Raw genomic sequence first — 230686 nt, forward strand, 5'->3', positions numbered from 1 at the left:
CTTTTTCTTTAATTTTTTTTAATAGAAAATCTAAAACTAACTAAAAATAATTAATTACAAACTAAACTACTATTACTATTCTATTCTATACTCTCTTAATTCAGATATGATTGTGTTAGTGTTGACAGGAAACAAAGGTGTGTGAGTATGTCTGATCCGATAGATGATTTACTAGATGCTGCAGAATCAGGAAAATCGATTATAAAAAATCGTGATATTCTTCATTTTACATACATTCCAGATATTATTCTTCATAGAAAAACTGAACAAGAACAAGTCACCCAATCTCTACTACCAATTCTAAAAAAATCAAGACCGTCAAATCTTCTAGTATATGGTAAACCAGGAACCGGGAAAACCTTGGTAGTTAAAAAAGTACTTTCAAAAATCCAAGAAAGGGTAGAAAAATCAAATTTTCCAATTAAACTTGTATATTCAAATTCCAAAGAAGAGACCACATTATACGGATTATTGGTCAGTTTAGGCAGGCAATTAGACCTAAAAGAGAAGGAATTACCCACAACCGGACTCGCAATCAGCGAAGTCTTCAAAAGACTACTAAACAAAATTGATGAGGGAAAACTTAATGCAATTTTTGTAATTGATGAAATTGATTATCTGGCTCAACTAGTAGCAAAAACAGGAAAGGATATTCTATACCAATTAACCCGAGCAAATGAACGTCTTACCCAAGGCTCTCTTACTTTGGTAGGAATATCAAACGACCTAACATTCAAAGAAAAATTGGATCCTCGTGTAATTAGCAGTTTAGGGGAAGAAGAGATTGTCTTTACCAATTATGATGTTGAACAAATTAAAAAAATTCTTGAAGAAAGAATCAATGAATCATTTATTGAAAATTCAGTACAAGAACCAGCCCTAAATCTCATTGCCGCACTTGCTGGCGGAGAACATGGGGATGCCCGTAGAGCTATCGATTTACTTCGGGTAGCAGGGGAACTTGCAGAACGGCAACAATCCGACAAAGTTACAATTGACCATGTCCGAGAAGCCTCTCAAAAAATGGAAGAAAATAAAGAGGAAAAATCCCTCAAATCATTCCCACTTCATGAGAAATTGGTACTTATCGCAATAATGAAGGCAAATGGGTCCTCCACAGGCGAAATTTATTCTTTATACAAAAATCTCTGTAAGACAGTTGGAAAAGATGAGCTTACCCAAAGAAGAATCACTCAAATGCTTAGTGAAATAGAATTATCTGGATTAATCTCTGGAAGACTAATCCATCAAGGAATTCATGGAAGGACAAAAAAATTCAAACTAACAATATCATCTGAAATGATAAAAAAAACATTCAAAGAAGATCTAACTTTGCAAGACATTGTCTAAATTAGAACTATAATTTTGATGGAAAACTTGGAAAGTTTTCAAATTTACCATAATAGCAATACCTGGATTTGGAGTCATTCCAACACTTGCCTGAAATGGTGTTTGTTTTTGCCAAGAGCCAGAGTTTACCAATAAAATTCCCTTGTACATATCCAATTGTGCTCTATGAACATGACCTACATGGAAGATGTCTGGAATGTCTTGAATTACCAAAAGATCCTCCATTTCAGGCGCGATTGGGGTTTGACTGCCATAAATTGGACTAAGATGTCGTGCTCTAAGTAGGTGTTTCATTACATTTGTTGGATGATCATAACTCAGACCTGGTGTGGTCTTTACAATATCATCTATACTTTGACCGTGAAACATTGAAACAATCACACCATTTAATGAAACCACAGAAGGATTACCTACCATTATCACATTTTCCCTTTCCCATAAACCAGAATTGTATTTTTTAGGAATTGCTGGTTGTGGTAGGGCTCTTCTTCCAGGATCGTGGTTTCCAGGCATTATGATGATTTTGACATTCTTTGGAATTTTATCAATCAAATCTTCTGCTTTTTTTAATTGCTCCTGAATTGTCTGACAAACCAATTCTTTATTCTGGTTGGGGTAAATTCCTACTCCATCTACCACATCTCCACCAATTAGGACAAATCGTATTCTTCTAGCAACTGGGTCCGGACTAGATATCCATGATACAAAATCTGAGAATTCTTCCTCCATGAAATACTTGCTTCCAATATGAAGATCAGAAAGAAACACGGCATATGCCTCACTCTCTGATTTGTTCTTTGCCTGTTCTGGAAGATCTGGCAAAACTAAATCTTTAATGATATATCCTGAATTTTTTGCTGAACCTATTCTTGCCATTACAAACTGGTCTAGCAGAAGAGTTCCTGCGGTTTTCTGCAATTCCTCATCAAAAATTATGCCCTCAAAGGAGCCTGAAGGGTCCTCAAGAACAATCTTTGTTATATTTCTCTCAGAATTCCTTGTGGTAACTAATCCACATACATACAAGTCATCTTCAATTTTTGCATTTTTCAATGATGCTGCAGATTTGAGCATCTTTGATTCGGGCCTATCTGAGATAATTCGTTTAAGTTTGTTAAATCGACTTGAAAATAATGCATTGTATCCTTTGACTCCCTCTCCTGATGTGATCTTGTTAGTTGGATCAGACAATACCTTAACTTCACTTTGTAAAGATGAATCCTCCTTAATTCCAAGATATGTCTCTAAATCATCTTGATTAATTTGAAATAATTTTTGTTTTGTTTTTTCTCTAACAATTTCCTTGATGATTTTTTCAAGTTTTCTTACATCTACATTTTCTAAGATTTTAAAAGCATCTGGATGGATCTGAAACCCCTTGTTTAATGCATAGTTTAATGCAAAGGTGAGTTCCTTTTTCATATCCAAAAATATCATCTGGTTTAATTAAATCTGCGCCTACACCAACCCTCAAATATTGTTCATGAGGTATCGCAATGTGAATAAAATTAGAATAATCACATTTTTTGTATTTCTAGGACTTTTTGCAGCAGCATATCAAATTGGCTCAATGTCAAATGTCACTGAGGAAGAAGCAAATGCCTTCATGGCAGAATTTGAAGAACTAGTTTTAGATATTGATGCATTTGGAATATTCACTCATAATTTGACTTTAGCATTACCAATGTTTATTCCAGGATTTGGTGTTGCATGGGGACTATTCTCTGCATGGTCTACGGGCTTTGCATTTGCATCTATTGCACTAACTGCACCACAAATTGCTGAAATACATCCCCTTTCGATTCTTTTCTTATCTCCATTTGGATTAATGGAGCTTGTTGCATACTCTTTAGGAATTTCTAGGAGTTTTATTTTGATTAGAGCAGTAGTTAAAAAAATAGATTTGATGCCATTACTCAAACCAACTCTTATAGAAATTGGAATTGTAACTGGACTTTTGTTAGCTGGAGGATATCTGGAATTTTACATGATCGAATTAGCTCAAGAACAAGGGTTGATGAACATGCCTGGATTCGAATAGTTGTTTTACCTATGGATTTGCCTAATCAGTCTAAAATAATTTAGTAGCAAATTATAAACCAAATTAGACGAGAAATTAACCATGAGGGCAGCCATTACATTACTAGCTTTACTTGTAGTTTCATCAGGATATTTTGTAAATGAGGCATTTGCAGAAATTTCTGAAAATCAAGCATTCCTTTTAGAGGGTTCGGGCTTTGCAGTAACTGAAGAAATTATCAGAATATCTGAAATTGATTTAGGTTTATCTTCACAAGATCAACGTGGAAGTACGATTAACTTTCAAACAGAAGATGGATTTATCACATTAGATAATGAAGAATTCCTAATTTCTAATTTAGAAGGGAAATTTTTACGTGAAGGAAAATATATTAGAATTAATGGTGAAATCGAAAGTTCAAGTGGATTTGATACATCAATTAGCTTTTTTGGAAGACTAGTTAGTGAAAGTAAAGATGCAGCAGTTTACGGATTTACAGGTAGAATAACAACCTCAGATGATACTTACAAAGTAATTTACACTACAAAACTATCCAGTTTAACTAAAATAGATTCTGTTTCATCAGAATCTGTAACATCTGATGAAACCATAATTCACATTCTCAAATATTCCTCAACTCAAGGAATTTCTAATAATGCAGCTCCTGGACAGCAATCAAGTTCTACAAGATTAGGATTTTTCTCTCATGATAGAATTTCAGTAGAACCTGGCTCTTCAATTATAATAGTAAATAATGATTTAGTTTCTCATAGTATTATTAGTGGAAAAGAAAACTATGGGGATCGGCATAATCCATTTACTCCAGATGATAGAATAGTTACAGGTGCAGTTGAGCCAGGAGATTCTGTTGTAATTACATTTGATGATGCAGGATTCTACAGATTGTATGATCCTGATTACCCATGGATGAAGATTGTAGCCTATGTATTTCCAGCCTCAGACAGTCTAGTATTAGGTAAAGGACAAAACCTCGGAAACTAGTTTTCCCATTGCCATCTATAATTCATGTATGAATCAAGACTGACCTGATTAAACACCATTACAGACAAGTCAGAAAATTCTTTTCCTTCCAATTCTTTCACTGTTCCCTCAAAACTAGTTTCATTCTCAGTAGTAATTGCCTCAAAAACATGAACTTTCATTTTTTCTGTTTTAAAATTATGCTCTCGAAGATAAACTGCAATCTCTGAAGGCATGAAGTGTTTGTCTGGTTGTTTAGGCCAAGGTCTTGGAACCAAAACCACACTAAAACCATCAATGAGTGCCTTTTGCAATTCCAATTTTTTATCTTCAATTGGTGTTGTAACGTGCATTGTAATCACCTTAGATTTATCCAGAGGAACTTTAGCTCTTGATGCTGCAACTTGAATTGAACTAATTCCTGGTACAATTTCCACTTCACCAAAAATTTCTATTAATCTATCTACTACTTCCGATTCTGAAAAATTTACATCTCCGGTAAATGGTATTACTAAAGTTCTATCGCCAAGCTCGGGAAGAATTTTTTGGTAAGAGTCTTCTTGATCATTCATAGTAATTTCATAGATTTCTTTTCCTACAATCAATTCTTCAATTGTTTTTAGAGTATACTTGTAACCTATAACAACATCACAATTCTGAACTATTTCTTTAACAATTTCTGTCACATATTTTGGAGAACCAGGCCCAACACCTACAGCATATACTTTCAAGTTTACTTCGTAAATTTTTGCCTGTCTTTAATATATTGCACAAAAGGCTCCCAATCCACTTTCATGTATTTTGTAGGCTCTTTTGCAGGATATTTTACCCAATCTTGGGCTATTGAATATTGAAATTTCTCATCTTTTCCATCTTTTTGATACTCTAATTGTAATGAACTTCCCCAATCTTTTTCTGTAAAACTTATACTTGAAATATCATCAAAACCCAACTCAACATTTCTCTCATCTTCACAATCATTCATCAAATCTTCTTCATTATACCCATCATGACGAATCATTGTATTTTTTGATTTGATAAAATTAATCACTTGTCTTTGAGTAATTGCTTTCCACCAATTCATCTTGGATTCAGTTTTATGAACAAACATCAAATGCTTGTCTGTTAATACTAACATGCCTTCTTTTCCACCAATTGAAAAGAACTTTTTAGATTCTCTCCACACTGAAACTAAATGTGCCTGAATCTTTTCTTCAGGTTCCATATTCGTAGAATTATTAGACTTTGTTAAAAACTAATACAATTAGCTTTTAAGTGAGCACCCATGGAAAAAATTATTGAATAAAATATTTTTGATATTATCAGCTTCATTACTTTTAATTGGTTTAGGAAATACTGCATTTGCTCAATTTGATGACAAATTAGTAGTGTTAGAAACAGAACAGGGAACTATTGTAATTGAATTCTTTTTTGAGGATGCACCAAACCATGTTGAGAATTTCATTAGCTTAACTGAATCTGGATTTTATGACGGAGTTTTATTTCATAGAATTATTCCTGGATTTATGATTCAGGGTGGAGATCCTAACACAATTGATGGTGATCCTAGTACATGGGGAACAGGTGGACCAACCACAAGCGTAGATGCTGAATTTAACACAATAAAACACAATCGTGGAATAGTCTCAATGGCAAGATCTGCTGATCCAAACAGTGGAGGTTCACAATTTTTCATTGTTCATGCTGATTCAAATTTTCTAGATGAACAATATACTGTATTTGGTAGAATTGTAACCCAAGAAAGTTTTGAGACACTTGATAAAATTGCATCAGTAGATACTGCATCTCAAGACAGGCCACAAGATCCTGAACAAGTAAAAATCACAAAAGCTACAACAATTAATCGCTCTGAAATTTCTAATCTACTTGAATTAGATGCACCAATTCGTACTGAATCTATTATAACACCAACATCTTCAACTGTTAATCAACAATTTGAAAGCACTGAACATGAAATAGGATTTAGTGTTCCTGAAGGATGGTTATTACAAACTCCAGATAAAACACAAGCAAATGCACCTGATGTTGTAGCAGTTGGACCTAAAACAGGATCAATGAATCCTGTAATCTCTTTAACAGTACAAGAAACTGGTGATAGGACATTAGATGATCTAATTGCTGAAAAACTTGAAACAATCAAACCTGTAATTGAAGCAGGAAATCTCAAAGTAAGTTCACAGAAAAAAACTATCATTAATGGATATGAGGCATATGTTACTGAAGCTCAAGGATATTTTTCATCTAATGGAGAAAATTTCAATGTACGATTCAAAGAAGTAATGATTTATGATACTGAAAAATTCTATACTCTAGCTTACAGTAATGGATTAGGCGATTTCAAATCCCAACTTTCAAGTTTTGAAGAGACACTTGATTCTTTTGAGATATTAACTGAGGGTTCATCTAATGGTGATTCTACAGATGAGTCATCAACTGAAGAAGGCGGTGGATGTCTAATTGCAACTGCAACATTTGGTTCAGAGCTTGCACCACAAGTTCAACAACTCAGAGAGCTTAGAGATAATACAATTTTATCAACAGCATCTGGAACTGCCTTTATGAGTGGATTTAACCAATTCTATTACTCATTTTCTCCTGTAATTGCTGATATGGAACGTGAACATCCTCTCTTCAAAGAATTTGTAAAACTTTCACTTACTCCAATGTTATCTTCATTATCAATTCTAAATCATGCTGAAATTGATTCTGAGGAAGAAATGTTATCTTATGGTATTGGAATCATTTTGATGAATGTTGGAATGTATTTTGTAGCACCTGTAATAATTATCTATAAAATTAGAAAATAATTTTTTTTACCAAACATCATCTACTTCATCAAGAAGCTTGTATTCTTTTTCTGTTTCACGTTTCATTAGTTTTAGTCTAGAGATATCTCTATCAAAGAACAAATCTATTACCCAATCAAGGAATACACGTGTTTTTTTATCAAACGTTGTAATTTTTGATAGGTATACATTCCTCCAAATTAACCAAGCCCAAAATCCAGAAATATTCATACCCAAAAAGGTGGCAATTCCTGATCTTTTTCCAATGATTGCCATTTGGCCTTTAGAATGATAAACAAATTTTTCTTTTGTAGAATTTTTAATTAATGAAATTAAATTTTTAGCTGCAGTTTTTGCTTGAGCCTCTGCAATTTGAGCAGTAGGTGGCAATGGTCTTTGTGTTTCAGGATCTATATGTAATGCACAATCACCAATAGCAAATACTCCAGGGAAATCTGTAACCTCTAAGTAATCATTTACAATGAGTTTTCCTTTCTCCGTTTTGAACATTGATCTTTTAATGGTATTAACTGGAGTAACTCCTGCAGTCCAGATCAATGTTTTTGTCATTACAGAATCAATTTCAGATGTATCGATTGAATCTTTTAGATGTTCATCTAATGATTTTGTAGTAACTTCATTTCCATCAAAACTAGTTACAGCAGTTTTTAGTCTAATGTCAATTCCTCTTTCTACCATCTTTTCTTTAGCAAAGTCTGCTAGTTTTGCATTAAATCCTGGTAAAATCATACCTAATGCCTCTAGAACAATTACTTTGAGATCTTCTTTGAGAATTGTAGGATAATGTTTTCTTGCATCCAATAAAAGATCCATTAATTCACCAGCAGTTTCAATTCCTGCAAATCCTCCTCCAACAACTACAAAATTTAAAAAACTTTTTCGAAGTATTGGATTTGTTTCATTTTCTGCTTGTTCTAGCATATCGATAACTCTATTCCTTAACACAACAGCATCATTGAGTGTCTTCATTGTGTATGCATTTTTTTCAACATCTGCCATTCCAAAAAAGTTAGTTTCACTACCTAATGCAACAACTAGAAAATCATAATGAATTGAGATGCTTCTTTTATCTCCTGTTCCCCATAGCGTAACTAGTTTTCCATAAGGATCAATGTTTTTGATTCTGCCCTCATAAAATTTTGTTTTTTTACAAATAGTTCTAATTGGTAAAACAATATGTCTTGTTTCAATCATTCCAGAAGCTACCTGTGGCAACATTGGTGTAAATAATAGAAAATTATCCTCACTTACCATTACTAGTTCAATTTCAGGATTATTGCCAAATTCTTTTTCTAATTGCCTGGCACATTCTACTCCAGCAAATCCTCCTCCCAAAATCACTATTTTTTTCTTATTTCTGGCCAATCGTGTCCTTTCCACAAATGGGGTGAATATATGCTATAAGAATAATTTTCAGTAAATTCACTACTATGCTTAAGTTCTCATAATATCTGAATGTAAAATATCATAAGCCCTAGAAGAATCCCTTTCATTTAGAATAATTGTGATATTATCCTGACTGAAAAATGCGTTTACCAATTCTACTCCATTTGCGTGTAATACTTCGGCTACATAGGATACTACATCTGATTGATTTTGTGCATTGGGGATTGAAATTCTGATTTTTGCAAGACCAGTACTAAACATATCATCATTTTCTGGAACATTACTGAAAATCTGTCTAATATCATCCATATCTTCAGCTAGAAATCTAAACGAATCAGATAGTCTGAAAAAATCATAATTGTTAGTTACCTTAGAGAATTTATCTAAAATTACCATTGGATCCATTTCATTTGAATCCTTAATTGAAAACTTTACATCCATTATTCCATCAGTCAAAGCCAATCTTGCATTTTTCAAAACTGATTCATCTTTGACTTCATCCTTGATTTCAAATGAATCTGCATATCTTTTGATTGCAACAACTACGGTATTGAGATTAACTGAATTTCCTAGAATTTTTTCAATCTCGGGTTGAATCTTTACTGCCAGCGCTGTATAGTTGATCAAATCCATCTTCATGCAATCATAAATTGAACGATTCCTCGTGATGATTTCTCGTACAACTTCTGGTATGGACATGTTTGTAGTCCTCATTAAGATTATTATATTATGTCAGTTATAATAGGATTATGTAAGAAATCAAAGAAATACACATAATCTTTATATAATGTCATATACATTACATACTATAGGTGAATATGACAATGTTCTTTGATAGTGAATTTGATAGAATCTTCAAACGAATGTCAAACTCTTTTTTCAATATAGATGACATTTTTGAGGAATTCAAGGGAAATGGTTCTGAATCTGGCCCATTTTATTACGGTTATACAATGACCGTTGGTCCTGATGGAAAACCTGTTGTAAAGGAGTATGGAAATGTTAAACCAGGCCTTTTGCCAACTTCTGATAAACGAGAACCACTAGTTGACACAATTGTCGACGATAAAGAAAAGGTAGTAAAGCTCATAGCTGAAATGCCAGGAGTTGAAAAATCTGATGTCAAAATTGTTGTTGAAAACAAGATAGTAGATCTTTCAGCAGAACATGATGATAAAAAATATCATGTCAAAGTTCCTGTACAACATAACGTTGACGAAAACTCTGTAAAAGCTTCATACAAAAATGGAGTTTTAGAAATCGTCTTCAAATTAGTTGAAGAGGAAAAACCAAAAGGCAAAACGGTGGAGGTTGAATAAACCCCTCTCTTTATTTTTGAGGAAATGATATGAGTGAAATAACTTTAAAAGTTGAAGAGAGTCCGCAACAACATGTTGGAAGAGGTAGAGCTATAGTTGATCCTAAAATTATTGAAGATCAAAAATGGAATACAGGACAAATATTAGAACTAACATTCAATAAAAAAACACATGTAAAACTTTGGCCCGGTGCAACTGAAGAATATGGTTCAGGTATTATCAAAATAGATGGAATGACAAGACAAAATATTGGAGCTGGAATTGGTGATAAAATTTCACTAAAAACAGTTGAAGCTGTAAATGCTGAACAAATTATTTTGTCACCAACTGAAAAGATTGCTGCAGAAGGATTGCAAGAATACATGATTTACAATTACCTTAATCATGTGTTTACAACAGGGGATTCAATATCTCTTAACACCCAGATGGGCGGAAGAGTTCAATTTGTTGTTACAAGCACAAAACCATCTAAACCAGTTTTGGTTACAGAAAACACTGTATTCAAGCTTGGTGCAATGACTAAAGCAGTTGATTCATCATATCCAAGAATCACATATGATGAACTTGGAGGCCTAAAAAACGAGGTTCAGAAAATTCGTGAAATGGTAGAATTACCCATGAGACATCCTGAATTATTTGATAAAATAGGCGTGGAAGCACCAAAAGGAGTACTTTTGTATGGTCCTCCAGGTACTGGTAAAACCCTACTGGCAAAAGCAGTAGCTGGCGAAACAAATGCTCACTTTATCTCCCTAAGTGGTCCTGAAATCATGGGCAAACATTATGGAGAAAGTGAAGAGAGAATCAGAGAAATCTTTACCCAAGCTGAAGAAAATTCTCCTAGCATAATTTTCATTGATGAGATTGATTCAATCGCTCCAAAAAGAGATGAAGTTTCAGGTGAGCTAGAGAAAAGAATTGTTTCACAATTACTTACTCTAATGGATGGAATGAAGTCTAGAGGTAAAGTTGTTGTAATTGCAGCTACTAACAGACCAGACTCAATTGATCCAGCACTTCGAAGACCAGGCAGATTTGATAGAGAAATTGAAATTGGAATTCCTGATGATGAAGGAAGATTAGACATTCTTTCAATTCATACACGTGGTATGCCAATTGATAAGAAAGTAGATCTAAAACAAATCTCAAAAACTACCCATGGATTTGTAGGAGCTGATTTGGAAATCTTATCTAAAGAGGCTGCAATGAAATCACTTCGTAGAATTCTTCCTGAGATTGACTATGATGAAGAAAAAATTTCATCAGAGATACTTGAAAAAATCCAAATCACAAGTGAAGACTTTAGAGATGCACTAAAAGAAGTCAGCCCTAGTGCACTAAGAGAAGTACAAGTCCAAGTTCCAAACGTAAGTTGGGATGACGTTGGTGGTTTAGATGAATTAAAGGAAGAACTCAAAGAAGCTGTTGAATGGCCAATTAAATACAAGGACGCATATGATTATGTTGATGTAGAATCTCCAAAGGGAATTTTACTTCATGGTCCTCCAGGAACTGGTAAAACACTGATAGCAAAGGCTCTAGCAAAAATGACAGAGTCTAATTTTATCAGTATCAAAGGTCCTGAACTACTTTCAAAATGGGTAGGTGAATCTGAAAAAGGTGTCAGAGAAATATTCAGAAAAGCACGACAAGCAGCTCCATGTATCATATTCTTAGATGAAGTTGATGCACTCGTTCCAAGAAGAGGAAGTGGAGGCTCTGATTCACATGTTACAGAAAATGTAGTGTCTCAAATCCTTACAGAAATTGATGGATTAGAAGAACTAAACAACGTCTTGATAATTGGTGCAACAAACCGATTAGATATTGTAGATGAGGCTCTTCTCAGACCAGGAAGATTTGATAGAATCATCAAAGTTCCAAATCCTGATGAAAAAGGAAGACAGCACATCTTTGAGATTCATACAAAGAGTAAACCTCTTGGAAGTGATGTTAAAATCTCAGAAATTGTAAAGTTAACTGATGACTTTAGTGGTGCTGAGATTGCAGCAGTCGCAAACAGAGCAGCAATTACTGCTTTGAAGAGATATGTTTCTGGCAAATCAGAAAACGTCAAAGAGATCAAAATTACTCAGAAAGATCTAGTTGACGCTGTGGAAAAGGTAAAGCCTCGAAAGAAAGAGGCACCTATACCTCAATCCATAAAATAGTCTAAATACTAAGAAAAATGAGAAATAACCATGAAACTCTATCTTGACTTTGAACCCTGCAAAGAGTGCAACGAAATGATGACAGGGTTAAGTAGTCCTGAAATGTTATTTGCTGATGACAAAACTAGAGCAGACGAGTCTGCAAAGTTTCTCAGACATTTAACATACAATCACAACGAAGTGGTTCAAGCTGTAATGGAGGATCTTCCAAAACAAAAAAGAGATCAAGAGCCTGATTTCTATAAGTAACCCTTTTTCATTCTTAGAAATTAATAATCATATTCATATACAAAAATGTCATAAACTCTTTGTGAAATTATAACATGAAATCTAGTCTCATTTTTGGCATGATTGCTATACTCGTATCTGTTAGTCTTGTACAAATTTCATTAGCATTTGAAACTGAACAAGAACCAGAACCTCCACAAATTCCACAACCTAGTCCAGCTCCAGAACCAATTAGAATGCCAGATCCTGCACCCGCACCAGATCCTTTTCCAGAAGAAACTGATTCAGAAAAAGTGAAACGACTAACTGAAGAAAATAATAATCTAAAAGATCAAAACTCTAATCTACAAAGTCAAATATCTTCATTAAAAAATGAGAAGCTAAGATTACAAGCAGAAATTTCTGAACTAAATGATTCTATACAAAGTCTTAAAGAAATCACATTGGAACAAATTCATGTAATTATGGAGTTGGCAAATCAGCTTAAAGAAATAATTTATGAAAAAATATTTGCTCCTACAATAAAATTGTAGGATTATCTACTCAATTAGCTTTAGTGTCTTCTTAATCAAGACTGCTCTGTTTCTAATAGTAACATCACTTACTCCAGATTCTACTGCAAACTTTTTTTGGCTAATTTTCTCGCCATTCATAATACATGAAATGTATAATGATGCAGCAGCTTGTGCTACTGGGTGTTTTCCTGCAGTAATCTGTTCTTTTTCAGAGCGTGCTAGTATCTCAAATGCATCTCGCTTTGTCTTTTCTTTTAGATTCATGTTGTTTGAGATCTTTGAGATAAACGAAGCAGTATCGTACTGATTAAGATTCAATTCAAGCTTTTTGATTATGGTTCTCAAATCTCTAGAGAGTATTCTTCTTTCAACATTTCCAGCCTTTGCAATATCATCCAATGTTCTTGGAATGTTGTTTTCCCTACAGGCTGCATATAACGAGGCTGAAATCAAGGAATTCATTGTTCTTCCTCTAGTTAGCTTTGCGCTAACTGCCTTTCTGTAAATGTAGGCTGCATTTTCTACAACATTATTTGGGATTCCTAGTTTTGTTTTCATTCCATGAAGCATTGTGAAAGCCTTGCTTAAACTTGCAGTTTTTCTTGATTTGCTTCGTTGATCCCAAGTTCGTAGTCTATTGAATTCATATTTTGTTTTACTAGATAATGAATTTCCAGAAGAATCTTTATTCGTACCAATCACAGTTGAAAGTCCTTTGTCATGCATTGTTAGTGATGTAGCAGGACCTGTTCTTGCTAGTTTCATAAAGTCTTCAGAGTTGTAACCGTTGTTTTCATATGATGCGTCAGCCATATTTTGCAATAGGATAAGACCGCAACCCCCACAAACAATTTCTCCTCTTTCAGAATCTGTTATTGCAGGGTAGGTTTTGCAAGTATCTAGTTGACACTTGACATCATAATCGTTTGAATAATTTTCTACCACTATCAACTACTGTAGGCGATTATAAAATAAAAATAATATGATTCAGGTAATTTTGTATACAAAACTAAACTTTACAAACGAAAAATTCCTATTTTTTTGATAAAATAAAATTCTTGTTTCCAATACAACACACATTGTAATAAATGTTAAAAATGAAAATAATTTTTTGTAAGAAAATATCTATTTCTTAATTGATTCTAAAGAATGTCCACGATTTGTAATCATTTGAGTAACTGCTTCAACAGTATAATCAATTCCATGTTCTTCTTCAAAATGATTTCTTAATTTTTCAATGAGACCTATAGTTTTTTCTTCATCTAGAATGTAATCACATTCAAAACCATAATCTTCACATCTTAATTTTAATGTCATTCAGTGTGGCAAAAATATTGAACCTATAAAAACTATAGACACATCTTTCTTCATCTATACAAAATTAGGCACAAATTAAGCCTAATTACACTCCAAATAGCACTAATACTCTCAAATTGTCTCTATTGAGTAGATGAAAGGGCTAGAGTTTGTTTTTCTTGCAGCAGGTTCAGTACTAGGTGCATTTCTAAGATACAAAGTAACTGAATCACCTTTGCTTTTCAATACATTACCACTTAATGTTTTGATAGTTAACATACTAGGAGCATTTATTCTCGGAGCATTCATTGTTTTGTCTCAACATTGGCAAATCGATGGAAGATATTCTCTATTTGCAGCTGTAGGATTTTGTGGTTCACTTACTACAATGTCGTCATTTGCACTTGATTCTACTAATCTTTTAGAGAACCATCATTATGGCACACTAGCTATTAACCTTCTTGCAAATGTTGGATTATCCATTGCTGCACTAATTGGTGGAAAGTCATTAATGAGTGCAGTTGTTAATAATTAATAGAAATGGTCTATTCATATCAAGTTGTAAAGTTTCAAACAATTTCTTTTGTACAAGGAAATCACTGGTCTCAATCAGTTGGAGATAAAGGAATTCTTTACAAATCACTTAAAGATCCCTATTCAAAACTAATTGTTCAATCATCAAATGGTTCAAAAAAATTATACCATGTTCCAAAAGACAGAACTGTCGTAGTAACAAATGATACAATTCATTTTCTAGGAGAATTGGCTTAATTATTTAAAAAACTGATCAACTTGATCTCTATACTTTAGAGCAATTTTTCCAAAATCAGTAAAGTCATCTGCAGTTGGATATTTCATTTTCATTGCAAATTGATTTACAAATACAGACAACGCACTTCCAATAATTAGGTTGTAAACTCCATCTGCAATATTATTAGAGTACGGAAATGCTACTCTGATAAATGGCAAGTATGTCTCAGTCTGTGAAATCATTAATTTGATATGCTTTTCAACAAATTCTTCCACGTCTGCAGGAATTGCCATAACTATACTTGTATTGATTTCATATAAGTAGAACTTTAATTCTTAGGCATGATTTTTTATCTTACAATTTGGGCCATGTACTTTTCTTTACCTTTTCTACTTCTTGGAAGACATCTTAATTGTCTATTACAACATGGGCAGATTATCCCTTCGTACTCTACAAATACTTCACAATAATTACATCTTTTTTGCCCTGCAGCATACCTACCAATTTCTGTTGGTTTTATTGCCTTGTATTTTTTGCATTCACCTATACAATAAGTCATGAAATAGTGTAAAATTATCCAAAGATAAAACCTATGATTGCACTGCACTCACTTTTTCAATTTTAAATAAAATGAAATTGAATTTATATCAGTATTTTTACATTTCATTATTGCTTGAATTAGATAAAAAAGTATTTGGAAAAATTACAACAAAAGAAATTATTGGTGCTGATCCACCTGCAATTCCAGATAGTAAAAATAATTTTGAAAATGAACTTGTAACCTTGCTTGAGGAGTTAAAATCTACCCCAAAAATGAATCTTGAAAAACTCTTAGATGATCAAAAAGCTGCTGAAGCTCATGTGAATAGTAGACCTGGTGCTATGGCCTTGGCTCAAGACAAAATTCAACTCTTCAATGAGTACAATGAGAAATATATCCTCTCAATTAAAGAAAAATTAAATTCCTAATTTTGACAATTTTTCCTGTTTTCATGCCTAATTTTTATAAAAAAAGTTGATGATTCATAAATACCAAACAGCATAAAATTCCAGAATCATCCATGGTTAGCAAAACAAAAGAAATGTGTCCACGATGTGCTCAAGGAAAGTTAGTTACTGACAATGAGTCTGGAGAAATGTTCTGCTCTAAATGTGGATTTGTTATTACTGAAAAACTCCAAGAAGCAGGTCCTGAATGGCGTTCCTTTACACAAGATGAAGGTGGCAACAAAGCAAGAGCCGGTGCACCAACATCACTAACAATGCATGACATGGGTCTTGCAACCATTATCAATCCTATAAACAAAGATGCATCAGGAAGACCACTTTCAGCATCTATGAAAAGTACAATTGAGAGATTAAGAACTTGGGATAGCAGAAGTCAGGTTCATGAACCTGTTGATAGAAATTTCAGACAAGCATTTAGTGAATTAAACAGATTAAAAGACAAACTAGCAATTTCTGATTCTGTAATTGAAAAAGCAGCTTACATTTACAGAAAAGCTCTTGAAAAAGGACTGGTTAGAGGTCGCTCCATTTCAGCATTAATGGCATCAGCACTTTATGCAGCTTGTAGAGATACTTCAACTCCAAGAAATCTAAAGGATGTAGAACAAGCAGCAAACATCAAAAGAAAAGACATTGCAAGATGTTATCGATTATTAGTTAAAGAATTGGATTTGAAAATGCCTGTAACTGATTCTGTGCAATGTGTTGCAAGAATTGCAAGTAGAATTGGGATTGCTGAGAAAACAAAACGATATGCAACCAAAGTTTTGAAAATGGCACAAGAAAACGAGGTATCTGCAGGAAAAGATCCAATGGGTCTAGCAGCTGCAGCATTGTACTTGTCATGTGTAAAAAATGGTGAGGATAAAACTCAGCGTGATATCGCAGAGGCTGCAAATGTTACTGAAGTAACCATTAGAAATAGGTACAAAGGTCTCAAAGAATCACTAGAGTTGTAAATCAATCACTCATTATTTGAAAAAGAATCTTCAAAACAAATTCTACAACAGGCACAAGATTTTTTAAAATTGCCTAGTTCTGCCTAGTTTTATTTTTTAAATTCTTCATCTTTTGAATCATCTTCAGGTTTCACAAATCCACCTTCGATATTATCATCTATAGGAACATCAGATAGTTTTTCAACTACTATCGAGCCCTCATCTTTTGAATCATCTTCAGGTTTCACAAATCCACCTTCAACAGATTCTGGTGGAGGAATTTTCTTGGATTTTCCTAATCCGATTGTTGTAATTATCACTGATGACAAAATAATAAAGAAAATTAGCTGAGGATATGCTTCAGCATTAGGCAATCCCATAGTAATTGGGTATGTTGCAAGTACTGCAGCTGCTAATCCTCTGGGAATCATAGAATTTGTTACAGCTCTATCCAAAAGTGAAAATCTTTTTGTTAATGTGATCTTTCCAACTAATATTCTTCCATAGTAAACAACAATTGTAATCAAAACTCCAAATATTAGATACTCTATTTGTCCAAAACTTGCCATCAATCCTACAAATACAAAGAAGAATGATCTTACCAAAAATGTCAGTTGATTGTGTGTCGGATCATCAAGCTCAATTTTAGGTAGTTTGAATCTGAGAACTTTTGCTAGGTGACTCTTGTTCCCAATCATTAAACCAAATACTAGTGCAGTTAATGCTCCTGATTCTCCAAATGAATTGGCCAAGAAGAATAAAACAAACAAAACTCCTAATGTAAGCATATAGGCGTGTTGAGCATTTCCAAGTTTTGTAGAAACATACATCCAAGGAATTCCAACTCCAAATCCTAGTACAAGACCAACTACAACTGCTCGTCCTATGGTTTCTTGTAAAGTTTGAATATCAAAATGTCCTGCTAATACTGCTTCAAATAAAATGAATGCAACTATAGTTGCTAGAATGTCAGTAAGTGCAGATTCAAAACTCAGCATTGATTTTGTTTCTTCTGAAATTTTGACATTTCTAACTAAACCAAATACAATTGCTGAACTGCTTCCACCAACTATAGATCCTAAAAGAATACTTTCCAACCATAACCATCCTAATGCAAAATGTGCAGCAAGAGTAATCATTACAACTGATAAAATAAAACCTAGAACTGCAAGTGTCACTGAAAAATGTGCAGTTTTGATTACATGTTTAATGTCGAGATTTAATCCACCATCAAACATTATAATAATTAGTGCAAGAGCTGCAAAATATGGAACAACTTGAATTACAGCTTCTGGCTGGATTAAACCAAAAACCGGTCCAATAACTACACCTAAAATCATTAAAAATGCTACATCTGGAATACCTGTTTTTTTAAAGAATGCCTCACCTGCTACCCCCAGAAAAATAACTACACCTGCTGCAAGTAAAATCACATGAGCTTCAGCAATTGGTCCGTTATGATTTGATAATGTCCCAATAGAATTTTGTAACTCTGCAAATTTATCAAAAATTATACTTGGATCAAAATTTGATATTGGAACTATATCTCCTATTTGTCCAGTAAATAAATTCAAAATTGATAATATTATGAGATCCATTTATGACTGAATGTAAATTCATCTGGATAAAAGTTAAACTCGATTATTTTAATAATTCTAGGCTCTTTACTGATTTTTAAATAACATAATTGAGACTAGAAATCATGAGTGCTACAAATCAATTACGTGCAGATCATGATCAAGTTAGACGTTTAGAAAAAATAGTCTCAAAATGTGCTGCTGAACTATACAAGGGTACTAAAATTCCATTCTCAGATCTAACAAAAATTACCATAGTGATTTCAGAATTTGTTGATACAATTCATCATTCACGAGAAGAAGATTCGTATTTTCCATGTGTTGCAAGCTATGATTCACTCAAAGAAGAAATTCGAAAATTTATGATTGAACATGAGTTTGGACGAAACATTGCAAGACAAATTTCACATCATCTAAAAAGATGGAAGGATGGTGAGGATGCACAAGAACCAGTTTCAAGATATTTGAGAACTTATGCTATTTTTCTAAATGATCATCTCAATAAAGAAAACAAATTCTTTGATGATGCAGAGGCAAATATATTATCAAAAGAAGAAGAAATTGAAATGTATGAACAATACAAATCAGTTTTTGCGATAGTAAAAAAAGTAGAAGAATTAATTGCAGAGATCGATTATTTAGAAAAGCAACCTTGGGCAAAAAACTAACGTAAGCTCTTTATGGGTAATTCAGATATTTTATTCATGAAACCTTTCATTCTTTGGATGACTGGTCTTCCTTGTTCAGGAAAGACCACAATCGTAAAAGATTTGCAAAAAGATATTCCAAATTTGGCAATGCTTGATGGTGATGAACTAAGAGAATGGTTCTCTCCAAAAGATTTCTCAAAAGCTGGACGTGATGAACACAACAAAAAAGTTGCTCATCTAGCAAAGCTTTTGTTAAAACATGGTGTTCCAAGTGCAGTATCTCTTGTTTCTCCATATCTTGAGAATAGAGAAAATGCAAGAAAAATTATCGATGCAGGTGATCAGTTTGCTGAATGTTATGTAAAGTGTTCACTTGAAAAATGTGAAGAAAGAGATGTCAAGGGTATGTATGCCAAAGCAAGAAAAGGGGAAATCAAAGGATTTACAGGAATTGATGATCCATATGAAGCTCCTGAGAAAGCAGATTTGGTAGTAGATACCGAACATGACTCACTTTCAGACAGTGCAAACAAAGTCAAGGACTTCCTCAAAGGAAGAAACCTACTCTAATTTTTTAAATTCTTCAATTATTTTATCATGGATTAATCCATTTGTTACCAAAATTCCATTTTGATGAAATACATCTTTGTTATTGTATGTGATATCATTTCCTAACATGTCAGTCATTTTTCCACCAGCTTCAGAAATTATACAATATGAAGCTGCTGAATCCCACTCTTTCATTTTATTTGTAGTTGTAATGTATGCTTCAGCTTCACCCGAACTTATCTTTCCAACTTTTAATGAACTTCCTATACTTGTAAAATCTTCAACACCTAATTTTTTAATGAATGATTTTTCTTTCTCTGATAAATGATGTCTTGAACCTACAGTTCTGCATTTAGGAATCTCTGAAATTTGTGTTACAGATATTTTCTCCCAGTTATCATTTGAAAATCTAAATGCACCACTTCCTTTTTGGGCAACAAACAATGTTTTTTCAGTTGGCCATCCTATTACTCCAAGAATTGGTTTTTTATTTTTGATTAATGATATCATTACTGTAAATTCTCCAGTTTTGTCAATAAAATCCGAAGTTCCATCTAATGGATCTACAATCCAAATCATCTCCTGAGTCAATCTATTCAGATCATCTTTGTCTTCTTCAGATAGAATTTGATGTGCAGTTTGTGAGAGGATTTTTTTAATAACTTCATTACTTTTTAGATCAGCATCTGTAATCGGCGAATCATCATTTTTAGTAGATGTTTCATAGTCACCATGATAAATCTCTAGAATTGCATCACCTGCTTCTTTTGCAGCCTTGATAGCAATTTCTAACTCTGGAATTTTTCCAGATATAGGGATGTCTTTCAATTGAAATACCTAAGTCGTTAGTTCTGGTTTTAGTGTCCAGGCAACTCCGAGAACAATAAATGGAATTGACATTACTCCTATGATAGCTAATATTGTATTGAATTGTGTTTCTGACACTTCTGGGTTGTTTACTACCCATGGGAGTGGTAATGTGATGACTATCCAAATAATTCCTAAAAGTATGATTAATTTTGCTTTAGATTTTTTATCATTCATCATATTTTCTCTCCTCCGGAGTTGTATTAAATTCATGTGAATTCATTTAATTGATTCTCCTCCATCTACTGTAAGAATTGCACCTGTAGTCCAGGATGCATCATCAGAGGCAAAATACAATACTGCCTTTCCTATCTCTTCAGGTTGTCCGATCCTTCCTAGTGGATGTTCATTATTCATGAATTCTTTATCTTTTTGAGTTTTCAAAAATGGTTTTGTCATATCTGTATCAACTACTCCAGGACAAATGCAATTTACTCTAATCTTATCTTTAGAATATTCTAATGCCCAACATTTTGTTAAGAGGATTAAAGCAGCTTTTGATGCAGAATATGCATCTGCGTTAAATCCTTCATAGGCCTTTAGTCCTGCATCTGATGAAATGTTAATAATTGAACCAAATGTTTTTTGTAAATGAGGAATTGCCTCCTTAGTAAATCTAAACTGTCCTGTAAGATTTACGTCTAGTACTTCATTCCATTCAGCTTCATCAATTTCATGTAATTTTTTAATTTGTGGAAAAACCCCTGCATTATTTACAAGAATATCTAATTTACCAAATTTTTCAATAATTTCTTTTATGACATTTTTTACATCGTTTGAATTCCTAATATCAGCTGGAATTCCAATAGCATTTGGAATTTCTAATACTGCCTTATCTAATCTTTCATTATTTTTTGCAGTGATTACAACTGTAGCTCCATTTTCTGATAAAATTTTTGCAGTTGCAAATCCTATACCTCTACTTCCACCTGAAACTAGTGCAATTTTTCCTGATAATTTCAATAATGTTTAGAGTAAATTTCGTAATTTATAGATCCATTAATCAAAATTAGGCATAAAATATTTCAAGAAATATATTAATTTCTTATAAAATTTAATATTAAATTTTAAATAGTTAAAGTTACTATAGTAATTAATGTCGAAAGATATAATTACTATCGACTAAATATGCGTAACCCCGCAGAACGAAAAAGGTGATCAGACGTTAAACGACTGACAAAGAGAGGAAATCTCTCAGTGTTCTGTAGCAAAGGGGTCTACGCCTTTTTAATTTTCTAAAATATCTACAGATACAGATCCTAATGTTTCTCCATTTGGATTAATGATAATCGAAATTTCTTGTGTTTCAGAGATCATAATATTTTTCTCACCATCATAATCCCATGTATAATATTCTGAAATTCCCGTTTGATGTGGTGTACCTATGCGCTTAAAATCTTCAGAAAAATTAAATGAATTTCCATTTAATGTAATTGATAAAATTTTTGGGCTACTTCCATTTGGAACAAATCTAAAAAAATATTCTCCTTTTTCTATAGTAAATGTCTCAGTATATTCTCCGTTAATGTAAAGTTCAGGATCTGCCAATGTCACATGAAATTGTATGTTCTTTTTTTCAGCAGATTCTTCAAATGAAAAACTTGTGAATACAATCGCTAAAATAACTACTATTGGAACAATTATGATTTTTTTATTCACTGAAATAAGCATAAAATTCCATTATAAAAGTAAATTCCATAATATCAATACGCTTATGTCCATAATCTTAGAAAAATTTGTAAATGAGTTTTAATTGTAAACGATGCAATTCAGTTATTCAAACAGGGAGTGAATCAACATGTGAAAATTGTAAAGTTCAATTAGATTTACTAGAGCAAGAGCTAGTTGTAAATGAGCAAAGAATCAAAAAATTAGAAGAACATAAAAATTCTGAATTGAAAAACCCCAAATCTACAAATCCTGAAACAAGCTTGGAAACAATGAAACGAATAGAACATAACTTACAACTTGAATACAAAAAACGTGATGGAATAATCAAAATGATAAATTCTAATGACTCGTTCTAAATAATTCTAATTCAGTTGGTAATTCTTTTTCTAATTGTATTTTCTTTCTATTGGATTTAATATCCTAATTTTTCAGGAAGGGATTCCTGATATAGTCAATTTTAGTTAGTAATTTTTTATGTCCTGTGAACCATTCTTTACACCGGAAATTAAGTACATATTCTAGAATCAAACTCATGCCTAGTTTATCCAATAAATGGTCACAGCAACCAAAGCCTGGTATTACTGAAAAAATTAATGATACAATCAAGCCTAAAGGTGCTTTAAAACCACGAGTACAGGAAGGCATTAAAAAATTACAATTACAAATCAAAAAATTAGATACAATGTTAACAAACTTGCAAGAACGTGATGGAAAATTATTCCAAAGAATAGTAGAAGCAACACAAAAACATGATAATCAAACAGCCAAAGTTCTTGGCAATGAACTAGCCGAAGTAAGAAAAGTTACAAAAATTTTGAGTAGTGCTAGAATAGCATTAGAACAAATCGAATTAAGATTAACCACATGTAGTGATCTTGGAGATACTGTAGTAGCAATTATGCCAACAATGGGATTAATGAAGAATCTCAAATCATCTCTTGGAAAAATTATGCCAGGAGCAGAACAAGAAATTGGTCAAATGGCAGAAATGCTTGGAGGCTTTATGACAGAAAGTTTCTCAGGAGATGCAGCATTTGGTATGGATGAAACCACAAATGCAGAATCTGAAAGTATCTTAAAAGAAGCTGCTGCTGTTGCTGAAACTTCTGCTGGTCAAATGTTCCCTTCAGTTCCTACTGATAGTCAAGAAGCTGCCACAAACAAATTTCTTTAATTAAAAATTTTATTCATTTAAGGAATCTCTAGATTCTTTAATTTTTCTAACCCTGCTACCTTCGTCGTCAATAACTCTATCAACACCAGAAAGTTTGTCTCTTAAAGAATTGATAATTGTGCCTACTTCATCTGCTTCATTCTCTACTCGTTTTCTCTTATTGGCAAGTTCTTCAATTCCTCTATTCTCTTCTTCAATATACTCACTAACTTTCTGAAGCTTTTCTTTGAGATTTTTAATATCTACAGATTCTTCTTCAATATCTTTTTCAAGTAATGTTCTCTTTTCTTTGAGATTCTTAATCATTAAACCGACATAATCTATTGCTTCTTCCAACTTTGCTCGTTTTCCCATTAATTCTCCAATACCAATTTGACTGGTTGATTCTGTTACAGAGCTAGTTTCTTCAACATTCTCGTTTCTTCCTTCTACCATTTCTCCACCTTCATCTTTGAATTTATCAAACATTTTATGATTTACTTTTCAAAATGGGAATAAAAAGTTACATTGCATCTCAAAGCTGACCTTGTGAATGATTTTTAGTCAATTAAAGAAAAAATGGTGATTTCTCACCGAATTGAATTTTTGAATTCTTGGTTAGAACCAATAGATTTTTCTGGATTTATGACCGATTCTCCAATTTGGAGTAATCTGATGTTTTGAGCCGTCTCAGGATTTTTTATTATCGAATTCATAAATGAAATTGCAAATACGTTTTGTTCATCAGTTTCTGCAATTTTTCCAGAAAATACGATTTTGAAGCTTAGATCCTCATTGGAGACATCTTGTATGGAAATTTCCCATAGATTTTCACCAATTTTTGATGCTTTTCCATCAAATAGAATAATCCCTGATTGATACGTCTTGAAATTTACGTATGCCCATGACATTTGACCTTCAAATGATAGAATTCTCTTCAAATCTGCCTCCGTGGTCTCTTCAGGAAGGGCATATTGACGGACTTCTAGCTTTCCATCAACCACTTTTTCTGTAAGAATTCCTCTAAGTTCTCCATTTTCTTCTTGATTACTCTCATTATCAGCAAATGAGTAGTTTACAGATAGTGGTGAAGCACCTAGCATCAAGAGGATGACTATTGCTCCAATAATTCTGATCTGGGATTTTACCATGACAAGATAATGTTGAATTGATAGATTAGGAACGGCTAGAAATCGTCCTGTTCTTTATATACCAAATTTCAGCAAAAACAGCAATAATTGAGAAAAATTGCTCCATTTTCTACAAAATGTCTCAAAAGAAGATTTTTTTGGAAAAATGACGTTTTTTGAAATTTATTTTCACGCATGATTTTCTTCCAAAATTTTGAAAATGATCAAAAATTAGGTATTTTTTTTGGTGAAACTGGCGTTCCGCTTTGCGTTCCGCTTTGAAGTTTCAAAATGTTCCTCATAAACTACATTGTTGTATACTAGAGCATGTCAAAACAACAATACAGGTCCGAAATGGGCATTATGGGTGATATCTTAGACGTAACCGCTGATGGCGGCCGTGGTGGAGTCATTGTATCTGCAATCTCTCGCAAAGCCAACCTATCTCACTATGCAGTACTAGACAAATGTGAGAAACTGGTAGAAGCAGGCTTAGTCGAATCCGTCAAAAACGACAGAAATAGAGTCTTTTTGATAACTGAAAAAGGACTTCAGTTTTTCCAGGAATTCAAGAGATTTCAGGGACTAGTCGAAAGCATGAATCTAAGGTATTGAGCCAATGTATCCAGAAATCGTACCAATTCATAGGAAAGAGTCTCTTCGAGAAGATGGAATGCTTTTTGTAAGGACTGAGGGTATCCTCGAAACAATGGTTAAGGCACCTTTGATAATTGCTGGCTTAATGGTTGTTGCATTAACGATGCCTCTTCAGACCTCATTCAGTTCTACTCGTATGCTTGATCTAACCCTCTATTCAGATGGTTCAGCACATATTTCTGCTCAACTAGATGCGGATCCTTTAGACCCTGATTTTGAAGTAAGTCTATTTGGTCCGTCTATTGATAATTTTGTTGCAGTTGGGGAAAATGGCTTTTTACTATCTAGTGAAATAATTGATGGTACAGCAACAATTGATACTTTTGGTTCTTCATCTATTACAATTGATTACGATATTCATGATTTAATTTCTAAAGAAGGAAGAGTTTGGACTTTTACCCTAGACTCTCCAACTGATTATTCATTATTGATGCCTCCTAATTCTATTATTGTTGGAATGGATGCTCTTCCATCAAATATGGATTTGGTTAATGATCAGACACAACTCGATTTGAGTTCTGGTTTATCAGAAATTAATTATATTTTTAGTACAACAACTACACCACCAACAACTACACCACCAACAACTACACCACCAACAACTACACCACCAACAACTACACCAGTACAACCAACAAATGACGTCGTAACATATGCTCTAATTGGTGCACCTGTTGCAGCAGCAATTGCTGGAGCAGTAATTATGATTAAACGAAAACAAACAAAATCTTCACCAGTTATTCAAACTGAAGTTACTACAGAGTCTCAAACTAAAACTGATTCTAGTGACACTGAAACTATTTTTAATTTAAGACCAGAAATGCGTGAAGATGATAAAGAAATTATTAAATTTATTTCTGCAAATGGTGGAGAAGCTTTAGAAAGTGATTTAAGAAAAAAATTCTTACAACCTAGAACTACTATGTGGAGAGCAGTAAAACGCCTTGAAAGACAAGGAGTAATTGAAATCTCTAAAAAGGACTTGCAAAATTTAGTCAAACTAAAAAAAGATTTGGAGGAAGAGGAATGAAATCCATTACAACTTTTGCTTTATTGATTTTAGTTGCTAGTATGGCCCTTGGAGGTATGACTAGTAATGTATCTGCTGCAGAAGATCCTGCAATCCTTCTCAAAATTGCTAAACGTGCACAAGAACAAATCAATAATCAAATCTCTGTTGATTCATCAGATAAAGTAAAGAGATTGTTTGAAGAAGGAACTCAACAAGTAGATGCATTAGAAAAATCACTTAGAAGTGATGATGTTAGTTCAGCAAAGGAGCATTTCCTTTCTGCAATGAAAATTTTCAAAGAAATTTCTAGACACCTGACATCTTCAAATAGTGTTTCAGATGCAGCACCTCAAGCAGAATCAGCTTCAGTTAGAGATACTGTAAGAGATCCATCAAATGATCTTCAAAGATTACAAGTTTATGTAGAGAGCCTCAAAACAATTGCAAAAAAACATGATGCATCAATTAACTTTTCTGAATTAGATGAATCATTCAAACAAGCAAGACAACAAATCAGTGAACATCAATTTGCTCAGGCAATAGATACTATTCATGAAATTAAAGAAACCATAGTAGAAATCAACAAAGAACTTCGTGAAAAAGCATCCAAACAAGAATCTCAAAGAGCTAAAGAATATGCTCAAAAATATTTGGAACAACTAGATAGATTAATTGAAAATGCCAAAAAACAAGGAGTTTCAGATGAAATTATTGAAAGACTAGAGTCTGCCAGAGAAAATCTGTCATCAACTGATAATCCACGACAAATTATTGAAGAAATTAGAAAAATAATGTCCCTAAAGGATCAATTTGATCTTACCAAACATGATAGACTAGAGTCTAGAATCTTACAAGTTGAAAAAACACTGTCTAGAATATCTCAAGTAGATGGAGTGGATCCTGAGGATATATCTGATGCAAGAGATACCCTTCAAAACATCAAACAAAATTTGAGTGATGGAGAATTTGAAACTGCAAATGAACTTTTAAGAGATCTAGCAAAGCAATTGGCAGAAATTAAAAATTCTCTCTAATTGATTATCATAAAATTCATATACATTTTCTAATCAGCAATGAGCATGGCCTCTAAAGCAATTACAGTCGGTGTAGGAATTCCTATGATAATTGTTGGCGCTTTAATGGCATGGTTATGGGCTCCAATTGAAGGAGATCTACAAAATCAAATCGAACTTGTAGGAAGTACTATTGGAATCTTAGGTATAATATTTTTCATTTCTGGTTTGTTCTATACAAAAGAACCGGTAATGCATTAGAAACTCATTGAATAAATAATGAAAAAAATTACGATTATTACTTGAAAGTCAGATTATTTGAAATATTTACGTCAGTTGAAGGTGAAGGGATTCTTTATGGAACAAAGACTCTTTTTGTGAGACTAGCAGGATGTCCGTTTACTTGTTTTTATTGTGATACAAAAGAATCTCTCCCTCTTGATTCAGGAACAGAATATTCTATTGATGATGCTAACCAGCTTATTGATTCTAATTTAAAAAATCAAACTTACAAAGTCAATTTTACAGGTGGTGATCCATTAATTCAACACGAAGCAGTTGCATTACTTGCAAAACATATTCAAGATAAAAAAATTCCAACATATCTTGAATCATCATGTTTTGATATTGATAGATTTAACCACGTTTTACCTTTTATCGATATTGTTAAAATTGAATTCAAAACAAAGGATTCAGATTTTGTTGATTCAAAACACTATGAAAAATTAATCGGTCACACAATGAAATGTCTAGAATCATCTGTAAAATCAAAGAAAACAACATACATCAAGGTAGTAGTAAGTTCAAAAACTCAACCTAATGAATTTGCAAATTTAGTAAAAGAAATTTTCAATATTGTATCCAAAGATGATATTGATGGATTTATCATTCAGCCTACATATGGAATTTCAGAACCATCATTAGATCTGTTATTGGAATTATACGATTTAGTATATCCTCACTACATTGATGTTAAGGTAGTACCACAATTACACAAATTCATTGGGGCTCCATAAAATTAGCACCTGCCTAATAATCTGCTTAGGTTCAAATACTAGAAAAATTCTGTGAGATCATAAAATGGATGAAGAACGTGTAAAAAAACTTGTTAGAGAATTAATCATAGAAGTTGGAGAAGATCCTACACGTGAAGGTTTACGCGAAACTCCAGAAAGAATTGCAAATATGTACAAAGAAATCTTTGGTGGGTATGATTCTGATTCAGAATTATCTGTACAATTCTCAGAAGATTCTGACGTAGTTATTGCACGTGATATTCAATTTTATTCAATGTGTGAACACCATATGTTACCATTTTTTGGAAAAATCCACATTGCTTATTCACCAAATGGTAGAGTATTTGGTATTTCAAAACTTGTTAGATTAGTTGAAAAATATTCAAAAAGACTTCAAATCCAAGAACGATTAACCAAAAATATTGCTGATGAACTACATTCTCAAGGAGTAAAGGGTGTTGTAGTTTTGGCTGATGCTGAACATCTTTGTATGAAAATGCGTGGTGTCAAAAACGATGCAAAACTTTCTTCATCTGCATTTCGAGGAATCTATGAAAATAAAGAGGAAAAAGCAGGAATAATGTCACTAATTAGACAACGTGGCTCAGATTTGTCCTTTTAGACAATACTGAAAAATTAAATAATCAATATTTTTCATCACAATCATGGGAGCAAATCCGTACATACACATTCCAAAGGAATCATTTCCGAACTGGATATGGTATACAATTGAATGTGTTATAGTGATTGCATTAGGCATGCTAATTTCTAGAGAAATTACTGATTCTATTGAAGGACTTGCACCAGATACACAAAATTATATCTTTATGGGAATTGTTGGTCTCATCTTTTTAATTTGGTACATTGGTATTAGAGGAATAATTCTAAAAAAGAAAATTCTAAAGAACAGCTACTAGAATTATTTTAGATATTTTGTTTTATCTGTAATTCCAGCTTTTTCAAATGCAATTTTTCTATTATTGCAAGATTCACAAACTCCACAATGATATTTTTTGTTTGAATAACAACTCCATGTCTTGAATATGGAATCTCCCAAAACTTTGATTCCTGCTTTCAACAAATCACTTTTTGATAAACCCTTACGATATGGAGACCAAATTTCTATATTTTTTCTCAACTTTGATTTAATTCCATCAATTTCTCCTTGATTAAATGCAGTTTCTAGTTTTTTCGCAAAAGCTGGTCTGCAATCAGGATAATGTCTGTCTCCCGTATGAGCGCCATACACTACTAGTGATGCATTTAATGTAAAAGCCCAAGCTGATGCAATTGATAGAAAAACTGCATTTCTAATTGGTACTACAATAGAATATTCAAACTTGCTTGGAATTTTTCTCTTAGAACTTGTTAAAACGTTAGAATTTCCGTACAATTCTTTCATAAACCCAATATCAACAATTCTATGTTGTTTTAATCCTAATTTCTTTGCAAAGGATTTAGCAGCTGCAATCTCGCTATTTGCCTTTTGTCCGTATGAAAATGTAATTCCATACAACTCATATTTTGATTTCAAATAAGATACAGCGCAAACAGAATCAATCCCTCCACTAAAAACAATGACTGCTTTCTTCATTTTCTATTTTCTCTTATCTGCTGCACCCTTGCTAGGTTTACAAATTACTGTTTGACATTTTGTATTTTTAGATGCGAAACCTCTTGACATGGCCAAACTAATTTTTTTCAAATCAGATGTACTTTTTGAAAATGCTATGACTGATGGACCTGCACCACTAATGGTAACTCCTAATGCACCAGCTTTAATGGCATTTTCTTTAACTTTAGAAAATCCTGGTATCATATGCTTTCTAGCTGGTTCAACAATTACATCTCTAATTGAATTTCCTATCAATTCAGGATCTTTCTTCATAAATCCTGCTACTATTGCTGAAGCATTTGATAAATTCAAAATACTGTCAGTTAATTTGATGTTTTTTGGAATAACTCCTCTTGATACTTTGGTTTTTTTCTTTGGAACATCAATAGTTGGTACTGCAACACACATCCTGAGATTTGCTGGTGGTTCAATTCTAATTACATCCAAGGGGTTGGTTCTCACTATAACAAAACCACCTAAAACAGAAGCTGCAACATTATCATAATGAACTGTTCCTGCACTAGCTTTTTCCCCAGAACCTGCAAATTCTACCAAAGAATTTCCATCCAGTTTTAATCCAAATAATTTATCAAATGCAACTGCAGTTGCAGCAGCTGATGCTGCACTACTTCCCATTCCAAATCCTGCAGGAATTCCTTTTTTGATTTTAATTTCCACTCCTTGTTTTATTTTGAATTCCTTTTTCATATTCTTTACAACTAATCCTGCTGTATTTTTTTCAGGATCTGTAGGTATGTTGTCTTCAGTAACTATTTTGATTCCATTTTTTATTTTAGTTAGTGTAACTGTATCATAAAATGCATCTACTGCCAACCCAAACACATCAAAGCCTGGACCTAGATTTGCGGTTGATGAAGGTGCCTTTGCAGTAACTTTTGATACCATCTAATCTTCTACCTCCTCACCCAAATTAAGAATTCTGCTCATTGCACCTTCTAGATTCACAAAACCATCCCCTGTCACATTTGATATTGGAATTAGCCCTTGTGCAAATCCCCCTAAATTTAGCCCTCGTAAAATATTTGTAGTTAGTGCGTAAGTATCACCATCTGTTTCTTTAGCAATTGCATTCTCCAAAGTTTTCAAATTTGTAGACCACTGTAAAATATCTTTTAATTTGTCACCAATTAGATCTGATTTTGTCAGAACATTGATTGTTGGTAAATTCAATCGTAATCTTATTGATGTTGCAAGTAATGCAATTGAAACAAAATTTACTGGTGTATTAATTAAAACACCATCAAAAAGAAATATGCTTGTCTTTTCTTCTGATGTCAGATTTTCTATAATGAATCGTCCACTAGAACGATATGCAAATAATTCAATTTGTCCAGGTGTATCTACAATAAGATAATCAGGATTTACTTTGTTTACATCATTTTGAATCTCATCTATTTTTGATGCAATCAAATCATTTGCCATCACCATAGCACCATTTGGACCTAAATCATATTGTTGCATTATTGATACATAATCTACGTAATCTCTAACATCAACATCACAAGTATATGCTAAATTTTCTACACCTGGATCTAAATTCAAAACTGCAGCAAATGCCCCGTTTTTTGTATAATATTCATGAAGCTTTGATGAAAGCAATGATTTTCCTGAACCTGCAGTACCTGAAACAAAAATTGTTTTCAATCCGTCTAATTTTCTTTATTTGCTTATATTTCAAACTAGCTTGGTTTTGAGATTATAATCTCTGAAATTTCCATAATGGTATTGTAAATGATAGAAAAATTCCACCTGGTCTTTAACTAATTGATTTGTATACCATTTGTGAGCCAAACTACATTTGAAAAAGAAGATCATTTGAAAGACTTGGTAGTTAAATTACTCAAAGATAGAAATCTTTCAGATTATGATATGCTGGATAATCTTTTTGAAGAAATTAAACTAGAACTCCAAAATCACGACAAACCCCAAGATTCTCTATGATTTCTATGCCTATTTTTAGGCACAAATTTTTCCTGACTGAAAATTTACTCAACTTTCATATTTGATTCCTCAAAAAAATCATCAAATGAACTGGAGAATAGTTGCCATTCCTATTACATTAATTCCAATTTTCATAATTGCGATTCAATTTGATATTCAAGTTGAAGATATACTTGCAATTGGATTATTTCCATTTGTTGGCGCAATAGTTGCCATGATGATTAAACTGGTTCTTCAGGGTGTCAAATTTGCATACATTACAAGAAAATATCTTGGAAATTTTGATTCATTCTTCAAACTAGTAGGAGTTCGAGTTGGTAGTGAATTTATCAAATTTACAACTCCTATGTTTATTGGTGCAGAATTTGTTGTAATTTACTATCTTCATAAAAAAGGTGCAAAACCTGCAAAATCTGCATGGATTGCAATAATGGATATTGTAACTGAAGTATTTGCAGCAGGTTTGCTTTCTATTATGGCAGGAATTATTGCATTACTCAGTGGTGCATATGTTGTAGCAACAGTAATTTTAGCTACCAGTATTGTAATTACTTCATTATGGATGGTCATGTTCTTCCTTTCCTCAAAACATACATTCCAAGTCCCTAAAGTTTTAGGAAATCTTGCAACACGATTTGGAAAAGAAAAAGGCACAAAAGCTATTGAGAAAACAAACACATGGATGGAAGAAGTATGTACTATGAGTAGAGAAAACCTAAAAACTTCTGAATCTAAAAAAATCTTTGTCGTTTCATTTTTGTTTTCGTTAGCATCTTGGGCGTTTTATGGAATATCATTTATGATTATTGCAATGGGAACTGACTTTGCAATTTCTGCATTTGATTCTATTATGGCAGTTATGGGTGCAAATGCAATTGGGAATTTACCAATTACTATAGGAGGATCTGGTCTTGCAGAATTTGGAATCATTGCATATTTGAATAATTTAGATCCATTTGCATTTGAAATTACTGAAGGAGTTGTAGGCTGGGATGCAGTAATTGGTTGGAGAATTGCAACATACTATGTTCCAATTGTGATTACGTGGCTACTTTTGGTAAAATTAGCCTTGAGCAGGATTCCAAAATCACAATCTTCATAGAAACCACTTTATCTTAATCTGATTTTTTTTAATTGTGGATTTTAAAAATAAAGTTGTTCTCATAACAGGCGCATCATCAGGAATTGGCAAAGAATCTGCAATAGAGTTTGCAAAAAAAGGAGCAAACATTGTCCTAGTTTCAAGAACTAAAGAAAAGCTTGAACAAGTTGCAAACGAATTAAAAAAATTCAATGTTACTACACTCACTTGTCAATGTGATGTATCAAAAAAAGATCAAGTAAAAGAAATGTCAAAAACAGTTTTAGAGAAATTTAATTCAGTTGATATTTTAGTAAATAATGCCGGTTTTGCAATCTATGGCTCTGTATCTGATTTGAGCATTGATGATATAGAATCACAAATGGAGACAAATTATTTTGGAATGATTTACTGTGTCAAAAATTTTCTTCCTACAATGATTGAAAAAAGATCAGGTCACATTGTCAATGTAGCATCAGTGGCTGCAAGTTTTGGTTTACCTGGAATTGCTTCATACTGCGCATCAAAATTTGCAATGTTGGGATTCTCAGAAGGACTAAAACATGAATTAAAAAATACAGGAGTTGGAATCACAGTTGTTAGTCCTATTATGGTTAGGACAAATTTCTTTGAGCATCCATCATTTGAAAAAATGCCAAAATTTTCTCCAACCTCACTTAGTTCTAAAACTGTTGCAAAAGCAATTCTAAAAGCAGCAAATTCTCCTAGATTGGAAATCATAGTTCCATCTGTAGTTAGAGGTGCAGTTTGGTTCAAAAACACATTTCCATTTTTAATCAATCCAATTATGGGTAAAGCTTTCAAAAAACAATTAGATTCTATGAAAAAAGATTAATCTTCTTCTGAATCATCAGCTGCAGATTCACCACTTGAGCCTACATCTAACAATTCTAAAGATTTTAAATTAAATTGATAAATTGCTTTCATATCAATTTCTTTTTCTTTTTCAAGAAACTCTGATACTTTTTTACTCAATGGAGCTTTATGTTGATCGAACACAAATTCGTAAACTTCACCTTTTAGTAAATCATCCATTTTGATATCTTTTGCAACATCCATAGTTACTATATGTCGTCCATCCTCTACTGCATCATACAACTGGGCATCAAGCTTGTTATCTTCATAATAGAATTCTAAAATGTATCCTTGTTTCTTTAGCTCTTCAGGTTTCTTAAATTTAGCATTTTGAATTTCGTCCGTAACCCATTCAGGAATTTCATCTTCTTTCTTTTTTACCATGGTAAATCTACTCTGCAGTTTCTGCTTTTTCTTTTTTACTTTTTGACCACCATTCAAGATAGTCATCGTGTTTATCATCACGTGTTCTTTCTTTTTGATTTAACTTGAATCTGATATCTGATACTTCTTCTCTTGTAGCATACAAGCCACATCGTTTACAAATGAAATGTCTTCTATTCTTCTCATCCATTTTCATTGGAATGTCAATTTCATCAAATAATTTGAATAAAGCGTCTCTACTTCTGTCCTCTTCTTCAGGAAAATCTTCTATGTATTTTGCTTCTATCTTCTTTTTTGCTCGTGATGTACATTCAGGACAGTTAGGCACTGATGATTTGGCTTAATTTTTTCCATAAAAGCGTTCCCACAATCTGAACTGATCGATGTTGCCCGACACGCGGATTTTTTCATCATCCCTTTCGGTCCGTTCGCCCATCGAAATCCCGCGTGCCAGACGAACAAAATCATCAAAATAATGTATTATCTCTTTTCTTCTATAGTTTGAGCAGCAATTTTTGCTGAATTTTCTGCTCCATTAGGAACAAAGTTCTTTGAGAATTCTTTCAAACTATCCTGAAATTCTTCATAATTTTCCTTAATTTTGGATATACCTTGAGTCACTTGATTAGTTTTAATCGCTAATACTCCCAGGCTCTTTTCTTCTGCCCATCTGATGTTGTTTGTATGCTCATCATAAATTGGAATTCCGATTATTGGCTTTGATTTTCCACCCATAATTTCTCCCATGACTGTATGAGATCCATTTACAACTGCATATTTGCATAAATTCAAAATTGTATCTTTTTCTTGTTCAGAGAGAAAACCAATATCAATTTGAATCCAATCAATATTTTTCTCAAAAGCATCTTTAATTGAATAATTTTTTCCATCTTTTCCAATTACTGAATCTATTTCAGGATTATTTCTTGCATGGGAAATGATTCTTTTTTCATTTTTCATTTCATCTTGATGAAATACTTCTTCGTATCTTTGACCTGTACCATCGTTGGTTGATTTGTTTCCTGTTCGCATCCAATATCCAAATTCATTACCTTTTACTAATTTTTCAAGGACTGATTCATTTTCTCTTTTGATTTCTTTACTATTTGTAAAATGCCCAACATAAGTTATTTTTTCTTGTACTTCTTTAATGAAATTCAAATTATATTCACACATTGTATATGGTGGTGGAGAATCTGCAACAAGGATTTTTGATGCTTTTGCAATTTGTTTTGCAACAAAGATTAGTGATGGATAAAGATACGATCTTGAATTATACAACTTAGGTCTAAATTGATTTGTTACAAACAAACTAGGAATGTTTCTATTCTTTGCTAGAATGTTTGAACCCATATCACCATCATTAATTACCAAATCAAATTTTTCTTTATTGTAGAGTTTTCTTTCTTCTCTAAGATAATTTGCAATCTGTCTAACTAGTGGGGGATTTTTTGATATTGGTAGTAACAAATTCATCAAAGACATTGATACACTAGGACCGAATTTCCCATCAATTGGAGTTGGCATCAAAATTTCATGAATTTTCTCTTTTTGATCAGGGAATTTTTTTAATAATTTTTCATAAACATGATCTTTACTTGAAAAATGAACTTCAAAGTCTTCTTTGATATGATCCCCCAAAATCTCATTTAGCCTCATCATTCGTGAATAATGTCCACTTCCCCATGGGTAGATGAATTCTCCTATTTTGAGCACAATATGAAACCAAATATGCTGTTTAAATTCTCAGTGATTCTCTAAAGAATCTAAAATATCATGTACATTGTTCGGACCAATCTGAATTGTGATCTTTTTCTTAGTTTTAAGGGCAGATTCTACTTCTTTTTTTGCGTATGAAGGAATTTCATTTGATGTGACAGTAACCATTTTTTCCAATTTTTTCATATTTCTTTCCAATCCGATCTCTTTAGCTTCATCAAATAAAGCAGAATCTACGCCAGCTAATGGAAGAATAGGTATTTTCTTTTTTCCAAATACTTGTTTTACAGAATTATCGATAAATTCAGATGAAAAAACAAGTGGCGATAGCGCTAATGATACACGTTTTGTAGGATATTGTAATAAAATCTCTAAAATAGAATTTACATAAATTAAATAATTTTTAATTCCATTTGGATTAATTTTCAGATGTAAAAATTCAATTTCAACTTTATCTTGTACCAATCTTGGAATTATTTGATTAATTATTTTTGCAAGATTCATTAATTCTGATTTTTGTCTATAGCATACAATTATTTTTGTTTCATTACCTTGTTTGATGGTCTCAAAACAAGATACTGCAGAGATTTCATCATATACAGCACAAATAGTTTTTTCATTTTGTACTTGATATGGTATTCCACCTTTACCTTCATCTGAAAAAATACAGATGTATGCATTATTTTTTGTAAGATATGTGTAAAGTAATTTGTCAAAATCTTCATCTGTACCAGGATGAGCACCCAAACTTGATTTCTTTTCTATAATATTTGATGTTGCAGCAATTTCTACATCTTTTGTAACAAATCCTTTTGAAGTACCTTCTACCCTAACCAAAAATTTTTCTCCCTTTAAGAGTAAATTACCACCTATGGATGTTATCTCAGAGATAATATTTTGGAAATCATTTTTTATCAATCTTGCAATAGCGACTTTTTCAATTCCAAAAAGTAAATTGATTGCAGATGATGCAAAGACAGGATCATTTGCATGTACTAAAATTATATCACCATCACGTTTGACTGATTCGAATTCTTGATTCTTTGTCTTGAGAATTTTTTTGATATTTGTAATTAATTGTGGGATTTTATTTTTTGAAAATATTGTTGGGAAAACTACAACATATGATATTTCATCCATATTTTCTATTTTGAATTATACTTGTTTATAATTTAGGATAAAACTTCGGGTAATCAATATAAAACAAATAATCTAACTCTATTTGTGACAAAATTCACCCAAGAACAAGTAGATGAACTAAACTCAAAAATTAAAACCACTGAGGAAGCATTACAATGGGTTTCAGAAAATCTTCACCCAAAAGTTGCAAAAGCATCTAGCTTTGGTGCTGAAGATGCAGTTGTAATGGATATTATGTTAAAAATTAATCCTGAATTTCGATTTTTTACTCTAGATACAGGACGATTGCCACAAGAGACCTATGACATTATAGATATTGTCAGCAAAAAATACAATATTTCAATCGAAGTCTTATTTCCTGATACTAAAGAAGTTGAGGAAATGGTTCGGGATAAAGGAATGAATCTATTCTATGATAGTATTGAAAATAGAAAACTATGTTGTGATATTCGTAAAGTTCACCCAATGAACAAAATGTTGAGTACCTTAGATGGTTGGATTACTGGTTTAAGACGTGATCAGACCAAAAATCGAGAAAATGTTACTATCTTTCAACTTGATCATGGTCATGGGGGAATTCTAAAAATTAATCCAATTGTTGATTGGACTTGGGATCAAATTCAAGAATATATTAAAAAAAATAATTTGCCGTACAATAGCCTACTTGACAAAGGTTTTCCAAGTATTGGATGTGAACCATGTACTAGAGCAATAAAACCTGGTGAAGACATTCGTGCAGGAAGATGGTGGTGGGAACAAGAAGGCAACAAAGAGTGTGGCCTTCATATAGACCCTTGATAGAGGATTTAACATGTCAGAAAACAGTTCAATCAAACCACATGGTGGAGTACTCGTAAACAGAATTATCAAAACAGATCCTTCAGGATTATTCTCAATTACAATTAGTGAAGATGTTGCAAATGATGTCGAAAACATAGCAGATGGAATTTTTAGTCCTTTGGAGGGATTCCTAGGTAAAGCAGACTTTGAAAGTGTTGTTTCCCGTGGAAGATTATCAAATGATTTAGCTTGGACTATTCCAATTGTACTTGACGTTGATGAAGAAACTGCAACTAAAATGAAAGAAGCTAAAGATGTTTTATTAAAAAATCCAGATGACGTAGGTGTTGCAGTATTACATGTTGATGAAACATTTACTTTTGATAAAGAAAAAGCAGCTCAAGGAGTCTATGGAACTACTGATTCATCACATCCAGGTGTTGCATATACAATGTCAATGAAAGATTTCTTAGTTAGCGGAAAAATTGATTACATTCAAAGACCAAATGATACTGAAATTAGAAAAAATAGATTAACTCCACTTCAAACACGTGAAGCTTTTGCAAAAGCCGGATGGAATACAATTTGTGCCTTCCAAACCAGAAATCCACCACATGTAGCACATGAAATGTTACAAAAAACATCAATTACAACCCGTGATGGCGTATTTGTAAATCCAGTAATTGGCAAGAAAAAATCTGGTGACTTTGTAGATGAAGTGATTGTGAAATGCTATGAAACAATGATAAAATTATACTATCCTGAAAATAGATGTCAACTTGGAACATTACATACTCAAATGAAGTATGCTGGTCCAAAAGAAGCAATACATCATGCAATTATGAGACAAAACTATGGTTGTACACATATCATCATTGGACGTGATCATGCAGGTGTTGGAAAGTTTTATGATCCAATGGCTGCACAAAAAATCTTTGATGACTATCCAGAGTTAGATATTTCTCCAGTATTCTTCCCACCTTTCTTCTATTGTAGGAAATGCCTTACATACACTACTCCAAAAGCTTGTCCGCATGATAATGATGTAAAAGAGCAAATTAGTGGAACTGCACTACGAGAAATGATTCAAAATGGTCAGGCACCATCAGAATTCATTCTAAGACCAGAAGTTGCACAAGTAATTTTGGATCATCCAAAACCATTTGTTGATTAGATTTTTATTCAATCAAATTTGCTCTAGCTTGTGAAGTATCTCTTTGCAATAATTTTACTTTTAGGAGTCTTTGTATCTCCAGCGTTTGCTCAAGAAGAAAAGAACCCATCATTAATCATTGATACATTAGAAATTCCTTCAAATGAATTCAATACAGTATTGCGTGAATCACCAATTAGAATTTTAGATGATGTTCATGCAGTGAGCTGGCAAGTAACTATTGATAATAATTTACTATATGCAAATCCAAGTGGTAATGCTGTATTGAGATTATACGATCAGGCTACACAAGATGAATTCATTGAAGTTGGAATGGGACCAAAACCTGACAACAAGTTTTGGGTTGCAGTTCAAACTCCAAAAGAAGGCTACATTGTTGTTCATAAAGACTTGGACAGAGGCTGGTATCCTGAAGCCAAATCTATCATATCATATACTGATAGAGCAGGACTAACCGTAAACAATGGGGCTAGAATTGTAGTTACCAATTTGGATATAGGCGAATTTGCTGTTCATTCGTATTCAGTTCACGGCATGGAAGGTTCTACTGATCCACCTGCAATAAGTTCTGGAACTATGATTATAGAATTCCTTTCAGGAGATCCTGCAAAGAACATCTTTGCATTGTATCCATTTTACATGGCAGCAGCTGTTGGAGTTTTAGTTGGAGTATTGTTTCTAACTAAGAAGCGTTCTTAGTTTTATAAAATTTACAACTTTTTTTGATTTGACAAACATTACACATTGGTGAGATTGGTTTACAAATATTCTGACCATACATTACAAAAGTATCATTAATGTCAATCCAAAATTCCTTTTTGATTTTTTTCATTAACTCTTGTTCTGTTTCTTCAGGATTTTTTGTTTCAACTAATCCTAATCTATTTGAAATTCTGTGAACATGAATATCAACTGGAATTGCTGGTTGCTCAAATGCATATACTAGAACACAATTTGCAGTTTTTCTTCCAACTCCAGGTAATTGTACCAAAGTATCCAAGTCTTCTGGAACTTTACCTTTGTATTTTTTATCAATAATTTTTGCAACTTCAATTATTCTTTTAGATTTAACATGAAAGAATCCAATTGATTTTATTATTTTTTCAACATCTTTAACTTTTGCAGCAGCTAATTGTTTTGGATTTTTGTATTTGGAAAATAATTCTTTGACTGCTTTTGCAGTAGCTTCGTCTTTTGTTCTTGCAGAAAGTATAGTTCCAATTAAGATACTAAATGGTCCAGTTTCAGCCTTATGTAACTCTCTTAATGCAGTCATTCTTGGTGGTTTGACTGCATCCATTGTTTTTGTCATTCCAGAAAGAATTTTTTGCATTTCTAATTGAAAAACTGCGTACAAGTATTATAACTGTAATAACAAACGCATTCTATTGGAATTAACTAAAGATGAAGAATCTGCACTAAAAGGTGAACAAGGTGAAATTATGCAAATGGCATATAGAATTCTTGTTGCAACTGGTGAGGCAACTGATGCTGAAAAACTAGTTCCAATCGAATGGGCTCATCTTTCAGGTGTAAATTATAACACCATTGGTGATGCTGGAGAAGAATTTCTATCTAGTATTAGTAAAGATGCACGTGTCAAAGTAAAAACAACTCTGAATCCAATGGGATTCGATATTGACAATGTAAAAAATTATGGACTAGATGAGAATTTTATTTCAAAACAACTATCCATTAGAAATTCATATGAAACAATGGGGGTAATTCCTTCATTTTCATGTATTCCTTATGAAATATTTGATATTCCAAAAGATGGAACACAAGTTGCTTTTGCAGAAAGTAATGCAGCAATTCATGCAAATTCTTATGATAATCTAAAAACAAACAAAGAAAGTGCATTTAGTGCACTTGCAAGTGCAATTGTTGGTAAAAGTCCATACTCTTCATTGAGAAAAGAAGACAATCCAAATATCACAATTAGAATGAAAGTAAAAAATCCAAATGAATTGACATATGGAATGTTAGGATTTTTTGCAGGGAAAATTGGTGATACATCTGTAAATATTTCTGGTCTCAACGAGATGGATAAACGTCAAACCAAAGCAATGTGTGGGGGAATGGGCACTTCTGGAACTTGTGCAAAATTTATCTTTGGAGAAGGGGATTCTGATTGTGAAAAAATTGATTTTGATGAAAAAGAGATACAAAATGTTCACGATGAGTTGAATACAGCAGAAAAAGGTGACATTATCACGCTTGGTAGTCCTCAACTAGGCTTGGATGAAATATCTGATCTTGCAGGGAAACTAAAGGGTAGATCATTTCAGAAAAGATGTATGGTGTTTATGCCAAGAACTGTAAAGGATCAATCAACAAAAATCGGATACACTACAGAACTTGAACGTGCAGGATGTGAAATTCTTTCTGACTGTTGTACATGCTTGTCTCCATTAATTAGTAAAGACAATGTTGATGCTGTTACAACAAATAGTATCAAAGGTGCATTTTATCTGAAAAATTCTAATGGTGTAGATGTTAATTTAAAATCATTATCACAAATAGTTGAAGATGAGACACGATGAAAAAAATTCTAGTATCAGGTAAAGTAGAAGGAATTGTTTTAAAATCTGAAAATCCTATCAACTTTCTAGGTACAGTCGATAAAAAGACTGGAATTATCAGTGATCAAAATCATGACTTGTACCAAAAATCACTCAAAGATACTGTTCTTGTTTTTCCATCAGGTGTAGGAAGTAGTGTGGGCGCATACACAATTTATTCAATAAAATCAAATGAATCCGCTCCTCTTGCAATGATTTGTAAAAAAGCAGATCTTACAGTAGCTACAGGATGTGCTTTAGCAAATATTCCATTAATAACAATTAGTGATGAAGAATTCGCTTTAATTAAAAATGAAATGAAGATTTCATTTGATACTGATTCTAATCTACTTGATTATTCTTAGAGTTTGTAAAAATCATTCCAACCCCTATTGCCATAAACACAACTAATGGAATGTATCTGTATGGCATTACTGTTATTCCAGTTACATAATACAAAATTGGTTGACTAATTAACATGACAATAATGCCAACAAAAAGAATTTCGATATTTTTTGTTATTATCCCTTTTTTAGTTGCCAAAATAATCAATGTAGGGAAAAATAATAACAAAATTAATCCATCAAACCTTAATGCTCCATTTAGTTCATTGAATCCCAAAACAAATTTTTGTTCATCAAAAACTAAATTTTGAGCTGATGGGATTAAATTTAACAAAAATGCAATTAAAATTAAAATTATCAGTGCTGAATATGATATGATTAGAATTTTTTTATCAAACTTGGAAGAATCTCTTTTGTATATTGCAAATAAATTGATTGGTAAAAATACAATTGCTAATGGTTTTGAAAGCATAGAAAGAATAAATGATAAATGGGATCCAATTGTTTTTTTAAATACTAAATAAAATGATAGGAAATAAAACACTGTCCAGAAATTTTCATACGTAGCTGTGGTATCAAAAATCAAAAATAAGTTACTTTGTAACAATATGCCTACAGCAATAATGGCTGAAATTCGTTTCTTTGTTAATTCCAGCGTAATAGCATAAGTAACTAAAAGTAATCCTATACTTGCTATGAAAGGAAGAACTCGTACATTATCAAAGATACTAATTGATAATTCCAGAAGAGTAAATCTAATTGTTGTAGATATTGAAAGACCTTCTGAATTAAACAAATAATCTGTTAATTCATTTTGATCCAAACCTAATTTTACTGCACTATAATCCCCCAGTTCAAATTCTTCTCTTGATAGTTCATCTATTGAAAAAATAACATAAAAGAAAATTAATGATGTTATTATTAAAAGTGATATTTTTTGAGAAACATCTTTCCTAATAATTAAATCAATTATTTTGTAAATTGATATTGGTAATTTTTTTAATTTGTATAAAATTAAAAATGAAATAAATACTATGTTTGAAATAATTAACATTAAACCAGAATTCCCTAATTCAAATAATTCAATATCATCATGAGGAATATCTATAGTACTTTCTATAATTAAAAATGGAAAAATCATTGGAACAAAACTAACTAAAGAGACTGTAATACATGTAATAAAAATAAATTTAGAAATAATTTGATGACTTTGCAACTTTTTCATTTTATAATATACTCATTAAATATCCTGTAGAATAAAAATAAAAATAAAGAAGGATGTAGTTCCTTAACTTCCGTCAATTGTAACAGTCCACTCGATAGTCAAATCATCGTTTTCACCGAGTGAGATTGCAGCAAATTCTTGAATTGCTAATGCATCTTGGTTTGCTGCACCGTTCATTAAAGCGGCTTCATCAATAGATGCACTGACGTTTAGAAAGTCTGCAGTAACTGTAACTGAAGCACCTTGATCAGTAGCTGCAGCAACAAAAGATCCTACAGTACCACCTGTTGATGTTACTATGTTACCTAGAGCAGTTGTGGTTTCAGTTGGACTTCCTGATTGAGAATCACCAATATGTACAGTGGTGAATGCGCCATCAGGATTTGTACATCCACTAAAGGTTACTCCAAAGGTATCATCAATCAAACAATCGTCTCCTGCATTAATAACTACATTATCTGTTTGTCTGTATGCTATAATTTCACCATCTTCGTTTGTAGCAGTTAGAGTCAAGTGACCCATAATTCCTGCTGTACTTTTCATGGAATTAGCTGTATCTGAACTATCCATAAAAGCTAAGTTGGCTGTAAGAGCGCCACCAACGATGATGGCTCCTATTACTATAGCGAGTTGAAGTTGCATTGTTAATGATTTATACAAAAATTATATGAATATAGTGGATCATTTTCTTTGATAAAAGCTCCAAAATGGCATAAATTATAGAATTATGGGGATTTTGCATTAACAGAATCTGATAGTTCTAAAGTGAAACTTTGTCCCTCATCAGATACCTCATCAACAACATCTTCTTCTACTATTTCAACATCTTCTAAAATCTCTGATGTTTCACTATCATTTGTTAATGCAACATCATTATTTGAATAAGTAGCACCGACTCCAATTATTATAGCAATAATTATGATAATTGGAATTACAATTATTTTCGATGCCATTTCATTATTTAGATTAATTTATAGAATTTAAGCATATTGTAAATAGAAAAAATAATTAAACAAAAAGAATGAACTGTTCGTCCTAACCAGTCTACTCAAAAGTAGAAGTAGAGGATTGTGACGAAAGTCCAGTTGAAGATGGTACAGATGGGAATTTATCTCCTATCTGTTGCTCAGCTACTGCGGATGCTTCTTGAAGAATCTTTTCGGTTTCTTCACTTGAAACATCAGACTCCATACTAAATGAGTCTCCTGCAAGTGAATCCATCATCAGTCCATTAAGTGTCTGGGTCATACTATTCAATTCTGAATCAGCTTCTGGCATGAATCTTCCTAGCGATGACTTCAATCCCTTCATTGTAGACATTGCTGGTCCAATTGCTACCATAGCATCACCAAGATCATGAATAGTTGTCAGTCTTAGTTGGACTTGTTCTAATGACATTCTTGCGTTGCCGAGCATCTTTGTAACTTTACGAATTTCAGCTAATTCGTTGGACAAAACTCTACTTGTGCTAGTATCATGTTGTTGCATTGCAGTCACGACTCTCTGAAAGAGTTGCGCATCTCTTTCGTGCAGTTTACCTAACATAGAGTCCATTTTTGATATTTGGACTTGTAGTTTGTTTACTGCTTGTTGAATTCGTGGTTTTAATGCACCTTGAGGTTTTACTGCATCACGTAGTTTGCCAGTTACGCTTTGGGTCTCCTGTCGAGCCCAAGTACTATCGAAGTTTGGCATGATGAAGAATTCAGGAATTTAGTCTTAATCAACGGTGTAAATTTAGATAAGTTTTAGATAAAATTTAGCTAACAAACAATACCTGTGTTTTTATCATATTCCTTGTGACTAAAATTGTAGTTTTTGATTCTGGTCTAGGCTCACTATCAATAATCAAAGCAATCCAAAAAATATCAAAGTCAGAAATAATCTATTTTGCAGATCAGGAAAATTATCCATATGGAAAAAAATCTCAGGCTCAATTATCTAAAATAATCCAAAACTCAATTATGTTGATAGAAGAAAAATTCTTTCCAGATTTCATAGTTGTAGCCTCAAATACGCCTAGTCTAATGTTAAATGTAACAACAAAGAAAATTTTTGATGTAAAACCACCATTGCAAGATGCTAAAAAAAAATCTAAAACAAAACAAATTGGAATTTTAGCAACAAAGAGTGCAATTAACAGTAAAGGTTTAACTCAATATATAAAAGAAAATAACTTCTCAAAAAAATTTAATATTTTGAAAATTAATGGATCAGAACTTGTTGATCTAGTAGAATCTGGAAAATTTATTTCAAACAAAAAATATTGTAATAAAATAATTAAAAAAGTTCTTGAACACCGATTATCTCAAAATAATATAGATGTGGTAACTCTTTCAAGTACACATTTACCATTTTTAAAATCATTACTAAAAAAACAATATCCAAAAATTAATTTCATTGATCCAGCTGATATAATTGCTACAAAGATTTATCTAAAAATAAAAAATAAACAATCTAAAAAAAATTCATTGAAAATTTTTGTTACGGGAGATATAAAGAAATTTCAAACAAAATTAAATAAAATTGGTATTAAAAAGAAAGTTAATTCTTTGTCTTCTTAGCTTTTCTATAACCATGACTAAATTTTTTGTCATATAGTTTAGAGTATTCATATGTTTCAGGATCAATTACATCACTAATTATTACAATTGCAGTTCTTGTAATTTTTTCTTCTTTAATTTTTTTTGCAATATCACCTAATGTCCCTTTAATTATTTTTTGATCTTTCCAACTAGCTCTATACACAACTGCAACTGGTGTAGATTTTTTGTAACCCCCTGCAATTGCTTCTGTAACTAAATTAGAAATCAACTGAATACTAAGATAAAAAATTAATGTTGCTTTATGTTTTGCAAGCTCTGAAATTTTTTCACGTTTAGGAACTTTGGTTCTTGATTCTGCCCTGGTAACAATAATTGTTTGTGTAACTCCAGGAAGTGTTAATTGCATTCCAAGTGCTGCAGCTGAGGCTAAAAATGCAGTAACTCCAGGGACAACTGTAGATTTGATTCCTTTTTTTTCAAGATTATCAATCTGTTCTTTAATTGCACCATAAATTGAAGGATCACCGTCATGTAATCTCACAACAAGTTTGTCTTTTTTTGCATTTTTGTAAAGTAGATCAAAAATTTCTTCTCTAACTAATTTAGCTGCATCATGTAACTTTCCTTTTTTACAAAGCTTCAAAATTGGTTCAGGAATTAAAGAACCTGAATATACTACAACATCTGCTTTCTGAATTAATTTTTTAGCTTTAACAGTAATTAGTTCTGGATCACCTGGACCGCATCCAACAAAAAAAACGTTAGACACGTTTAACCACCAAGATTGAGAAGTATTTTGTAGTTAACGATTCATCATTTACTTCACCCAAAGTCATTTTACGAATAATTTCATTTTCTGTTCCTAGATCTTGTCCAATAGCAAAAATTGAATCATCGGGAAATCCAGATTCTTTTAAAACTTCAATTACCTTGTCAAAATATCTTCCATCTTTAAGAAATATCATAGATTCTGAATTTTTTGCAATTTCTTTTACACTTGATAAATCATAACAAGATGGAATGATAGCAACTTTTTCTGCACCTTCAGCAATACTTACTCCGACTTTGGATGCAAATGTAAACATGGATACAATTCCAGGAATTACACTAATGTTCATGTCAGGGTAATTTTCTGTTAGATCTTTGTGCATGTATATCCAAGTACTATACAAGAAAGGATCACCTACTGTAAGGTAAACAACATTTTTTCCAGTCAATACTGTTTCAGCCATTATTTTGGCATTTTTTTTCCATGTATCTTCAAGAACATCTTTATCTTTAGTCATTGGAAAAATTAGTTTTACAATCTCTTGATTCTTTGATTTATCAATAATTGGTGAAACAACAGCAAATGCAATGCTAGGTCTATCCTCTTTGGATGCTGGACACATTATGATATCTGCATTCTGAATTGCCTTTACAGCCTTGACAGTTAATAGATCAACATCTCCTGGACCTACTCCTATTCCAATTAATCCAGGCATGAAAAGTATGGTTTTCTCCCTAATTAAAAATCTAGATTAGACTTTAGTTGCAGATATGATGGTTACAGGGTTTCTTGCAAGCATCATGGTACCTGTACTAGTCTTTCTACTCTTAGAAATGGTTACTTGGGTGATATCGACAGATTCAAACTGTAATTTGTCTAATACTTGTAAGACAGAATAAAGTGTCTCAATCAATATTATTCCAATAACAATTCTTCCACCGGATTTTAGTTTATTCTCAGCTAGTTCTACTATATCTCTAGTATCTCCACCAGTTCCACCAATAAAAATAGTATCTGCTTCCTCAAGCTCTAAAATTTTTTCTTTGGCATTTCCATGAATAAGTGAAATATTAGACACACCAAATTTTTGCATATTCTTTTTTGTTAGTTCAATAGCATTGATATCATAATCAACTGCCAAAACTTTACCAGATGATTCTATTTGTAATGCAGCTTCAATAGAAATAGAACCACTACCACATCCGATATCATAAACAGTTTGGCCTGGTTTTAATCTAGCCTTGCTAATTTGAACAACTCTTACTTCTTCTTTAGTAATAGGAACTTTTTCTGCTCTTTCAAATTCTTCATCAGGTATCCCAAGTGTTTTAAAATTCCACATTTAGTAAAACCACTTTATTATTTTTAAATCAGATATTAATTCCACTAGAAACACTTCCTAAATGGGTTAATGTATAACTCACAATCCACGAAAACAAGTAGAGGAAAACATAGCTACCAATAGCTTGTGTAACAACTTTTTTTCTATCAGATGAAGGTAATTGCATTTTCATTCCTTTTGCAACTATTACAGTTGCAAAGAAAATTCCAATCATAAATCCAATTGATGCCCACCTTCTATCTTCACCTTCAATATCTTCAAAGATGAAAGTAGCTGAAGTTCCTGCAATTACAGCTAAAGCTACACGCATCCAAAATAATTTATTTAATTTTCTATCTTTTTCACTTTTCTCAGCAACACTTACTGGCGGATCACCTGAAGGCGTTTCTGGTACAGGTTCAGTATTTTCAGTTTCTGGAGCCTCAACTGGAATATCCTCTACAGATTCTTTTTTTGAAGCATTTGGATCAATTGTAGGTTCAGATTTTTTCTTTTTGAATTTTGCCAAGTAAATTTCTAGCGTGACTCAAGCAGACCAAGTTTAATATCTTTGGCCAATGTTTGTGCATATCAAAGCAAGAGTATAATTTTAGACAAAATTCATGATGATTATGGCTTTAGCAGGGATTGAATTGCGATATTTAGTAGACAATATTTCAAAACAAGTTGAAGGATACTACGTCAGTAACATTTACGGAATTTCAAAAGACAGCATTTTGTTCAAACTCCATCATACAGAAAAAAGTGATCTCTTCATGATGATATCAACTTCTGGTGTTTGGTTAACTACAGTAAAAATAGATCAAATGGAACCAAACAGATTACTCAAAAGATTACGAAGTGATCTTCTTCGTTTAAAATTAAAGAAAATTGAACAAATCGGGGCAGAAAGAATTGCATATTTTACATTTGAGGGATTTGGAAAAGAGTTTGTTTTAGTTGGGGAATTTTTTGGAGATGGTAACATTTTACTCTGCAATAATGAAATGAAAATTTTAGCGTTACAGCATTCAATAGATGTCAGACATAGAAAACTAAGTGTTGGATTAGAATATGTTCAACCACCAAGTGGAGGTCTTGACATTTTTAATATTAAAGAATCTGATTTTGATGAATTAAAAATTACAGATTTAGTTGCTGCAAAATGGTTTGGTAGAACATTAGGTTTGCCAAAAAAATATGTTGAAGCAGTTTTTGAAATTGCAGAAGTTGATGGTAAAAAAATTGGAAATTTACTAAATGAAGATGAAAGAAGGAAAATTTTTGAGACGGTAAAGAAAATAGTTTCAGATGTTGTATCAGGAAATCATGATGCTGTTATTGTTAGAAATGAAAAAATAGAAGTTCTACCTGTTAAATTAGGAAAGTTAGAAGGAGAAGTAACACCTGCAAATAGTTTCATTGAGGGATTAGATACAGTATTTACTGAAAATATTATCAAAAAAGGAAAATTAGTACAATCAACTGGTTCTGATAAAAAAATTAAGGAACTACAAACACAAATTTCAGAACAAGAAAAAGCTATTGAAACTGTAAAAGAGAGATCAAAAAATATCACAACCGTTGCAAATTCACTTTTTGAAATGGTATCAAAGGGGATTTTTTCAATTGAGGATACTTCTGCTCAAGAAATATTGGCATCTAATAATGCAAAATTAATCAGTGAAAAAGGAATTCCATTAATTGTTGTTCAAGATGAAAAAATTAAGATTAACACTCAATCTCCCTTACAATCAATTGCATCCGTATTATTCAATGAAGCAAAAAAACAATCAGGTGCAATAACTTCAATTCAAGCAATTAAAGAGAAGACAGAGAAAAAGTTAGAAAAATTCCAGAGTAAAACAGATGCTGAAAAAGATTTGATAGTAGTTTCAGAAATTAGAAAAAAGAATTGGTATGAAAGGTACAGATGGTTCTTTACAACTGATGGATATCTTACCATAGGTGGAAGGGATGCTGCATCAAATTCTGCAGTAATTAGAAAACATTTAGATAAAAATGACAAAGTTTTTCATGGTGATATTTTTGGTTCTCCATTTTTTATTTTAAAAGATGCTGAAACAGCACCTGATTCTAGTATGAGTGAAATTGCACATGCAACTGTTTGTTTTAGTAGAGCATGGAGAGAAGGATTGTATGGTGTAAGTGCATATTGGGTTCATCCAGATCAAGTGAAAAAATCAGCACCAAGTGGAGAATTCCTTCCAAAAGGTTCCTTTACTATTGAAGGACAAAGAAATTTTATCAAATCAGAAACACTCCGATTAGCTGTAGGAATTATGCCTATAGATGATGATTATGTATTAACTTGCGGTCCTCCTGAACCAATCAAAAAAAATTCTCTTTGTTATGCAATTATTGAACCACATGGGTTAGAGATGGCAGAAGCTGCTAAAAAAATTAGATTAGAATTTTTAAAAATGTTTGAAGACATTACAAGAAAAATAAACATTGATGAATTTGTGCGTGCATTACCTGCTGGAAAAAGTCAAATCATTAAAATAGAAATTGGTAATTCACAAAAAGGAAATCTTATTGACCTGGAAGAAGAATAGCTATCTCATAAGTTACATTATCACCATTTTTAGCAATCCAACCGTTTAATTCAACTTCTATAACTGGTAATACATTATCACCAAACTGCATTTCTGCATAGAAGACACCATTGAATTGATTTCGTTTCATAACAACACTGTCACCATATTTACCTACAATACGTTTTTCACCATCATAATCAATAACATCTAATTCACCAAAATCTCTTAGCAAAGTGTATCCTAACGGTAAATGCACCTTAATTGTGTCTCCTTTTTTATAATCAACCAAGTTTCCATTACTATCTCTGATGATAATAATGGCATAACCGTTTTCTGATTCATCAATCCAACTCATATTTCTTACAATTTTTTTGGTATTTTGAAATGCAATATCATTTGTTGGATCTATTGTAAGTGATTTGTAAAATGCTTCAAATGACTCTACAATTTTTTGTTGTTTAATTAGAGCTATCCCTTTATTGTTTAATGCTTTAGTATTATTTTCATCAAGCAATAATACACTGTCAAAATTATTGAGCGCATTTTCATATAATTCTAATTCAATAAAAATACCTCCTTTGTTATTGAGCGCATTAACATTTTCTGGATCTATTTCTAAAATTTGATTAACATAAATTAATGCCTCATCAAATTTTTCTTCATTTATTTTTTCAAGTATCTTTTGTTCAAGAGATATAATATCATCTTCATTACTTGCTGATATTTCTAAATATGAAATTGGAAGAATCATTATAGATGCAAGTAAAATTATCAAATACTTCAAGATGTTCTATTTACAACAATGCATTAATTAAATAATTGTATGAATTTCTAATTCGTATGAATAAATTAGTATTTTTTATTTCACTATTGGTCCTATTGAATTTTCCAACTTCCTTTGCTGAACCAAATGAAATTCTAATTACCTTTTCAGATACAATGGAGCAAGTAGAATTTGATGGTAAATGGACATTTGGTTCTGAATGGAAGGCGTCTAGTTTAGAAACATTTGGAGTAAATAAAATTCGAATGGCACATCAAGGTGACTTCATTTATGTTATGATTAATCAGTTATCAGATACAACGTATAACAAAGGATCTGACAAGGCGATGATTTGTTTTGATACTATAAATGATAAATCTGTAGTTCCTAATGAAGACGATTATTGTTTTATTGCAATTCTAGAGGGAAAATCTGTTTTTACTTTACAGGGAGGATCTCCATTCCCATTTACAAGCTACTATAACAAAATTATTAATCATGATGATTTACTTGCGATAGGTACAATGTCTGATGGAAATGATCGATATTCAAAAATTCCGCACACAACTTACGAATTCAAAATTCCAATCGAAATTTTTGGACGAAATAATGTTTATGGATTTTATTTAGAGACTTTTGATGCAAGTAACGGTCAATCATATAGTTGGCCTGAAGTAATTAACAAAACAAACTCAATTAAAATTCCTCCACCTAATTTATGGGGAGAAATTATTTCTATAGATAAATCTCTTCCAGAATTCCCTTTGCCCTTTGTAGTTTTTACAATAATGTTTCTATCTGTGATTATTCTGTCAAAAAAACTGAATTATGGACGCTTAAGAATTAATATTCATTGAATTTTTGTGAGATAAAATGTATTCTGAAACTAATTTAATTGAAAATAAGAAAAAAGTTTCAATCATTCTGCCAACTTATAATGAATCACAAAATATTATCCAAATTTTAAAATCAATTGAAGAGCACTTACCAAAAAATTTCAAGGCAGAAACAATTGTAGTAGATGATAATTCCCCAGACGGAACTGGAAAAATTGTAGACGACTATCTAAATTTTAAAAAAATTGCTAATAACACTATTGATATCATTCATAGAACAACAAAAAGTGGATTAGCATCTGCAATTCTAAAAGGAATTCAACATGCAACTGGTGAAATAATTGTTGTAATGGATAGTGATTTCTCTCATCCACCACAAATTATTCCAAAAATGTTAGAATCTTTAAAAAAATATCATAGTGATATTGTAATTGCATCAAGATATGCAAAAGGAGGTTCCATAGAACAATGGACTCTAAAAAGAAAACTAATGAGTAAACTTGCAACAAAAATTGCTAAATCTAGTTTGAATGTATCTGCCAAAGATCCAATGTCTGGATTTTTCTTGTTTAAAAAAAATCTATTACATGATTTAAAATTCGATGGCATTGGTTACAAACTTTTGTTAGAGATATTAGTAAAAACTAAAGGAGCTAAAATAACTGAAGTTCCATATACATTCACTAACAGAAAATTTGGTTCAAGTAAATTAGGACTTGATGTAATTTTTAATTATGGTAAATCTGTCTTTAAATTATATCGTTATGGAAAAACAATTGAAAGTCAAGAACCAAGAAAATCAATTCGTTTTATTTCCAAGGCTGCTCGTTTTTACACCGTTGGATTATCTGGATTTGTTGTAAATTATTTAGTATCACTATTACTTGCAGGAAATATTCCCGAACTTTGGTTTGTTCATGCAAATATTTATGGTATTGCAGCTTCTATGACAACAAATTTTTTCCTAAACAAGTTTTGGACTTTTGAAGATAGAAGCTTAAAACCTAAAAAAATTATTGTGCAATTCTTAAAGTTTATTGGATTTAGTTCACTTGGTGCATTGTTACAATTAGGAATAGTCTTTTCATTAATTGATCAATACGAAATTAGTTTTCCAGTTGCATTGTTTATTGGAGTTTTATCTGCAGCTTTTGGAAATTTTATTTTAAACAAAAAATTAACTTTCAAAGAAAAAACCTGGGATTAATTTTTTAATAATTTTTTAGAAAATTTTCTTCAAAATTACAGTTTTTTCTAATTGCCACTTTGGATCTATGATCCATGGTAATTTCCATCGTGGAATCTTGATCTTAGTCGTATTTCCTTTCCCCTCTTATCGTTTCAACCCTCATTTTTTACATGACAGAAAAAAATCGATATTGCAAATTTTTGTTGTTTTTTGTAATTATTGGTATCACATTTTCTTTTCCTTCATCTTTTGCAATAGAAACTAACCAAGAGTTTTCATTAGAAAACCAAAACAATGTTTTAGAAAATTTTGAAAATAACGAAATTCAAATTCAACATGTTTTAAAATTACAAGAATCAATTAGTGTTGCACAAAACAAACAAAATTATGATAAATTAAATTCCCCAGCTGAAAAAATTGGAGTCATAAAACTTTCTGAAAATATTTCAGTTGATTCAAATGATTATGATTATCCAACAATCATTAATGTTAAACATCAATCAGATAAACAAACAACAAAAGAAAGAATTTACAATTCAGAGAAATTTAAATTTGATTCAAAGTTAATTGATTTTCTTGATAATTCTATTTTAATCCCACATGACAATATTTCATCAAATATAATTGAAATTTTTTCAAATGATAAATTAAATCTTGAAATACAAAAAGCTCATAATATTTTCTTTGATGATGTCGATCTATCTAATATTTATAATAATTTACAAGATCCGACTTTATCAATTTCTGAATTCACTGGAAATATTCAATCCCAAACTTTAGAAATTATCTCCGATGTTTCTGATCCTAACAATCCTACAACATTTTTGTTGTTGGCTCCTCTTGCTGGAGTAGTATTAATTTTCAATGAAAAAAATAATTTTAAATTAAAAATTTCTAGACAAACACAATCATCTGCATTAGCTTTCTTAATTTTATTTTCAGCTGTCAGTATACCACTTTCTATTTCAGATAATTATTGGGGATCACAACTTGCTTTTGCTGAAACAAATTCTACAAATAATGAATTATTGTCAATGCAAAATGTTACAGAATCTGTTGATGATATAATTTCTGAAACAATTCAAGATAGTTTTATTGAATCAACAAACACTACATCATTCCAATTCATTAACATGACAGCTCCATCTACAACTGAATCTACAACTGAATCAACTGAGCCTGTTAGTTCAATTAACATAGAATCTATTCCAACTGATTCCTTTTTCATTGGTGATTACATTGTAATTCGAACCAACATTGCAGAAAATTATGAGCCTGTACATACTGATTCAGCCTCTATCAGTGATTCTATTCTATTTTTCACAAATGGAACAAAATCCGCATTTGATTTCACAAAAGATTCTCTTTCAACATTTTCTATCAGTGATTCAATTGTATTTTTCACAAATGGAACTCTAGTTGAGCCTGAAAGTGTTCCTGCTGAAATAATTTCCATCATTAATGAGCCTGTACATACTGATTCAGCCTCATTATCTGATTCTATCAGCCTATTTGTCACAAATAATCTTCCTGAGGCCGATATTACACTACTAACTGATGAAACAAATTCTAATCAAACATCTGTTAGCCTCAATGGCAATGATGATTATATCCAGTTCTCAAACTCAACCGTAACTGATGTTGTATCAGAACTAACTATTTCAGGCTGGGTAAATCCTGATTATTCACAGGGATCACAAGAATTCACAGTAATCAGTAAAGAAAATCAATTTGCACTATCAATTAACAACATCATCACGCCTGAACAAATTGCCAAATTCTCTATCTTTGATGGAATTTCTTGGAGTTCTGTTGAATCATCAGAGCAAATAGGCGAAAACTGGACTCACCTTGCTGCCACATTCAATGGAACCCAAATTCAGATATACGTTAATGGTAAATTATCCGCATCTCAAACTCTACCTGGGCAGGTTACTCTTGTAAATGGTTCACTAACTACTGCCTCTATTGAGACCATTTCTTCTGATTCTGATATCTTAATTGGTGGATATTTGTATTCAAGCAAAGGCAATGGTACAGTCTCAAACGAGTTTGCAGGCCAAATTGACAACATTTCGTTATATGATGAGCAACTAAATGAAGAACAAATCTCATCAATCTACGCAGAAAATCATGATTATTACAACTCCATGCCTGGAGATGAATTAGATTTAGATGCTATTCTCAAGGAAATCATTGCAATCCAGACTAATTCTACTCAGTATAAGCAAATTTTATCCGACTCAGCCTCAATCTCTGATAAAATAGTCGTAATCTCAAATGGTACCTACTATTCCAGTGAGCCTAAAAATATCTCAAATGGTTGACTCAGCCTCAATCTCTGATAAAATAGTCGTAATCTCAAATGGTACCTACTATTCCAGTGAGCCTGGAGTCACAACTATTCTAGGAAATACTGCATATATGGCAGATTCAGCCTCAATCTCTGATAAAATTCTATTAATTACTCAGCAAGAAGCAATTATGCCTAGCATTCTAGGTGAGGATTTGCTAGTTTCCCCAGTAATTTCAGGCTCAGGCACAAATTTCATGATTAACCAGGATGCCATCTTTGAGTTTGAATTCTACGATGAAAATGATGCATTACTAGTGGAATTAGCAGAATTAGAATACACAGCCTCAGTTTTGACTGGTGAGACTCTAATTTCATCAGTCGAGATCGCTCCAGTCGATACCAACTCTACTACAGTCGAGATCGCTCCAGTCGACACCAACTCTACTACAGTCGAGATCGCTCCAGTCGACACCAACTCTACTACAGTCGAGATCGCTCCAGTCGACACCAACTCTACTACAGTCGAGATCGCTCCAGTCGACACCAACTCTACTAATCCAATTTCTAATTTTGTTGGAATGTTGTTTGGTTTGAAATTGGTACAATTTGCAGATGCCAAAAAGATGAGTTCTGATGAAAAAATAGATTATGATCTTGCCACTGCAAAATCAAAAATTTCTGATATCAAATCAAAGATTGCAGATCAAAAAGAATTCAAAATTAGATAATGAAGATAATAAAGAAAACAAAAAGGAACTCAAAGAGAACAAACAACTAAAGAAAGAGCTAAAGAAAGAACTTAAAGAAATAAAGAAAGATCTAAAGAAAGAACTCAAAGAAATCAAAAAGATTGCAAAACAAATGCAAAAATCTGAGAAAAAATCTCAATCTGACAAACTAGAAATTCCTTAGCAATTGTAAATCAATTTAGTGACATTGCAGTTAATGCAACACAAAAACAAACATGGAAAGGATTACAAATTGAAATTAAAACAGAGTTTTACAATGCAAATGGAAATCTTACATCAATAGACTCTGAAATTACAAAATCAAGAGCAGGTCTCTATGATATAAAATTATTAGCTACTGATATGATGAAACCAGGTTCATATACAATGAAGACAACATTGATTGTTGATGGACAAGAATTTGTATCTGAAAATGAATTTTCATGGGGATTAGTATCTGTAAATACTGAACGTTCTATTTATCCAATTTATGAAGAAGATGTAGTAGTTGAAATTGTAGTTCTTAATGGAACCGGTGTACCTGTTTGTGATGCACCAATTACAATGAAAATTACTGATCCAAATGAATCAATTACTACACTAACTTCTGATGATGGAATTAGTCCAGGTAAATGTGGTTTATACTATTCAAATTATGAAACTGCAACAACTGTTGGTAATTATACAATTGATATTGAAGCTGAAACAGAAAATGGATTAGTTGATTTTTCTACATACTTTTTAGTTCAAAACAACTTTGATTATGACATTTTACGTTCAACTGATAGTGTAATTGATCCTTTCTTTAAATCAAATGAAATTGAAGTTGATTTAGAAATTATTTCTTATGTAGGAAATAACCCTCTTACAATTAGAGAATATGTTCCATCATTTTTCGAAATTGAAACTGAAGGTACTGTTGAAATTATAGGTGATAAAAAAGTAATTTCATGGGTGATTATTCCTAATAATGAAGGTGAAACAGGAAACTTTGGTTATGAGTATTCAGTTCCATTGATATCACCACAACTCTATGCACTTGGAAAAATTGAGATTGAACAAGATGGAGTTCCACTATTTATCGAAGGAAGAAACTGGTATGTCGCAATAGATCCATTTACTATTGAAACTAACATTGCTGCTGAAGAAGATAGACATTCTAATACTGGTATGGGTAATGTTGTAATCAATTCTACACATGTTTATTCATTTTATGCTGATGACAGTGACGATGCATTTTATAGAATCTCTGAGGATAGAGGACAAACATGGGAATCTGAAGTCAGACTTGATGTAGGTGGTGGTACACATAATAAAATTGAAGTTTGGTATGAACCATGGACTCCTGGTCGTACAAATGAAATCATTCACATTGTACTTTTAGAAATGGGCTCTGCTGAGACTCTAGAATACATAGAGTTTGATCCACATGCTCCTGATGCTGATTATACTCCAACAAATACTGCCGGAGCTTCCGGCATTGATTGTACCTCTGCATGTTTTGGAGGTTTAGGAAATGCTAATGATGCATCTATCACTGTTTCATCAAATGGAATAATCTATGTAGCAACTGTTGATGCTACAGTTCCTGCAACAGGTGTAACTAATGTAATGCAATGTGATTCTGTAAATGATGATTGTATGAATGAAGATAATTGGGCTACTGCTGGAACTAGTACAGAACCATGGAATGATAGTGAAAACGGAAATGATTCTGTAACATTACTTCCACTAACTGGAGGAGATGGTGAAGAAATAATGATTATTCGTCATGATCATGGAAATGCAAATAATGTTGAAGAACAAATTTGGGATGATGGTGCTTGGTCTGGAACTTGGACACAGCTTCCTGGTGGTAATAGTGGTGGCGCTGATTGTGATGATACTGGTACTTACAGACATCATAATGGTGGAATTGTTAATCCAAACACCAACGAAATTTGGTTTTATTGTATTGATAATCCTCTAAATTCAGGAAGTGACATGAGATTTTGGAGTCATGATGGTACAATTACTACTGGCGAAGCTGCCTCTGATAATATTGGAGGTTGGACACAATTAACAGACATTCAAGAAGGTTCATCAGGTGATAAAACTGATTTGTCTTTGGGTATTGATCTTGATACAGATACGATTTATGCTGCCTGGCTTCAAGGATCTTCTGACACTTCAACTCATCTATGGAAGGCCGAATATGATCAAGCTGGTGACACATGGAGTACTCCTGAACAATTAACTACTGTAGCAGCACAATATTCTGGCATTAGACTAACTATGGCATCCAATCACTTTTTGTATGCTAGCTATATTCAAGTTGCATCTCCTGAGGATATGTTCGGACATTGGATCTTCCAGAGAATCTACTTGACTGATTCAATTGAAGTCACAACTGTTCAAAATAGAAGAGTAATAATTCAAAAGAGTGATTCTATAGATCTTTCTGACTTTATTCCACAAAAGATAGTCAATTTAGAAAAATTAGATATTACTAATTTGTCTGATTCTATAGTAAAAATCGTTACTTTAGAAAAATCTGATTCACTTCAAGTTACTGATTCTATTGATAAAATAGTTACAAAAGAAGTGTCAGAGACAATTGATGTATTTGATTCAATAATAAAATCTGTCAATATTGAAAAATCAGACTCTATCAATGTTTTGGATACTATTGCTAAAGTTCTAACTATTGAAAAATCTGATTCACTTGCAATTTCTGATTCTATCAGAAAGATACTCATCAAACAAGTGTCAGAGACAATTGATGTATTTGATTCAATAATAAAATCTGTCAATATTGAAAAATCAGACTCTATCAACATTACAGATGATATTGCTAAAGTATTTTCTACCTCTTTTACTGATGCAATTTCTATCTCTGACTCTATCAGAAAAATACTTGTAAAATCACTTGATGATTCAATTATTCTTGTTGAAAATATTGCTACTGAAGCATTATTCAATTTATCCTTAAATGACTCTATACAAGTTGTCGATGACACTAGTACTGAAGCATCCATCACACAATCTCTATCTGATTCTATCTCAGTAACTGACAACCTAGTTACTTCCAAAGTAATTGTTCAAACCCTTTCTGATTCTATCTCAGTAACTGACGCAATCAACACTGAAGCATCCATCACACAATCTCTATCTGATACTATCTCAGTAACTGACGCAATCAACACTGAAGCATCCATCACACAATCTCTATCTGATACTATCTCAGTAACTGACAACTTGATCTCATCTGCAGTCATCACTCAAACCCTCAATGATAACATCTCAGTAACTGACAACCTAGTTAGCACCAAAGTCATCACACAATCTCTATCTGATAACATCTCAGTAACTGACAACCTAGTTAGCACCAAAGTCATCACACAATCTCTTTCTGATGCTATCTCAGTAACTGACGCAATCAACACTGAAGCATCCATCACACAATCTCTATCTGATAACATCTCAGTAACTGACAACTTGATCTCATCTGCAGTCATCACTCAAACCCTCAACGATAACATCTCAGTAACTGACAACCTAGTTAGCACCAAAGTCATCACACAATCTCTATCTGATAACATCTCAGTAACTGACAACCTAGTTAGCACCAAAGTCATCACACAATCTCTTTCTGATGCTATCTCAGTAACTGACGCAATCAACACTGAAGCATCCATCACACAATCTCTATCTGATAACATCTCAGTAACTGACAACTTGATCTCATCTGCAGTCATCACTCAAACCCTCAACGATAACATCTCAGTAACTGACAACCTAGTTAGCACCAAAGTCATCACACAATCTCTATCTGATAACATCTCAGTAACTGACAACCTAGTTAGCACCAAAGTCATCACACAATCTCTTTCTGATGCTATCTCAGTAACTGACGCAATCAACACTGAAGCATCCATCACACAATCTCTATCTGATAACATCTCAGTAACTGACAACTTGATCTCATCTGCAGTCATCACTCAAACCCTCAACGATAACATCTCAGTAACTGACAACCTAGTTAGCACCAAAGTCATCACACAATCTCTATCTGATACTATCTCAGTAACTGACAACCTAGTTAGCACCAAAGTCATCACACAATCTCTATCTGATACTATCTCAGTAACTGACGCAATCAACACTGAAGCATCCATCACACAATCTCTATCTGATAACATCTCAGTAACTGACAACTTGATCTCATCTGCAGTCATCACTCAAACCCTCAACGATAACATCTCAGTAACTGACGCAATCAACACTGAAGCATCCATCACACAATCTCTATCTGATAACATCTCAGTAACTGACAACTTGATCTCATCTGCAGTCATCACTCAAACCCTCAACGATAACATCTCAGTAACTGACGCAATCAACACTGAAGCATCCATCACACAATCTCTATCTGATACTATCTCAGTAACTGACAACTTGATCTCATCTGCAGTCATCACTCAAACCCTCAATGATAACATCTCAGTAACTGACGCAATCAACACTGAAGCATCCATCACACAATCTCTATCTGATAACATCTCAGTAACTGACGCAATCAACACTGAAGCATCCATCACTCAAACCCTCAACGATAACATCTCAGTAACTGACGCAATCAACACTGAAGCATCCATCACACAATCTCTATCTGATAACATCTCAGTAACTGACAACTTGATCTCATCTGCAGTCATCACTCAAACCCTCAACGATAACATCTCAGTAACTGACAACCTAGTTAGCACCAAAGTCATCACACAATCTCTATCTGATTCTATCTCAGTAACTGACAACCTAGTTACCACCAAATCTATCACTCAAACCCTCAACGATACTATCTCAGTAACTGACAACCTAGTTACCACCAAATCTATCACACAATCTCTATCTGATAACATCTCAGTAACTGACAACTTGATCTCATCTGCAGTCATCACTCAAACCCTCAACGATAACATCTCAGTAACTGACGCAATCAACACTGAAGCATCCATCACACAATCTCTATCTGATAACATCTCAGTAACTGACAACCTAGTTACCACCAAATCTCTCACTCAAACCCTCAACGATAACATCTCAGTAACTGACGCAATCAACACTGAAGCATCCATCACACAATCTCTATCTGATAACATCTCAGTAACTGACAACTTGATCTCATCTGCAGTCATCACTCAAACCCTCAACGATAACATCTCAGTAACTGACGCAATCAACACTGAAGCATCCATCACACAATCTCTATCTGATAACATCTCAGTAACTGACGCAATCAACACTGAAGCATCCATCACTCAAACCCTCAACGATAACATCTCAGTAACTGACGCAATCAACACTGAAGCATCCATCACACAATCTCTATCTGATAACATCTCAGTAACTGACAACTTGATCTCATCTGCAGTCATCACTCAAACCCTCAACGATAACATCTCAGTAACTGACAACCTAGTTAGCACCAAAGTCATCACACAATCTCTATCTGATTCTATCTCAGTAACTGACAACCTAGTTACCACCAAATCTATCACTCAAACCCTCAACGATACTATCTCAGTAACTGACAACCTAGTTACCACCAAATCTATCACACAATCTCTATCTGATAACATCTCAGTAACTGACAACTTGATCTCATCTGCAGTCATCACTCAAACCCTCAACGATAACATCTCAGTAACTGACGCAATCAACACTGAAGCATCCATCACACAATCTCTATCTGATAACATCTCAGTAACTGACAACCTAGTTACCACCAAATCTCTCACTCAAACCCTCAACGATAACATCTCAGTAACTGACGCAATCAACACTGAAGCATCCATCACACAATCTCTATCTGATACTATCTCAGTAACTGACAACTTGATCTCATCTGCAGTCATCACTCAAACCCTCAATGATAACATCTCAGTAACTGACGCAATCAACACTGAAGCATCCATCACACAATCTCTATCTGATACTATCTCAGTAACTGACGCTATTGTAAACAGTAAATTCTTCATCAAGACCTTATCTGATAACATCTCAGTAACTGACGCAATCAACACTGAAGCATCAAAGACTCAATCTCTATCTGATAACATCTCAGTAACTGACGCTATTGATACAACTTCACAACAAACTATCATTCTATCTGATAACATCTCAGTAACTGACGCAATCAACACTGAAGCATCCATCACACAATCTCTATCTGATACTATCTCAGTAACTGACGCTATTGTAAACAGTAAATTCTTCATCAAGACCTTATCTGATAACATCTCAGTAACTGACGCAATCAACACTGAAGCATCAAAGACTCAATCTCTATCTGATAACATCTCAGTAACTGACGCTATTGATACAACTTCACAACAAACTATCATTCTATCTGATAACATCTCAGTAACTGACGCAATCAACACTGAAGCATCCATCACACAATCTCTATCTGATACTATCTCAGTAACTGACGCTATTGTAAACAGTAAATTCTTCATCAAGACCTTATCTGATAACATCTCAGTAACTGACGCAATCAACACTGAAGCATCAAAGACTCAATCTCTATCTGATAACATCTCAGTAACTGACGCTATTGATACAACTTCACAACAAACTATCATTCTATCTGATAACATCTCAGTAACTGACTCTATTGCTTTTAGAGGTGAATTTAGTATTGAAGCAAGATCTGATGCAACTACATTACAAAGTGGTGCAGTATACCTTATTTCACCAAGTCCATTTACTGGTACAGGAACATTATCTATTACAGATGGTGATGGCAATGACTCTGATGCAACTGCAGGAATTATAGCAGTTAGCAACGCTAGATTTGGCGATTATGATGTTGAAATGACTACTGTTCCTGCAACTTTCAATGTTACAGTTAATGCTACATCTGTTTCTATCTGGAATGCAGATGCAACACCATTAGTCACATTCACCTTAATTTCACAAGCAGCAGTTGTGATCAATTTGGATCCATTAATTGTCACAACTGCTCCAATACTCAATGCAACACATTCAACAACACTATCCAATGCCAATGCTAAACTTGTCAACCAAACAGAATCTTCAATTACTACAACAGATGGTTTACCTGAAATAGTTGGTGTTGGAAAGAACAACACTTCAGGAATTACTTCTGCAACAACTAAACAGTCTAACATCAAGTTTGTAAAGGATACAACTACGGGTTCTACCGGTAAATCCCTTCAACAATCATTTGGAATGCCAAAATATAACATGGCAAAAGATAAGGATCTTACCGTTATGTTGCCAGCAATGGTCACAAAGGAATCTACAACAAGACAGGTGATTGCCACTCCGCTATATGATAAAGTAACCCCTGGACAGAGAATGATTGTTCCTATCGAGTCTTCTCTTATTCCATCATTTGGAGGTGTATCAAAACTTGATATCACATCAAAATCAACTGCATCATCCACTGGAACATTTAGCAATGACTGGATTGTAATTGAAGTCGATGATGATTTAATCAACACTCCTACACTTGCAAGCAGTGGAATCACAAATGAATTGGAATTATTCATCGATGTAAAATATCGCCATGAAGAGGACACGCTTGGTTTCAACTGGGGTGATGCAAACAACTATGAATCAGATCCAAAACTTACAGTACTTGTTCCAATCCCCACTGATTCTAATATTATCACACTTGAGAACGGCTGTGCAGATGTTCAAGTACACACACTAGTTGGTGAAACATGGTCTGCAGGAATTGATAGAGTACTATCCAATGTTCCATCTACTGACAATTCAGGATTCTGTGAGGTTGAAATAGAGTCAGATCATTATTCCAAGAAATCAGTTTCATCCAGAAGATCTGCATCATCTAGTTCTGGCTCCTCTGATGGTGGAAGTGGAAATAATGGTGGTGGCAGAACCGGTGTCAGTACTGGATATAGTGGTGGCTTTGGTGGCTTCCTTTCAACCCCACTTGCAATCAACGAGATTTACTATGACAAATGTGTCGACAACATGGCAAAGATAATAGTATCAAGTGATGCAGATGCCCCACCAACTGTTAGGGTATCTACTGCAAAGTCCGGAGTTGTAATTGCAACACTATCTGAGGTTCAACCATATGCAAAACTCAATGAATTCTCATCTTTGGATAGATACGTCTATGAGATTCCAATATCATCAGATGAATCATTCTTGATGATTGTGGCAACTGAAGAGAAAGGATCTACAACAAACACAGTACAAGCATCTGTCAAACTATTATCCTGTGAAGGTACAACAGTAATTGTTCCACTTCCAGATGTACCATTACCAGAAACACCTGAGGATGCTCCAAGAATCTTTGACACTAAACTATCCATTGAAAATGGAACCACATATGATGTGAAAGAATCTGAATTCCTATACATCGATGGACAAGACATGTCAGTTTCAGCAATCATTGATAGTGTTGTACAACCACAACGTGTAGAGATTAGAACAATCTCCATGGGCCAGACAGTTGACCAGTATGTTGCAATCAAGATGGATGTAACACCATTGCTAGTATCTAACTCAACTTACGTCGTATCAGGAACAATTCCATCATATCTAATGGCAGAACCCGGAATGACATACTGGATGCACATTACAGATGAGGATGACTCACAATCAGAATCAATACATTACAACATTGGTGTAAAACCAACTGAATCATCTACAGTACGTGTTGAAGTAGACATGCCAACAATCAAAGCATCAGGTACTATAGTCAAACCAGAATTCTACATATTCAATGACGATGTACCATCATACGGAATCGTATCACTATTAGTTGATGGTAAGGTTGTATCAAAACAATCACAATTGTTTGGAACTGGACAGACACATGTAATCTTCAACTGGAATGTCCCACAAGCAGATGGTTACATAGACTATGAGGTACAAGGAATGGTTGAATTGTACGATAACACATTTGCAACTGCATCCTCTGTACTTGCAACACATCCAAAGACTATCACAGTTACAGGTGAACAAATGCCAGAACTACAAGTGATACAAAGAGACGGAACAATACTTGCAGATCCTGCATTGGTATATGCATCAAATGCAGATGATACATTACGATTTACTGTAACTGATCCTGCAGGACAATGTATCATTGGTGCTGGAGAAGAATGTCTTGTAAATGATAGTACAAGGGACAATCGCGGTGGATTAGAAAGTGTACCATACGGTGATCAAATACTCAGAGTTAGATATTCAGGAGCTGACAATTCACTAGAAAGATTCTCAATTACATCAATTGATCCAATTGTTGGACAATGGAATGTAACATTGGAATCCGATGACGGCTTTGTACAACAAGCACATGCATCAGATGACACAACAGTCAAGATAAAGTACAGATATCACAGTGAGACAATGACTGTAAAATCTGGATAATACATGGAATTTTGAGCATGTTTTTTGTCGTTTTGTAAAATTACAAGAAATTCTATTTTCCAGATTTGGGATATTTGCCTTTGCCTTTTATTCCTGAAACAGACAATATAGTATATGCAAAGTAAGGTTGTACTGTTTACACTAGTATTTGGTGCAATTATTTTTGGAGTCTCAGGGTTGATTCCTTCTGCTCATGCAGCTCAACTTCAACTAAATGAAGAAAATTGTACTGATTTGGAAGGATTGTGGAGTACTAGTCCTCTTACCTGTTCAATTCCAGATGGTGTAGAAGCAGAGATTGGACTTGAAGAAGATGAAGAAACAGCTAACATTCTAATCATTTCTGGATTTACTACTTTGAACATTGAAGAAGGTGCGGTTCTAACTGTTTCAGGAGGAATTGAAAATTTAGGAACTATAAATCTTAGTGGAGAAATGTCTGTTGAAGAAGATGCAGGAATTTTAAATCAAGGCACTTTTAATATTTTAGAAACAGGACAATTTGATAATTACTTTGAGTTTAGTGGTTCAGGGGATGTAAACAACTCTGGTATACTAAACAATAATGATGATGGAGAATTCACAATTAGTGGTTTAATCAATAATTTTAATACAATTAATGTCAACGATGGTACATTATCAACAGATAATATTTTTTCAAATGATATTGATGGTATCATAAACAATTATGGAAGAATTGATGTAACAACATTAGTAAATGATGGAGAATTAAATAATAAAATTCCAAGTGCTTTTATTAACATTGCAGGAAGTGATACTGAACCTGCATTATTAACAACAACTTCAGGTTCTACGTTTTCTAACTCCGGAACGTTAGATATAGATCCTTCAGGACAATTTATTCATGAAGGTGGATTTTCTAGTTCTCTTACTTCAATAGTCAAATTAGGAGGATTAATCATTAATGATGCTCTATTTACAAACAATGGCTTTCTTGAAATAAAATTTTCAGGAGAACTTCGAAATCTTAGTACTTTTGTAAATGAAGGTACAATGACTTTAACATCTGATGAAGCTCAAATTGCAACTTTTGATGGAACTGATGGAATTATTCTTACAAATAATAATAAAATAAAGAATGAATGTGGTTTGATCCTTGGAAACTGGGAAGGTACAGTTCCTGAGGATCTTTGTGGATTTGAATTAACAATAATTTCACCTAATGTTGGTAGTATTGAATCTGATTTTTCACCTACAACATTTACTGGTGTTGGTCAAGATAGAAACGCCACTGGTTTTCCTGTAGGTGCATCAAACGAAATCGAGTGGTTATCAAATCATGAAGGAATTATAGGCACTGGTTCTCCGCTTATTTACCAATTAACACATCTGGGAACACATCAAATTACTGCATCTGTTTTAGATGAAAATAACAACTTAATCACATCCACTGTGAGCATTCTTGTTTCTCAAGTAGACAATGATGGAGATGGAGAAGTGGTTCAAACAGATTGTGATGATCAGGATCCAAATAACTTCCACGGAAATCCTGAAGTCTTTGATGGTCAAGATAATGATTGTGATGATCAAGTAGATGAAGGATTTAGTGATGAAGACATGGATGGATTTGATTCATCTGTTGATTGTAATGATGATCCATTAAATAATGGATCTGTAATGTTCCCAGGAAATCCTGAAGTTATTGATGGTCTAGATAATGATTGTGTTGGTGGAATTCCAGATAATGAACTTGATACAGATGGTGATTTCCAAATCCCATCCTTAGATTATAATGAATTGACTTGGCTTGGAGATCCATCTGTCACTAGCGGAGGAGATTGTGATGATGGAGATGTTTATGGTGCTACAAGATATTTGGGAAATACTGAGATTGTTGATGGTATACCAAATGATTGTATTGATGGATTACCAGACAATGAAACAGATGATGATAGTGATGGTTACATTGAGGGTATATTTGATGTAACCTTAGCAGAATTTCAAGAAATTTGGCCACTTGTAGAAGGTGATCAAGACTGTGCTGATAATAATGCTGCAAGAAGTCCAGGATTACCTGAGATAGATGGAGATGGAATTGACAATGATTGTGATGGTGTTGTTGACGTTGGTATTACTGACTTTGATGAAGATGGATATCATACTGATGGTTCTGGATTAGGATTTGATTGTAAAGATGATGATTCAACTGTATTTACAGGAGCAACAGAGATAGTTGATGGTTTAGACAATGATTGTGATGGTTTACTAATAGACGAAGAGATTGACCATGATGGTGATGGATACATCTCTGGCATATTTGATCCTCTTGGTGGATGGGATGGATCTTTACAAGTTTTAGGAGAGGCTGATTGTAATGATATTCCAATTGAAGGACTAAACATTTGGCCTGGAGCACCAGAACAACTTAATGGAATAGATGATGATTGTGATGGAATAATTCCATTAAATGAATTAGATGGTGATGCTGATGGCTCTTTTGCTGACTTGGATTGTGATGATAATGATCCTAAACGTTCACCAAACTTTGAAGAAATCGTAGATGGAATTGATAATGATTGTGATGATGTACTACCTTCAAACGAAATTGATGATGATGGAGATAATTTCATAGATGGAACATTTGACATTAATGGTTGGTTTGGAATTCCTGAAGATGCAGGAGACAACGACTGTGATGATACTAACATTACAATGTTCCCTGGTAATTTAGAAATTCTTGATGGATTTGACAATGATTGTGATACTATTCTTTTAGATGAAGAAATTGACAATGATGGTGATGGTCAAGCAGAATATCTAGGCGATTGTGATGATGATGATAAATTCAATTATTTAGGAAATGATGAACGTGATGATGGTAAAGACAATGATTGTGATGGAGAAATTGATGAAGGATTTGATTTAGATGGTGATGGTTTCACTGCTGGTAATGGGGATTGTCTAGATGTAATGGAGACAGATCCTTTGAATCCCTTCTTTGGAGCAAATCCTGTTACAGTATACATGGGTGCATTAGAACTTCCAGATACATATGACAATGATTGTAATGGATTCATAGATGATCTTAATGACAAATTCACAACTCCAGAACTCCAAGAAAATCTTGATGACAAAATCATAAGGGATTATGAAAAACAAGCAGAGAAATTAGAAAAAGAAATTAAAAAGTTGGAATATGAAAATAGAAAACTAGACAAATATGCAGACAAGTATGAAGCAAGAGCAGAACAAGCTTTAGAAGGTGACACTAGAAAGGCAGCATATTACCAGGCAAAATCAGACAGATATGAAGACAAAGCAAATGACGCCCTTGAAGATGGTAAAGAAAGTAAAGCCGCCAAATATCAAAAAACTTCTGATTATTTCCAAGCAAAAGCTGACAGAGCACTAGAGGGTAATCCAGAAAAGGCAACAAAGTATCAGGCAAAAGCCGATGAACTTAGAGCAGAAATTTCTAGTAATGAATCACTAATTGAAATGTATGGAAAGGAAATACTTGTAATTAACATGTCCATAGGCACAATTTCTGTTGATTGGTCACAGACTATTGTATTTACTTATGATAATCTAACTGATGAAACATTTGATGATATCTTAGATGACATCAAAGACAATCTAAAAGAAATTGAAAAATTAGAGGAAAAAGCAGCAAAAGAACAAGAAAAAATTGATAAAGAAATAGCAAAAGGCAATCTCGAAAAAGCTGCAGAACATGAACAACACAAACTTCAAGCACTAGAAGAAATTGAAATACTGGAAGATCTTAACACTGTTCTCAAATGTGCAATAGACTTTACTGAAGAAATGTTATTAGAAGAGGTTGAATTCTCAATCAAAATTAATAGAGACTCTGATGATGCAGAGGAAGGAAATGATTCAGATAATCCTCTAGATATGAAACTAAAAAGTAGTGATCTTGATTTAGTAGAAGAATCTGAATATGTAGGATTACGATTCAATGATATTCCTCTTGTGCAAGGGCAAATAATCAAGAGTGCATACATCCAATTTACATCTGAAGACAAAGATAGTGGCAATTCTGTAGTAACAATTTATGGTCAAGACATAGATGATGCCCCAACATTTACAAATTCTGATGGAGGTATTTCATCTAGAACACTAACAAGTGCATCTGTCACATGGAATATACCAGATTGGGATGATAATAAATCAAAATCTGATCAACGAACATCTGATATTACATCAATCTTAGAAGAAATTGTAAACAGACCAAATTGGTCTGAAGACAATTCAATGGTATTCATAATTACTGATGGTCAAGGTAGTGATAGAGATGCATACACTTATGATGAAAAGTCATCAAAAGCTGCAGTATTACACATTACAACATTATCTGATGATAAAGATGATGATGATTAGAAGTTAATTTTTTGAAAATTTAGTTTTAAAATTTATGGAAATGCAATAAATTCAGAAATTATAGAATCTAATTCAGAAATTTTTATTCTGCTTTGTTCCATAGAATCTCTTTTTCTAATTGTTACAGTTTCATCTTCTAATGTTTGATGATCTACAGTTACTGCAAATGGTGCCCCAATCTCATCTAGTCTTCTATAACGTCTGCCAATAGCACCAGAATGATCTAAAAATGCATCACATTTTCTTTTAATTTGAAGATAAATCTCATCTGTTTTCTCTTTGAGACCGTCTTTTTTGACTAAAGATAATATCCCTACATGCATAGGAGCAAGATATGGCTTTAATGATAGAACAATTCTTTCATGTTCTTTATCATCTTGCAAACTATGTTCCAAAATTGTGTACAAACTTCTATCAATTCCCATTGATATCTCAAATACATGCGGTAATACCTTCTCGTCCTCATCCATAATCTCAAATTTTTGTTTACTTTTTGTTGCATGACTGGTCAAATCATAATCAGATCTGTAATTACAGGCAACAAGTTCTAACCATCCAATTGTAGTTTCAACTTCAAAATCAAATGCAACTTCAGCATAGAATGCTTTTTCTTTATCACCAAGTTTTCTAAACCTGCTTTTTGAAATATCAATACCAGTTTTTTCATAAAATTCAGTTAGTATTCCTAAATAATATGCAACAAACTTGTTTGGAACAACACCTGATTCTACTGCCTCTTTACATGTCATGGAGACCGGTTCAGAATCTGTTTGAACTCTAATTGTCACATTTTCAATCTCTGAAAACTTTTCCATCTCAGTTAGTTTGTTTGGATTACAAAATACTTCGATTTCTGCCTGATAAAATTCTCTTAAACGAAGAAGACTCTGTCTGGGAGCTATTTCATTTCTAAAACTCTTTCCTACTTGAGCAATTCCTAAAGGAAGTTTACCTCTCATAGTTTTGTATAGTCTAGGAAAATCTACAAAGATTGATTGACATGTTTCAGGTCGTAGATATGCCTCTTCTTCTTCTGGACCAATACCAACTTTAAACATCATATTGAAATTTTTAGTTTTATCAAAATCACCCTTACATTTTGGACATTTGATATTATTTTGTGCTATTGCATTATCAAATTCTTCCAAATCTGCACTTTCAGGAATTTCTATCTGTGTAAGTTCTGCAATAGTTCTATCTGCTCTAAAAGTTGAATTACATTTTGTACATTTGATTATTGGATCTGCAAAATTTCCCAAGTGCCCTGAAGCTTCAAAAACTGATTTTGACATTATTTGTGAACCATCAATTTCAAGCATTCCATCTCTTCTGATTAGTTCTCTTCTCCATAACTCAAGAAATTTATTTTTCAAACTGACTCCTGATGGACCATATTCCCAAAATCCAGCCTGAGCATCAGCATATACTTCACAACTAGGAAAGTAAAACCCACGCTCAAGTGCTAGTTTCATTACTGCTTCATAGTCCATTAAAACATCAATTCACCCATGAAATAAATTTCTACGCAAATTCCTTCGCTATTTTGACATTTTCAAAGTCATCCCGGTCATCATCAATTGGAGTCTCTAAAATTATAGGAATTTTTTTCTTATTTGCAAACTTTACTACAGCTGAAATTCCTTTTTCTCCGATACCTCCTAATCCTAAATGATAGTGTCTATCAAGATTGCACCCTAGTTCACCTCTTGCATCATTTAGATGAAGAATTTTCAAATTATCTATTCCTACATGTTTATCAAACTGTGAAAAAGTATTCTTTACATCCTTATCTGTTCTTAAATCATATCCTGCAACAAATGCATGACAAGTATCTAAACAAACGCCAAATTTCTTTGCAGGTTTTAGTTGTTTGAAAATTTCTCCCAACTGTTCAAATTCAGAACCAATAGAATTTTTCTGTCCTGCAGTATTTTCTAATAGTATCATTACATCATTTTTTGCTTTTCCAGCTTTTGTCAAACCTTCGACTAGTTTTTTAATTCCAGCTTCATCTCCAGTTCCTAGATGACTACCAAGATGAGTTACTAAATATGGAATCCCTAATTGTGCACATCTTTCAGATTCACCAATTAATGTTTTAACAGATTTTTCAAACCCATCTTCTTTTGGTGTTGCAAGATTTGGCAAATATGGCATATGTGCACATGTTGCAAATCGATCAATTTTACTTGCCTTTAGTTTTGATTTAAAATTATCAATGTCTTCTTTGGTCAAATCTTTTGCATGCCAACCTCTTGGATTTCTTGTAAAAATTTGAAATGCAGAACATTCTCTTTCAACAGCATTATCTACAGATTTATCAATTGAACCAGAAATTGAAACATGACATCCTACTTGCATAACCAGTATTCCTTAAAACATAATTTAAACCAGAGTCAAAATTCAAAAATCAGATTTTTAAGTAAACTCAGTAAATTACTTTCATGCTTGAACTTGGACAAGATGAAATTGCAAAATACCCCTTTTTGGCTGATGCTGGTCAATATCTTAAAGATCAGGGCTTTTCACTTGAACAGTTTGGTTCAGATCCTGACCTAAAGCACCTAATTGAGAAGGCATATGAGCGAATTAGAGTCGCAGCAGATGGTAAAATCTACAAATCTGATCTGGATGGAGATCATGTATCTAAAGAAGCTGCTTTACCAAGAGAAGTTTTTTCTTTTCTTTTAGCAATTGTTCTATTGAAGCTTAGTGGCATGCATACTCTAATCAAAAGATTTGCTTTAGCTGAGGCAAGACGAGCTGAAAAATATTTAGAAAAAGATCTTGCAAATATTTCAGATGAATCTAAAAATCAACTTGCAATTAGAGTAATAGACGATCTTTTTTCAGTTCAAGTAGAAAAATTAGATGATTTCTTTGTTATTCCTGTTTCTAATTATCTAAAACACTCTATTAATTTTCATGAAAGAGAATGGAAATTAATTAACCGTCATGTAGAAAATGGACAAGTCTATCTTTCTCCACACGAAACTGTTAGATTGATAAGAAAAGAATTAGGAACATACATCAATTCGAAAATTGTTAATGCAAGAACTCCTACAATGATTCCAGGTTTTGAAGATTCAGTAAACAAATTGGTTTCATTATCTAAAAAATTTGTAACCTATACTGTAACTACTGGAGAATATCCTCCATGCATAAAACATGCAATAGAAGTTCTTGAAAAGGGTGAAAACCTTCCTCATTCTGGAAGATTTATGCTTGCAACATTTCTTTTATCAAAAGGACAATCTGTTCAACAAATTGCTCCCTTGTTCAAAAATGCACCTGATTATAACGAACGTGTAACACTTTATCAATTAAATCATTTAGCAGGCACATCTGGTGCTGGAACACAATACTCTTGTCCATCTTGTGAGAAATTAAAAACACAAGATCTATGCTTTGCAACATCTGAATGTGATAACATTATCAATCCATTACAATTTGGAAGGAAGAAAAAATAATGCAAGAAACTGATATACAATTTCTAGAAAATTCTTTTAAAAAATACTATTTTGATCATTTTGATCAAATCAAAGTACCTGAAAGAACCTCTGAACGTGAATTTGGCTATCAAAAATTCAATTCAGGAATGACTCGACATCTTGCCATTAAAGATGATAAAGAATTACATCTAATGCTAATACAAAATATTCCTTCAGACGTTTATTGTTCTAATGCATACTATACATTTCCAAATTTACCAATGAATGAAAAAGATTGGAAAGAAGCAGATCTTATTTTTGATATTGATGCGAAAGATCTTAATTTGCCATGTAGAGAAAGTCATACAGTTTCAATTTGTAACGAATGTAATGAAGTATCAAAAAATTCTTCCCAATGTACAAAATGTAATTCCACAAAATTAGAAAAAAAATCTTTACCTTGTAATAATTGCATTAATGCATCTAAAACAGAAGTTACAAAGCTATCTGAAGTTTTAATTGATGATCTTGCAGTATCAAAAGAAAATATCCATGTTTATTTTTCAGGAAATGAAGGATTTCATGTTTATGTATATGATTCACAATTTCAAGAAATTGGCTCTAGAGAAAGATCAGAGTTAACAGATTACATTTCATTTCGTGGAATCATACCTGAATCTTTTGGAATGAAAAAAATTAAACCAAATAGAGCATCATTTCCTGATTTTGAAGATAAAGGTTGGAGAGGAAGATTTTCAAAATATATTTTTGGATCAAAATCTAAACGCTCAAAAATAATTACAGAATTACTGGCAAATGGTTATTCATCTTTCCAAAAAACTCTAGATGATGCATCTGATAATATTGGTGTAAAAATTGATCCAAATGTAACTATGGATATTCATAGAATTTTTAGATTACCTGGATCTATAAACAGTAAGAGTGGACTTGCAAAAATTCAATGCAATGATTTAGAAAAATTTGATCCATACATCGAAGCATCTTTTCTTAGTGATGAAACTGTAGAAATTTTAGCAAATTGTCCAATAGAATTCAAATTAAAAAATAAAAAATTTGGTCCATACAATAACGAAAAAATTACCATTCCAACATTTGCTGCAGCCTATATGATTTGTAAAAAACTTGCTAGAATAGCTTGATTTTACCGGTAAGACATTAATTTACCAAATCTCAAGAAAATTTAGTTTTGTATAGCGCCTCTACTGATAAGCAAGCTCCTCCTCCTGATGCTGGAAAATACATCAGATTGGGTATTGTAGCCATAATCGGAATAGTGATTTTCACTATGGTTGGTAATCAGGCAGTTATTTTATCAATGAATTTCACAGAATTTGGCGATCAATTCACAAAACCTCTTTACTATACACTAGTTTCGACAATTATTCTTTCAGCGATTGCTCTAGTTCGAGTAAACATTGCAGGAAGATCTTCAATTTTCTGGTATGCCATTAGTACAGGAATTGGATTTTTAGGAAGTGGAGGACAACAACCTATCTCAAATACTTTGAAAAGTTTTAGAGATTACAAATTATCCTCTGCTCAATTTGTAATTTGGCAAATCACAAAGATTTTGCTTTTTGGAGCTTTCTTTGCAAATATTATGTTTGGATTTGCAGCAATGTCATTTATAGATGGAAATACTTTGGGAATAGAAAACTTACCATCATTATTTTCTCTACCATTTGTAACTCCTGAGAATAATCCAAACTATGCAGCTGAAAATGTAGTTCCAATGATTCCCGCTTTAGTAATTTTGATTCCCCCATTACTTGCAGCTATAGGACTTCGTTTAGTATTGTATGTTGGAATTCATAGAATAATTCATGTCATTACTTCCTTTATGCAAGATTCCAATGAAGGTAAACCACGATATCTAAACTATGTATCAACAATTGAAGGAATTATTGGTATTGGTGTAATTTGGGCTGGTATCAATCTCTTCTTTACAGATCAAATTGATTATAACACAAGATATGTTATTGGTGGTACACTTGTTATTGGTTTTGCTTTAATTGCATTTTCGCTAGTTGATAGAATTCGTGCTCGTGTACTAACTCATATGTTTAAGAGAGATGTTTACATCAGATTTTTAACAATTATAGCAATTGCAATTATTATTGCAGGATTTGTATCAGTAAACAACAGTATTGCCGATGCAAAGAAAATTGAATATTTGGGACCATATACTGCACAACAAATTGGTGTAAATCGTTATCTTGGTGAGCTAAATAACGTTCAAGAAAATATTCATGATGTACAACTAACTTCTGTTTCTGCAAACAATATCAAAAATTATGTAAAGCAAAATTCTGATGTACTTGATGTAATTCGAGTATGGGATTGGGAGGCTGCTTTTGCTAAATTAAAGCCAGAGATAGGTCTAATTCCGTATGTAGACTTTGAAGATAATGATATTCTTCGATTTAACAATACATTGTATTGGACTGCTTCAATGAAGCCAATTTTACCAACATCTGTTAGTCTTGAAAATAGATGGTACAATGAGCATCTTGTATATACACATGTTCCAGATGGATTTCTCACTTTAGAGGCTACTGATGGTCAGATTGTTGATAGTAGTGAATTTTTCAAACAAAGAGAAATTTACTATGGTGAAGGTGGATTGTTTGAACAAACCTGGTCAGGTTATCCAAACTCAAGAGGTGATAATAGTGCTGAACTTGGTGGCGTATCGTATTCTGGTTTAGGTGGATTGGATGTATCACCACCACTTAGTTGGATTTTTGAGCCAAACTTTTTGCTTTCATTTCCAGGTGAATCAGTTCACATTATGAGATACAAAGATGTACATGATAGAATGGAAACACTATATCCTTATTTCCTCTATGATTTGTTTGGAAAAGAATTAGATTCCCTTCCTGTAACTGATGGTGAAAATTCTTACTGGTTAATTCCATTAATTATTGGATTTGATACAGGTGATGTTCCTTGGTCTGTTGGTAATCCGTACTTACGTTTAGTAGGTTATGCATTAGTTGATTCCTACAATGGCGATATTCAATTACTGAAAACTGGTGATGATTTCTTTACTGAAATGTTTGCTAGTCAATACTCTGAACAATTCCAACCTATGCCACAATGGTTAGAAGAACAAATTAGATATCCCGTTGAATTATTTAATTGGAAAACAGAGATGTATAATATTTACCACGTAACAAACGTTGAAACTTTTATTCAAGCTAACGAATTTTATGAAATTCCACGTGGTCTTGATACCTATTATGTAGAAGCAAAACCTCCTGGATTTGATCAAACAGAATTTGTTGGATTACTTTCGTTGGAATTAAGAGGTTCTCAAGGTAGAAACCTTGCTGGATATATGGTAGTTGAAAATGATCTTACAAATCTAGGAAACTTGCAATTCTATGAAGTTCCATTAAATTCTACGACTAAATTGATAGGTCCTACCGCAGTGCGAGAAGCATTAGATAGAGATCCTGAATTTGCTCAATTAAAGACCCTTTTGAGAAATCCAAGAATTGGTGATAATATTCTATACCGTGTTGGTGATCATGATATCTACTTTATTCCTGTATACACTGCAGGTGCTGGTGGAGTAGTTGCTCAATTAGGAACTATTGCAGCAGTAGGAGCTGCATTCAATGGCGAATACTTTGTTGGATTAGGTGAAACACAAGAAGAAGCATTTGAAGCATACTTGAAGAAAGTTTCTGGTGTAGCATCTACTACTACTACTGCAGATGATGATTATGTAGAATTGATTCGAAGTGATAGAATTGATATAATTAAGTCTGTATTTGAAACAAATGGTATTTCTGTTTCTGAACCAACATCTATTCAGATCCCATTATCATTTAATGAAGGGGAATTGTTCTTCTTTACTGAAAGTGATCGTGCAGATACTGAAGACTTCTTAAATAAATTCATAGATGACTTTGTAAAACCAAGAACTGACAGAGTCTTCATGTGGCAAGAAGATACTAATCTTAACATTGGAACTGTATTAGTAAAAGATGAACTTCCTGAGATACACTATATCTCTATAGAGGTTGGCAACTAATTGCTACTTGTTGTTGATAATGGTTCTATTTACACAAAAAATTTAACCAATTTTCTTACAGAAAAAAATATTTCTTTTGAACAACAAACCCCTCACTCATTAAATTTAGATTCAATATCAAAATATGACTCATTCATTCTTTCTGGAAGAAGAAGAAATGAAAAAAAGATTAATAAAATTAATTCCAAAATTATCAAACACTCCATTAATAATAATAACAAACTGCTTGGAATTTGCTATGGTGCAGAAATTTTAGCACTATCTTTAGGGGGAACAATTCGAAAATCTCCATCTCTTCAAAAAGGAAATGAATCTATACAAATTCTAATGGATAATTCCATTTGCGATGGCTCAATAGAAGTTTTTGAGAGTCATGGCTATGAAATTTCCAAATTACCTAGAGAACTAGTACCGATTGCTAAATCAAAAAACTGTAAATTTGAAATAATTCAATATAAAAAAAAGCCAATTTTTGGAACTCAGTTTCACCCTGAAATGAGTAAAGATGGAAATGATTTGATAGAAAAATTTTGTTTGCTCTGATTGATTTTAATAACTCTCAAAATTTCTTTAATTTATGGACGAAGAAAATCATGAATTACTTTTACCCCTTGTTGAAGAAGAAAATATTTGCCTCCCATTACCAATAAACGTCGTATCAAAATACTGGAATATTGATTTACCTATGGCAGAAGCCATAGATTCAGCAAAAAAATATTCTGGATTTGATGGTAGTATACTGATTGAAGGAATTGAAACTGCAGAAAGACATGGTTTAACATGTAAAATAGTTCATTCATCACTAACTGAATTAAAAAAAATTATAGATCTTGGAATTCCACCCATTGTAATTCTTCCTGGAATTCCTGAAATCACTCAACATGCATCTGTAATTACTGGTTATGATGAGAATGAAAAAACAATTTTACATTATATTCAGACCGGGAATAAAGAAGGAGAACAACAAGAAGGTGCAATTCCCCAAGATATTTTTGAGAAAGAATGGTCTGAAGAAGGAAAATTACTAATTATTTTAGCTCCATCTGATATTCTTTCATCAATACAACTTGAAAATGATGTAAATAAAAAATCGAATCGCTTATGCTTAATTTCTGAAAAACAAAATATTTTAAAAAATACTACCGAAGCCCTAGAATCTTTAAAACAAGCAGTAGAACTTGATGGAAATAACTCTACTGCATTAAATCTGTTAGGTGCAATGCTAAATGCAGGAAATTCTCCTGACTGTATCAAATATTATGAAAAATGTTTACAAATCAACGGTAAATCATATCTTACTTTTAATGGTCTGGGAAATTTTTATCTAAAAACAAACCAATTTGAAAAAGCAGAAAATTACTATACAAAAGCAATAGAAATTAACCCAAAACGTTCTGCAAAAATTTACAAAAATCGTGCTTATCTTAGAGAAAAACAAAATAATTATTCTGGTGCGAAAGAAGATTTGAAAAATTATTTAAAATATTACCCAAAAGCCCCTGATAGAGGAATAATAGAACAAGCAATTAGAGAACTTTAATGCGGAGTGCGGGATTTGAACCCGCGGCCTTCAGCTTGGGAAGCTGACGTCATACCAGACTAAACTAACTCCGCCTAGAAGAAATTCATTAACTATGATTAAATATCTTAATTGACAATTCAAAATATGGATGCAAGATGTCCTGAATGTGAGAAAGTTGCAATATTAGATGATGATGTAACAAATGTAAAATGTCCTCATTGTAATTTTGAAGCAGATTATGAAACTTATCTTGAAATCATGAAAGATCAGGCAATCAATATGTCGTCTGAATATATTCCAGACAGACCTGGAATTTAATTACCAATAACTTCCTTTATCTGAGCAATCTAAATGAGCTCCACAGTTTGGGCAAAACATATGACAAGCTTGCATGTCAACCATTTTTTTATCACATCTTGGACATCTGATCTCTTCTACCATGCCTATCTCAATTAATCTTAATTTAAAAATAATGTCCAAAGGTTAATTAGTCGTTCAACTTTTTTTTGGAATAATTGGCAAACTTCAAACTTACCATCTCTGACATTAAAGGAAAATCTATTTCAAAAGAACTCAAAGATAGTGATGCTAATCCTTTGTTAGGATTACAGCTAGGGAATGAAACTGATGCATCAATTGTTGGATTAACTGGAAAATTAAAACTTATGGGAGGAAGTGACAAATCTGGCGTTCCTATGAGAAATGATGTTCATGGTGCAGCAAGAAAAAAAGTTTTGCTTTCTAAAGGAGTTGGATTACAAGATGCAGAAGCTGGACAAAGAAAAAGAAAGTTAATGCGAGGAAATACTGTATCCGAAGAAATCTATCAAGTAAATTGTAAATTTGATGGAGAATTACCAGTAGAAGCTCCTGCTGAAGATGCAGCAGAAGAAAAAACTGAAGATAAAAAAGAATAACTTAACATATACCGATTTAACTTTTTGACTCATGCATTGGAGAGAAACTCTTCCTGATTGGTACATTAAAAAATATGGCTATCAACCATGTGTTAACATTGGAACTGCAGGTCATGTTGATCATGGAAAAACTACTCTTATTCAGGCCTTAACTGGTTCTTGGACTAGTGTACATAGTCAAGAACTAAAACGTGGAATCACAATTCGTGTTGGTTATTCTGATGCTGCTTTTTACAAGTGCAAAAAATGTGAAGAACCATTAGGATATTCTACAACTCCAAAGTGTAATAATTGTGGAAAAGAAAGTGAATTATCTAGAGTTGTTAGTTTTGTAGATAGTCCTGGACACGAAAGTCTTATGGCAAATATGCTTTCAGGTTCTGCTTTAATGGATGGGGCTTTACTATTAGTAGCAGCAAATGAGAAAGTACCCAAACCACAAACTAAAGAACACCTTTTAGCTCTTCAAACTCTTGGAATTCAACAAATAGTCGTTGTTCAAAATAAAGTCGATTTACTTTCTTACAAAGAAGCTTTAGTAAATTACCAAGAAATTACAAAATTTGTTAAAGGAAGTCATGGTGCAAAAGCTCCAATTATTCCAATATCTGCACAATCTGGATTAAACATTGACGCGTTAATTGGAGCAATCGAATCATCAATCAAAACACCTGAAAGAGATGAAAAAGCAGATACAGTAATGCATGTTTTACGTTCTTTTGATGTAAACAAACCTGGAATAAAATTAAAAGATATCAAAGGTGGTGTAATTGGAGGAAGTTTAACTCAAGGAGTTTTTAATGTTGGTGATGAAATTGAGATTAAACCAGGAATTTTGAATGAAAAGAAAAAGACTTACGAACCACTTCTAACTGAAATTACTTCATTAGGAACTGCGGCAGGTATTGTTGAATCTGTAAAACCTGGCGGTCTAGTTGCTATTGGAACAAAGTTAGATCCTGCTATGACTAGAAGTGATTCTTTTATTGGTTCAGTAATTGGAAAACCTGGTACACTACCTGAAAATTCTACTTTACTAAAATTAGAAGTAAATTTGTTTGATTCTGCTGTAGGTGTTACTGAAGATATCAAAGTTCTACCAATAAAATCTGGTGAATTACTTCGACTAAACATTGGTACTGCTCCTATATTAGGCAAGGTTACTAAAGTAAAATCAAAGAATATAGAAATTGAATTAAGGAGACCAGCATGCATCTTTGAAGGTGGCAACGTAGCAATTAGTAGAAGAATTGCTGAAAGATGGAGATTGATTGGTGCAGGAATAGTTGGTTGACGTAATCTGTGACACAAATTTTTTAATCCATTTAGCCACAAATAGAATCAAAAATTTAGATAAATTGGATGTAGAAATAGGTCAAATCACTTTTGTTGTTCCTGAAGTTGTAAAAAATGAATTATTAGAATTAGAAAAAAAACCTGAAAAAAAACAAGACATTGAATCAACTTTAAATTATATAAAAAATTGGAAAAAAATTCCAATTTTTGGTTCTTTTGCAGATAAAGAAATACTTGATTATGTTAAAGATAACCGAGTAATTGTAGCAACAATGGATAAAGAGCTAAAAAAATTGATTAAAAATAATGGAAGCTCAATAATGTCTTTTTCAAATAACAAAATAGTTTTAGAATCTTAGAAATATTTAACTTTAAGATGTTCTATTAAATGATATGACTTTTTATCTAGAAAGTAAAGCATTTGAAAATGGTGGAACTATTCCAAAAAAATATGGATATAAACATGGAAACATTAGTCCTCATCTAAAAATTAATAATATTCCTAATAATACAGTCTCACTTGCATTGATAATGGATGATCCTGATGCAATGGGTGCAGTAGGAAAAATATGGGTTCATTGGGTTGTGTGGAATATTGATCCTACAAATTCTGAATTTATTGAAAATTCTATTCCACAAAATTGTATAGAAGGACAAACAGATTTTGGTGAGAATGGATATGGTGGACCTGCCCCTCCTGATAAAGAACATACGTATTTTTTCAAGTTATATGCATTAGATCAAAAATTAGATATTAAGAATGGTTCAACTAAACAAGAAATTGAATCTGCAATGGAAAATCATATTATTGAAGAAACAATTCTTAAAGGAAAATATGCTCCATAATTGTAATTTTTTTAATATATTTTATACAAAGAGTAATAAGCAAAGTTTTTAGAAAAATATCAATTGTTAGCAAATACTAAACTTATTTCAATAGGTAATTTTGATTTAAAATTAAACCATCTTCTAATTATTGGAATTTTATCTTTATCCTTCACAATTTCATTTCTTCTTCGTGCTCAACCTGCTGAATATGGATTTGAATTAAATGAATTTGATCCATTTTTCAATTATCGAGCTACTCAGTATATTGTTGATAATGGAATAACTGAGTATTTTGAATGGAATGATGGACTTAGCTGGTATCCTCATGGTAGAGACGTATCAGCTACTTCTCAAGTTATTCTTCATATGACTGGGGCTCTAACGTATACTATTTTTGGAGGAGGATCAGATCTATATGATTTTACTATCTTATTCCCTGTTATTTTTTCATCTTTATCTGCAATTGTAATATTTGCATTAGTTAGAGTAATTGGCGGTACTACTGCAGGACTTTTCTCAGCGCTTCTTTTCTCAGTTTCTATTCCAATTTTAATTCGTAGTCCTATTGGATGGTTCAAATCTGAACCATTGGGGTTATTTTTTAGTCTTTTAGCAGTATATCTTCTATTAAGTGGAATAAACTCTTCAAATAAAAAAATTGCAATTTTAAAATTAATTGGTGCTGGAATTTTTACTACTTTTTCAATTTCAGCATGGGGAGGAAATCAATTTTTTATCATTCCAATTGGCATTTTCTTTATTGCTTTACCTTTTTTGAGAGCAGATCATAAATTCATCATTTGGGCTATTCCAATCTATACAATTTCCACTATTTTAGTTTCATTGGGTTTTGAACGAGTTAGCTCTGGATTTATTTTTGGTTTAGGTGGAATCTCATTAATCATTCCTACATTCTTTTTGGTTTCTTGTATACTTATTCAAAATAGAAGTTCTAAACATAAAATTCGAAATGGATTATTATTTCTACTTGGAATTTTAATTATATCGTCTAGTTTACTAATACTAAATTCTGAATTTTTACCTCTACCAAGTCATAGATATCTTAATGCTTTAAATCCATTTTTGACAACTACAGATCCATTAGTTGATTCAGTATCAGAACATGCTACTACTACTATAGCACAATCCTTTTTGTTCCATTCTGTTTTGATGATTTTTTCAGGAATAGGCATTTGGTTATTATTCAAAAATATCCAAATACAAAATTCGAATTTCATTAAAAATGACATGTTGGCATTTTCATTAATTTTAGGAGTCGTAGGGGTTTATGTAAGCGCTACATTTGTTAGACTTGAAGTATTTGCTTCAGTTTCAATCATCCTCTTATCTTCTTTGGGTTTAACCATGTTAACTAAAGAAATATTCAAAAATAAACCAAAATCAAAAAAACCTATAGGAAAATTTATTCAATTACCCTTTACTGCAGGAATTATTATTCTACTACTCGTTCCTATGATATATCCAGTGGGTTCTGAACCTCATTCAATTACAAATCTCCCACCTACAATTATGAATGGTGGAGCTGGATATCAAATTTCTACAAATGATTGGTTAGATACATTGAGTTGGATCAAAAACAATACTCCACAGGATTCTGTTTTTGCTTCATGGTGGGATTATGGATATTGGATTTCAACAATGGGAGAAAGAGCATCATTATCAGATAATTCTACAGTAAATACAAAGATAATTCAAAATATTGCTGAAATGTTATTGAGTGATCCTGACACTGCTTGGAATACTCTTAACGACATGCAGGCAGACTATGTTTTGATATTTGTAGCTGGAGAAAAATTGAATCTCAACACACCTACTTCATTTTACACTCTAAATGGTGGTGGTGATGAATCAAAAAAAGTCTGGTTTATGAAAATTGCAGGACATGACACTTCAAAATACTTACATCCTGATGGAACTAGTGGAACAGAATATTTTTGGAATGAAACTTTACTTGGAAAAATGATGCCTTTTTCTATTGTTGGCTATGTTAATCCTAATGATTTGAATCAACAATCTTTAACATTTAGACCTGGAATGATGGGAATTTATGAAAAAGACATCAAATATCCTTCTGATGGTGATGGACCATTAAAATTAGTATATGCATCATCTGGATTTACAGAAGAAAAATCTGGACCTATGCTTGGTGTTTTTGTTTATGAGGTAAACAAAGATTACAAATCTACATCTTAGGAATATCTTTCAGCTAATCTATATCTCATATATTTATCATCAGGTGAAAACTTTGCTGGATGAACAGAAACTGTTTCTTCACTGCATTTAGGACATTTTTCTTTTAAAGTATAATGATGGCACTTGGTACATTTCCTGAGTAAAAATCTCATTTTAATTCTCTCTTGTTTTCTTTGAATCTTCTCTTGTAAAACTAAATGTTCCTTTTTTCTTTTGAATATTAGTTTGAATTTCTTCAACAATAGGTTTTAGTAATTTTTCAGCTGATTTGAAATCCTCTGAAGTAATTGAAAGTCTGTATTTTGGTGCTCCAAGATAAGTAATATCAACAGTAGAATCTTTTTTGATAATATCTAGCAAAGTTTTTTTAATAATTTCAACCCCATCGGATTTATTACTTGTAATTTCCATAATTCCTCTAATTTCTACAGAAGGAAGTTTAATTTTTGAGCATATGTCTTCAATAACAGTAGATGTTTTTTTTGCGATTTTCAAGTCTTTTACAGATTCAATTCCATTTCTACCAATGGAGATGAATGCATCATAAACAGAATCAAATTTTGAATAAATACTATCTTCCAATTTTTCAATTTCCTCATCTGTTAATTTTGCTTTTTCTTGAACATTTTGAAGTAGAGTTTTTCCTTTTTCAAATTTCTTAACTTCTTTTAGCTTTTGCTTTTTTTGATCTTTTGATACCTGTTTTAATGAAAGATCTATATCTCCACGTTGAGCATTTACTTTTTTTACAAGAAGTACTTTTTTCTCCCCGTCTTTAACAAATCTATTAACTGATCTAATCCAACCTGGAGCAATTTCTGAAATATGCAAAAATCCTTGAATATCATCATATTCATCTAGAGTAACATATGCTCCATGATCCATTACTTTGGTAACTGTTGCAAGAACGATTTCACCCTGTTCAGGCATTTCTTGGATTTCAGTAGACATTTCTTCTAAAACCCTATTATGCGTAAATTAATGTTTGCTGGTTAGAAATCAATTCCTTCTTTTGCTTTGATTCCTTGTTGAAATGGATGTTTTATCTCTCTCATTTCTGTAACTAGATCTGCAATTTCAATAACTTCATCTTTAGCATAATTACCTGTTAGTACCAAATCAACCCCTTTTGGTTTAGATTTGATCATTTTTACAACATCATTAACTGAAATTAAATTAAGATTTACGGCATAGTTTATCTCATCTAAAATAACAATATCATAGTTTCCTGATTGAATTTTTTCATTACTTATCCTAATTGCTTCTTTAGCTACTTGTTCATGATCTTCTTTTGGACTTTTATCATCAATTATTCCAACAAATCCTTTTCCTACTGCAACCATTTCAAATTCAGGTTCAAGTCTCTTTGATGAATCCATTTCACCATAATGCCATGATCCTTTGATAAATTGAATCATACAAGTTTTCTTTTCATATCCTGTTGCACGTAATGCAATCCCTAACGCTGCTGTTGTTTTTCCTTTACCCTTTCCAGTATAAACAATGGTTAAACCGTCTTTTTCCATAAATCACATCTAATGAGTCTCACTAAAAACATTGAGGATTTTCAGAAATCTATCAATTTAAATAAAAAATGGTTCTAGTCATGCAATTGAGAATTCCTAGAATTGTTATTGCAGGTGCTACTAGTGGAGTAGGAAAAACATCAATTACTTGCTCTATAATTTATGGTTTACAAAAAAAGGGTTTTACTGTTCAACCATTTAAAGTTGGACCGGATTATATCGATCCTGGTTATCTATCAAGTATTTCAAAACATGAAACTTTCAACTTGGATGCATGGTTGATGGGTGAGAAACAACTTTTGAATAGTTTTCTTTTAAATTCAAAATCTAGTATTTCTGTTATAGAGGGTGTCATGGGATATTATGACGGATTTGGTGGTGATTCAAACTATGCTAGCACTCATCATGTGGCTTCATTAACCAAGTCTAATGTGATACTAGTTCTTGACGCAAGTAAAACTTCACGTTCCATTGCCGCAACTGCTCTAGGATTTTTAAAATTTCATAGAAATTCTCGTATATCTGGAATAATTCTTAACAAAATAGGCAGTAAAAAACATGAACTTCTATGTAGAAGTGCACTAGAAAAAAACAAAATTCCGATTATTGGTATTATTCCAAAAGATCCTTTATTGAATATGCCTTCAAGGCATCTTGGATTAATTTCAACATTAGAAAACAAAGTTCTTAAGAAACAAATTAAAAAAATCTCTAAAATAATTTCAGAAAATCTCGATATAAATCAAATTATAAAAATTGCAAAAAATTCTTCTGATCTTCCTAAACAAACGAAACCCAAATACAAGAAAACAAAAACAACTATTGCTGTTGCACTTGATACTTCATTTAATTTCTATTATCAAGATAATTTAGAAGCATTACGCCGTGAAGGTGCAAAATTAAAATTCTTTAGTCCTGTTAAAGATAAAAAAATTCCTAAATGTGATGGTCTATACATTGGTGGTGGTTTTCCTGAAGTTTTAGGTAATTCCCTTGAAAAAAACCAAATTATGAAAAAATCAATAAAAAAATTGTCTGAAGATAATCTTCCTATTTATGCTGAGTGTGGGGGATTGATGTATTTGACAAAATCTATTTTATCTGAAAACAAAAAATACAAAATGATTGGACTATTTGATGCTGAAACAAAAATGACAAATAAAATGAGACTGAATTATACTAAAGGTAAGATTATTTCAAAAAATACTATTGCAGAAAAATTACATAATTTTCAAGGACATGAATTTCACTACTCTCATTTAGATTCTGTTTCATCTGATTCAAAATTTGCTTATGCTTTAGAAATAGGTGAGGGGATTAAGACACATCAAGATGGACTAATTCAAGATAATACTATGGCCTCATATGGTCATCTGTATTTTGATAGTTCAAATTATGCAGAAATTTTTGTTAAAAATTGTATAAAATCTTCAAAGAGATGATTCTGCTCTAATTAGTTTGAAAATTGCATTAATTGTAGCAGATACTGAAGAACTTCCTCCTTTACGACCAAGATTTGTGATAAATGGGGTCTCTTCCAATCTTGCTAATTCTTCTTTTGATTCAGCAGCACAGATGAATCCAACTGGAATTCCAATAATTAAGGCAGGTTTTACGATACCTTCTTTGACCATTTGGATTACTTCTTGTAATGCAGTAGGTGCATTACCAATAGCCACAACACCTCCATCAATATCTGAAATTGCTGCTCTCATAGATACTTGTGAGCGTGTTTTTCCTTCTTTTTTTGCTAATTCCATGATTTCAGGTTTTGAAATATTACAAATTACATCATTCCCAAAATCTTTTGGATTTTGTTTGTTCATTCCTCCAATCACTCCGTTAACATCAACAACGATACTACAGCCATTTTTCAAAGCCTTCATTCCACTTTCAATTGCATCTTTATGAAAAATTAACTTGTTCTTATCTGCAAAATCAAAATCTGCAGTTGAATGGATAATTCTTCTAACTATTGGCCATTCTTTTTCATTAAATTCATGTGAACCAATCTCATCTTCAATCATTTGCATGCTTGCATCCTCAATTGATTGACCTTTCTTAGTTTGCATCTTCTACCTCTTTTGCTCTCTCTAATATCAAATCTATCATTTTCTGATCTGTTCCTATATGTTTTGTAATGCATGCTTTTTCTATAGATGATTTTTCAAGTGCTGGTATCAAATCATTGTTAATATCAGTTTTAACATGTGCACCCTCATGAAGAAAATAAAAAACAATTACCAATACTTTGGGATTGTCTTTTTCACATTTCTTAATCCCTTCAAAAATATCAGGTTGTTCTATTTCTAGCCAACATCTACTAACATTTCTGTATGAATCTGTTAATTCATTTACAATGTAATCTAATGATCTTTGTGCATTAGGATCTTTACTACCGTGTCCAATAATCATTACATCTACTTCATTATTTGAAAGTGTAATTTTATTTTCTTCTAGTGTTGTAGATATTCTATTTTCAACAACATCTACCAAAGTTTTATGCATACTCATTTGTTTTGTAACAACAAATTTTACTTTGGTATCTTTTTGATACTTCATTACTTCACTAACTGCAATTTTCACTTTTTTACCTGGATACAAAAAATATGGAACTATAGTAAGAGAATCAATATCTTGTTTTAGAGATTTAGGAATACCATCTTCGATATATGGTGGTTCTACCTCTAGAAAACAAAAATCAGTAAAAACATAGTCACCTTTTGCCTTAATTCCTTTACAAATCACATCTAATTCTTCAGATGCTTCTCTTTCTCTACTTCCTCTATCAATCAACAATAATCCTCGTTTCAATTCATAATCCTCGCTATAGCTATAGTCAAATTTGGTGGGAATTTCTGCTTTTCTACTATTAATTGACCTTCAGATACTTTGATAGCAGCAGCTTCTGAAACACTTGCAGTTCCTTCAAAGGCTTTTACAGTTTCAGAAGGATTTGGAGCTGAAATTTCTGCCAAATCTTCTCTATTTACATACTCTACTGGTATTCTCATTTCTTTTCCAAGATCAATTAGTCCTTGTACGTCCTCTGGTTTTTTTATTGATACTAGTTTTGCAATTGATTTTGAACTTAGTTTAAATTTCTCCAAACAAAATTCAATTCCCTCTCTAATGGTTTCTTTTGTAGTATCCCAATGCAGTCCAATTCCAATGACCAAGCTAGGAGGACGATATATTACGGATTCATTAATTATTTCATCCTCAATTAATTTATCAGAAATTATAAGATTAGCTTTGGAATTTGATTTTTTTAAATCATCCATTTTTTCATAAATTATAACGTTTTTTGGTAATTTTTTATACCAATTTCTATTCCCTGCTTCTTGAAATACTCCTATTGGTTCTTCATTTACCATATGTGCACTAATTTTTGTTACAGTAGAATCATCATCTATTTTCCAATTAAATTCCCTTCCGACTAGGTCTACTGCAATTGTTTTGTTTACATCAGCTGCTGTGGTAATTACAGATAAAGCTCCTAGTTTTTCTGCAATCTCTTCAGTAAGCTCATTTGCTCCTCCTATATGTCCAGATAAAACACTGATTACAAAATTTGTTTTATCATCTATCACAATTACTGCAGGATCTGTTTTTTTATCTTTCAGATATGGAGCAATTAATCTAATTACTGCACCTAATGAAAAAATACAGATTAACGCATTATTATTTTTAAAAAGTTCAACAATTTTTTCTGTTGTAGGCTCAGAATACCAGGTAATTCCTGTTACTTCAGTTGTTAATTTTGATGGAGCAAATACACTCCAATCTGGAAATAGTTTTTTTAGATTTTCTCCAATTTTTACACCATTTTTAGTAATAGCAAGAACTGACGTTTTTTCCATAATCAAAATCTTTTAACTTTAATAAAATACCTTACTCTTGGGATTTCCTAGCTAAAATATTTCCTTCAAAATCAAATAATACCACATCAATTGGAACTTTTTCTTCAGAATGTTTTCTCATATGCTTATACGTCTCACTGCAAATCAAGTCAAAAAATCCCACAATCTTATTTTTTTGAATAATTTCTGAAACATGTCTAGCTGTATTTGCTTTTTTAATTTCTTGAATTACACCTTCATTAGCATTACATTTTTGCGCTAATTCCGCTAGAAAACTCATATCTACTTTAGATCCTTTAACATGAGTTTGTTTAACACCTGCTGCCATTTTTGCTAACTTTCCAATGAAACCAACAACATATGCTCTTTTGATATTTTTTCTACCACATTGTTGAATTGCATATCCTGAAAAATCACCTATTTGTACAAAACAATGTTCTGGCAAATCCACTAGTTTCTTTGCAAAATCTTCACTTCTTCCACCCGTTGTCAATACTACTGTATCATTACCAGCTGCAATTGCTACATCCAAATTTTGTCTAATTGATGCTGCATACGCTGCAGTAGAAAATGGAATAACAATTCCACTAGTTCCCAAAATTGAAATCCCATTTATAATCCCTAATCTTGGATTATCTGTTTTAGGTCCTAACTCTTTTCCTTTAGGAACTGAAATAACTACTCTGATTCCTTTTTTTAAAAGAATTTCTTCGCCAATTTCTCTTAAATTTTCACTAATCATTTTTTTAGGAACTGGATTGATTGCAGGCTTGTTAATTTCCAAACCTAATCCTGGTTTGGTTACTATACCTACTCCCTCACCCCCATCAATTTCAATTTCATTTATTTTTTCAATAAATGATAATTCTACAATAATTTCTGCTCCGTGAGTAACATCAGGATCATCTCCTCCATTTTTGATAACAGAACATTTTGCTCTATCAGATCCAAACTCACATGAGTAAATTGGAATTGAAACATAGGATCTTTTTGGTAGTAAAATATCCACATCCTCGATTTTTTTTTGATTAATAATTGATAATAGTGCAGCTTTTGATGCAGCCGTCGCAGAACTTCCTGTAGTATAACCAGTCTTTAATTTTGTCTTTTCTTCTTCCACGATATTGGTATTCATTTTGTAGTATTAACTCTTATTTCATATTTTTTGAAAATTCTTCAAATAGATTTAAAATTAAAATAAACTTGGTTCTATTATGGTTAAATCTTTGAAGGTTGTTGTTACAGGAGCTAGTGGTTTTATTGCAAAAAACCTTCGAAAATATTTATCAGAAAAAAATATTGAATTAGTCTCAATATCTAGAAAAGATTTTAAGAATTTTAATTCTGAAACTAAAATCATCTCAAAGAATTACAAAGAAAATAATTTATTTAAAAAAATTCAAAATTCAGATGCACTAATTCATCTTGTTGGAATTGGGAAACAATCTGTAAATACTGATTATGATATGATAAATACTGATTTAACAAGACATATTGTAAATCTAAGTAAAAAAGCTAATATTAAAAAAATTATTTTTCTAAGTGGTTTAGGCGTATCTGCAAATACCTCGTTAGGATACTTTATTTCAAAATATAATGCAGAAAAACAAATTATAGATTCAGGTTTAGATTATACAATTTTTAGGCCTTCTTACATTGTTGGAAAAGATGATTTATTATCAAAAAATCTGAAAAAACAAATTAAATCGGGAGAAATTATAATTCCAGGATCTGGAACTTACTCAATTCAGCCAATTCATATCTCTGATGTTGTCAAAGTTCTTTTTGAATCTGTCTCTGAATTGAGATTTAATAATAAAATCTTTGATCTTGTTGGTCCTGATTATATTACATATGAAAATTATGTTAAACTCTTTTCTAAAGGAACTAAAACTAGAATCAAAAAAATTAATCTTGAAGAAGCATATCATAATGCAATAGTGAATTCAAAATCTAGTTTTGGAATTGATGATCTCAATATTCTAATTGGAAATTTTAAAGGAAACCACAAAAAATTATCTCAAATATCTAAAATAAATTTTCAATCTGTATTGAGTTTTCTATAATCCGGCAGATTGTTTTAATATTTCAGATTTGTTTGTTTTTTCCCATGAAAATTCTGGTTCATTTCGTCCAAAATGACCATAGGCTGCAGTTTTTTTGTAAATAGGTCTCTTCAAATCTAGTTGTGAAATAATTCCTGATGGTTTCATATCGAAATTCTTTCTGACTAACTCTTCAATTTGATTTTCAGGAATTTTGTTTGTTCCAAATGTATTGACATATAGTGATACAGGTTCTGCAACTCCAATTGCATAAGCAAGTTGAACTTCACATCTGTCTGCTAATCCTGCTGCAACTAGATTTTTTGCTATATATCTACACATGTAACATGCAGATCTGTCAACTTTTGATGGATCTTTTCCTGAAAAAGCTCCACCACCATGTCTTCCAAATCCACCATAACTATCAACAATAATTTTTCTTCCAGTTAATCCTGCATCTCCATGTGGTCCACCAATCACAAATTTACCTGTAGGGTTAATGTGAATTTTAATATCATCATTCCAAAGATTTCCTAATACTGGTTTGATTACTTTGTCTATAATTTCTCTTGAAATTTCTTCTTGAGAAATGTTTGGTGCATGTTGTGTTGATATTACAACTGTCTCAATTTTTGTAGGTTTGTTATCTTCATATCTTACAGAAACTTGTGATTTGCCGTCTGGTCTAACCCATGGCAAAGATTGATCTCTTCTTACTTGTGATAATTTTTGAATTAGTTTATGTGCCAATAAAATTGGCATTGGCATCAATTCTTCAGTTTCATTTGATGCATATCCAAACATCAAACCTTGATCACCTGCACCTTGCTCCTTTCCTTCAGCGGCAGTTACTCCTTGACTAATATCTGGACTTTGTGAATGAAGCTTCAAATCAACTTTACATGTGTCTCCATCAAACATCAAATCTTTGTTATCGTATCCTATTTCTCTGATAGTTTTTCTAACTAATTCTTCTTGAGCCTTTTGATCAAAAACTGCTTTTGATGTAACTTCTCCTGATACTACAACATAATCTGTAGTAACCATTGTTTCAACTGCAACTCTGGAATCTGGATCCTGTTTAAGATATTCATCTAAGAATGCATCAGAAATATTATCACATATTTTGTCTGGATGACCTTCTGTTACTGATTCAGAAGTAAAGAGAAAATTATTGGTCATAAAACCACATCACTGTAACTAGAGTTCGTTTTCTAGTTTGATAAATAATACATTATTGCCTCTTACGATTACCCTGCCATAATTTGCAATGGTTTTACCGTCATGAAGCTCTTCAGCATCAGTCATAATCAAATTCATGTAAGAATCTACATTGTCCATTTTTCCTTTGTACTCTACTTCGTTCTTCAGTCTTACAGTAACTTTCTTCTTTGTACTTTTTTGAAGGGTTGTTAGAGGTCTTTTTGCACTATTTGATTGGGACACTAATTGTTCACTTGTTTTGCAACTTTAGTCTCTAGCATAAAAGCCTTACCTCCTTTGTGAATATTGAAATTCCTTAAATTTTTTCTTCTTTTTCTAATAATTATACAAATGATCTCAACAGGTTTACAAAAATTAGACCAATTCTTGTCAGGAGGAATTCCAGATAGTGTTATTGTAGATATTTTTGGTGAAAATGGAACTGGTAAAACACTGCTATTATTACAATTATTAATAAATTCAATAAAAAATGGTGGAAATGTTTTGTATTTGGATACAACAGGAGGATTCAGACCTGAAAGAATCATAGAAATTCAAAAAGAATCTGAAATTGAAATTAACTTACTTGAAAAAATAACTGTATCTAGAATTACAAATACTTCAGAACAAATCAAATCGGTTAACAACATTATATCAAATAATTTTTCTTTAATAGTAATTGATAACATTACGGATTTATTTTCTTATGAATATCAAAATGATGAATCAACTTTTAAAAAAAATTCATTATTTATGAAATATATGCATAATTTATCAAATTTTGCTATTACAAAAAAAATTCCAATAATTATTACAAATATGATTAGAACAAGTGATGGTAAAGAAATTGAAAATATGCAAAATGCAATTGATCCTTTCACACATATCAAAATTCATCTTACTAAAAATTCATCAAAATTTCATGGTCAAATCTATTGGGCATTAAAAAAAGAAAATTTTTCATATACCATTAACAAAAAAGGCCTTTCTGACACTACTGAAGATTTTTAATGGTCTACTCTTAGGTAAAACAATGGCAGGAATTTTTGATTCAATACCAATTATCACTGTAGTTTTATTTGCACTAGGCTTAATTGGTGTAATTGTTTATGAAAGATCACGATCAAACAATCCCGTCGAATCTACCTCTTGATTCATTATTTGGAAAATTCGGATTTTCTAAACTAACTGAGATTCAGAAAAAAGCATCACCAATAATTTTACAAAAAAAAGATTGTCTTGTTATTGCTCCAACAGGTTCTGGAAAAACAGAATGTTCAGTAATTCCGATTTTCTCTTTGTTAAAAAATTCTAAACAATCTGGAAAAATTAAAACCCTTTACATCACACCTTTACGAGCCTTAAATCGTGACGTGTTTCGAAGAATTACAAATTATGCACATGAAAATCAACTGACGATTAAAATTCGACATGGAGATACTAGCCAAAAAGATAGAAAAAAAATAACTGAAAATCCTCCTGATGTTTTAATCACAACTCCTGAAACTTTGGTAATTCTATTAACACAGGTAAAAATGCTCAATGCATTATCTGATTTAGAATGGATTGTAATAGATGAAGTACATGAATTATTATCTAGTGAGCGAGGTTCTCAATTATCATTAAGTGTTGAAAGATTGGAATTAAATTCAAAATACTCACTTACAAAAGTTGGATTATCTGCAACTGTAGGAAATTTTGATGAGGCAGGAAAATTTGTCGTAGGAACTAAAAGAAAATGTCAGATAATCAGAGATACATCAGTTAGGAAATATGATGTAGAAATCAAGTATGTTGAAGGAACAATTTCAGATGTTGCAGAAAAAATAATTGAATATGTGCTAGAATTAAAGTTAGATTCTCCAATACTTCTCTTTACAAATACCAGAGGAGAGGCTGAATTTTTAGCATCAGTTTTAAAACAAAAATCTTCTGTTCCAATAGAACTACATCATGGTTCTCTCTCAAAAGAAGTTAGAGAAGAGACAGAACAAACTTTGCGTGAAGGCAAACATGGTATCGTAGTATGTACCTCTTCCTTGGAATTAGGATTAGATATTGGCTCAGTTGAATTGGTGATTCATTATGGTTCTCCAAGACAAGTATCAAAATTTGTTCAAAGAATAGGTAGAAGTAAACATAATCGTGATGAATCAGCTCAGGGTTTAATTATTACAAATAACCCTGATGATGAGTTTGAAGCACAAGCAATTCTTGATCGTATTCAAGAAGGCTCCATTGAAGAACAAAAAATTCATGATGGATCTCTAGATGTTTTAGCTCATCATTTAGTTGGACTATCTATGCAAATTGGTGAAATTACAGTTGAACAAGCTTTTGAATTAGTGACAAAGGCATATTCATTTAGAAATTTAAAAATTGAAGATCTCATAGATGTATTAGATTTACTTGATTCAAACTATCTAATTTTTTTTGATAGAACAAAAATGACTTATTGGAAAAAAGGCGGTTCTTTCAAATATTATTTTGAAAATCTTTCCACAATACCTGATATTCTTAAATTCAAAGTTTTTGATAGTGTTGGAAAAAAAATCATTGGGTCTTTAGATCAAAGATTTGTAGGAGATCATGGAGATTCAGGAAATATTTTTGTGCTGAAAGGTTCACAATGGAGAATTCTAAATGTTGATGAAAAATCATTCAGTGTAAATGTTGAACCTTTCAGGGGAGGAGGAATTACAGTACCTTATTGGGAAGGAGAAAGTATACCTATTGACTATAAAACAGCACGTAAAGTAGGAAATTTCCGTAGTAAAGTAAAGAATGGAAATTTTACTTTAACAAATAATATAATTGAAAAATTAAATTTTGATAAAATTCCTGATGAAAATAATCTTGTTATTGAATCAAATAGATCTCAAGGTTCAATTGTAATTCATTCTTGTCTTGGTACTAAGATCAATTCTACTTTATCCACATTACTATCTTCAATACTATCATCTATGTTAGGTTCAATTGTTGATTCTCGTTCTGATGGTTACAGAATTGTTTTATCATCTAATTCTAGAATTTCAGAAAAACTTTTCATAGAAGTTATTAAAGATGATTATGATTTACAATCTGTTGTTAGTGCTTCTTTAACTGGAACTCATAATGTCAATTGGAAAACATGGTGTGTTGCAAAAAAATTTGGAGTTGTAGGACGTGGAGCAATATATGAAAGAAAATCTGCCAGATTTTTATATGAACGATACTCCAAAACAGCACTTGTCCATGAAGCACTACGAGAATTATTTCATGATAAATATGATCTTAAAAATTCTGAAAAAATTCTGAAAAAAATCAAAGAAGATGAAATTCATCTCACTTGGTTAGAAGTTGATCAATATTCTAAATTAGCTCTGCCAATTTTAGATCATACTGCAAAATATTATTCTTCACCTGCAAATCTTGACAAAGGTATTCTTGATCTTGTTAAAGCTAGATTAGAAAAAACAAAACATCGTCTGATTTGTGCTCGATGTGGAAAATGGGAACGTGTTTTTCAAACATCTGAGGTAAAAAATTTACTCGTTTGTCCATATTGTAAAGCAAGGCAAATTACTGCAACATACTATTCTGATTATGATTTACCTAAAATTATTAGAAAAAAACATGATGGGAAAAGATTAACTGCAGATGAAAAACACAAGTATGATCGTGCCTGGAAAGTTGCATCATTAGTAGAAAATTTTGGAAAAATTGCTATTACTGTAATTTCTGGATATGGTGTTGGTGCTGATACTGCAGCAAGAATCTTAAGAAATATGGTAGATGAAGAACATTTGTTTAAACAAATCTATGAAGCAGAAAGACAATATGTAGTAACTAGAGGTTTTTGGGATTCTTAGTTTTTCTTTGTAATTTTAGAGAATGGAGTAACAAATAATTCTATTCTACCTTCTAGTCCAGCCTTTGCATTTAACCCTGTAATGGAAATAATTTCTCCTAATTCACACTTATCAATAATTCTTGCTTGATTTCTCCAACCTTTTACCCAAATTTGCCCTGTATCATCTTCTACAAACATTTCTGAAAGTGCTATTGATTCTCCAGATTTTGTTTGAACCTCACGTCTTTGAGGAACTTTCAATACGATTGCTTCAATACAATAACTAGAGTCAACTTTGATATCGTTAATTTTTGTTCTAAGTTGAGATAAAGATGGAATTGATTCATCATTATCTAATTTCCTTACAAAGGAATTTTCATCTAGTGTGATTGAATTACCATAAACTTTTGATGGCATGCATTCTATTACGTCTCCCTCTACACAAATACTAGTTGAATTTGAAAAGTCACTAATGTTGAATAAATTCTTTTTATTATCTACAGCCATTATCATATTTTTACCGTTTTCTGATGGTGATATGGAGATAATTCTAGTGATTATTGGTTCTGCTTCTTTTCCTCCTTCAATTTCTACAATTGTTGCATCATTTCCGTGAATTTCTAGTCCTTGATTTCCTGATTTTACTCTAACACCAAGCAATCTTACTTTGGCTGATTGTGAAATCATGTTTGGAATGGTGGATTCATCTTTACCCCATAATACTACTCTCATACCACTTCCATCTTTTCCCTTTAGTCTCATTCTTAGTGCTTTTCCAGGCATGCCACGAGAATTCGTAAATTCCATTCCACTAATTACACCATCAATAGTTCCTGAAATTACTAAATCTTTTTGTCCTTCTTGAGATTCACTCACATCTTTTGTAATGGTGTCTATTGTTGGAATTTCACTTGTTGTATCAGTAGTTTCTATATTTGATCCAGAACCAATATTTATTGTTGGAGAACCATCAAGATCTGATTTAACATAAGCTTTAATGATTTTAATTAAATCTCCTGGTTTTAGATTTTCAACTCCTGGGAGATTTGCTTTTTCATCCCATAATTTCACACTAGCTGTAGAATTTGTATCATACACAGTCATTGTCCGAAGATAAAACGGAGAACCATCTTTTCTAGAAAATTGTTTTGCAGGTGATAAATTTAGAACTCTTGTTTCTAATGAAATTTCTTTTGCTCCTGCATATAGATCCTTTAAACTAATTTCTAGTTTTTGTGGTTCTGACAATGCAATTCCGTAATCAGATGCAATTAAGAACAATGCTCCCTGATCAGTCAAATACCCAGCACCAATTTTTTCCTTTTTCTGTTTTATTTGTTCTTCAAGATCTGCTTTAGTTAATTCTGGTTTTTGTTCTAGAAATTTATTGATAAGATCTTCAAATTCTGACAATTCAATTTTGTTAAACTTGTTCTATTAATAAAAATTTCATTCTCTTGATAATGTCATTTTATAAAAAAATGATCGCTTTATCAGAATTTTCTTGTATATTCAAAAAATGAGATTATTGTAATATTCAATTTCTACATGTTTTTTCTTGATTAGTTCAATTCTTTTCGCATTTATCTCACTAACTAAATTAATAGGAAGATCGCAGTTTTGTTATGTCATGCATTGAAGTGAACCATCTTTCAAAATTATATGGTTCAGTTCGTGCAGTAGATGATCTAGTATTATCAGTAAAATCTGGACAAGTTTTTGGATTTTTAGGACCTAATGGTGCAGGTAAATCTACCACCATCAAACTTCTCACTACTCTGATTCCACCATCAAGTGGTTCATTATCCATTCTGGGTGTTGATGCAGTCTCAAATCCACTTCAAATTCGTCATAAAATTGGTGTAGTCTTACAACAACCTAGCTATGAGCCTACATTATCTGTTGAAAAATCCCTTGAGAAATATGGAATGATGTGGAATGTACCAAAAATTGAGCGTAAAAAAAGAATGGAGCAACTATTGAAAGATTTTGATCTAGTTGAAATTCGTAAAAAAAGAAATGAAGACCTATCAATTGGTCAAAGAAGACGAGTTCAAGTTGCACGAGAATTTATGCATGATATGGAATTATTATTTTTAGATGAACCCACTGTAGGATTAGATCCAAGTGCTAGAAGAAAATTATTAGATTATTTAAAAAATAAAGTAAAAACTGGTTTAACAATTTTTTACACTACACACATTCTTTCTGAAGCAGAATATCTTTGTGATCAAATTGCTATTATTGATAAAGGTAAAATTGTAACAGTCAATTCTCCTGATGCTTTAAAAAATAGATTTGGAAAAGAAAAAACTATTAAAATTCATTTATTAGAAAAGCAATCCAATGTTCCTTCACTTTTATCTGGAATATCTGATTGCAAAATTGATTTTAAAACTGGAACCAATATTATAATTCATTCAGAACAATCCGAATTGGTTTTGTTACAAGTTTTAAAAATACTTAATGATAATAAAATTGAGATAGAGGATCTATCAGCCGTACCAACAAATCTTGAAGAGATATTCTTAAACATGGTGAGAGAAAATGCATCCAATAATTAGATTAGTAAATAGAAATCTTACGATTTCTCTCAATCCTGGATTTTTAATTTGGCAAATAATTTTTCCTTTAATTTACATTTTTGTTGCAGGATTTGCTTATGCACCATTAATCAATGCAGTACCATTTGGAAATAAAGATCTTGATTATCCGGCATTTTTAGCTTCAGGTATGATTGGATTTAATATTATGAATAGTACTCTGATTTCTGGAATTATAATTTGGAATGATAGAAAACATGGAATGTTTGAACAAATTATGTCTGGTCCTTTCACTAGAAGTCATTATATTCTAAGTAATATTTGCACAATAGGAATTATTGGTTTAGTTAGTGCAACGCTAATAGCAGTAGTAGGATACCCTGTATTTTTCGAATCTGTGGAATTTTCTCTAGTAACAATACCCATAATCATTTTTGGAGCCATCACTGGATCAGTACTTTTTGGTTCATTAGCCTCAATTATTTCCACTAGATTACGCTCAAGTGAAGGATTTAATGTAATTATTAACACCGTTTTTCTTTTCTTTGCTTTTGTTAGTACGGCATTTTATCCAGCAGGCGGTGCACCTGAACCATTACGAACAGCATTTTATCTAAATCCATTAACATATCTTGTTGACGTAATAAGGGCTGGAATTTTTGGAACTATTACTGAATTTATAATTTTAGAAATGATTATTCTTGTAGTTATAGCATCTATATTATTTGTAATTGCATCTAGACTTTTAACTAAATTAGATTTTTAGAATTTAAAATTATTTTTTAAATTTTTCATACATTTCATTAATTTTTTTAATCATATCTATATTTTCATAGTCTATCAAATTTAGATTAGGAATTACGCAATGCCCTCCAATAATTCCAGGATACATTTTGGGTCTATTGCCTAAATTTTCATGAATTTCATCTGCAAATTTCCACATCTCATCAAAATCAATGTTTTCTTTTTCACAAATCATTTTTGTTATTTGTGCATAATTGATCAACCATCCATAATAGGTTGTATCCACTAATATTTTTGCCAATTCTGCAGTTTTTGTTGTTGACATCCAATCTATTTTTTCAAATCTATTTTCTAAATCAATTTTTATTTTAGGATCAATATTTTTTTCATCTGAAGAAATAAATTTTGTATATTTTTTAATATCGTCTAAAAATCTTTTATGTACTCCTCGAACTGGAGAATATAAAACCAAAACTTTAGATTTCTCTTGAATCATTTTTGTAGTTCCGGGCTTTACTGTTGAATGTACCAACACAACTTTTAATCCCTCAATCTTATTGATCCAATTTATTGTAATATCTACAAACTCTGATAATTCTCCTGGTAAACAAACATGTAGATATTCTGGATTTTCAATTTTTTCATTTTCTGAATAATTTTTGCATTTAGAAGAATCTACATCAATTCCTATGCTGTCAAAATTCTTTTCTTCAAGAAGGTGAAATAATGTTTCTCCCACTTCTCCCATTCCTAAAATAATGTCAGTCATTATGCCTAATTTCAGAAAAACCCCCTATGATATATTCGTGTTACAAAATCATATTTTATTAAAAAAGTAGCCCGGCCCAGACTCGAACTGGGGTCAAAGGCTTCAAAGGCCTCTATGCTTGACCGCTACACTACCGGGCTGCTAAATCGAGCACTTTCATTCCCTTAATGAACTTTTTATTTGAATTTGGCTCATAAATCAAAAATTCACTATTCTTTAATTGTTTGAATTAATTTTTGAATAGGGTCTTCCATCTGTTTTCTAATAGTTTCTGCTCTTTTATGACTCTGATTATTATTTGATTCAAAAATTTTCTTTATGTGTCTTGAAATATTATTTGGATTTGTTTCTCTTTTAACTAGGGATTTTTTTACTAAGAAATTTTCAATTATGTTTGGAACGGCATCATACGAAATTGTTGGAATTCCCATTAATGCAGATTCTGCAGTCATTGTTCCACCAGATCCAATAAAAACATCTGTATTGCTTAACAAATGTTTTCCATCATATGACATTTTCACAATTTTTACTTTCTTGCCAATTATTTTTTGTAAATTCTCAATTTGCTTTGTATATCTTCCCAAGACTACAATATTTTCATTTGTAAAATCCATTCCAATTTTTTTGATTATGGGAATAATTTTACTAGATTTAGATGTATATGATGCTTCTTCTTCTTCTACCCTTATCAGAATATTCTTTTTAGAATTATTTTTAAATGGTAATTTTGCATCTTGATTAACTTTCCTCTGTATGGTAACTACAGCATCAATTGCTTTGTATTGAATAATATTTTTTTCATCAATTCCATATGTTGTAAATTCTTTTTTTGATATTACTTGTGGAATTAACAATTTTTGAATTAATGGTAGCGTTAATCGCATTACTGCGTTAGCATGTGGAGAATCACAAAATGCTATATGTTTAATTCCTAACCCAAAAGATATTCTTGCTGCCTCTGGAGAACAAAAACTAATAGCAATATCAGGTGAAAATGTCTTAATTTTTTTAGACAATTTTTCCATTCTGTCAATACTGGCTTTGAGTTTACTTTTCTTATCTCCACCACCATGCTTTCCGACAAAAATAAGGTCTAAACCACGTATTTTGGCTAATTTTGAAACTTCTTCATAATCTCGTGAAGTACACAAAAGATCGTATTTTTTACCTAATTTTTCAATTATTGGTTCAGAAAACAATAATTGTTTTGGTGTTAGAATATCTATCCAGATTTTCAAGTAATTTCCTAATTATGGTAAGTTCAATAAGTTTTTCTTAGTCTAATACTAGCTGTAAATGTAATGGGGGGAGCAAAAGTTGTTGTTTATGGACTTAGTACAGAAGGATATGCTATTGCATCTCAAATGGCAATCAAAGGTGCAGATGTATACATTATAGATGAATCAACACCATCAGCAATTTCTCTAAAAGCTGAAATTGCTAAAACATATCCGAATGTTTCTTCTCTAAAAGAAGATGAACCCTTGTTAGCAATGGAGCCCATAGATGTGGCAATTTCAAAAGCACAATACCTTTTCTTTACTCCACGAATTAGAAAAACCGGACAAGACATCAAAACTGAAATTCATTCAAAATTCAAGGATGCAGTTTCTTCGATGAAAAAGAATAGCTCTGTTATTTTTACACTTCCTACTGGATTTGGAGGTAACAATGAAAATATTTCATTACTCGAACATGTTACTGGTCTTCAGACTGGAAAACATATTTCATATTTTTATTATCCATTAGAAGACCTCAATGAACAACCAAAAATTATAGGATCATTTAATGGAAAAGAAGATTCTACATTATCAGAACTCCTAACAGTAGGTAAAAAAGAGAAAAAATTTGTAGCTATTTCATCATCTGAGCATTTCCATGCAATTGATGTTTTATCTAGATTTTCTAGTCTGTGTAGTGTTTTAGAGGTGTGTAAATATGCTCAAGATGAAGTAACCAAAAATGATCTTTCATCTGATGATTTTCAGGAAATCTTTCTAGACAATATGGTTAGTGGTTTATTTGATTTGAAATCTTTAGGCTCTTCTTTTGAAGGTGCAAATTCATTGATGTATCTAATTAATGGAAGTGTCAAAGGAATTGATGGATACATCAAACGACTAATAGATGAAATTCGTTCAACTCTAAAGAAAAATGATCTCAAAGCAAGTAGAACAAAGATTGCATTATCTTGGACACTTGATCAACATGCAATGCGTGGAGATAAAATTGAGATGTTACAAAATTTAACTTCAAGACTACGAGATTACATTGGTGATGTAGAGGCTTATGAAGATCCTAACTTTGATTTATTCCATAGTGATAAAACTACCATAGTAGTAGCTTGTTCGCAATCTGATTTTGAAAATATAGAAAAGACTAAACAAGATTCTGATCTGATTATTGTCAAAGCCAATCCTTTATGTGAAACAATCAATAATAGTATAAATTAGCTAAATTACTATTTTTGTTGAATTGTCTAGTGAATCTAATTCTGATGAAATTCCAGTTGATGTAATTTCTGAAAAAGATACTGAAAATAATTCTCCTAAAATAGAACCAGAATCTGATGTAGAAAAAATATCTAAATTGTTAGATTTGGAAAAACAAAAATCATCTGAATATGAAGAAAAATTAAAACTTGTATTAGCCGATTTCCAAAATCTTAGCAGAAAAACTCAAACTGATATTGAAAGTGGCATTAATTCAAAAATAAATGAATTCACATTAGATTTTTTAAAAATTTATGATGATTTTGTTAGAGCAAAAGAAGTTCTTTCTGACAGTAAAATTAATTCAGAAGGCTTGGATTCAATTTTGAAAAACATGGATGCTTTATTGAAAAAATATCATATTCGACCTATAGATGCATTAGGAGAGATTTTTAATCCCAATTTCCATGAGGCTATATCAATAATTAATGATCCTGATTTAGATGATGACACAATTACAAAAGAGATCAGGAAGGGATATATTTCTCATGAGAGAGTTATAAGACCTACACTAGTAGAAATTTCAAAAAAAGGATGATGATAAAATATGGCTAAAATTATTGGTATTGATTTAGGAACAAGTAACTCTGCAGCAGCGGTAGTAATGGGTGGAAAACCCACAATTATTCCAGCAGCAGAAGGGGCAACAGTTGGTGGCAAAGCATTTCCCTCAGTAGTAGCTTTTTCCAAAGATGGTGACCTTCTGGTAGGTGAGCCTGCACGTAGACAAGCAGTTACAAATCCAGATAGTACTATTGTTGCTGCTAAACGAAAAATGGGTTCAGATCATACTTTTAAAATTCTAGATAAAGAATACAAACCTCAACAAATTTCGGCATTCATCCTTCAAAAAATTAAAAAAGATGCTGAAGCATTCGTTGGAGAACCAGTTCAAAAAGCTGTAATTACAGTTCCTGCGTATTTTGATGATAATCAGCGTCAAGCAACTAAAGATGCTGGAACAATTGCAGGACTTGATGTTGTTAGAATAATCAATGAGCCAACAGCAGCATCTTTGGCATTTGGATTAGACAAAGCAAAAGAAGACATGAAAATTCTCGTCTTTGATTTTGGTGGTGGTACCTTAGATGTAACTATTATGGAAATGGGTGGGGGCGTATTTGAAGTTCTAAGTACTTCTGGTGATACTCAACTTGGTGGTACAGATATGGATAAAGTGTTAATTGATTATGTTGTTGATGAATTCAAGAAAAAAGAGGGTGTTGATCTTTCTCAAGATTCAACTGCAATGACTAGAATTAGAGAAGCTGCTGAAAAAGCAAAAATTGAATTATCTACTGTTATGGAAACCGATATCAATTTACCATTTATCTCTCATGATCCATCATCTGGCGCAAAAAATTTAGAATTAAGAATTACAAGAGCAAAACTAGATGAACTAATTGGACCTATTGTAGAGCGATGTAAGCCTTCAGTACTCAAAGCCTTGGAAGATGCAAAACTCTCAAATTCCAATATTAATAAAATTGTCATGGTTGGTGGACCAACAAGAATTCCATTAGTCAAAAAATTTGTTAGTGATCTAATTGGTCAAGAATCTGAATCAGGTGTAGATCCTATGGAGGCTGTAGCAATGGGAGCGGCCATTCAGGCAGGAATTATTGCTGGAGATGTGAGTAGTGATATTGTTTTACTTGATGTTACTCCTCTAACATTGGGAATTGAAACTTTAGGTGGAGTTAGAGAACCATTAATTGAGAGAAATACTACAATCCCGACCTCAAAGGGTAAAGTTTTCACAACTGCAGCTGATAATCAAACTGCAGTTACTATTCATGTTGTACAAGGTGAAAGACCTATGGCAACTGATAATGTTTCATTAGGAAGTTTCAATCTTACAGATTTACCACCTGCTCCAAGGGGCGTTCCTCAAATTGAAGTAAAATTTGACATTGATGCAAATGGAATTATTAATGTCACAGCAAAGGATCTTGGAACTCAAAAAGAAGCAAAAATCACTATAGAATCTAACTCTAAATTATCTCCAGAGGAAATTGAAAAATTGAAAGAAGATGCAGAAAAATTCTCTGATGAAGATAAATTAAAGAAAGAAAAAATTGATTTAAAGAACGAAGCAGAAAGTTACATCTACACTACAGAAAAATTAGTTAACCATGATCTTAAAGATAAAATTTCACAAGAACAAGGTATCAAAATTACTGACGCCGTAAAAGAAGTTAAAGAAGTTTTAGATAAAGAAGCCGAAGAATTGAAACCTAAACTTGAAGCATTGCAAGCATTGGTAAATGAAGTTACAACAGAACTTTACAAAAATGCTTCACCTCCACCCGGTGCAGATGGACAACAGGGTGCAGATGGACAACAGGGTGCAGATGGACAACAGGGTGCAGATGGACAACAGGGTGCAGAAGAAACATCTGAATCATCTAAAACTGATGAAACAAAAACTAACTGAGATTCCAATTCAATCATTTATAGTATAATTATGATTAAGGTATGATTCATGGCTGCAAAACGAGATTATTATGAAGTTTTAGGTGTTACAAAAACATCTTCACCAGATGAAATTAAACAACAGTATAGAAAATTAGCCTTAAAATTTCACCCTGATCGAAATCAATCTGCAGAAGCCGGAGAACATTTCAAAGAAATTTCTGAAGCATATGCTGTAATCTCAGATCCTGAAAAAAAACAAATCTATGATCAACATGGACATGCAGGTGTTGATGGCAGATATTCAACTGATGATATCTTTCAAGGTGCACAAGGCGGAGGATTTGATTCTATTTTTGAATCAATTTTTGGTCGTGGTGGGGGCGGAGGATTTGGATTTAATCAACAACGAGGTTCTGATATTCTATATCAAACTTCGGTAACTTTAGAAGATGTTCTTCATGGTAAAAAAGTAGAAATTAATTTACAAAAACAAATCCAATGTGATATTTGTAATGGTTCTGGTGCTAAACCTGGTACCAACAAAAAAACCTGTGGAACATGTAATGGTCAAGGACAAGTTAGACAAACTCGAAATATGGGATTTGCATCTTTTGTAACTGCTGCACCATGTTCTGCATGTAGAGGACAGGGCTCCATAATTGAAACTCCTTGTAATGAATGTAAAGGACAAGGAAAGAAAAAAGGATCAAAGACAGTTTCATTTGATATTCCTCCTGGAATTGATTCAGGTGACTATACAGTACCTGGTGAAGGAAATGAGATTCCTGATGGTGAAAATGGTGATCTAATAGTTAGAGTAAATGTTCAACCTCACTCTAAATTTAATAGAGATGGAAAAGATATTTTCTATGATCATGATGTTTCAATGATTGATGCTGCATTAGGATGTGAAATAATTGTTCCAACCTTGGAAGGAACAGAAAAAATTAAAGTTGATTCTGGTAGTCAACCCAATACCATAATCAAACTAAAAGGAAAAGGAGTTACGCACATTAACTATAGAGGAAAAGGAGATCAATTTGTCAGAATTGTGGTTAATGTACCTAAAAAACTCAATAAACATCAAAAAAATCTTTTAGATGAATTTCGAAAAACAAGTGACTAAAATGAAAATTGCATTAGACGTAGACGGTGTACTTGCAGATGTCATAATATCATGGCTAAATTTTAGTAATTCAATAAGACCAAAAATTGCCAAACATCAAATTACAAATTGGGAATTTTGGAAAGAATTCCAAATAGATCCTTTTGATTTTTATGCTGAACTTAGTTCATGTTGGAAAGATTGGATGTCAATACCTACAACAGAAACAAATCTTTCATCAATAACAAAATCTCTTTCTAGTCTTGCTCAAGTGGATATTGTAACTGCTAGGGAACGTTCTACTGATTCTTTTGTCAAATCTTGGTTAGATCATCATAACATATCTTATGACAATTATGTTTCAGTTATTGACGGTCCAATGAAAGCCAATTTAGATTATGATGTATTTATTGATGATTCCCCTCTTAATGCAGAAAAATTTCTTAAAAATAATAAAAAAGTAATTTTGTATTCACAACCTTGGAATCAACATGTTTCTGAAAATCAAATCCATCGAGTTTCAAATCTTTCTGAAGCAGTTGAAAAAATAAAAATTAGTTAATCTTTTTCAAATTTTCTAATATTGACTTGATGACCATTTCTAATATGTGTAGAATGTGTAGTGTTTACTAATTCACCAACTTTTTCTTCACTGTAAAATTTTGTATTGTATCGTCCTAGTATTTTTTTACAGTTTGAACAATATACTTCTCTAAATTCCATTTTATCTCTTGATTAATTTTTTGTAGTTGTTTTCAAGTATAATAAAGAAACTTATTCTAGATTTCAAATTTTTTCAATGCGGGAGTCACCCAGCCTGGTCAACGGTGTAAGGTTCAGATCCTTATCTTCTAGGAGTTCGTGGGTTCAAATCCCACTTCCCGCACCAATTTATTTCAGATTTTGTATTTTCTTTTTGATATATTTTAAAAGAAGATTATTGATTATTTCACCAGAAGCTTTACCCCTTAATTCTTTCATAGCAATTCCCATTAATGGTCCCACTGCTCTTTCTTTTTGATTTTTAATGATCTCTTCATTTTTCTCTACAATTTCTTCAATGATTTTTTCTAGATCATCTTTGTTTACAGATTGAATTGATGCATTCTTCATAGCTTCTTCAATAGTTTTTGATTTTCCAGCCATTATATTTTCAAATACTATTTCAATAGATTCTTTGGCAATTTTTCCCGCTTCCAATAACTGAAATGATTTCATTATCTCTTCATTTTTTAATAAATTAGAATCTAGACCACTTCTTTCCAAATTTGTAATTGAAGAACAAAGAACTGATGCAACAAATGTTGGATTTATGTTAATCTTTTCAATAATCTTTTCAAATAATCCAATATATCGTGAATCAAAAATTTGCTCTGCAAGTTGAGGATTAATTTTGTATTTAGTTTCTAATCCTTTTATCGAATCATCCCATGATTTTGGTATGTTTTTTTCAGCTTCTAATAGTTCTTCTTTTGTAATAATTATTGGAGGTATGTCTGTTTCAGGATACATTCTTGCAGCACCTGGTCTAGGTCTGAGAAATTTTGTTTCCCCTGCTTGAGTAGCTAGTCTAGTATCTATTGGAATGCCGTGATCTTTGATATGCTCTATTCTTAAAATAATTTGATCTACAATTGTATTGATTTTTTCTTGTGGTGATGCTAGAATCAAAAATGCATCATTTTCTTTTATTTCTGAATATTTCTTTAATTCTTCCAAATCTGACTCTTCAATTCCATAATTAGGAAGTTCATCTGAATGAAACACACCACCAATTCCAAAAAATCTCACTAGTTCTGCTACTTCCCTACCTAATCTAATGCCTTCATATGGTGAAAATCCAAACATTCCAGCCATATTTTTAAAAGATATGGCAATTATTTTTTGATTTTTCTTTATTGCATTTTGAATTATTTTTGATTTACATTTTGAAAATAATTCTGTAATGTCTTTTTTATCATCTTTAGAAAAATTCCAATTACTCTCTTGAATTTTTTTTGAGATTTTTAGCAAGCCGTGTTGTCTTTTAGCTTCATATTCCACAACTTTTTCTAATTGATCTAATTGTTGTACCCCTTTCACTTCAATTACAACACCCCCTCCATCTTTAATTGAAACATTGACATCTTGCCTGATTGATCCTAAACCTCTTTTCACTTGTTTTGTACTTCTCAAAATCCTTCCTAATGACAATGCAATTTTTTTGATTTCTGTTAATTCTACTTCAAAAGGATCTGTTGCAATTTCAACTAGTGGAACACCTAAACGCTCCAATCCAAATTTCCTTATTGAACCTTCTTCACCTAAAATTTTAGCAGCATCTTCTTCAAGACAGATTGATTGAATGCCTATCTTGATGTCCCCTGCATTATAAAATCCACCTTGTGAAATTAGCATGGTACGTTGAAATCCTGTTGTATTGGAACCATCAATTACTGTTTTCCTCATAGGGTAAATTTCACTAAAAATATTTGATTTTAACGCTGAAGAAATTATTAATGTAATTTTTCTTGCATCTTCATCCAATTCATGTGGTGGTTCTTCATCTTGTTCTACTAAACAACTACTTTCATGATTTGCATAATACATTATTGTTTTAGATTTTGTACTTTCAAACAATGCTGCAGGATCAAATTCTCCTAACTCACTTTTAGATGCACGTAATTTCCTTTGAAATTTGATTGAATATTCATCTGATTCAATAGGCATACAATTACAGAATAATTTTTTATTTGTTGCAAGCTGTTGGTGAATTTCTAAACCTACTTTGACGCCTACATTATTAATTGAAAATTCTTCCATATTGATTCCCACTTATTTTGAAAATTCACATGCAATTCTATTAAGCATAATTTCTTTAATCTCATCATGATTTTCAGTATTCCCAGTAACCCACATGGCTTTTACCAATGCAATTTCAGGTATCATGTTTTCTAGGGGGATTATGCCTAAATCAAGTAAATCTCTACCACTTTCATAAACTGTCATTCTAACTCTGCCATCTATACACTGTGAAGTCATTCCCATAAAGATGCCTTTTTCATTTGCCATTTTTACCATTGAATACATGTTTTCTCCAATGTGTCCGAGACCTGTCCCTTCAAAAATTATTGCTTTATAGTTTGAATCTATAATGTGTTTTAACAAAGATGGATCATATCCTGGATGATATTTTACTAATGCAACTTTTTCATTAATTTTTATTTTAGGTTCAAATTTTTTGTCTGTAAAAAAATCTGTTTTCATATTATTATGAATTTCATTATTTACAATTAAAAATGCAGGATCATCTCCAACTGTTTGAAAAGCTCCTCTTTTACTTGTGTGATTTTTCCTTACTCTAGTGCCTATATGACATGCAATCGTTTCATCGTTTTCATCTTGATGCATTGCTATGAAAATACCATTTGTTTTACATTCCGTTAAAAATTTTGTAGCTCCAATTAGATTCAGCGCTGCATCTGATGATGCACGATCTGAAGATCTTTGTGAACCTACTAACACAATTGGGATCGGAAATCCAGCTAATGAAAAAGAAAGATATGATGATGTATAATGCATAGTATCTGTACCATGAGCAATAATAATTCCTGAATACTCTGATTTAGAATATTGATTAATCTCTTCAGCAATTTTTAACCAATGCATAGGCATAATATTTTCTGAATATTCAGAAAACAAAACTTTTGCATCTATGTTTGCAATTTTTGCAAGTTCAGGAACGGAAGAATTCAATTCTTCAGCAGTTAATACTGGTGTAACAGCACCTGTTCTATAATCAATTTTACTAGCTATTGTACCTCCCGTTGATAATAATAGAATATTTGGTAGATGTTCATTTTTTTCTACCTTTTCATTTTTCTCTACAATTTTTTCTGTAGATGGATTTTTCTCTACTTTTTCAATCTTGGAAATCTCCAAACCAATATTGTATCCACTCTTTAATTTCAGAACAATGTGTTTGTCATCACTGTGTTCATATCTTGGCATAATTATGCCTGAATAAGTAATATCAGCTAAAATTTTTACTGAATCTCCAATTGAAATATTATTTGTTTTAAGAAATTCTAAAGAGTTTCCATCATATCCAGTATATTCTGACATTTATGAGGATTAGATTTGTTATTTTATTAAAACTACCTGTAATAGGAAGCAACTAGTTTTTCGCCCATCTTGAGGTCTTTTTGTTCTCTTACTTTCTTTACTGCTTCCTCAAAGTGTTTCATAGTTACTTTAGCATCAACATCCTTTTTCTCGATATCCTTTACATCTGGATTTTTATCTAAAAATTCGTGAATTACTAAAGATACTGCAGTATTTGCAATAGATGCTGTATCTGCTCCACTAAGTCCATCAGTTAGTTCTGATAGCTTCTCGAAGTCTACATGTGTAGGATCACTTTCATCACTAATGGTTGGAATCTTTTCAGCGTTAATTTTCAAGATACTCTTTCTACTTTCTTTGTCTGGAAGTGGAATCTGAATAATTTTATCAAATCTTCCTGGTCTTAATAATGCAGGATCAATCATATCTGCTCTGTTTGTTGCTGCTAATACTATGACACCGTGCATATTCTCCATACCATCCAATTCTGTTAATAATTGACTTACAACTCTTTCAGTAACTGCTGTTTCTCCACCAGCTCCTCTAATTGGAGCAATAGAATCAATTTCATCAAAGAATACAACACATGGTGCGGACTGTCGTGCACGTTTGAAAATTTCTCTAATTCCTCGTTCTGATTCTCCCACCCATTTTGATAATAGTTCAGGGCCTCTTACAGAAACAAAGTTTGCTTCACTTTGAGTGGCAACAGCTTTTGCAAGTAGAGTTTTACCAGTACCACTTGGACCATGTAGTAATATTCCTCTTGGCATGCTGTGTCCTAGTTTATCGTATAGACCTGGATATTTCATAGGCCATTCTACAGCTTCTTGTAATTCTCGTTTAACATCTTCTAATCCTCCAACATCATCCCATTTTACATCTGGATTTTCAATGAAAACTTCTCGCATACCTGATGGTGTTACTTCAATCAAGGCTTTCTGGAAGTCTTCATGATTTACAATTAATTTATCTAAAGTTTCAGGAGGTAATTTCTCTTCTTCTAAATTCAAAACTGGTAATAGTCTCCTCAAGCATTTCATTGCAGCTTCTTTACAGAGATATTCTAAATCTGCGCCAACATATCCATGACTGACTGCTGATATTTTTTCCATGTTTACATCTTCTGATAATGGCATATTTCTACTGTGAATTGCAAGAATGTCTTTTCTTCCTTTTTTATCTGGAACTTTAATCTCTATTTCTCTATCAAATCTTCCTGGTCTTCTAAGTGCAGGATCAATTGCATTAGGTCTATTTGTTGCAGAAATTACAATTACTTTACCTCTTGCTTCCAATCCATCCATTAATGATAACATTTGAGAAACAACTCTTCTTTCAACTTCTCCTGTAACTTCCTCTCTTTTTGGAGCAATAGAATCAATTTCATCTACAAAGATTATTGATGGTGCTTTCTCTCTTGCCTCTTTGAAAATTTCTCTTAATCTTGCTTCACTTTCACCGTAGAACTTACTCATAATCTCTGGACCTGAAATACTGATAAAATGTGCATTACTTTCATTTGCAACAGCTTTTGCAAGTAGAGTTTTACCAGTACCTGGTGGACCGTATAACAAAACACCTTTTGGAGCTTCAATTCCTAATTTTTCAAAAATTTCTGGATGTCTTAATGGAAGTTCAATCATCTCTCTTACTTTTTTAATTTCATTTGAAATTCCACCAATGTCTTCATAGGTTACTTGTGGAACTCCACGTAATGTTTCACCCTTCTCTGCAATATGGAAAACAGTTTTTTGAGTAACTAATACTGCATCAGCTGCTGGATTTACTCCAATTACTTGAAAAGTTAAACGTCCACCAAAGTATGGAACCATTACATTATCACCTTTGATCAAAGGCACACTTTCTAAAGCATCTGCAAGATATCTTTCATCAATTGGTGGAATTGCTTCTAATGGAGCAACCACTACTTTTTCTGCAGCCACTGCTTTTATTTTTCTAACTGAAATTGTATCGCCTATTGCAATTCCTGAATTATTTCGTCCAAGTCCGTCAATTCTGATTATTCCCTTTCCTTCATCTGAAGGATAGAGTGGAAGACATTTTGCTACTGTTCTTCTTTTACCTTTAATTTCAATAACATCTCCTGTAGATGCATTTAGTGTATCCATAGAGTCATAATCGATTCTTGCTACTCCTCTCCCAACATCTCTTGTATATGCTTCAAGAACTTTGAGAGATAATGCATTTTGACTCATACTCATTGGCCTCAATTCTAATTTTTATACCTTTGTGGTAATTTCAATAACTTACAGCATGACTACCACAAGCTTAAAATTCTCTTTAGGTCGGAAATCAACAACTTGGGTAAGAGACCATTAGTACGAAGACGAGGCCGTGGAGGCAATCAATTTAGATCTACATCTACTGGTAAAGTAGGCAAAAAAGCCAATTATCCGCGTTTTCCACTATCTGAGCAACATACAGGAGAAATTATAGATCTTGTACACGAACGTGGTAGAGAAGCTCCATTATCTAAAATTAGATTTGAAGATGGTTCTGTTTCATTTGTACCTGCAGTTTTAGGAACTTCAGTTGGTACTACTTTACAATTTGGATTAAAATCAACAATTGAAAAAGGAAATGTCATTAGTGTTCAAAACATTCCTGATGGTACAATTGTATGTAATATTGAAAAGCACTTTGGAGATGGTGGTGCTATTGTCAAGTCTGCAGGTACTGATGCAACTATTTTCTCCCATGGAGATGATGGTGTTACAGTTAAACTCCCTTCTGGTAAATTTGCAACTTTAAATCCAAAAAATAGAGCCATGATTGGTACTCTTGCTGGCGGTGGTGCTACTGAACGACATTTTATGAGTGCAGGTAACAAATGGCGTAGTTTCAAAGCTAAAGGAAAGAAATATCCAATTGTTAGAGGTGTTGCTCAAGCAGCATATGTACACCCACACGGTGGTGGTCGTCATCAACACGTTGGACAAAGTTCTACTGTTTCACGAGATGCTCCTCCAGGTGCTAAAGTAGGTAGTATTGCTGCAAGAAAGACTGGTAGAGCTAGAATTAAAGAAAGAAAGTAGTTTTTACTTTAACCTAAAATTGATTAATAGCTCAATGAAATATTGTTGTAGTGTCGGATCAACGTGTTAGACTTTTTGTAACTGGGAAGGTACAGGGTGTTTTTTTCCGTCAAACACTAAAAGTTATGGCAAAGAAAAATGATGTTTTTGGTTGGGTAAAAAATCTCAAGGATGGTAGAGTTGAAGCTGTTTTAGAAGGAGATGAGGAGAAAATTAGCAGACTAATTGAATGGGCCCATGGAGGTCCAGCCAATGCAAGAGTTGAAGATGTGGAGATTCGTAATGAAAAATTTTCTGGAGAATTCTCAAAATTTGATGTATTATACTAGTGAATTTCCTCAAATGCATTTTTTATGATTTGAGTAAATTCTGAAATTTCTTGATCCTTTTTAATCTGAATTATTTGAATAGGATCTTTTCTGCTTTTTTGAATTTTTATAATCACTCCCTCTCTATCGGGTTCTACATCTACAAACCATCTGAATGTCATTGATTTACAAAAAACTACTCTATGCATTCTAACATCTTCTATCACTTTGTCTCCTAATGAGAAGCAAAATTCTCTAATCGAATCAAATAACGGTAATACCGAACCTGGAATTTGTTTCTTAAAGTCTTCATAATTTCTTTTATTTCCAAATGAAATCTTTCCTTCCATGAGGTTGAAAATTTGATTTTAATTATAAAGGTAGTAGATCTGCTGGCTCCAGTCTAGACGAATAGCCCCATTTCAAGGCGTACAAGATCCGCCACGTTGACGAGGAAGCGTGGATGCTCCACCTTAGGATTGCTCCCTCCCGGACCTCATCCCTTTCGATGGTTCGGTCTTAGAAGTTATCCCTTCGGATATTTCTAGTCCTGCAACCACCCGCCTCGGCGTGATTTCATTTCCGCACACCAAGCGGGAATTACCCTTCTAGAGATTTACCCAACAGTTGCTGATCTCTGCATATAGCCGGTTTCAGAATAGGGCACGGCTGGCACCCTGATCCTACCTACTACCATTTTTCCTAAGAAAGTATGTTATATTTGCATTAGGTTTGATTTTCTTTTAGTTTTAAAACTACACTACACACTGAGCATACATTTCCTGTACAATCATTTCCGCATTTTTCACATTTTGTTTTTTCTTTAGTGTTTGAATTCTTTACAACTTGTGACACTTTGAGAATTGATTGATACAAGTTATTTTTAATTCCACTATGTTGATTTTCTAATGAATTCAAAAATTCACGAATTTCTGTTCGAATTCCTTCACTCATGTGAGGACATGGTTCTGATTGAAATGGCATATCATTTGTAAATGCATAAAAAACTATTTCAGATTCATAAATCTCACAAAACGGTTTTATTTTTCTTAAAGAATTTGCAGAAGTATCCGGATCCATCCAACCAATCTTTGTTGTATCACCTGAAAGCATGTTTATCACAAATGTTTGTAACGTATCGTCTAAATTATGCCCTGTTGCAATTACATTAGCACCAATATCATTAGCGGCATAATCTATTGCTCTTCTTCTTAATGTTCCACAAATTGAACATGATGAAGTTTTTTCACTTTCTCGTAAATCTAATGCTTCATCAAGTGTTAATTCAAAAAGATCTTTGTAAGAATATACTTTATGTTCTACATTAAGATCTTTACAAAACTTTTCAACAATTTCTAATGCCTCATTTCTATATCCTGGAATTCCTTCATCAATTGTGATTGCTATTATTTTAAAACTATGAGTTAATGCCATTTCATTAATAATTTTTAATAATGCCAGAGAATCTTTTCCTCCGGAAACTGCAACAGCTACTAATTCATTATGCTTAATCATATTATATTTTGAAATAGTTTTTGCAGTTTTTCTTACAATAGATCTTGAAAAACACTGTGAACATAGCTTTTCACCTGAATATTTTCTAGTATATGCTGCAGGATTTTCACATCTGTCACAATTCATGAAATTATCTTGTTTTTTTCATTAATGATTCTTTAGGTATTTTCTAGATTGTAAACCAGCCAGATTTCAAATATGATAAGGCAATGTTGAGGCCAAATAGTACAAATGTGAATGCATAGATTCCCCACATTGCAATATTGACTGACTTGTCTGAAATTCTCTTATCAATTATTGTATGAATGAATTTACCTCCATCCAAAATCGGTAAAGGAAGCATGTTGATAATACCGATGAAAAATGAGATCATCCAAAGCCATAACAAGAACATTGAAAGATTTGGATCATTCCATTCAATGAAATTCATTACAGGTTTGTAAGCAAATGTGTTGTCTCTCATAATTCCAATTAATCCTCTTTCAGGATCTTCTGGTGCAGGCATAATCTCTACACCAAAATTCAATGGTTGACCATCTCTAATTACAGAAACACTTGCGGTATCTCCTGGACTCAGAGCTGGAAAGTCAACTGGACTCAATATCGGTATATCATTAATTGATGTGATGATGTCATTAGCAAGTAATCCTGCTTGTTCTGCACCAGAGTTTTCAATAATTGAAAGGATCAATACTCCATCTGGAAGTTCATAAAATGCACTTAGGAGTGGCTCAGGTAAAACCATTGCAAAAAATGGATTTGTTAACAAAATAGCACCTAAAACAAATGCAAATAAAACATTTGATGTAGCACCTGCACCAATTACTCTTAATTTTGATATCTTTTTAGCTTTTTCAAATTCCTCTTCATCTGGTTCAACAAATCCTGCAAACATTGCAATGAATATTGCAAAACCACCTGTTTTGATTTTGATTTTTTCTAAGGCAGCTACTATACCATGTGCTCCTTCATGAATAACTAGTACGATAGGAATTGACAGTAAAAAGTATGTAATTGATGATGCTGATGTTAATGTGACTCCTGGAATTAGTACAGTCAATTCTGAGAATTCTGATTGTGCTACAAAAAAGTTTGAAACATTGTTTAACAAAAACCAAAATGCAAAGGCCATCATAATAAAACCTGCAATTACACTTGTATCTGCAAATACTCTAATGCCTCTTCTAGTTCGACTTAACAATTTTAAGAGAACTTCATTTACTCCCTTGTTTTTGTATACTAGACTGTATGCTTTAATTTCAAAACCATATTTCTCAAATTTGAGAGCTTTTGCAACAACTACAATAACCACCCAAGCCATCAAGACATAGATTATCGAATTTTGAGTAATAAAATCAAGTTCCAAACTAATTGTTAATTTTTTAAGGTACGGACATTTATCGTTTACTATGAAACCAGTAATAATTATCTCAACATATCCTAATAAAAAATCAATTTCAAAAATTGCAAATGAACTTGTAAAAAATAAAACAGTAGCATGTGTCAATATTTCTAAAATTTCTTCAATTTACTCTTGGAAAGGAAAAATTGAAAATTCTTCTGAATATCTTGCCATTTTCAAAACCATTAACAAAAATAAGACAAAGTTGAAAAAGAAAATCAAAGAAACTCATCCTTATGATGTTCCTGAAATAGCTGAAATTGACGTCACCTCTATTGATAAATCATATCTGAAATGGTTAGTAGAATCTACAAACTAAGATTCTATAGCATATCGTAACAAAGAAACTATTCCACCCAGCCCTGATACTCTAAGTCCAATATCTGTAGATGAATCGACACTGTAAATCTTGACTCCCTTTGTTTCAGCATCATTTAGAAAATCCATTACTCCTTGTTCATCATTTTCTTGAATTACTTTATCAGAAAATACCATTGATTCAACTGCTCCCATTTGATTGGCATTGATTGTTTCATTATATCCCATAGTGAATTTCCTGCTTGTTTTATTTGCTAAAATCATTACTTGATCTATTATTGATGAGGCTTTGGCTAATTTACTATCTGACATTATTTCTTGCATTGATTGAGATTTTGTAAATGTGTAAATTCCATCTTCTCCTCCAGAATCAATTCCATCTACAACTTGAATTTTATATTTTTGAAGTTTTTGTGATTTCTCTATGAAATTTGCAAACCTTTTCTTTGTTTCACCTGGACCAAAAATCACTATAGTGTCTCCTTCTTTGAAAATAGTTGATACTGCTTGTTGAACTTGTTCAAAGAATTTCTCAATCTTGAAATTTGTTTTGTATCTTTTTCCACCAGAACCCGAATAGATATTTGGCATAAATTCTAAATGTGTACCTCTTAGTCTTGCAATTCCACTATCACTAGTATCAATTGCAACTAGTACAAAACTAACTTGATTATTACTTGATTCTAAAAGTTTTTTTTCAATTGGCAACCATTTTTTCTTTGAAATAGTAATTCCATCATTTAATTTTAAAATAAAAGAATGATGGGAACCATGTGGAACTGATTCATTACTTGATTCAGAAATTGTGCCTCCTACTCTTAATCTATCTAGAACATCATCAAGTGAAATTTTTTCAACTGTTAATGCAATTCTAACTTTGATTCGTTCTCCTTTGTCTGGTCTTGAATAATCTTTATCTTGTTTTAGAACTCTTGTAGTATCTCCAATCACTTTATCATTCTCTTTGATAATTCGACGTAAATTCAAAAGATCTTCAGAATCTTCTGGTATGACCGAGATTGAATTTTCATCTATTTCTTTTGTAATCATAATGTTATTCTATTTAACAAAAAGAAAATAGTTTAACTTGTTGGTTCTTCTGTTTTAGTTTCTTCAGATTTCTTTTTTAGATAATTTTCAACCCATTCTATAGTAAGAACCCCTGATTCAGACAGATTTGTAAGAGAATTAGCTGATGCGTCTCCAGAAACTTTACCGTTGTTTCTTTTAATCTGTCTCCACTTCAAAGATGTATTTCCACTTTTTGAATTATAGATTATTCCTAAAACATCTTTTGCATTAACAAACGTAATATCTCTAATTTTTTTTAGTGTAACCTTATCTGCTGCCTCAACATAAATGGCTCCTAGACTATCTTCTCTTTCTGCAAAAACCTCTGAATCTTCCAAATATGCTCTTGGAGCATAAGACATGCAAGTACTAGTAATTACAAATCTTCTAAAACTTTCCAATGAGGCTGGAGTGTCTATTGTAACCATTTGGAATGATTGAACTATTTGCCATTTATCAAGCTTCTTGAAAGATTCAATAGGAATTTGCTTGAAATATGGCTTGCAGACCATGATGTACCTATCCCTCTGATCAATGATGAGGATCTTGAGTTCTGAGCCTGCATTAGGATTTTAATTAATGATGATTGATAGAAAAACATGAAATCTTTAACTGAATATTTGACTTTTGAAGTAAAGACTAGACGAGCATTTGTAAACATTACATCTGATGTAAGAAAATTAGTAACAAAAAGTAAAATCCAAGAAGGACTTTGTCTTGTAAATGCAATGCATATCACTGCAAGTATTTTCATAAATGATAATGAAGGTGGATTGCTTCATGATTATGAAAAATGGTTAGAAGAATTGGCTCCACATGCACCAACGACACACTATGATCATAACAATACAGGTGAGGATAATGCAGATGCCCATCTAAAACGACAAATAATGGGAAGAGAAGTTGTAGTTGCAATAACTAATGGCGAATTAGATTTTGGACCATGGGAAGAAATTTTCTATGGAGAATTTGATGGAAAACGACCAAAAAGAGTTTTAGTTAAAATTATTGGCGAGTAATTATCCGAAGTCTGCATCACGTTTTTGACTTTGTGATTCATTCTTTCTTGCAGCATCTCTGAATTCATCATTATGATTTTGAGGCCCATGTCCACATTTTACACATGCAATTTTGAATCCATCCTCATTTTTTTCATAAGTTTCGCAGCCACAGAAACATGCCATGATTGAATATAATTTCTAAGATGATATATCTTTTGGGTTGAGTTCAACTTATGTTGATTTACAACATTCGCCCATTGGAATTTCATGATCATGTGGACATTTTCTTGGATGTTTTAGCATTACACAAAGTGCATCTGTAAATTGTTTGTTCATGTGATGTTCAATTCCACAAACCATTTCCTCATCAATTTCTACCTTGAGTGCACTATCCATTAGAACCTCCAATAATCTACTATTTCTCATCATACTTGCTCCTATTCTCTCACCATCTTCAGTAAGTCTTACTCCTGCTTTATTGTAATTTACAAGATTTTTCAAATTTAATTTCTTTAGCATCTGAACTACACTTGGTTGTCTAACATTGAGCATTTTTGCAATGGTGCTAATTTTTACATCTTCCCCCCTTTCTTTAATATGCCAAATTGCTTTGAGATACATCTCTACATGTTCAGCTTCTGCAGTACCTACAAAGAGAGTCTCTTGATCATCATTTAATGCGTCCATACTACACCTTCTTGGAATCTTTTAATAAATATTCAAAGTATTGACGTGCAAATCCTGCCAATCCCGCATGATCTGCCCAAATTGCTACAACTTCAGAAGAATTTACGCCTCCAATTTCAGGCCCTAGTAGAATTACTACGTATCTTTTATCAGAAATTATTCCACCTCCAAACAATCCTTTCTTGATTGTTACAGTGGCAACTCTTTTGATTGCCTTGATTGATTCTTTATCCATTTTGTCTGATGTAAGAATTGTAATATCTACTCCCTTATCATGAAGTGATCTTAGTTTTGGTAATGCTTGCTTAACAAGATCTACTCCAGCTTCGGGCAATGCAATCATTACTTCATTTCTACATGTCTCTACCATTTCTAAAATTTTAGCTGCAATGTTTGCTGCACCAGATAATACCCATATGTCCGGCCTTTCACTTGTTCCACTTTTTTCATACAAAGGAACTAATTCATTTAAAATTACATTTTGATTCTGCGAAAAATCAGTTTCCATTTTTTGTTTTGTAGTTTCAAGACCTGTTGAAGGTGATTTTGCAAAATATTTTGTTGGCCTTGAATCATCTGAACCAATCCACCCTTTTTCTTCTAGAGTTCCTAAAACTTCATAAATTTTTGAGTAAGGAACTCCTGATTTCTGACTGAGATCTGATGCTGTTAATTCTCCTGACTTTAACAAAGCTGAAAACGTTCTAATTTCGTAACTGGTAAGACCAATTTTCTCTAATGCTTTTCTTGTTTTATCGGAAATGCTCATCTGCGATCTAATCGATCAGTTTTGATATTTAAATCAGGTATGCCTACCTCCTAAATTCCACACGGGGGCTAGTAGGAAATGGATTATATACCATCTTTGAAAAATCTTCAATATAGGTATGGCATTAATTCAGATATCCAATCAATCAACTAAAAATTTAGGTAAAAAATCTACAATTAGATTCACTCAAAGTATCTGTCCAGACTGTAACATGATTTTGGATGCTGAGGTCTTTGAGCGAGATAATCAAGTGTTTATGTCAAAAGTTTGTCCAACTCACGGTGAATGTGAGGAATTATACTTTGGTTCTTATGAAATGTACAAGAAATTCAGTACATACTGGATGGATGGTAAAGGTGCTCATTCTCCAAATGTAATGATTGACAAATGTTCATGTCCAAACAACTGTGGATTGTGCTCAAATCACTTGTCTCATAGTGGATTAGCAAACATGATTGTAACTAACAGATGTGATTTAACATGCTGGTATTGTTTCTTTTATGTAAAGAAAGGCCTTGAAGGTGCTTACATGTATGAACCAGATCATACACAAGTTAGAGGAATGATGAAAACTCTCAGAGCTGAGAGACCAATTCCAGGAAACTCTATGCAAATTACTGGTGGTGAACCAATGCTTAGAGAAGATATTGCTGATGTTATCAAAATTATGAAAGAAGAAGGTGTTGACCATATTCAAATGAATACAAATGGTATCCGACACGCAATGGATCCAGAAGCTGCAAGAGAAGTAAGACTTGCTGGATGTAACAACTTGTATCTTTCCTTTGACGGTGTAACTGCAAGAACAAATCCAAAGAATCACTGGGAAATCCCATATGCACTTGACAGTTGCAGAAAAACAGGTACTACTGTAGTATTTGTCCCAACAGTAATCAAATCAATTAATGACCACGAACTAGGTGGAATTATCAGATATGCTCAAAAGAATATGGATGTAGTTCATGCTGTAAACTTCCAACCAGTATCATTAACTGGAAGAATGGGTAAATCTGAACGTGAAAAATATAGAATCACAGTTCCTGATTGTGTTCAAAGAATTGAAGAACAAACTAATGGTGAAGTAACTGTTGATGATTGGTTCCCAGTCCCAAGTTGTATGCCACTAACTAATGTAATTGAAGCATTCTCAAGCAAACCAAAATACGAATTATCCATTCACTTTGCTTGTGGTGCAGGGACATACATTTTTGAAGATGCAGACACAAAGAAGTTTGTTCCATTAACAAAATTCTGTGACATTCAAGGAATGTTAGAATTATTTGAAGATAAAGCAGAAGAAATTCGTTCTGGTAAAAACAAGTACTTTACAATGCTTGAAGTTGTTAGAAAACTCAAAGGCTTTGTTGATACAAAGAAACAACCAGCAGGGTTAGATTTAGCAAAGATGTTTGGTAATATTCTAATGAAGAGATCATTTGATTCAGTTGGTTCATGGCACGTCAAAGGATTATTCCTTGGTATGATGCACTTTCAAGACAAGTACAATGAAGACCTTGAAAGATTACAAAGATGTGATATTCACTATGTAACTCCAGACCTTAGAATAGTTCCATTCTGTGCATTTAATGTAATTCCAGAATGGTATAGAGATAGAATTCAAAAGAAATACTCTATCACTGTAGAGGAATGGGAAGAAAGAGAAGGTGTTAAACTTGAAGATGGTCTTTACAGAGGTCTTATGAGACGTGGAGCAGGTGATGAACTTGCTGCTGGCTGTGCAAAGAGTCAGATGTTCCATGATGCTGCTCAAGCAACAATGTAATAGAATTTTTTAATCCAAGACCTTAAAAAGTCTGCAACTAATTTTATTTTGTGAAATTTCTTTTTATTTCGCCTAGATATTCTGGTGGAATTGGTGGACATGCTGCAATGCTTGCACACCAATTAGAAAATTTTGGGCATAGTGTTACAAAAATGGAAACACCTCACATTCCAATTAAAAATCTAAAAAATCCAAGTTTTGCAATTTTAGGTGCATTAAAAGGAATAATGAATAGACAAAATTATGATATAGTTCATGCATTCAATATACCATCGGGATTTGCAATGCATTATTCAAAGGGACAGAAAAAAATTCTATCTGCCCATGGAGTTTACAGTGACCAAGTAAAAGTATTGCATTCATCAACAACTAGTAAAATTGCAACTAGTGCAGAATCAAGAGTTTTCAAATGGGCTGATAAATTAACTACTGATTCACAAATAACTAAGAAAGAATACAAAAAAAAATTCAACCTTGATTTAGAATATCTGCCATCTCCAATAGATACTGAAATGTTTAAAAAAATTCCAGAAGTTAAAAAAATTACAAATCAAGTTGCATATGTAGGTCGAGATAGTTTTGAAAAAGGAATTGATATACTAAAAAGTATAGAATCAAAAATAAATGGAAATGTGGTATATTGTGTAGACAAACCTTGGGATGAAACTATGAAAATTCTTAAATCTTCAAGACTACTAGTAGTTCCTTCTAGAATGGAAAGTCTTCCAACTGTTATAAAAGAAGCATTTTATCTAAAAATACCCGTCATTGCATCTTCTGTAGGTGGAATTCCAGAATTAGTTACACATAATGAGACTGGAATATTAACAGAATCTGAAAATCCTCAATTATTACTAAAAAATATTAATGAATTATTGATTGATGAATCACTTCAACAAAAATTATCATCTAATGCATATGATTTTGTAATCAAACATTTTACTTGGAAAAAAATCCTTCCAAAATATCTTAATTTTTATGAAAACTTATTAAAAAATTGAACATTTAATTAAAAAATATTTTTAATCCTTCTTCTAAACCTATTTTTGCTTTCCAATTTAATTTCTTATTTGTATTTGTAAGATCTGCTAAACTGTTTTTCACATCTCCTTCTAATGCATCGATATGAATTATTTTTAGATCTTGATTTGAAATTGTAATTAAAATTTCTGCCAAATGATTAATTGAAGTTGGAACATTTGTTCCTATATTATAAAATCCAAAATTCACATCTGAATCCATTGCAAGTATATTTGCATATGCAACATCTTCTACATGAACAAAATCTCTAATTTGTTCACCATCTCCAAAAATTTTCAGTGATTCATTATTTTTTATATTATGTAGGAATTTTGTAATTACTCCTGCATATGAAATAGTTTGGCCTTTTCCATAAATATTGAAATATCTTAATCCAATAACTTTGACATCCAGTTCTGCATATTTTTCAGCTAATAATTCTGATTGGTATTTTGTATCTCCATAAGGATTAATTGGTTTTCTTGGAGAATCTTCTTTGATTGGAATTGTTTCAGTGTCTCCATAAACACTTGAACTACTTGCAAAAACAACTTTGATTTCAAATTCTTTGGCGATTTTTAGAATATTTTCAGTTCCCACTAGATTTACATCAAAATATTCATCTCTTTTAGTGAATGACTCTTGAACTACTGTTAGAGCTGCTTCATGAAAAATACCGTCAACATTTTTACAAATTTCTCTTAATTTATCAAAATTGCGAATATCAATCTCATGAAATTCAATCTTATCTAGAATATCCTCAAGATTGCTCTTTCTCCCAGAATGTAAGTTATCAATCACTTTAACAGAATGATTATTTTTAATTAATTGACGTACGATATTATTCCCAATAAAACCTGCCCCTCCAGTTACTACATATTCCATTCTTGATGTGTGAAATATGACATCTTTAAGTTTTGAGCAAAATTGAATCAAAAACCTAAATAAAGAATAACAAAATCTTAACATAAATTAATAAAAATGTGAATGATATGAACAAAAAAATTTTTGATAGAAATATTGATGATGTTAAAAAATCAATTAAATCAGCTGAAATTTCAGTCTGTGTAATTGGGATTGGTAGAATTGGTCTACCTACTGCACTATCTTTTGCAAAATCAGGATTATTGACTACGGGATTGGATATTAACACTAGTTTAGTTGAAAAAATAAATTCTGGGGATTTTCCTTTAAAGGACGAACCAAAATATGATATAATTTTTGATGAGGTTTTAAAAAATAAAACATTTCATGCAACAACCCAAGCTAATGAAATTATTCCAAAATCTGATGTTATATTATTATCATTACCTACACCTATGAATGAAAACAACATTCCTGATTATTCTGCTTTGAAATCTGTTGCAAATCAACTTCACAGTCTAATGACGCCTGGTACATTAGTTGTAGTTGAAAGTACTATTGAACCAGGTTTTTTGGAAAATGAATTAATTCCTATAATTGATGGAAATGATGAACGATTAGAATCTGGAATTAATTATGGAATAGGAGTTTGTCCTGAAACTGCAAATCCTGGTGAAATAATCACAGATTTTGAAAAATTACCTAGACTTGTAGGTGGAATAAATAAAAAATCAGCTGATATTATTACTGAAATATATCATCATGTATTCCCTGTACAACTCATTCCAATGCCTAATTGTAAGACTGCAAATGCTGTTAAACTTACAACAAATGTTTTTCGTGATATCAATATTGCATTCATAAATGAACTATCTATTTTATTTGAAAAACTTGGGATAGATACTAACACTGTTTTGGAAGCAGCAAAAACAAAATATAATTTCCAAGTCCATTATCCTGGCGCTGGTGTGGGAGGACCATGTCTACCCATAAACTCGTACCAATTTTTAAATTCTGGAAAACAATTTGACGATGATCTATTGACAATAATCAAAGCTAGTAGAAAACGAAATGAAAGTATGCCCCATTATGTTATAGACATGATAAATGAAACTTTATCTCAAAATGGAAAATTATTAAAAAATTGTTCATTATTGATAATGGGGGTATCATACAAACCCAATGTGAAAGATATACAATTGACACCCGCAGAAATTATAATAAATAAATTAAAAGATCAAGGAGCAATACTCAAAATCTATGATCCATATTTTAAATCCTCAACTGTGTTTGGAATAGAAACTGAAAACAATTTGGAAGATGCATTACATAAAGTAGATGCAGTGATTTTACTTACAGCTCATAAAGAATTTTTAAAAATTGAACCCTCTTTTTTAAAATCAACTATGAAAAGTCCTATAGTAATTGATACTAGAGGTGTTTTTGATGTTTCTGCTGCAAAAGAAGCTGGTCTAATTATTAGGAGCCTTGGACGAAAATTCTAAGGTTTCATTCGATTCTAAATCAGTTCAAGAGATTCTTACTTTAAGATATGATACTACACAAATTCCCAAATTACAAAAACTAACTTCAAAACAATTCATACAACAAAATGAAAAAGTTTCAATTGATAAAATTGAAAAATTAATCTCTGATGAAATTATTTCTAAAATTAATCCTGAAAAAACAAAATTATCTTTAGCACTAAGTGGAGGTATTGATTCTACACTAGTTTTGGCATTAATCAGAAAACAGTTTCCAAAAATTCCTATTGAAACTATCTCCATAAAATTTGCTGATAGTAATGATGAATCAATAATTGCAAGTAAAACTGCAGAACATTTTGAAACAAATCACTCAATAATTTACCTTGAAAACTTTTTACAAGAATTACCCAAAGCGATTTATATTTCAGAAAAACCTTTTTGGGATTTACATTGGTATTATGTTGTAAAAAAATCAAATTCTTTTTCAAATTGTCTAGCTTCTGGTGATGGAGGAGATGAACTCTTTGGAGGCTATTCTTTTAGATATTCAAAATTCTTAACTTTAGTAAATCAAACTTCGTCACCTGTTGAAAAAGTTAAAGCGTATCTTCAATGTCATGAACGTGATAGAGTACCTGATCAAGAAAATATTTTTAAAGAAAAATTAAAATTCTCGTGGAATTCAATTTATAATATTCTTTTACCTTATTTTGATAACACATTGTCTCTTTTAGATCAAGTATTTTTAGCAGATTATAATGGAAAACTTCTTTACAATTTCAGTCCAATCAATTCAAAACTCCATAAATATTTTAAAATTGATTCTCTCACGCCTATATTGTCAAATAATATGATAAATTATTCAACACAAATATCTTCTAACCAAAAATATAATCAAAAAAATAATATTGGTAAAATACCATTGAGAACACTTTTGAAAAATTTAGATGCAGAAAAATTTGTTAGTCCTACAAAACTTGGATTTTCAATTAATACATTAAATTTATGGAAAACTTTTGGTCAAAGAATATCTAAATCATATCTAACAGAAGCAAGAATTGTCCAAGATGGACTAATTAATGATGATTGGATAAAAAAATATCTCAATTCTACAAACTTGAATGTGAATTATGTAAACAAATTTTTAGGTTTACTGGCATTTGAGATATGGTATAGGCTTTTCATTACAAAAGAAATGAAATCTCATGAACAACTAACTTAAGATTGATTTTCAAGAATTTTTTTTAAATTTGCTGCAGTTTCTTTAGCTACTACATCCCAAGTAAATTTGGATTCAACAAATCCCCTACCTTTCTCTCCCATTTGTTTTGCTTTTTCTTTATTTTTACTCAAAAAAGATATTTTTTCTATCCATTGTTCAAAATTACCTTTTTCTATTAAATATCCAGTTTCATTTTCCTGCATTGATTCTGGAATTCCTCCAATTTTTGTAGCTAAGACAGGTTTTTTCATTAAAGCTGCCTCTTGGCTTGTCATTCCTAGAGTATCAAATCCACTAATTAATGCGTAAATATCTACACTCATCAAAAACTCTCTTACTTGTTTTGGATGCGATAGTCTTCCTAACCAATGAAAATTCTCATACTTGTTTAATCTTGTTAAAACTTCATCCCTGAATGGACCATCCCCTGCCCAATAGAAAGTAATTTCAGGCATTTTTTCTAAAATTTCTGTTAAGATGAACATTTCTTTTGTTTTACCCCAAATTATGGCATCTTGTAATAATCCCACACTTGGATGTTGTATTTTCATTTGTTCAGTAGGATACCAAAGTGATGGATTTATCCCTTGATACATAGTTTCAAGAATTTTTTTTGGAAATTGTTTCCTAACAATTTTTTTTAAATTATTAGATAAAGGTAGAATCGCAATTGATTTTTCTAAACATTCTTTTCCAATTTTATTTTTATACCATAATGCAATTCTCCTATGTGGAGTTTTGTATGTTGTTTCTTTTGCCCATTTAAGTTCAGACCAATAATCTCCTCGTAAATGAACAACCAATGGGATTTTAGCTTTTAATGTTGCTAGTCCAAAATGTGATGAAGGGTTATCGATTAAAACTAAATCTGGTTTAAAATCTGAAATTAATTCATCAAATTTCTTTCTAGTTTGAAACCAATCTGATACTTTTTTACTTGGAAATCCTGCATAAATTTCTCTATCGTGAACCACTTTACATTCAATGTCATATTTAGAAATGGCTCTGGAAAATTCTTGCAAATGAAATAACTTACTTTTAGAACCGCCTACAAGTAATTTCAAATCATTTTAAAGAAATTTGTTTCAATTAAAAGGATTTAGGATGAATAAATTTAATTCTGAATCTCATTTTATTATGTATACATCACAAATCCTACATATTAGGAGATATACAAAAATCATATAATCGGATCAAAATGAATCAACCAAAAAAAATTACTTTGAATGCTTATAGGAAAATTTTACGTCAATTTAGCTTTGGTTGGGGTATTTCAAAATATTGGCCATTTAGGAAAATCCTAAAACAAATTGAGTCATCATTCATTGAAAGTTCTGTTAAACTTCAAGATCACGTAATGTATTTGGATCAAAATGATAATCTTGGATTATCCATAAATCCTGTATATGGTGAATCTGATACAAAAATCGTAAAGCAAATTATCAAACCAGGTGATGTTGTAATGGATATTGGTGCAAATATAGGATATTTTACATTAATTTTTGCAAAACTTGTAGAAAATTCTGGAAAAGTATTTTCTTTTGAACCTGAATTTAAAAATTTTAAAATATTAAAAAAAAATATTGAAGTTAATGGTTACTCTAATGTTGTTTTAGAGCAAAAAATTGTATCTAACAATGATGGACAAACAACATTATACATTTCAGACAAGGCAGGCAGTCATAGAATACACCAACCTGATAATTATGTTGAATCAATTGATATTGACTGTATTTCATTAGATAACTATGCTCAACGAAATTCTATAAAGAAAATTGATTTTATAAAAATTGATGTAGAAGGTGCTGAATTTAATGTACTACAAGGATTACAAAAAATAATAAATTCAAATAAAAATATCACCTTGCTAGTAGAATTTAGTCCAAATCAAATTAAAAGCTGTGGAATAAAACCCACAGATATGATAAATTTCCTAAAAGAAAATAATTTTAAAATTTATTTTACACAGATTCAAAATAATCAAACTCAATTAGTTGAATTTGAAAAAATTTCTACATTGAAAAATTATGAAAATAAAACAATTAATCTGTTGTGTAGTAGATTATCATTAAATAACATGTTCTAATTTTATTAAACTAATTTTTTCCCTGTAAATATCTATGTGCAATAAATGAATAACATGCACCACAACTTATTCCAACTACAAAAGATATTGCAACACCATTAATCCCATACATTGAACCTAAAGTGATTATTCCAAGAATTTGTACTAAAACAGTAGTAGTTGTACTTAATACAATGTGTCTGTTATTTTCTTTAGCCCAAAATTTTGGATAATAAAATACGCTGTTTATTGTTGTTGGAATAATAGCCCAACTGACTATCCTAATTATTTCCTCGGCTATTTCAAATTTTGGCATAATATATGATATAACTAATGGACCAATTGTTGATCCTAGTACTCCTATTACAACTGAAATTAAAATAATAATTTTTTTGAGCTTTACATTATCATTTCCTGTAGCTTCTTGAGGAACAATATATTTTTGAATTACAGTGGGCAAAATACTCATCAAAGTAAAAAATTGTAATGCTAATGAATAATTTCCTAAAATTGCAAAACCTAAGAGGGGTGCAATTATTAATTTGTCTATTGATGAATACGCAGTTCCAGAAATATTTAATGCAAAATTATTTAAAATAAATTTCTTTTTTTCTACTAATAATTTAAAATCTATTTTATTTTCTTTAAATCTCTTGATTAATTCTATTACTAAAGGAAAATATGATAATGATATTCCTAAAAGTATTCCTGATTCTTCAAAAATATAATAAAACCCAATTCCAAAAATTACCATTAAAATTTTTTGAAGAATAACATATTTGGAATATGTACTGTAAAGCTTTCTTCCAAGGAGATCAGATATTACTAGTGTCAAAATAATATATCCTAAAACAATTAGACTCAATCCTAAATCGGCAAAAAAGAAAAATACAGAAACTGCTGCTACAAATCCTGCAATCGATGTCAATAAAAATAATGTTGATTGAAGTTCAATCTTTTTTGCAGAATAAACCATAAGGGTATAATTTGATCCAAATAACGAAAGTCCGGATGCTAATGCGGCTATGGATAAAAGATAAGTAATTTCCCCATAATCTTCAGGGCCTATTGTTGCTGCAATATACAACCAAAAAATTGCTGCTATACCTGCAGATAAAATATCTGCAACACCAATTGATGATATATCAAAAATTTTCTTCTTCCATTTACTCATATAATTTTAAAATCTATTTTTCGTTGTTTAAAGACTTGTAATCTATCTCAAAAACTTTAACGTGATAAACAAAGTTATCGTCCTTTGAATCATATACTTTTTTTAGATATGAGTATTTTGTTTCGTCAATAAATGATTCTTTTAAAAATCCCTCTCTTTCAAAATTTCCATCAACTATAACATGGGTTAAACCTTTATCTTCTGAATTTAAAATAAATTCCTTCATAGAATTATAATTATCAGTTGGAATCAAAATTAATTCAAAATTAATTTCTGAATAAAGAGTTGGCCATTGTTTTATTGTTTGAACTGAACTAATATAGGATGTTTCTGGATTTAACACGTTTATTCCATTAGTGATATTAGAAATTTTTCCCATTATTTCAAATGATTCTCTTTCATGTTCATAATCTATTTTTTTATAATCATAAAATAAAACAGATGATATTATTATTAACACAATAATTGATATCACAAAAATATTTGATTTTGAATTTTTACCAATTATTCTTTGAATTGTAATTACAGCTAATACTGAAAACATTGGTAATAATACATAGAGATACCTTGTGTCTAATGCTGGTAGGACATAGGCATAAAATGCAGGAATAGACATCATTCCTATAGAAAGAATTATTGATAGATTTTCAATCGTTCGTTTCTTGAAAATTAATAATATTCCTAAGGGAAGAAAAATTATAAAATTAGGGATCATTATCCAAATAAAATATTTTATAAATATTTCAAATCCTGAAAATATCTTATTTTCATTATCTGTAGAAACTTCTTTTGTAGAAAATAATTGTTCAGCACTATTTATGCTTCTGAGAAACACTCCATCATTTTCTGTAATATCATATTTGTATACAGATAATGGTAAGATGACTAAAACAAAAATACTAGTGATTAAAATATATTTTAAAATTATTTTATATTTTTCATTTCTAAATTTGATAAAAAATAAAATAGACAACACAACAAAAAATACAATTCCTTCTCCTCTTACCAAAGTTGCAAATGCTACAAGTATAAAAGAAAAATATACCCATTTTTTATTGGCATAGAGAAATACAGTTAAACTTGATACTATTAATAAAAAGTAAAGCGGGTCAGTTATGCCTAAAAAAGAATTAATCATTAATCTTGGTTCAAAAGCAATTAATGCTGCACCAATAATTGCAAATTCCCTTTTGACAAATTTTTTACATAAAAAATAAACTGGAACTGTTATTCCTATTGAGAGAGTGACTGAAAGTAATCTCTGTAGTGTCATTAATGCCTGAGCATCTTTTCCATCAAATACTGAAAAAAATACACTAACAAATATTGACCATCCATTATTTCTTGGAGTCCAATCAGATGGTAATTTCCCTAATTCTGATATGTCAGTACTATACCAAAAATAGTATAGAGCATCAGAATTAAGAGGAATTTCAAATGGAAAGTAATAAAATCTGATGATAAACGCTAATGCTAAAATTCCAAGAAGAATTATGGTATATTTTGAAATTTTAGGCATGATTTTTGAATTTTCATCATAATTTTCATGATTTTCCTGCATGTTTACTAACTCTAACAACTGACGTTTAAATAATAATTAGAATGAAAAGATTTGTCGTAAATGAAATATAAGCAAATTCTCTTAACAAGACCTCCTACTGGATCAAATGCATTACAAGGAGGTTCAGATGCTGATCCTCACCCTCAACCCCCATTAGGCTTAGCATATCTTGCTGGAGTACTAGATAGATTACCTGATGTTAATGTTTTAGATATTTTGGATGGAAATTTTTCTGAAAATTATGTTTACGATGTAACAATGGCAGTAAAAAAACATAATCCTGACTTAGTTGGATTTAGTGCATTCACCCCATTTGCAAATCCAGCTTTAGAAGCAGCTGAGGCAGTTAAGAAAGTCAATTCAAATATCTTGACTGTTTTAGGAGGACCACATGCAGTCTTAGCTGACATTACATTACAGAAGTGTCCCTCTTTGGATATTATTTCATATGATGAGAGTGAAGGACAAATTGAAGAAATAGTTTTAGGCCATCCACTTGAAGATATACCTGGACTATTCATTCGAAAAGACGGTAAAACAATTCCAACAAAACCACGTTCTTACATAAAAAATATGGATGATTTACCATATCCTGCATATGATAAATTACCTCATTTTCCTGATGGTTATCATCCACATCCACCAAAAAGTACTGGTAAAAAATGGTGTAGTATAATGTGGAGTAGGGGATGCCCTTTCTTTTGCAATTACTGTAATAGAGAAAATAGCTTTGGTTTGCAATTTCGAAATCAATCACCTGAATACGTAGTTGATCATATCAAATATCTTCATTCAGAATATGGTATAGAGGAACTGACATTTTATGACGATGTAATGTCTCTCAATAGAAAAGCTACAATGAAACTTTTGGATGCTATGACACCTGAAAATCTTGGGTTTAATTTAGTGTGGGATGCTGAAACACGAGTTGATTTAGTAGATCAAGAAATGCTTTTTGCAATGAAAAAAGCAGGATGTAGAATGATGTCTTATGGAATTGAACATGGTGAATTTATTCATGAGATTAAAGGAGGAACTGCTACTTTAGAGCAAGCTGAAAATGCTGTAAAATGGACACATAATGCAAAAATTGAAACTGTTGGATATTTTATGATCGGTTTACCTAAAGAAACTCCTGAGACAATTCGTAAAACAATAGATTTTGCAAAAAAACTAAACTGTACTTATGCACAATTTGCAATAACTATGCCATTCCCTGGAAATAAGTTATACGATGAGGCAGTAAAGTCAGGTTTAATCCAGTTAGATGACACTTGGGATAAATTCGTATATTCTGGTATTGGTACTGGCGGTGTCCAAGCACCTGTACTTACAACACAAACACTATCTGCTGATGATTTAGCAATGTGGGCCAAAAAGGCATATCATGAATATTACTTTAGACCTTCATACATATTTCAAAAAATGTTAAAAATTAGATCATTAGATGATCTTAAAATGTACTATAATGGCTATAGAATGCTTAAAAAAGATACAGCGTGATTTAATTTGAAAATCGCTGTTGGACTTCCTGCATATAATGAAGAAAAAAATATTGCCTCAATAATTACAAAATTAGAAAAAATTGCAGATATTGTAATTGTATGTGATGATGGCTCTTCAGATTTAACAGGTAAAATTGCAACAAAAATGGGTGCTATGGTAATCACTCATGAAAAAAATAAAGGATATGGTGCAGCAATTAGATCATTATTTTTAAAATCAAAAGATCTTGATGTTGATATTTTAGTTACATTTGATGCAGATGGTCAACATAGTATTGATGATATTTCCAAAGTTATCCAACCAATTATTGATAAAAAATCTGATCTAGTAATTGGATCGAGATTTCTTGATGAAAGCAAAGATGATATTCCATCATATAGAAAAACTGGAATACAAATTATTACAAAATTAACAAACACTACATTAAAAGAAAAAATTAAAGATTCTCAAAGTGGTTTCAGAGCATACAGTAAAGATGTTTTATCAAAAATACTTCCTTCCGATAGCGGTATGGGGGTTTCTAGTGAATTACTTATCAAAGCAAGTAATAATGACTTTAAAATTGCTGAAATTCCAATTAAAATCTCATATGAAGGTGATACATCAACACATCATCCAGTTTCTCATGGAATGTCAGTAACTCTAAGTACTCTAAAATTCATTTCTATAGAGCATCCTCTAAAATTTTATGGAATTCCTGGATTGGCCTTCTTATTTATTGGATTATTTTTTACAGTTTGGACTTTACAACTTTTTTCTGAGACTCGAGAGATTATAACAAATATTTCATTATTGGCAATTGGAACTATAATTTTTGGAACCATGCTGTTCATGACTTCCATAATCTTGTATTCTATTGTTAATTTGGTTAGAGAGAGAAATTAAATATCCTAAGTAAAATCTTGATTAATTATGAATATTTTAATAATTCATGAAATAGATTGGATAAACAAAGTAATTTTTGAACCTCATCATTTAGCTGAACTATTTTCTATGCAAGATAACCATGTTTTTGTAATTGATTGTAGGGATCCTACTCCAAAAAAATTCTTTAGTTCACTACATACTGAAATAATTCCAAATTTTCATAGGGTATATGATGATGGAAAAATCACTTTAATCAGACCTCCATCAATTAGCATAAAGGGATTAAATAGATTCAGTTATTTTTTTAATTGTAAAAACATCATTCGAAATACAATTCTTGAAAATAATATTGATGTGGTTTTACTTTATGGTACTGCTACAAATGGAGTTCAAACTATTGAGGCTGCTAGTGAATTAAACATACCCGTGTTCTATAGACTTCTTGATATTACACATAGTTTAGTTAAAACTCCAATTGTTAGACAATTAGCAAAAAAATATGAGAAAAAAGTAATCAGAAAATCAACTAAAGTATTGCCAATTATTCCTGATCTCAAACGATATGCACTTGAAATGGATGCCGTTGAATCTAACACTGAAGTCTTTCCTTTGGGTATTAATAGAAAATTATTCAAAAAATTACCCAAGAATGAAAAAATATTACATGAATTAGGATTTGATTCAGCAGATAAAATTATTCTTTTTATAGGAACACTTTTTGAATTTTCAGGATTAGAAAAAATAATTAAAAATTTTAATCTTATTTTAGAACAAAATCCGAATACTAAACTGCTGATTGTAGGAGGTGGCTATCTATTTGATCGTCTTGAATCGTTGATAAAGAAAAATCATTTAGAGTCAAATGTAAAGATGACTGGGTTTTTACCACAACAAATTTTAGCTGAATATTTATCGCTTGCAAATATTTGTATTCAACCATTTGAAACTAATTATATAACAAATAGAATTTTGCCTAGTAAAATATTGGAATATTTTGCATGCGGTAAACCCGTATTGTCTACACCCTTAGAAGGTACTGTGGAGATTTTACCTGATCAAAGTTTTGGAATTGTTTATGCGACAGAGGATAAATTTGTTGAAAGCCTTTCTGAATTATTATTTGATGAAAAAAAATTAAATGAATTAGGACAACATGGATATGATTATGTTATTAAAAACCACGATTGGAATATCTTATCAAAGATATTGATTGAAAAATTTCAGTCTGCTATATCATAAATTAATAATTATGCAACCCACTTGAGTTTTTTCATTAATATTTTCAATTCTTCAGTATTTAGATGAGGAATTGTACCTGATCCATACTCAATAAATTTTGTGGATTTTTTAACAAAACTATTATCAATTTCATTTTCTCGTTTAATAACAAAATGATCCTTTTTTTCTTCAACATGTCGCATTTCTTCTTCTGATACTAACACTTCGTCAATTTTTTCTCCTGCTCGAATTCCAATATACTCTAATGGATAATTCTTTTTTCCAGTTTTTAATTCTGCATATGCACGTGCTAAACTAATCATTTTTGTTGCAGGTGCTTTTTTAACAAAAATTTCTCCACCTTTACTATTTTTCAAAGAATAAAAAACTAAATCAATTGCTTGACTTAATGTTAGCATAAATCTTGTCATATCTTGATGAGTAATTGGCAAGGGTTTATTCTGATCCAATCGTTTATCCCATAAAGGAATAACACTACCTCTGCTTCCTAAGACATTTCCATATCTTACACAACAAAAAATTGTTTTATCTTTGGTGATTTCATCTGAAAGAATTAATTTTTCTTGTAATGCTTTTGTCATTCCCATTGCATTAACTGGCTTAACTGCTTTATCAGTACTTACTGCAATTACATTTTTTACTTTTTGTGCAACTGCAGCAGTTACTACGTTAAAAGCTCCTGTGATATTCGTTTTAACAGCTTCATATGGGTGTGCTTCAACTGATGGAACTTGTTTCAATGCAGCAGCATGAAAAATAATATCAATTCCTTTTGTTACTGAAAAAATCCGTTCATAATCCCTTACATCACCTATTACAAATTGAATTTTCTTTAAAATAGGATTATCTAATAATTCTTGTTTCAAATTATGTTGTTTGTCTTCATCTCTGCTAAAAATTCTAATTGATTTTGGTTTGTATCGCATCAATTCTGTAATCATTTGATGCCCAAAACTACCCGTTCCACCAGTAATCAAAATATTTTTGTTATTTAGAACTGATGAATAATCCAAAGTCAGATTTACCTCTTATCTTAATTTAATAAGTTTAATCATAAAAATACCTTTTAATTCATCTGAAATATCTGGAAATCATGAAAGTAATGTCTATTTCTGGTACACGTCCTGAAATAATTAAACAAAGTAGAATTTATGCAAAATTAGATGAAAATTTTGATCATGTAATGGTATTTACAAATCAAAACTATACTCCAGAACTAAGTGATATTTTCTTTTCAGATTTAGGAGTTAGAAAGCCTGATTATAATTTAAAAATTAACACAGATGGATTTGGTTCTGAGGTTGCAGATATAATTTCTAAAACAGAACAAGTCATGATCAAAGAAAAACCTGACGTTTTAGTATTATTAGGTGATGTAAATAGTGGATTATCTGCAATCTCTGCTGCTCATTTGGGAATAAAAATTGTACATCTTGAAGCTGGAATGAGATCATATGACAAAAGAATGCCTGAAGAAAAAAACAGAGTGTTAATAGATCATATTGCAACTGTAAATTTACCATATATTCAATATTGTAGAGAAAATTTGATTAGAGAAAACATTCATCCTGCAAGTATCTATGTAGTAGGTAATCCTATCTTTGAAGTGATAAATTATTATTTACCAAAAATTGAAGCAAGTACAATTCTAAAAAAATTAAAACTTGACTCTAATGAATTTGTTTTAGTAACAGCACATCGTAGTGAAAATGTAGATAATCCAAAAACACTAAAAAATATTTTGCAAGGCCTAGATCAAATAAATAAACAACTAGGAAAAAGAATCATTTATCCAATGCATCCAAGGACAAAAAGTAAATTAAAAAAGAAAGATATTCCAAAATCTATTGAAATTATTAAGCCATTAGGGTTTTTTGACTTTTCTAAATTAGAACAAAATGCTTTTTGTTACGTAACTGATTCTGGAACACTTCCTGAGGATGCATTAATTTACAAAAAACCATGCGTAATTATTAGAGAAAGTTCTGAAAGACCAGAATTTATTGAGGCTGGGTGTAATATTTTGTCAGGTTTAGATCCTAAAAATATTGTAGAATCTGTAAAAACAATTACGTCTGCAGTAATTGATTGGAAATGGGATAATTCATTAGGCGATGGTAAAACCTCGTCCAAGGTTGTAAATATTATCAAAGGTAAATTAATTAGAATACCATCAAAGTTTTAGTATTAATTTAGGTAGAATATGCTGTAGTTAAATGACAGTTCTAATCACTGGTGGAGAAAATTCTTTATCGTTAGAATTAAAAAAAATCTATAGTAATGCCTTAATTCCTACTAAAGAATTAGATTTATCAAACAAAGCAAATATTGAATCATTTTTTAAAAAAAACAAATTTGATACAATTATTCATAATGAATCTTTGTTAAATGTAAGATTATGTGAAGATGAAAAAGAACTTGCATTAAAAGTAAATGTAACCCACACAAAAAATCTAGTTGATGTACTTCAAAATAAAAATTGTAATATACAATTTCTACACATTAGTACTCCATGTATTTTTGATGGCTTTGATGGAATGTATGCCGAATCCTCCCCTGCAAAACCTGTAAATTTTTATGGTCAAACAAGATTAATGGCTGAAAAAGAAGTTTCAAAATTATCGAATTATTCAATTTTGAGAACAAACTATGTTAGTAAAGAAAAATGGCCATACCCCAAAGCATTTTCAGACAGATTTGGAACATACCTCTTTCCAAAACAAGTAGCACAAGGAATCTATGATATTCAAACAGATGGAAAAAAAGGGATTATTCACATTGTAGGTGATAGAAAAATATCTATGTTTGAATTAGCAAAAATAATGACTCCTGAAATTCAATCAATGACTATTGATGACTATTTTGGTCCTCCATTAACTATGGATATGAGTTTAGATTCAAAAAAATGGAAAAAATATACAATTTCTATTGAATAATTATTTTTGGTTCAAATATTTTAGATATTCTTGATATGAACGGCTATTATTATCAATATTTTAAATAAACTGATTTTTCATTTTATACTTTAATTATGAATTATTCGTGTTTCAAATTGAATTGATAATATTTTTCAAATAAATGATTAATTATACATAGTAATCTTAGAAGATTAAATGAAAATTTTGATTGTATCGAGCTATTTTGGAAATGTTTTAGGTGGAGCACTAAATTTTGTTAAAGATTTGTATTTTGAATTAGAATCTAGGAATCATTTAGTGACTTTAATGTTGGATGATAGATACAAAAAATTATTTTCTGAACAAGAATTCAATATTATCTGGTATTCTTCCAAAGAGATTACTGCTTATTCCCCTTCTCTGTCATTCTTAAAACAACTTTCTAGAATAGATGTGGATGTAATTCATCTGAATGGATATATGTCATTTCAAACAGATTTTGGTTCATTTATTGGGTTTTTAAGAAAAATTCCTTTAGTAATTACTCCTCATGGTTCTCTTTTGGGATATGATTATTTGTACGATTCATCAAAATCTAAAATTCCTTACCATATACATGATATCTTAACTATGAAATTACCTACAAAATTTGCTAAATATGTAATTGCAACAAGTAAAGCTGAATTTGATGATTGTAAAAAATTTGGAATATCAAAAAATAAAATAAAACTAATACCTTTATCGTTCACTCTCAAAAATATTAACATCTCAGAAAAAGTATCTTTTAACACAAAAAATATTCTCTTCGTTGGTAGAATAGTACCATTAAAAAATCTTGATAAATTAATAAAATCTATTGCAATTTTGAAAAAAGATTTTCCTAATATCAAATTTACAATTGTAGGTGATGAAATAAAAGGTAGATTATTAGGAGATGTTGGTTACAAAAAACAATTAGAAATTTTAATAACTAAATTAAATTTAGATGAAAATATTAATTTTGTAGGATGGACTACTGATAATGCATTATGGGAATATTATAGTAAGTCTGATTTATTTTTGTTTGGTTCTACATATGAAAATTTTGGTAGACCACTTTTAGAAGCAGCCTTCTTTAGAATTCCATTGGTTTCAACAAATGTGGGTGTAGCTAGAGATTTGATTGGAGACGATCAAGGTGGAATCATTTTAAAAAATCTAGATGAACAATATGTCTCTGATAATATAAAGGAGTTATTAACAAATGAGAAAAAATATCAAAAAGCATCAAAACATGTTAAATCATCTGCAAATAATTTTTCAATAAAAAATGTATGTGATAAATATGAAAAAATTTTTCAGGAAGTTATAAAAAATTGAGTAATATTCGAGTTACGTATTCAGGACTAATATCACTAGTCCTTGGAATAGTTAGTGTTCTTCTAGGATTGATCTTTATGCTAATTGTCACAAGAACCCTAAATCCATTAGAATATGGAACCTGGGGTTTGATTAGTGGAATAGTTCTATATGCTTCAATTATAGAACCTATGATTTCATATTGGGCTATTCGTGAAACGGCAAGAAATGTTGATTCTGGTAAAACAGCTGTTTCGTCAAGTTTACTTATTTCCTTAGGTGGAATCGCGATCTATCTTGTCTCTGCATATCTTGTAAGTGGTAAAACTGATGCTAATCAGGATGTCATTCTTATGGGAACTATTTTGATACCTTTGATTTTTCTTAATAGAGTTCTCACTTCAATATCATTTGGATGGAAACCTCAATCAGCATCATTTGGGCAATTATGTTTTGCACTTATTGAAATTCCAGTTGTATTACTTCTAGTATATTTTTTACAATTGGGAACTGTAGGTGTAATATTTACAGTTGCAATTGCATATTCTGCAAGCATAATTTTTTATCTAATTTATTCTAGGGAAAAATTAAGAAATAATATTAAAAAAGAATTCCTCAAAAAATGGTTTAAATTATCTTGGATTGCATTATATCCTGCAATAGGGCTAACTGCATTATTTTTAGATGTCACAATATTCTCAATTATTACAGGTTCAGTTATTGGGATTGCTTTTTGGACAGCATCTTTAGTAATTACAAATATCATTACTAATTCTGGATTAATTTCTAGAGCTGTATATCCTAAACTCCTTCAAGGAAATGGTCATGAATTTCTATCTGATAATTTACGTCATCTATTTTATTTTTCAATTTTGTTCACATTTTTATCAATCACGTTTGCAAAACCTGCATTATTTGCTTTGAATCCAACTTATGTTGTTGCAGTACCAATAGTCATAATTTTATCAATACAGATATTTTTGTATACCATTAGTGGAAATCTTCAAACTTTTATTACTGGAATTGAAAAAGTAGATGAAAATATCAACTCTACATTTAAAGATTATTTAAAAAGTAAATTATTTCATATTCCAACTATTACAATAATTCAATCAATTCTATATTTAGCTTCTTTAACAATTGTTTTATTTGTAATGAACAGTACCACTGATTCCCAATTAGATTTAGTAATTTATTGGGCAATTGTTTCTTTATCTATTCAAGTACCAATTAGTATTATTACTTTTATTTTAATTAAAAAACACTTTACAGTAAAATTTGATCTTAAGAGTATTTTCAAGTATTTGTTTGGTGGATTGATTTCATTAATTATAACAAATTTTCTTTTAGAGTTATTTTTAGTATATAATGTTGAATTAATTGAGTTTCTTCCAAACGTCATAATTTATTTATTTATTGGAATTTCAATATATTTTGGAATTACGTATTTAATTGATAATAAAACAAGAAAACTTTTTGAATCTATATTTCGAGCAGTATTAAATAAAAATTATTAAATTTAGTTTGACAATTTTTGTTTTATTGCATTTATTGTATTAAATCCTATTCCTATTGGGCCCCAACAATTTAACCATATGAAATTATGAATATTTTTAACAAAATTCTTTTTCCCAACATTCTTCCAACACCATAGAGTAAATGATGAATGAGGAAAAATTACTTCAAAAAATCTAATTTCTTTTTGTCTAAAATATTCATCCCATATCCCATGAGAAGAAACACCTTTTGTGTATCTATGTAATAATACTTCATCAATTACATGCAAATCCCCATGTTTAAGAAATTCCAAAGTAAATGCCAAATCCCATACTGAAATACGGTCTTTTACAAGACTATTTTTTAATGCATCAGTTCTAAAAACTGAATATAATCCAAGAGCGGATGGCTTTTTTAAATATATTTTAATTTTTTTTGCATAATCACCAGATGCTGGATATGGTCCAAATGGCCTAAAATGTCGTCTCATTTTTTTATACATCGTTGAAAATATTCCATCATCTGGATCATTTTGAAATTCTTCAATTTTTGGGCCATATCTTTCAATTTTACTTACGCTTGCAACAACATTTTTCATTGTATCTAAAATCTTAATATTTTTCTCTAAAAAATCTGATTCCCAAATGTCATCTGCTGCAGCCCAGACAAAATATTTTCCACAAGCTTTTTCTGCCACAAATTTATGATTCCAAACCCAACCCATGTTTTTTGATTGTTTTATTTTTTTTATTCTCTTATCTTTAATTGCATGTTCTTCACATATTTCAAATGTATTATCAGTTGAACCATTGTCCGAAATTATTATTTCAAAATCTGTAAATGTTTGTTCATAAATATTTGTAAGTCTTTTTTTCATAAATGTGGATTCATTATATACTGGCATACCAATTGTTAACTTTGGGTTTTCAATTTCTGTCAATGTATGTAACCTCCTTAATTCTTCTAGTTATAATGCATTAATTTTTTTCTTTTACTTAAAAATGTAAATTAACTAATTCTATTTTTTATCTTTTAACATTTGCTGAATTCCTTCTTTTACTCCTTTTGGAGAAAATCCTATATCCTCTACTAATTTCCGATTTGAAAGATTTGCATTACTTCTTTTAACTGCCAAATCCAATGAATCTGATGTAATTGGTTCTAACAATTTTTTGTCTAATCCAAATAATTCTGATGTAATTAACCCCCACTCAAATCTATTGATAAAATCTGTGCCTACTACATGATAAATCCCATTTTTTTCATTTTCAAGTAATTTTTCTAGTGCAATAGCTATGTCAGGCACATAAGTTGGATTGTTATACCAATCTGTTATTTCACGTAAGGTTTTCTTTTCTTTTAATGTGTCTACTAATCTTAAAACTGAATTAGTGTGCTGCCAGGTTTCTATCCAACAATATGGTTGATCAGTTCTCAAAATCAGATATGGCACACCTGATTTTTCAATTAGTTTTTCGCCTTCTAATTTTGTAATACCATATTGTGAAATTGGAGATGGAGCATCGTTTTCTACATATTCATCTTTTTCACCATTAAATACAAGTGGTGTTGAAATAAACACTATCTTACTATTAGTAATTTTACATCCCTCTATGACATTTTTTGTCCCTTCTACATTTATCATATTTGCAAGATTTTTGTCTGTTTCACACAAATCTACGCTTACTAGGGCTGTATTATGAACAACTACATCTGGATTTATTTTACGAATCAAATTAATTGTATTCTCTCTTTCTAAAATATCCAACTGATGGATAGTACCAAAAGGAATTTTATGTGTCAAATATGTCATTTCGACAGTATTTTTGTTGCAAAAATGATCATGAATTTTAGTTCCTATCATACCACTTCCACCTACAATAAGCATTTTCATCTGAATTCATTTTTTAAAAATATCATATGAATCATAAACCTTTTGGAATGTATTTTTAATAATTTATCACGTAAGAAATAATTAGCAAATAAAAAAAATATTTTCATGATTTACGCATCAACAAATTGTTTAAAAAACCCAAAAAATGTAATTAAAGTTTTAGAAATTTATGAAAAATCTGGAATTGAAAATGTTGAATTAGGCTCAGTTCATTCATATTTTGATATTAAACTCTTAAAAAATTTCTCTTTTAATTTTTTAATTCATAATTATTTCCCTCCTCCAAAAAAACCCTTTACATTTAATTTAGCTTCTCAGAAAAAATTAATCCGTACCAAAAGTATATCTCTTGCAAAAAAAGCCATTGATCTTTGTTGTACTTTAGAAAGTCCTCTTTACACATTTCATCCAGGGTTTACTGTTGATCCACCTGATATCGGAAAACCTTTTCCCAAAACAAATATCGCAGATAGGAAAAAGTCTTTGTTTACCTATGTTGAATCTGTAGAAGAAATATCAAGATATGCAAATGAACGTGGGATAAAAATTGCAATGGAGCCTAGTGTTGTTCAAAAATTCAATTTAATTGATGGTAGAAATGAATTGCTCTTGTTTGCTGATTATCCTGAAATTAAATTATTTTTTAAATATCTCCATAGAACTGATGTTGGATTATTATTAGACTTGGGTCATGCAACAGTTTCTGCATATTGGTTAAATTATGATAAAGATGATTTTGTAAAAAAATGCAAAAAAAGAGTTAGTGCAATACATGTAAGTAATAATAACGGATTACAAGATCAACACAAAAGTTTAACACCTAATTGTTGGCAAATTTTAAAACTTAAAGAATTTAAACATGTGCCAATTATTCTAGAAACAATGAATCTAACTGTTGAACAAATAAAATCTAATATTAATTTGGTATCTCAGAAAATACATGATACATAAATTATTTTTAAGAAATAGTTGAAATGATAACGATTAATATTTAGATTAGTGATGTAGTTTCAATATATTGTCTAGATTTGGCACAATAAAGGAAATCTTTGAATTATTTATTCATAGAAGAAAATTCCATATGTTTCCAATTATCATATTACTAATTGTATTAATTGGAGTGACAGCTCTTGCACAATCTGGTTTAGTGGCATTCATTTATCCGATATGAATTCCTCATCTCCAAGATTCAAATCATTAGCAGTTACAGCTGGATTATCGTTTTGGTTTTTTATAATAATATCTTCTATTGGAATATTTTCAATTGAATTATTAATTTCATTTATTGGATTTGTTTTGCTTGTTACGCAGATCTTTGCAAATAAAATCTCTAAAGGATTAGATGTTCTTGCAATTATCAATACAAAAATTTTTCTTGGATTATTATTTGTAACAGTGATTTCAATATATGGTATATTTTTTAGAATTTTACAAATTGATTTATTGCGATTAAAAAAACAATCTGACTCTTATTGGTTAGATGTAGAAGAAACAAAATTTAGCAGGATTAGGAAACAATACTGATGTATAATCTTGGAATTTCTTGCTATTATCATGATTCAGCAGCTGCATTGCTTAAAGATGGACATGTTATTGCTGCAGTAGAAGAAGAAAGATTTTCTAGAAAGAAATTTGATGATGATTTTCCTAAACACGCTATTGAATGGTGTTTAAATGAGGCTAAAATTAAACCAAATGAGATAAACTCAATAGCATTTTATGATAAACCTATCTTAAAATTTGAAAGATTATTAGATAATTATATTGCAGTTGCACCTCGTGGATTATCTAGCTTTTTAGATGTCATTCCAAAATGGCTTCACAAAAGATTATGGATTAAAAATGAAATTAAGAAATCATTAAATGGTTTTAACGGTGAGATAATTTTTCCTGATCATCATATGTCACATGCAGCACATGCATTTTATACTTCACCATTTGAAGAGTCGGCAATTCTTACAATTGATGGCGTTGGTGAATGGAGTACTACGTCATTTGGTCATGCTAAAAACAATTCAATTAAACTTACAAATGATGTTCGTTGGCCACATTCACTTGGATTATTTTATTCTGCATTTACATATTTCCTTGGATTTAAAGTAAATGAAGGCGAATACAAATTAATGGGATTATCATCATATGGAGTTCCCAAATATTATGATTTAATTTTAGATAATCTTATTGATGTGAAAGATGATGGTAGCATACATTTGAACATGGAATATTTTGCATTTACGTACGATAAAGTAATGATAAATAAAAAATTTTCAGAATTATTTGGTATTTCACCAAAAACAAGGGATGAAAAAACATTACAAATTCATTTTGATATTGGAGCAAGTGCACAAAAAGTTCTAGAGGATGTAATATTAAAAATTGTAAATCATATTTACAAAAAAACTAATATGAAAAATCTTTGTTTCGGTGGAGGCGTAGCTCTTAATGGAGTTGCAAATTATAAATTACTTAAAGAAGGACCATTTGAAAATATCCATATTCCCCCATCTCCTGGCGATGCAGGTAGTGCTGTAGGAGCTGCACAATATTTGTATCACATATGTCATAACAACCCCAAAATTCATTTTGAGGATCAGACTCAATTAATTCATGAAAATGTTTACGTTGGACCTTCATTTGGAAATGAAGAAATTCTAGATTTTCTAGATTCTGAAAAAATTGATTATGAATATTATGAAAGAGACTCCTTACTGAAAAAAACTGCAAAATTGATTTCTGAAGGAAATATCGTAGGCTGGTATCAGGGAAAAATGGAATGGGGTCCTAGGGCTCTCGGAAATAGGAGTATTTTAGCAGATCCTAGGCGGGAAGACATGAAAGATATTCTAAATGCAAAAATCAAGCATCGTGAATCATTTAGACCATTTGCACCATCAATTTTAGAAGAATATTCTTCAGAATATTTTGAAATGGATATCCCAAGTCCGTATATGTTGATGGTGTCTCCTGTTAAAAAACCAAATAAAATTCCTGCTGTTACACATGTTGATGGTACAGGTAGATTACAAACTGTTTCAAGAAAAACAAATTCACTATACTATGATTTAATCAATGAATTTTATAATATAACTGAGGTACCTGTAATAATTAATACATCCATGAATGTTATGGGAGAACCTATAGTAAATACTCCTAAACATGCATATTCTATGATATTAAAAACAGATATGGACTATTTAGTAATGGGAAATTATCTAGTAGGGAGAAAATAATTTCAAATGTCTGTACAAGTATCATATAAAAAACAATTTGTTTTGGGATTTATGTTACTAATGGTGTTATTAGTTGTAATTGAGGGTGTTGTTAGAACTTATGAATATTTTGAACCTGGTTGTAAATATATTGGCCAAGAAGCATTAAATGATGTAGACATACAAATGCAAAAAGCAATTTGTAGAGACACAAATAATTTAATATATTCTGAAACGCCAATTTTACATTTCTACCCTAATCAGGATTTACCTACAATTCATATCAATTCATTTGGTTTTAGAGGTGATGAAATTACACAAAACAAATCTGATAATGTATATAGGATTTTTGTTATAGGTGGTTCTACAACATTTGGTGCTGCCTCACTTTCTGACAATACTACAATACCTGGATATTTACAGCAAATGTTTGATAAAGAAAATTTAGAAATTAATGTTGAAGTAATTAATGCTGGAATTGGAAGTGCATATTCTTTTACAGAGTCATTTTACATTCAAGACAGACTTGTTAATTTTGATCCTGATCTTTTAATTATATATGATGGTGGAAATGATGCTTATGATAGGCATTTAGATTCGTCACTCAACACAAATTCTAATCCATTTATTGAATCTGGAAAGACTCTGTTAAAACTATCTGGGTATAGAACTCCTTTCTTTGTTTTAGGTGCTGCTTTTTATCAAGAACCTGAACCTGCTCCTATTAATGATGAAATTAAATCACAAATTGTGTCTTTGTGGAAAAACAGATGGACTGAAATATGTGATTTAGGTCAAAATGAAAATTTTTCTACTTTACTTACTGTTCAGCCTATATTAGGCACGGGCAACAAAGTACTCTCCACTGACGAAAAAGAACTAGCACCCAATGATAAATTTGGATTTGGTACAATAGAGATTTTGGAAGGTATGGGTAATTCACTTGATGATCTTAGTCAAAGATGTGATGCTACAGCAGATTTACGAAATATATTTGATCATGTTCAAGAACCGATTTATTATGATTATATCCACATCTCTGACTATGGACATGAAATTGTTGCTGAACGTCTATTTGAATTGTCATTACCTTTAGTTTTAGATGATATTCAAGAGCAATGATTTATCTATTCCATTTTAATTTATGAATAAATAACAATGACAGACATTGTATCACAAGATATAGAATGGGTAATTAAAGATCTTCAAAAATTTTCAAATAAACTAGAAGGCAAGAATATTCTAATAGTTGGTGGCAAGGGATTTTTAGGTACATACTTTGTTAAAATTTTACAAACATTAAACAAATCATTTACAAAACCATGCAAAATCATTGTTTTAGATAATCTAATTACTGCTAAACACAAAGAAACTTTTGATGATTCAAATACTAAATTTATAGAACAAGATATATCTAAAAAATTTGATATTGAAGATGATTTAGATTTTATTATTCATTCTGCAAGTATTGCTTCACCAATAGTCTATAGAAAATTTCCACTAAAAACAATTGATGTAAACTATCAAGGAACTCGCAATCTTTTGGAATTGGCACGTCAAAAAAATATTGAAGGTATGCTATTACTTAGTAGTAGTGAAGTTTATGGGGATCCTGCAATAGTTCCTACTCCTGAATCTTATTGGGGGCATGTTTCTTGTACTGGTCCACGTGCGTGTTATGATGAATCAAAACGTTTAGCAGAAACAGTTGCAATACTATATAGTCAATTATACAATGTCCCAATTAAAATTGCAAGACCGTTTAATGTTTATGGTCCATATCTAAATTTGGAGGATGGAAGAATAATTCCTGATTTTATAAAAAATTCCCTTGATCATTCTGAAATTATTATTCATAGTGATGGAACTCCAACTAGAAGTTTTTGTTATGTAACTGATGCAATGAAAGCCTTTTTCAAAATCTTACTTCTTCCTCCAGGCGGTTCAATTTTTAATGTAGGTAATGATGAGGAAATTTCTGTACACGGTGTAGCTGAAACAATAAAAAAAATTATCAATCCCTCGATCAAAATTAAAATTCAAAAAAGCTCTGACCCTAACTATGTAATAGATAATCCTCAACGAAGATGCCCAAATCTTGAATATATTACAAATACACTTGATTTTATTCCAGAAATCAGTTTACAACAAGGTATTGAACGTATTTACAGTTGGTATAAGGTGAATTCAAATTGAATTTAGGTGTAATTGGTGCTGGATATGTGGGATTAACTACTGGCATATGTTTATCGTCTTTAGGTCATAAAATTACTATCTATGATTTAGTTGATGAAAAAATCAAATTAATATCTGAAAAAAAATTACCGTTTTATGAAAAAGATTTAGAAGAATTACTTGACAAAACAATTTCTTCTCAAAATTTAATCCCCACATCTAATATTGATGAAATGATAAAAAACACTGATGGTTGTTTTATTTGTGTAGGAACTCCTTCTCAACAAAATAATTCAATTGATCTCTCTCAAGTTTTAAGTTCAATTAAATTAGTATGTGAACATCTAAAAAAATTACAAAAAAATGATTATGTAATAATGATTAGAAGTACTATTGTTCCCTCAAGTACAAAATCTCATATTCTTCCTATGGTAAATCAAATTTTAGATAACTCTTCATATGGTTTGTGTTTGATCCCTGAATTTTTACGAGAGGGTGAGGCTGTTTCTGATTTTATGAATCCTGATAAAATAGTCATTGGCAGCATTAATTTAAAAAGTGAAGTTTTTGCAAAAAAAATCTTTGAATCTTTTAATCAAGCTACCATTTTAACTACTAATCCTGAAACTGCTGAGATGATAAAATATGCTAATAATGCATTTTTTTCAATGTTAATATCATTCTCTAACGAAATTGCAAATATTGCAGAAAAAACTACTGGAATTGATACGTTTGAAGTTTTACGTGCATTAGTAGAAGATAAAAGAATCACAACTAAAATTCAAGATCAAAAAATTAAACCTGGTTTAGAATCATATTTACTACCTGGATGTGGATTTGGTGGAAGTTGTTTTCCTAAAGATGTAAGAGCAATTTTACAATATGCATCTGCTAAAAATGTCAATACCCCTTTGTTGAATGCTGTAATGGAAATAAATGATGAAAGACCTTCTTTAATCATATCATTAGCTGAAAAACTTCTCCTCTCCCTAAAAAATAAACATGTAACAATATTGGGATTAACATTCAAACCTGATACTGATGACATTCGTTCTTCCCCTGCATTTGAAGCTATACGATTATTGAATGATAAAGAAGCAAAAGTTTTTGCATATGATCCAAATCTTAGTAATGATTCATCTAAAAACAAATTTACGTCCTTCACATTATGTTCTACCTTAGAATCCTCCATTGAAAATTCTGATTTAGTTATTTTATTTACAAAATGGAATGAATTCAAAAATTTAGATCAAAATATTCTTGACAAATTCATGAATTCCCCTCTATTGATTGATGGCAGAGGATTTCTTGATTCATCAAAATTTGATGAAAATGTATATCATAAAATTGGTTTCACAAAATAATTTATTATGTTGATGGATTTCTCCATAATGATTGTTGAGAAACCATTTTCAATGTCTTAGTTCTACCAATTAAACTATCCCCATACATCTCTGATGTGTCTTGTACAATCTTAAATTGTTCTTTAGTCAAATTAAATGACATTTCTATTGGCGCTTTAAGTTTACACTCTGATATTTTTAATGTATTTGATTTATCAGCTAACCATTTTGTGATATCGTGTTTGAAAGAAAATTTTGGATTTGTATTCATACGATCATTACCTAGTGGATTATGAGATGTTCCTCTACAATAATTTGCAACATCATTAAATTCTTCTGATATTTCTTGAGATGATGATCCTGAATTTTCTAATAATTCTTTTGCAATACTAATTACATATTCAGTCCAATCATCCATGCATTTGGATAGTACATATGCATGATAGTATTGCATTACATTGATACCTTCTTCACCATCAACATATTTTTGATATTCTTTATCATCTTGAATTTTTTGTTGAATTTCTTCAGGGGAATCGTACAATTCACCAATAGTAGAATTTTTAAATTTTTCAAAAGCTTCTTTAACTTTAGGTGGAGCATTATTTACTTGATTAACCATTTGATGAAATATTTCAATCACATCAACTTCCTTCTCTCTGAGAAATTTATTCATTGAATCATAAACAATTCCTTTATTGGTCATCCATAAGGTAAATCCTATCATTCTTAATTCCAAATATTCTTCAAATGTCATATCCTTTGAACCGACTATCACTTCTTCAATTTCACAAACCTTTTTCCCATTATTTAGAACAGTAAAATCTCTTGGAAGCATTCTAAACTTTGTTTCAAATTTCCATTTTTTTCTTTGTTCTGGCATTGCCATTTCAGAGCCATCCAATAACATACAAGTATGAACTACAATGTCATCCATTCTAGCTTCAACTAATTTCCTTAGAGTGTCTAGATGTTGTTCATATTTTTCCCCTGGAAGTCCAAGAATTACTTCTGCTGTAGTTAGTAAGTCATATTCTTTAATCACTGGTGCTAATCCAATCATTTTATCTACACTGATATTTTGTCTTTTAATATTAGTCAAAACTTGTTCATCCATTGATTGGACTGACATAGAAAGTGCCATAGTTCCATTTAGACGTCTAATGGACTGAATGATTTTCTCTTTTTGATTTTTACCTGTAGTTGAAAGAATTTTATGTGGATAATCATATTTTTCTTGTGTTTCTGCAATTATATTACATGTATCAAGATCTCCTGGAATCATTCCAAAATTTAAATCACTAATGAATAAACTATGAGTGTTACTAGGAACTTTTTTTGCAATGTATAATATTTCACTTCTAACTCTTTCTTTACTAAATTTATTAACTAAATTCACAGCTTCTTTACCATCAGTACAAAATGTGCATGTAAATGGACATCCTCTGTTTGTTTGAAGCATTGGAACTAATTTTCCGTCAAAAAATTTATCTAATAATCCTGTTGTATATGGAGAAGGAATTTCATCTAGGTTCTTTATTCTAATTTCAGGAATAGTGTATTCTAACTTGTTTTCTAAATTCCTAATTAAACATCCATCTATGGGTTTTCTCAATACTTCTTCTCTGATTTTTTTGACTTGACTACTTAATGCTCGTTCAATAATGTTTGAAAAACCAACTTCGCCATCTATAGGAACATAGATATCTACATCAGGTGCATCATCCATAAATTTTTTTTGTGAAGGAAAATCTATAGGAAAATTGGGACCCCCCCAAATCGTTAAAGCGTTAGGTTCATTTTTTTTAAATATTGAAAATATTTCTTTACTCACATTATGTGACCAACAATAATTACTTAAACCTAAAATTGATGGGGGATGTTTCTGTAAAGCTTTCTGCAAATCGTCTATGTACTTGAATAATGTTATTTCGATTTTATTCCCAAATCGTTTGTAACAATAACTTGCAATTAATGCAATATTGAGAGGCATTGATTCAGTTGAAACAGCTACTGTGTCATAAGTAAGATCTCCTAAGTAGATTTTCAAAGGTTTATCCATATTTACTCATATTTTCATTTATCTTTTAAACCCTTTTTCCTCTAAATTTTTTTATTACGATTAGAACAAATATCTACTACCATTTCTTCCATGGTGGATTGTCATTGTTCCATAATTCTTCTAAATTATTTTTATCTCTTAAGGTATCTAATGGGTGCCAAAATCCTTCATGTTTGTAAGCTGATATTTGCTTTTCTTGTGCCATTTTTTCTAGAGGATCTCTTTCCCAAATTGTTGAGTCATCTGTGATATAATCAAAAATAGTTGGTTCTAAAACAAAAAATCCTCCATTTATCCAATTTCCATCACCATCTGGTTTCTCATTAAATTTTTCCACTATGTTTTCATTAATCTTTAATGATCCAAATCGTCCTGGTGGTTTTACAGCTGTAATTGTTGCATGTTTTTTATTATTTTTATGAAATTCTATTGAATTTTTTATGTTTAGATCACTTAATCCATCACCATATGTAAAACAAAATGTTTCATCATCAAGAAAGTTTTTTACTTTCTTTAATCTGCCTCCCGTCATCGTATTAATCCCTGTATCAACTAGTGTTACTTTCCATGGTTCAGCATGTTTTTGATGTACTTCCATTGAATTATTTTTAATATCAAATGTTACATCAGACATGTGCAAAAAATAATTTGCAAAATATTCTTTTATCATGTATCCTTTGTATCCACAACAAATAACAAAATCATGGATGTCATAAGATGAATACATTTTCATAATATGCCATAAAACCGGCATACCTCCAATTTCAATGAGAGGTTTTGGTTTCAAATCTGTTTCTTCACTTATTCTAGTTCCTAACCCTCCTGCTAAAATGACTACTTTCATAAATTATCCCAGATTTTTTCATACTTAAGGTTTCTATTATTATTTCATCAAAAAATATTCTTTTTGAATAATTTTATTTCTTTTTTAACCAATCTGTAAGAATCATTAATTGGGATGTAACTCCTAAAAATTGTAAAAGAACAAAATGATCAAAGTTTTTTAGGAAATTTTTTGTGTCTAAATTCTTTATACACCATATAGTAAATGCAGACCAAGGGAAAATTACATCTCTTAATGTAATTTGGTCTCTATGATAATATTCCAAAATACCAATTGCGGTTCCACCTACACTGTAATAATCTATCATAAACTCATCAATTACATTCAATTTTCCATATTTTAGGAGGTTCATCATCATTGGTAAACAAAAATTCCACGAGTCTAATTCTAAACATTTTTTTAATATTTTTGTTCTATATATTGCCCAAATACTTCGATCATCTCTTATTTTTAAAAAAGTTCTGATTCTTTTATCATATGAATCCGAAACTATGGGATATACGCCAAATGGTCTAAAGAACCTACGAAATTTTTTATACATTTTTGTTTTAATAGAATCTTCTTTTTTAGATTTGAATTCTTCAATATGTGGTCCATGTCTTCGTACTTTTCCCATACTTCCCACTACATCTTCATTTGAATCAAGCACAGCTATATTCTTCTCTAAAAAATCAGAAGACCAAATATCATCTACCCCTGCCCAAACAAAATATTTTGAATTGGCATTTTGTAAAATGTAATTAAAACTCCATACTAACCCCATACGTTTTTCTTGAACTATCAACTCAATTCTAGGATCTTTTTCTGCAAATTCTTTACAGATTTCTACTGTTTTATCTGTACCAGGATCAACATCAATTATTAATTTAAAATCAGAATATGTCTGAGAAAGTATGTTTTCTAATCTTTTACGAATGAATTGTTCTCCATTATATACGGGTAAGCCAACAATTAGTTTCCTTTTATTCATAAATTTTGATATTCTTGCTATCAAATATTTTATACTATAAACCAAAAAATCTAATTTTTAATCGGGATGTCTAATAAATACACATAATATTTTAAATTAAACCTAAATTCATCTATATTCAAGACTAAATTATGATCAAAGTAAGTTCCGCTCAGTTCAATTATCAATATGAAGACCAAATTCATTTTCCATATAGTATAGCAATGATTGTAGGCTATGTAAAGACTAAAGAGGACCTTAAAAATAATTTTGATTTCCAAAAAACATTTGTTTTTAGAGAAAAAGTGGATGAATACATAAAACAATGTGTTGATTCTGACATTCTTCTTTGTTCATGTTATGTATGGAATTGGGATATCACAAATTATTTAGCAAAAAAAGTTAAAGAACTTAATCCAAAATGCTTGATTATTTTTGGTGGTCCACATGTTCCAGAAGATACAACAGATTTCTTTGATAATCATCCTTATGTAGATATTTTAGCTCATGGAGAAGGAGAATATATTTTAGAAAATTTACTACGTACATATATTACTGATAAAAATTATTTGAATGTAAAGGGAATAACTACTAAAGATTTCTCAACTCCTGATCAAGAAAGAATTAATGATTTAGATTCTATTCCATCTCCATATACTACCAATCTTGTTTGGGATTTAGTTGAAAAAGTTCCCGGTGTTACATGGATTTGTTCATGGGAGACAAATAGAGGATGTCCATACATGTGTACTTTTTGTGATTGGGGAAGTGCAACTTTTACAAAACTCAGAAAATTTTCTGATGAAAGATTGTATAAAGACATTGAATGGTTTGGAGAAAATAAAATTCCTTTTGTTGATTGTTGTGATGCAAATTTTGGAATTTTTCAAGAAAGAGATCTTAAAATTGCTAGAAAAATGAAAGAAATGGCTTTAGAAAAAGGTCATTTAGAAAAAATGGCTGTATCGTGGGCAAAAAATTCATCTGAAAAAATCATTCCAATAGCTAAAGAACTAAGAGATGGTGGAATTTTAGGTGCTGTCACATTGGCTGTTCAATCATTGGATGATGATGTTTTAGAAATTATCAAACGCGCAAATATCAAATTTACTGAATTTTCTGAACTCTCTGCTACATTTAGAGAACATGAAGTTCCTACTTATTCAGAAGTAATACGTGGATTACCTGGAGAAACAGTAGAAACTTTCAAGAAAGGTTTAGAAATCCTCTCAAGCACCAAAATTGGAACTGTAAATATTTACCACTGTATGATTTTGCCTAATGCTCCAATGAATCATCCTGCATATGTTGAAAAATTCAAAATTAAAAAAACACGTTCTCCTGTAATGTTACAACATTCCTCTATTCATAAACGAGCACTTCCAGAATATGAATACATTGTAACTGAAACTAGTTCTTACACTTTAGATGATTTAAAAATCATGTATGATTATTCTTGGGCATTTTCTACTTTACAAAAATTTGGCCTTTTAGAACATATTTCAAATTTCTATAAACGTACAAACAAATTAAAATTCATGGAATTTTACGAATTATTTTTCAAATTTTGTGAGAAATATCCTAACTCAGTGTTTGCACATGAATTCCAATTGGTAAAAAAATATAGAGATAATGGATATGCAGGTAATGGTTGGGATCATCATGATCCAAAACTAGGTGATATTCTTTGGCCAATGACAGAAGCAAGCTGGCTGAGAATGGCTTATCATAAGGATAAATTATATGAATCTGTAACTGATCTGGTTTCTTTCATAGAAGATGAGATGAATTTTAAAACTTCTCAAAACATTCTTGATGATTTAATCAAATTCCAAATCTTTGTGCAAAATACTAGAGATGATCAAATTGAAATAAAGAGTGAGAAATTTCAATTTAATTGGAAAAATTTCTTTGCTGATTATGAACCTCTTTCTGCAAGTAACAAACACTATTTTTACAGTAATCCTGTAATAGAATCAGATCCAATTAAATGGAGTTACAAAGTTGCTTGGTATGGTAGACGTTCAGAAAAATACAAGTGTCATGCTGAACATTTAAAAGAAAAAAGTGATCAAATTACTGATTCTGTATTAACTGAAAAAATTGTTGCCAAACAAAAATAAACAAATGGTGAATCTAATCAATTATTGTGAATGAATCAAAACTTGACAAACTAAACATTGGCTTACCCGTATATAATGGAGAACAATTCATTCGTAAAAGATTAGAAAACATACTTTCTCAGACATATTCTGATTTTAAATTAATAATTGATGTTGATCCTGGTACAGATAAAACAGTAGAAATCTGTAAAGAATTTGCAGAAAAAGATCCTAGAATTGAGTTGATAGTTCAAGAAAAACGTATGGGATGGATGTGGAGTTTTAATTTTGTGTTCAAACAAGCAAATTCAAAATATTTTGTTTGGGCAGGGGTAGATGATATTTGGTCTTCTGATTTTTTAGAGAAGAATATAGCTGTGCTTGATTCAAATGAAGATGTAGTAGGCTCTCAAGGATTAATTTCTCATTATGGTCCATGGGGAGATGAATTTGAATCTAAATCTGATGATTCTATCATGGTTAAATTTTACAAAAAATTTCGACGTTCTTTTAGACCTTTTGTAAATTCTGGAGCTAGTGGTACATTTGAACAACGTGTTAAAATAATTTTAAGAAAAACAGCTTACTATCATGTATATGGAGTATTTAGAACAAATTCACTTTACAAAAAAACTGTACGTGAATTTTTTTGTTGGGATTGGGCAACAGTTCTTACAATTTTAAAAAAAGGCAATTTTCACTTAATTGATGAAGTGTTAATTGAACTAAATACGAGTGGTGCTTCAGATCCTTCAATTACTCTATTCACTCAACTAAAAACTCAAAAAGCACATAAGAATGAATATCTATTACCATATTCTAGTTTTACAATATGGTGCGCAAAAAATTTGGGCATGAAGATTTTTTTTAAAAATCTTGATTATTTCTTATGGTTAAACTGTATATTGGGTGTATCATCAATATTAATTTCAATTATGAGTTCTATTAAGAAAAATTAATTCTGTTTTACATTTACACTTTCATGTAAAATTCTATCATCGATCAATCCTGTTTCTAATGCATTTGCAATTTGATCAATTGATTCTTTTGCGCTATGTATTGGCTTGTAACCTAATTCATTTGTAACTTTATCAAAATTAACTTTATAATTTCTAGGATCTTTTACAGCTTGAGTTTCCTCAATAATCACATTAAATCTTTCAGCAATCATTTGAGCAAGTTGCACTTTTTGGAAATTTTGATCATTTGAACCTACATTGAAGACATCTTTTTTCTTTATTGAATCGCTTTTTGACAAAACTAACATGATGCCTCTTGCAATATCATCAACATGTACCATTGGTCTCCATGACTGAGCACCAAAAACATAGATTTTTGCTTTAGTCCAAGCGTCTCTAATTAATTCGTGTAATAATAAATCAAAACGTATTCTTGCAGCCATACCGTATGCCGTAGCAAATCTCAAAACTGTACAAGGTAAATCAGGCAATTCATTTAGTAGAATTTTTTCAGAATCTACTTTTGTTTCAGCATATAATGAAATTGGTTGTAATTCTCCATCTTCTTTTATCATTTCTCCAGTCTCATTTAATCCATAATTACTACAAGTTGATGTGAATACAAATCTCTTAATTCCATTTTTTTCACAGGCTCTTGCTAATCTGATATTGCTATCAAAATTGATTTCTTTTGCTTCTTTAGGAAATTTTTTACAGATAGGTTCACCGACAAGTGCTGTTAAATTTACAACATAATCTACTCCTTTGAGTAGTTGATCAAAATCAAATGTTCTGACATCTCCCTTAACAAATTCAAATCTTTCAGGAAAATTAAAAAAAGAAAATACTGAATCTCCTCCATAAGAGAGATTGTCAAAAACTTTAATTTTAAAATCTGTTTCTTTTAAAAGTCTGAATACTAATGCTGATCCAATATATCCTGCTCCACCACAAATTAACACTGTTTCAGATGACATGATTCGAATTTTTAGAAACCTGTTAAGAACTTTTCGTAGTTGTTTAACATTAATCTAATTTAGAGCATGTGCAAATTTTTTAATTTCTGAACAGACTCTAATAATATCATCATCAGTCAAAAATGCTGATGATGGAAGCCATACTCCACGTTGTGACATTTCTATGGTGTTTGTGAAATCGCCTTTCAAGTTTGAATATGGAGTTAATTCATGAATTGGTGGGTAAAACATTCTGCTTCCAATTCCTGCCTCTTGTAAATGATCAATGAGATCATCTCTAATTTTTTGATTAGGTAACAAAATATCATTAAACCATGGAATAACATCATTTAGATCAGTTTCAAGAAATTCAATTTGATTAATTCCCTTTAATTCTTCTTTGAAAATTGTATACATTCTCTTCTTATGTTCAATTCTTTGAGGAAGCTTTCTCATTTGGGCAACACCGACTGCTGCTTGAAATTCTGTAAATTTGAAATTATATCCCATAGTTACATGATCAAAAGCATTTTTCATATTGTGTTTTTTATCAACATCTCTTCCAAAATCTTTGATCATACGAATTTTTTCATAGAGTTCTGAGTTATCAGTTACAAGAACTCCTCCTTGACCTGCAGTAATTATTTTAGGTGTACTTAATGAAAAAATCCCAATATCACTGAAATATCCCATATGTTTGCCTTGATAAAATGAACCTATTGTATGACATGCATCCTCCACAACAAACATGTTATTTTTTTTCGCAATTTCTTGCAAAGCTATCAAATCAGGTGCTCTACCATTAAAATCAACTGGCATCACTCCTTTTGTTTTTGAAGTAATTAGTTGCTCGGTTTTCTTTAAATCTAATCCAAGATCTTTTTTGTTAATATCCACTAATGATACTTTCCCTCCGGCTAAATCAACAGAATTTGGTGATGCTACAAACGTTAAATCTGGAACGATTACTTCATCATTCTGTTCTAAACCTAATGCTTTGAGTGCAAGAAATAATGCAGTGGTTCCACTGGTAGTTACTACTGCGTATTTTCTACCTACAAATTCTGCAAATTGTTTTTCAAGCTCTCTGGTTTTTTTTGCTTCAGTAAACCATCCTGAATCAATTACATCCATGAGCTCTTTTTTTTCTTCTTCTCCTAAATATGGCTCAAATTGATTAATCCTTTCCACGATAAAATTTCCTAATGATCTAAGAATTTAAACCTACATTTTTACAATGGAATCTATTTTCATTTGCTTCAATGATTCTGATACTGACATGGGCTTTGTATGAAGAATTTTAGAAATTTTGTCTATTTCTAAACCTCCATTTTTTGGCCTTTTAGCTTTCCAATTAAATTCAGATATTGAAATTGATTCCAACAACTTTTCATCAAATTTAAACTCTTTAGCTAGTGCTTTTGCAAATTCTAATCTACTCATGATATCTGATCCAGAAACATGATAAATCCCACTGAGTTTTTTTTCTGCAAGTTCTAAAAGAATCTCGGCAATATTATCATTATATGATGGTGATACAATTTGATCTTTTATCACATCTAATTTTTCACCTTGTGATAGTTTAGATATTAACAATGTTGCTAAATTAAGTTTATTTTTGCTCCAACCAAACAACATTGCTGTTCTTGCCACACAAAATGAATTGTTTATTTGAAGTGTAATTTTTTCTGATTCTAACTTTGACTCTCCATACTTTGAAATTGGATTTGGAATACTTTCTTCTTGATATTTACCTGTAATACCATCAAAAACATACTCTGTTGATATTTGTATAAAATGAATTTTAAAATTATTACAAATTTCTGCTAAGTTTTTTACCCCCATCACATTAGTTTGATTTGCTTCAATTGGATTTATTTCACAATATTCTGGGTTTGTAATTGCAGATGTATTTATGACAACATCTGGTTTAAATTCATCGACAAATTTTTTCACATCATTATATTTTCTAATATCTAATACTGTTGAATTATTTATTGAATCTTTACTAAATACAGTGGTGATTAGTTTGTGTTTAGTTTTTAAATGTAAAAATCCTTCTCCTAGTAATCCACTAGCTCCAATTATTGCAATTTTCATAAATCTCTTCTAAAGAATCAACATAAAACTCTTCATCAAATTTTTATTTTAAACTTACAAAATATTTACTCTATTAATATCTGGATTATCTGGATCATATTCTTGTGGTGAACATTCTACTAAAATTGATTCTTCTTCAGCAATTGTTACAAATGCTATTCCTTTTGGGATAAATAACATTGAACCTTGAATCATGTCATTTTGTTTTTGTTCATTTGTTTTCATATCTTTTGTGGTTACCTTCACTTTTCCTACTGCTAAGAAAAAATACTGATCCATATTTTTTCTAAATTGATTTCCTCGTTTTGCATTTTTTGTAAATGTGGTAACTACTACATGTCTGATTTCTTTATTGTTTAATACTTCAAAAAAAAGTCCACGTTCATCTTCTAAAAGTGGTTTTAATTGTTCAAAGGAATTCATTTCTTTTTACTCTGTTTTAGGACGGTACTTTGGTGTTGTGTTCTAAAAGTAGATCTTGATTAACTGAACCTTTAGGATTATGCATTTTAGTGTACCAATCTATGGTCTTTCTTAGTCCATCTTCTAATGAAACTTTTGGTTCCCATCCGAGAACATTTTTTGCTTCTGTATTATCTAATGCTCTACTTAATGCACCTGCAGGTTTTGTTGTATCAAATTCAAATTTTGAAGGACTCCATCCCATCACTTTACATATCATTTTTACAACATCTGTTACTGTATATCTACGACCTGTTCCCAGATTGAATGGTGTGCCATCAGTAATTTTTTGAGCTGCTAAAATACATCCATCTACTATGTCTGATACATAAGTGAAATCTCGTTCTTGATTTCCATCGCCCCAAATAACATATGGATCCATTTTTTCAAGTGCTTTGTAGATCCACGCAATTATTGCATGAGTTTCATTTTCTCTAGGACCATATGCAGTAACAAATCTCAAAACATTTGCTTTTAATCCATACTGTTTTACAAATGACAATAACTGAATTTCTGAATTAAGTTTTCCCCAACCATATTCTATATCTGCACTCATATATCCATCTAGATTTTTAGGATTTGAATCTGATTCTTTTAATTTGTAGTCAGATCCAATTTTTTCTTGTAGTTCAGTTGGATATACACACGCAGTACTTGCAAAAGAAACATTTTGAACATTTGCTTCAGTACATGCCTGAAAAACATGATGATCAATTGAGGCATTTGAACAAACATCTGCTGGATGTGTTGTAATAAAACCTCTGCCGCCATGAACTGCTGCTAAATGAAAAACATAGTCTTTCTCTTTAAACATCTGCTTCAGATCTTCTTTTGTAGTGTATTCTAAATCATGTTTAATGAAATTAATTTTTTCTTTTGATTGTGAAAGATTTTTTAATGTTCCACTTGACAAATCATCTACTACTGTTACTTTTGAACCTAAACTAACTAATTTATCGACTAGATGACTGCCAATAAAACTTGCACCGCCTGTAACTAACACATTTTGTTCTTTCCACTTAGATTCAAGACTCAATGTTAACTTGATCTAAAGATACTATAATTAAGCATTTCACTTTTGTCATGTATGGCATTTTGTGACTAATACTAGTATAGAATTATATTTTTATTCGATATTTTGCTTAATAAAATTAATAGAATGAATTGGTGTAGGATCTGTTTTTGTTAGAATTGCTTTATAGATAGAAGTATAGTCAAGTTGATAAATTAACGAAACCATTTTTGATAAAATATCTCCTTTAACTGAATTAATTTCCCAATAATCTATTTTATTTTTTTTGAAATATTTTTTAATAACTCTCCATCGTTCTTTTGTTTTAATGTAATCTTTTTCTCCTTGAATTAAAATGGGTTGTATGGTAGAATTTTTTTCCCATGCAACAATTCCATTATGACAAGATTCTATTATGTCCTCTGTAATCACATGAAGTTTTGCATTTTCTTGTAATGAATTTTTAAATCTTATTGATGGAGATTCCAACCCCCATGGGTAATAAATTAAAGGACTTTTTTTTATCCAATATGCTAAATTAAGAGAAGGATTTGAATTTGATAAATTTGATGTAGCAATTTTTTTATTAATTTTTTTTAATGTTTCAATTGATCTTATGATTTCTTTTTTGTTGATAGGTAAAATTGGTTCTAATACATTTAACATTGTATATAATGTACCTGCAAACGATGCTCTTGGAGTGTGAATAAAGGGAACAGATCTATGTTCAATTTTATTTTTTCTACAAAATTCCTTTATTTTTCCACCACTTGAAAATGCAACTATTTTACATTTTTTCTTTTTTGCATCACGAAGAATAGATAATGTTTCAACAGTATTTCCAGAAATACTAATAGGAATTACTAATGTATTATTATCAACAGTATGTGGCAAATGATATCCCTTTACAACATCAACATAGATCTTTGTTTTTGAAAAAATGGAATAAAAGACATCTGAAATATGACCAGAACCCCCCATTCCTGCAAAAACAATATGTTTAATTCCTTTATAATGAATTTTCTCACATTTTTTTTTAAATGCCACATCTGAAATATTAGGCCAACTATCATATGCTTGATACATTTGATTCTTATCAATTTTTTTTATTGTATCTAACTTTAACAATATTTTGAAGATCTTAGACTTTAATAAAATAGTTAGTAATACAAAGAATAATTTTCCTCAACACATTTGTTTGATTTTTAAAGAAGAAAATATTCCATTACTAATGTGAATGATACCAAAGATTTGATTGATTCATCCCTCAGAACAGTAGAGTGGAAAAATAATAAAGTCATAATGATTGAACAAACAAAGCTTCCAAATGAATTGATTTTTGTAGAATATGATGATTTTAATCAAGTTGCTAATGCCATCAAAACTTTGATAGTTAGAGGTGCTCCAGCAATTGGAGTATCTGGAGCATTTGGATTGGGCTTAGCTGCTTTACAAAGTAAGGCAACAACAAAAGAAGAAATATTATCTGATTTGGAAAAAGCAAGAAAAATTCTTTTTGCAACAAGACCAACTGCAGTAAATCTGGGTTGGGGATTGGAAAAAATAATGAATGTTGCAAAGACTGGGGAAACAGCTGAACAAATCAGAGAACTTGTAATTTCAACTGCAAAAAAAATGGCAGATGAAGATATTGAAATAAACAAAGCTATGGGAAAGAACGGATCTGTCCTCTTTGATGATAATGATACTATAATGACTCATTGTAATGCAGGTGCATTAGCAACTGTTGCATATGGAACTGCTTTAGGTGTTATTAGAGCAACTAGAGAAAGTGGAAAAAATGTTAAAGTTATTGCAACTGAGACTAGACCAATACAACAAGGTTCACGATTGACAGCATTTGAATTAAAACATGATGGCTTTGATGTTAGTTTAGTTCCTGATACTGCTGTAGGATATTCAATGGCAAATAGATTGGTGAATAAAGTTGTAGTTGGAGCAGATAGAATTGTAAAAACTGGTCATGTATTCAACAAAATTGGAACTTATCAGGTAGCAACAATGGCAAAACAACATGGAATTCCATTTTATGTAGCTGCTCCATTATCTACAATTGACTTAGAAACAAAGGCTGATGATGTAATTATTGAGATGAGAAAAGGTTCTGAAGTAACTGGAATTGGTGAGAAAAAGACTGCTCCTGATGATATTGGCGTAATTAATCCTGCGTTTGATATGACTCCTCCTGAACTAATTTCTGGTATTATTACGGAAAAAGGTGTGGCTACTGCACCATATGAAGAATCTATTCCAAAATTATTTCAAGCTAATAATTAGAAAGTTTTTATTGTTTTTCAAACTGCCGTTTACAATATGAGTACAGTTTCTCCGCAAGCAATTGAGGATTCGCTCAAACAATGTATGGATCCTGAAGTTCCACTAAACATTGTAGAAATGGGATTAATCTATGGAATTGATGTGACAGAAAATAATGATGTTAATATTAAAATGACAATGACTACTCAAGGTTGTCCATTACATGAGACTTTAGTTGAAGATGCTACAAGATTTGCAAAAAAAGTTCCTGGAGTAAATAATGTAAAAATAGACATTGTATGGGAGCCTGCATGGTCAATGGATAAAATGACGGAAGAAGGAAAATTAAAAATTAAAAATATGGGAGCTGCAATGAATACTCCAGCTCCGATTAATTATGAAACCGCATTACCACAAGGAGTTGGAAAACTAGTCCAACAAGAAGATGGTTCTATGGTATTAGCAAATGAACATGAACAAGGATTTATGGTTAATCAAGCAATTGTTGACTTTTGGAAATCTTGTAATGGTCAACGTAAAGTAACAGATCTAGTTGAAGTATTTGCTCAACAAACTGGATTACAAAGAAAACAAGTAGAAAAAGAAGTAATGCAATTATTACAACAACTCCGTGAAGGAGGATTAATTGCAATTGCTGGTCAACCAGACACACCAAATGTTGAATTTAAAAAATAGTTTTAGAAAATATAATTTGAATTTGCACCATCAAAATTAATTGTAACTCCTGATAGATATTTTATTTTATTTTCAACAATTGATTTTACAAAGTTCCCAATTTCCTCAGGTTCTCCAAGTCTTTTCATAGGTAGTGTTTTTTCAAATTCTTTAACATCTTCTATTAATTCTTGAGTTCTATCAGTGTTGATTGGTCCTGGAGCAATGTTTACACAACTAATATTTTTCTCAGCATATTCTTTACTCAATACTTTGAAAACTTCAGCAAATGCAGCACGATATGCTGATGAAATTATTAATTTTGTATTTGGTTCTTTAATTACACTAGAACTAATCAAAAATATGTATCCTCCATCATTTATGTGGATATTTTGTAAAATTGTGACAAACCCTAAAAATAATTGATTATGGTATAATTTCCAATCCTCTTCAGTAATAGTTGAGAATGGTTTTGGAGCAGGCCCACCTGTGTTTAAAACAAGAATATCTGTTTGTGAATTTTTTTCTAAAAATTTTTTTACACTCTGCAAATATGATGTATCAATATCCTTTTTTGATGCTGCAAAAACATCAATATCTATTGTTTTAAGCGATTCTGAAATCGCTTTACCTATACCTCGTGAACCTCCAAGAACAATTGCCCTAGTCATATAATTTTTAAAATAAACTTGATAATTAAATTTCTTTAATTTCTGTAATTGTTCCTAATACTGAATCCATTTGAACAATTGCTTTTTTCTCATCCCATCCTAGCGCAACATACCAATCGCCAGCATCGTCATGATATTTTGTTTCTAGAGTTTTGATATCCTCAGGTTTTACATCATATTTTTTTGCAATTCCTGAAATTCCTAATACAATGGCATCTTTTTCCTTTTCTAGACGTCTCTTCATTAATCCTATTCCTGGACTCATGATTTTTGTATAATTCATCATCTAATATAGTTAATTCATAAAATTAGCCATGTAGTCGAATTTTTCAAATTGAAATCCTTACCATATTTCAAATAGTCCTCTAATGGTGTAGAAACAAAATGAAATTAATTCAAAGACTTTCCAATTCAACTATTGCGAAATCTAGTACGCTTGTTTCACTAGTTTCAATTTTAGCAGTAATTGGTCCTATAGTAATCGTTTCAGCAGGATTTTGGGATGCAATTTCTCATCTTCAAAAAGAACCAGAATTTTTCTGGAGTCCATCCCACATTGTAGTGTACTTTGGTGTTTCAATGACTACATGTGCTGCAATTATGGGCAGTATGTTAATAATTCGAAAATCAGTTAAAGGCTCGCTAAAAACAGGAATCAAACTAGTAATTGTAGGATCTATATTACAAATAGTTTCAGGCTTTGGTGATTCGCTATCCCATGATCTATTTGGAATTGATGGATTAATTTCATGGTCTCATCAACCGCTTGAGTTAGGTTTAGTGCTTGCATCATTGGGTGCAGTTTTAATTTTAAAAAATAGAGAGCATACAAAACTCAAAATATTTCTTCCTTTCTCCATAATTGCATTTTTGTTTTTTACAACTTGGTTGATTTTTAATTTAGTTTTAATTTTTGGACACACAATCCAATGTATCCAAATCTACGAGATATTCTCTTCAGGTTGTTCTATATTATAATTTTTAATTTTCAAATACGATATTATCATCATTACAATTGCACCAACTAAAATCAAAATACCTGATGGGTACATTTTTTGCGAATTTGTATTTCCAAATTCTATTTGCATATCAATTGAATTCTTTGCAATATTTGTAATTTTTATTGTATATTCACCATCTTCAATAAAATCAAAATATGCTACTGACATTTTTGTTTGAACCATTTGTTCCTGAATTATATTTTCTTTAGGATCTAATATTTGAACAAATATCTCCTCTCCGCTAAATTCAGGCATGTATAATTTGAAATATCCTATATCTGCACCAAAAAATTCTGATTTTGTTTCAAATGAATTTGATTCTTTTAGAATAATTGAATCGTATTTTTTTTCAGTTTCATCAAAAATGAATGCAGTCCAAACCATACCTACTATCACTAATACTAATCCGATCTTGAATGGTGATATTTTCATTTTCATCATGCTGAGAAATTATTTGCTTAATAAGATAATCTAAAGGGCTCGGAGGGCTTCGATCCCTCGACCTAGCGGTTCGAAGCCGCTCGCACTATCCAGACTGTGCAACGAGTCCAAACAAGTAAGATTTTAACGGGTGTAAATATCTGTCTAGATACTTTGAAGGTATCTAAAAAAGTAGTTGGAGTAGAATATGCAATTAGAGATATTGTTCTAGCTGCCCGAAAAGTAGAACAAAAAGGCATGCAAGTTGATTATCTCAACATTGGTGATCCTGTTCAGTTTGGATTTCAACCTCCTGATAATGTAAAACAAGCTTTGATTAATGCAATTAACAACGGTGATAATTTCTATTCTACATCTGAAGGTCTTTTGGAATTAAGAGAAGAAATAGCTAAAAAAGAAAATGCTAAAGGACTCTCAATTACGGCTGATGATATTTTAATCACTAATGGTGTCTCTGAAGGACTCGACATGGTGATCTCTTCAATTGTTGAAGAAGGTGATGAAGTATTGCTACCCGGGCCTTACTATCCTCCATACGCTTCATATGTTAGACTACACGGAGGAGTTCCTGTAGAATTTGCTGTAGACTTGAACAATTCAACTCCTGACATTGATGATATAAAATCAAAAATTACTTCAAAAACTGTAGCCATTTGTTTAATCAGTCCAAATAACCCCACTGGAGTTGTATTTAATGAAAAAGCACTCAAAGAACTCGTTGACATTGCAAATCAACATAATCTCTACATAATCTGTGATGAGATTTATGATCAAATAGTATTTGATGATAAATTTATTGGAATTGGAAAAGTTGCTGGTGATTCACCAGTTATTGTTCTTAATGGTTTTTCTAAAGTTCACTTGATGTCTGGTTGGAGAATTGGCTACATTGCATTTAATCAATCTCCACAACTAGCTGAATTGCGAGAACATCTCCCAAAACTTGCAAGAGTTAGAATTGCAACCAGTCTTCCAGTACAATATGCAGCTTTAGAATCTCTTCGTGGGCCACAAGATTACATTAATGACTTTGTTTCAGAAATGAAAAAACATAGAGATTTTGTTATTAAACGATTAAATGAAATGCCTGGATTATCTTGTTCTAATCCTAAAGGATCATTTTATGCATTTCCAAAAATTGAAGATAATAGATTTGGAACTGATAAAGAATTTGTCACAAAATTATTAGAACAAAAAGGTGTACTCACTGTTCACGGTTCTGGATTTGGGGAACAATATGGAAGTGGACATTTTAGACTTGTATATCTACCAGATCTTAAAATATTAGATTCGGCAATGAATAAAATCCAAGAATTTGTTAGTCAGTAATTCCAAACTGTAAATTTTTCAGGAACAACTTCTATTATACAATCAGTATCCTCTAGTAATTCTTTTGCTGATTTATTCTCCAATGATTTGAAATATCTTAAAAGAATCTTTTTTGCAATAGTTTTGACTTTGTTATTCTCTAAAATCAAATTAGCTTTTCCTTGTACTTGAACACCGTAAATATTTGGAGCATTAATTCCTACATCAACACAACAAGAAACTTGATTATTTTTCTTTACATTTTTTGCTTTTAGAGTTTTAGTGTTTGTCCCAATGTAGAATTTTTTACTACTATACCTATACCATACAGGCACAATATGTGGGGTTTTGTTTTTACCAACTGTTGCTAATCGTAATACTTTTTGTTCTTTTAGGAAGTCATCTCTTTTGTTCATGTTTTCTAAATCCTAATGCTATCATAAAAATCCCAAAGCCTAGCATTGCAACTGAAACTTTTTCATTTGTAAATTCACCATTAAACATAAAGTCTTGCACAAATTCTATTCCCCATATCAATAATTGTTGAATGAGGACTATTCCGCCCATCACACAAAAAAGTACACCAATGGCTGTAAACCAATTTCGACCTCGTCGATAATACTCGTGACTCATGATAAATGAAAATGTAGGCTTAGATAATTTTGATACCTGGATTCTTTATCTTATTTCTTATCATTGCATTTAGTAGCAATGGAGTTGACATTTCTGCAAGATATGATAATTCAATTGGTCCCAAGTAAATTGATCGTAGTCCTTTGATTTCATCAATCAATCCATTTACCACTGCAACTGATTCTTTATCATCTCCACACACAAAAATATCATAATCTAATTCTAGTGTTGGATTTACCAATTTCTTTTCAGAAATTACATGAAATGCTGAAACAAGTTTTGATTTATCTTTCATATGTTCTGAAACAAGTTTGTATGAAAATGGTTTGTTGTCTTTAATTGAAATACATTCGAATCCAACATCTGTTTTAGTCATTGGAACAATTGGTGATACAACAACACAAGTATCTTTTACTTCTGATAATATTCCTGAACATACTGAATCAATATTTTCATATGGAATAGATAAAATCAAAACATCGCTTTCTTTTGCTACTGAAACATTATCGGTTCCAGAAATTGATCCTTTAATTTCTCCAAATGCTTCTTTTGCAAGATTAGTATATTCTACAGCTGATTCGGATGCTCGTCCAGCATCTCTAGAGCCAATAATTACGTCATAATTTTGTGACCATCTTAAAGCAAATCCTTTGCCCATTCCGCCTGTTCCTCCAATTATTCCAACTTTCATGATTATCTATCTGACAATGTTATTATTATCTCTATTTGAAAATCGATCAAATTGGGTCAGATCATCTTTCTTAGACATGGACAAGCAAAAAATAATACTGATAGAATACTTGCTGGAAGAACTGAAGGAGTACCATTAACTGAAACTGGTATTAAACAAGCAGAACATACAGCAGAATTACTTGAACACATGAATGTTTCAGCAATTTACTCTAGTCCAATTCAACGAGCAAAACATACTGCAGAAATTGTTGGGAAACATAATTCAATTGATGTAACAGTTGATGAGAGATTAATTGAACTTGATATGGGAAAGTTCACTGGAATGCCATATGATGAGATTTTTACCAGTCATGGTAATGTCTTTATGAAATTCTATAATGGGGAATTGGAAATTGCTCACAATGGTGTAGAGACTTTTGATCAAGTCAAAAAACGAGTTTTAGGAATAGTCGATCATGTGACTGAAAATCATCCAGATGAAAATGTTGTACTCGTAACTCACATGGATCCAATCAAGGCAATGCTTTCAACAATTGTGGACTTGTCACCTGTCAATCTCTTTGAGTTGATTATAGCAAATGCATCTCTAAACATCTTTAGAGAAAAAGAACAAAAATTCTCCCTATCCGGACTTAATGTAATGCATCCATCCAGATTCGATCAAGGTTGGTAGCTAATAATCTTGAAAACCCTTAAATAGAAATTATAGGCCACGTCATTCAATCGCTATGAAGAAATTCGTCGGATTATTCTTAGTATTGGGAGTTTTAATGATAGTCCCAGCTATAGACTTAGCATTTGCTGCAGGTGATGAACCTGGAGAATATCTTGATCGTAGAGTGGTTATTTGGAATTTATTTTATAGATTAATGACAGTCGGATTTACTGTAGGTGCAGTAGTATCTGGAACAATTATTTGGCAATGTTGGAGATTCAGAGAATCTCATCCTAAAGCTAAACCAACTCCATATGAGGGCACGGACTGGTAATAATGGGTGGACACTCTAACTGGCCTGAATGGATTTACATCGGAGTTGTTGTAGCATTGATGTGTTGGGTTGGAGCAGAAGCTTGGGAAGCAGAAAGACTTGTAGAACATGTTCCAGAAGATGCTGAAACAATAATTGTAACAGGACAACAGTGGTTCTGGACTTTTGAGCATGAAGATGGTACTAAAGAAATTGGTGAATTACATGTTGAAGTTGGCAAGGCTTACAAATTTGAAATTCATTCTAAAGACGTAAACCATGCTTTTAACATTCACGATTATGTTGTTTTGATGGATGCAATTCCTGGTAGAGTAAACACTGTATGGTTTGCTCCAACTGATGCTGGAGAACATGACATTCAATGCAGAGAGTACTGTGGATTGATTCACTATAATATGCGTGGAACACTAATTGTGGAGGAGCCAAAGGCTTGACAACGCTTTTATCACAACTTTCAATGGTTCAGACTGAGGAGATAATCTAATGGTTCTAGAATTACAAAAACCACGTCCAATTTGGCAAATAATGTTTTCAACACATCACACTGATGTTGGTTTACTTTACTTAATTTCATCACTAGCATTCTTGTTCTTGGGTGGAACCTTGGCACTTGCAATTAGAGCAGAGTTGTTCTTACCAGGTGCACAAATTATTGCTGATGCAATGACCTTTAACAGAATTTTCACAGTTCACGGAACGACATTAATTTTCTTGTTTATCATTCCATTTGCATCTGCAGTTGGTAACTACTATGTTCCAATAATGGTCAGGTACAAAGACATGGCATATCCAAAACTTAATGCCATTGCATTTTGGATGATACCTCCAGCAGGCGCACTCATCTGGTTAGGCTTTGCAGACTTTACTTGGTATGCAACACCACCATATTCAATCATCAGTGCTCCAGGTCCAGCTGCTGACATGTGGATATTTGGACTAAAGATTTTGGGTATTTCATCTGTACTTGGTGCAATCAATTTTGTAGTAACAATTCTCAAGTGTAAACATCCTGACATGTCTATTGGACAAGTCCCATTGTTAGCATGGTCATTCTTATCATCATCATTAATTATTCTCGTTGCAATTCCAACATTTGCAGCAGCACTATTGATGCTGTTAACTGACAGACTTGGTGTAAGTGGATTTTTCAATCCAGCCATGGGTGGAGATCCAATCGCATATGCACACTTGTTCTGGTTTACATTCCATCCTGAAGTGTACGTATTGGTAATTCCAGCAATCGGTATGATGTATGAAATCATTCCAAGATTTTCTAGAAAACCAATTTACAGTTACAACTCTGGCGTCTTTGCATTTGTCTTGTTATCTATTGTTGGTTTCTCATCATGGGCACACCACATGTATGCAACCGGAATGTCATTTACTGAAAAAACTGTATTTATGGTAGGAACTCTTGCAGCAGTTCCAGCATCCGCAATGCATGTCTTCAACTTTGTAGCAACAATGTGGAATGGAAGAATCAAATTCTCAACCCCAATGATGTGGGCAGTTGGTGGAATTGCATTATTCTTCTCTGCAGGTGCAGGTGGAGTTGCAAACGCTGCTATGCCATTAGACTTTACAACACACGATACATACTGGGTAGTTGGACACTTCCATCTCTTTGTGATGGGAACAATTGCATTTGGTTCAATTGGTTTCCTATACTACATGTTCCCATATGTAACAGGAAGAATGTATAATGAAACAATGGGTAAAATCCATTTCATAATGTCCTTTGTTGGTACAGTTCTAGTATTCTTTACGCAACACGTACTTGGCTTGTATGGAATGCCAAGAAGAATTTTCGATTATCCGCCAATCCCAGAATGGATTGCTATGAACCAAATTGCAACAGTAGGTGCAATGGTTATTGGTGTCAGTATGGCAATCTTCCTAGCAAATATGATTTACAGTTCAGGAAAGGGACAACTTGCAAATACCGAAGACCCATTTGGTGTCGGTGGCAAGTACTATTATCCATTTGAGGCAAAGAACCCATCACATTAGGAGATATATGAAATGAGTTACGATAATTCCCAAGTTTACAGAACCACTCCAGCAAGAACTGGAAAAATGATGATAATCATGTTAGGAATCTGCATTGTAGGTGGAGCAATCTTCTTTTCAATGTGGGACTATTGGATATCCGAACCAGCCCCAGTTGTAGCAATGATGGCAGGTGGAGATGATCATGGTGCAGCAGCAGTACACACTGGTGCCACTATAATGTCAACTCTCTCGTTTATCGAATCATCTGACTTTAGGACTTTGGCTTTTAACGCATTACCAGGAGAACCTGATAACAATCCAACAATCAATATGGCAGTTGGAGACAAAGTTGTCTTTGATGTTGTCAATGACGGAAAATCATTTCATTCATTTGGTGTCACTCTTGATGATGAAGGCTTTGGAGGTATTATTCCAGGAAGTGAAGTTGCAACTGCATCAAACCCTCTAAAACCAGGTGAAAGTGGTTCTTCAGAATTTATTGCAGGTGAAGATGGAATTTATTATTATATTTGTACAGTTCCTGGCCACAGAGAACAAGGAATGGTAGGTAAAATCATTGTAGGTGATGCTTCAGTTGAAGAAGAAGTAATGGAGGCCGTACCAGAACCAGAGGTAATGGAAGAAGTAGCACCAGAACCAGAGGTAATGGAAGAAGTTACAGCACCAGAACCCGTAGCATATGATGGACCAATTTCTCTCCCAGATGGCTCCGGAGTTCCAGGATGTGAGGCAACAAATGAATGCTATATTCCATATCACGTAACAGTTTCAGCCGGTGAAGAAATTATTTGGTCAAATGATGATACAGCAGCTCACACAGTAACCAGTGGATCCCCTGGAGCCCCTGATGGACTCTTTGATAGTAGTCTGTTTATGGCAGGTGGTACTTTTTCAGTCACATTAGATGAATCAGGAGATTATCCTTACTTTTGTATGGTACATCCTTGGATGACTGGTATAGTTACAGTTAACTAGATACGAAAAATTTTGGCTATACAATATCTTGCATTAACAACAATGATTATTTTATATTCATTGATGTTTATTGGTGGGTATATTTCTGCTGCAGGACTGGGATTGACTTGTCCTGAGTGGCCTTTATGTCCAAATGGAATAATGCCTTCTGAAGAATATCTAATTGAATGGATTCATAGAACGATTGCTGCAACCACTGGAGTCTTGATAATTGCAACTATGGTTGCAAGTTTGATTAACAAGAACTCTGACTTAAAAATAAAAATTACAAGCTCTCTTGCAACTGCATTAGTAATTACACAAATTACACTAGGCGCCTTAGTAATTGATACAAAACTACATGCTGTATTAGTTGCAATTCATTTGGGAATTGGAATTTGGTTATTTGCTATGGTGTTGTTAACTACTCTATTTGCATTTAGAATTTCAAAGTCTTCTAAATCTATCACTGCTTAGATTTTTTTAATATTTTTGGTAGATATATGTACAACATTACTCCCAAAAATACAAAAGCACCCGTAGTAATTGCACTAATGAATAAAAATCCAAATGGGCTTTGTGTTCCCATGTTGAAAGTATAAGTCAAAATTCCATCTGAACCTTCCATGTCATACAAATCCACCTTAACAACATGATTTCCTATATTTCTCCAAACATAGTCAAAATCCCAATGGGAGCCATCCACTGATGTTGGAGGAATTGCATCTACTTGCTGCTCATTGTAATATACTCTAATTCCCATAGTAAAATCCTCAACTTCGTCATAGTCAAATCCCCTTGTGACTTTTATTAGAAATTGTGATGGTTCATCAATTTGTGGAAATTCTGGTGCTGTGGCCACTTGAACTCTATACCCGCCTATTGATTGCTCAGCAGAATTGAACATTGAATGCCCATATGCTGTACCAAGTCCAGAAAATGATGCAAAAATCAAAATAAAGATCAAAAAGGCTGATCGCGTAGTTGCCATCCATTATCCTAAATGAGAAGGATGAATATATTGTAAGTCAAATCCTATAGGAAAATCTTCAAAACCTTTAAATCCTTATTGGCAAGAATCTCAATCGTTGACCCTCGTAACAAAATCAATCGATATCAAAACACCTGTAGAGAATGTTTTCACCTACTTTGCAAGACCAGAACATGTTTCTGATCAAATCAAAAATGACGCAGTAGGTATGACAGTCGTTCCTATGGACATCAAAGAAGGAATGGGTGTAGGTACAACCTTTAGAATTATCGGTGACTTTAGCGGTAAACGTTTAGAGTGGGATTGTGAGACAACTGAATTCATTAGAAATGAAAAAATTACTGCCAAACAAATTGAAGGTCCTTTCAAATCTTGGCAAATTACTAACGAATTCAAAGCATTAGGTAATAATCTTACAAGAGTAACCATGTCAGTAGATTATGATATGCCATTTGGTCCTTTAGGAGCAATCTTGGATAAAGCAAAATTTGCAAAATCTGCTGAAAAAGGAATGGAAACAGCTCTATACAACGTTAGAGGATTACTAGAAGGAAATGGTTCAATTCCAGTGTACATTACACTAGATGCATACCAAAAACTCCTAGCCGAAAAGAAAAAGATGAACGATGTTCCAGTTTCAACTGCACTTACAGCAATCATTGAAAAGTACAATGAAATTGAAGCAGAAGCACAAAACTAAATTTTCATTTATTTTAAAATCTTAAGATTAATAACAACTCTAGGCATATCTATTTCGGTGGGTCTATGGCGCAGCCAGGTAGCGCACCGGACTCTTAATCCGGTTGTCAAGGGTCCGAATCCCTTTAGACCCGCTTTTAACTTAATTTCAAAAATTATTCTTCTACTTTGATTTCTGTATACTTTTTTGCTAGAGCAAGTAATTCATCTACTCCTAACGGTTTTGAAATTACTTTGATTAATCCCTCTTTGATTGCTTCTTGACTTTTTGGTTCAAATTCTGAAAATCCTGTAACAATCACGACATTTGCATTTGTATCAATTGTTTTGATTTGTTTGAAAGCTTGATAACCATCTAGTATTGGCATATCTCCATCCATTATTACTAAAGATGGTTTACAGTCAATGAATTTTTGAACTCCTTCTTCTCCATTCATTGCAGTTTCTACATTAAATTCATGTAATTCCAAAATCTCCTTGTAAATTCCAATTAAATCTACATCATCTTCTACTACTAGTACTATTCTACCCATGCCCAGAATAGTATTCTCATACTTTACTATTAAACACTACGTAATTCCAAATTATGACATATGCCAAATTAATTATAGATTTTGTCAATGCATTTTAAGGAAAAATGCAATTGAAATCACTAGAAAACGTATATTCTATTAAAATTGGAAATAATATGAAGTTAAGAGGATTATTGAAATGAGTCAAAAAGATACAATTTCCACATCATTACTGGAAAATCCAAAAAAAATTGTCATTAGTTTGATTCTTGTATTGTTGAGTATTACGTTAATTTATCAAACAAGACCTTTTCTAGACGACTCTCAATTTTCTTTGATAGCTATTCCAGCATATGCTATTTTTCCAGGAGTAGTCACTTTGTATGCATCTATTCTTGCTATTAAATTACATAAGCAGAAAAATTTTGAATCAAAAGGATATGCAATGTTTGCTGTAGCAGCAGCATTTTGGTTTATTGCAGAACAAATTTGGCAACTATATGATCATGTATGGGAGGGTGAACCATTTCCATCTGAGGCAGATATTTTTTACGTTGCATCTTATCCTCTAATTACTGCGTTTCTTTTCCTATCGTTAAAACCTGTGATAAAAAAAGTTCCTAGAAATGTTTGGTTATTTGCAATAGGACTGGCATTTTCATTATTGGTTCCTTCTGTGTTAGCTGCATATGATGACATGTTTGAAGAAGATGCATTTCCTACTATTATTGCTCTTACATATCCTGTTCTAAGTGCAATTGTTTTGGTTCCTGCAATCGTAGGTATACTGTTTCTTGCAAAACAAGGAGCAAGTCTTTCTTGGATGTTGATTTTATTTGGTTTTATAATATATGGAGTTTCAGATATTTTCTTCCTCTTTGCTGAACTTGACGGTGCATATTATGACGGACATCCAGTTGACTTGATGTATCTTTATAGTTACACTCTGATCATTTTTGCTTTTCATGTTAGATTGAAAATTGCAAATTTACCTACATCAGAAAATAGAACTATATTTTTTACTGAAAGTATCAAATTTGAAACAATTAGTAAATTTGGAATTCCATTAACTGTTGCTATTGTCAGTATGATTATACTCATCTCTATTGTTCACTCTATTTTTATAGAAACAGATGATCAAACGTCCACTCAAAACATAATGTTGGGTGTTGTAGCAATGTTAGCTGTATTTGCAGCAATTGTAATTACTATTAACAAAAATCTTTCACGCCTAGTAAAAATGAGAACTAATGAGCTAGTAGAACAACGGGATAATCTTGAAAATCTTGTTGAAGAAAAAACCCATGAAATTCTCAAATCTGAAAGATTGTCTGCAATTGGTGAATTATCTGGTCGTCTTGCACATGACTTGAGAAATCCCCTTTCTGTAATGAAAATGTCCATTGACTTAATCAAGCAAAGTCCAGCAGATTCTAAAATATCTGATGCTAATGTAACTAAACGAATTGATTTGATAGAAAAGAGTATTGATAGAATATCTCATCAAGTTGATGATGTTTTAGGATATGTCAGAAACTCTCCACTAAACTTGGTAAATGTGTCATTAGTTGAACTTGTTCAAAGCTCTCTAGATAAAGTAAATATTCCAAAAGATGTGCAAGTTAAAATTTCTAAAAAAGATGTTCATATTGATTGTGATGCAGTAAAACTCGATGCTGTATTTATCAATCTTATAATAAATTCAATTCAGGCAATGCATGAAGGAGGAAAAATTGACATTGTCATAAGTGATCAAGATAATGTTGCAATTTTGAAATTTGTTGATTCTGGGGATGGAATTCCAGATGAAAACATAGAAAAAATCTTTGAACCATTATTTACAACTAAACAAAAGGGCACTGGATTGGGTTTGGCAAGTTGTAAAAACATTATAGAGCAGCATCAAGGAGAAATCTCAGTTTCAAATAATCCAACAACATTTACTATCATATTGCCAAAAATATTATCTGTACAAAACATAAAACTACAATCAAAATAAAACTAGAGTTTTTTCAGTAGAGTGAATCTAGGCTTGTCAGGTTCAATATCTTCATGCATGTCGACATTACTGACAAATTTTACCTTGTAATCAAGCCATTTCTTTTGCATGTTTCTAAACTTTTGATTTTCATCGATCTGCTTTTCTTCTTCATTGAATTTTTCACAATTCATAATCCATCTTTTAGAAACTCTAAACATCTCTGCTACTCCTTTTTCTACCGCATCATCATCTAAATAATTCATCAATCCATGAGTAAAAACAAAATCTATTGATGAATCCTCAAAAGGAAGTTTGGTGATGTCGCCTTTTTTAAAATTTGCAATTGTTGTTTTTTCTTTAGCAATTTTTAATGCTTTATCATTTAGATCAATTCCTTGAATTTGAAATGTATCTGGAAATAGTCTTAAATCAATTCCTGTACCACAGCCTACTTCTAATACACTTGTGCAACGTAATGAAATTGCTAAATCTCTTACAAATTTTGAAAATTCTTCGTTATATCGTGCTTCATTTTCATCTGAATACTTATTCCAGAATTCTTTATTGTAATTCATAGACATTTTCAAACAAAGCTGTATTTGAGATTAATTGTTAATGTTGACACTTGCAAGGGATAAGTTTTGTATCAAATGTACAATCATGCGGTCCATCTGATTTTCCCTGAGTTGGAATCTCTTTCATACAATCATCATGACGACCTTTTCTACAAAACCAGCAAATTTCTTGGGTATCGCCAGTAGCACAAGAATCCATAATTTCTATTCTATATTGTGGGTAAAAAACTTCATGGAATTTAGATAAATGTTAACCAAGGCAAGAATCTTTCATCTTTGCCCATGACTACATCTGTAAATGATTTTTGTAGTGCTTTTGTAATCGTACCCATTTTACCACTGCCAATCTTAACTTTATCAATCTGAGTAACTGATTTTACTTCTGCAGCAGTTCCTGTCATAAAGATTTCATCAGCGTTATACAGATCATCACGTTCCAGATCACGTTCAATTACAAATCCACCATTTTCTTCAATTATTTGAATAATGGCATCTCTGGTAATTCCTTCTAATCCTCCTGCTGAAAGTGGGGGAGTTTGAATTATGTCATCTTTAATTATGAAAATATTCTCAGCACTACCTTCTGCTACTTTACCATTTGAATTTAACATGATGGCTTCATCATATCCATTTTCTAATGCTTCCATTCTTGCAAGAGCAGCATTTGCATAGTTTGATGCAGCTTTTGCTTGCATTGGTTGAGATCTTGAATCAATTTTAGTCCAACTAGACACTTTACATTTTGCTCCAGAAAATTTACCGGCTTTTGATTCCCCCATTTTCCATTCCCAACATGAAATTGAAACATCTACTTTGTTTGTAGTTGGTGTTAATCCCATTGTTCCATATCCATAATATGCTAATGGTCTAATGTAAGATTCTTTGAGTCCGCCTGCTTGAACTGTTTTTATGATTGCATCTGAAATTACTTTTTTTGAAAATTGCATTTTCATAGAATATAATTTTGCAGATTTGAAAAATCTATCAACATGCTCTGGTAATCTGAAAATTGCTGATCCATTTGGAGTATCATAGCATCTAATTCCCTCAAATATTGATGTTGAATAATGTAATGCATGAGTTAATACGTGAACTTTGGCATCTTTGAATGGAACCAATTTTCCATTCATCCATATTTTACCAATCTCTTTCATAGGAGAGCAAAAAATCCATGCTAATTTAAAGAATTATCTTTTGAAGAATATTTGGCATATCTGAAACTACATATCTGATAAAGAGTAAATTATGGTATGGAGTGGACTATGGGCTTTGCAGGAATTGCATGCCTCGTAGTAGGTTTGGTTGGTCAGGCTTTTGAAATGAGAAAAATTCGTTTGACTACATACAAAGATGAGGATTTAGGCTCAGCCAATATTTTCATGAATAAGAAAAATTTCAAGTGGTATGCTTTACTTGGTATTGGAATTGTTTTGTGGTACGCAGCTGAGCGTATGTGAATGGATCTATATAGATCAGGTCTAAATACTAGAAATTGCAACATATAGTATCGCGTGTTTTGGGTAACGCCGGACTAACTCTAGATAAAGGTCCAAGAATAAACCCATGATGGCGGTTTACAGGAGAAATCCCGTAACGCCACTTTTACATTAAATAAAATTAATTTTTGAAATTTCTTGGTGTATTGCTCTGATTGCTTTTGTAATGTTATCTTGTGTATCTTCTACAACAATAATTATTCTTGAAGTTTCTTCCTGTGCATCCATGTTTAAAATATTTAATCCTGATTCACCAATCTTTGCACTAGTTCTAGAAGCTACTTGTTGAACTCTCCACATTTCATCACCAATTAATGTAATTACTCCTCTGTTGTATGTAATAGTTGCAAGTGAATCAAATCCTAAAAGATACTTTTCATTTCGTTTAACATATTCTCCATCCAAAAATAATATTCTAGAAAATTCTATTCCATCTTTTGTAAATGGAGATAAAATGATAAATTCACTATAATGTTTGTCTTTTTCTAATGATGTTAACAGCTTTTGAATTGCACTAGTTTCAATTCTAAAAATAGCACAATTCTCTTTTCCTGTTACTATTTTAATTGGATGTCCTTTCTGTTCATCTAGATTTCTTTTAATTGTAGTAATTTTTTCTGGATTTTTCATATTTGTTATAGTGATTGGCATGTCTACTCCGTTTTCTACAATTTCTTTAATTGCTATAGGATCTAAAATTTTCATTCCAAACATTCCTGCTAATCTTGCTTCATTGTATGATAGTTGTATGATCTCTCTCAAGTCAGAATCTACAATTTTTGGATCGGCAGAAACTACAGAACTATCTTTCTCAAAATCAATATTTGTTTCATATTTTTTATGAAATAATATTCCTAGATCAGCTGCGGTTCTATCTGAACCTCCACGCTCATATGTAGTAGTGATCCCATCTACCGTTTTTCCTATGAATCCTCCTATGGTCACTACTTCATTATTGTCTACTAATTCTACAATTTTACCCATTTTTTCTCTGGATTCTGCAGTGAGAAAATTTGTAAATTCTATATTGTGATCAGTAATAATTGGCCAATCATCATATTCTACTGCTTCAGTTTTGATACCATTACTTCTTAGAATATGGTTCATTACATGTGACATCAGTATTTCTCCAGAAAATGCTAATGCTTGAGAACGTACTTCATTGATAAATTCTTTGTTGTTATATGCAGTATCTAAGGCACTTTGTGCTTTTTCTAGATGATAATCTATAGTTTTTTTACAATTTTCTTTGTTATTTTCATCAACAAACTCTAGAATTTTTTGATAAGTTGATTTTACAACATCCAAAGACGGTTTTATCCCATTTTCTGCATTTTTACCCTGCTCTAAAATGACATCCGTCAAAGAACGTTTTTTTTCATTGTGAATTGTTAATGGGGCAGAAAAAACTGTAATTACTTTACAATCTGTTTTCAAATCTGAAATTCTTTGAATAATTTTGGGAATTGTCTCGCCATTAGGACCTAAGGCACTTCCACCAAATTTTGCAACAATTAACTTTGTCAATATACTTTATCAAAATCCAATGGCCATCTATTAAGCATTTGATTGCTAAACCATCAATTTTTGAATAATTTCTGATGCTATTTTAGCACCATCAGTATTTACTTGATTTCTTTTTGTTTCAAGTTTTTCTAAAACTAATTCCTCTAATCTGTTAATATCTTCAAATACAAATCCTTGTTCTTTTGCATTGTCTTCTTGCTCAAAATGACCTTTAATGGGAATGAATATTGAAGGTGTACCATAAGCGTTAGCCTCGTCAATGGTTGATTTTCCTGCTAATGAAATAATTACATCTGCTGCAAAAATTAGTTCATGTAAATTATCTACAAATCCTAAATTTTTTACATTTTTGAATTCTTTATTCACTGCAGGACCTGAAACCAGAACTATTTTTATGTCTTGATTGATTTTAGAAATTACCTCTAATGCTTTTTCTATGAGAAAAACTCCTGCATTGGTTCCTCCTATAGATATGATGATGGTCTTTTTTTCAAAAGAAAATTTTTTTCTTAATTCTTCTCTTGTACTATTTGTTTGTCTAACAATTGGACCTACTCGTTTAATATTATTCTCATCTTTTCCATTTTCAGGAAAAATAACTGTATCGCATTTTTTAATTATTTCCTGCATTGATTTATTCATCTTTTTTTCAATGAATGATGCTATTCCTTTAGTGAAATGAGTTTCTAAAACATCTGTTATTAATACAGTTGGAATTTTCATTTCTTGTGCTATTGTTAATGATGCAAAATCTTCATCACTAATCACTAAATTTGGTTTATCTTTTTGAAGAATTTTTTCTGAAATATTTTTACAATCTCTATAATATTGATAATAATTCCATAACCATTTTGCTGGATTTTTCAATGTTCCATTTTCAATGATAAATGATGGTGGACTGTATACATCTTGGACTTTGTAATCTAGTTTTTTTAGAATTTTTGCAGCTCCGCTTCCTGTGACAAAATTGGTTGAAATATTTTCAAAATTATTTACTATTGCAATATCTCGAGTTACATGACCTAATCCAATTGGACTTGAAAAGAAACTCAAAACATTCATGATTATCTCAATTTATTATCAAATTTCTAGATTTTCTCTTGTCTCAAAGTTTAAATGGATTTTAACAAGGTAGGTTTCTGGGCTCATAGTCCAGGTCGGTTATGACGTCGCCCTTACACGGCGAAGATCCGGGGTTCAAATCCCCGTGGGCCCATTTTATGCCTAATTTCTAACTAAATACGACATTTTAGATTATATTTTAATTAATTTTGAATATAGACAATATGATTCAAAAATTATTTTTGGTTGTTTTTGTATTGCTGATTGCTGTGACATTTTCTCCTGCATATGCACAACATCATTCTGGTTCTCTTGCTCCACCCGTTGATTTTGATGGATTGAAATTATCTTTAATTGCATTACTTACTCCTGAAGATTTTACATTAGATGATTCAGAAAACCCCAATCTTTCAATCAGGCTATTTGATAGTGATACTGACATCAATGTAAAGAGTGTAACATATAGAATTCAAATCTTCTACAAGAATGATCTTGTAGCAAATGAATATTTTTTTGATGAAGATGGAAAATTGGATTTAGAAATAAAACCCAGATCAGAATGTATTCATCAAGATCTTTGGAAATGCACAACGTATTATGGTGAAAAACATCCTATTGCAGGCGGATATTATGCAAGAGGTGATTCAATTCCTGTTATTCAAGGACCTGTATTTGATAAGAATGGTCAATATGAAATCAACGTATCCATTGTAGGAGCAACTAATCCAAAAACTATGACTACCAAAGATTTACTTTTTGAAACATTTGTAGAGATCCCTCAGAAAGAAACATTTTTTGTTAAAACTGCAAATGCACAGGAATTTCCTATCTCTATAAAATCCTACAATAGTGAAACTTCAAATTTCAACTATGATGTTTCACAAGAAAAGATAACTTTTGAAACAACTCCTCAACCAAATGCCCATCAACATCATTCCAATTTCGAACAAGTAATAATTTTAGAAAAAGACTTTGAATCCTTCAAAGACGGATACGCTGTAGATGTATTTGTGGAAGGAACACAACTAAATGATGAATTTATAGAATTTGATGTTTCATCTAGAGATGTCAATATAATTAAAATTGAGATTCCTAATGAAGAATTTCCCTCATTTAATAATGATAATTCCTTAAACGTTGAAATTTCACCTGGAAATTTGATTGAATACAGTGTTTTAGATTTAAAATTTGACAATAATGTCTCAGCAAATGTTTCATGGGATTCAAAATTAGAAACTGGTAAAAATATTCCTTTTACGTTTTCTTTCTTTGATTCTTCGAATAATCCTGCAGAAGAAATCTTATTTGCATATAGTATAATTGATTCATCTGGGAAAGAAATTTGGTCAAATATTGGTTCTGGTGAATCTTACCTTGGTATTTTAGCAAAAAATGGAATGGCTAAAGAATCAATTTTCATTCCTGAAAATGGAAAATATCAATTGAAATTGATTTTAACAGGTCAAAATTATCAAAACTTTGAAAATTTTCTAATTTCTCAAATTGACTTTGAACTTTCTCAATCACAAATGGATAAGAAAGAAACACCTACTGTTCCTGATTGGGTCAAAAAGAATGCAGGTTGGTGGTCTTCTGGTATAATTGGAGATCAAGAATTTGTACAATCACTTCAATTTTTGATCAAGGAAGATATTCTTCTTATTCCAACAACTGACTCCATTACATCTGAATCTCAAGAAATTCCTGATTGGGTCAAAAAGAATGCAGGTTGGTGGTCAGAAGGATTAGTAGCAGATTCTGATTTTGTTGCAGGCATTCAATATCTAATCTCTAGTGGAATTTTGGTAGTCTAATTAAGACTAACAAAAAAGTCTGATTAAAAAATTAACTGGTTGGATTCATTGCAGCAGCTCTTTCCTTAACTTTTTTGTCTATTACCGCATTGACGTATTCACCTTGCTGTGCTTGACAATCTCCAATGTTTACTGCATAGCCATCAAAGGTTTCGGCAATACATCCTGCATCAGTAACAGCTATCACTTCTACTCTTTCAGTATATTCTTCTGGGGCAACATACCACATTAGATAGGCAAAAAGTAAAACAGCTCCTACTAGAATTACTCCGCCAATAATAAAAATAGAATTCCTATTTGATCTATTTTTTGATTCGTTATTTATTGCTGACATGTCTATGTTATGTGAAAATCTAATTAAAAGAAAATGGTTAATTTTCAAAAATGATTTTCAACCAAACAAATCATACTTTGAATCAAAATTAGCCTATTTTACAACAACTTTTACTTTGAAGTCCTCTTGCAATCCACCAAATAGAAAAAATCAAAACTCCAACTGAAATGAATTTTAATTCTAATCCTTGCATTGGAAATAATGATAATCCTCCAACTGCCCCTAAAATTACTGCTAAAGGTGCTGTACATGCAGGGCATCCAGGTGTGAATGCAGCAAATGCTCCTCCTAACACTGCTGAAGAGTTTGATTTGACAGAATTCATCATTTTCATCCTTTTAATTTTAAATGCCATCATTGCAAAATTGATTCCAGCTAATGCTGAGATTGTGATTGTCAATCCAATTGATGTTACAATGTAAAAAGGCATAATCTCCATTGTAGTTTCTAAATGAGATGGAAGCATTGACATTGTCAAAAAGTAGTAGATGATTCCCAAACCTGTCCCACCAATTATTGCGATTGACGCATATCTTTTCGTAGTTAGAACATTTGAAATCAATTGAAATTTACTTGCCAAGTAGGTTAATTCACAATTCATCATATTTTAACTATATTTGATCAACCAAAGATTCTTAGCCATTAATGATGTGCCTACATCATGACTGAATTTTCATCTGAAGAAAAAATCATTCTTGTCCAATATGGGATTAAAAAATATGAAAATGAAGCAACTGTTACTGAAAAACTCAAATCTATTCTATCTGAAAAAGATATTCAGCGAAATATAGACACTCTTCTTGGAACACAAAGAGTTAGACGAATTGGTCCTGAAATTCTTCAAAATAATGAAAGCCACACTGAATTACCAGAACTTCCTGAAAATCTCAAATCTATAATTGATGATCTTTAGTTTGAAAAATTCTTAAACTACTAGAATCAATCATTTCGATATGAACAAAATAATTTTATTCTCTAGCATTTTGACTTTGACTTTTCTTTTGTCTTTTTCCATAGATACTGCTTTTGCACATCCTCATTCAGGCCAAGTTCTAATTAATGACCATACTCATGAATCTCAAACTGAAATTATTCCACTTGGTGGAAATATGGCACTTGAAAAAACATTTGTTACTTTCCATTCTCCTGAAGAAAATTCATTGCCATGGGCATTTGTTGAAGGAAAAATAGCCAATCATGTGGAAGGATATCCGGTAATCATTCAAATTTTTAAAGAAAATGATGCAGTTCATTTTGCTCAAACAGATGTTAATGCAAATGGTAGTTACGAGTACAAGTTTAGAGTATTAAACTCTGAAAATGGTATTTCAAGTAAAATATTTGACGGAGATTATTCAGTTAAAATCTTCAAAGTAGTATATCAATATCAAGAAAACCTAATCTAGAATCCACGTAATCCTTGTGGGCGTACAATCTCTGGATGTTCTTTCATCCATCGTACTTTTTCTAACATTTCTTGTTTATCTTGAGGGAATGTTCCCTTTACTGTGTAAGCATTAGATCCATGATTCACTCTAAATACAATTTCTTCTTTAGTTTCAATTTGATTCACCAAATCATATAGCTCTTCTAAAGATTCATCATCATTAATTCTAACAAATTCTCCTTTATACTTGTCAATGAATTCTTGCTTGATTCCATTTTCTAAATAGAGTGTTAATGCCCCAACATAGTTTGGTGAACATGCACTGAGAACTTCTGCAGTACCTTTAATGTGATCTTTTGAATATTTTTTCCCTCCTAATCCTAAAATTACCATACATGACATTACATATCCAGCTTCTTTTGCCTTGTTTACTGATTTAATGATGGTTTTTGCAATGGCTCCTTTTGTTACTTTTTTTAGAACAACATCTGAACCACTTTCAATTCCTAGATAGAACATGTCTAACCCTGCTTCATTCATCTTTTTTAATTCCTCAGAAGTTTTCTTTAGAATATTCATAGGCATTGCATAACAAGAAATTCTCTCAATATTTTGAAATTTTTCTCTAATGTATTTTACAATTTTAATCATATATTCAGAATCTAGATTTAATGCGTCACCATCTGCAAGAAAAACACGTTTTGTATCTGGTAAATAACCTGCCATCATATCAATTTCATCTTTAACATCTTCCCATGGTCTTTCAGAATATTCTTTTGATCTATACATGTCGCAAAATGAACATTCGTTAAATGAACAACCTAAAGTTACTTGAAAAATTAATGATCTAGCTTCTGATGGCGGTCTGTATAATGGTGCATCATAATTTAACATCATTTTCTTCTTCATTCAAATTTATCTGATTTGTTTTTTATACTTTCTACTTTGTCCCAGAATACCTTTTAGTAGTAAATGGGAAGGAATTTCATAACTTATGGCTAATGATCCAGATGCAAAGAGACTCTTGTGGTTTGTATTTGCAGGTTCACGTGGGGGACTAAATCGCTTAAAAATAATTTCAAAATTAAAGGAAAATCCGTTTAACACAAATCAATTAGCAAAAGAATTTGGACTTGATTACAAGGCAATTCAACATCATATACGAGTATTAGAAAAAAATAACATGATCAGTAAAGTTGGAGAAAAATACAATGTGAACTACTTTATCTCGACTTTTCTAGAAGTCAATATGGAGACATTTGAAGAAATTGAACGAAAATTGGATAAAAGTAAATAAAAGCTCAGGAGTTGTTTTACTCTAAATGGAATCTACTTCTCTAGTCTTATCTATTGTTTCAATTGCAAATATGGGCATACTTGGTATTCTAATCTGTATTTTTGGAAAAATGTATGGAAAAACTAGAGCACAGCTTCCACTAGGCATGATAGTTGTAGCCGGAATGTTGTTTTTACATAATGTTATTGGTGCATTAGCATACTTTTCGATGGAAGAGATTTTCTCCCATGAAATTTTCCCATATATGCTGGGAGTAGGAATTGCCGAACTTGCAGGATTAATTATATTTTTGAAAATTACATTAGACTAATCTTAGTTTATTTGTAACAAATGATCTTCTAAGACGTGTTACAAGAATATCTAAAATTAAACAAAAATGTTCTCATTGCATTTACAGCATCAATAATTATTTCTGCAATTATTGCTCAAGTTTTATCTGATCAAGCTGATTATCTAAATACAACATATACAACAATTGCAGACTATGCAATTTATTTTTCAGTTTTTAGCAGTTTATTTTATTTTGATAATAGAAAAAAATATCGATTAGATTCTGGGAAAACTGATACTGCAAAACTAAAACATGATTTAAAAAAATTAATCACTTCACTGGGAATTGCTGAAGTTGTATATACTGTTGTTAGATGGGCTATGCAATATTATTTCCTTACAATAAACTATGATCCATATCTAGCATCAATTCTATCTCAAGGAATATCTACAATTATTTACATGATAGTGCTAAATCTAACTGTGAAAATTACGAGGTTGTATAAAGATGGGAATTAATATTTACGTTGATGGTTCTGGTGGAACAAATAGTGGATACGGATATTTTGTTAAAGAAACTGGCGAATCATTTTATGAGAAAAAACCTGATTTAACAAACAATCAGGCAGAATATCTAGCAATAATTTCAGCTTTAAACAAGTATGTTGAATCAACAGAAGAAATTACAATTCATAGTGATTCTAAAAATACTGTAAACCAACTAAATCATGAATTTGCAATAAATAATGAAGAATTAAGAAATTTAGCTAGAGAAGCATGGGGAATAATTGGAAAATTTTCAAATTTATCAATTGTTTGGGTTCCTAGAAAAGAGAATTTGGCTGGAAAAATGCTGGGAAGCTAAAAATCAGAGATCAGAAATTTCCGAGAATAACTTTATTATACAAAATCTTTAGATTCAACATACATGGCAGAATCTGTCTTTCTATCACCAAAATCAATTGCAGTAATTGGTGCATCAGATAAGAGAGGAAGTGTTGGTGCAACAATCACATCAAATATCATGAATGGATTCAAAGGAATCGTTTATCCAATTAGTCCATCACGAGATACTGTCTTTTACAAAAAAGCATACAAGAGTGTTTTAGATGTTCCAAAATCAATTGACCTTGCAGTAATTGTTATCAAAAATACATTGGTTGCACCAGTGTTAGAAGAATGTGGAAAGAAAAAAGTCAAAGGCGTTATTATTATCACTGCAGGTTTCAAAGAAGTTGATGAAGAAGGTGCAAAGCGAGAACAAGAAATAAAAGATATTGCTAAAAAATACAAAATCCAAATCATTGGACCAAATTGTCTTGGTGTCATGAATCTTGATCCAAAGACAATGATGAACTCTACTTTTCTAAAAATTACTCCAAAGTCTGGAAAAATTGCACTTGTTTCACAAAGTGGAGCAATCTGTGCTGCACTAGTTGAAGATGCAAGTGCTCAAGGAATTGGTTTCTCTGCAGTAGTTAGTCTTGGAAACAAAGCTGCAATGAGTGAAGTTGATGTTCTTAAAATTCTTGCAAATCACAAACAAACCAAAGTCATTGTAATGTATCTTGAAGACATGGGAGATGGTCAAGAATTCCTCAAAGTTTGTAAAAATATTACTAAAAAACTCAAAAAACCAGTTCTTGTACTCAAATCAGGACGTAGTCCCGAGGGTGCAAAGGCTGCAATGTCTCATACTGGAGCACTGATGGGCTCAGATGAAATCTATGATGCATTACTCAAACAATCCGGTGCAATCAGAGTTGATACCATGGAAGAGCTCTTTGATTATGCAACAGCATTTTCAAAACAACCACTTCCAACAGCAGGTGGTTTAGTTATTGTATCAAATGCAGGTGGTCCTGCAATTATTTCCACTGATGCCTGCTCTAAGGCAGGAATTAGAATGGCTAAAATTGATAGTATTCGTCCAAAGATAGATGAAGTGATTCCTCCTTGGGGAAGCTCTAGAAATCCTGTTGATATTGTAGGTGATGCTGATTTTAACAGATTCCACAATGTCTTAGATAGAGTACTAAAACATCCTAAAGTCGGTTCTGTAATTACAATGTGTACTCCTTCTGGAACTTTGAATTATGATAAACTTGCTGAAGTTGTTGTTTCCATGTCAAAAAAATACAAAAAAACAATGTTAGCAAGTTTGATGGGATTAGATGAAGGTATTACAAATAGAGAAATTTTATCCAAAGGAGATGTTCCTTATTACACATATGCTGAAGGAGCAATTCGAACTTTAGCTGCAATGATAAAGTTTGCAATCTGGGTAAATACCAAAGAAGGAAAAATTACCAAATTCAAAGTAAACAAAGCTAAAGCAAAGAAAATTTTTGACAAGGTCAAAAAAGAGAAAAGACCAAATCTGTTAGAAGAAGAAGGACAAGAAGTTCTCAAAGCATATGGATTACCATTACCAAAAAGTGCACTTGCCAAAAATGAAACTGAAGCAATAAAAATTGCTAAAAAAATTGGTTATCCTGTAGTGATGAAAATTGCATCACCACAAATTATTCACAAGTCTGATGCAGGTGGTGTCAAAGTAAACTTGACAAACGACAATGAAATTAAAGATGCTTTCAAAACAATTATCAAAAATGCCAAAAAATATGACAAAAAGGCTGAGATCAAAGGTGTTTTGATTGTAGAGATGGTAAAAGGTGGCAAAGAACTAATCATAGGCTCAAAACTAGAGCCTGGATTTGGTCCTGTTATCATGCTTGGAATGGGGGGAATTTATGTTGAAGTCCTTAAAGATGTCACATTCAAACTAGCACCAGTAACTGATAAAGAAGCTGATGACATGATTGCATCAATTAAGACTCAAAAATTACTTCAAGGAGTTAGAGGAGAGAAACCATCTGATATTGTAAAATTATCTGAATGTATTCAGAGATTGTCACAATTAGTTTCTGACTTTAAAGAGATCAAAGAATTAGATATGAATCCTGTTCTAGTGATGGAAAAAGGAAAAGGCTGTAAAATTCTTGATGTTAGAATAGGCCTCTGATCGCAATCTATTCGTAAAATTTCTCTTTTGCCAATTTAGAATATTTATACAACATCAAGATGAATAATATTACATGGCTAATGTCTTAAAGACAATTAGAACAGGTGATGACTACATTGAAAGTCTTAGAGGGCGCGATCTCAAAATTTACCTTTTTGGCGAATTAGTAGAAAATTATGTTGATCATCCAATTATTAGACCATCAATTAATGCTGTTGCAGAAACTTATGATCTTGCAGTACGTGAAGAAGCACTAGCTTCTGCTGATTCATCACTTTCTGGATTGAAAGTAAATCGATTTTTACATATTGCTGAAAGTGCAGAAGATTTAGTTTTACAAAATAAAATGCAGAGAAAACTTGGACAAAACACAGGAACATGTTTCCAGAGATGTGTTGGAATGGATGCACTGAACTCTTTGCATTCTACTACGTTTGAAATTGACGAAAAACATGGAACTGATTATCATAAACGATTCTTAGAATTTGTAAAGATGGTTCAAAAAGAAAATTTTGTAATTGGCGGTGCTATGACTGATCCTAAGGGTGATAGAAGCAAAGGTCCTGCAGAACAAGATGACCCTGACTTGTTTACAAGAATTGTAAAGACTGATGAAAATGGTGTCTATGTTTCAGGTGCAAAAGCACATCAAACTGGTTGTATTAACTCTCACTGGATCATCTTAATGCCAACAATCCGACTAACTGAAACCGATAAGGATTGGGCAATTGTTGGAGCAATTCCAGCAGATGCAAAAGGAGTCACTTACATTTACGGTAGACAATCTTGTGATACCAGAAGTATGGAGGAAGGTGACATTGATGATGGTAATGCAAAGTTTGGAGGACAAGAAGCTTTGATAATTTTAGATAATGTGTTTATTCCTTGGGATAAAATATTCATGAATGGTGAATATGAATTTGCATCTATGCTTGTAGAGCGATTTACGTGTTATCATAGACGTAGTTATGTATGCAAAACAGGTCTAGGTGATGTATTAATTGGAGCAGCAGCTACAATTGCAGATTACAACGGTGTTCCTAAAGTTTCTCACATTAAAGATAAAATTATTGAGATGACTCATCTAAATGAAACAATATTTGCTGCAGGTATTGCATCATCCCATCAAGGACAGAAGATGAAGTCTGGTGTATTCCTAAATGATGATATGCTTGCTCAAGTTTGTAAACATAACGTTACACGATTTCCATATGAAATTAGTAGACTAGCACAAGATATTGCAGGTGGATTAGTAGTTACATTACCATCTGAGAAGGACTTTAGACATCCTGAAGCTGGACCACTACTCAAAAAATATCTTGCTGGAAGAAAAGGTGTTGATGTTGAAAACAGAATGAGAATTTTAAGATTAATTGAAAACATGACTTTGGGTAGAAATGCCGTTGGCTATTTAACAGAATCAATGCATGGTGCAGGCTCACCACAAGCTCAAAGAATCCAAATTCAAAGACAAATGCAAGTAGGTTACAAAAAGAATTTAGCCAAAAATCTTGCTGGTATTACAAACGATATTCAAGAACCAAAAGAACCATCTGATTACTTTAAACGAGTATTCAAAACAAAAGATTCTGTTCTTTAAACAAAGAAATTATTTAATTTCTATATGATAGGTTTTTATGAAAATCATTTTTTCATATATTTTAAAACAGCTTGTTATTTTTCTTACTGACAGGACTTTATCTACTAAACATTCTTGTCTTGATCAATGACTTTTTCAAAAACAAACTTTCGAAAACCACTTTTAATACTTCCAGTATTACTTGCAATTGGATTCATGTTTGCAACACCCATGATTTTGGATGTTGCAGCAGCTCCAGGCGGTAATGGTAATGGTAATGGTAATGGTAATGGTAACAACAATGGTGGAAATGATGTTACATCAGTCCCTGATGACGCACTTCTTCCAGATGTGACGCCTGGTGTTCCAAAACATCTTGCAATTCATAATCAACAACAAAATGAATTTTTGAGATTTACTAATGTATGGGCTAATCTTGGTCCTGGAACTCTAGAATTTGAACCATTATTCCCAGATCCTGATGCTGATGAAGGTACAACCCAAGACGCTTTCCAAAATCTATATGATGATGAAGGCAACTTTGGTTTAACTGATCAAAAAATTTGGCATGACACTGTAAGCCAATTCATCTTCCATGAAACTCACAACCATTGGCACATTAATGATGTTGGAGAATTTGCAATTAGAGCATATGATCCAAATAACCCAGATGTTCCAGGTGAAATAGTTGACGAAGCAGCATCTATCAAAGTTGGATTTTGTATTACAAATGTTTTCAAATACGATGGTAGTGAATCCCCAACATCTCAGAGAATCTATTGGGATTGTGAGGTAGGATTACAAGGAATTCAACCAGGTTGGGTTGATCAATACCACCAATCAGTTGAAGGTAATGAAATAGACATTACCAATCTTTCAAATGGAATCTATTTCCTAACACACACATGGAATCCTGCAAATTCATTTGTTGATGCTGATGTATCAAATGATGTAGCTTGGATGAAATTTGAACTCACTGATGAAAACGATGGTAATGGAAATGGTAATGGAAACAATACCGGTAATAGAAAGATAATTGAGATTGAAGGATTTGCTCCTGAATGTCAACCTGATGATTCCACACCTGGAATCTGTGGGGACATCAACAAGAACTCTTAGTTCTTTTTTCTTTTATTTTTTATTTGATAAACTAACATAATTGGAGCTGCTACATACATTCCTAGATTCATCAAAACAACTCCAATTCCATATCCTAACACTTCAGATTCTGATTCTGCATATGACATTAGAGACAATGTTGATAGTAATGGTGTAATTCCAATTTTTACTATCTCTTTGAATATTGGACTCTCTCTTTCCATATCTGCAATATGTGGTGAGAATGAATAGTACAATGAATTGAATCCTGTCATAAATGAGATGCCTGATTCTGTATTCATCAATTGATTATCTCTAATTTCTCTTAACAATTGAACCTGTGGTGCCATCTCTGAGCCATATGTTGCAGTAGCAATAAGACAACCTCCACCTTCAGAATTATCAATTGTTTCTTCTATTGTTGGAAATTCTTTCTCAATAATATTAGATTCAACTTTAGATTCTTCTAGTTCTTTTTGCTGTTGTTGAATTTCTTGTGGAATTTCATTAATGTTTACTGCTTTTGTATCAATTTTACCTTCTTTTGCTTCATTAGCACTTTCTTGAATTTCTAAACCATAATACATTCTACTTTGTTCAATTAATTTTTGATATCTATCTGATCCTGAATACATCCACAAATCATCATTATACAAATTCCCGCATAATCTTGATTCAATTGAATGATGATGATGTTCAAAGAAATCATTTCCAATAAAATTATACAATTGATAGTTTTCTTCACACCACTCAATACCATTTTGTGTTAGGCCTGCAGTATCACGAAATGGAGATTGTGCATATGCCGAACCTACTAATAATAAAATTGAAAAAACAAGCAAATATTTCAATTAGGAAATTTCCTTTTTGCTAGTTGATAAGTGATTCTACTCTTGAAACTAATAATTTCTCAGGATCCTTTTTTAGTAATTTTGACATAATTATACTACCAAGCAAGCAGGACGATCTATTGCTTTTGTATATGGGCATATGTGAACCTGTTTGCCTGAAAAATTAGTATTCTTTATCTTTCTTCTTTAGATCTTCTTTTTCTTTGGATTCTACATCATCAATAGAATCCTCTATTCCTTCAAACGTTTCATCAATTTCTTCTGTTTTTGTTTGATTTTCAGGTTCATCTGTGTCATCTAATTCCTCAACGTCTCCAGTTTTTTCTACATGTTCTGAATATTCTGAATCTTTTTCAATCTTATCAATATCAGATAACTCTTCAATTGTATCGGGATTTACTGAATCTAATGGATCTGTAAATGACAATTCTTTTTCATTCTTTTTCTTCACGAATTGTTTCACAATCATTATTCCTACCACTACTGCAATAATGACATAGTTGATTGGAGGTTTTAGTAATTGAGTAATGTATCCTACTTGAGGAAGCGTATATGCTACTTTTCCAATATACTCTTCTTGTGTAATTGGAAAATCAGTTCCTGGAATTGAGGCTGGATTTGCATCTCCTTTAGTTCTAATTGTTTTGGGATCTTCTTCCATAATAGAGGCAACTCTATGTACAATTACCCTGTCATGATCTGATGGCCGATTAAATACAATAATATCACCTACCTCAATATCTTCAAAAGGCTCGTGACCTGAAACTATCAATACATCATATACTTCTAGAACTGGAATCATACTTCCACTTGCTACAACATAAAATGGATTTTGTGTTCCAAATGCAACTTGCAAGCCAATCCAAATGACTAAAACCCCTACTGCGACAATTATGATGTCTTTAACTACTCCTTTAGGGATTGATCTTTTTGCCAATTACATTCTCGCCTATAGTATCATTGATTAAATTTACTAGCTATCAGATTTTATTTCCACATTCTTCGCAGAATTTGGAACCTTCTTTGTTTACAAATCCACAACTAGAACATTTTCCTGGTTGAGGAGCAGCTTCTGGACTTCCTAAAAGAACAACTTCTCCAATTTTTTTGATGCTATTCCATGGAATACTTCCTTCGGTACCATCTTCTTTAGTAATTACTAAAACCATAGATTGGGTTGAATCAATTCCAACTTGCTTTGCAGTTCCAATTTTATTTGCATTCTCGTCAAATACCATTTTTCCTTCAATTGATGTAACTGATGTTGCAGGACCTGGCTGTGTTACAGTTTCTGGTGTTGCTGCAACTTCTGAAACTTGTTGTGGTGCAACTTCTGGCTGTGGTGCATTTTGAACTTGTGGTTCTAATGGTTTTGCACTTCCAACTTCGCCTGCTTCATCTTCTTTTTTGAAGTCTCTGTATTCTGCAATTGAAGCATTACATGAATTACAAATGTATTGACCTCGTTCTGCAAGAATTAGATTTTCTGCAACTTCTTCGTTTGGATTTTCAAATTCAATCTTTGGAGGACCTTCAAATTCTTTCTCACAAGTATTGCAAAAATGTTTAGTAATTTTATCAGCATCAAGTCTTCCAATTGGTGCCAAAAATAGATCAGGACCGCCCAAGTTACCTTTCATTTGTTGTTCGTCAGTGACAGTAGCCATCACATAACCTCCGGATCCTCGTAATTTTTTAAGTCTAAGTTCTGAACTCATATTTCAGATTTACCAAAACGTCATTTAAGTATATATCAAAATTAATTTTCCAACAAAAAATATGGTGTTAATTCTGGTGAACGTTTTTAGGTACGTGTAATAAAATAATGATAGAATGGCTGTAACACAAATTTCAGATGCAAAATCATGGGAAGTAGATGTCATCAATTCTGACATTCCTGTATTTGTAGACTTTTGGGCCGAATGGTGTGGTCCATGTAGAATGGTAGGTCCAGTAGTTGAAGAACTGGCAGCTGACTATGATGGCAAAGTAAAATTTGTCAAGGTTAACGTTGATGAAGCCAATGAATTGGCATCAAAATACAATGTCTTTAGTATTCCAACTTTAATCCTATTAAACAAAGGTGAAATAGTTAGCCAGCAAGTGGGTGCTGCATCTAAAGAATCATACCAAGGTATGATTGATAGAGCACTCGCATAAATTCAAACACACGTTTTCCTCTTTTTTGATCCTAAAGTAATTAATATTCCAAAAATTGAGTCACAATATGTCATTTGGTGAAGTTGATACACTAAACATGCTCTTTGACAAACTTCAGAGTCTGTTTGATGAATCTCAAGGATACTATGAATCATTTCTAGATACAAACAACATGTACAAGAAAGGCCAAATCAGTGACAAAGAATTCTTCCAAAAATTAGGTGATTACACAGTTGCATATTCTGCTTTAGAATTTCTAGCTATCAAAGTAATTTTTGAATTAAAAAAATCTGTAGGCTCTGGTTCTGGTAATACACAATCTCCAGGTTTGATGCCCGGAATGGGTCAACCAGGAATGATGGCTGGCGGAATGGGTCAACCACCAAGAGCAGGAACTGCAGATAATCCAGTAGGTGGCAGTCCACCCGGAATTGTTTCTGCACAAGAAGCATTTGGAGATGTTGGAACTTTACCATCACCGGATCCATCTTTAATGCCAAGACAAACGGTACCACCACAACAACAAGGTGGAAATGGATGTTCTTCTTGTGGAGCAGCACTTAGAGCTGGTGCAAAATTTTGCACCAAGTGTGGCGCTAAAGCATAAAATCAAAATTTAAAAATAATTTTTAATTATTGAGTTGTTCCGCATTCAGGACAGAATTTTGCAGTTGCTGAAAGACTTGTACCACATTCAGAACAAAACTTTCCATCTGGAATTTGCTCATTGAATGCATTTCCAACTAGTGCTGAACTTTTTACTGCACCTGACGGAACATATGTCTCATCATCAATTAAAACAGGTTCAAAGTCTTGTTCTACCAAATATGTCATCATTCTTGGAATTCCCTTTCCATCCTTTTTTGGATCTGGAACCGAATCTCCTAACCAAAATGCAAATCTCATTAGAGTTAATTCTGGAGTAGAGAATGCTAGAGTATGCTTTGACATGTAATCTTGTGCAGCTTTTTTGCCGTCAAAACCTTCCATGAAGATGGTATTTTCCATTTATGTATAATAGTTTCTGGAAAAGTGGACCGGGAGGGAATCGCACCCTCGACATCCTCGTTGCGAACGAGGCATTATACTCCTAAACCACCGGCCCTCAGAATATTCATTTTCAGTTGTTCTTTTATTCATTTTCTCAACGCATAATAGCCTGAATTGAATAAAATTTGTAGATGACGTATGATACTGTAATTGTCGATTCACACGTTATTCTTCCTCAAGGGATGGTGGAGAAAAATATCCTAATCGATGAGGGAAAAATCGTTGGATTTACAACTGATACGCCTGCATGTGATCATAAAATCAATGGCACAGGACTAGTTTCAATTCCTGGACCAATTGACACACATGTTCACTATGGAGTCTATTCTCCAATTAATCAAGCTGCAAAAACTGAATCTCATGCTGCAGCAATTGGTGGAATTACAACCATGATGCGAATGCTAAGATTAGGTGATCCTTTTTCAAATTCTTTACAATCTCAACTTGATTCAGCATCTGAAAATCATTATGTAGATTATACAATCCATGCTTCAATTTTTACTCCACAACAAATTAACGAGATGAATTTTTGTGTTGAAAAAGGAATTACATCTTTTAAAATTTACATGAATCTTGGAGGTGAAGTCGGTCATGTCTATATGGATATGCCTCCAAACTCTCCAAATCTTGTTGCAGCTGAAGTAAATGTTACTGATGAAATAGTTGAACAAACTGTTAAAGCTGCAGCTGAGCTTGGTTGTCCAGTACTAGTACATGCAGAAGACTATGAATCATGTGGATGTGGAATTAAGATTGCAAAAGAAAAACATCAGGATGGATTATCAGCTTGGTCTTCTAGTCGTTCTCCTGAGTATGAAGCTAAAGCAATCAAAACAGTATCAAAATTTGGTAGAGATTATGATTGTGTAATTTACTTTGTACATATTGGATCAGAGCGTGCACTAAAACAAATTGAAGAAGAAAAAAAACTTGGAACTAAAATTTTTGTCGAGACCTGTCCTCACTATTTGACACTTTCATATGAAAAACAATCAGGATATCTTGCAAAGGTAATGCCTCCAATAAGAACAGAGAATGATCGTAAAGCTGTTTGGAATGCATTATCAAATAACCAAATTGATACAATAGGTACTGATCACGTTGCAAATCAACTCAAACTCAAATTGGGTGGAGATGATGTCTGGGGTGCCCTTGCAGGATTCCCTGGAATAGGCACAGTAATTCCTATTTTACTTAATGATGGAGTAAATCAAAAGAAAATTTCACTTGAGCAGTTTGTACGATTTACTAGCCAAAACGCTGCTCAAATATTTGGAATGTATCCTCAAAAAGGAACCCTTGAGAAAAATTCTGATGCTGATGTTGTAATGATAGATTTGAAGAAAGAAAAAACTGTAACTTCTGATTTGTTTGGTGGATTCTCTGATTATATTGTATATGAGGGACGAAATCTAACAGGATGGCCTGTTAAAACAATTGTTCGCGGTGAATTAATTGCTGAGGATTTTGAAGTGATAGGTAAACTAGGTCATGGTAAACTAGTTGATAGAAAAATTAACTTGTTTTCTAAATAATTAATTTGCAAATTTGGTTTTCTACGATTGCTTTTTAAGAGAAAAACATCAATTGTTCCCATTGAATTCTCAATTTGTATTTCTTTTTGCCATGATTCTAAGCATTGCTATTAGTCCTTCTTTCTTTGAGAATTCATTTGCTCAACAAATGACTCCTCATCAACAGTGGAAGAAATTTGCAGATACTGATATGATGACTTGTAAATCTGGTCATTTGTTGTTACAAAAAAGTAATGGTAATCCTGCATGTGTAATGCCATCTACATATTTGAAATTAATTGATAGAGGATATGGTAATCACAATCAATCATTGATGGATAAAAATCCTGATATGATGACTCATTTGATGAATAGCATGGCATCAAATGAAAAAGTTATGCATCATTGGCATGAAATGTTACAAAAAAATTCTACGATGATGATGCAAACTATGGATAGATGGGTTTTACAAATTAAAGATAATCCTGAATTACTCAAAAATATGTTAGCCCCAATGACCACGGATCCTGAATTACGTGAAAAAATGATTCATACCATGAAAAATCACCCACAAATGGAAAATCATCTTAAATCTCATTCAGCATGGATGGATTCTGTTCATCAGCCAATGACTACTGGAATGGGCCATGGCTCTGATTCAATGATGATGGATGGTGGAATGTGTGGTGGAAAAAGTGATGGAATGAAAAACCATACAAAATCAATGAGCTGTAGTATGGATCATAATGACTCTAAGATGGGTTGTCCAATGTGTGAAAAAATACATGAACAAAGATTAGCAAATTGTCCTTGGTGTCCTGATTACAAACATCATTCAATGAGTTCACATTCAATGAATTCCCATTCTATGACCATGTCAAGTTCTAATAAAATGATGGACATGATTCATCATGTATGGATAAATTCTGAAATGACAAAAGATATGCATGCTATGATGATTGAAGATCCTTCTCATATGGCAATGATGTCTGATCAAATGATGGAACCTATGCTTAATGCAGTAATGGATGATGCTGATTTGAGAGAACAAATGATAGAATTAATGTTAGAACACAAAGACTTCATGAATTCAATCAGACATGACAATCCTGAAACTGAACATTGATCTTTAAAATCGTAAAGTGTTTTGTTTGACAGTTATTGAAAAAAAATATCAAACTGCATTAAATGATTTAATTGCTTATCTAAAAAATTCTAAATTTTTAACTGATAAATATGTAGAAGATGCATTAAGAAAAATTCCAAGACATGAATTTGTTCCAGAATCTGAATTAGATAATGCGTATTACAATGAACCTCTTCAAATCATGAAAAATCAAACAATTTCTCAACCTGGTGTTGTTACAAGAATGACTGAATGGTTAGATGTTAAAGATGGACAAAAAATTCTTGAGATTGGTACAGGTTCTGGTTGGCAAAGTGCAATCCTTTCTTACTTGGTAGGAAAAGGAGATGTTTATTCTGTTGAGCGTCATCCAGAATTAGTAAAATTTGCACAAGAAAATCTAAAAAAATTGAAAATAGATAACGTCCATGTAATTTTATGTGATGGTAGTCTTGGGTATCCTCAAGCATCACCTTATGATAGAATAATAATTACTGCTGCTTGTACTGAAATTCCTTTACCATTACTTGAACAACTACGTGAAAATGGGCTCATTATTGCACCTGTAGGGGATTCTTCTCAGTCATTGGTTTTGTTACAAAAAACCTCTAAAGGAATGCTTGAAATTAAAAGACAATCAAAGTATGTTTTTGTTCCTTTAGTAGGAAAATTTACTGAAAAATAAGATTTTAAAGAATATCAAATTTGCCGTTTTCTTTGGCCTTGTAAATTACATCTGGTTTTCTAAGAAATATTCCTGATTCTAAAACTCCAGTGGTTTGTTTAATTTTTTGAGTAAGAATTTTTGGATTTTTTATTGTTCCAAAATCACAATCCAAAATTATATTCCCATTCTCAGTAAAGAATGGATATCCTCTATCAAGTGAACGAATTTCTGCTTCTCCCCCTAGTTTTTTTATTGATTTAGTAACTGAATTTCTAGCAAGTGGATGGATCTCAACTGGAACTGTTCTGTTGAAATTTTTTACAAACTTTGTTTTGTCTGCCATCACTACAACTTTTTTTGCAAGACTAAACAAAATATTTTCTCTTAGTAATGCACCTCCTCCACCTTTGATTATATATTTTTGTGAATCAATTTGATCTGCTCCGTCATACACAACATCAATGTATTCCACTTGATCTGCTTCTACAAGAGGTATGCCTACTTTTTCTGCAATTAATTTAATTTGTAATGATGTAGGTACTCCTCGTATGTTATACTCCTTTAGTTTGATTAATTTTGCAAGTGATTTTACAAGTGCAGTAGCTGCTCGTCCACTACCTAAACCAATTACATAATCATCTTTTACAAATTTTAGTGCATCACTTGATAATGCCTTAATGGCATCATCGTAGGACAATTACTCTACCTCTGCTTGATCCAGTTTTGATAATACTTTCATGATGTCGCCTTTGATTTTATCTAAATCATCTGCATCATCATCAAAGTCATCATCTAATGTAACTGGTTTTTCTTTGATTGGTTCTGGAAGTGCTTTGTGTTCGGTTATTTTTGCAACTTCTTTGTTAATGTCAGGCTTAACCTCAACTTTGATTTCAGGTTTTGGTGTTACTGATTGAATAATCTCAATTTTGTCTTCAACTTTTGGTTTTGGTTGAATGATTTCTTGCACAATTTCCTCTTTTGGTTTGATTACTTCTGTAGGAATTACTCTTGGTTGAGGCATTGATTTTGTAACTTTCTTTTCTTCTTCAAATAATGGGAATTTTGGTTCCTTCCTTGAAATATTTGTAAGTGTTGTTAATTCAAATGATTGTCTTGATTTAGTTGGGGGAATCTCAATTGGTTCCATTTTACTTTCTTTTGGTTTATCAAAGTTGAATACATTTGAAATCTTTTGTTTTGTTTCTTGTTTTACTTCTGGAACTTTTACCTTTGATGTCTCAACTTTGGCACTTGTCATCTTTGATGATAATTCATACAATCTATCATCTAGTTTCGATAATTTTTGATCCATCAATGTGATCAATCCGTCACCAACTGGACCCAAGTCTGGATGGTTACTTGCTTGTTCAAGTTTTTCTAGTTTAGCTAATACAATTCCTAATTGGTGTTGATACTTTAGTAACAATTTGTCTTTTTGAATTTTAGAAAATTCAGATTCTGCTTGATATAATCTTGAAATAGTTTTAGTTAGAATATCTTTTTCAATTTTTAATGAACTTATTTGACTTTTAATGTGTGAACTGGCACCAAGACTGAGTAATTGATTTTTGTCTCTTGGCATTTTACGTACAGCGGCTGCTGTTGCAACACCTGCTAATGAACTAAGAATTAGAACAATCTCTTGCATCTATGTATACCATTTAATCCAGGAATACTTTCTGCGTTTTGCCTCTGGGAATCCACAACTTGCACATTGGTGGTGACGTTTGTGAAGTGAGTTTTTACCACATCTTCTGCATCTAATGTGAACTTTCTTTTTTGTAAATCCACCCATAGAAGTTGTACCTTTAGTCATTGCAAATCACCTAATTTTGTGCTGGTGGAGGAGATATCATTACGACATTGTCTCCTCTAACTACAATGCTTCCGAGGCTCTTAGAATCGCCTTCAGCAGGAATTTCCTCTGAAGAATCGAGTAGCAGGTTCATGTGTTGGTCAAAACCGAGTAAATTACCTCTTATGGTTTTGTTTCCTTTGAGTTTTATCAATACAACTTGATTGATACTCTCATCCAATACTTTTACTGCCATATCAACGGACATCATTAATCACTTATTGACATGGATATCGAGGCGTTATATTAAATTTCCATTGGTGAAACTATGAGCTATGCCCAGTAAGGCAAGATTGACACCTTTTTCCAAGATTTTTGATGATTTCATCTAAAATCACTTGTCCATCTTTCTTTGTTGCTTTTCTAGGATCCCCCCAAATTCCATTTTTGGTTGCTTTAGGAAAGGACTGATTTGCAAGTTTTCCAATCTTTGTAATTTCTTGTTTTGTCATTCCTTCTGTAATGAGACCTTTTTTTGCTAAATTCATTTTGACATTTTTTGAGATTGCAAGCATAAGTGAAGTTTCTACAAACCCTGCATGATCAAACTCTCTTTCCATAAAATGCCAGTATGACAATGGAAATACTTTGAGTTTATTTTTTGATATTTTTTTGAGTTTTACATCTAGATTTTTGATAGGTTTTAGATTTCCATGATGACCATTAATTATGAAAACTGTTTTGATGTTATTAGATAAGAGTGACATACACAAATCAGTTAGAACTGTTTTTAGTGTTGATTCCCTAACACTCAGATTAAAAAATGGAGCATGCTCAAATGATACACCATAGCTTAGTGTGGGAAGTAAAAGACATCCTAATTTCTCTGATATTTTTTTTGCAACTTCTGTAACAATATCTGAATCAGTTGATATTGGTAAATGAGGTCCATGCTGCTCAATTGAGCCTACGGGAATTATGGCAATTTGTTTTTTCTTTGATAATGTTTTTCTAAGAATAGGATCAAATTGGGTTTTGATTTCTGTCATTTAATTCACTTATTTGATGTGAACTTTTCTCCAGCGAACTTCTAGTTTATTTTCAAGATGCATCTTCATTGCTTTAAGCAATGTGTCTGCTTCTAACTTTTGTCCTTTTGCTTTCATTTTTTCTAACGTGTCATTTGGATCAACTTTGAAAGAGTCTTGGAAAATAATTGGTCCTTGATCCAAGTTTTCCGTTACGTAATGAGATGTTACACCAACAATCTTTGTACCTCTCTCAAATGCTTGTGCATATGCAGAAGCTCCTGGAAATGCTGGAAGTAATGATGGATGAATATTAATAATTCTATTTGGATATCTCCAAACAAAATTTGGACTAAGGATTCTCATATATCTTGCAAGTGAGATTAAATCAATGTTGTATTGTTTACAAACTTGAATAATTTTCTCCTCTGCCTTATCTTGAACCTTGTCTTCAATTGCAACAAAAGGGATTTTTGCTTTTTTTGCAAGTGGTTCTAAAGTTTTTTCGGTACCTATAATTACTGAAATTTTTCCTTTGAGTGATTTTGCATTTGCAAGAATTGTTTCAAGACATAGTGGCTCTTTAGTAACTAATACTGCAATATTCTTCTGTGAATTTGTTTCATGATGTGTACTGACATCCATTTTTTCTTTTTTAGATAGACTTTGAATATCTGAATCAAACTTTTTTACATCAACTGCTTTTGAAAAAGAAACTTCTAGATACATGCCGAAAAGACCTTTGATTACATTTTGATTTACCTTCTCAATGTTTCCACCTTTAGAGAATGCAAAATTCGTAAACGTAGCTACAATTCCTTCTCTGTCTTTACCTACAACTGTGATTCCTACTACTGTCTTTTTCATGACTTTGTTTGCTGAAGATTTTCTCATTATTAATCATTCACAGAAATCAAAATGGTGCGGGAGGTGGGATTTGAACCCACGAAATCCTAAGATATAGGGTCCTAAGCCCTACGCCTTTGACCAGGCTGGGCGACTCCCGCAACGGATTTGCCATTAAACACAAATTTATCTATTATTGCACAGTATTGTGGCGAAATTTTTCGGAACAAATGGAATTCGTGGAGTCTTCGATGAAGATTTTACATTAGAATTTGTTCATGATATGACCCTTGCAATTGGAACATACTTTGGAAAAGGACCTGTATTGATAGGATATGATGGCAGAGAATCAAGTCCTATAATCTGTAAAGTTGTTAGTTCTGCTTTGAATTCTATAGGAATTGATTGTAATGTTGCAGGACTTGTACCCACTCCTTGTCTAGAATATGCAGTAAAGAGTTTGGGATATTCTGGTGGATTGATGATAACTGCATCTCATAATCCTCCACAATACAATGGAATCAAACCTTGTGCAAAAGATGGAGTGGAAATCTCACGTGAAGATGAATTAATCATTGAGGATATCTATTTACAAAAAAATTGGCTCAAGAAATCTGATTCATGGGGAATAACTAGGACTGAAAATACAGCAATTGAGACATATCTGAAAGGAATTATTTCACATGTTGATTCTACACTAATAGAATCAAAACATTTCAAAGTTGTTTTAGATTTAGGTAACGGTGCACAAGCAGTATCTGCCCCTAACTTTTGTGAATTACTTGGATGTGAAACATTCCTTGTAAATCCAAACATTGATGGTACATTTCCAGGACGTGGATCTGAACCTACACCGCAAAACCTTTCTGAACTTTCAAAAACTGTTAAGGAACACAATGCAGATGTGGGAATTGCATTTGATGGTGATGGAGATAGAAGTATTTTTTGTGATAACAATGGAGACATATTGACTGGAGACAAGTCTGCACTAGTACTTACACAACATATTTTGAAAAAAAATCCAAATTCGCTTGTTGTAACTTGTTTGAATTCTGGTTCAAACATTGAAGTTTTAGCTAAACAATTTGAATCAAAAGTAATTAGAACTAAAGTTGGAAGTGTTGAAGTTTCACGAAAAATGGTTCCAACTAATGCACTAATTGGATTTGAAGAAAATGGTGGCTACATGTATGGAAAACATAATCAAGTAAGGGATGGTTGTATGACATTGGCTTTGATGCTTGACTTGCTTGCCACATCTGAAAAACCACTTGCTAATTCAATTAACAGTCTACCTCCTTCATTTACAACTAAAGATAAGATTTCATGTCCTCCAGAAAAAATCCCAAAATTGATCTCTTTACTAAAAGAGGAATATCCAAATTCTGATACTTCTGATGGTATCAAGATTTCAATAGATCTCAAAAATTGGGTAATGATTAGACCTAGTGGAACAGAACCAATTGTCAGAGTATATGCAGAAGCTGAAAGTCAGGAGAAATTAGATACTTTGATGTCTGAATATCTTGAAAAAGTAAGCTCAATAATTTCCAGATAACACTTTTAAAACCAAACCCAGCGATGGATAGAATGGAGAATGAACCCCTAGGGTGACGAAGTATGGGAAAAGCATATTATGTTAAATTTGAGACGCCAGAGGACCTCGTAAATCCTATCTTAGAGGCCGTAAGAGTATCATCTACAAGCGGTAAAGTCAAGAAAGGAACCAACGAAGCAACCAAGGCAATTGAACGTGGTACTAGTAAATTAATTGTAATCGCTGAAGATGTTGAACCACCAGAGGTAGTAGCCCATCTTCCAATTCTATGTGAAGAGCAAGGTGCAGCATATGCATTTGTTCCAAGCAAAGAGGAGTTAGGCAAATCATTAGGTATTGATATTACTTCAGCCGCTGCAGCAATTTTGGATGCAGGTGATGCACAACACATTGTAGACCAAGTTGTATCATCCATCGCTAAAATTAAAGGCGGTAAGACCGAAGAATGAGTCAAAACGCTGAAGAAGTAGTTCAATCTGAAATTATTCAAATTGTTGGTAGAACCGGCATTGCTGGTGAAGTAATTCAAGTTAGAGTTAAAGTTCTTACTGGTAAGGATAAAGGTAGAATTCTTACAAGAAATGTCAAAGGTTCTGTTAGAATGGGAGAAATTCTTATGCTAAGAGAAACAGAGAGAGAAGCAAAGAAAATCAAATAGGTGTTTAGATGAGTCTTTTAGTTAAACCATGTAATTTCTGTGACAGACCCGTAGCAAAAGGATCTGGTACTATGCTTGCAAAAAATGATGGAACCGTGCTATGGTTCTGTTCTGCAAAATGTAAAAAGAATGCACTAGTCTTGAAACGTGATCCAAGAAAATTGAAATGGACTAAAAAATACGTTAAAGGCGGAATTAGAAAGAAATAGAATTGACTGAACAATCTTTATTCATTGTAAAACCTGATGCCGTAGCTAGAAATCTAGTTGGTGAAGTTGTATCCAGATTTGAAAGAAAAGGATTCAAACTTTTAAAATTAAAGATGTTTACATTTACTCAAGCACAAGCAGAGAATTTTTACGGAGTTCACAAAGACAAACCTTTCTTTGGAGAACTAACATCCTTTATCACATCAGGACCTGTTGTTGCTGCGATCATTGAAGGAAATAATGCAATTGCAACTACACGAATAATGATTGGTGCAACAAAATCATTTGAAGCAGATCCTGGCTCCATTAGAGGAGACTTTGGATTGGGATTTAGTGAAAATATTATTCATGCATCAGATTCACAAGAAAGTTTTGATCACGAATCGAGGGTAGCATTTGAGTGATCTGATTTGCAAATTCGTCAGCCCATAGTGGCAGTTCTTGGTCACGTAGACTCTGGAAAAACATCTCTTTTAGATAGAATTCGTGGAACAGGTGTTCAAGGTAGAGAAGCAGGTGGAATTACCCAACATATTGGTGCAAGTTTTCTTCCAACTGAAACTATCAAAGAAATGTGTGGTCCACTATACAAAAAACTAGAACAATCAGAAAATAAGGTTCCTGGAATTTTAGTAATTGATACACCCGGACACGAAGTTTTTACAAATCTACGTTCTCGAGGTGGTTCCGCAGCTGATATTGCAATTTTAGTAGTTGATGTGAATCGTGGATTTCAACCGCAAACAAATGAGAGTTTGAAAATCTTACAAAGCAGAAAAGTTCCCTTTGTTGTTGCACTAAACAAATGTGATCAAATCTCTGGATGGAGAAAATCTGAAACACCTTTCATTACACAGGCAATCAAAGAACAAGATGCATCAATCCAAACAGATTTGGACCAAAAAATCTATGATGTTGTAGGAACTCTATCTATACTCGGATACAAGTCTGAGGCATTTTATCGTGTAGAGGATTTCAAATCTGAAATTGCTATTGTTCCAATTTCTGCACGTTCTGGAGTGGGAGTACCTGAATTACTTAGTGTCTTGGTAGGATTAACACAGCAATATCTGCAGAAAAGACTAGATCAGGACGAGAAAGAACCTCGTGGAATAGTTTTAGAAGTTAAAGATGAAGTTGGATTGGGACAAACAGCTAACGTTATTCTCATTGATGGTTCAATCAAAAAAGAAAATAGTATTGTTGTTGCAAAACGTGATGCTGTAATCGTTACAAAACCCAAGGCATTGCTCTTACCCAAACCTCTTGATGAGATGCGTGATCCACGTGACAAGTTCAAACCGGTTCCACAAATAGATGCAGCAGCTGGATTCAAAATTGCATCCCCTGAACTTGAAGGTGTTCTTCCAGGAAGTACTCTTTATGTTGCAAAAAATACTGAGGAGATTGCAAAATATACTAAATTAATTGAATCTGAAATGAAATCTGTTTTTGTTGATACTGAAACCAATGGAGTTGTCTTGAAATGCGATACTATTGGTTCACTTGAGGCAATAGTTGAGATGCTTAAACGCTCACAAGTCCCTGTTGCCAAAGCAGACATTGGTCCTGTAACTAGACATGATGTAATTGAGGCTAAAGCCATTAAGGAAAATGATAGACATCTCGGAATTGTTTTGGCATTTAATGTCAAGATATTACCTGATGCAAAAGAAGAATCAGAAACAAGTCACATCAAACTCTTTGAAGACAAAGTAATCTATAGTTTAATTGACAACTATAATGCTTGGGTTGAAGAAGATTCTGCTAATGAAGAAGATGCAATGTTTGCAGAACTTACACCAATTTCAAAATTCTCATTCATGAAAGGAATGGTATTTCGAAATAATAATCCTGCAGTATTTGGAGTACGTGTAGATGTTGGAAATCTAAAACACAAAATTCCTTTTATGAATATGAAAGGACGCAAGGTTGGATACATACACCAACTTCAACTAGACAAAAAGACGGTATCAACTGCAAAAACAGGTGATGAGGTTGCATGTTCTGTTAAAGATGTCACAATTGGAAGACAAATTTTTGAAGAAGAAGTATACTATACTTTTCCACCATCACATGAAGCAAAACAAATTCTCAAGAAATTCATGCATAAACTTTCTCCTGAAGAACAAGAAGTGTTTAATGATATAATTAGAATTCAACGAGAAATAGAACCAATATACGGTTACTAGCTTGAATGCTTTTTACAAATCATATGAATTCCAGGTGCTCCTACTGCTCCCATCATTTTATCTACAATTTGGCCTGATTTGAACATGATAAATGTTGGAATTGATTGTACTGCAAATTTCATAGAGATATTTTGATTTTGATCAACATTTACTCTTGCGAATTTTACATTAGGATATTTTTTTGAGAGGCTTTCAAATATTGGATGCATTGATTTGCATGGTCCACACCATTCTGCCCAAAAATCTACCAATGTTGGATTCTCAGCAGAAACTATCTGATCAAAGTTTGAATCATTCAAATCTATAATTCCAGGCTCAATTGTAGGCTCTGGTTTTGGTTTGAGCATTTCATCCATTTTCCTCTGCATAATTTTTGCAATTTCTGGGTCTTCCGACAATGCTCTTAGGGGTTCAATTCTACTAAAAAATCTATGTTGATGACTGTGTCTGCTGTTCATCAAGTGATTTTACTGGAATTGCTTCAAATCTTCTTGATTTACAAATTGGGCATTGATCTATGTATCTTGTGAAACTAACAGAAGTATATGCAATTCCACATTCACCACAAATTCTGAGGTTTCTGCCTAGTTTGCCCATTGTTATTTATGAAAAAGTATTGTGATTAAAACTTAGCTTTCAAAATTATTTACCAAAACTGCCACCATGGCTTTACAGCTGGTTTTTCAACAATTGTACATACTCCATCAATTAATTTCGTTCCAGGACCGCAGATCCCAAATTTCTTTTCTTCAACTTTTGGCTCTTCTAATCCAACTGCTTGGTAAATAGAATCATACTCTGCAAAATTATCGTCAAACCATTTCTTGTAGCTTGCCTCATTGTTGTATCTGTCAACATAACTTTGCGGATCTTTAGTTTCATCCACAAATGATGCTGGAATAAGTAATGGCTCTTCTAATCCAACTGCTTGGTAAATAGAATCATACTCTGCAAAATTATCGTCAAACCATTTCTTGTAGCTTGCCTCATTGTTGTATCTGTCAACATAACTTTGCGGATCTTTAGTTTCATCCACAAATGATGCTAGTCCTAATTCTTTAGGCTGTGGTTCTGGTTCTGGTTGTTGTGAAGTCATAACATCATTTACTATAATTGTTACTGTTTCACGATCTGTCAATCCATCTTTTTTAGCAACCACATCTAGTGAGTATGTTTTTCCACCATCAGTACTTGTTGGAGTCCATGAGAATACTCCAGTATTTGATATGATTTTTGCCCCTGCTGGAGGGTTTTTATCTAGACTAAACACTACATCTTTGACTGAATTATCTAGTAACTTGACTGTAAATAGCAATAATTTACCCTCATCTATGTTCAATTTACCTAATGGACTAATCTGTACATTGGTAGATTTTGGTGTGGCAGAAAATTCATTTGATGGATCACTTGTTCCTACTACGTTAATTGCTGAAACTTTGTACGTGTACTTTGAATTTGTTATGAGATTTGTATGAGAATATGTTCTTACAGTACTTTCTGTATCTGCAACTAATGTTGTGTATGAATTATCATCTCTTTTCACTTCAATTTTGTAACCTGTAATTGCTGAATTTCCGTCTTCTACAGGTGGACTCCATGCTAGGTTAATTTGAGATGATGAAACCACTGATGCAGTTAATTTTATTGGCGGAGATGACTTTGTTATCTGAATCGCAGTTGATGTTATTGGATCATCTACCACATTTACAGAATCCTCTCTAGGTGTAGCTGATGCTGTTGGGGATTCACCTGTAGAACCATATCCAATATTTGCACTAATTGCATATGTGTATGTTTTATCAGTTTGTAAATTTGTAACAATGAATGTTGTAGTTCCTGCATTTGTATTCCCTACAGAATCATCATATACTCCTTCATTAATTTCTCGTAAAATATTGTAACCTGTAATTGATTGTCCAAAAGTTTCAGATGGTGGTAACCAAGAAAGTTTAATTTGACTTGGTGCAATTGCCGTTGCAGTTAATGCAGTTGGTGTTGTAGTATGTTTTGGTTTTTCTGATGTACTAGAATATGAAGCACTTGTTCCTTCTGAATTAATTGAATAAACACGGTATGAATAAGTTTCATCAGAATCTAAACCTTGATGGATAAATGATGTGGTTTTGCTTCCAGTGTTTTGAGTAACTGGAATATAATCATCTGATCCAACTCTATATTCTATTTTATAACCTGTAATCTCTGGTACGTTTTCTGCCATGGTGGGTTCAACCCAAGAAAGAATAATTGATGTTGGAGAAACTGGTGATGCTTTTAGATTATCTGGTTTGTCAGGAAGTAAAACTGCAGGCTCAGAATTAAGATTAAACACTTGAATTCTATCATTATCTGAATCTGCTATCCATAACAAATCATTAGTCATATCTAGTGCAATTCCCATTGGTTGGTCAAATTGTCCATCTCCTGTTCCTGATGTTCCAAACTCTTCAACAAAACATACTCCATCAACCACTTCATCAGTTCCACTAGGACAAGTATTTCCATCAACTATCTCAAACACTTGAATTCTATCATTATCTGTATCTGAAACATAAAGCAGATCATTTACAGAATCATATGCTAATCCTCTTGGTTCATCAAATTCACCGTCATCGTTTCCTGATGTTCCAAACTCTTCAACAAAACATACTCCATCAACCACTTCATCAGTTCCACTAGGACAAGTATTTCCTGAAACTAATTCAAAGATAACAATTCTATCATTTCCTGTATCTGAAACATATAGTATTTCATTTGAATTATCAATTATCATGTTTGTTGGATTTTGAAAATCATCATTCCCATCAAAAGAATCAAATTCAAATAGAAAATCCCCAGTAGAGTCAAAAACTGAAATTGAATCTCTTTCAATATTTGAAACTAGAATTTCTCTTGATGATTCTTGAATAACTATTCCTTTAGCATTTCCTAGATATTCATCTAATCCGCTATCTGATGAACCAAATTTTGATTGAAATTCCCCATCATCATCAAAAACTTGAACTCGTTCATTACCTGAGTCAACTACAAAAAATTCCCCTAATGCATCTCTTGCAATACTTAGTGGCTCATTAAATTGTCCATCTCCATCATCATCTGCACCGTCTGCATTATCATTACAATCTTGAATTGCTGCTATATCACAAAAAGTCCCATACTTGAAATCATAATCCCCATCATCTTCAAAAACACTAATTCTATCATTATTGCTATCTACAACATAGATATTTTTTCCATTTTTATCTAAAATCACATCTGTTGGGTTGTCAAATTCGTCATTTCCTGATCCTGTTGTACCAAATTCAAAGGAAAATTCAGGTTCAGCATATGCAAATTGAATAGATACTAGACAAAGTGTGAATAAAACACTAAAAATCACTTTATTTTTCATTGTATTTCTATTCTGCATGTTTACAATTAAAAAATCAGATAATAAATTTCACTACCTATTAGATCAATTGAGATTTACTATATCTGAAGATTTTTTTAGATTTTGATATATTTTTTAGTCTTGAAAATTATTATTGCTGGAGCTGCTACATACATTCCTAGATTCATCAAAACAACTCCAATTCCATATCCTAACACTTCAGATTCTGATTCTGCATATGACATTAGAGACAATGTTGATAGTAATGGTGTAATTCCAATTTTTACTATCTCTTTGAATATTGGACTCTCTCTTTCCATATCTGCAATATGTGGTGAGAATGAATAGTACAATGAATTGAATCCTGTCATAAATGAGATGCCTGATTCTGTATTCATCAATTGATTATCTCTAATTTCTCTTAACAATTGAACCTGTGGTGCCATCTCTGAGCCATATGTTGCAGTAGCAATAAGACAACCTCCACCTTCAGAATTATCAACAATCACACACATTCCATCAACAAGATCGGTTCCTTCACCACATTCTCCAAATTCTTGTTCTATGGTTTCTGGTTCTTCCAATCCAACTGCTTCGTAAATTGTAATGTCAGGATATGTTTCATCAAACCAATCTTTGTATGTGGTTTCCTTGTTGTATCTATCAATATAGTATTGCGGATCTAGATTTGGATCAACAAATGGTGCTAATACTTTTGGCTCTTCTAATCCAACTGCTTGGTAAATAGAATCATACTCTGCAAAATTATCGTCAAACCATTTCTTGTAGCTTGCCTCATTGTTGTATCTGTCAACATAACTTTGTGGATCTTTAGTTTCATCCACAAATGATGCTGGAATAAGTAATGGTTCTTCCAATCCAACTGCTTGGTAAATAGAATCATACTCTGCAAAATTATCGTCAAACCATTTCTTGTAGCTTGCCTCATTGTTGTATCTGTCAACATAACTTTGTGGATCTTTAGTTTCATCCACAAATGATGCTAGTCCTAATTCTTTAGGCTGTGGTTCTGGTTCTGGCTCTGGCTCAGGTTCTGGAGTTGTTTGAACAGGTGGTGTTGTAGTAACCGGTTTATCAATAACTGTAACTGTGATAGTTTCTCTATCTTCAAGTGGACCTGCATTAACAACAATATCAAAAATATATCCTCCTGCTTGAGTGTCAGTTGGAGTCCAAGAAAATACTCCAGTATCTTTATTGATAGTTGCACCACTTGGATGTTTGTCTAATGAATATTCTTCATCTATAATTTGAGAATCTGTAATACTTGCAGTAAAAGATAATTTTTCATTTTCATCTACTTGTTTATTTCCAATTTCTTTTAGAATTAATTCAAAGTCTGGTAATGTTGATGCAATTCCATTATTATATTCAATTTTAATTACAGTGCCGTTTACAGGTTGTTGATATTCCGTAAAGACTGTAATAATATAGGTTCCTTCACCTCCATTAAACAAATCGTCTGCATTAACTGGAGTAAAAGTAAATTCCCCACCAGTTGAAAATGCGTTTCTAAATAATGTATCACCATTTGGTTTTTTCATTGGGGCTGCTATCATTACACCTCCTTCATCATCCACAGTTCCTGAAATTGTAAATTTATCATCAATTGAAAATGATTCTTTGTCAATAGTTACAGAGGTTACATCTGCATAGACTGGAATTATCATTAAAAGAATTAGTGAAAATACTGAAAATAGTCCTAGATTTGTTCTCATAATAGTAATTTTGTGGTCAAGTCTTTTAAAAAACACGTATAATTTGTTCTAGGGAATTGCAAAGAATTATTCACACAATTCAAAGATCAAGCAAAAATCTCATGTAAACTTCATTGTCTTGTCTAATTTCCATGTCATAAAATGTGGGAGCCTTGATTTCCACTTTGAAATTGTGTTTTTTCACATCTAATGGTTCCCCATATGCAATAGCATTAATTTCGTATCCGTTTTTTTCTTTGATATCAAATTCAATTCTTTTTATTGCGAACCCTTCAGTAATTAGGACAAATGGAATTTCTTCTAACCAACTAAATAAAAGATAACGAAGATCTTTTCCATTAGCAGAAAACTGTTTCTGGTCTTTTTCCTCCACTTTATCCTGATCTAATGTAAGATTGATTTCTGCATCAGCAGCTACTTTGAACGCTTCTTTGAGATCTTTTGCAGTAACTTCTATTATTGCATCTGTTGCATGATCTAAAAACTTGTAACTCAATTGAAAATTTGTAATCTTGCTAATTATTAATTTAGATGGTCTTACTCGGCTTTCTCATCCATTTCTATTATGCCAAACATATTACCTTCAGTGTCTGTACATTGAGCAAACCATCCAACTTTTACAATTGCCATTTTGGGTATTAGCAAATGTCCTCCATTTTCAGTAATTTTTTTAGCATATTCATCTACTGATGGAACTGTAATTGTATTTGTCATTCCCATCTGTCCTGGCATTCTTTTTGACATACCACCATCAATTCCTGGTTCCTCTGTTCCAGTTTTTGCCATCCAATAATCCATTGGACCATCCCATTTCTCAAATTTCCAATCAAACACATCGCCATAGAACTTTTGAGCTCTATCTGGATTATCCACTGGAACATCAAACCATGAGATTCTTGGCATGATTGTATAATTTTTTTACAATATTTAAAAATGAGCTTTTTTCATTTGTAAATTTCACTATTTTAAAATTAGAAAACAACATCATTTGTTACATGAAAGCAACAAGTTTTGATGGAAAAACCATGAACTATGATAATGATTACCCTGATCCTAAATCTGGCGAAGTATTGGTTAGAGTCAATTTAGCTGGAATTTGTGGAACTGATTTAGAAATCTTAGATGGCTACATGGCATATGATGGAATTTTAGGTCATGAGTTTGTTGGAACTGTAGAAAAAGCTGAAAACTCTAATTTAATTGGGAAACGTGTTGTAGGTGAAATTAATGCTGGATGTGGTTCATGTGAGTCTTGCAAAAAAGGGATGGATAGACATTGTCCAAATAGAACTGTTCTTGGAATTTTAAAAAGAAATGGTGCATTTGCTGAATTTCTTTCATTACCAGAAAAAAATCTACATGTAATTCCTGATTCAATTACTGATGAACAAGCTGTATTTGTTGAACCATTAGCTGCTGCTTTTGAAATAAAAGAACAAGTGACATTACAACCACAATGGAGTGTTGCAGTAGTTGGTGATGGGAGACTAGCACAACTAATAATTCAAGTTTTAAAATTAACCTGTCCAAATTTAACATGTTTTGGCAGACATGCTAGTAAGCTTGAAAGTCTAGTAAATAGTGGAATAAAGATAAAAATTGGAATTGAACCCTCTGATGAACAATCCTTTGATTTGGTAGTAGAAGCTACTGGAAGTAATTCTGGATTTGCTGATACTATGAAATTAATTAAACCCCGAGGAACTGTCATTTTAAAATCCACAATTGCATCACGAGAAAATCTTGATCTGACTCCTACGGTAGTTAATGAAATTACTTTGATTGGATCTCGTTGTGGATTATTCAAACCCGCAATTGATGCTTTGGCATCTGGAATTATTTCAGTTGATTCAATGATAGACTCTACTTTTCCTTTAGAAAAATTCTCAGAAGCTATCAAACATGCTAAAAAACCTGATACTTTGAAGGTATTTCTAAAACCTTAAAAAATTACTTTTTTAGTTTTTGGAATTATTGAGTTGATAATTCTGCACTACCAAACAAAACACCAAATGCTTTACACCATACTAATACTTTGTTGTATTTGTTTAGATCACTATTCTCTGGAATCTCATAATTTTGATTTCCATTATTTGCTTTGAGTTCTCCTAAATTGATAAATTCTGATGCATTATCATCTGTAGCCAAGTAAACATACAAGTCTGGCCCATTTGTTGATTTGAAATTTTCTAATCTAAGTATATTTGAATTATCTTCTAATGGAATAGTAAATACATTTCCTTGAGCATCATGAATTCCATCTCCTACTCCTACAAATGTACCTGCATAAGAAACTGGAATTACTTCTTCCATCATCATAGCTTCTTCTTCCATCACAGATTCTTTATCATGCGAAACAATCATGTCATTATTTTTTATTTCTGATTGAATTATTGCACCAGTTGGAATTGATTCATCAATAGTTGATTCTGTAAAATATGGCGATACTGCATACACTGAAACTCCCCCAACAATGATTGCCAAAATTGCAATTCCTACTAATTTATTCATGATTCAATCATAAGATTTTGGTATATAGGAAATATTCCAAATCTTGTCCATATTATTAGGCACAAAAACTTGGAAGGAATCTATTTCTAGTAAGGTAATTTAGTAAGATTTCATTCCCAGAAACAAATGGAACCTTTTGATTCTTTTCTGATTTGGATTGCCGATTTTTTAGGAGATCATCTTTATGAAGGGATTTTCTTAGCTGCCCTTCTTGAAACTATAGTTCCACCAATTCCCACTTTAGCAATATTCCCAACTGCTGGATTTCTTGCATCACAACAAGGTATTACGTTATTTGGATTAATTCCGATGATTATTCTTGGAGCTATTGGTGCAACCATTGGAACATCTGCTATCTATCTAATTGCATTAAAACTCGGTCGTGTGGTTTTACTTCGATATTTGAAATATGTAAAAGTAAATGAAAATAAATTAGAACGAGTTGAAATTTGGTTTGAAAAATATGGTGACAAGGCAGTATTTTTGGGAAGAATGGTTCCAGTAATGAGAGAAATGATTTCTATTCCCGCTGGATTACTTAAAATGAAAATTCCTAAATTTGTAACATATACGTTTGCAGGTTCTCTAGTTTGGTCTTCTGGAACTATTTTGTCTGGATATTATTTTGGTGAAGCAATAGGTCTTAGCACTAGTGGAATAACACCATTGCCTTAAATATCAAAAACACCCTATTTACTGTAACATCCTAATTGTTTGGCTGGATGATAGCAGGAATTCTTCAATACTCCCCTAGTAGTTGAAGAATTTCTGTTTTTAAAAATTACCTAATGTTTTTTGTTTTTTTCTTCCCAAATTAATTCTCTCATTCCAAATTTCATTCTTAAAGAGTTTGCAGTTGCTGGACCAAACCCTTCAAAGTGATTATTTGCCATTACCATTGCTAATGGAATATCATTAATTTCTTGGAGTTTTTTTGCCCAATTTGAAATAAGATTCTCTTTATTTTTGGAAACTTTACCAAATTCTGAATCTGGAATTGAACGATCTCCAATTAATCTCACATAGATGTAATCTGAAGTTATTGGCATGGGGTTGTTTACTCCTGCAACATCATTCCAAACTAGACAGTGCTTATTTTGTTTAAGGTATATTATAGCTTCTTCAGAAAACCATGATTCATGTCTTCCTTCAATAGGGTACAAGAAATTATCTGGAAGTAAATCAAAAAGTTCACCTAGTCTAGGTTTTGCTTCTTCAAAGGATAATGATGGAGGAAGTTGAAGTATTAGTGCCGAAATTTTCTCATGAATCGGAGTTAAAGATGATAAAAATGAAAAAACCTCTGAATTTACCCTATCTAGTTTTTTTTCGTGAGTAATAATTGAAGGAAATTTTGCAGTAAATCTGAAATGTCTAGGCGTGTCAGTATTCCATCGTTTGACAATCTCTTGTGCAGGAATTCTGTAAAATGTTGAATTGATTTCTGTAATCTCAAATATTTGAGAATAATATTTTAGCCATTCTGAATTCTTTAGATTTTTGGGATAAAATGCTCCAGACCATCCTTGATAGCTCCAACCAGTACAGCCGACTTTAATATTCATGGTATATGCTTCATTGTTTTTGCTTTTACAATTAAGGTTAATGATTATAGAAATATTGGAACTTAAGACCAACAACGGTTAGTTGTTTGGTGAGAGCTCCAACTGAATATGATAATGTGAATTTTGTATTTAGAGAATACTGATAACTTCTACGTGCTGGTTATATGCAAAGTTTATTCTGATCTTTTAATGAGAAAACTATCGATTTTGATGATGTTCTTATTTGCAGTATCTACAATACCCGTTTATGCTCAAAATGTTCATTTTGATGAAGATGAAGAAAAAATTAGAGCAGAAATTCTTGAATGTGAGGATAAAATTATGGCAAATGACTCTTTGACTGATGCATCAAAGACTGTTGAAAAAAGAGAATGCTCATCTGAAATTAGGAAAAAATATGCAGAAACTGCGTTAACTTTTGAGCTTCAAGATGAGATGAAAATTAGATTACAAAATCTTCAAAAATGTGAAGATTGGCATTCCCAATACCAATTCTTAGATGAAGTAAACTTTAAGATTCAAAAAAATGTTCAGATGGTGGAAAGTTGTATCTCTTTGTATAATGATCCTTTGTGGACTTATGCAGGAGAAGATAGAATTGAAATATTATCTGATAAACTAGAAACAATTCTTGTAGAAGTTCCAATTAAGACCAATCCTTCAGATGACTTTTTAAAAAATTCTCAATATGAGGTAGATAGAATTTATTCTTTGGAGAAAAAAATTGCAGAATTGGAAGATGAATTACACAACAAAAATCTAATTATTCGTGAACAAATGAATGTAATATCAAATCTTGCAAATACATTAAGAAATGCAATATTTGATGGATTTCAATCAGTATATCCATTTGTTTAGAATTTCAACGAAATAGGAAACGAGGTATAATGGAAGACCTTCTGAATTCTGGATACTTGTACCCTTTTCATGTCTTCCTTTTTCCTATCTGCTCACTTCCTCAAAGTTTACTCTCTGAATTTCAGCAAGTATGACAGTCCTCGTCAATCATAGTTAGATAAAATAAAATTTAAAGAGTTCTAGATAAATTCTTAAAATTTATTTGAAAATTAGACAAATTATATACAAATTTACAAGATCCTGTTGATCTGCTTTATTATTCATTATGACCAATAATTGTTGAAGACAGAACTTTGAATATCCAGACGCAATATCCTATTGTCGTTTTGCATGTCAATGCATACTGCTTGGCTTGTAAAGGATAACCCGCAGAAAACTTCTGTCTTCTATTTTGTTAGTTTTTTTGCTTTTGCAAATACTGCAGACCATTGAGTCCAGCTAAGTCTACCTGTCTGTGTATTTTGCTTTGATGGATGGTATGATGTTAGAATTTTGAATCCATCATATGTGAAGAGTTTGTTGTGACCAAATTTTTCTGGTTTCACTCCATACAATTTACATGCTGCATCATAACCAATTTTACCAAGACACAGAATTACTGTAACATTTTTTAAAATTTCTTTTTCTTGCTGCAAAAAATTAAAACATGTATTCATTTCTTCACGAGTTGGTTTGTTTTGAGGTGGCGCACATCTTACTGCAGCTGTAATGTATGCATTGTGTAAAATTAATCCATCATCAATGGTTTGACTAGTTGGAATAGATGCAAATCCCTGTTTATGCATCACTTTGGCTAGCCAATCTCCTGAGGAATCCCCTGTAAACATCCTGCCGGTTCTAGTTCCTCCGTGGGCTGCTGGAGCCAATCCGACAATTAGCAATTGTGCATTAATATCCCCAAATCCTGATAATGGCCTTCCATAATATTTCTGATCTTTGAATCGTCTAACTTTATTTTTTGCAACCTCTTTAATGTATACTGATAATCTAGGACATTTTTTACAACCAGCAATTTTTTTGTTTAAAGATACAATTGATTTTAAACTAGATTTATTTGTCATGAATCAAACAAGTTTTTTTAGAATATTAAAAGCAGCAACATGTCTTTCCGGGGTAATCCATAATCTTTTGTATATCTTGTAATCAGTTTCTAAAACAATTGCTTTATTTTTTGTAGGTCGTGAAGCATCAAAATGAAACCAGTCTCTAAAATTATTTGATCCTGAAATTCTGAATCTTCCTGAAAACAATCCCATCTTTTTTTCTGAAACTTTTCTGATATGACTGATCATCACATCTTTTTTGCCCCAGGGTAAAACCCATGATTTGAAGCGGATTTTATCCTCAAAAATTGACAAATGCTTGTCCGTATAGAGAGTTTTAGTCATGTTTTAGTAATATCCTCTATAGGCTTTTATGAAAATCTATCATTAAATACTACTTTGTCAAGTGGCAGTTGTCCTCCACGTGGCATTGCAGATTTGGTCTGTTTTCCTACTACCATTAGCATCGATATTACGTAGTTTTCTGGTAGTTTGATAATCTCTGCGACTTTATCAGGATCAAAACCTATCATTGGATTTGAGTCATATCCCATTGCCTTTGCTGTAAGCATTATGGTCTGAGCTGCAATTCCACAAGATCTCATGGCCTCATCTCTTTGCAATTGTTCTTTTCCTTCATAAAATGGCCCCATTGCTGATACTAGGAAATCTTGAGTCTCTTTAGGAGCATTTATCCAGTATTGTAAAGGATTATCTTTCCATGCTTTCAAATCTGCGCAAATGACAATAAGCAATGATGAATCAGTAACTTGAGCTTGATCCCATGCTGCTGCTCTGATTTGTTTTTTAACTTCTGAATCTTTTACAACAACAAATCTCCAGTTTTGCATGTTAAATGAAGTGGGAGATAGTACAGCTAGTGACATTAATTGATTTATTTCATCGTCTGTTAGTTTGTGATTAGGATCATAATGTTTTACAGAACGGCGTTCTTTAATGGCATCAAATGTATCCATACAACTTGATAATTCATTCTACGTAAGTACTTTATGCATGCTTTGAATTTTTATGAATTATGTTCAATAAAATGTGACTCTATGTTGCCACAATTATTTTCATAGTGAATCACAATTCCATGCTCAAGTTTTGTTGTTCCGATATATTTCATATTATATCTTACAATTTTTCTACTTAACAAAATGTGTGTTCAAAAATTACAACTCTAAAAAAATTTGGGAACAGAGTACTAAAAAATAAAATACAAAACATAGTACTCTGAATTTAGTTTCCACTAGGAAACAATCGAGTACTTAGAGAATTTGTTTCCGAATTACTTCGTCAAAGGCGTGTAGATATGCAAACTCTGAATAAATTGTTTCAGTCTGCATTGTATCTGCTGTGTTTAGATCTGGTGCTGTATCATTTGGAATTGATAAAATTTCAGCCTCTACACCTTCTAAAAGCTCTCCAAACTCGTGAACTAGTGAACCTGCTTGATCTTCTGATACCAAATCAGTAAATCCTAGTGCAATAGCTAATAGCATTGCCATCACTATTGTCAGACCAACAGGTTTCTTGTTGACTTGTCTAGTCACAAGAAAAATTTCAAATTATTCTATTTAAGAGAAAAGTAGAAAAGATTCATGACTGTCAGGCGTGAAATTGGATAAAAATGTCTTATTTGTAATAAAAGATCCTCCACTATACTACGATACGCTTTATATTCAAAAAACTCGTAAAATCACAATGAAAAGTACACAACTTCTAAGCGTTGTTTTTTCACTGATTATGTTTACTGGCGTTACTGCTGGAAACACAGCATTTGCTGAATCAGATGATCTCGATGATATTTTAGAAGACTTTTGTGAAATGACACTTGATGAACGTAGCGATACCATATCAAAGTACGATCTAGATGATTATGCAGAAAAACTTGTAATCATCTGTGAAATAGAAGACGATGATGAACGTGAAGAATCATTATGGGATGTCATGGATGCAATTGATCCAGAAATTAGAGATGAACTAGAAGATGAATTAGACGACATTATTGAAGATTTTGAAGACTGTGTTGAAGCTGGATATCCAATTATGGAATCATACCCAGAACAATGCATGACCGATGACGGTACAGTCTTTACAAATACAGACGATGATGACGATGATTACGACGACGATGACAGATACGAAAATGATTTTGATCTTGATGACTTACTAGATGATTATTGTAAACTAAATGACGAAGAAAAACGTCAATTACTTGCAGATCATCCAAGACTTGCACCATTTACAGACAGACTAGCAAATTATTGTGAAATGTCTGAGGATGAACAAGATGCAATCGATGATTTAATCGAAGAGCATGGAGACAAAATCAGAGCTGAACTCAGAGATTATTCTAAAGATTATCGCATGGATTACAAAAAAGACATGAGAGAACATCTAGAGAAATACTGTGAAATGTCCGATGAGGATAGAAGAGCATATGTCGCAGAACATGACAAAGCAGAAGATCACATAGATAAAATGAACAGATATTGTTCACTAGATGAAGATGATAGAATGGATTTCATTGAGGAGCACAGAGATGAATACAAAGCACACATGCAAGATAAGATGCATGATAAAATGTCTGATAAAATGCATGACAAGATGACTGACAAAAAACACATGGACTATGATAGACTATGTGCAATGGCAGAATCTGACCGTGCAGCAGAAATCACTGATGTTGCTAAACTTGATAGAATTTCTAAATGGTGTAAAATGACACCTGAAGAAAGAGAAGACTACAAGAAAGAGCACCATGGTGAAATGAAAGACAAAATGCATGACAAAATCATGGACAAAAAACATGCAATGAAATTATCTGAAAAATCTGACCGAATCAAGGCAATGATCATGGACAAACGTGACATTTCTGATGAGAAACGAGAAGAAATCAAGATGAAATTCATTGAAAAACATGGTGATTTGACTGACGAGAAAAAGTCAGAACTCAAAATGAAGTTCAAAAATCATATGAAACACATGAAACACAATATCTCTGATGAACGTAAATCTGAAATTCATGATAGACTAGCTGAGATGAAAGCCTACAAGGCAGAACTCCGCGCAAACTCATCTGATTTGACTGACGAAGAAAAGCAAGAACTTAGAGAAGAATTCATTGAAAAGGCAAAAGACCTGCAATTAGCATGGATTACTCCACGTACACAAATTGCTGCCGGCATTGATGCTGCAGAAGTTGAATGTCGTGAAGGATTTAGCCTAGTAATGAAAGCATCAAACGGTGTTCCAATGTGTCTTAAAGCAGATACAGCACTTAAGATGATAGATAGAGGAATAGTAGTTCCTGCTAACTAACTTTTTTCTTTTTTATTTTAAATGAATTAATTTTCATATTCTGTATGGTCGCATTTAGGACAATAGTATTCATCTGGAATATTCTTCATATCATTTCCTCGTCTTTTCACTTTCAAAGACATCACATCCATCTCAACATCACATTTTTTACAAATTCTAGTCACAAATTCTTTATGTGAATAACGAACTTAAGCATTAGCTTTTAGTTTTTCAAAAATCTCTTTGTATTCATTAAATTCTATAGCTTCTTCAAATTTCATTATTTGTAATAGATTCCTGACTTCCTCTTTTAATTTTGCAAGCCTTCTAACCGATTGATCATATTCTCTATCTTCCTTGTTTTCCAATAACCCTAATCTTTCTTTAAAAAATTCTATGCGACCAAGCTTGTAATCTATTTCACTTTTCAGAATATCAATTGATTCTGATTTCATTATTTTTTCCTTAAATAATTACCAAATAAACTACATCCCTAATTTTCAGAGAAGAAACTATCCCTGAATTTAATGTTAGAAAAATCAACATTTCTACTATTAATTTTTTATTAATCTATTAAGACTTAATTTCAGAATTTAGTTTTGAGGTTCAAGAATTTCTATTAATTCATACTTTAATGATGAGCCATCTGCTGGAGGATTTTCTATTTGGGATATCATCACATGCAATTTGTATTGTATACCTTCTTGATAATCAAATCCATGTATATTATCGTAAAACATTTCCCACTCTGCATCTTGATTTTCTTTAATCAACATGCATTGTTGAGGGCTAACTCCCACACAATCTTCTAATTTAGAATTAACATACAAAATTTTTGTTTCAGATGATGAATTACATTCTCCAAAATGTTCAACTTCTATTCCATGACATGCTGCATCTTCAACACCACAACTGTAAGTGATTCCATCTTGGCCACAAACAGGATCATAAATAAGACATTGAATTGAACAAGTTTCTGATTCTTGGGGTTTGATGGGTGGATTCAATCTTTGTTCTTCATCAATACGATCATAGCAATCTTGTAGTCCTTCATGTTGACCCATGTATTGTTCTCTACATTCTTGTTCAAGGTACGTTTTTTGTAATAATTGCCATGCAATCTTTTCCCGTTCTTCCTCATCAATGTCTTGATGATTTTGTTGTTCCATTGATGGAATTAAAAAAACTGTAAATGCAATTCCTACAACAATTGAAATTATTATTGCAATAATTATTAGAGTTTTCATTTATTCAACTCTTCAATTTTTGTTTCAAGTTCTTTGATCTTCTTCCTTAATTCAATATTCTCATCTCTTAGAGAATCCCTTTCTCTTGTGAGTATTTCATTAAGATCCATAAAATATACTGCAAAAAATCCAAACTTAAGCCTATTGTAGACATAATATTCAATATTGAAAATTAAATGACGGTTTTTATCAATAGCCTTCTAATGAATCAAGCATGTCTGATGAATCCCTGAATCGAAAATGTGAATTACTTTCAAAAGAACCTGAAATTCGTTTTGCAGGGTTTTTAGACATGATGGGAAACCTTGTTGTAGGTTCATTTTCAGATGGGATTAAACCTCTAAAAAATGAAGATGAACGTAAAAAAATGTTCATTGAAGCAGTATTAAGAATTAGAACTAGGCAAGATTTTGATGACAATCTAGGACCTGTAGAATATGCAGCTGCTAGACGAAAGAATGTGGTAACTTTTACTTTTCTATATGATGATAAAGTTCTCTTTATTTCAGCAGAACCCAATGTGGATATTGATAAGACTGCTCAAAAGATCATGAATTTATGTTCATAATCTAGACGGTATAACCCAACGGTACTTCAATCTAAATTAATCTTAAATTATTCACAACCAATTCCATCTTTATCTCCATCAAATCTATGAGGATCTGGTTGTAATACTGTGAATCTTTTTTGAGAAATATCTCCACAATCTAAATCTGGAGGGATTACTGGGATACAAAAGTCTGGATAAGATGAATCACAATCAGAAATTTCTGAAACTGGTTCTGATTCTATTTCACATCCATATCTCTGAGCCCATGATTTGTCAGCAAACTCACTGGTAATACAAAATTCTGTAGAAATTTCTGCTAGTCCGTTATAGAGTAATGCTGAATTTAGTGATTTCCCTTCACAGAAAACATGTGCAATTAATCTATCATACTGATCATATGGTTGTAAATCATCTTGATCAATTGTAATATGACTTCCTACAGGACACATTTGAGCCGTAAATTCTGTTGCTTTTTCAAATCCAGGTTCATCTTTCTCTGGAGTATCAACTAGAGATAATCTGATTTTGTAGTTTGAGGTATGAATTGTATCGCCATCCACAATTTTAGTAATTAGTTGTGAAATGCATTTAGCTTCTCCTGAACATTTATGAGAATCAAAATCTTGTTTTGATACGACTATTTCATTTTTTAAAATACTTTCAAATTCTTTTTCTCCAACTTCATTTGCTGCAAGACCTGTTTTCTCCCCTGTAACAATGTCTGTTCCAGTTTGTGATTGATACACCAAACCTGCTGCAATAAACAATACAAATGGTACAACAACTAATGCTGCAATAGATATGGGCTTCACATTAATTTATCAAGATTTTTGAACTTAAACATTTGTTGTTACAATCTAACAAACATTTTTCAAATCTGAGTCTTCGTATTTTTCCCAAATATTCATTTTTAACCAACAATCATTACACATGGTTGGTATGTCTTTCATTTCATCAATGGATATAGAATAATTCTGATGACATTTTTTACAAGTAAAATATTCTGTAATTAACTCTGACATGAACAAAATCTGAAATCATTCCCTAAAAGCATCACTACACAATGTGAACTATACTCCAAATGATTGGGATTTTCTTTCACATTTTGGACAATTCAATCCTCTGGTTTCAAGACCACACTTTTTACAATAAACGTCAATCCCTGCTACCTCGCGGGGACTGGTTCTTGAAATTTTGACAATCAAAATAATTACCAGTAAAATACCGATAGCAATTCCAATATATGCTAGTACCATACATTTAGTATCACTTTATTCAATAAAAGTCTCTTTTACACAGTTAACACGTACTGATTTGCCAAAATTTTCTTGATATCATCAATGTATTGTCGCTTTGTACTGCCTACAAATCTCCAACGTAGTTCCATTTCGTCTTCCAATATTTCATATACCAAATCAATATCTTCACCTGCATCAATTTCTCTTTTAGCAATTACCATTAGTTCTTGTAATCTTAGTTTTTTTCTCCACGTGTGGGCACAATCAACCATAATTTTTCTTTGAATTATTGCCTAAAAGGATCACTATCTATTGGAACTATTTTTGATTAAACAGAAATATCTTTTTCTGGAACTAATTTACTGCTTTTTGGAACATCATGAATTTCCAATTTATCTAACTGTTCTAACTGATTTGAAATTAAACTTGAATCTCCAAATGATATCAAAATTCTATCATTATGTATTATTTCATATAGATTAATGTTTGAAAATGATTTTCCATTTATCAAAACCGTCATAGAATTTTTTGAATCAATACAGTTTTGATTTAGATCTGTTTGACCTCTTAACACAATACATTCTGATGTTATCTCTAATCCAAATGATGAAAACAGCATATCTAATGGAACATCAGTTGCATGCTTGTGAATCAAATATGGATTGTTATTTTCAAAATGAATATACTTACTTTGAAGTTGAAATCGTGGATGTGAAAAATCTATCTGGTCCCCATTAACAAAGACTAACAATGCTGCATGTGCATGATCACTTCCAAATTGCCCTACTCTGTAATGTTCCACCATTCTTTCCTCTAATGTCTTAAATGCAGAATTATCCAAAATTTCAGAATCTATTTCACTTTGATTTAGAAAATAATATGCAAAAATCCCCGTAGATACTAAAACAAAGGCTATTCCAAATATTACAAGTGATTTACTCTTTGATTTTGATTCTATTTCCGGTACAAAATATGCAGAATTACTCTCATCCATTCGTCCTGGAAGACTAAAATCAGAATCTTCTTTTGGTAAAACCTTCTCAGTCAAACAACATCCAAAGTAGTTTTATCGTATAAATTTCCATGTCTGAATTTCTATCTATACTCCTCACCACAATCACCAATGACCTCAAACAAATCATTGGCTTTTGCAGAAATACTACTAATTAATGAGATATCTTGTTGGTCTAGCTTTACATTAAAGACTTTGGCGTTATCATCTCTATGTTCAGCAATTCCAAGTCTTGCTCCAATTATTACTCCTGCCACTTGTGGTTTATCTAAAACAAATCTAGTTGCAACATTTGCAATACTGCAATTGTGTTTTTTTGCTATTTCATTTAATGCAGACAATAATTCTTGAAATAACTGCCACCCCCCCCATACATCTATCATGTTTTTGTATTTTTGAAGACTAGATGTAACCAAATCCCCTCTGTGTGGCTCATCTACTTCTAGATATTTCTCAGAGAAGAATCCTCCAAGTAAAGTTCCATAGGATAAAATTTTGATTCCATGTTTTGCAAATAATGATGCCATCAAGTTATCTGGTCTCTGATCTAAAATTGAATACTGAACCTGGTTTGATACAATTTCATATCCTTGTTCTTTCATAATTTTAACGCGTTCTGTATCAAAATTCGTTAATCCAACATGTTTGATTTTATTTTCACTTTGTAATTTTGATAGAACATTTAGTGCATCAAGATAACTTGTATCATTATAATCCCACCAATGAAACTGGAGTAAATCAATACAATCAGTATCCATTTTTTGTAATGATTGCTCAATATAGTGTGTAACAATACTGTTTGACATTGGACCTGGATTTGGAACAAACTTGGTTAATGCCTGGAATTTCTCATGACCTATTTTTCTTTTAAATTCTCCAATTAGTGACTCAGCTGGTCCGTAAATGTCTGCTAGGTCCCAAGTTGTAAATCCCCCACTTTGATATTTTTCCATGTCTGCTATTGCAGAATCCGTTTCAATCTGACCGTGACCACCAGCAACTTGCCACATTCCATTAAGAATTCTACAAATTTCAAGGTCATCTGCAAGAACAGTTTTCTCAATTGACATGTTACAATGCAACTTTCTTCGAAATTATAGTTTACTTGGCTAATATTGAAGAAAACAATCCCCTAATTGTAGAATATTATTTTGGATCTAGTAAAAAGTGCTGAATTATTTGCAAAGAATAAACATGCAGGCCAATTTAGAGCAGATGGAATCACACCATATTCAAAACATCTAGATGATGTAGTCAATAGACTCAAAAGTTTGGGTGTAATTGATGAACAAATTCTTTGTGCTGGATGGTTACATGACACAATAGAAAACACTAAAACAACTTTTGACGATTTGTATGAACAATTTGAAAGTGAAATTACAGTTCTAGTATCATCATTATCTAAAGACCTGAAATTGACTAGAAAAAAAAGAGAACAAGCATATGTTATACAACTCAAGGAAGCATCTTTTAGTGCAAAATTAATCAAATTATGTGATATTTCTGCAAACTTGAGTGATTTGAAAAACTATGAAGCATCAAAATCAAAAAAACTCAGACAAGTTAAACAAAAAAGACATTATCTAAGCATAATCAAAAATGATCTAATGGAAAATCCTCATTATCCATATGTACAATCTCTTTTAGAAAGTGCAAATTTAATTTTCATCAAATATGGTCAAAGACCAATATCCATTAAAGCAAAGTAAAATTAGCCTCAATTTTTTTCAATATTCTTAAATTCATTAATTTTTTAGAAGAAACATGACTGCAAATAAAAATTCAGAAGAATTTCACTTATTAGATCAACTAAACAAAAAATATTTTACAGAACTTGAACATTCAGTTCCTCATATACAACAAACTCTATTTGATTTACAAAATGAATGTTACAAGACCTGGAGAAATGCAGTAACTGCAAATACTTCACTTTACAAAGAATTTCTAAGCACTTCTGGATACAATTTCATGTCTTCAAAAGATGCTAAAGATATTTTTGAAAATATGAGTGAGGAGGGGTTAAAATTTCGATCGTTATGGAACAAGTTTACAATTTCAAACATTGAATCTGTGAAAAACAATGCAAAAACTTGGAATGATAATGCAGATGCCTTTGTAGAGTTGAATAGGAAAATTATGCATTATTGGTTATCAGCATTTAATCAAACAAGAAACTAGTCTAAAATTACTACAGCAATAATTACAACAAGACTTCCAATTATTGCCATAATTGACATTTTACTTTTTTCACTCCATCCATCTTTTATGGTAATTCTCATGATGACGTTCTACAAATTTTCTGTCTTCACTTAAGCCTATTGCCAGTAATCACAGAAATATCTAAATCACAATCAATTGAGAACTAATTATCTTGGAACTACCACGAGGAATGAAAGATTTTGAGAGTGAAGAAAATGCAAATATTGAACACATTAGATCACATTTCAAGAAATTATCAAATTTGTATGGGTTTTCGTTTATGGATCCATCTCCAATTGAATTATTATCTACACTAGAGACGAAATCTGGTCCTGGAATTCGTGATGAGATTTACTATTTCAAAGATAAAGGAGATAGAGAGGTTGCATTACGTTTTGACTTTACCATGGGGCTCACAAGATATGCTGCTTCTCAAAAATCAATGAAACTTCCAGCAAAAATCTCGGCATTTGGTGGAGTGTTTCGATATGATGAACCACAAAAGGGACGATATCGATATTTTCACCAGTGGGATATCGAAGTTTATGGCAAAGCTAGTCTCGAATCAGAAGCCGAAATTATAGAAATAACATCCCGATTATTTGATTCTCTATTACTCAAAGACATCACAATTGATATCAATCATCGTAATCTTGTAGAATCTTATATCAACAAGGTTTTTGATTCTAAAGAACCAGAATTAGTTGCAGATATTTTACGTGCAGTAGATAAAATTACAAAAAAATCACAAGAACAAATTGTAAAAGAATTTCAAGAGAAAGGATATGACACAGAAAAACTAGAAAAAATTCTTGAATTTTCTCAAATCAAAGGAACAATTTCAGAAGTAGAAAATGTGTTTGATACAACACAACTAGAATCATGGGATGAACTCAAAGCATTAATTGATTCATTAGAAAACAGAGGAGTTTCAAATGTTAGAATTAATTTTGGAATCGTTAGAGGATTAGATTACTATTCCGGAATTGTCTTTGAAGTATTTGATAAAAATTCAACACTTGGTGCACTAGCTGGTGGAGGTAGATACGACACATTAACCAAAGCGTTCAATAGAGAAGACATTGGTGCAACTGGAGTTGCTGGGGGTGTTGAAAGAATAATGTTAACCATGCAAGAACAAAAAATAATCCCTGAATCAAATCAAAATAGAGTTGCAGTATTATACATCAATGAAGAAATGCAAAAAGTAGCTCACTCTATTACATCATTACTTAGACTAAATAATATTCCAACTGACATTGATTTGGCAGGACGTAACATGAAAAAACAAATGGATATTGCAACAAATGCAAAACTTGCAATCATAGTTGGACCCCAAGAATTAGAAAATGGAAATGTTGTTCTCAAAGATATGGTAACTGGAACTGAAGGGACTATTTCACTAGAAAAACTAACAGAAGATCCAAAATCTATTCTTAATTTAGAAAAGCTCTAGTTAACATCATAATCTCGGGACCACTAGTCAATGAACCTACCACAACACAATGATTGTTTACCAATATGCCTGATGATACGTACGGAATTCCGTTATTAATCGAACTCTGTTCAATATTTGTGCCTAAAACATTGGCTATTACTTTCATGTCTTCCTCATCAGCTTCCGGATGAATGGCTGCACCTGAATCATTTGCAACAAGAACCACTCCTGTTTGGTTGAATCCAGCTATTTTTTTCTGAATAACTTCAACTCCTAACACATCTGAA

253 protein-coding genes, 8 tRNA genes and 1 other RNA gene (1 of these 262 cut by a window edge) are annotated in these 230686 nt (G+C 32.0%); 131 read left to right on the forward strand and 131 right to left on the reverse strand.

Going from position 1 to position 230686, the window contains the following annotated elements; genetic code table 11:
• Positions 1-147: 147 nt before the first annotated feature.
• Entirely contained in the window at positions 148-1350 is a 1203-nt protein-coding gene (locus tag C5F47_RS00005) for a Cdc6/Cdc18 family protein (RefSeq protein ID WP_179360845.1), read from the forward strand.
• Here C5F47_RS00005 and C5F47_RS00010 read toward each other — a convergent pair.
• Complete coding sequence (locus tag C5F47_RS00010) at positions 1327-2772, reverse strand: DNA-directed DNA polymerase II small subunit (RefSeq protein WP_179360846.1); 1446 nt, start codon at positions 2770-2772, stop codon at positions 1327-1329. The genes C5F47_RS00005 and C5F47_RS00010 overlap by 24 nt on opposite strands.
• A gap of 148 nt (positions 2773-2920) precedes the next feature.
• Here C5F47_RS00010 and C5F47_RS00015 point away from each other — a divergent pair, with 148 nt between their 5' ends.
• Both C5F47_RS00015 and C5F47_RS00020 read left to right on the forward strand, forming a co-directional pair.
• Positions 2921-3391, forward strand: coding sequence for a stage II sporulation protein M (locus C5F47_RS00015; protein ID WP_179361725.1), 471 nt, complete (start codon positions 2921-2923; stop codon positions 3389-3391).
• An 81-nt stretch (positions 3392-3472) separates the two neighbouring features.
• The gene (locus C5F47_RS00020; RefSeq protein WP_179360847.1) at positions 3473-4372 is read left to right on the forward strand and encodes a cupredoxin domain-containing protein; all 900 of its coding nucleotides are present in this window, start codon (positions 3473-3475) and stop codon (positions 4370-4372) included.
• On the opposite strand, the gene cbiE is transcribed toward C5F47_RS00020, so the two are convergent.
• Positions 4369-5082, reverse strand: a complete 714-nt coding sequence (gene cbiE / locus C5F47_RS00025; protein WP_179360848.1) for a precorrin-6y C5,15-methyltransferase (decarboxylating) subunit CbiE — start codon at positions 5080-5082, stop codon at positions 4369-4371. The two genes, C5F47_RS00020 and cbiE, sit on opposite strands and share 4 nt — an antisense overlap.
• Positions 5083-5084: 2 nt before the next feature.
• The gene (locus C5F47_RS00030) at positions 5085-5576 is read right to left on the reverse strand and encodes a hypothetical protein (protein ID WP_179360849.1); all 492 of its coding nucleotides are present in this window, start codon (positions 5574-5576) and stop codon (positions 5085-5087) included.
• Positions 5577-5649: 73 nt separating this feature from the next.
• On the opposite strand from C5F47_RS00030, the gene C5F47_RS00035 reads away from it, so the two are divergent.
• Entirely contained in the window at positions 5650-7179 is a 1530-nt protein-coding gene (locus C5F47_RS00035) for a peptidylprolyl isomerase (RefSeq protein WP_179360850.1), read from the forward strand.
• A 6-nt stretch (positions 7180-7185) separates the two neighbouring features.
• Here C5F47_RS00035 and C5F47_RS00040 read toward each other — a convergent pair whose 3' ends face one another.
• Both C5F47_RS00040 and C5F47_RS00045 read right to left on the reverse strand, forming a co-directional pair.
• Positions 7186-8544 (reverse strand): NAD(P)/FAD-dependent oxidoreductase, encoded by a 1359-nt coding sequence (locus tag C5F47_RS00040; protein WP_179360851.1) that lies wholly within the window; start codon positions 8542-8544, stop codon positions 7186-7188.
• 69 nt (positions 8545-8613) lie between these two features.
• Complete coding sequence (locus tag C5F47_RS00045) at positions 8614-9264, reverse strand: ACT domain-containing protein (protein WP_246271109.1); 651 nt, start codon at positions 9262-9264, stop codon at positions 8614-8616.
• Between the two features lie 119 nt (positions 9265-9383).
• Between C5F47_RS00045 and hsp20 the strand changes: the two genes are divergently transcribed.
• The 4 genes from hsp20 to C5F47_RS00065 all read left to right on the forward strand — a co-directional run bounded on the left by hsp20 (position 9384) and on the right by C5F47_RS00065 (position 12816).
• Positions 9384-9884 carry an archaeal heat shock protein Hsp20 gene (hsp20, locus tag C5F47_RS00050; RefSeq protein ID WP_179360853.1) on the forward strand — a complete coding sequence of 167 codons (501 nt, stop codon included), beginning with the start codon at positions 9384-9386 and terminating at the stop codon, positions 9882-9884.
• Positions 9885-9913: 29 nt separating this feature from the next.
• On the forward strand, positions 9914-12055 hold the full coding sequence (locus tag C5F47_RS00055) for a CDC48 family AAA ATPase (protein WP_179360854.1): 2142 nt from the start codon (positions 9914-9916) through the stop codon (positions 12053-12055).
• 30 nt (positions 12056-12085) lie between these two features.
• Positions 12086-12304 (forward strand): hypothetical protein, encoded by a 219-nt coding sequence (locus C5F47_RS00060; RefSeq protein WP_179360855.1) that lies wholly within the window; start codon positions 12086-12088, stop codon positions 12302-12304.
• A 74-nt stretch (positions 12305-12378) separates the two neighbouring features.
• Entirely contained in the window at positions 12379-12816 is a 438-nt protein-coding gene (locus C5F47_RS00065) for a hypothetical protein (RefSeq protein ID WP_179360856.1), read from the forward strand.
• A gap of 6 nt (positions 12817-12822) precedes the next feature.
• Here C5F47_RS00065 and C5F47_RS00070 read toward each other — a convergent pair whose 3' ends face one another.
• Positions 12823-13743 carry a transcription initiation factor IIB gene (locus C5F47_RS00070; RefSeq protein WP_179360857.1) on the reverse strand — a complete coding sequence of 307 codons (921 nt, stop codon included), beginning with the start codon at positions 13741-13743 and terminating at the stop codon, positions 12823-12825.
• 180 nt (positions 13744-13923) lie between these two features.
• Complete coding sequence (locus C5F47_RS00075; protein WP_179360858.1) at positions 13924-14115, reverse strand: DUF1059 domain-containing protein; 192 nt, start codon at positions 14113-14115, stop codon at positions 13924-13926.
• Positions 14116-14248: 133 nt separating this feature from the next.
• On the opposite strand from C5F47_RS00075, the gene crcB reads away from it, so the two are divergent.
• Both crcB and C5F47_RS00085 read left to right on the forward strand, forming a co-directional pair.
• Positions 14249-14629, forward strand: a complete 381-nt coding sequence (gene crcB, locus C5F47_RS00080; RefSeq protein ID WP_179360859.1) for a fluoride efflux transporter CrcB — start codon at positions 14249-14251, stop codon at positions 14627-14629.
• Positions 14630-14634: 5 nt separating this feature from the next.
• A complete protein-coding gene (locus tag C5F47_RS00085) occupies positions 14635-14865 on the forward strand; it encodes a hypothetical protein (RefSeq protein WP_179360860.1) in 231 nt (76 codons plus the stop codon).
• Here the strand turns inward: C5F47_RS00085 and C5F47_RS00090 are convergent, their stop codons facing one another.
• Entirely contained in the window at positions 14866-15138 is a 273-nt protein-coding gene (locus tag C5F47_RS00090; RefSeq protein ID WP_179360861.1) for a hypothetical protein, read from the reverse strand.
• A gap of 56 nt (positions 15139-15194) precedes the next feature.
• A complete protein-coding gene (locus C5F47_RS00095; protein WP_179360862.1) occupies positions 15195-15404 on the reverse strand; it encodes a hypothetical protein in 210 nt (69 codons plus the stop codon).
• 110 nt (positions 15405-15514) lie between these two features.
• On the opposite strand from C5F47_RS00095, the gene C5F47_RS00100 reads away from it, so the two are divergent.
• Positions 15515-15814, forward strand: a complete 300-nt coding sequence (locus tag C5F47_RS00100) for a hypothetical protein (protein WP_179360865.1) — start codon at positions 15515-15517, stop codon at positions 15812-15814.
• Positions 15815-15906: 92 nt separating this feature from the next.
• Positions 15907-16812: a transcription initiation factor IIB gene (locus tag C5F47_RS00105; protein WP_179360866.1), complete on the forward strand. Its 906-nt coding sequence runs from the start codon at positions 15907-15909 to the stop codon at positions 16810-16812.
• Positions 16813-16901: 89 nt separating this feature from the next.
• Here the strand turns inward: C5F47_RS00105 and C5F47_RS00110 are convergent, their stop codons facing one another.
• On the reverse strand, positions 16902-18389 hold the full coding sequence (locus tag C5F47_RS00110) for a cation:proton antiporter (protein WP_179360868.1): 1488 nt from the start codon (positions 18387-18389) through the stop codon (positions 16902-16904).
• A 104-nt stretch (positions 18390-18493) separates the two neighbouring features.
• On the opposite strand from C5F47_RS00110, the gene C5F47_RS00115 reads away from it, so the two are divergent.
• Both C5F47_RS00115 and cysC read left to right on the forward strand, forming a co-directional pair.
• A complete protein-coding gene (locus C5F47_RS00115; RefSeq protein ID WP_179360869.1) occupies positions 18494-19036 on the forward strand; it encodes a hemerythrin domain-containing protein in 543 nt (180 codons plus the stop codon).
• A 36-nt stretch (positions 19037-19072) separates the two neighbouring features.
• Positions 19073-19588, forward strand: coding sequence for an adenylyl-sulfate kinase (gene cysC, locus C5F47_RS00120; protein WP_179360870.1), 516 nt, complete (start codon positions 19073-19075; stop codon positions 19586-19588).
• Here the strand turns inward: cysC and C5F47_RS00125 are convergent.
• From C5F47_RS00125 to C5F47_RS00140, 4 genes are all read right to left on the reverse strand, one after another.
• Positions 19580-20395, reverse strand: a complete 816-nt coding sequence (locus C5F47_RS00125) for a 3'(2'),5'-bisphosphate nucleotidase CysQ family protein (RefSeq protein ID WP_179360871.1) — start codon at positions 20393-20395, stop codon at positions 19580-19582. The two genes, cysC and C5F47_RS00125, sit on opposite strands and share 9 nt — an antisense overlap.
• A 9-nt stretch (positions 20396-20404) precedes the next feature.
• On the reverse strand, positions 20405-20611 hold the full coding sequence (locus C5F47_RS00130) for a hypothetical protein (protein ID WP_179361726.1): 207 nt from the start codon (positions 20609-20611) through the stop codon (positions 20405-20407).
• A 42-nt stretch (positions 20612-20653) separates the two neighbouring features.
• Positions 20654-21397, reverse strand: a complete 744-nt coding sequence (locus C5F47_RS00135; protein WP_179360873.1) for an SDR family NAD(P)-dependent oxidoreductase — start codon at positions 21395-21397, stop codon at positions 20654-20656.
• 264 nt (positions 21398-21661) lie between these two features.
• A complete protein-coding gene (locus tag C5F47_RS00140; RefSeq protein WP_179360874.1) occupies positions 21662-22093 on the reverse strand; it encodes a hypothetical protein in 432 nt (143 codons plus the stop codon).
• An 83-nt stretch (positions 22094-22176) separates the two neighbouring features.
• Here C5F47_RS00140 and C5F47_RS00145 point away from each other — a divergent pair, with 83 nt between their 5' ends.
• On the forward strand, positions 22177-22461 hold the full coding sequence (locus tag C5F47_RS00145) for a hypothetical protein (protein ID WP_246271113.1): 285 nt from the start codon (positions 22177-22179) through the stop codon (positions 22459-22461).
• A 176-nt stretch (positions 22462-22637) separates the two neighbouring features.
• Complete coding sequence (locus tag C5F47_RS00150) at positions 22638-23279, forward strand: Snf7 family protein (RefSeq protein WP_179360875.1); 642 nt, start codon at positions 22638-22640, stop codon at positions 23277-23279.
• 9 nt (positions 23280-23288) lie between these two features.
• Here the strand turns inward: C5F47_RS00150 and C5F47_RS00155 are convergent, their stop codons facing one another.
• On the reverse strand, positions 23289-23747 hold the full coding sequence (locus C5F47_RS00155) for a transcriptional regulator (RefSeq protein WP_179360876.1): 459 nt from the start codon (positions 23745-23747) through the stop codon (positions 23289-23291).
• A 101-nt stretch (positions 23748-23848) separates the two neighbouring features.
• On the reverse strand, positions 23849-24409 hold the full coding sequence (locus C5F47_RS00160; RefSeq protein ID WP_179360878.1) for a hypothetical protein: 561 nt from the start codon (positions 24407-24409) through the stop codon (positions 23849-23851).
• 306 nt (positions 24410-24715) lie between these two features.
• On the opposite strand from C5F47_RS00160, the gene C5F47_RS00165 reads away from it, so the two are divergent.
• From C5F47_RS00165 to C5F47_RS00195, 7 genes are all read left to right on the forward strand, one after another.
• Positions 24716-25003 (forward strand): winged helix-turn-helix domain-containing protein, encoded by a 288-nt coding sequence (locus tag C5F47_RS00165; RefSeq protein ID WP_016940139.1) that lies wholly within the window; start codon positions 24716-24718, stop codon positions 25001-25003.
• A 4-nt stretch (positions 25004-25007) separates the two neighbouring features.
• On the forward strand, positions 25008-26075 hold the full coding sequence (locus C5F47_RS00170; RefSeq protein ID WP_179360879.1) for a helix-turn-helix transcriptional regulator: 1068 nt from the start codon (positions 25008-25010) through the stop codon (positions 26073-26075).
• On the forward strand, positions 26072-27091 hold the full coding sequence (locus tag C5F47_RS00175; protein ID WP_179360880.1) for a hypothetical protein: 1020 nt from the start codon (positions 26072-26074) through the stop codon (positions 27089-27091). The genes C5F47_RS00170 and C5F47_RS00175 overlap by 4 nt, the downstream gene beginning before the upstream one ends.
• A gap of 45 nt (positions 27092-27136) precedes the next feature.
• Positions 27137-27331: a hypothetical protein gene (locus C5F47_RS00180; protein ID WP_179360882.1), complete on the forward strand. Its 195-nt coding sequence runs from the start codon at positions 27137-27139 to the stop codon at positions 27329-27331.
• 41 nt (positions 27332-27372) lie between these two features.
• Positions 27373-28086 (forward strand): 7-carboxy-7-deazaguanine synthase QueE, encoded by a 714-nt coding sequence (locus C5F47_RS00185; protein ID WP_179360883.1) that lies wholly within the window; start codon positions 27373-27375, stop codon positions 28084-28086.
• Positions 28087-28150: 64 nt separating this feature from the next.
• Positions 28151-28708, forward strand: a complete 558-nt coding sequence (gene folE / locus C5F47_RS00190) for a GTP cyclohydrolase I FolE (protein WP_179360885.1) — start codon at positions 28151-28153, stop codon at positions 28706-28708.
• A 43-nt stretch (positions 28709-28751) separates the two neighbouring features.
• On the forward strand, positions 28752-29003 hold the full coding sequence (locus tag C5F47_RS00195) for a hypothetical protein (protein WP_179360887.1): 252 nt from the start codon (positions 28752-28754) through the stop codon (positions 29001-29003).
• Between the two features lie 2 nt (positions 29004-29005).
• On the opposite strand, the gene C5F47_RS00200 is transcribed toward C5F47_RS00195, so the two are convergent.
• From C5F47_RS00200 to C5F47_RS00210, 3 genes are read right to left on the reverse strand one after another with little or no spacing between them, the layout of a single operon-like run.
• Entirely contained in the window at positions 29006-29680 is a 675-nt protein-coding gene (locus C5F47_RS00200; protein ID WP_179360888.1) for a 7-cyano-7-deazaguanine synthase, read from the reverse strand.
• A 3-nt stretch (positions 29681-29683) separates the two neighbouring features.
• Complete coding sequence (locus tag C5F47_RS00205) at positions 29684-30607, reverse strand: homoserine kinase (RefSeq protein WP_179360889.1); 924 nt, start codon at positions 30605-30607, stop codon at positions 29684-29686.
• Positions 30608-31366: an ATP/GTP-binding protein gene (locus tag C5F47_RS00210; RefSeq protein ID WP_179360890.1), complete on the reverse strand. Its 759-nt coding sequence runs from the start codon at positions 31364-31366 to the stop codon at positions 30608-30610.
• A 138-nt stretch (positions 31367-31504) separates the two neighbouring features.
• Between C5F47_RS00210 and C5F47_RS00215 the strand changes: the two genes are divergently transcribed.
• From C5F47_RS00215 to C5F47_RS00225, 3 genes are all read left to right on the forward strand, one after another.
• The gene (locus C5F47_RS00215; protein WP_179360891.1) at positions 31505-31663 is read left to right on the forward strand and encodes a hypothetical protein; all 159 of its coding nucleotides are present in this window, start codon (positions 31505-31507) and stop codon (positions 31661-31663) included.
• Between the two features lie 85 nt (positions 31664-31748).
• Entirely contained in the window at positions 31749-32765 is a 1017-nt protein-coding gene (locus C5F47_RS00220; protein ID WP_179360892.1) for a lysylphosphatidylglycerol synthase transmembrane domain-containing protein, read from the forward strand.
• Positions 32766-32799: 34 nt separating this feature from the next.
• Entirely contained in the window at positions 32800-33600 is an 801-nt protein-coding gene (locus tag C5F47_RS00225; protein ID WP_179360894.1) for an SDR family NAD(P)-dependent oxidoreductase, read from the forward strand.
• On the opposite strand, the gene C5F47_RS00230 is transcribed toward C5F47_RS00225, so the two are convergent.
• The 4 genes from C5F47_RS00230 to C5F47_RS00245 all read right to left on the reverse strand — a co-directional run bounded on the left by C5F47_RS00230 (position 33597) and on the right by C5F47_RS00245 (position 36863).
• Positions 33597-34004: a hypothetical protein gene (locus tag C5F47_RS00230; RefSeq protein WP_179360895.1), complete on the reverse strand. Its 408-nt coding sequence runs from the start codon at positions 34002-34004 to the stop codon at positions 33597-33599. The two genes, C5F47_RS00225 and C5F47_RS00230, sit on opposite strands and share 4 nt — an antisense overlap.
• Before the next feature lie 7 nt (positions 34005-34011).
• Entirely contained in the window at positions 34012-34332 is a 321-nt protein-coding gene (locus C5F47_RS00235) for a hypothetical protein (protein ID WP_179360897.1), read from the reverse strand.
• A gap of 152 nt (positions 34333-34484) precedes the next feature.
• Entirely contained in the window at positions 34485-35720 is a 1236-nt protein-coding gene (locus C5F47_RS00240; protein ID WP_179360898.1) for a glycosyltransferase, read from the reverse strand.
• Between the two features lie 30 nt (positions 35721-35750).
• The gene (locus tag C5F47_RS00245) at positions 35751-36863 is read right to left on the reverse strand and encodes a THUMP domain-containing protein (protein ID WP_179360900.1); all 1113 of its coding nucleotides are present in this window, start codon (positions 36861-36863) and stop codon (positions 35751-35753) included.
• A gap of 84 nt (positions 36864-36947) precedes the next feature.
• On the opposite strand from C5F47_RS00245, the gene C5F47_RS00250 reads away from it, so the two are divergent.
• Genes C5F47_RS00250 through C5F47_RS00260 form a run of 3 tightly spaced genes read left to right on the forward strand, consistent with a single transcriptional unit; the run spans position 36948 to position 39516 of the window.
• On the forward strand, positions 36948-37661 hold the full coding sequence (locus tag C5F47_RS00250) for a phosphoadenylyl-sulfate reductase (RefSeq protein WP_179360901.1): 714 nt from the start codon (positions 36948-36950) through the stop codon (positions 37659-37661).
• Between the two features lie 13 nt (positions 37662-37674).
• Positions 37675-38817 (forward strand): sulfate adenylyltransferase, encoded by a 1143-nt coding sequence (sat, locus tag C5F47_RS00255; RefSeq protein ID WP_179360903.1) that lies wholly within the window; start codon positions 37675-37677, stop codon positions 38815-38817.
• A gap of 30 nt (positions 38818-38847) precedes the next feature.
• Positions 38848-39516, forward strand: coding sequence for a hypothetical protein (locus tag C5F47_RS00260; RefSeq protein ID WP_179360904.1), 669 nt, complete (start codon positions 38848-38850; stop codon positions 39514-39516).
• Here C5F47_RS00260 and C5F47_RS00265 read toward each other — a convergent pair.
• Positions 39500-40150 carry an endonuclease III domain-containing protein gene (locus tag C5F47_RS00265; protein WP_179360906.1) on the reverse strand — a complete coding sequence of 217 codons (651 nt, stop codon included), beginning with the start codon at positions 40148-40150 and terminating at the stop codon, positions 39500-39502. The genes C5F47_RS00260 and C5F47_RS00265 overlap by 17 nt on opposite strands.
• A gap of 55 nt (positions 40151-40205) precedes the next feature.
• Between C5F47_RS00265 and C5F47_RS00270 the strand changes: the two genes are divergently transcribed.
• A complete protein-coding gene (locus tag C5F47_RS00270; protein ID WP_179360907.1) occupies positions 40206-41360 on the forward strand; it encodes an aconitase X in 1155 nt (384 codons plus the stop codon).
• Complete coding sequence (locus tag C5F47_RS00275; protein WP_179360909.1) at positions 41357-41743, forward strand: aconitase X swivel domain-containing protein; 387 nt, start codon at positions 41357-41359, stop codon at positions 41741-41743. Before C5F47_RS00270 ends, C5F47_RS00275 begins: the two co-directional genes overlap by 4 nt.
• Here the strand turns inward: C5F47_RS00275 and C5F47_RS00280 are convergent.
• From C5F47_RS00280 to C5F47_RS00295, 4 genes are all read right to left on the reverse strand, one after another.
• Complete coding sequence (locus C5F47_RS00280) at positions 41721-42947, reverse strand: hypothetical protein (RefSeq protein ID WP_179360910.1); 1227 nt, start codon at positions 42945-42947, stop codon at positions 41721-41723. The two genes, C5F47_RS00275 and C5F47_RS00280, sit on opposite strands and share 23 nt — an antisense overlap.
• A 63-nt stretch (positions 42948-43010) precedes the next feature.
• Entirely contained in the window at positions 43011-43589 is a 579-nt protein-coding gene (locus C5F47_RS00285; protein WP_179360912.1) for a hypothetical protein, read from the reverse strand.
• Between the two features lie 83 nt (positions 43590-43672).
• On the reverse strand, positions 43673-43900 hold the full coding sequence (locus C5F47_RS00290; protein WP_179360913.1) for a hypothetical protein: 228 nt from the start codon (positions 43898-43900) through the stop codon (positions 43673-43675).
• 91 nt (positions 43901-43991) lie between these two features.
• A complete protein-coding gene (locus tag C5F47_RS00295; protein ID WP_014966136.1) occupies positions 43992-44642 on the reverse strand; it encodes a Snf7 family protein in 651 nt (216 codons plus the stop codon).
• 104 nt (positions 44643-44746) lie between these two features.
• Between C5F47_RS00295 and C5F47_RS00300 the strand changes: the two genes are divergently transcribed.
• On the forward strand, positions 44747-45511 hold the full coding sequence (locus C5F47_RS00300) for a glutamate racemase (RefSeq protein ID WP_179360915.1): 765 nt from the start codon (positions 44747-44749) through the stop codon (positions 45509-45511).
• Here C5F47_RS00300 and cobM read toward each other — a convergent pair.
• The 4 genes from cobM to C5F47_RS00320 are packed head-to-tail and all read right to left on the reverse strand — an operon-like array spanning position 45492 to position 48112.
• On the reverse strand, positions 45492-46262 hold the full coding sequence (gene cobM / locus C5F47_RS00305) for a precorrin-4 C(11)-methyltransferase (RefSeq protein WP_179360917.1): 771 nt from the start codon (positions 46260-46262) through the stop codon (positions 45492-45494). The genes C5F47_RS00300 and cobM overlap by 20 nt on opposite strands.
• The gene (cobI, locus tag C5F47_RS00310) at positions 46255-46977 is read right to left on the reverse strand and encodes a precorrin-2 C(20)-methyltransferase (protein ID WP_179360918.1); all 723 of its coding nucleotides are present in this window, start codon (positions 46975-46977) and stop codon (positions 46255-46257) included. The genes cobM and cobI overlap by 8 nt, the downstream gene beginning before the upstream one ends.
• A 36-nt stretch (positions 46978-47013) precedes the next feature.
• On the reverse strand, positions 47014-47604 hold the full coding sequence (cbiT, locus tag C5F47_RS00315; protein WP_179360920.1) for a precorrin-6Y C5,15-methyltransferase (decarboxylating) subunit CbiT: 591 nt from the start codon (positions 47602-47604) through the stop codon (positions 47014-47016).
• Between the two features lie 28 nt (positions 47605-47632).
• Complete coding sequence (locus C5F47_RS00320; protein WP_179360921.1) at positions 47633-48112, reverse strand: hypothetical protein; 480 nt, start codon at positions 48110-48112, stop codon at positions 47633-47635.
• Positions 48113-48215: 103 nt separating this feature from the next.
• On the opposite strand from C5F47_RS00320, the gene rqcH reads away from it, so the two are divergent.
• Complete coding sequence (gene rqcH, locus C5F47_RS00325; protein ID WP_179360923.1) at positions 48216-50162, forward strand: ribosome rescue protein RqcH; 1947 nt, start codon at positions 48216-48218, stop codon at positions 50160-50162.
• Here the strand turns inward: rqcH and C5F47_RS00330 are convergent.
• Positions 50140-50928, reverse strand: coding sequence for a tetratricopeptide repeat protein (locus C5F47_RS00330; RefSeq protein ID WP_179360925.1), 789 nt, complete (start codon positions 50926-50928; stop codon positions 50140-50142). The genes rqcH and C5F47_RS00330 overlap by 23 nt on opposite strands.
• Positions 50929-50984: 56 nt before the next feature.
• Here C5F47_RS00330 and C5F47_RS00335 point away from each other — a divergent pair, with 56 nt between their 5' ends.
• The 7 genes from C5F47_RS00335 (at position 50985) to C5F47_RS00370 (ending at position 69735) form a co-directional block, all read left to right on the forward strand.
• A complete protein-coding gene (locus C5F47_RS00335; RefSeq protein ID WP_179360927.1) occupies positions 50985-51764 on the forward strand; it encodes a hypothetical protein in 780 nt (259 codons plus the stop codon).
• Positions 51765-51780: 16 nt separating this feature from the next.
• A complete protein-coding gene (locus C5F47_RS00340) occupies positions 51781-52950 on the forward strand; it encodes a glycosyltransferase (RefSeq protein ID WP_179360928.1) in 1170 nt (389 codons plus the stop codon).
• Between the two features lie 152 nt (positions 52951-53102).
• Positions 53103-55259, forward strand: a complete 2157-nt coding sequence (locus C5F47_RS00345) for a LamG domain-containing protein (RefSeq protein ID WP_179360929.1) — start codon at positions 53103-53105, stop codon at positions 55257-55259.
• Positions 55213-55956 (forward strand): hypothetical protein, encoded by a 744-nt coding sequence (locus C5F47_RS00350; protein WP_179360930.1) that lies wholly within the window; start codon positions 55213-55215, stop codon positions 55954-55956. Before C5F47_RS00345 ends, C5F47_RS00350 begins: the two co-directional genes overlap by 47 nt.
• The gene (locus C5F47_RS00355) at positions 55925-56140 is read left to right on the forward strand and encodes a hypothetical protein (protein ID WP_179360931.1); all 216 of its coding nucleotides are present in this window, start codon (positions 55925-55927) and stop codon (positions 56138-56140) included. Before C5F47_RS00350 ends, C5F47_RS00355 begins: the two co-directional genes overlap by 32 nt.
• A gap of 203 nt (positions 56141-56343) precedes the next feature.
• Positions 56344-65373 (forward strand): beta strand repeat-containing protein, encoded by a 9030-nt coding sequence (locus tag C5F47_RS09855; protein WP_425489567.1) that lies wholly within the window; start codon positions 56344-56346, stop codon positions 65371-65373.
• 114 nt (positions 65374-65487) lie between these two features.
• A complete protein-coding gene (locus tag C5F47_RS00370; RefSeq protein WP_179360936.1) occupies positions 65488-69735 on the forward strand; it encodes a putative metal-binding motif-containing protein in 4248 nt (1415 codons plus the stop codon).
• 32 nt (positions 69736-69767) lie between these two features.
• Here C5F47_RS00370 and glyS read toward each other — a convergent pair whose 3' ends face one another.
• Both glyS and C5F47_RS00380 read right to left on the reverse strand, forming a co-directional pair.
• Positions 69768-71225, reverse strand: a complete 1458-nt coding sequence (gene glyS, locus C5F47_RS00375) for a glycine--tRNA ligase (RefSeq protein WP_179360938.1) — start codon at positions 71223-71225, stop codon at positions 69768-69770.
• Between the two features lie 31 nt (positions 71226-71256).
• Positions 71257-72096: a deoxyribonuclease IV gene (locus C5F47_RS00380; protein ID WP_179360940.1), complete on the reverse strand. Its 840-nt coding sequence runs from the start codon at positions 72094-72096 to the stop codon at positions 71257-71259.
• 83 nt (positions 72097-72179) lie between these two features.
• Here C5F47_RS00380 and C5F47_RS00385 point away from each other — a divergent pair, with 83 nt between their 5' ends.
• From C5F47_RS00385 to C5F47_RS00405, 5 genes are read left to right on the forward strand one after another with little or no spacing between them, the layout of a single operon-like run.
• Positions 72180-73205, forward strand: coding sequence for a DNA primase (locus tag C5F47_RS00385; protein ID WP_179360941.1), 1026 nt, complete (start codon positions 72180-72182; stop codon positions 73203-73205).
• Complete coding sequence (locus tag C5F47_RS00390; RefSeq protein ID WP_179360942.1) at positions 73205-74326, forward strand: DNA primase small subunit domain-containing protein; 1122 nt, start codon at positions 73205-73207, stop codon at positions 74324-74326. Before C5F47_RS00385 ends, C5F47_RS00390 begins: the two co-directional genes overlap by 1 nt.
• A 47-nt stretch (positions 74327-74373) precedes the next feature.
• Positions 74374-77229: a UPF0182 family protein gene (locus C5F47_RS00395; RefSeq protein WP_179360944.1), complete on the forward strand. Its 2856-nt coding sequence runs from the start codon at positions 74374-74376 to the stop codon at positions 77227-77229.
• Positions 77230-77772, forward strand: a complete 543-nt coding sequence (locus tag C5F47_RS00400; RefSeq protein ID WP_179360946.1) for a type 1 glutamine amidotransferase — start codon at positions 77230-77232, stop codon at positions 77770-77772.
• Between the two features lie 34 nt (positions 77773-77806).
• The gene (locus tag C5F47_RS00405; protein WP_179360947.1) at positions 77807-78769 is read left to right on the forward strand and encodes a tetratricopeptide repeat protein; all 963 of its coding nucleotides are present in this window, start codon (positions 77807-77809) and stop codon (positions 78767-78769) included.
• Here the strand turns inward: C5F47_RS00405 and C5F47_RS00410 are convergent.
• Positions 78770-78843 (reverse strand) — tRNA-Gly (locus C5F47_RS00410).
• A 52-nt stretch (positions 78844-78895) separates the two neighbouring features.
• Here C5F47_RS00410 and C5F47_RS00415 point away from each other — a divergent pair.
• On the forward strand, positions 78896-79069 hold the full coding sequence (locus tag C5F47_RS00415) for a zinc-domain-containing protein (RefSeq protein ID WP_179360949.1): 174 nt from the start codon (positions 78896-78898) through the stop codon (positions 79067-79069).
• Here C5F47_RS00415 and C5F47_RS09700 read toward each other — a convergent pair whose 3' ends face one another.
• Positions 79070-79192, reverse strand: a complete 123-nt coding sequence (locus tag C5F47_RS09700) for a hypothetical protein (RefSeq protein WP_281361083.1) — start codon at positions 79190-79192, stop codon at positions 79070-79072.
• 74 nt (positions 79193-79266) lie between these two features.
• Here C5F47_RS09700 and C5F47_RS00420 point away from each other — a divergent pair, with 74 nt between their 5' ends.
• From C5F47_RS00420 to C5F47_RS00440, 5 genes are all read left to right on the forward strand, one after another.
• Positions 79267-79668, forward strand: coding sequence for a S6e family ribosomal protein (locus C5F47_RS00420; RefSeq protein WP_179360950.1), 402 nt, complete (start codon positions 79267-79269; stop codon positions 79666-79668).
• Between the two features lie 31 nt (positions 79669-79699).
• Positions 79700-80962: a translation initiation factor IF-2 subunit gamma gene (locus tag C5F47_RS00425; RefSeq protein WP_179360951.1), complete on the forward strand. Its 1263-nt coding sequence runs from the start codon at positions 79700-79702 to the stop codon at positions 80960-80962.
• On the forward strand, positions 80955-81323 hold the full coding sequence (locus tag C5F47_RS00430) for a type II toxin-antitoxin system VapC family toxin (RefSeq protein WP_179360953.1): 369 nt from the start codon (positions 80955-80957) through the stop codon (positions 81321-81323). Before C5F47_RS00425 ends, C5F47_RS00430 begins: the two co-directional genes overlap by 8 nt.
• Positions 81324-81357: 34 nt before the next feature.
• The gene (locus C5F47_RS00435; RefSeq protein ID WP_179360955.1) at positions 81358-81810 is read left to right on the forward strand and encodes a YbhB/YbcL family Raf kinase inhibitor-like protein; all 453 of its coding nucleotides are present in this window, start codon (positions 81358-81360) and stop codon (positions 81808-81810) included.
• A 63-nt stretch (positions 81811-81873) separates the two neighbouring features.
• Entirely contained in the window at positions 81874-84006 is a 2133-nt protein-coding gene (locus C5F47_RS00440; protein WP_179360956.1) for an STT3 domain-containing protein, read from the forward strand.
• Here the strand turns inward: C5F47_RS00440 and C5F47_RS00445 are convergent.
• From C5F47_RS00445 to cobO, 3 genes are read right to left on the reverse strand one after another with little or no spacing between them, the layout of a single operon-like run.
• Positions 84003-84158 (reverse strand): RNA-protein complex protein Nop10, encoded by a 156-nt coding sequence (locus C5F47_RS00445; RefSeq protein WP_179360958.1) that lies wholly within the window; start codon positions 84156-84158, stop codon positions 84003-84005. The two genes, C5F47_RS00440 and C5F47_RS00445, sit on opposite strands and share 4 nt — an antisense overlap.
• Position 84159: 1 nt before the next feature.
• On the reverse strand, positions 84160-84957 hold the full coding sequence (locus C5F47_RS00450; protein WP_179360959.1) for a translation initiation factor IF-2 subunit alpha: 798 nt from the start codon (positions 84955-84957) through the stop codon (positions 84160-84162).
• A 41-nt stretch (positions 84958-84998) separates the two neighbouring features.
• Positions 84999-85532: a cob(I)yrinic acid a,c-diamide adenosyltransferase gene (cobO, locus tag C5F47_RS00455; protein ID WP_179360961.1), complete on the reverse strand. Its 534-nt coding sequence runs from the start codon at positions 85530-85532 to the stop codon at positions 84999-85001.
• 86 nt (positions 85533-85618) lie between these two features.
• Here cobO and C5F47_RS00460 point away from each other — a divergent pair, with 86 nt between their 5' ends.
• A complete protein-coding gene (locus C5F47_RS00460; protein WP_179360963.1) occupies positions 85619-86974 on the forward strand; it encodes a cobyrinic acid a,c-diamide synthase CobB in 1356 nt (451 codons plus the stop codon).
• Here the strand turns inward: C5F47_RS00460 and C5F47_RS00465 are convergent.
• Genes C5F47_RS00465 through C5F47_RS00480 form a run of 4 tightly spaced genes read right to left on the reverse strand, consistent with a single transcriptional unit; the run spans position 86963 to position 90530 of the window.
• Positions 86963-87604, reverse strand: coding sequence for a precorrin-8X methylmutase (locus C5F47_RS00465; RefSeq protein WP_179360965.1), 642 nt, complete (start codon positions 87602-87604; stop codon positions 86963-86965). The genes C5F47_RS00460 and C5F47_RS00465 overlap by 12 nt on opposite strands.
• Entirely contained in the window at positions 87594-88346 is a 753-nt protein-coding gene (locus C5F47_RS00470; protein ID WP_179360966.1) for a sirohydrochlorin chelatase, read from the reverse strand. The genes C5F47_RS00465 and C5F47_RS00470 overlap by 11 nt, the downstream gene beginning before the upstream one ends.
• On the reverse strand, positions 88343-89395 hold the full coding sequence (locus tag C5F47_RS00475; RefSeq protein WP_179360968.1) for a cobalt-precorrin 5A hydrolase: 1053 nt from the start codon (positions 89393-89395) through the stop codon (positions 88343-88345). Before C5F47_RS00475 ends, C5F47_RS00470 begins: the two co-directional genes overlap by 4 nt.
• Positions 89396-89426: 31 nt before the next feature.
• Positions 89427-90530 (reverse strand): cobalt-precorrin-5B (C(1))-methyltransferase, encoded by a 1104-nt coding sequence (locus tag C5F47_RS00480; RefSeq protein ID WP_179360970.1) that lies wholly within the window; start codon positions 90528-90530, stop codon positions 89427-89429.
• A gap of 79 nt (positions 90531-90609) precedes the next feature.
• Between C5F47_RS00480 and C5F47_RS00485 the strand changes: the two genes are divergently transcribed.
• Positions 90610-91461 carry an SDR family oxidoreductase gene (locus tag C5F47_RS00485; protein WP_179360971.1) on the forward strand — a complete coding sequence of 284 codons (852 nt, stop codon included), beginning with the start codon at positions 90610-90612 and terminating at the stop codon, positions 91459-91461.
• Here the strand turns inward: C5F47_RS00485 and metK are convergent.
• The gene (gene metK / locus C5F47_RS00490) at positions 91456-92622 is read right to left on the reverse strand and encodes a methionine adenosyltransferase (protein ID WP_179360973.1); all 1167 of its coding nucleotides are present in this window, start codon (positions 92620-92622) and stop codon (positions 91456-91458) included. The two genes, C5F47_RS00485 and metK, sit on opposite strands and share 6 nt — an antisense overlap.
• Positions 92623-92640: 18 nt before the next feature.
• Entirely contained in the window at positions 92641-92886 is a 246-nt protein-coding gene (locus C5F47_RS00495) for a U6 snRNA-associated Sm-like protein LSm6 (RefSeq protein ID WP_014964213.1), read from the reverse strand.
• 108 nt (positions 92887-92994) lie between these two features.
• Here C5F47_RS00495 and C5F47_RS00500 point away from each other — a divergent pair, with 108 nt between their 5' ends.
• Together C5F47_RS00500 and C5F47_RS00505 are read left to right on the forward strand one after the other, a co-directional pair.
• Positions 92995-93654, forward strand: coding sequence for an ATPase domain-containing protein (locus C5F47_RS00500; RefSeq protein ID WP_179360975.1), 660 nt, complete (start codon positions 92995-92997; stop codon positions 93652-93654).
• A gap of 98 nt (positions 93655-93752) precedes the next feature.
• Complete coding sequence (locus C5F47_RS00505) at positions 93753-96494, forward strand: DEAD/DEAH box helicase (protein WP_179360977.1); 2742 nt, start codon at positions 93753-93755, stop codon at positions 96492-96494.
• On the opposite strand, the gene C5F47_RS00510 is transcribed toward C5F47_RS00505, so the two are convergent.
• A complete protein-coding gene (locus tag C5F47_RS00510) occupies positions 96491-97888 on the reverse strand; it encodes a single-stranded DNA-binding protein (protein WP_179360979.1) in 1398 nt (465 codons plus the stop codon). The two genes, C5F47_RS00505 and C5F47_RS00510, sit on opposite strands and share 4 nt — an antisense overlap.
• Before the next feature lie 212 nt (positions 97889-98100).
• On the opposite strand from C5F47_RS00510, the gene C5F47_RS00515 reads away from it, so the two are divergent.
• Positions 98101-99039, forward strand: a complete 939-nt coding sequence (locus tag C5F47_RS00515; protein WP_179360981.1) for an ABC transporter ATP-binding protein — start codon at positions 98101-98103, stop codon at positions 99037-99039.
• Complete coding sequence (locus tag C5F47_RS00520) at positions 99023-99784, forward strand: ABC transporter permease (protein ID WP_179360982.1); 762 nt, start codon at positions 99023-99025, stop codon at positions 99782-99784. Before C5F47_RS00515 ends, C5F47_RS00520 begins: the two co-directional genes overlap by 17 nt.
• A 9-nt stretch (positions 99785-99793) precedes the next feature.
• Here C5F47_RS00520 and C5F47_RS00525 read toward each other — a convergent pair whose 3' ends face one another.
• From C5F47_RS00525 to C5F47_RS00535, 3 genes are all read right to left on the reverse strand, one after another.
• Positions 99794-100531: a nucleotide sugar dehydrogenase gene (locus tag C5F47_RS00525; protein WP_179360984.1), complete on the reverse strand. Its 738-nt coding sequence runs from the start codon at positions 100529-100531 to the stop codon at positions 99794-99796.
• Positions 100532-100598: 67 nt separating this feature from the next.
• Positions 100599-100671 (reverse strand) — tRNA-Gln (locus C5F47_RS00530).
• Between the two features lie 69 nt (positions 100672-100740).
• The gene (locus C5F47_RS00535) at positions 100741-101769 is read right to left on the reverse strand and encodes a DUF354 domain-containing protein (protein WP_179360986.1); all 1029 of its coding nucleotides are present in this window, start codon (positions 101767-101769) and stop codon (positions 100741-100743) included.
• A gap of 63 nt (positions 101770-101832) precedes the next feature.
• Here C5F47_RS00535 and C5F47_RS00540 point away from each other — a divergent pair, with 63 nt between their 5' ends.
• From C5F47_RS00540 to C5F47_RS00560, 5 genes are read left to right on the forward strand one after another with little or no spacing between them, the layout of a single operon-like run.
• Entirely contained in the window at positions 101833-102984 is a 1152-nt protein-coding gene (locus C5F47_RS00540; protein ID WP_179360988.1) for a hypothetical protein, read from the forward strand.
• 22 nt (positions 102985-103006) lie between these two features.
• Positions 103007-103561, forward strand: a complete 555-nt coding sequence (locus C5F47_RS00545; RefSeq protein WP_179360990.1) for a nucleotide exchange factor GrpE — start codon at positions 103007-103009, stop codon at positions 103559-103561.
• A gap of 9 nt (positions 103562-103570) precedes the next feature.
• Positions 103571-105460 carry a molecular chaperone DnaK gene (gene dnaK, locus C5F47_RS00550; protein ID WP_179360991.1) on the forward strand — a complete coding sequence of 630 codons (1890 nt, stop codon included), beginning with the start codon at positions 103571-103573 and terminating at the stop codon, positions 105458-105460.
• Between the two features lie 48 nt (positions 105461-105508).
• Entirely contained in the window at positions 105509-106567 is a 1059-nt protein-coding gene (gene dnaJ, locus C5F47_RS00555) for a molecular chaperone DnaJ (protein WP_179360993.1), read from the forward strand.
• 1 nt (position 106568) lies between these two features.
• Positions 106569-107108, forward strand: a complete 540-nt coding sequence (locus tag C5F47_RS00560; protein WP_179360995.1) for a 5' nucleotidase, NT5C type — start codon at positions 106569-106571, stop codon at positions 107106-107108.
• Here the strand turns inward: C5F47_RS00560 and C5F47_RS00565 are convergent.
• Positions 107105-107269, reverse strand: a complete 165-nt coding sequence (locus C5F47_RS00565; RefSeq protein WP_179360997.1) for a hypothetical protein — start codon at positions 107267-107269, stop codon at positions 107105-107107. The two genes, C5F47_RS00560 and C5F47_RS00565, sit on opposite strands and share 4 nt — an antisense overlap.
• A gap of 78 nt (positions 107270-107347) precedes the next feature.
• Here C5F47_RS00565 and C5F47_RS00570 point away from each other — a divergent pair.
• Positions 107348-107435 (forward strand) — tRNA-Leu (locus C5F47_RS00570).
• Positions 107436-107437: 2 nt separating this feature from the next.
• Here the strand turns inward: C5F47_RS00570 and gatE are convergent.
• From gatE to C5F47_RS00585, 3 genes are read right to left on the reverse strand one after another with little or no spacing between them, the layout of a single operon-like run.
• Entirely contained in the window at positions 107438-109348 is a 1911-nt protein-coding gene (gene gatE / locus C5F47_RS00575) for a Glu-tRNA(Gln) amidotransferase subunit GatE (RefSeq protein WP_179360999.1), read from the reverse strand.
• A 12-nt stretch (positions 109349-109360) separates the two neighbouring features.
• The gene (gene gatD / locus C5F47_RS00580) at positions 109361-110650 is read right to left on the reverse strand and encodes a Glu-tRNA(Gln) amidotransferase subunit GatD (RefSeq protein ID WP_179361001.1); all 1290 of its coding nucleotides are present in this window, start codon (positions 110648-110650) and stop codon (positions 109361-109363) included.
• 32 nt (positions 110651-110682) lie between these two features.
• Positions 110683-112869, reverse strand: a complete 2187-nt coding sequence (locus tag C5F47_RS00585; RefSeq protein WP_179361002.1) for a CDC48 family AAA ATPase — start codon at positions 112867-112869, stop codon at positions 110683-110685.
• 105 nt (positions 112870-112974) lie between these two features.
• On the opposite strand from C5F47_RS00585, the gene C5F47_RS00590 reads away from it, so the two are divergent.
• Both C5F47_RS00590 and C5F47_RS00595 read left to right on the forward strand, forming a co-directional pair.
• Complete coding sequence (locus C5F47_RS00590; protein WP_179361004.1) at positions 112975-113709, forward strand: 50S ribosomal protein L2; 735 nt, start codon at positions 112975-112977, stop codon at positions 113707-113709.
• A 50-nt stretch (positions 113710-113759) separates the two neighbouring features.
• Positions 113760-114038 carry an acylphosphatase gene (locus C5F47_RS00595; protein ID WP_179361006.1) on the forward strand — a complete coding sequence of 93 codons (279 nt, stop codon included), beginning with the start codon at positions 113760-113762 and terminating at the stop codon, positions 114036-114038.
• Here the strand turns inward: C5F47_RS00595 and C5F47_RS00600 are convergent.
• The 4 genes from C5F47_RS00600 to C5F47_RS00615 form a co-directional block, all read right to left on the reverse strand.
• Entirely contained in the window at positions 114035-114367 is a 333-nt protein-coding gene (locus C5F47_RS00600) for a DUF5655 domain-containing protein (protein ID WP_179361007.1), read from the reverse strand. The two genes, C5F47_RS00595 and C5F47_RS00600, sit on opposite strands and share 4 nt — an antisense overlap.
• A gap of 31 nt (positions 114368-114398) precedes the next feature.
• Positions 114399-114710, reverse strand: an RNA gene (gene ffs / locus C5F47_RS00605) — signal recognition particle sRNA.
• Between the two features lie 33 nt (positions 114711-114743).
• A complete protein-coding gene (locus C5F47_RS00610; RefSeq protein ID WP_179361009.1) occupies positions 114744-115658 on the reverse strand; it encodes a TIGR00269 family protein in 915 nt (304 codons plus the stop codon).
• 43 nt (positions 115659-115701) lie between these two features.
• Positions 115702-116853: a site-2 protease family protein gene (locus tag C5F47_RS00615; protein WP_179361728.1), complete on the reverse strand. Its 1152-nt coding sequence runs from the start codon at positions 116851-116853 to the stop codon at positions 115702-115704.
• 88 nt (positions 116854-116941) lie between these two features.
• On the opposite strand from C5F47_RS00615, the gene cutA reads away from it, so the two are divergent.
• A complete protein-coding gene (gene cutA, locus C5F47_RS00620; protein WP_179361011.1) occupies positions 116942-117253 on the forward strand; it encodes a divalent-cation tolerance protein CutA in 312 nt (103 codons plus the stop codon).
• On the opposite strand, the gene C5F47_RS00625 is transcribed toward cutA, so the two are convergent.
• Both C5F47_RS00625 and C5F47_RS00630 read right to left on the reverse strand, forming a co-directional pair.
• Positions 117250-118302 (reverse strand): mRNA surveillance protein pelota, encoded by a 1053-nt coding sequence (locus tag C5F47_RS00625; RefSeq protein ID WP_179361012.1) that lies wholly within the window; start codon positions 118300-118302, stop codon positions 117250-117252. The genes cutA and C5F47_RS00625 overlap by 4 nt on opposite strands.
• A gap of 32 nt (positions 118303-118334) precedes the next feature.
• Positions 118335-118751 (reverse strand): hypothetical protein, encoded by a 417-nt coding sequence (locus C5F47_RS00630; protein ID WP_179361729.1) that lies wholly within the window; start codon positions 118749-118751, stop codon positions 118335-118337.
• A gap of 171 nt (positions 118752-118922) precedes the next feature.
• Between C5F47_RS00630 and C5F47_RS00635 the strand changes: the two genes are divergently transcribed.
• Entirely contained in the window at positions 118923-119342 is a 420-nt protein-coding gene (locus C5F47_RS00635; RefSeq protein ID WP_179361014.1) for a secondary thiamine-phosphate synthase enzyme YjbQ, read from the forward strand.
• On the opposite strand, the gene C5F47_RS00640 is transcribed toward C5F47_RS00635, so the two are convergent.
• Genes C5F47_RS00640 through C5F47_RS00650 form a run of 3 tightly spaced genes read right to left on the reverse strand, consistent with a single transcriptional unit; the run spans position 119343 to position 120780 of the window.
• Complete coding sequence (locus tag C5F47_RS00640; protein ID WP_014964236.1) at positions 119343-119507, reverse strand: hypothetical protein; 165 nt, start codon at positions 119505-119507, stop codon at positions 119343-119345.
• Positions 119508-119555: 48 nt separating this feature from the next.
• The gene (locus C5F47_RS00645; protein ID WP_179361016.1) at positions 119556-120011 is read right to left on the reverse strand and encodes a metal-dependent transcriptional regulator; all 456 of its coding nucleotides are present in this window, start codon (positions 120009-120011) and stop codon (positions 119556-119558) included.
• A gap of 1 nt (position 120012) precedes the next feature.
• Positions 120013-120780 (reverse strand): TrmB family transcriptional regulator, encoded by a 768-nt coding sequence (locus C5F47_RS00650; RefSeq protein WP_179361018.1) that lies wholly within the window; start codon positions 120778-120780, stop codon positions 120013-120015.
• A gap of 118 nt (positions 120781-120898) precedes the next feature.
• Here C5F47_RS00650 and tes point away from each other — a divergent pair, with 118 nt between their 5' ends.
• Together tes and C5F47_RS00660 are read left to right on the forward strand one after the other, a co-directional pair.
• On the forward strand, positions 120899-122563 hold the full coding sequence (gene tes / locus C5F47_RS00655) for a tetraether lipid synthase Tes (protein ID WP_179361020.1): 1665 nt from the start codon (positions 120899-120901) through the stop codon (positions 122561-122563).
• A 50-nt stretch (positions 122564-122613) separates the two neighbouring features.
• Positions 122614-123564, forward strand: coding sequence for a glycosyltransferase family 4 protein (locus C5F47_RS00660; RefSeq protein WP_179361021.1), 951 nt, complete (start codon positions 122614-122616; stop codon positions 123562-123564).
• A gap of 4 nt (positions 123565-123568) precedes the next feature.
• Here C5F47_RS00660 and C5F47_RS00665 read toward each other — a convergent pair whose 3' ends face one another.
• Positions 123569-124468 (reverse strand): NAD-dependent epimerase/dehydratase family protein, encoded by a 900-nt coding sequence (locus C5F47_RS00665; protein WP_179361023.1) that lies wholly within the window; start codon positions 124466-124468, stop codon positions 123569-123571.
• A 107-nt stretch (positions 124469-124575) separates the two neighbouring features.
• Between C5F47_RS00665 and C5F47_RS00670 the strand changes: the two genes are divergently transcribed.
• Together C5F47_RS00670 and C5F47_RS00675 are read left to right on the forward strand one after the other, a co-directional pair.
• On the forward strand, positions 124576-125952 hold the full coding sequence (locus C5F47_RS00670) for a nucleotide sugar dehydrogenase (protein ID WP_179361024.1): 1377 nt from the start codon (positions 124576-124578) through the stop codon (positions 125950-125952).
• Complete coding sequence (locus C5F47_RS00675) at positions 125936-127156, forward strand: asparagine synthase-related protein (RefSeq protein WP_179361025.1); 1221 nt, start codon at positions 125936-125938, stop codon at positions 127154-127156. The genes C5F47_RS00670 and C5F47_RS00675 overlap by 17 nt, the downstream gene beginning before the upstream one ends.
• On the opposite strand, the gene C5F47_RS00680 is transcribed toward C5F47_RS00675, so the two are convergent.
• The gene (locus C5F47_RS00680) at positions 127153-128220 is read right to left on the reverse strand and encodes a glycosyltransferase family 4 protein (protein ID WP_179361026.1); all 1068 of its coding nucleotides are present in this window, start codon (positions 128218-128220) and stop codon (positions 127153-127155) included. The genes C5F47_RS00675 and C5F47_RS00680 overlap by 4 nt on opposite strands.
• A 134-nt stretch (positions 128221-128354) precedes the next feature.
• Between C5F47_RS00680 and C5F47_RS00685 the strand changes: the two genes are divergently transcribed.
• Positions 128355-129242 (forward strand): FkbM family methyltransferase, encoded by an 888-nt coding sequence (locus tag C5F47_RS00685; RefSeq protein WP_179361027.1) that lies wholly within the window; start codon positions 128355-128357, stop codon positions 129240-129242.
• Positions 129243-129252: 10 nt separating this feature from the next.
• Here C5F47_RS00685 and C5F47_RS00690 read toward each other — a convergent pair whose 3' ends face one another.
• Positions 129253-130395 (reverse strand): lipopolysaccharide biosynthesis protein, encoded by a 1143-nt coding sequence (locus tag C5F47_RS00690; protein WP_179361028.1) that lies wholly within the window; start codon positions 130393-130395, stop codon positions 129253-129255.
• Positions 130396-130408: 13 nt separating this feature from the next.
• Positions 130409-131668 carry a hypothetical protein gene (locus C5F47_RS00695; protein WP_246271120.1) on the reverse strand — a complete coding sequence of 420 codons (1260 nt, stop codon included), beginning with the start codon at positions 131666-131668 and terminating at the stop codon, positions 130409-130411.
• 348 nt (positions 131669-132016) lie between these two features.
• Here C5F47_RS00695 and C5F47_RS00700 point away from each other — a divergent pair, with 348 nt between their 5' ends.
• Genes C5F47_RS00700 through C5F47_RS00710 form a run of 3 tightly spaced genes read left to right on the forward strand, consistent with a single transcriptional unit; the run spans position 132017 to position 135568 of the window.
• Positions 132017-133459 carry a B12-binding domain-containing radical SAM protein gene (locus C5F47_RS00700; protein WP_179361030.1) on the forward strand — a complete coding sequence of 481 codons (1443 nt, stop codon included), beginning with the start codon at positions 132017-132019 and terminating at the stop codon, positions 133457-133459.
• Positions 133460-133465: 6 nt separating this feature from the next.
• A complete protein-coding gene (locus C5F47_RS00705) occupies positions 133466-134347 on the forward strand; it encodes a glycosyltransferase family 2 protein (protein ID WP_179361031.1) in 882 nt (293 codons plus the stop codon).
• A 27-nt stretch (positions 134348-134374) separates the two neighbouring features.
• Positions 134375-135568: a glycosyltransferase gene (locus C5F47_RS00710; protein ID WP_179361032.1), complete on the forward strand. Its 1194-nt coding sequence runs from the start codon at positions 134375-134377 to the stop codon at positions 135566-135568.
• An 8-nt stretch (positions 135569-135576) separates the two neighbouring features.
• On the opposite strand, the gene C5F47_RS00715 is transcribed toward C5F47_RS00710, so the two are convergent.
• Positions 135577-136581 (reverse strand): SDR family NAD(P)-dependent oxidoreductase, encoded by a 1005-nt coding sequence (locus C5F47_RS00715; RefSeq protein ID WP_246271121.1) that lies wholly within the window; start codon positions 136579-136581, stop codon positions 135577-135579.
• 80 nt (positions 136582-136661) lie between these two features.
• On the opposite strand from C5F47_RS00715, the gene wecB reads away from it, so the two are divergent.
• From wecB to C5F47_RS00735, 4 genes are all read left to right on the forward strand, one after another.
• Positions 136662-137753, forward strand: coding sequence for a non-hydrolyzing UDP-N-acetylglucosamine 2-epimerase (gene wecB / locus C5F47_RS00720; protein WP_179361033.1), 1092 nt, complete (start codon positions 136662-136664; stop codon positions 137751-137753).
• 31 nt (positions 137754-137784) lie between these two features.
• Complete coding sequence (locus tag C5F47_RS00725; protein WP_179361034.1) at positions 137785-138504, forward strand: SDR family oxidoreductase; 720 nt, start codon at positions 137785-137787, stop codon at positions 138502-138504.
• Between the two features lie 177 nt (positions 138505-138681).
• Entirely contained in the window at positions 138682-139824 is a 1143-nt protein-coding gene (locus C5F47_RS00730) for a glycosyltransferase family 4 protein (RefSeq protein WP_179361035.1), read from the forward strand.
• Positions 139821-141320, forward strand: a complete 1500-nt coding sequence (locus C5F47_RS00735; protein WP_179361036.1) for an MATE family efflux transporter — start codon at positions 139821-139823, stop codon at positions 141318-141320. The genes C5F47_RS00730 and C5F47_RS00735 overlap by 4 nt, the downstream gene beginning before the upstream one ends.
• A 2-nt stretch (positions 141321-141322) precedes the next feature.
• On the opposite strand, the gene C5F47_RS00740 is transcribed toward C5F47_RS00735, so the two are convergent.
• A complete protein-coding gene (locus C5F47_RS00740) occupies positions 141323-142240 on the reverse strand; it encodes a glycosyltransferase family 2 protein (protein ID WP_246271123.1) in 918 nt (305 codons plus the stop codon).
• 78 nt (positions 142241-142318) lie between these two features.
• Entirely contained in the window at positions 142319-143194 is an 876-nt protein-coding gene (locus C5F47_RS00745) for an SDR family oxidoreductase (protein ID WP_179361037.1), read from the reverse strand.
• 105 nt (positions 143195-143299) lie between these two features.
• Between C5F47_RS00745 and C5F47_RS00750 the strand changes: the two genes are divergently transcribed.
• On the forward strand, positions 143300-144145 hold the full coding sequence (locus C5F47_RS00750) for a sugar phosphate isomerase/epimerase family protein (RefSeq protein ID WP_179361038.1): 846 nt from the start codon (positions 143300-143302) through the stop codon (positions 144143-144145).
• A 130-nt stretch (positions 144146-144275) separates the two neighbouring features.
• Entirely contained in the window at positions 144276-144365 is a 90-nt protein-coding gene (locus tag C5F47_RS09860) for a hypothetical protein (RefSeq protein ID WP_425489569.1), read from the forward strand.
• On the opposite strand, the gene C5F47_RS00755 is transcribed toward C5F47_RS09860, so the two are convergent.
• Positions 144349-144555 carry a hypothetical protein gene (locus C5F47_RS00755; RefSeq protein WP_179361039.1) on the reverse strand — a complete coding sequence of 69 codons (207 nt, stop codon included), beginning with the start codon at positions 144553-144555 and terminating at the stop codon, positions 144349-144351. The two genes, C5F47_RS09860 and C5F47_RS00755, sit on opposite strands and share 17 nt — an antisense overlap.
• A gap of 162 nt (positions 144556-144717) precedes the next feature.
• On the opposite strand from C5F47_RS00755, the gene C5F47_RS00760 reads away from it, so the two are divergent.
• Genes C5F47_RS00760 through C5F47_RS00775 form a run of 4 tightly spaced genes read left to right on the forward strand, consistent with a single transcriptional unit; the run spans position 144718 to position 149942 of the window.
• On the forward strand, positions 144718-146424 hold the full coding sequence (locus C5F47_RS00760; protein WP_218841253.1) for a carbamoyltransferase family protein: 1707 nt from the start codon (positions 144718-144720) through the stop codon (positions 146422-146424).
• 6 nt (positions 146425-146430) lie between these two features.
• The gene (locus C5F47_RS00765; protein WP_179361040.1) at positions 146431-147525 is read left to right on the forward strand and encodes an SGNH/GDSL hydrolase family protein; all 1095 of its coding nucleotides are present in this window, start codon (positions 146431-146433) and stop codon (positions 147523-147525) included.
• A gap of 36 nt (positions 147526-147561) precedes the next feature.
• Positions 147562-148599, forward strand: a complete 1038-nt coding sequence (locus C5F47_RS00770; RefSeq protein WP_179361041.1) for an NAD-dependent epimerase/dehydratase family protein — start codon at positions 147562-147564, stop codon at positions 148597-148599.
• Positions 148596-149942 carry a UDP-glucose dehydrogenase family protein gene (locus C5F47_RS00775; RefSeq protein WP_179361042.1) on the forward strand — a complete coding sequence of 449 codons (1347 nt, stop codon included), beginning with the start codon at positions 148596-148598 and terminating at the stop codon, positions 149940-149942. The genes C5F47_RS00770 and C5F47_RS00775 overlap by 4 nt, the downstream gene beginning before the upstream one ends.
• A gap of 4 nt (positions 149943-149946) precedes the next feature.
• Here C5F47_RS00775 and C5F47_RS00780 read toward each other — a convergent pair whose 3' ends face one another.
• The 3 genes from C5F47_RS00780 to C5F47_RS00790 form a co-directional block, all read right to left on the reverse strand.
• Positions 149947-151983, reverse strand: a complete 2037-nt coding sequence (locus C5F47_RS00780) for a B12-binding domain-containing radical SAM protein (protein ID WP_179361043.1) — start codon at positions 151981-151983, stop codon at positions 149947-149949.
• 76 nt (positions 151984-152059) lie between these two features.
• Positions 152060-152827 carry a glucose-1-phosphate cytidylyltransferase gene (gene rfbF, locus C5F47_RS00785; protein ID WP_179361044.1) on the reverse strand — a complete coding sequence of 256 codons (768 nt, stop codon included), beginning with the start codon at positions 152825-152827 and terminating at the stop codon, positions 152060-152062.
• Between the two features lie 73 nt (positions 152828-152900).
• Positions 152901-153797 (reverse strand): glycosyltransferase family 2 protein, encoded by an 897-nt coding sequence (locus C5F47_RS00790; RefSeq protein ID WP_179361045.1) that lies wholly within the window; start codon positions 153795-153797, stop codon positions 152901-152903.
• A gap of 131 nt (positions 153798-153928) precedes the next feature.
• Here C5F47_RS00790 and C5F47_RS00795 point away from each other — a divergent pair, with 131 nt between their 5' ends.
• Entirely contained in the window at positions 153929-155899 is a 1971-nt protein-coding gene (locus C5F47_RS00795) for a B12-binding domain-containing radical SAM protein (RefSeq protein WP_179361046.1), read from the forward strand.
• A gap of 26 nt (positions 155900-155925) precedes the next feature.
• Complete coding sequence (locus C5F47_RS00800; RefSeq protein ID WP_179361047.1) at positions 155926-156837, forward strand: glycosyltransferase family 2 protein; 912 nt, start codon at positions 155926-155928, stop codon at positions 156835-156837.
• Here the strand turns inward: C5F47_RS00800 and C5F47_RS00805 are convergent.
• The 6 genes from C5F47_RS00805 to C5F47_RS00830 all read right to left on the reverse strand — a co-directional run bounded on the left by C5F47_RS00805 (position 156834) and on the right by C5F47_RS00830 (position 162495).
• Entirely contained in the window at positions 156834-157814 is a 981-nt protein-coding gene (locus C5F47_RS00805) for an NAD-dependent epimerase/dehydratase family protein (protein ID WP_179361048.1), read from the reverse strand. The two genes, C5F47_RS00800 and C5F47_RS00805, sit on opposite strands and share 4 nt — an antisense overlap.
• A gap of 54 nt (positions 157815-157868) precedes the next feature.
• Entirely contained in the window at positions 157869-158984 is a 1116-nt protein-coding gene (locus C5F47_RS00810) for a DegT/DnrJ/EryC1/StrS family aminotransferase (RefSeq protein WP_179361049.1), read from the reverse strand.
• Between the two features lie 33 nt (positions 158985-159017).
• The gene (locus tag C5F47_RS00815; RefSeq protein ID WP_179361050.1) at positions 159018-159893 is read right to left on the reverse strand and encodes an SDR family oxidoreductase; all 876 of its coding nucleotides are present in this window, start codon (positions 159891-159893) and stop codon (positions 159018-159020) included.
• A gap of 54 nt (positions 159894-159947) precedes the next feature.
• Positions 159948-160316 carry a WxcM-like domain-containing protein gene (locus C5F47_RS00820; protein ID WP_179361051.1) on the reverse strand — a complete coding sequence of 123 codons (369 nt, stop codon included), beginning with the start codon at positions 160314-160316 and terminating at the stop codon, positions 159948-159950.
• A gap of 16 nt (positions 160317-160332) precedes the next feature.
• Positions 160333-161391, reverse strand: coding sequence for an NAD-dependent epimerase/dehydratase family protein (locus tag C5F47_RS00825; protein ID WP_179361052.1), 1059 nt, complete (start codon positions 161389-161391; stop codon positions 160333-160335).
• A gap of 90 nt (positions 161392-161481) precedes the next feature.
• Positions 161482-162495: an SIS domain-containing protein gene (locus C5F47_RS00830; RefSeq protein WP_246271124.1), complete on the reverse strand. Its 1014-nt coding sequence runs from the start codon at positions 162493-162495 to the stop codon at positions 161482-161484.
• Between the two features lie 105 nt (positions 162496-162600).
• Between C5F47_RS00830 and mtnA the strand changes: the two genes are divergently transcribed.
• Entirely contained in the window at positions 162601-163665 is a 1065-nt protein-coding gene (mtnA, locus tag C5F47_RS00835; protein WP_246271126.1) for an S-methyl-5-thioribose-1-phosphate isomerase, read from the forward strand.
• A gap of 36 nt (positions 163666-163701) precedes the next feature.
• Positions 163702-164340 (forward strand): PqqD family peptide modification chaperone, encoded by a 639-nt coding sequence (locus tag C5F47_RS00840; RefSeq protein ID WP_179361053.1) that lies wholly within the window; start codon positions 163702-163704, stop codon positions 164338-164340.
• A gap of 2 nt (positions 164341-164342) precedes the next feature.
• On the opposite strand, the gene C5F47_RS00845 is transcribed toward C5F47_RS00840, so the two are convergent.
• Both C5F47_RS00845 and C5F47_RS00850 read right to left on the reverse strand, forming a co-directional pair.
• Positions 164343-164990 carry an SDR family oxidoreductase gene (locus tag C5F47_RS00845; RefSeq protein ID WP_179361054.1) on the reverse strand — a complete coding sequence of 216 codons (648 nt, stop codon included), beginning with the start codon at positions 164988-164990 and terminating at the stop codon, positions 164343-164345.
• Between the two features lie 25 nt (positions 164991-165015).
• Positions 165016-165255, reverse strand: coding sequence for a hypothetical protein (locus C5F47_RS00850; protein WP_179361055.1), 240 nt, complete (start codon positions 165253-165255; stop codon positions 165016-165018).
• Positions 165256-165374: 119 nt separating this feature from the next.
• On the opposite strand from C5F47_RS00850, the gene C5F47_RS00855 reads away from it, so the two are divergent.
• A complete protein-coding gene (locus tag C5F47_RS00855) occupies positions 165375-165968 on the forward strand; it encodes a hypothetical protein (protein WP_179361056.1) in 594 nt (197 codons plus the stop codon).
• Here C5F47_RS00855 and C5F47_RS00860 read toward each other — a convergent pair.
• Together C5F47_RS00860 and C5F47_RS00865 are read right to left on the reverse strand one after the other, a co-directional pair.
• Positions 165932-166432 (reverse strand): hypothetical protein, encoded by a 501-nt coding sequence (locus tag C5F47_RS00860; RefSeq protein WP_246271128.1) that lies wholly within the window; start codon positions 166430-166432, stop codon positions 165932-165934. The two genes, C5F47_RS00855 and C5F47_RS00860, sit on opposite strands and share 37 nt — an antisense overlap.
• A 34-nt stretch (positions 166433-166466) precedes the next feature.
• Positions 166467-166541 (reverse strand) — tRNA-Arg (locus C5F47_RS00865).
• Positions 166542-166585: 44 nt separating this feature from the next.
• On the opposite strand from C5F47_RS00865, the gene C5F47_RS00870 reads away from it, so the two are divergent.
• Positions 166586-167761: an aminotransferase class I/II-fold pyridoxal phosphate-dependent enzyme gene (locus C5F47_RS00870; RefSeq protein ID WP_179361057.1), complete on the forward strand. Its 1176-nt coding sequence runs from the start codon at positions 166586-166588 to the stop codon at positions 167759-167761.
• Here C5F47_RS00870 and C5F47_RS00875 read toward each other — a convergent pair.
• The 3 genes from C5F47_RS00875 to npdG are packed head-to-tail and all read right to left on the reverse strand — an operon-like array spanning position 167755 to position 169064.
• A complete protein-coding gene (locus tag C5F47_RS00875; protein WP_179361058.1) occupies positions 167755-168156 on the reverse strand; it encodes a pyridoxamine 5'-phosphate oxidase family protein in 402 nt (133 codons plus the stop codon). The genes C5F47_RS00870 and C5F47_RS00875 overlap by 7 nt on opposite strands.
• A complete protein-coding gene (locus C5F47_RS00880; protein WP_179361059.1) occupies positions 168140-168373 on the reverse strand; it encodes a hypothetical protein in 234 nt (77 codons plus the stop codon). Before C5F47_RS00880 ends, C5F47_RS00875 begins: the two co-directional genes overlap by 17 nt.
• 19 nt (positions 168374-168392) lie before the next feature.
• The gene (gene npdG, locus C5F47_RS00885; RefSeq protein ID WP_179361060.1) at positions 168393-169064 is read right to left on the reverse strand and encodes an NADPH-dependent F420 reductase; all 672 of its coding nucleotides are present in this window, start codon (positions 169062-169064) and stop codon (positions 168393-168395) included.
• A gap of 51 nt (positions 169065-169115) precedes the next feature.
• Here npdG and C5F47_RS00890 point away from each other — a divergent pair, with 51 nt between their 5' ends.
• The 6 genes from C5F47_RS00890 to C5F47_RS00915 are packed head-to-tail and all read left to right on the forward strand — an operon-like array spanning position 169116 to position 173499.
• Complete coding sequence (locus C5F47_RS00890) at positions 169116-169739, forward strand: histidine phosphatase family protein (protein ID WP_179361061.1); 624 nt, start codon at positions 169116-169118, stop codon at positions 169737-169739.
• 55 nt (positions 169740-169794) lie between these two features.
• Complete coding sequence (locus tag C5F47_RS00895; RefSeq protein ID WP_179361062.1) at positions 169795-170055, forward strand: cytochrome c oxidase subunit II; 261 nt, start codon at positions 169795-169797, stop codon at positions 170053-170055.
• 2 nt (positions 170056-170057) lie between these two features.
• Positions 170058-170489, forward strand: coding sequence for a cupredoxin domain-containing protein (locus C5F47_RS00900; RefSeq protein ID WP_179361063.1), 432 nt, complete (start codon positions 170058-170060; stop codon positions 170487-170489).
• 49 nt (positions 170490-170538) lie between these two features.
• The gene (locus C5F47_RS00905) at positions 170539-172065 is read left to right on the forward strand and encodes a cytochrome c oxidase subunit I (protein ID WP_179361064.1); all 1527 of its coding nucleotides are present in this window, start codon (positions 170539-170541) and stop codon (positions 172063-172065) included.
• 12 nt (positions 172066-172077) lie between these two features.
• Positions 172078-173043: a plastocyanin/azurin family copper-binding protein gene (locus C5F47_RS00910; protein WP_179361065.1), complete on the forward strand. Its 966-nt coding sequence runs from the start codon at positions 172078-172080 to the stop codon at positions 173041-173043.
• Positions 173044-173055: 12 nt separating this feature from the next.
• A complete protein-coding gene (locus tag C5F47_RS00915; protein WP_179361066.1) occupies positions 173056-173499 on the forward strand; it encodes a COX15/CtaA family protein in 444 nt (147 codons plus the stop codon).
• Here C5F47_RS00915 and C5F47_RS00920 read toward each other — a convergent pair.
• A complete protein-coding gene (locus tag C5F47_RS00920) occupies positions 173489-174013 on the reverse strand; it encodes a hypothetical protein (protein WP_246271129.1) in 525 nt (174 codons plus the stop codon). The two genes, C5F47_RS00915 and C5F47_RS00920, sit on opposite strands and share 11 nt — an antisense overlap.
• A gap of 97 nt (positions 174014-174110) precedes the next feature.
• Between C5F47_RS00920 and C5F47_RS00925 the strand changes: the two genes are divergently transcribed.
• On the forward strand, positions 174111-174713 hold the full coding sequence (locus C5F47_RS00925; RefSeq protein WP_179361067.1) for an SRPBCC family protein: 603 nt from the start codon (positions 174111-174113) through the stop codon (positions 174711-174713).
• Positions 174714-174772: 59 nt separating this feature from the next.
• Positions 174773-174846, forward strand: a tRNA-Lys gene (locus C5F47_RS00930).
• Between the two features lie 21 nt (positions 174847-174867).
• Here C5F47_RS00930 and C5F47_RS00935 read toward each other — a convergent pair.
• Positions 174868-175245: a response regulator gene (locus C5F47_RS00935; protein WP_179361068.1), complete on the reverse strand. Its 378-nt coding sequence runs from the start codon at positions 175243-175245 to the stop codon at positions 174868-174870.
• A gap of 178 nt (positions 175246-175423) precedes the next feature.
• Between C5F47_RS00935 and C5F47_RS00940 the strand changes: the two genes are divergently transcribed.
• Positions 175424-177223, forward strand: coding sequence for a sensor histidine kinase (locus C5F47_RS00940; RefSeq protein WP_179361069.1), 1800 nt, complete (start codon positions 175424-175426; stop codon positions 177221-177223).
• 2 nt (positions 177224-177225) lie between these two features.
• On the opposite strand, the gene C5F47_RS00945 is transcribed toward C5F47_RS00940, so the two are convergent.
• From C5F47_RS00945 to C5F47_RS00955, 3 genes are read right to left on the reverse strand one after another with little or no spacing between them, the layout of a single operon-like run.
• Complete coding sequence (locus C5F47_RS00945) at positions 177226-177780, reverse strand: class I SAM-dependent methyltransferase (protein WP_179361070.1); 555 nt, start codon at positions 177778-177780, stop codon at positions 177226-177228.
• Positions 177781-177817: 37 nt separating this feature from the next.
• Positions 177818-177979, reverse strand: coding sequence for a hypothetical protein (locus C5F47_RS00950; RefSeq protein WP_179361071.1), 162 nt, complete (start codon positions 177977-177979; stop codon positions 177818-177820).
• A 40-nt stretch (positions 177980-178019) separates the two neighbouring features.
• Positions 178020-178934, reverse strand: coding sequence for a branched-chain amino acid transaminase (locus tag C5F47_RS00955; protein ID WP_179361072.1), 915 nt, complete (start codon positions 178932-178934; stop codon positions 178020-178022).
• A gap of 96 nt (positions 178935-179030) precedes the next feature.
• On the opposite strand from C5F47_RS00955, the gene C5F47_RS00960 reads away from it, so the two are divergent.
• Positions 179031-179237 carry a hypothetical protein gene (locus C5F47_RS00960; RefSeq protein WP_179361073.1) on the forward strand — a complete coding sequence of 69 codons (207 nt, stop codon included), beginning with the start codon at positions 179031-179033 and terminating at the stop codon, positions 179235-179237.
• Between the two features lie 150 nt (positions 179238-179387).
• Here C5F47_RS00960 and C5F47_RS00965 read toward each other — a convergent pair whose 3' ends face one another.
• Together C5F47_RS00965 and C5F47_RS00970 are read right to left on the reverse strand one after the other, a co-directional pair.
• Positions 179388-180803, reverse strand: a complete 1416-nt coding sequence (locus C5F47_RS00965) for an aspartate kinase (RefSeq protein WP_179361074.1) — start codon at positions 180801-180803, stop codon at positions 179388-179390.
• Between the two features lie 45 nt (positions 180804-180848).
• Positions 180849-181865, reverse strand: a complete 1017-nt coding sequence (locus tag C5F47_RS00970) for a glycosyltransferase (RefSeq protein WP_179361075.1) — start codon at positions 181863-181865, stop codon at positions 180849-180851.
• 79 nt (positions 181866-181944) lie between these two features.
• Here C5F47_RS00970 and C5F47_RS00975 point away from each other — a divergent pair.
• Together C5F47_RS00975 and C5F47_RS00980 are read left to right on the forward strand one after the other, a co-directional pair.
• Positions 181945-182019: transfer RNA gene (locus C5F47_RS00975), tRNA-Val, on the forward strand.
• A 70-nt stretch (positions 182020-182089) separates the two neighbouring features.
• Entirely contained in the window at positions 182090-183679 is a 1590-nt protein-coding gene (locus C5F47_RS00980) for a hypothetical protein (protein WP_179361076.1), read from the forward strand.
• 31 nt (positions 183680-183710) lie between these two features.
• On the opposite strand, the gene C5F47_RS00985 is transcribed toward C5F47_RS00980, so the two are convergent.
• Positions 183711-184013, reverse strand: a complete 303-nt coding sequence (locus tag C5F47_RS00985; RefSeq protein WP_246271130.1) for a hypothetical protein — start codon at positions 184011-184013, stop codon at positions 183711-183713.
• An 88-nt stretch (positions 184014-184101) separates the two neighbouring features.
• Positions 184102-184593, reverse strand: coding sequence for a hypothetical protein (locus C5F47_RS00990; protein WP_246271131.1), 492 nt, complete (start codon positions 184591-184593; stop codon positions 184102-184104).
• 81 nt (positions 184594-184674) lie between these two features.
• Between C5F47_RS00990 and C5F47_RS00995 the strand changes: the two genes are divergently transcribed.
• Entirely contained in the window at positions 184675-184926 is a 252-nt protein-coding gene (locus C5F47_RS00995; RefSeq protein WP_179361077.1) for a hypothetical protein, read from the forward strand.
• Between the two features lie 40 nt (positions 184927-184966).
• A complete protein-coding gene (locus C5F47_RS01000; protein WP_179361078.1) occupies positions 184967-185419 on the forward strand; it encodes a hypothetical protein in 453 nt (150 codons plus the stop codon).
• Here the strand turns inward: C5F47_RS01000 and C5F47_RS01005 are convergent.
• A complete protein-coding gene (locus C5F47_RS01005; protein WP_179361739.1) occupies positions 185416-186297 on the reverse strand; it encodes a radical SAM protein in 882 nt (293 codons plus the stop codon). The two genes, C5F47_RS01000 and C5F47_RS01005, sit on opposite strands and share 4 nt — an antisense overlap.
• Before the next feature lie 97 nt (positions 186298-186394).
• On the opposite strand from C5F47_RS01005, the gene C5F47_RS01010 reads away from it, so the two are divergent.
• The 7 genes from C5F47_RS01010 to C5F47_RS01040 all read left to right on the forward strand — a co-directional run bounded on the left by C5F47_RS01010 (position 186395) and on the right by C5F47_RS01040 (position 192690).
• The gene (locus C5F47_RS01010; protein ID WP_179361079.1) at positions 186395-186697 is read left to right on the forward strand and encodes an ArsR/SmtB family transcription factor; all 303 of its coding nucleotides are present in this window, start codon (positions 186395-186397) and stop codon (positions 186695-186697) included.
• A 25-nt stretch (positions 186698-186722) separates the two neighbouring features.
• Positions 186723-187007 carry a DUF8036 family membrane protein gene (locus tag C5F47_RS01015; protein ID WP_179361080.1) on the forward strand — a complete coding sequence of 95 codons (285 nt, stop codon included), beginning with the start codon at positions 186723-186725 and terminating at the stop codon, positions 187005-187007.
• Between the two features lie 35 nt (positions 187008-187042).
• Positions 187043-187486 carry a hypothetical protein gene (locus tag C5F47_RS01020; protein ID WP_179361081.1) on the forward strand — a complete coding sequence of 148 codons (444 nt, stop codon included), beginning with the start codon at positions 187043-187045 and terminating at the stop codon, positions 187484-187486.
• On the forward strand, positions 187476-187832 hold the full coding sequence (locus C5F47_RS01025; RefSeq protein WP_179361082.1) for a reverse transcriptase-like protein: 357 nt from the start codon (positions 187476-187478) through the stop codon (positions 187830-187832). The genes C5F47_RS01020 and C5F47_RS01025 overlap by 11 nt, the downstream gene beginning before the upstream one ends.
• Before the next feature lie 63 nt (positions 187833-187895).
• Positions 187896-189992 carry a 4-hydroxybutyrate--CoA ligase gene (locus tag C5F47_RS01030; RefSeq protein ID WP_179361083.1) on the forward strand — a complete coding sequence of 699 codons (2097 nt, stop codon included), beginning with the start codon at positions 187896-187898 and terminating at the stop codon, positions 189990-189992.
• 73 nt (positions 189993-190065) lie between these two features.
• A complete protein-coding gene (locus tag C5F47_RS01035) occupies positions 190066-191592 on the forward strand; it encodes a 4-hydroxyphenylacetate 3-hydroxylase family protein (protein WP_179361084.1) in 1527 nt (508 codons plus the stop codon).
• A gap of 126 nt (positions 191593-191718) precedes the next feature.
• A complete protein-coding gene (locus tag C5F47_RS01040; RefSeq protein ID WP_179361085.1) occupies positions 191719-192690 on the forward strand; it encodes a lysyl oxidase family protein in 972 nt (323 codons plus the stop codon).
• Here the strand turns inward: C5F47_RS01040 and C5F47_RS01045 are convergent.
• The 3 genes from C5F47_RS01045 to C5F47_RS01055 form a co-directional block, all read right to left on the reverse strand.
• Positions 192687-193520, reverse strand: coding sequence for a CFI-box-CTERM domain-containing protein (locus C5F47_RS01045; protein WP_179361086.1), 834 nt, complete (start codon positions 193518-193520; stop codon positions 192687-192689). The genes C5F47_RS01040 and C5F47_RS01045 overlap by 4 nt on opposite strands.
• Positions 193521-193683: 163 nt before the next feature.
• Positions 193684-194457 (reverse strand): signal peptidase I, encoded by a 774-nt coding sequence (locus tag C5F47_RS01050; protein WP_179361087.1) that lies wholly within the window; start codon positions 194455-194457, stop codon positions 193684-193686.
• A 43-nt stretch (positions 194458-194500) separates the two neighbouring features.
• A complete protein-coding gene (locus C5F47_RS01055; RefSeq protein ID WP_179361088.1) occupies positions 194501-195238 on the reverse strand; it encodes a PRC-barrel domain-containing protein in 738 nt (245 codons plus the stop codon).
• 115 nt (positions 195239-195353) lie between these two features.
• Between C5F47_RS01055 and trxA (C5F47_RS01060) the strand changes: the two genes are divergently transcribed.
• Together trxA (C5F47_RS01060) and C5F47_RS01065 are read left to right on the forward strand one after the other, a co-directional pair.
• Complete coding sequence (gene trxA / locus C5F47_RS01060) at positions 195354-195680, forward strand: thioredoxin (RefSeq protein ID WP_179361089.1); 327 nt, start codon at positions 195354-195356, stop codon at positions 195678-195680.
• Between the two features lie 67 nt (positions 195681-195747).
• Complete coding sequence (locus tag C5F47_RS01065; protein ID WP_179361090.1) at positions 195748-196287, forward strand: zinc ribbon domain-containing protein; 540 nt, start codon at positions 195748-195750, stop codon at positions 196285-196287.
• A 26-nt stretch (positions 196288-196313) separates the two neighbouring features.
• Here C5F47_RS01065 and C5F47_RS01070 read toward each other — a convergent pair whose 3' ends face one another.
• Together C5F47_RS01070 and C5F47_RS01075 are read right to left on the reverse strand one after the other, a co-directional pair.
• The gene (locus C5F47_RS01070) at positions 196314-196670 is read right to left on the reverse strand and encodes a zinc-ribbon domain-containing protein (protein ID WP_179361091.1); all 357 of its coding nucleotides are present in this window, start codon (positions 196668-196670) and stop codon (positions 196314-196316) included.
• A gap of 43 nt (positions 196671-196713) precedes the next feature.
• A tRNA-Ala gene (locus C5F47_RS01075) sits at positions 196714-196785 on the reverse strand.
• A gap of 76 nt (positions 196786-196861) precedes the next feature.
• Between C5F47_RS01075 and C5F47_RS01080 the strand changes: the two genes are divergently transcribed.
• From C5F47_RS01080 to C5F47_RS01090, 3 genes are all read left to right on the forward strand, one after another.
• Positions 196862-198265: a dihydroorotase gene (locus C5F47_RS01080; protein WP_179361092.1), complete on the forward strand. Its 1404-nt coding sequence runs from the start codon at positions 196862-196864 to the stop codon at positions 198263-198265.
• 61 nt (positions 198266-198326) lie between these two features.
• Positions 198327-199370: a hypothetical protein gene (locus C5F47_RS01085; RefSeq protein WP_246271135.1), complete on the forward strand. Its 1044-nt coding sequence runs from the start codon at positions 198327-198329 to the stop codon at positions 199368-199370.
• A gap of 25 nt (positions 199371-199395) precedes the next feature.
• On the forward strand, positions 199396-200055 hold the full coding sequence (locus tag C5F47_RS01090) for a protein-L-isoaspartate(D-aspartate) O-methyltransferase (RefSeq protein ID WP_179361094.1): 660 nt from the start codon (positions 199396-199398) through the stop codon (positions 200053-200055).
• Between the two features lie 4 nt (positions 200056-200059).
• Here the strand turns inward: C5F47_RS01090 and rpiA are convergent, their stop codons facing one another.
• The 7 genes from rpiA to C5F47_RS01125 all read right to left on the reverse strand — a co-directional run bounded on the left by rpiA (position 200060) and on the right by C5F47_RS01125 (position 203870).
• Complete coding sequence (gene rpiA, locus C5F47_RS01095) at positions 200060-200734, reverse strand: ribose-5-phosphate isomerase RpiA (RefSeq protein WP_179361095.1); 675 nt, start codon at positions 200732-200734, stop codon at positions 200060-200062.
• Positions 200735-201688: a hypothetical protein gene (locus tag C5F47_RS01100; protein WP_179361096.1), complete on the reverse strand. Its 954-nt coding sequence runs from the start codon at positions 201686-201688 to the stop codon at positions 200735-200737.
• On the reverse strand, positions 201689-201856 hold the full coding sequence (locus C5F47_RS01105; protein WP_008297772.1) for a 50S ribosomal protein L37e: 168 nt from the start codon (positions 201854-201856) through the stop codon (positions 201689-201691). It abuts the gene before it with no gap.
• Between the two features lie 10 nt (positions 201857-201866).
• Positions 201867-202103: an LSm family protein gene (locus tag C5F47_RS01110; protein ID WP_014964370.1), complete on the reverse strand. Its 237-nt coding sequence runs from the start codon at positions 202101-202103 to the stop codon at positions 201867-201869.
• 58 nt (positions 202104-202161) lie between these two features.
• Complete coding sequence (locus C5F47_RS01115) at positions 202162-202884, reverse strand: creatininase family protein (protein WP_179361097.1); 723 nt, start codon at positions 202882-202884, stop codon at positions 202162-202164.
• Positions 202885-202893: 9 nt separating this feature from the next.
• A complete protein-coding gene (locus C5F47_RS01120; protein WP_179361740.1) occupies positions 202894-203730 on the reverse strand; it encodes a formyltetrahydrofolate deformylase in 837 nt (278 codons plus the stop codon).
• 52 nt (positions 203731-203782) lie between these two features.
• Positions 203783-203870 (reverse strand) — tRNA-Leu (locus C5F47_RS01125).
• Positions 203871-203917: 47 nt separating this feature from the next.
• On the opposite strand from C5F47_RS01125, the gene glmM reads away from it, so the two are divergent.
• The 6 genes from glmM to infB all read left to right on the forward strand — a co-directional run bounded on the left by glmM (position 203918) and on the right by infB (position 208326).
• Positions 203918-205267 (forward strand): phosphoglucosamine mutase, encoded by a 1350-nt coding sequence (gene glmM, locus C5F47_RS01130; RefSeq protein ID WP_179361098.1) that lies wholly within the window; start codon positions 203918-203920, stop codon positions 205265-205267.
• A 62-nt stretch (positions 205268-205329) separates the two neighbouring features.
• Positions 205330-205716 carry a 50S ribosomal protein L7Ae gene (gene rpl7ae, locus C5F47_RS01135; RefSeq protein WP_179361099.1) on the forward strand — a complete coding sequence of 129 codons (387 nt, stop codon included), beginning with the start codon at positions 205330-205332 and terminating at the stop codon, positions 205714-205716.
• Complete coding sequence (locus C5F47_RS01140) at positions 205713-205925, forward strand: 30S ribosomal protein S28e (protein ID WP_179361100.1); 213 nt, start codon at positions 205713-205715, stop codon at positions 205923-205925. Before rpl7ae ends, C5F47_RS01140 begins: the two co-directional genes overlap by 4 nt.
• A gap of 8 nt (positions 205926-205933) precedes the next feature.
• A complete protein-coding gene (locus C5F47_RS01145) occupies positions 205934-206134 on the forward strand; it encodes a 50S ribosomal protein L24e (RefSeq protein ID WP_014964376.1) in 201 nt (66 codons plus the stop codon).
• Between the two features lie 2 nt (positions 206135-206136).
• Positions 206137-206538 carry a nucleoside-diphosphate kinase gene (gene ndk, locus C5F47_RS01150; RefSeq protein ID WP_067960803.1) on the forward strand — a complete coding sequence of 134 codons (402 nt, stop codon included), beginning with the start codon at positions 206137-206139 and terminating at the stop codon, positions 206536-206538.
• A 6-nt stretch (positions 206539-206544) separates the two neighbouring features.
• Positions 206545-208326, forward strand: coding sequence for a translation initiation factor IF-2 (gene infB, locus C5F47_RS01155; protein ID WP_179361101.1), 1782 nt, complete (start codon positions 206545-206547; stop codon positions 208324-208326).
• Here infB and trxA (C5F47_RS01160) read toward each other — a convergent pair.
• From trxA (C5F47_RS01160) to C5F47_RS01185, 6 genes are all read right to left on the reverse strand, one after another.
• Positions 208323-208724, reverse strand: a complete 402-nt coding sequence (gene trxA / locus C5F47_RS01160; protein WP_179361102.1) for a thioredoxin — start codon at positions 208722-208724, stop codon at positions 208323-208325. The genes infB and trxA (C5F47_RS01160) overlap by 4 nt on opposite strands.
• A gap of 31 nt (positions 208725-208755) precedes the next feature.
• A complete protein-coding gene (locus tag C5F47_RS01165) occupies positions 208756-208923 on the reverse strand; it encodes a hypothetical protein (RefSeq protein ID WP_179361103.1) in 168 nt (55 codons plus the stop codon).
• Between the two features lie 49 nt (positions 208924-208972).
• Complete coding sequence (locus tag C5F47_RS01170) at positions 208973-211732, reverse strand: fibronectin type III domain-containing protein (RefSeq protein ID WP_246271138.1); 2760 nt, start codon at positions 211730-211732, stop codon at positions 208973-208975.
• 77 nt (positions 211733-211809) lie between these two features.
• Positions 211810-213432, reverse strand: a complete 1623-nt coding sequence (locus C5F47_RS01175) for an Ig domain-containing protein (RefSeq protein ID WP_179361104.1) — start codon at positions 213430-213432, stop codon at positions 211810-211812.
• Between the two features lie 79 nt (positions 213433-213511).
• The gene (locus C5F47_RS01180) at positions 213512-213928 is read right to left on the reverse strand and encodes an archease (protein WP_179361105.1); all 417 of its coding nucleotides are present in this window, start codon (positions 213926-213928) and stop codon (positions 213512-213514) included.
• 41 nt (positions 213929-213969) lie between these two features.
• Positions 213970-214335 (reverse strand): VOC family protein, encoded by a 366-nt coding sequence (locus tag C5F47_RS01185; RefSeq protein WP_179361106.1) that lies wholly within the window; start codon positions 214333-214335, stop codon positions 213970-213972.
• Between the two features lie 92 nt (positions 214336-214427).
• Between C5F47_RS01185 and C5F47_RS01190 the strand changes: the two genes are divergently transcribed.
• Positions 214428-215378 carry an MDR/zinc-dependent alcohol dehydrogenase-like family protein gene (locus C5F47_RS01190; protein WP_179361107.1) on the forward strand — a complete coding sequence of 317 codons (951 nt, stop codon included), beginning with the start codon at positions 214428-214430 and terminating at the stop codon, positions 215376-215378.
• Positions 215379-215403: 25 nt separating this feature from the next.
• On the opposite strand, the gene C5F47_RS01195 is transcribed toward C5F47_RS01190, so the two are convergent.
• The gene (locus C5F47_RS01195; protein WP_179361108.1) at positions 215404-215943 is read right to left on the reverse strand and encodes a DM13 domain-containing protein; all 540 of its coding nucleotides are present in this window, start codon (positions 215941-215943) and stop codon (positions 215404-215406) included.
• Between the two features lie 126 nt (positions 215944-216069).
• On the opposite strand from C5F47_RS01195, the gene C5F47_RS01200 reads away from it, so the two are divergent.
• The gene (locus tag C5F47_RS01200) at positions 216070-216618 is read left to right on the forward strand and encodes a DedA family protein (RefSeq protein WP_179361109.1); all 549 of its coding nucleotides are present in this window, start codon (positions 216070-216072) and stop codon (positions 216616-216618) included.
• 110 nt (positions 216619-216728) lie between these two features.
• Here C5F47_RS01200 and C5F47_RS01205 read toward each other — a convergent pair whose 3' ends face one another.
• Positions 216729-217508: a DUF72 domain-containing protein gene (locus C5F47_RS01205; protein ID WP_179361110.1), complete on the reverse strand. Its 780-nt coding sequence runs from the start codon at positions 217506-217508 to the stop codon at positions 216729-216731.
• 189 nt (positions 217509-217697) lie between these two features.
• Here C5F47_RS01205 and C5F47_RS01210 point away from each other — a divergent pair, with 189 nt between their 5' ends.
• A complete protein-coding gene (locus C5F47_RS01210; RefSeq protein ID WP_179361111.1) occupies positions 217698-218366 on the forward strand; it encodes a hypothetical protein in 669 nt (222 codons plus the stop codon).
• A gap of 386 nt (positions 218367-218752) precedes the next feature.
• Here C5F47_RS01210 and C5F47_RS01215 read toward each other — a convergent pair whose 3' ends face one another.
• From C5F47_RS01215 to C5F47_RS01230, 4 genes are all read right to left on the reverse strand, one after another.
• The gene (locus tag C5F47_RS01215; RefSeq protein ID WP_179361112.1) at positions 218753-219427 is read right to left on the reverse strand and encodes a uracil-DNA glycosylase; all 675 of its coding nucleotides are present in this window, start codon (positions 219425-219427) and stop codon (positions 218753-218755) included.
• Positions 219428-219430: 3 nt separating this feature from the next.
• Positions 219431-219754: a hypothetical protein gene (locus tag C5F47_RS01220; RefSeq protein ID WP_179361113.1), complete on the reverse strand. Its 324-nt coding sequence runs from the start codon at positions 219752-219754 to the stop codon at positions 219431-219433.
• A 26-nt stretch (positions 219755-219780) separates the two neighbouring features.
• Positions 219781-220386 (reverse strand): nitroreductase family protein, encoded by a 606-nt coding sequence (locus C5F47_RS01225; RefSeq protein ID WP_179361114.1) that lies wholly within the window; start codon positions 220384-220386, stop codon positions 219781-219783.
• Between the two features lie 294 nt (positions 220387-220680).
• A complete protein-coding gene (locus tag C5F47_RS01230) occupies positions 220681-220965 on the reverse strand; it encodes a hypothetical protein (RefSeq protein WP_179361115.1) in 285 nt (94 codons plus the stop codon).
• Between the two features lie 151 nt (positions 220966-221116).
• On the opposite strand from C5F47_RS01230, the gene C5F47_RS01235 reads away from it, so the two are divergent.
• Positions 221117-222736, forward strand: coding sequence for an OmpH/Skp family outer membrane protein (locus C5F47_RS01235; RefSeq protein WP_179361116.1), 1620 nt, complete (start codon positions 221117-221119; stop codon positions 222734-222736).
• Between the two features lie 26 nt (positions 222737-222762).
• Here C5F47_RS01235 and C5F47_RS01240 read toward each other — a convergent pair whose 3' ends face one another.
• The 3 genes from C5F47_RS01240 to C5F47_RS01250 form a co-directional block, all read right to left on the reverse strand.
• Positions 222763-222900: a hypothetical protein gene (locus C5F47_RS01240; protein WP_179361117.1), complete on the reverse strand. Its 138-nt coding sequence runs from the start codon at positions 222898-222900 to the stop codon at positions 222763-222765.
• 24 nt (positions 222901-222924) lie between these two features.
• Positions 222925-223170 (reverse strand): hypothetical protein, encoded by a 246-nt coding sequence (locus tag C5F47_RS01245; RefSeq protein ID WP_179361118.1) that lies wholly within the window; start codon positions 223168-223170, stop codon positions 222925-222927.
• Between the two features lie 138 nt (positions 223171-223308).
• Positions 223309-223962, reverse strand: a complete 654-nt coding sequence (locus tag C5F47_RS01250; protein ID WP_179361119.1) for a DUF4377 domain-containing protein — start codon at positions 223960-223962, stop codon at positions 223309-223311.
• 214 nt (positions 223963-224176) lie between these two features.
• Between C5F47_RS01250 and C5F47_RS01255 the strand changes: the two genes are divergently transcribed.
• On the forward strand, positions 224177-224530 hold the full coding sequence (locus C5F47_RS01255; protein ID WP_179361120.1) for a DUF6659 family protein: 354 nt from the start codon (positions 224177-224179) through the stop codon (positions 224528-224530).
• Between the two features lie 47 nt (positions 224531-224577).
• Here the strand turns inward: C5F47_RS01255 and C5F47_RS01260 are convergent, their stop codons facing one another.
• Genes C5F47_RS01260 through C5F47_RS01285 form a run of 6 tightly spaced genes read right to left on the reverse strand, consistent with a single transcriptional unit; the run spans position 224578 to position 227832 of the window.
• Positions 224578-225324, reverse strand: coding sequence for a thermonuclease family protein (locus C5F47_RS01260; protein ID WP_246271140.1), 747 nt, complete (start codon positions 225322-225324; stop codon positions 224578-224580).
• Between the two features lie 45 nt (positions 225325-225369).
• Positions 225370-225534, reverse strand: coding sequence for a hypothetical protein (locus C5F47_RS01265; protein ID WP_179361121.1), 165 nt, complete (start codon positions 225532-225534; stop codon positions 225370-225372).
• A gap of 48 nt (positions 225535-225582) precedes the next feature.
• Positions 225583-225768: a hypothetical protein gene (locus tag C5F47_RS01270; RefSeq protein WP_179361122.1), complete on the reverse strand. Its 186-nt coding sequence runs from the start codon at positions 225766-225768 to the stop codon at positions 225583-225585.
• Between the two features lie 35 nt (positions 225769-225803).
• Positions 225804-226022 carry a hypothetical protein gene (locus tag C5F47_RS01275; protein WP_179361123.1) on the reverse strand — a complete coding sequence of 73 codons (219 nt, stop codon included), beginning with the start codon at positions 226020-226022 and terminating at the stop codon, positions 225804-225806.
• A gap of 56 nt (positions 226023-226078) precedes the next feature.
• Positions 226079-226798 carry a hypothetical protein gene (locus C5F47_RS01280; RefSeq protein WP_179361124.1) on the reverse strand — a complete coding sequence of 240 codons (720 nt, stop codon included), beginning with the start codon at positions 226796-226798 and terminating at the stop codon, positions 226079-226081.
• 47 nt (positions 226799-226845) lie between these two features.
• The gene (locus C5F47_RS01285) at positions 226846-227832 is read right to left on the reverse strand and encodes an aldo/keto reductase (protein WP_179361125.1); all 987 of its coding nucleotides are present in this window, start codon (positions 227830-227832) and stop codon (positions 226846-226848) included.
• Between the two features lie 81 nt (positions 227833-227913).
• On the opposite strand from C5F47_RS01285, the gene C5F47_RS01290 reads away from it, so the two are divergent.
• The 3 genes from C5F47_RS01290 (at position 227914) to hisS (ending at position 230417) form a co-directional block, all read left to right on the forward strand.
• Positions 227914-228471, forward strand: a complete 558-nt coding sequence (locus C5F47_RS01290) for an HD domain-containing protein (protein WP_179361126.1) — start codon at positions 227914-227916, stop codon at positions 228469-228471.
• A gap of 55 nt (positions 228472-228526) precedes the next feature.
• Positions 228527-228940, forward strand: a complete 414-nt coding sequence (locus C5F47_RS01295) for a hypothetical protein (RefSeq protein WP_179361127.1) — start codon at positions 228527-228529, stop codon at positions 228938-228940.
• A gap of 193 nt (positions 228941-229133) precedes the next feature.
• The gene (hisS, locus tag C5F47_RS01300) at positions 229134-230417 is read left to right on the forward strand and encodes a histidine--tRNA ligase (RefSeq protein WP_179361128.1); all 1284 of its coding nucleotides are present in this window, start codon (positions 229134-229136) and stop codon (positions 230415-230417) included.
• Here hisS and C5F47_RS01305 read toward each other — a convergent pair.
• A protein-coding gene (locus tag C5F47_RS01305) for a translation initiation factor IF-6 (RefSeq protein ID WP_179361129.1) crosses the window boundary here: on the reverse strand, positions 230398-230686 show its final stretch. 377 nt of this gene lie beyond the right edge of the window; the window shows 289 of its 666 coding nt (coding positions 378-666); the start codon falls outside the window, past its right edge — the gene reads right to left on this strand; it ends in the stop codon at positions 230398-230400. The genes hisS and C5F47_RS01305 overlap by 20 nt on opposite strands.

Origin of the sequence: Nitrosopumilus cobalaminigenes (assembly GCF_013407145.1) — an archaeon.
GTDB classification, from domain to species: Archaea; Thermoproteota; Nitrososphaeria; order Nitrososphaerales; family Nitrosopumilaceae; genus Nitrosopumilus; species Nitrosopumilus cobalaminigenes.

What these genes read in the sequence shown, in the direction of transcription:
- C5F47_RS00780 (WP_179361043.1), bottom strand. Translation starts at nt 151,983, where the DNA reads ATGGATAAACCTTTGAAAATCTACTTAGGAGATCTTACTTATGACACA.
- C5F47_RS01265 (WP_179361121.1), bottom strand. Translation starts at nt 225,534, where the DNA reads ATGTCAGAGTTAATTACAGAATATTTTACTTGTAAAAAATGTCATCAG.
- C5F47_RS00995 (WP_179361077.1), top strand. Translation starts at nt 184,675, where the DNA reads ATGACTGAATTTTCATCTGAAGAAAAAATCATTCTTGTCCAATATGGG.
- sat (WP_179360903.1), top strand. Translation starts at nt 37,675, where the DNA reads ATGTCAGAAAACAGTTCAATCAAACCACATGGTGGAGTACTCGTAAAC.
- rpl7ae (WP_179361099.1), top strand. Translation starts at nt 205,330, where the DNA reads ATGGGAAAAGCATATTATGTTAAATTTGAGACGCCAGAGGACCTCGTA.
- C5F47_RS01210 (WP_179361111.1), top strand. Translation starts at nt 217,698, where the DNA reads ATGAGAAAACTATCGATTTTGATGATGTTCTTATTTGCAGTATCTACA.
- C5F47_RS00205 (WP_179360889.1), bottom strand. Translation starts at nt 30,607, where the DNA reads ATGGTATCAAAAGTTACTGCAAAGGCACCTTCATCAACCGCAAATCTA.
- C5F47_RS00345 (WP_179360929.1), top strand. Translation starts at nt 53,103, where the DNA reads ATGACAGAAAAAAATCGATATTGCAAATTTTTGTTGTTTTTTGTAATT.
- C5F47_RS00745 (WP_179361037.1), bottom strand. Translation starts at nt 143,194, where the DNA reads ATGAAAATGCTTATTGTAGGTGGAAGTGGTATGATAGGAACTAAAATT.
- C5F47_RS00685 (WP_179361027.1), top strand. Translation starts at nt 128,355, where the DNA reads ATGAATCAACCAAAAAAAATTACTTTGAATGCTTATAGGAAAATTTTA.
- C5F47_RS00380 (WP_179360940.1), bottom strand. Translation starts at nt 72,096, where the DNA reads ATGCAAGTAGGATGTCATGTTTCAATTTCTGGTTCAATTGATAAATCT.
- rfbF (WP_179361044.1), bottom strand. Translation starts at nt 152,827, where the DNA reads ATGAAAGTAGTCATTTTAGCAGGAGGGTTAGGAACTAGAATAAGTGAA.
- C5F47_RS01015 (WP_179361080.1), top strand. Translation starts at nt 186,723, where the DNA reads ATGGAATCTACTTCTCTAGTCTTATCTATTGTTTCAATTGCAAATATG.
- C5F47_RS01220 (WP_179361113.1), bottom strand. Translation starts at nt 219,754, where the DNA reads ATGACTAAAACTCTCTATACGGACAAGCATTTGTCAATTTTTGAGGAT.
- C5F47_RS00055 (WP_179360854.1), top strand. Translation starts at nt 9,914, where the DNA reads ATGAGTGAAATAACTTTAAAAGTTGAAGAGAGTCCGCAACAACATGTT.
- C5F47_RS00960 (WP_179361073.1), top strand. Translation starts at nt 179,031, where the DNA reads ATGGAGTGGACTATGGGCTTTGCAGGAATTGCATGCCTCGTAGTAGGT.
- C5F47_RS00280 (WP_179360910.1), bottom strand. Translation starts at nt 42,947, where the DNA reads ATGAAAAAGTTGCAAAGTCATCAAATTATTTCTAAATTTATTTTTATT.
- C5F47_RS00445 (WP_179360958.1), bottom strand. Translation starts at nt 84,158, where the DNA reads ATGAGATTTTTACTCAGGAAATGTACCAAGTGCCATCATTATACTTTA.
- C5F47_RS00765 (WP_179361040.1), top strand. Translation starts at nt 146,431, where the DNA reads ATGTCTGTACAAGTATCATATAAAAAACAATTTGTTTTGGGATTTATG.
- C5F47_RS00900 (WP_179361063.1), top strand. Translation starts at nt 170,058, where the DNA reads ATGGGTGGACACTCTAACTGGCCTGAATGGATTTACATCGGAGTTGTT.
- C5F47_RS00815 (WP_179361050.1), bottom strand. Translation starts at nt 159,893, where the DNA reads ATGAAAATTGCAATAATTGGAGCTAGTGGATTACTAGGAGAAGGATTT.
- C5F47_RS00285 (WP_179360912.1), bottom strand. Translation starts at nt 43,589, where the DNA reads ATGCAACTTCAACTCGCTATAGTAATAGGAGCCATCATCGTTGGTGGC.
- C5F47_RS00920 (WP_246271129.1), bottom strand. Translation starts at nt 174,013, where the DNA reads ATGGCAACTACGCGATCAGCCTTTTTGATCTTTATTTTGATTTTTGCA.
- C5F47_RS00175 (WP_179360880.1), top strand. Translation starts at nt 26,072, where the DNA reads ATGAAATCCATTACAACTTTTGCTTTATTGATTTTAGTTGCTAGTATG.
- C5F47_RS00645 (WP_179361016.1), bottom strand. Translation starts at nt 120,011, where the DNA reads ATGGACGCATTAAATGATGATCAAGAGACTCTCTTTGTAGGTACTGCA.
- C5F47_RS01190 (WP_179361107.1), top strand. Translation starts at nt 214,428, where the DNA reads ATGAAAGCAACAAGTTTTGATGGAAAAACCATGAACTATGATAATGAT.
- C5F47_RS00095 (WP_179360862.1), bottom strand. Translation starts at nt 15,404, where the DNA reads ATGACTTATTGTATAGGTGAATGCAAAAAATACAAGGCAATAAAACCA.
- C5F47_RS00265 (WP_179360906.1), bottom strand. Translation starts at nt 40,150, where the DNA reads ATGCAAAAAATTCTTTCTGGAATGACAAAAACAATGGATGCAGTCAAA.
- C5F47_RS01080 (WP_179361092.1), top strand. Translation starts at nt 196,862, where the DNA reads ATGACGTATGATACTGTAATTGTCGATTCACACGTTATTCTTCCTCAA.
- tes (WP_179361020.1), top strand. Translation starts at nt 120,899, where the DNA reads ATGGCATTAATTCAGATATCCAATCAATCAACTAAAAATTTAGGTAAA.
- C5F47_RS00700 (WP_179361030.1), top strand. Translation starts at nt 132,017, where the DNA reads ATGAAATATAAGCAAATTCTCTTAACAAGACCTCCTACTGGATCAAAT.
- C5F47_RS00600 (WP_179361007.1), bottom strand. Translation starts at nt 114,367, where the DNA reads ATGGAAGGAAAGATTTCATTTGGAAATAAAAGAAATTATGAAGACTTT.
- C5F47_RS00335 (WP_179360927.1), top strand. Translation starts at nt 50,985, where the DNA reads ATGAATAAATTAGTATTTTTTATTTCACTATTGGTCCTATTGAATTTT.
- C5F47_RS00850 (WP_179361055.1), bottom strand. Translation starts at nt 165,255, where the DNA reads ATGAGTCCAGGAATAGGATTAATGAAGAGACGTCTAGAAAAGGAAAAA.
- C5F47_RS00880 (WP_179361059.1), bottom strand. Translation starts at nt 168,373, where the DNA reads ATGAGTCACGAGTATTATCGACGAGGTCGAAATTGGTTTACAGCCATT.
- C5F47_RS00155 (WP_179360876.1), bottom strand. Translation starts at nt 23,747, where the DNA reads ATGTTTGATAAATTCAAAGATGAAGGTGGAGAAATGGTAGAAGGAAGA.
- C5F47_RS00085 (WP_179360860.1), top strand. Translation starts at nt 14,635, where the DNA reads ATGGTCTATTCATATCAAGTTGTAAAGTTTCAAACAATTTCTTTTGTA.
- C5F47_RS09860 (WP_425489569.1), top strand. Translation starts at nt 144,276, where the DNA reads ATGTTTCCAATTATCATATTACTAATTGTATTAATTGGAGTGACAGCT.
- C5F47_RS00030 (WP_179360849.1), bottom strand. Translation starts at nt 5,576, where the DNA reads ATGGAACCTGAAGAAAAGATTCAGGCACATTTAGTTTCAGTGTGGAGA.
- C5F47_RS00435 (WP_179360955.1), top strand. Translation starts at nt 81,358, where the DNA reads ATGACTTTTTATCTAGAAAGTAAAGCATTTGAAAATGGTGGAACTATT.
- C5F47_RS00180 (WP_179360882.1), top strand. Translation starts at nt 27,137, where the DNA reads ATGGCCTCTAAAGCAATTACAGTCGGTGTAGGAATTCCTATGATAATT.
- C5F47_RS00805 (WP_179361048.1), bottom strand. Translation starts at nt 157,814, where the DNA reads ATGTCATCTGAAACAGTGTTAATTTGTGGTGGAGCAGGATATATTGGA.
- C5F47_RS09855 (WP_425489567.1), top strand. Translation starts at nt 56,344, where the DNA reads ATGAAGACAACATTGATTGTTGATGGACAAGAATTTGTATCTGAAAAT.
- C5F47_RS01065 (WP_179361090.1), top strand. Translation starts at nt 195,748, where the DNA reads ATGTCATTTGGTGAAGTTGATACACTAAACATGCTCTTTGACAAACTT.
- C5F47_RS09700 (WP_281361083.1), bottom strand. Translation starts at nt 79,192, where the DNA reads ATGGTAGAAGAGATCAGATGTCCAAGATGTGATAAAAAAATGGTTGAC.
- C5F47_RS01270 (WP_179361122.1), bottom strand. Translation starts at nt 225,768, where the DNA reads ATGGTACTAGCATATATTGGAATTGCTATCGGTATTTTACTGGTAATT.
- C5F47_RS01225 (WP_179361114.1), bottom strand. Translation starts at nt 220,386, where the DNA reads ATGGATACATTTGATGCCATTAAAGAACGCCGTTCTGTAAAACATTAT.
- C5F47_RS01030 (WP_179361083.1), top strand. Translation starts at nt 187,896, where the DNA reads ATGGCAGAATCTGTCTTTCTATCACCAAAATCAATTGCAGTAATTGGT.
- C5F47_RS00450 (WP_179360959.1), bottom strand. Translation starts at nt 84,957, where the DNA reads ATGTCTACTGAAATCCAAGAAATGCCTGAACAGGGTGAAATCGTTCTT.
- C5F47_RS00505 (WP_179360977.1), top strand. Translation starts at nt 93,753, where the DNA reads ATGAAAGATCACGATCAAACAATCCCGTCGAATCTACCTCTTGATTCA.
- C5F47_RS01195 (WP_179361108.1), bottom strand. Translation starts at nt 215,943, where the DNA reads ATGAATAAATTAGTAGGAATTGCAATTTTGGCAATCATTGTTGGGGGA.
- C5F47_RS00065 (WP_179360856.1), top strand. Translation starts at nt 12,379, where the DNA reads ATGAAATCTAGTCTCATTTTTGGCATGATTGCTATACTCGTATCTGTT.
- C5F47_RS00770 (WP_179361041.1), top strand. Translation starts at nt 147,562, where the DNA reads ATGACAGACATTGTATCACAAGATATAGAATGGGTAATTAAAGATCTT.
- C5F47_RS00950 (WP_179361071.1), bottom strand. Translation starts at nt 177,979, where the DNA reads ATGGATTCTTGTGCTACTGGCGATACCCAAGAAATTTGCTGGTTTTGT.
- C5F47_RS01115 (WP_179361097.1), bottom strand. Translation starts at nt 202,884, where the DNA reads ATGACAGAAATCAAAACCCAATTTGATCCTATTCTTAGAAAAACATTA.
- gatD (WP_179361001.1), bottom strand. Translation starts at nt 110,650, where the DNA reads ATGTCAGAATATACTGGATATGATGGAAACTCTTTAGAATTTCTTAAA.
- C5F47_RS01100 (WP_179361096.1), bottom strand. Translation starts at nt 201,688, where the DNA reads ATGCAAGAGATTGTTCTAATTCTTAGTTCATTAGCAGGTGTTGCAACA.
- C5F47_RS00245 (WP_179360900.1), bottom strand. Translation starts at nt 36,863, where the DNA reads ATGGATGAAATATCATATGTTGTAGTTTTCCCAACAATATTTTCAAAA.
- C5F47_RS00650 (WP_179361018.1), bottom strand. Translation starts at nt 120,780, where the DNA reads ATGAGCATTTCCGATAAAACAAGAAAAGCATTAGAGAAAATTGGTCTT.
- C5F47_RS01070 (WP_179361091.1), bottom strand. Translation starts at nt 196,670, where the DNA reads ATGGAAGGTTTTGACGGCAAAAAAGCTGCACAAGATTACATGTCAAAG.
- C5F47_RS00695 (WP_246271120.1), bottom strand. Translation starts at nt 131,668, where the DNA reads ATGACACTACAGAGATTACTTTCAGTCACTCTCTCAATAGGAATAACA.
- C5F47_RS00895 (WP_179361062.1), top strand. Translation starts at nt 169,795, where the DNA reads ATGAAGAAATTCGTCGGATTATTCTTAGTATTGGGAGTTTTAATGATA.
- C5F47_RS00940 (WP_179361069.1), top strand. Translation starts at nt 175,424, where the DNA reads ATGAGTCAAAAAGATACAATTTCCACATCATTACTGGAAAATCCAAAA.
- C5F47_RS00465 (WP_179360965.1), bottom strand. Translation starts at nt 87,604, where the DNA reads ATGCAAACTAAGAAAGGTCAATCAATTGAGGATGCAAGCATGCAAATG.
- gatE (WP_179360999.1), bottom strand. Translation starts at nt 109,348, where the DNA reads ATGGAAGAATTTTCAATTAATAATGTAGGCGTCAAAGTAGGTTTAGAA.
- C5F47_RS00560 (WP_179360995.1), top strand. Translation starts at nt 106,569, where the DNA reads ATGAAAATTGCATTAGACGTAGACGGTGTACTTGCAGATGTCATAATA.
- C5F47_RS01105 (WP_008297772.1), bottom strand. Translation starts at nt 201,856, where the DNA reads ATGACTAAAGGTACAACTTCTATGGGTGGATTTACAAAAAAGAAAGTT.
- C5F47_RS00515 (WP_179360981.1), top strand. Translation starts at nt 98,101, where the DNA reads ATGTCATGCATTGAAGTGAACCATCTTTCAAAATTATATGGTTCAGTT.
- C5F47_RS00980 (WP_179361076.1), top strand. Translation starts at nt 182,090, where the DNA reads ATGATTCAAAAATTATTTTTGGTTGTTTTTGTATTGCTGATTGCTGTG.
- C5F47_RS00635 (WP_179361014.1), top strand. Translation starts at nt 118,923, where the DNA reads ATGAAATCTTTAACTGAATATTTGACTTTTGAAGTAAAGACTAGACGA.
- dnaJ (WP_179360993.1), top strand. Translation starts at nt 105,509, where the DNA reads ATGGCTGCAAAACGAGATTATTATGAAGTTTTAGGTGTTACAAAAACA.
- C5F47_RS00855 (WP_179361056.1), top strand. Translation starts at nt 165,375, where the DNA reads ATGAAATTAATTCAAAGACTTTCCAATTCAACTATTGCGAAATCTAGT.
- C5F47_RS00625 (WP_179361012.1), bottom strand. Translation starts at nt 118,302, where the DNA reads ATGATTACAAAAGAAATAGATGAAAATTCAATCTCGGTCATACCAGAA.
- cutA (WP_179361011.1), top strand. Translation starts at nt 116,942, where the DNA reads ATGAAACCAGTAATAATTATCTCAACATATCCTAATAAAAAATCAATT.
- C5F47_RS00005 (WP_179360845.1), top strand. Translation starts at nt 148, where the DNA reads ATGTCTGATCCGATAGATGATTTACTAGATGCTGCAGAATCAGGAAAA.
- C5F47_RS00130 (WP_179361726.1), bottom strand. Translation starts at nt 20,611, where the DNA reads ATGAATGATAAAAAATCTAAAGCAAAATTAATCATACTTTTAGGAATT.
- C5F47_RS01205 (WP_179361110.1), bottom strand. Translation starts at nt 217,508, where the DNA reads ATGAATATTAAAGTCGGCTGTACTGGTTGGAGCTATCAAGGATGGTCT.
- C5F47_RS00970 (WP_179361075.1), bottom strand. Translation starts at nt 181,865, where the DNA reads ATGAATGTTTTGAGTTTCTTTTCAAGTCCAATTGGATTAGGTCATGTA.
- npdG (WP_179361060.1), bottom strand. Translation starts at nt 169,064, where the DNA reads ATGAAAGTTGGAATAATTGGAGGAACAGGCGGAATGGGCAAAGGATTT.
- C5F47_RS00405 (WP_179360947.1), top strand. Translation starts at nt 77,807, where the DNA reads ATGGACGAAGAAAATCATGAATTACTTTTACCCCTTGTTGAAGAAGAA.
- C5F47_RS00425 (WP_179360951.1), top strand. Translation starts at nt 79,700, where the DNA reads ATGCATTGGAGAGAAACTCTTCCTGATTGGTACATTAAAAAATATGGC.
- C5F47_RS00945 (WP_179361070.1), bottom strand. Translation starts at nt 177,780, where the DNA reads ATGAATTACAATAAAGAATTCTGGAATAAGTATTCAGATGAAAATGAA.
- C5F47_RS00290 (WP_179360913.1), bottom strand. Translation starts at nt 43,900, where the DNA reads ATGGCATCGAAAATAATTGTAATTCCAATTATCATAATTATTGCTATA.
- C5F47_RS00670 (WP_179361024.1), top strand. Translation starts at nt 124,576, where the DNA reads ATGAACAAAAAAATTTTTGATAGAAATATTGATGATGTTAAAAAATCA.
- C5F47_RS01145 (WP_014964376.1), top strand. Translation starts at nt 205,934, where the DNA reads ATGAGTCTTTTAGTTAAACCATGTAATTTCTGTGACAGACCCGTAGCA.
- C5F47_RS00795 (WP_179361046.1), top strand. Translation starts at nt 153,929, where the DNA reads ATGATCAAAGTAAGTTCCGCTCAGTTCAATTATCAATATGAAGACCAA.
- C5F47_RS00845 (WP_179361054.1), bottom strand. Translation starts at nt 164,990, where the DNA reads ATGACTAGGGCAATTGTTCTTGGAGGTTCACGAGGTATAGGTAAAGCG.
- C5F47_RS00525 (WP_179360984.1), bottom strand. Translation starts at nt 100,531, where the DNA reads ATGACTGACATTATTTTAGGAATGGGAGAAGTGGGAGAAACATTATTT.
- C5F47_RS01245 (WP_179361118.1), bottom strand. Translation starts at nt 223,170, where the DNA reads ATGAAATCAGAATCAATTGATATTCTGAAAAGTGAAATAGATTACAAG.
- glyS (WP_179360938.1), bottom strand. Translation starts at nt 71,225, where the DNA reads ATGGACTATGAAGCAGTAATGAAACTAGCACTTGAGCGTGGGTTTTAC.
- C5F47_RS01035 (WP_179361084.1), top strand. Translation starts at nt 190,066, where the DNA reads ATGGCTAATGTCTTAAAGACAATTAGAACAGGTGATGACTACATTGAA.
- C5F47_RS00790 (WP_179361045.1), bottom strand. Translation starts at nt 153,797, where the DNA reads ATGAATAAAAGGAAACTAATTGTTGGCTTACCCGTATATAATGGAGAA.
- C5F47_RS00275 (WP_179360909.1), top strand. Translation starts at nt 41,357, where the DNA reads ATGAAAAAAATTCTAGTATCAGGTAAAGTAGAAGGAATTGTTTTAAAA.
- C5F47_RS00840 (WP_179361053.1), top strand. Translation starts at nt 163,702, where the DNA reads ATGAGTACAGTTTCTCCGCAAGCAATTGAGGATTCGCTCAAACAATGT.
- dnaK (WP_179360991.1), top strand. Translation starts at nt 103,571, where the DNA reads ATGGCTAAAATTATTGGTATTGATTTAGGAACAAGTAACTCTGCAGCA.
- crcB (WP_179360859.1), top strand. Translation starts at nt 14,249, where the DNA reads ATGAAAGGGCTAGAGTTTGTTTTTCTTGCAGCAGGTTCAGTACTAGGT.
- C5F47_RS01000 (WP_179361078.1), top strand. Translation starts at nt 184,967, where the DNA reads ATGAACAAAATAATTTTATTCTCTAGCATTTTGACTTTGACTTTTCTT.
- C5F47_RS00760 (WP_218841253.1), top strand. Translation starts at nt 144,718, where the DNA reads ATGTATAATCTTGGAATTTCTTGCTATTATCATGATTCAGCAGCTGCA.
- C5F47_RS00060 (WP_179360855.1), top strand. Translation starts at nt 12,086, where the DNA reads ATGAAACTCTATCTTGACTTTGAACCCTGCAAAGAGTGCAACGAAATG.
- C5F47_RS00710 (WP_179361032.1), top strand. Translation starts at nt 134,375, where the DNA reads ATGAATATTTTAATAATTCATGAAATAGATTGGATAAACAAAGTAATT.
- C5F47_RS00415 (WP_179360949.1), top strand. Translation starts at nt 78,896, where the DNA reads ATGGATGCAAGATGTCCTGAATGTGAGAAAGTTGCAATATTAGATGAT.
- C5F47_RS00170 (WP_179360879.1), top strand. Translation starts at nt 25,008, where the DNA reads ATGTATCCAGAAATCGTACCAATTCATAGGAAAGAGTCTCTTCGAGAA.
- C5F47_RS00750 (WP_179361038.1), top strand. Translation starts at nt 143,300, where the DNA reads ATGATTTACGCATCAACAAATTGTTTAAAAAACCCAAAAAATGTAATT.
- C5F47_RS00200 (WP_179360888.1), bottom strand. Translation starts at nt 29,680, where the DNA reads ATGAAGAAAGCAGTCATTGTTTTTAGTGGAGGGATTGATTCTGTTTGC.
- C5F47_RS00020 (WP_179360847.1), top strand. Translation starts at nt 3,473, where the DNA reads ATGAGGGCAGCCATTACATTACTAGCTTTACTTGTAGTTTCATCAGGA.
- wecB (WP_179361033.1), top strand. Translation starts at nt 136,662, where the DNA reads ATGAAAGTAATGTCTATTTCTGGTACACGTCCTGAAATAATTAAACAA.
- C5F47_RS00165 (WP_016940139.1), top strand. Translation starts at nt 24,716, where the DNA reads ATGTCAAAACAACAATACAGGTCCGAAATGGGCATTATGGGTGATATC.
- C5F47_RS01040 (WP_179361085.1), top strand. Translation starts at nt 191,719, where the DNA reads ATGACTTTTTCAAAAACAAACTTTCGAAAACCACTTTTAATACTTCCA.
- C5F47_RS00145 (WP_246271113.1), top strand. Translation starts at nt 22,177, where the DNA reads ATGAGTTTTAATTGTAAACGATGCAATTCAGTTATTCAAACAGGGAGT.
- C5F47_RS00340 (WP_179360928.1), top strand. Translation starts at nt 51,781, where the DNA reads ATGTATTCTGAAACTAATTTAATTGAAAATAAGAAAAAAGTTTCAATC.
- C5F47_RS00195 (WP_179360887.1), top strand. Translation starts at nt 28,752, where the DNA reads ATGGGAGCAAATCCGTACATACACATTCCAAAGGAATCATTTCCGAAC.
- C5F47_RS01200 (WP_179361109.1), top strand. Translation starts at nt 216,070, where the DNA reads ATGGAACCTTTTGATTCTTTTCTGATTTGGATTGCCGATTTTTTAGGA.
- C5F47_RS01215 (WP_179361112.1), bottom strand. Translation starts at nt 219,427, where the DNA reads ATGACAAATAAATCTAGTTTAAAATCAATTGTATCTTTAAACAAAAAA.
- C5F47_RS01255 (WP_179361120.1), top strand. Translation starts at nt 224,177, where the DNA reads ATGTCTGATGAATCCCTGAATCGAAAATGTGAATTACTTTCAAAAGAA.
- C5F47_RS01110 (WP_014964370.1), bottom strand. Translation starts at nt 202,103, where the DNA reads ATGTCCGTTGATATGGCAGTAAAAGTATTGGATGAGAGTATCAATCAA.
- trxA (WP_179361089.1), top strand. Translation starts at nt 195,354, where the DNA reads ATGGCTGTAACACAAATTTCAGATGCAAAATCATGGGAAGTAGATGTC.
- C5F47_RS00220 (WP_179360892.1), top strand. Translation starts at nt 31,749, where the DNA reads ATGAACTGGAGAATAGTTGCCATTCCTATTACATTAATTCCAATTTTC.
- C5F47_RS00955 (WP_179361072.1), bottom strand. Translation starts at nt 178,934, where the DNA reads ATGAAAGAGATTGGTAAAATATGGATGAATGGAAAATTGGTTCCATTC.
- C5F47_RS01140 (WP_179361100.1), top strand. Translation starts at nt 205,713, where the DNA reads ATGAGTCAAAACGCTGAAGAAGTAGTTCAATCTGAAATTATTCAAATT.
- C5F47_RS01295 (WP_179361127.1), top strand. Translation starts at nt 228,527, where the DNA reads ATGACTGCAAATAAAAATTCAGAAGAATTTCACTTATTAGATCAACTA.
- C5F47_RS00010 (WP_179360846.1), bottom strand. Translation starts at nt 2,772, where the DNA reads ATGAAAAAGGAACTCACCTTTGCATTAAACTATGCATTAAACAAGGGG.
- C5F47_RS00295 (WP_014966136.1), bottom strand. Translation starts at nt 44,642, where the DNA reads ATGCCAAACTTCGATAGTACTTGGGCTCGACAGGAGACCCAAAGCGTA.
- folE (WP_179360885.1), top strand. Translation starts at nt 28,151, where the DNA reads ATGGATGAAGAACGTGTAAAAAAACTTGTTAGAGAATTAATCATAGAA.
- C5F47_RS00585 (WP_179361002.1), bottom strand. Translation starts at nt 112,869, where the DNA reads ATGAGTCAAAATGCATTATCTCTCAAAGTTCTTGAAGCATATACAAGA.
- C5F47_RS00090 (WP_179360861.1), bottom strand. Translation starts at nt 15,138, where the DNA reads ATGGCAATTCCTGCAGACGTGGAAGAATTTGTTGAAAAGCATATCAAA.
- metK (WP_179360973.1), bottom strand. Translation starts at nt 92,622, where the DNA reads ATGACCAATAATTTTCTCTTTACTTCTGAATCAGTAACAGAAGGTCAT.
- C5F47_RS00725 (WP_179361034.1), top strand. Translation starts at nt 137,785, where the DNA reads ATGACAGTTCTAATCACTGGTGGAGAAAATTCTTTATCGTTAGAATTA.
- C5F47_RS00860 (WP_246271128.1), bottom strand. Translation starts at nt 166,432, where the DNA reads ATGATGAAAATGAAAATATCACCATTCAAGATCGGATTAGTATTAGTG.
- C5F47_RS01005 (WP_179361739.1), bottom strand. Translation starts at nt 186,297, where the DNA reads ATGATGTTAAATTATGATGCACCATTATACAGACCGCCATCAGAAGCT.
- C5F47_RS00615 (WP_179361728.1), bottom strand. Translation starts at nt 116,853, where the DNA reads ATGGCTTGGGTGGTTATTGTAGTTGTTGCAAAAGCTCTCAAATTTGAG.
- C5F47_RS00610 (WP_179361009.1), bottom strand. Translation starts at nt 115,658, where the DNA reads ATGAATTGTGACAGATGTGAAAATCCTGCAGCATATACTAGAAAATAT.
- C5F47_RS00730 (WP_179361035.1), top strand. Translation starts at nt 138,682, where the DNA reads ATGAAAATTTTGATTGTATCGAGCTATTTTGGAAATGTTTTAGGTGGA.
- C5F47_RS00110 (WP_179360868.1), bottom strand. Translation starts at nt 18,389, where the DNA reads ATGGATCTCATAATATTATCAATTTTGAATTTATTTACTGGACAAATA.
- C5F47_RS00500 (WP_179360975.1), top strand. Translation starts at nt 92,995, where the DNA reads ATGATCTCAACAGGTTTACAAAAATTAGACCAATTCTTGTCAGGAGGA.
- cobO (WP_179360961.1), bottom strand. Translation starts at nt 85,532, where the DNA reads ATGGAAAAAGACGGTTTAACCATTGTTTATACTGGAAAGGGTAAAGGA.
- C5F47_RS01025 (WP_179361082.1), top strand. Translation starts at nt 187,476, where the DNA reads ATGGGAATTAATATTTACGTTGATGGTTCTGGTGGAACAAATAGTGGA.
- C5F47_RS00370 (WP_179360936.1), top strand. Translation starts at nt 65,488, where the DNA reads ATGCAAAGTAAGGTTGTACTGTTTACACTAGTATTTGGTGCAATTATT.
- C5F47_RS00485 (WP_179360971.1), top strand. Translation starts at nt 90,610, where the DNA reads ATGGTTAAATCTTTGAAGGTTGTTGTTACAGGAGCTAGTGGTTTTATT.
- C5F47_RS01250 (WP_179361119.1), bottom strand. Translation starts at nt 223,962, where the DNA reads ATGAAAACTCTAATAATTATTGCAATAATAATTTCAATTGTTGTAGGA.
- C5F47_RS00520 (WP_179360982.1), top strand. Translation starts at nt 99,023, where the DNA reads ATGCATCCAATAATTAGATTAGTAAATAGAAATCTTACGATTTCTCTC.
- C5F47_RS00630 (WP_179361729.1), bottom strand. Translation starts at nt 118,751, where the DNA reads ATGGTTACAATAGACACTCCAGCCTCATTGGAAAGTTTTAGAAGATTT.
- C5F47_RS01165 (WP_179361103.1), bottom strand. Translation starts at nt 208,923, where the DNA reads ATGGGCAAACTAGGCAGAAACCTCAGAATTTGTGGTGAATGTGGAATT.
- C5F47_RS01285 (WP_179361125.1), bottom strand. Translation starts at nt 227,832, where the DNA reads ATGTCAATTGAGAAAACTGTTCTTGCAGATGACCTTGAAATTTGTAGA.
- C5F47_RS00075 (WP_179360858.1), bottom strand. Translation starts at nt 14,115, where the DNA reads ATGACATTAAAATTAAGATGTGAAGATTATGGTTTTGAATGTGATTAC.
- C5F47_RS00475 (WP_179360968.1), bottom strand. Translation starts at nt 89,395, where the DNA reads ATGGAAAAAACGTCAGTTCTTGCTATTACTAAAAATGGTGTAAAAATT.
- C5F47_RS01120 (WP_179361740.1), bottom strand. Translation starts at nt 203,730, where the DNA reads ATGAAAAAGACAGTAGTAGGAATCACAGTTGTAGGTAAAGACAGAGAA.
- C5F47_RS01235 (WP_179361116.1), top strand. Translation starts at nt 221,117, where the DNA reads ATGAAAAGTACACAACTTCTAAGCGTTGTTTTTTCACTGATTATGTTT.
- C5F47_RS01175 (WP_179361104.1), bottom strand. Translation starts at nt 213,432, where the DNA reads ATGAGAACAAATCTAGGACTATTTTCAGTATTTTCACTAATTCTTTTA.
- C5F47_RS00350 (WP_179360930.1), top strand. Translation starts at nt 55,213, where the DNA reads ATGGTACCTACTATTCCAGTGAGCCTAAAAATATCTCAAATGGTTGAC.
- C5F47_RS00935 (WP_179361068.1), bottom strand. Translation starts at nt 175,245, where the DNA reads ATGGGTAGAATAGTACTAGTAGTAGAAGATGATGTAGATTTAATTGGA.
- C5F47_RS00115 (WP_179360869.1), top strand. Translation starts at nt 18,494, where the DNA reads ATGAGTGCTACAAATCAATTACGTGCAGATCATGATCAAGTTAGACGT.
- C5F47_RS01010 (WP_179361079.1), top strand. Translation starts at nt 186,395, where the DNA reads ATGGCTAATGATCCAGATGCAAAGAGACTCTTGTGGTTTGTATTTGCA.
- C5F47_RS00045 (WP_246271109.1), bottom strand. Translation starts at nt 9,264, where the DNA reads ATGTCCATACCAGAAGTTGTACGAGAAATCATCACGAGGAATCGTTCA.
- C5F47_RS00985 (WP_246271130.1), bottom strand. Translation starts at nt 184,013, where the DNA reads ATGTCAGCAATAAATAACGAATCAAAAAATAGATCAAATAGGAATTCT.
- cysC (WP_179360870.1), top strand. Translation starts at nt 19,073, where the DNA reads ATGAAACCTTTCATTCTTTGGATGACTGGTCTTCCTTGTTCAGGAAAG.
- C5F47_RS00105 (WP_179360866.1), top strand. Translation starts at nt 15,907, where the DNA reads ATGGTTAGCAAAACAAAAGAAATGTGTCCACGATGTGCTCAAGGAAAG.
- C5F47_RS00690 (WP_179361028.1), bottom strand. Translation starts at nt 130,395, where the DNA reads ATGAGTAAATGGAAGAAGAAAATTTTTGATATATCATCAATTGGTGTT.
- cbiT (WP_179360920.1), bottom strand. Translation starts at nt 47,604, where the DNA reads ATGTGGAATTTTAAAACACTTGGGATACCTGATGAAGAATTTGAAAGA.
- hsp20 (WP_179360853.1), top strand. Translation starts at nt 9,384, where the DNA reads ATGACAATGTTCTTTGATAGTGAATTTGATAGAATCTTCAAACGAATG.
- C5F47_RS00160 (WP_179360878.1), bottom strand. Translation starts at nt 24,409, where the DNA reads ATGGTAAAATCCCAGATCAGAATTATTGGAGCAATAGTCATCCTCTTG.
- rqcH (WP_179360923.1), top strand. Translation starts at nt 48,216, where the DNA reads ATGGCTTTAGCAGGGATTGAATTGCGATATTTAGTAGACAATATTTCA.
- C5F47_RS00820 (WP_179361051.1), bottom strand. Translation starts at nt 160,316, where the DNA reads ATGAATTCCTTTGAACAATTAAAACCACTTTTAGAAGATGAACGTGGA.
- C5F47_RS00910 (WP_179361065.1), top strand. Translation starts at nt 172,078, where the DNA reads ATGAGTTACGATAATTCCCAAGTTTACAGAACCACTCCAGCAAGAACT.
- C5F47_RS00230 (WP_179360895.1), bottom strand. Translation starts at nt 34,004, where the DNA reads ATGGTAAAAAAGAAAGAAGATGAAATTCCTGAATGGGTTACGGACGAA.
- C5F47_RS00640 (WP_014964236.1), bottom strand. Translation starts at nt 119,507, where the DNA reads ATGGCATGTTTCTGTGGCTGCGAAACTTATGAAAAAAATGAGGATGGA.
- C5F47_RS00150 (WP_179360875.1), top strand. Translation starts at nt 22,638, where the DNA reads ATGCCTAGTTTATCCAATAAATGGTCACAGCAACCAAAGCCTGGTATT.
- C5F47_RS01170 (WP_246271138.1), bottom strand. Translation starts at nt 211,732, where the DNA reads ATGCAGAATAGAAATACAATGAAAAATAAAGTGATTTTTAGTGTTTTA.
- C5F47_RS00665 (WP_179361023.1), bottom strand. Translation starts at nt 124,468, where the DNA reads ATGGAATATGTAGTAACTGGAGGGGCAGGTTTTATTGGGAATAATATC.
- cobI (WP_179360918.1), bottom strand. Translation starts at nt 46,977, where the DNA reads ATGCCTGGATTAATTGGAATAGGAGTAGGTCCAGGAGATGTTGATCTA.
- C5F47_RS01185 (WP_179361106.1), bottom strand. Translation starts at nt 214,335, where the DNA reads ATGCCAAGAATCTCATGGTTTGATGTTCCAGTGGATAATCCAGATAGA.
- C5F47_RS00385 (WP_179360941.1), top strand. Translation starts at nt 72,180, where the DNA reads ATGCTTGAACTTGGACAAGATGAAATTGCAAAATACCCCTTTTTGGCT.
- C5F47_RS00015 (WP_179361725.1), top strand. Translation starts at nt 2,921, where the DNA reads ATGTCAAATGTCACTGAGGAAGAAGCAAATGCCTTCATGGCAGAATTT.
- C5F47_RS01055 (WP_179361088.1), bottom strand. Translation starts at nt 195,238, where the DNA reads ATGAGTTCAGAACTTAGACTTAAAAAATTACGAGGATCCGGAGGTTAT.
- C5F47_RS00565 (WP_179360997.1), bottom strand. Translation starts at nt 107,269, where the DNA reads ATGGAATTTAGAGAAGTATATTGTTCAAACTGTAAAAAAATACTAGGA.
- C5F47_RS01275 (WP_179361123.1), bottom strand. Translation starts at nt 226,022, where the DNA reads ATGGTTGATTGTGCCCACACGTGGAGAAAAAAACTAAGATTACAAGAA.
- C5F47_RS00540 (WP_179360988.1), top strand. Translation starts at nt 101,833, where the DNA reads ATGGGGGGAGCAAAAGTTGTTGTTTATGGACTTAGTACAGAAGGATAT.
- C5F47_RS00480 (WP_179360970.1), bottom strand. Translation starts at nt 90,530, where the DNA reads ATGAATACCAATATCGTGGAAGAAGAAAAGACAAAATTAAAGACTGGT.
- C5F47_RS00905 (WP_179361064.1), top strand. Translation starts at nt 170,539, where the DNA reads ATGGTTCTAGAATTACAAAAACCACGTCCAATTTGGCAAATAATGTTT.
- C5F47_RS00390 (WP_179360942.1), top strand. Translation starts at nt 73,205, where the DNA reads ATGCAAGAAACTGATATACAATTTCTAGAAAATTCTTTTAAAAAATAC.
- C5F47_RS00875 (WP_179361058.1), bottom strand. Translation starts at nt 168,156, where the DNA reads ATGAACAAAAGAGATGACTTCCTAAAAGAACAAAAAGTATTACGATTA.